Raw genomic sequence first — 230,686 nt, forward strand, 5'->3', positions numbered from 1 at the left:
CACCTTGCCCTGTCGCGACGTGCAGGCGTCCTGAAGTTTTTTCTTCACCGCGGCAATGCCGGCTTCGCGGTTGGCACCATCGGCGCTATTGGTCAGGTTGGCCACTTCGGCCCAAGCCTGGGTGCTCAGGCCGAGCAGGCATCCGGCGAGCAGCATGCTGTGCAGCTTCTTCATACGATCTCCTTTGCAATGTCCATTGTGCAATGTCCCTGGATGCGCGACAGATGGGTTGCAGCGCGCCGACAGCATAGGCGTGCCACGTTAAGAACCCGTGCGCGGCCACCTGCGCCAATGGCGCGCTGTGTCATGCGCGCTGCAGGTCGTGCAGGCTCCGCGTCCTGGCATTACCGGGCAAGTGCCAGCGTAGCCCATGCAAGTACGCCGTAGCGCGTGACCTTGGCGATCGTCACCAATGGCAGGAAGACGCGCAACGGTTCGCGCATGACTCCGGCCGCCAGCGTCAGTGGGTCGCCAATGATCGGCATCCAACTCAGCAGCAGCGACCATTTGCCGTATCTGCCATACCAGGCCTGCGCACGCGCCAAGGCGTTTGGGGTTACAGGAAACCAGCGCCGCCCCTGGAAGCGCAGCACCTCGCGCCCGATCCACCAATTGATCAGCGAGCCCAGCACGTTGCCGACGCTCGCAGCCGCCACAAGCCCCACCACCGAACCGCCATCCAGCAACAACGCAACCAATGCCGCCTCCGACTGCGCGGGAAGCAGCGTAGCGGCAATCAACGACAGTGCGAACAGCGAGAGATAGGTCAAGGGCAGCCTATGGGTTGGTCGTTACGTTCTGAATTTCAGCGCGAGATGGAGACCTTTGACTCACACATGCGCTGGTGCGCGAGCGGCGGCGACATCCGCAAAACCTCACCTCATAAATTCAGTGTGCAGCGATCAATCCGTCGCCATGCAGTGGACGTCGCGATGCGCGTACCGCTTAATTGTGCAGCGCCCAGCATGCCTCACAGCAGGGCAAGCTGCCCCACCGCATTGCGCACGCTCTTCTTGGTCATACGCACCACCGAACGATGGATCGTCATGCCTTCGATCAAGGCATCGATCGCACTGGCAGCGGGTTTGGAAAAATGCAATTCCAGCGCCGCGCGGCTGCGTGCCATCCATTGCTCCATGATCGCGGTCATTTCCGGATGGCGCCGGGCAAACGCGTACAGCTCGTAGCTCAGCAGCAGGATCCGCGGCGAGGCGGTGCTGTCGGCAAAGATGATATTCACCACAGCATCGCAGGCTTGGTCGCGGTTCTTCGCAGCGCGGATCTCGGCGGCGAAGTTCTTCGAGACCTCCTGCGAGAAGCGGGTGAATGCAGCGATCAGCAGCTCATGCATGGAGCCGAAGTAGTAGGTGGTCGCGCTCAACGGCACCTGTGCGTGTTCGGCAACCTTGCGAAAAGTCGTCCCCGCCACGCCATGCTCAACGACCACCTGCAAGGTGGCCTGCTCAATGTGTTCTTTTCGATGTGGATCTTGCCGCCAGGTCCTGCCGCTCATCTGTCTTCATGCACGTATCGACCAGGGTGATGGTAATCCAGAGTTGACTTGCCAATTGGTACAGATGTACAAATTGATGCTACTGGCTTTACGCTGCCCGCAGAAAGGCACCGGAGAGCATTGCTTTTTTGTCACGAGGGCTAGGTATGACGGGTTCGGAAAAACACCAGGTCGATGTTGGCCGCAGGGCGACGCTGGGCGGTTTGGCCGCTGGTGGCGTTGTCATCGCAACCGGTGCAGGTGCGGCGCCATCCAGCCACTGGCAGCAAGGAAAATGGCTCAATGAACCCAAATCGCACCGCATCGTGAGCGGCGATGTGCTGGAGGTCGTCACCGACAAGGGCACTGACTTCTGGCGCGAAACCCATTACGGGTTCACCCGCGATAGCGGGCATTTTCTTGGCATCGCGGCGCCGGCAGCGTTTACCTGCCAGCTGCGCGTCCGCGCAACGTTCGAGCAGCTCTACGACCAGGCCGGGCTCATGATCCGCGTCAACGAGCGGCAGTGGGTCAAGGCGGGCATCGAGCTCAGCGACGGTCGCGCGATGCTCAGCAGCGTGCTGACCGATGGCAAATCGGATTGGGCCACAGGGCCGTACGAAGCTGACCCGTCCGACTTCTGGATCCGCGCCACCGTCGACAAGGGCGTGCTGCGTCTGCAAGTCTCCAAGGACGGCACGTATTGGCCGCTGGTGCGGCTGTGCCCATTCCCGGTGGCCAGCACCTATCTGGTTGGTCCGATGACCTGCACGCCAGAGCGCGAAGGCTTGAAGGTGCATTTCTCCGACTGGAAGCTCGGCCCGGTGCTCGGCAAGGATCTGCACGATCTTTCCTGAGGGTTTAGCGCAGCCCACAAAACTGCTGCGTTCACCGCCAGGCGGACGTGGCCGGTGTTCGGTGCTTGGTGCTTGGTGCGGCACATGCCATGGGTGCACTCCGATTCTGAGTGCGCCGTCTAAACCGACCTGACGACTGTTCGCTCTGCTTTCCTGGATTGGCTAACAAAACGACTGCGTTCACCGCCAAGTGCGGGTGACCAGTGCTCGGAGCAGCATGTGCCACGTGTACATCCCGGTTCTGAGCGTGCCGTCCGCATCCATCTGACGACTGATCGCTGCGTTTTGTTAGCCGCTCTTAGTGGCTCTTGATGCCGTCTATCGCCTGGCAGCCGGTGTCTTCGCAGTTGGATGATTGATGACGTCTCGTGCTTCACACCGTGCGCAGCAGCACGCATCGGGTTGGGATGCGCCAACATCGCACCGGCGTTGTTTTCGATGGCCGGACAACAGCGCGCCATGCCCGAGGGCATGGCGATCACCGCAATGACGACACTCGGCTACGCTGGCGTCCTGGCCGGCCCCGCCTTGATCGGCTTCGCCGCCCACGGCTGGGGACTGACCGCCGCGCTGATGCTCGTGGCTGCCGCGATGTGTGCGGTTGCCATTTCTGCCCGCTGGTTGCGATTGGGTAATGCTGAGTAGGGCGGGGTAGAGCTAGGCCAATGCCTTGGTCATCAGCATCCCCATGGTCAGGGCAGCGATCAGCATCAATCGACGGGCTTGCATGTTTCGATCCCCGGTTCTTGAGGCACGTTGGCCTCGATACGGATTTCAATGGCCGTCGCCCGTCGAGGCAGCGGCCATCGCTCAGTCGCGCCGCACCACCAGACCTGTCTGCGCAACCAGCAGATCGATCCCCGACACCGCGCCGCCCAGTAGTGCGGGCCAACCAGCGTTGCCTAGTCACGTCAGGTACGTTCCCACAGTGGCCGCTCAGGTGGAAGCCGGCATTGGTGCGAAGGTGGAGCATCCGCTCCGCGTGAGCAAACGTAGATTCTTTCATCAGTGCTTATGCGTGTGCTTTCCGTGCACTGATGAGTGCTCGCAGCATTCGGCTAGACGCGATAATCCCTCGACCACACATGCGGCCGACACGCTGCAACGTCTGCCGCACAGGGCGCGGTGCTGTCAGCATGCAGGGATTAACTGGTCAGGAGCGCTTTGCGCTCATGCACTGATGCGTCGATCAACGCAACGGCGCTTCGGTCGCATTGGCGTCTACGTTCGCAATGAATGCTCAGCAATCAGCGAGCTAAGCGGAGTCGCGGGCGATCCAGCACCAGCTACCACATGAACTTCATCTCACAACCAACGTAATTGCTGTCGTGACCGCCGGAGGTACGCACGGTGTCGCCGGCCTGGTAATGGACTGCTTCGATGGCGGTCTGCAGATGTGTGTTGAGCTTCCAGTCACCGCGCAGCTGCAGATAGCGGCCGGTCCAGTGACTGCCGGTGCCCGCAGTGCCGGCCAGCGGAATGTCCGGCTGCACATACACGGCGTCGGCGGTGCTTTGCCGCCACAACAGGCCGAGCGAGGCGGTAACGCTCAGCTGCGCGGTGGGCCGCAGGGTGAGCATCGGTTTGATCTGCAGCAAGTTGCTGTAACCGGTGTAGCCGGCCAGGTTGATGTACGCGCCGTTCGGGAACAGCGGGTTGAAGGTTTCAAGCTGCCCATCGTCTGGATGTCGGTCGCCGGAGGCGGTGTCGACCTGCAACCCCAGGCGCGGCGTCAACGCGGTGTCCTGCCAGGTGTAGCCGGCCTTGAGGCCGAGCGCCCAGGCACGCGCGCGGCTGTTGCCGACCTTTCCGCGTTGCCCCATCGCCTCAAGATCCCAGTCCAACGCAGTGTGCACACCTGCGAAGCGGGCATCGACAATGTCGCGGCGCTCGTTGCCGGCCGCATCCAGAAAGCTGGCGTCATCCTGCCGATAGCGTGCGTAATACAGCGACAGTTCGTCGCTGCCCAGGACGTGGCGTTCGACGCGCACCGTATCAAGGCGCAGATGTCGATTGGAGAAGTCATCGAAGCTGCGCACATCGGCGTACTGCACCGGCTGGCTGACAAACGCAATCCAGCGCCATGGGCCGGTCTCGTAGTTGACCCACACCGCATCGAAAGATTGGCGCACGTTCGGGCCATCACGCAGCGAGACGAATCGCTGCAGGTCGAAGGCAAACTCCTGCCGGCCCACGCGCAGTTTTATATCGCCATCGGCCAGTGGCGCGGTGTAGGCCACGAACGCCATGCGCAGGTCGGCACGATTGGCATCGGCCGGGCCGATACGGCGTTTATCCACTGCGCGTACGTCTTCCAGTTGGGTAAAGAGCTGCAAGTGCTCGCCAACCCGCACGTCCAGATGCGCCTGCAGGCGGTGCAACAGATAGCTGTCGCTCTCGCGGCCGATACCCAGCGCAGGCGTGTGATTGCTTTCGAAGCGTTCGCGCAGGTTGATGCCGAACGAGGCGTAGCCCGCGTCACCAAGCGGCACATATTTCAGGCGATCGAACGGGTGCGTACGAAGCGCGGGATCAGCAAGCGGCGACCAGTCTTCCTGCCAACGGTTGGACTTGATGACAGGGCGTACCGGTGTGGCGATGGTTGCATCGACCGAAGACTGCGCCCATGCATCGGCGCATGGGCACAGGACCAACATCAAGGGCAGTGTGAGGCGTAACGACATGTGCGATCAGGAATGGAGTTCGGCGTGCAGCTCGGCGACATAGCCACCGGGGAACTCCACCATCGCCGACTGTCGACCCGACGCGGCCACCGCAGGCACCAACACTTTTGCGCCGGACGCGGTGGCGCGCGCGAGCGTTGCCGCAAGGTCGTCCACTGCGTATCCGGTGAGCTCGTGCCCGTACGGATAGGGCAGGTGGCCGTCAGTCACCAACACCTGCAGCGCACCGAAGCCGGAGCTGATGACGATGCTGCGGTAAGTGACGCCAGGTCGGCCGATCAGCGTTGCGTCCGCATGGCGGTCATCATGCAGCACCTTGCCATGCGAGAACTTCAGCCAGGCTTTAACGAACGCATCGGCACGATCGGGCGAGACGTAGACGCGGTTCTCCGGAATCGTCGCCAGCGGTGCGTAATGCGGTGCGGTGTCGTGCCAGTACAGCTGCATGCTGACGCCGCCCGGCCAGGCGATCACCGCATCCATACCGATAGGATCCTTGAACGGCGCAACCAGCACCTCCGCTCCGGCAGCGCGTGCGGCGCTGATTGCCTGCTGCATGTCGGTCACCAGATAGCCGGTGCGTTCGCTGCCGAACGGGTGGGGCACCGGCGTACGAAAGCCGAACAACGACACCGTGCCTGCCGGCGTCTGCACCAGTTGCGAGCTGGTACTGCTTGGCGTTGGCGTGACCGTGGCGATCACCTGCCGCGTGCTTTGTCCGCCGAAGGTCGCGGCGAAACTGCGCGCGAACGCATCCACATCGGCAGGCGCCACATAAACGTGCGTAGTGTCGTATTGCGGGCCGACCGACACCGGCGCTGCAGCATCGGCAAGGACCGGGAGGACCGCGCTCAGCATCAGCGCGGCGGATAGGCTCAGGGAAAGTAGCGGACGCATGGAAGTTCCTTTTGGGAAAGAGGACAGCGACGGCATCTTCGGCCATGGGCCGTCGATGCTTTTGCGGTAGGAGTTGGATGCACTTGAGGCGTTCTTGCGCGCCGGTTGGACTAGGACGCCGCCCGCATCGCGCTGTGTTTGTTGCCAAGCTGCTTGATCACGCGCGCGATCTGCTTAGCAGCTCTGCGCATCGTCATAGAGAACAACCGGCCGTCTTTGCAGGATTCTCGCCGGCGACGTACTCGGACTTACGCATGTGAGATGCACCAGCAGATCGCATGGACGAGCGCGCTCACGCATCGCCTTCGTCGTTGCGCGCAGGTGGCGGTGATGGCGTAGCCGGCGGCACATGTTTGCCTTCTGGCAGATGCCCGAACATATGTGGCTTGACCTGATGCCCGATCCACGAGGCCTCAGTCTGGCTGCGCGTTGTCAGCTGGCGCACAAGTGGCGGCAGTTGCTCACCGACCAGGATGCCAAGCAAGCCGACCAACGCAATGACCGGAGGCGCTGGCGAGCGCACATTGAGCAGGCTGTAGATCACACCGACCAGCAAACCGGCGCCAAGCGAGAGCAAATAGGGCTTCATCGTGCGACTGCCTGTTGTGACGCACGGTCCGCGCAGGTCGGCAGTGCATGGCGTCTACGTGCCACCGCCAGCCAACGTGCCTGGTCGCGTGGCGAGGGGAGTGCACTGCCGGCGAGCGCGTGGCGCTGGCCCGACACATCAGACATCGTCATGGACGCGATCTCTCTGGAGGGGGAATCGCTGGGTCATGGCGTCGAGGGACGCCAGCGATGTGGTCCATGCTGGACGCCTCGGGCCGAATCCAGAACACCGCGTCGGGGCAGGGTCCGATGACTCGTTCGGGGGATGCGTGCACACGGCGCACGGCGCGCCGCCACCATGTGTTCTGTACAGCAGGCTGGATCAGGCGACATCAACCAGCACGGCAGATCAACATCAACGCATGGCAGGAAATGACGCAACAGCAGCATTGTTGCTGCGGGGGAGTGGGCAAAGAATGCACGCACACCACCCACCTACGGCAGCACCATGGCACCTGGCATCTGCCCTGGATTGGTTCGGCACGCCACGTTGGCTGCATGCGTCTTGCTGGCCGGATGTGCAGCGCCGCCATCGAAGGCGACGCCACTTGCAGCAGCGACATCGAGTGCCACATCCACCGAGGAGGCATTGATCCCCGCCTATCGCGCTCGCTTCAATCGCGCGCGTGCGGTGATTGCGGTGATGGGGGAGAACACAGGCGTGGAGATCAGCGACTTCCTGGTGCCTTTCGCGATCCGCTGCTGGCGTTCCTGATCTAACGCGGACTGCTCGCAGCATTGGGCGCTGCAGATCCGTGAGTCGTGATCGAAGCGGCCAATCACATCGCACTCGGCGATCTGGCGCAAGCCAGTCATGTTGTCACCGGTCGGCTGCAGTTCGTTGAGACAGTCGTCCAGCGACAGTAGGGTGTGCGTGCGGAAGGCAACGATCGCCGCCTCATGCTCACTGGACAAAACGATGGAGCGCGGCTGCCTCGGACCGGTGGGCAACTCCGCAACCGCGGTCCGCTTCTTCCACTTCGCCACGGTCTTTTGATTGATTCCGTAGCGCTTGGAGAGCGCTCTCAGCCTTGCTTGACGATGTTGTTTCGCTCGACGCATTGCCTCTGCCGTGGTGGCGCTTCAGGGCAGAACCTGGCCCATCGTGCTTGCTTCCAGTCGTGGGGAAAGAGTGCACCCTCAATGTCTGAGACCAAACACCTAGTCACTCGCCGGAGGATCAAACCGCAATCCGCCGCGGCTTTGCAGCGCGATGTTTTCGACCTCGACATGGCTCTTTTCCACCAGCATGTCGCCGGTCAGGCCCAGGTAGTCCTTGAAGTGCGGTGTCTGGCGATGCGAGGCATAGGCTGCGGCGTCGGCGTAGATCTCGAAGAAGATCCATTGATCCGGTCGCCCCTTGCGGGTCGCCGCATACATCGCCAGCACGCCGGGCTCGACCTGCATGGATTTGCGCATCTCCTTCGTGACGATGCGATGGAATTGGGCGAGGTCTTCGCGCTTCACCGTCACCTCGACGATGCGCGCTTCCGGCGCCTTGCCGCGCTGCAGGATCGATAGCGCAGCCGGCTGCTCCGCAAGGAACATTGGATCGATCTCGACTAGGCGCTTGTCTGTGACCAGCGACCGCGTCGATTCGAGGAAGCGCCGATAATGGGCAGTCTCGATGTGGCGCCGATAGGCTGCCTCGTCGGCATATAGTTCGAGCACGTAGGCCAGGCCGGGTGTGCTCAGGCTGGCGACCGCATGCATCGCCAGCACACCGGGCTCGTCGCGGAGCGAGGCCTGCATATTGTCCCGGCCCGCAGCATCGAACACTTGCGCCCGCGCAGGATCGGTCTGCAATTCGAAGAGACGCACCACCGGCTGCGCGGCGGCAATCGGGGCGACCAGCATCGTTGCCATGGTCAATAGAATTCTCCAGCAGTTCACGTCAGTCCACCTTGTTTCGACGGGTGCTTACAGATTGAAACGTTCATGATGCGCCCCGTCGACGGTGGTACTGATCGTCGCTCAGGCCGTCCTGTATTCCCGTGCCGGCGCGGTGGGCGTTGCCGGGGCGGCGCGCGTCTGGCCAGTGCGTGATGCCAGACGCGCACCGGACCACGTCGCCTGCCGACGTCCGCATCATTCCGGTGTGTGGTCCATGCCTGCGGTCATCACCAGGCGTAGGCCGTTGACGCGGGTTTGCCTGGCGCAACGTACGCCGACGAGGCGATAGCGTCGTGTTCGACATGACCGACTCACAGCCTCAGCAATCGCGCCGCGTTGCCGTGGGCGATGAGCGCCTTTTCCGCATCGCTGACGGGCAGGTTCTCGATGAAAGCACGCGCGCCATCCAGGCTCTGGTAGGGGTAGTCAATGGAATACAGGATGCGTTGCGCGCCCATCAGCGCGTACACAAACTGGAAATGCGGCAGGGTGAGCATGCCGCTGGGGGAGACGTACACGTGTTCGCGATAGGTCTGCACGATGGAACGTTCCAGACCCGAGGCTTCCTGCGGAATGGAATCCTCCAGCCGCTGCAGGAAGAACGGCACCATCTCGCCCCAGTGGCCACTGATGACCTGCAGGTTGCGATGGCGGTCGAATACCCCGGCCAGCAGCATGCGCACGACCTGGATGCCGGCTTCGTTGTGCCAGCCCCAGGCGAACGTGGACAAGCGTGCGCTCAGCTCGGGATCCAAGCCGCCGTAGTAGGGCGCCTGCACAGCGGGCAGCGGCAGGCCGGGGTGGACGTACAGCGGCACCTTCAGCGTGTCCAACGCGGCGAGGATCGGCGCGTAGCGCGTATCGTCAAGAAATGTATCGCCAGGGCGGCCGTTGATCAGCGCGCCCTTGAGGCCCAGTTCCTTCACTGCACGCTCCAGCTCGCGCGCAGCTGCGTCTGGCGCCTGCCAGGGCAGGGTGGCGAAACCGGCATAGCGGGTGGGGTGGGCCTGCACTGCCTCCGCCAGCCTGTCGTTGGCTGCACAATTGAGCGCGATAGCGTCGGCCGCCGGTAACAGTTGCGGGAATCCGCCGAAGGACAGCACCTGCATGTCGATGCCCGCCGCGTCCATGTCCGCCAGGCGCGACGCGCCCATCTCCAGCGCCTTGCGCGCGGACTCGGCAGGCGCGATCACATGCGGACGACTGCGATCGGTCACCTGCCGGCCATCGATCACGCGGTGGCCCCAGTCGGCGAGGTAGGGCGCCTCGGCGCGTACGCGCGCCTGCGCGGCCTGTCCGATCGCCGGATCGAGCACGTGTTCTTCGACGCAGATCAGTTTCATGATGCTCCCGTTGAAAGAGGGATCGGACGCAGGCAGCCATGGTCATCGGCAGCAACGCGAGCAGTCCGCGCCGAGCGTGAAAGCCTGCCGCCATATCCGCATGTGATCAGGCCAGCAGCGCGTCCCGCAGTGCCACGCCCAGGCTCGCCGCAGACTGCGGGTTCTGGCCAGTGATGAGCCGGCCGTCGACGATCACGTTGTCGGCCCAGTTGGACGCGTTCTGGTGATGCGCACCACGTGCGTTGAGCGTGGACGCCAGCAGAAAGGGCACGACGTGCGTCGATTGCACTTCCTCTTCCTCGTCGTCTGTGAAGGCGGCGACCTGCTTGCCGGCGATCAGCAGGCTGCCGTCGGCGCGTGTCGCGTTCACCAGGGCCGCCGGGCCGTGGCACACCGCCGAGACGATTCCGCCCGCCGCATCGATCTCGCGGATCGCTTTCTGCGCAGCGGCGCTGTCGGGGAAGTCCCACATCGTGCCGTGGCCGCCGGCGAAGAAGATCGCCGAGTAGCGCGCGGGATTCACCTCGTCCAGGCGCACCGTGTTGGCGATCGCATGGCGGAATTCAGAGTCGGCCCAGTAGTGCGCGATGACTGGATCGTGCAGGTCTTCCATCCCGTCCAGCGGCGCGTCGCCGCCCTGGATCGAGGCGAATTCCACCTTGATGCCTGCCTTATGCAGTTTTTCCAGCGGATGGGTGACTTCGGCAAGGTTGTAGCCGGTGGGAATACCTGTGTCCCCCTTCACCGCGCAGCTGGTGACGACGAAGAGGACTGGCAGGAGGTCTGAGGCGTGCTTGGGCATGGTCTTGGGATTCCTGTGTTCGAGCGAACTTTGGTCTATGGTCAAGCGACCGCATCGAGTGCGAGGTGCTTGCCGAAAAATGCGCGAGCGTCGCAACCGTCGGATCGATGTCGTGCGGCAGCTCGGACAGTGCGATGTGGGTGGTGCCTGCGATCACCAACAGCGGCCTGGCTCCTTGGTGAGCGCATCGGCTTGGTTGCTGTAGCCCCTCCTTGATAACGCTCTGCTGCCGGCGACCAGCAGTGGTGGTGGCGTCAGCGGCTCCGGCAAGGTGTTGAAGGTCGAGACCGCCGGCAGGGCGAATGCCGACTAGCACCGGAAAATTGCTGTCCTCGCTGGAATTGCCGGGCAGTTGCAGGTGGGCGACGATCTGCACGGCCCGGTTCTGAAAGCGGGACGGCTGGACCATCGGTCTTCATCAGGACTCAGGCGTTGCCGGATGCGAAGAGCATTTCCCAGTTCGTGAACGGGCCGAGCGGGATCACCTCCCAGCCGATCAGTCCGGCCTTGGCCAGCGGAAACGCGCTCAGTACTTTTTGCGCCGTTTCGACCGAGTCGGCTTCGGCAATGATCGCAACGCCGGGGCGATCCTGGCGGAAATAAATGTCGCGGACGAAGCCGCTTTTGTAGTCCTGCCAGCAATGGCGGGCTTCGTCCAGCATGTGCGGCTGGTACTTCTCCAGGCTGGCGCCGGGCTGAGGCGTGTCGAGGCAGAGGAATTTCATGGCAGGTCCTTGTGGAAAATCGATGGGTGTTTGTCAGGCGGGTTCAACGCGAGCGGATGCAGGTCCGACGGAACCAAGCCGGCGCACCGTCTCGGCCACGCGCTGTCCAAGGTAGGCGGCCGTTTCCAGATCGCTTGCGATGGGGGTATCGTCCGGGCCCTGGTCGCCGTTGGATTGCGCCATGGCGCCCAGCCAGCTTCCGAGCCTGTTGAGGTCGTGCACGCTGCCTCGGCTGCTGTCATTGCCGGGCTTCAGGTCCAACCCCACCCACACCATGCCGTGCTGCGCGGCGAACAGCGCCATCTGGATCAGCGAATGCAGCTTGTCGCCGTTTTGCGCGCCGGAATTGGTGAAGCCGGCGGCGATCTTGTCGCGCCACTTCATCGCGTTCCAGGCGACCGCGGTGGAGTCCTCGCAGAACTGTTTGAAGCGAGCGCTGGGCGCGCCGTTGTAGGTGGGCGCACCGAAAACGATGGCATCGCTGGCGGCGAGGGCCGGCCAGGGAATCGGGCCGTCGGAGATGGCGATCAACCGCGCTTCGGTTCCCGACACGCGGCGAATGCCTTCGGCGACGGCCTCGGCCTGCCTACGTGTGTGGCCGTAGCCGCTGTCGTAGACGACGCAGATGCTCGGCGGGGGAGTGCTTATCGATGACATGCCGGCATCATGCGCGGCGTATCTCTAAACCAGAAGTCGTCAATTGGTTGATCGTCTATCAACCTGCAGTTGATAATCATCTTTCCGGCATGCCGCCGCCCATCTGAGCACAGCATGGATTCGCCACACCGCGTCCGCGCCATTCTTTCCTTCGTGCACGCAGCGGACGGCGGCAGCTTTGCGGCGGCTGGGCGCACGCTTGGCGTGACCTCCGCTGCGGTCAGCAAGAACGTCGCCACTCTTGAAAAGGTGCTGGGCGTGCGCCTGATGAACCGCACGACGCGTACGCTCAAGCTCACCGACGAGGGCATCGCGTTCCTGCGGCGCGCACGGCTGGCGCTGGAAGCATTAGACGCGGCCGTCGATGCCGTTGCCATACAGCGCGAGCAGCTCAGTGGGCGTGTCCACATCACCACCAGCGTCTCGTTCGGGCAGGAACATCTGATGCCCGTGCTGCCGGGCCTGCTGTCGCGGCATCCCGGCTTGTCGGTGGAGGTGGACTTCGACGACCGCGTCGTCGATTTCGTGCGCGGCGGTTACGACCTGGCCCTACGCGGGGGAAATATCCGCGATTCCGCGCTGGTATCGCGCCCGGTCTGTCGCCTGAACACCGTACTCGTCGCTTCGCCCGATTATTTGGCGCGCCATGGCGTACCGCGCAATTCCAGTGAGTTGCGCCAGCACAGGCTGATCGCGCGGCGCTTCCTGGGCGGTGCGGTCGCGACATGGAGTTTCCGCGCGACAGACGGCGGTATCGTCACCCTCGATCCGTCCGACACCGCGCTGCTGACGTTGTCGGCACCGGCAAGCCTGGTCGCGGCCGCATGCGACGGCATCGGCATTGCACAGGTTGGGGTGCATCTGGCATGGGAGGAACTGGTCTCGGGCAGATTGAAGATTGTCCTGCACCGCCAGTACCACCCCGGTAGCTACGAGATGGTCATCCAGTATCCCCACCGCGCCCTGATCGCTCCGCGTGTGCGGGTCACGGTGGACTACCTGCTGGAGGCGTTTTCCGCAGATAAGACCTTGCACGTGCCATTGAAGATGCTGGATGCCTATGCGATGGGTGCGACTTGACGCATGGTGCTGTCGAAGCGTGCCACTGGTGCAGAAGGCGCCAATAAAACGCTATGGACCCAACTCCAGGAGTTGCTGGATGCGGCGAATGCCGAGCGAGACACTTTGACCAACACATGCGTGCCACTGAAGACCTGGCATATGCGGAGATCGTTTCGTGCGCTTCAGGAGTCCAATGCACTTGAGGCACAACTGGCCAAATTGAACGATCTGCCGGCAGCACTTGAGGCGGCGTGGCATCAACATCGCGGACGGAGTCAGCCCAAGCACCCCAAACGCGCGCGCTAAGAGCAAGTGCGGCAAAGCGGCTGCTACCTAATGCCAAGCAAGCGACCGTGTCGCAATGAATGGCGAGTACAGCACCAAAGCCTTACTGAGGATCGTGCCCCTTAGAACTTGTTCAACGTCTTCTAAGCATCAACGCGCGCAAAGCCAAAACGGCGGGCATTGCTGCCCGCCGCCAATCGCTGCGTATTACATTTGCGGCAGTCGTTACTGCACGCAGGTCGCCACGGTGTTCTGTACCGAGGTACGGAACGCAGCGACGCCATCGAGGTAGGCAAAGCCGGCTGGTAATGCTGGACGCGTGGTGGTGGTGTAGAAGATACCGAACAGATCCTTCACTGCCTGCACGTGCGCGGCGCTGCCATTGCCGCTGGTATAGCCGGCAACGTAGGTGATGGCCGCGATCGGATACGCATTGGTGATCGACGCGGCCGGATTGACCAGGCGGACGCAATTCTTGACGGCCTGCGTTCCGGTACCCGGTGCTGCGTTGACGGTGGCACCGTCCAGCACGCGACCACTCAGCAGGGCCGCCGCTGCCAGCGACACCGGGGTTCCGTTCTGGCCAAACAGCGCCGGATCGAATCCGTTGACCTTGGCGTACTTGGCAGACTGCAGCAGCACTTCGCCAATGTCGGCATACCCCAGCGCATTGGTGTTGGCCGTTGCGCGCACCGCGGTGACCACACCGTTGTTGCCACTGGCGCCGATACCGCGCGAGCCGTACACCGTGCTCACACCGCCCGGCAGTGCCGAGTTGAAGGTCTGGTTGGGGGTGAAGACAAAGCCCGACGGCACATTGGCCGTGCCATTGCAGGTACGCGCCAGATAGCTAGTGAAGGCGAAGCTGGTGCCGCTGCCATCGGTACGGTAGACGATCTTGATCGGGCCGGTTGCGCCGCTGCCGGAGACCAGCGACCAGTCACTGACCTGGCCGGAATAGATCTGGCAGACCTGTGCGGAGGTCAACGCCAGCGCGGTGGTGGCGGTGCTCTGCGACAACGCGATGGCACCGGCGATGGTCGGGATCTGCACCACGCCGACGCGTGCTGCGGCATTGCTGCCGCTCAGAAATGCCTGGTAGTCGGCGGTGCTGTACGGTGCATCGGTGCCGATGAAATCCGGCGTGGCGGTGGCTGCGCTCAGGCCAGCAGGGGCGACGCTGAAATCGTTACACGCTTGGTTGGCAGCGACGGTACCTGCAAGCGTGTTCTTGCCCGTGCCGCTGCCGGTCTGGCAGTACGACACCTTGTTGCTGTTGGCGCCCGCGCTGAACGTGGCGAAGATCGAGCCTGCGCTGATCCCGGCAACGGTGCTGCTGCCGCCGGCGGTGTTGCCGGCATTGGTGGACAGACGCGCATCGGGGTTCGGCGTCAGGTAGGCATTGCCCACATAAGGCTGCGCCGGGAAGGTCGCGCCGCCACCGTACAGATTTTCGGCAGCCATGGCGGGGGTCGCCAGGACAACAAGAGCGGCCGCGACGGCGGTGGCGAGCGAAACGGGGGACATAATGGAAGTGCGCACTGCTTTTCTCCTTCATTGGAAAACAGCGGATCGGATGGGTTTATCCGTGCGAATTGAATGCGATTAACTATCGCAAACCCAGGCTGCGCTTCTTGCATTATGGTTGCGCGACAAAATTAAATTTCTTTTGTGACTTCGGTTAATTGCGACACGTTGCAACATTCATATTTCGACCGCATACGGATTTATGCGGGAATGTCAGATTTACTGCATTCGCACGGGGCAATATCTCCATTCGATGACGAGCGCAAGCGCTGACAGCATCACGGGTTTTTCCGGCAATTAGCATCGTTTTCAGGGCAGTCACCGAATCCCACCACCTGGACGGTGATGATCGATGGCGTGTCGGTGACAGTTGCCGGACGCTTGGCGACCTCGCTGGCGGCATCAGCCACTGCAGAGGCTGCATTGGATGCACTGCTGAGCGCACTGGTATTGACGCTGCGCGTACTGCCAACCCCAACCGCATCGCCCTTGACCTGGATATTGTCGGCATTGGCAACGAACTGCGAGGCCACCACCAGATTACCGGCGGCGCGAATACCTGCATCACCCGCGTCGACGGTGCCGCGCGGCGCAACCAGCACGGCGTTTCCACGCGGATCGCCGGGATTGAGTTGCAGCGTGGCGATGCCGGCACCGCTCACCTGTCCACTGGCGTCAAGCATGCAGAACTGGTCCTGGTCGCATAGATAGCGGGCGCGAGCGCGCTCGGCACTGGTCTTGCTTCCCTTGCCGGCGTTGATGTCGCCGTTGGAGCTCCACACGGTCAGGTTGCCGCCGCGCTGGGTGAAGATTCGGCTCTGCGCGAGCAGCACGTTGGCATCGGTAAACAGGCCGATCTCCCCCTGGCCGACGGCCAGAATGCCTTGTTGCGCCGGGCCGATCAGCACGTTGCCCTGTCCATCGACCACGCTCGGCGGGGCCAGCACGCTACCGATCTGCAGATCGCCGCCGGGGCCGAGCACACGGATGTCGCCGCCACGTTCGGTCTGCAAGGTCGAACCACGCATGTCCAACGCGCCGGTGCGCACGCGCTCACTGGCACCGTTGGCGCCGCCTTCCAGGTTGTTGCGCGTGTAGCCCAGGCTGGCCGGGAACAGCAGATCGATCGCGGCATAGCCGCGTGCGTACTTCTGGAAATCGGCACTGGCGGGATTGGCGTAGCCTTCGCCCACCTGTTTAAGCACGTCCAGAAAAACGCGCTCGGTCAGCAGCCTGCGGGTGCTGGCCGGCAACCGGTTGAAGGTCTGCCAGGCATCTGTTGCGGTCGCGGCCGTGTCGGTGTTGGCCTGCAACGCGGGGGATGGCTCGGTTCCGACACTTTCGGCCGAATGCAGGCGACTGAACGCGAGTAACCATTGCTGATACGTGGCGTTGCTGTGTGCGCTGGACGGGTCCAGGTATTGCGCGGCGAAGGCATCGGCTTGTTCGCCATTGGCAATGCCGTAGCGCACCACCAGGTCCGCGCCTTCGCTGGGCAATCCGGTGTTGCTGCGGTTGCCGGTGGTGCGGATGCCGCCGGCATTGCGGTCGTTGAGCAATGCCGCGCTCAGCGCCTCGTTGGCCGAGGTGAGCGGACCAAGATTGCGCCCGGCCTGTACCTCGAAGGTGCCCGGGCCTGCAAGTTCCATCCAGCCCCAGCGCACCGCCTCGGTACTGGTGCTTTGATTGGCACCACCCTGCACCGGGGTGTAGTAAACATCGCGGCCCGCTTGCACGCGCGTTATATCGCTCAGCCGGTAATTTTGCGCACGCAGATCCAGATTGACGATATCGCCGCCGGCACGCAGATCGGCGGGTTTGGGCAGCTTGATGGTCAGCGGATTGACCATGAAGCCATCCACCGCGTAGCCGCCGACCAGATCGCCATCGCGGCTGTACAGGCGCACCGGCTGGGTGTCTTGGCGATGCAGGTTGAGTTTGTCGGTTGCCGCTGCAGCGCTGTCGTCACCGGCATAGGCGCCGGTTTCATCCAGCATCGCCAGTTCGAACTTGCGCCTGCCGCCGCTCAAGGTGTCGTCGAACAAGCGGATATCGTCCTGGGCCAGGATCTCCAGTTGCCCCTGCGCGGACGGATACAGCCGGCCGCTGGTTTCGATCTGGATGGCGCCACCATGCGCGCTTGCATACAGCTGTGCGGGCAGAACGCTGTCGAATACGCTGTCGGTGAGGATGGCGCTGTCGGTGCCGCGACTCGGGTCGCGTTGCCCGTTGAAGAACAGCACGCCAGGCAATTTGAGCGTTCCCAATCGCACATCGCCATTGAGTGCATCGATCCCGACCGAGGAGGTCTGGCCGTAGTCGGTGGTCGCACGCGCGCTAGCGCCCAACAGCGGACCGATGCTGCCGGTGGCAGTGAGATAGGCGGGATTGACTATGGCGCCAAGCGCGACATCGCCACCGGCGTGCACGGCCCATTGGCCGTCCTGCACCGCCAGCACCGGGTCGACCTCGCTGCTCACGCTACGTGGGGTGCCATTGATATCGAAGCCTTGTGCGCTCAGGGCAAACGCGCTGCCCAGACTGCCGCCGGCGCTCAGGTTGCCTTGTCCACGTGCGACGAAGTAATCGCCGCCCAGCACATCGCGCCCGGCCTGCACATCGAGATCACCGCCGCCGTACGTCTGCCGGCCATCGGCCACCAGCTGGTAACTGGTCGGCAGGGAGACCGACAGTTCGCGGATATCGCGACCAGCTTGCACCGCCACGTCGCCCCCGCTGGCCAGCACCCCCTGAGCGAAGCCGCCATAGTTGATGAGCCCGGCGCGTGGGGTGGTGCCATCGGTGTCCAGCGGATTACCCACTTGCAACCAGGGCCACCAGTACTGACCGACATAATTGCCGGTCACTCCGGTTCTGCTGCCGTCGCGATCGTAGATTTGGCGGTTGCCCAGAATGTCGCGCCCGGCCTGCAGCTGGATGTTGCCGGCAGCGTCGGCGTTGGCCTGCGCGCTGACGATCTGATCGGCCGCGCTGCCGTCATTACGCACAACCCGGACATCGGTGCCGATCTCGCCATCGCCAGCGGGCCGGCCGGCGGTGTAGATGCTGGCCGGTGCATCGGCATCGGCAAAACGCAGATCGCGTGCGGCGGCGATCTGGATGCTGCCGGTTCCGGTACGCACTACGGTGGGAAGCAGCAGATCTTTCAGGCCGTCTTCCTGGTAGCGCTGGTGACCATCCAGCAGCACGTCCGCAGTGCTTTCGGCGCGCAGCGCATCGGGACGAATGCCAGAAAAATCTGCGCCGGCGATAATGCGGTAACTGCTGCTGTCGCCACCGATCAGGCTGGTAGTCGCCATCGGCAGCGGATTGTTGGCGTTGGCCTGCAGGGACGGCGTGTTCTGGGTGGCCGCCGGAAGCAGCGCTCCCAGCACTGGCAGCGCTGGTGCGGTGAAAGTGGGCAACGCGAACTCACCTAGCGCATTGTAGAACGCAGCGAGATCCAGTACGTAGCGCTCGTAATTGTTGAGGTATTGCGGGTAATCGGCGGGCGAGCTCGGCGCCGGTGGCGCCACCGGCTGACCGGGATAGTCCTGCACCGGGTAGCCCAGTTCGGGCGCGTAGTTGGCGATGAAACCGCCCAGCAACGTGTCGTAGGGCGGGAAGGTGCCTGCCCATTCCGGCTGCGATTTCTGCAGCATGGCCAGTAACTGCATGTACTGGCCGTAGTACTGCAGGGCCTGTTCCTGGTCGCCCCCCAGGCTGGACGGCGGCGCGGGAACCAGGCCGTCCAGGGTGGCGAACAGCTGGTCCTGCCCGAACGCGAGCACCGCCTGATAGCCGGAGTTCGCCGTTGGGTAGCTGGCCTGCGGCCCGCCACCGCCGAAGGGGTTGCTGAGTTGATAGAACCCGTCGCTGAGGCTGGCCTTGACGATCACGGCCGATTCGGCGCGCAGGCTGACCGTGGGTGCGTTGCCGTTGTAGCGGAAATCCAGTTGATTGCGGTTGGCGCCGGCGCCCAGGTTCCAGTTGCTCAGCACGCGGATTTCGCCGCCGTTGAGGGTAGGGTCGGGGTTACGCAATTCGATGCCCGGGCGGGCGTGCAGATTCGGCACATTCGCCAGACGCTGCTCGAACGTAAAGCCGGGGCGCTGCACAAAGCCCATCAAGGTGCCGGGTGCGCGCGCCGCATCGTCGGCATAGCCATAGAACTGCCGATGCACAAGATTGGCGTTGTCGGGGGTAAAAAGATAACGGCTCAGGTAATCGGCGATCTGTTCCGGCGTGCTCGGCGCCACTGCGATCGGCGTGCCGGTCATGTCCGACCAACTGCCTACCACCAGGCTGCCTTGTGCGTCGTACCAGCCGGCCGGGTCGACGATGCCATCGAAATGCTTGGCCGTATCGGTGCTGGCGTCGGTGGTGCTCCACACCGCATACGCTTCAAGATCCACGCTACGCGCGCCGCGGATGCTGGCGCCATCGGCGACGGTGACGTTGACCTCGCCATCGTTCAACAGCGGCGTGCGGATCTGCACATCGCCACCGGACAGGCCACCGGCACTGCCGCCGGAAACATCCAGCACGGCAGCGGCACCGATGGCGATGGTACCCGCCGCTGCGGCCTGTACGTTCTGATAACCGAACTCTGGGTTCAACGAGCCATCGGCCACGCCGCTGCTGCCGAGCTGGATGCTGCCGCCGCGTTTGTCGGCGGCACTGCCACGCGCCAACAACTGGCCGTCGATGGCAATGCCGTGGCGTCCCCACAAAGCGATGCTGCCGCCTTGCGTCCCGGAGGCATCGATGCGTCCGTCGATGCGCAGATTGCCATTGCCCGCATCGCGGCCGGCGACGGACGCGCCGCCATCGGCGGTGAGGCTGACGCTGTCCGCACGCAGGCTGCGATCGGCCGACAGCCACAGGTTGCCGCTGCGCGCATGTACGTCGATGGCGCCATTGAAACCGCCTGCGGCCAGTTGCGTTGCCAGCGGATCCAGCGCGACCGGGCTGCCCGAATCCAGCACGAAACGCCCGCCGCGCCCCTGTGCGGCGGTGCCGTCGATGCGGCCGGGCAGGGTGACGCTGCCTTGCGCCGCTATCAGCGTCAGCGTGCCGGCGTCGGCCTGTGCTGGGGCGCTCACGTCGAGCCGGGTGGAAGCATCGGCAGATACATCGCCATGCGTGGCAGCGAGCGTGATGCTGCCGCCGGGCGTGGCGTGTACGCGGTCGAAGAACGTGTCCACAACGCCGGCCGCGTCCAGGGATGCGCCATCGTGCAGGCGCACTGCACCCTGGCTGCTGCGCAGCTGGATCGCCCCGGAGTTGGCGCGGATCAGCGCGGTGCTGTCGACACTGCCGCCTTGCAAGGTGATCCGGCCGCCCAGCGGGCGGGCGGTGTCGCTGCTGCCTTCACTGCGCGCGAGCCGTAGTGCGCCGGTGGTGATCAAGGCATGGTCGGCACCGGCGTCGGCCAGCAGCAACGGCGCGCGCAGGTCGACATCCACGGCGCCGAAATCGAATTCGCCACGGTCGCGCACCACCACTTGCTGGGTGGCCTCGATCGCGACCGCTGCAAAACCGGCCAGTTGCTTGTCGCCGCCTGCAAACGCCACCTCGCGCCCTTGCAGTCGCAGCAGACCGCTGCCTGCGACCACGCCGGCAGGATCGGCTGCAGCGCCCAGGTTGGACAGGGTCAGCCGATCGGCCTGCAGGCTGACCGAGCGACCATCGCCGATGAAGCGACCGGCGCTGAGAGTGAGTGCGTTGTCCACGCGCAGGTCCAGGCCACCGGCAAACACCATGTCGCCATAGCTGTGCAGGCTGATTTGCCTGGCCTGCCCGAACTGGGCCAGGCTGGCCGGACCGAACACCAGCCCATCGGCATCGCTGCTGACCGCTTGCGTATCCAGGCGCACCCGGCCGGCGCTGGCATCGATCTGCTCGCCGCGCAGCACGGCGCCCGCGGCAATGGCGCTGGCGCCGGTGGAATCCAGCGTGAGCGCCGCACCACCCTCCAGGCGTGCTCCATCGCCGATCTGCAGCAACGCCTTCGACTGCGCGGCATCGGGCACATTGGCGCGCTGCAGCGCAACGGGACCCACGCCGGACAGGCGCAGCAGCGCACCGTCGCCGCTCTCTCCAGACGCCTCGCCCAGCAACAGCGGTGTGGCGACACGCACGTCACTGCCGGCCTGCGCCTGCAGCACGCTACCGGCATCGATGTAGACGCCGCTGCCGCTGCTTTCGCCGCCAGCGGCCAGCAACAGCTCCGGTGCGCGCAACGCGGTATCGGCAGTGTTGCTGACCCGCACACGTTGCGATGTCACATGCACGCGCGTGCCCGCCGTGGTCTGCTCGCGCACGCCGCCCAGCAACAGGCTGCCGGCGTTCAGCGCATTGAGCGCGCCGGCGTCGATCCCGACGTAGCCATCGCTGGCAACCTGCCCGCTACCAAGTACCTGCAGCGCACGTGCGGCAATGTCCACCTGCGCGGCGCTGCCGCCGTTGGCAGCCGCGGTGGAGAGCGTGGCGCCCAGGCCGAGCCGCTGCGTGGCTGCCAGGATCAGCTGCCCACCATCGCGCGGCAATTGGGCTGCCGCTTGCTGGCTGAGGCTGGCCTGCGCGTCGAAAAAGGCGCTGGCACGGGTGCTGGTGTATTCCGAATACTGGCCCCAGGTTGCTGCCGACTGCACCTCGAACAAGTGCGCGCGCGCATTGCGCGTGCCGCTCAAGGTGTCGACCAAATGACCGGCCACCACAGCGGTGCCGTCGGGTGCCAGCAGGTTCTGCGCCGCCGTGGCATCACTGCTGTCGGGCCGCATCACCACCCGGAAGGCACCGGGCAGGGTGGCGTACCGGGCCGGCAGCAGGGTGTAGGTGCCGCTGGCCAGGCCAGGCACACCGTCCAGGTACACCGCACTGCCGGGTGCGGGTGCGCCCTCCAGGCGTTCGAACGCCGCATCGCTGGCGGCCAGCAGCGATTGCGGGCCGGGCACGATGGCATATACGCGGCGTCCATCGGGGTACAGCGGCACCTGCGTGGCCGCGCCGCTGGCATAGCTGGTGTTGCTGGAGGCCAGCAGATCGCGACTGCCGCCGGTACCCGGCACCCACTCGCTGGCCAGCAGATCGCCGCCGCCAGACAGGTCCACGCGCGCGCCGGGGGCCAAGGCCACCGAGTCGCCCGCAAGACGGATCTGTTTCTGTGGCGGGGCGGTCAGAGCAGCCGAGGTGCCTTGCACGGTGCCGTCGTAGCGCCACTGGCTGCCATCCACGTTGGTGCCATACGGCAACACCGCGCCTTCCAACGACACCGAGGTCAGGCTGCCGGGCTCCAGGCGAACCTCGCGCGTGGGCGTGGTGGCGCGGTTGCCGAAGACGGCATCGGCCGCGCCGTCTTCGGCGGCCTGGACGCCGAGTATCAGCCGGCCGTTGGGTGCGCGCAGGCGGCCCTCCTGCACGATGGTGGTGGCGTCCATGGCCAGCGTACCGCCGGCCGACAACGGCAGCGCCGGCACATCGCCGACCGCTTGCAGATGGATCTGGGTGTCGGCGCGGGTGCCGCTGGCATCCGTCGCGCCCAGGGCACGCACCAGGAAGGTTTCGCCGCTACCCGGATACACCTGCGCGGCGCGCAAGGTCAGATTGCCGGAGGTCAGCAGGTCGCCGGCACGCGGGGTGGCACCGCCGGTGGCGTTCTGCGCATAGGCGTAGGCCACCGGGGTATGGAAGCGTAGTGCGCCGCTGCTGGACAGCAGCGTATTGCCAATTCCGTCGAGCGTGAACTGGCCGCCCACATCGATCTGCTGCGCCTGCACCGCCAGGGTGGTATCGCTGCCGGCCCGCGGCTGCGCCAGCGTGATTTCGCCGGCGCGCTGCAGGCGGTAGCCAGACAGGCCCACGTAGGCAGCGCCAAGATCGACCCGGCTGCTGTCGGCCAGTGACGAGAAGTCGGTTGCATCGCTGCGCAACAGCGCATAGGACGGCGCGTTGAACAGCAGCGCCCGCGACAGCTGCAACGACACATCGCCGGCAAACCCGACCGGCACCAGCGGCCGCGCTTCGGTAGGTACCAGGTCGCCAACCTGCAAGGTGTCGATGCCGGCTCCCGTAAGACGGTCGGCGGCGAAGTACAGCGGGCCCGGCGTGGCGGTTGCCAATGGCAGCGGCGCGCCCGGTTGTGCGCCTTGCGGCAGGCGGCTGTCGTGCTGGGTGAAGATCACCCCGCTGGGCCCGGGCAGCAGCAGCCCGTTGCCGGATTGCAGCTGCAGCGGCAGCAGCGACAAGCTGCCGTCGCGTTGTTGCGGCGTGCCGCCGGCAGCTTGGATGCGTCCGTCGAAGAACAGGCCGGTGGCGGCGGCCAATGCCAACTGGCCGCCCGCACTGCCCACCGTCTGCGCCTGCAGCGGGTCGCCTGCGCCAATCAGCGGGCTGCCGCTGGGTAGATCCAGCGTGGCGGCGGCGCCGCGCAGATCCAGTTGGGCGCCAGCAGCGACGACAACCGCGCCGCTGTCGTTGCTGAGCGTGATGCTGCCACCATCGAGCACGCGGCCGCTGCGTGGCTGCACCAGCCCGCGCGCGCCGGGCCGCCATGCCGCCTGCGGGTCGAGCACCGCGACGCCGGACACATCCAGACGGCTGCTTTCGCCAAGCCAGACCGATTTACCCGGCAGTGCGTAGGCCTGGCCTTCGTCGATATCCGGCGGTGCGGACAATCCCGAACTGGCCGAGGTGTCGCCGGAGAGCAGGATGTGGCCGCCCTGGGTCTGGATGCCGCCGAGCACCGTGACCTGGCCGCGCCCACCCAGCCGAACCGTCGCGCCCGGGTCCAGCAGCAGCTGTGCGTCGCGCTCCATCCGCACCTGCCCGGTGCCGTCATCCAGCGTCGGATTGCCAGCCACCCGGCCCAGATAATCGCCACCACGCAACGCGAAATCGGTGCTGGGACGATAGAACGGATCCAGCTGGCCCAGCGAGACGTAGCCATTGCCGCCGGCCTGCGCGGCACCGGCGAACACCGCGCTGTCGCTGGGCGCCGTGGGCAGTGTCTGCAGGTTCGCAAGCAGGCTGCGCTGGTTCACCCGCACCTGGCTGCCGGCGGCGATGCTGGCATCGTGCTCGGCGGCCAGATCGTAGCGACCAAAGCTGCCTTGCTCGAAGAATCCCGCATCCAGCTGCAGCACTCGCGGATCGGACGGCGCCTGGCCACCGATCTGCACACCGAACGCACGCAGGCTCAGGGTGCCGCCACCGGCAAAACTGTCTGCGCGCAGGCTGGCCGGATCGAACTGCAGCCGGCCGGCATTGTCGGCGCGCTGCAGGTCGGCGGTGTAGGTGGGCGAACCTGCGTTCTCGCCGGCCGGGCGTTGATAGGTTCGCAACGCGATGTCGCCGCCGTGTCCAAGCGGGCGGCCATCGCTGAGCGGCAGGCTGCCATCCGGTGCGACATAGCCGCCGCCGGATGCATCCAGCACCGCGCCGGGTGCGATCAGCAGCGAGGCACTGACGTCGCGTCCGGTCGCCGAACCCGCATCGCCGATGGCCTGCTGCAGCGCGTCTAGCGTGATGCTGCCAGCATCGATAAATGCGCGGCCCTGCGGTTCCAGCGTGAGCCGGCGATCGTCGTTGACCCAACGTCCGCTCACGTCCAGGCGCGCGCCAGCGCCCAGCAGCAGGTCGCCGCGCTCCTGCGCGTCCACTGCATCCGGCCGCCAGTCCTGCGGCTTGACCAGCCCGCCACTGCTTTGCAGCGCAATGCTGCCGGCCCGCGCAATCAGCGCACCATCCACTTCGACACGCTGCGCCTGCAATGCAATGCGTCCGCCATCGCTTACCTGCAACTGCGCATCCGCATCCACTGCAATCACCGGCGCATTGCCGATTGCCACGCCGTGCAGGCCGCTGTCCTTGAGCATGCTGCTGGACAGCTGCGACCAGAACAGCGGGTTGTCGCGTTGCTGGGCATTGCCCTGGCTGCCGGGCAACGTCGAGGTTTGCGTGCCGATCTGCAGACCCTGCGGCATCTGCACGGCGGCGTCGACGATCTGCCAGCTGCGTGGGTCGCGCGGCGCATCGCCAGACTGCCCCAGCGTGGTGTTGTACAAGGCCGCATCGCTGTTGATACCGAGCGTGCCGCCCTGCGGCATTGCACCGCTGGCGCGTTGATACCGCCCAGACACCGCGTGCGCCGAGATCTCGCCGGCCAGCACCGCCACGCCGGAGGTGCCCAGTGGCCGCCCGAGCGCGATATTCAACGCACCGCCATTGCCGCCCTGCAGATACTCGCTTTCGTAAAAACGGCGCGTCCCCAGCAGCGGATTGCCGAACTGCTCACTCACGCCCCAGCGGGTGTGTTCGACCGTTTGCGATCCGGCGATGCCTAGATACTGCCGTGTGGGATCGGCGCTGGCTAGATCGTACAGGCGTCCATCGGCACCCAGCAGGCGTGCTGTTTCCACCATGCCGCCTTCGGTACGCAGATAACCGCCATCCAGCTGCACCTGCGCACGCGGGGCGATCACCAGATCGCGTGCCACGATGTTGACGGTGCCGCCATCGAGCAGGAGTTCATCGATGCTGCGCGGCACCTGGTCCACATACCCTTGTGCATTGAGCAGCGGGCTACCGACCCACGCCTGGCCATCGCTGCGAACACCGGTTGCACGCCGATCGAACTGCAGCGACTGGCGGAACAGCACGCCGTCGCGTTGCAGCGGTGCATCGGCCAATTCGTTCAAGCCCACGCGCGGGATGCGCACCAGATTGTCCTGCATGGCCTGCTGCACGTTGGCGATACCGGAGACATCGACCCGCGCACCGCTGTCGATCAGCAGGCGGTTGGTGAGGGCAGTGCGGCCACGCAGTTGCGCATTGCTGCTCTCGGCGGCCAGGCTGACCATGTCCACGGTGCCGCCGGGCGCGAACGTCAGCGATTGCGGCTGCAGATGCATCTGCGCGCCGGCCAGCACCATGCGCGGGCCGACAAACGCCAGGTCCGAAGCAGCGCTGGAGGTGGTGGTTTCGCCATCGTGTTCGGGCAGTGTCGCGGTGACCGAACCGGGCGCCAGCACCAGCGAACCGCCCTTGTAACCGGCCAGGCTGTCGCCGATTTGATTGTCCTGACTCAGCGCCAGAAGCATCACGCTGCCGGGGCGGCTGATGCTGGTGGTGGCCTGCACCAGGCCGCGTTGCTGCAACGAGTAACCGACCAGAGTGGCATTCCCGCGCGTCGCCGACACGATGCCGCTGTTGTCCAACCGGCCAATTCCCGAAAGATCGTTGCCGATCGGCGACAGAAAATTGCCAAAGCCCAGCGGCGCGCTCGTCCCGCTGCTGCCGAGCAGTTGTTGCAACTCCTGCGATTGCCGCAGGCCCAGCACCGCAGCCAGCAACGCCTGGCCGTCCTGCACGGTGACGCTGCCGGCATTGCTGACATTGGGCGCGGCGATCACGGTGTAGCCCTGGCTGCCAGTGGCCAGACGGGCACCGGCTTCGATGCGGATATCGCCCGGCATGCGGTCGGCGGCGGCCTCGCTACCGGTCAACACCACTCCGGTCTGGCCGGTGGGACCAAACAGGCCGCGATTGATGAACGTTTGGTCGCTGAGGGCACGGTTGGGGTCGAACAGATCCAGCGACGACACCAGCAGCGAATGCGCATTGACCTGGCTGCCGGCACCGAACAGCACGCCGTTGCGGTTGAGCAGATACACCTGACCCTGCGCCTGGATGCTGCCAAGGATGCTGCTCGGCGCTGCGCCCGGATCGTTGACCCGATTCAGGGCGATCCACTGCGCGGCTTCGCTGCCACCGGCCGACTGGTCGAAGCGCAACTGCGTGCGGCTGCCGACATTGAAGGTTTCCCAATTGAGGATGGCCTTCTTCTGGGTCTGGGTCACGGTCACCTGGGTGGTGCCATCGCTGACCTGTTGCGTCGGTGCCCTGGCGCCCAGCCAAACGTTGCGCTGGCCCAGCCGTGGGTCGCTCGCCAGCACCGTGCCGGGATCGATCTGCACGTTGTCTGGCACCTGCAAACCACCGCGTACCAGACCGTCGGGAACCGCTGCCTGCGCTGCAGCTGCCGCAGCACGCGCCGCGGTCTGCGTGGCGTCCAGCGCCTGGCGTGCCTGCGCGGCGCGTTGAAACGCCTGCAACGATTTCTGCGCCAGCGTCCCCGCTGCGGCGGCCTGCACGCCCTGCTGTTGCGCCGCCTGCGCGGCCTGCACGGACGGATCGGCGCCACGTCGCACGAACGGGCTGGATTGTGCATGCGCCTGATCGAACAGCGCCGTCGAGATCGCCGCGCTCAACAGGAACACGCGCAGTGGACGGGAGCGACGTTTGCGGGTCATGACGAATCCTTGAAAGCGCGCGTGTCAGCGCACTGGCGCGAAGAGAGTGGGATAGCGTGGTGGCGCGGGGCGCTGCGGCTGCGCGGACCTGCCGTAGGCCTGCCCAAGCCGCTGACGCAGTGCAGCCGGAGTGGGTTGGCCGAGGTGAATCGGCGACCCTGTCGCCGGTGTGACCGCTGCCTGGGGCGCGCCGGTTGCACGCGCCGTCGTCTCACGCAGCAGCTGATTCAGGCACGACAGACGGCCGGTGCTGGTCTGCCCGATCTGCACTTCCACACAAGGCGCTGCCTGCGAATCGGGATTTGGCGTAACGGCTGCTTGCGATGCAGCGGCAGCCGGAGCGGCTGCGATCACCGTCATCAACACAATGTTGATCCACAGGGAAGGCGTCATGGCGCAGCGGTCGTTGGCGCGGTTTGCAGGGCACCACCATCCAGGCAGGTGCGCAGCTGCGCGTGGCGCGCATCGATCGTGGATTGCAGGGCATGCACCCGGTTTTCATGCGCCACCCGCGACATACCAAACAGCTCGCGCCCGCGTCCCCGCACAAACCGCACGAACGCCGGGTCGCGATACAGCACCGCCAGTTCCTGCGCACTGGCGTAGAGCGCATTGCCCTCTGCGTTGCAGCGGCTTAGCCGCTCGCGCGTCTGCGTGCGTTCGGCCAGCAATGCTTGTTGCTGCTGGTGTTGCTGTTGCGCCAGCGCCTGCTGCTGTGCGGCACTGGTGTGTGCATGCTGCGCGCGCTCGGCGGCCAGGGCCTGTCGTTGCTGTTCCAGCTCACGATGCAGCGCCGCCAGGCGCACGCCGTTTTCCGCTGGCGCCGCCGCCGGGGTAGGCCGCTGCGCGGCGTCGCGCTCGCGTTGTGCCGCGGCGGTGGCCAATTGCTGCTGCGCCAGATCGGCTTCCACCTGGCGCAGCCTGGCGCTGGTTTGACGCAAGGCATCGCGCAAACGCGTTTCGGTCTGTGCCTGCGCCCACGCAGGCAGCGCTCCAACCCACAGCACCGTACCGACCAGCAGAAGCAGCCATGCGCGCATGCTCAAAACTCCGCGCTCAGGTCCAGCTGCAACACATCCACCGCATACGGCGGGCCGGAGATTTCATTGGCACTGAGCCAGCGCAACGACAGCCAGGTATTGCGGGCCAGGCCGTAGGCGCCGCCCAGGATCATGCCGCGCGCATTGGTGCCGCCCATGTGGAAATCCGAGTCGGCGAATGCATCGGGCACCGCGTCCGATTCGAGATAGCGATAACCGATCGACGCATTCCATTGCCCGGCCTCGGTCACGCGTGGCTGGCCGACCAGCAGATTGAGCAGATAGCCGTGGTCGCCGCCGTCGAAGGCGCCGCCATTGCCAAGGTTGTTGACCGGGCCCAGCGAGCGCACGCGCTCTGCGTTGTAGCGGGTGTTCTTGACCAGGTCCGCTTCGATCAGCAGCTTGACCGGATCGAATTGCGCCAATTCAAGCTGCGCGTGCAGATTGGCAATGCCGAACTTGCTGGCGTAACCGTAGTACTGCAGCTGCGGGCCGGCCGGATTGGCCGGATCGGCGACGATGTTGCGAATGGGCACCAGCGTATTGCCGAACTGCTGAAACTGCGGGCGCGAGCCGTCCGTATCGCAGTTGTCATTGGCGGTGGGTGCAAGGCAGGCACCGGAGCGCTTGCCCTCGAACTGGTCGTACTGGAAATAGCTGAAGGCCATGCGCAGTGCGATGTCGTCGTGCATACGCCACTGCGCGCCCAGTTCGGCGCCGTAGAGCCACTTGTCGCGGCTGCGGGTCTTGAGCGTGTTGGTCGAGCCGAAATCCAGGTCGGTGTTGTAGACCGGGAACACGCCTGCACTGACATACGGTGCAAAGTCATTTTGTGGCGCAAACGCGTAGCGGCCGGCGATGCCATCGAAGTTGATGTCTTCGTCGAACACCAGCTCGCTGCTCCAGAACGGATTGGCAAAGCGCCCGAACGACAGGTCGAGATCGCGCATGGGCTGCAGAACCAGCGCGGCACGGTCCAGCCAGATCGGCTCCTTGGCCAGGTTGCCGCCGCCGCCCAGGGTCTGGTTGGTCGACACCGGGCCGCGATCGGCACCGGTGACCAGGCGGATATCGCCGGTGATCCAGTCGGCGATCTGCGCTTGCACGCCGAGCCGCGCACGGATGCGCATGCGGCTGCGATTGCGCGAGGTATTGAGAAACGGCGCGTTGCCGGTGCCGACTACATCGAAGCCGTTACCCGCATTGATCTCGGTGAAGTCGGGAAAGAACCCGTAGTTGTCGTCGGGATAAAAAATGCCTTCACCGCGCAGACGCAGATCGCCGTACAGGCGCAGGCGCTGGGTCCATTCCGGCAATGCGCCCGGTGTGGCCCAGCCTTCGCGCTTGGCCTGCGCAGTCACTTCGCTGCGCAGCTCGTCCTTGATCTGCGCGCGCACCGGTTCGGGCACATACGGCACCACGATCGCGCCCGGCTGGGTCTGGTACGGCACGCCGGCGGGCGGCGGCGTGACATCGGCCGTCATCGGCGTGGCCGCCTCCTGGATCAACGCATCGGCCTGGTCGCGTGTCATCACGCCCTTGGCCACCAGCAGATCGATCAGGCGCAGCGTCACCTGCGGGCTGATGCGCGCAGGATCCACCGCGCTGGCGCCTTGCGCCATGCACACGCCGGGAACGGCGATCATCGCGAGCAGACACAACGCAAGGCGGGTAACGCGACGTGGCGGGAACGGGGCAGTCATGCACGAGCTTCCTGAAAGAGGGGAACGTCAACCGGGTGCGAGCGCGCCAATCCGCAACTGGATGGGCTGCGGCAGATCGGCGGGTGGGGGCTGGGGCAGGGGCTTGTTCTGCAACGCCTGGGCAATGGCCGCGTCCAGTTCGGGCGTGCCTGCAGATGCGATCACGCGGGTGCGCGCAATGCTGCCGTCGCTGTTGAGCCACACCGCCACGGTGGCGCGGTAGCGGCCCTTGCGCGTCTTCTCGTCGCGCTGCAACAGCATCTGCACGGCGCGCTGCACCGATGCCGCATATGCCGCGAACGGGCTACCACTGCCGCCCCCGCCACCGCCAATCCGGGTGCCGCCGCCATTGCTGGCCTGCAGGCCGAACGGGTTGTCGCCTGGTCCGGCGGCGGCGGTCAGCGGATCGCCAGGGGGCGCTTCCGCCGGCTTGGGCGGTGACGGATCCGGCGCGGCCATTTGCTTGTCCAGCATGCGCGGCTGCGGCTTGGGCGGCTCCAACTCGGGTTTGGGTGGCGCCGGGGGCGGAGGAGGGGGCGGCAGCGTCACATGGGTGATGCGCGGCGGTGCCGCGCGCGGTGGTGGCGCGGTGGAAGGACGCAGTGCCAGCGAGACCAGCCACCCCAACAGTGCAAGCACTGCCAGCACGATGGCCAGCTTGCGCCAGCGCCCGACGCCGGTAGTTTCCAGCAACGGTTGTGTGGGGTCCAGGGCATCCATCGCCGCGTGCTCAGCCCGCAGGCTGGCGTTGCGACGCCAGACCGATCGAGCCGATGCCCAGCTTGCTGCACAGATCCAGCACCGCCATGATTTTTTCGTACTGCACGGTGCGGTCGCCGCGCAGCATCACCGGCAGCTCGGCATCGTTGGCCACCGCGTTGCGTAGCTGCTGCTCCAGCTCGTCCATGCTGACCGGCACCGCGTCCAGGCTGACCTGGCCGTTGCTGTCGATCGCAATCACCTTGGTCTTCGGTTCGGACAAGGGCTTGGCCGCGCTGGCCTTCGGCAGGTCCACCTTGATGCCTTGCACCGCGGCGGTCGTCATGATGATGAAGATCACCAACAGCACGTAGGCCAGATCGAGCATCGGCGTGATGTTGATGTCGTCGTACGGCTTACGCCCCTGGACCTTCATCGCGCTCAGCCTCCCTGCACGCGTGCGGGTGCATCGCCGGCGTAATCTTCGGCAATGCGTTTTTCGAGTTCGTCGACGAACACCTGCATGTCCGCCGCGACCGCATCGGCCTGGCTGAGCAGGTAGTTGTAGCCAAACAGGGCAGGGATGGCCACGGCCAACCCTGCCACCGTGGCGAGCAATGCGGCCGCGATACCGGGCGCGATGGCATTGATGTTGACGTCGCCAGCGGCAGCCACCGCGGCAAAGGTAATCATCACCCCCACCACGGTGCCCAGCAGACCGAGAAACGGGCCGCCGGAAATAGCGATGGTCAGCAACACCATACCTTTGTGGATGCGTTGTCCTTCGCGCACCACTGCGGCATCCAGTGCCGAGCGAATGGCCGCAATCGACTGTGTGCGCACCACCGAGGTACCGCTGGCGGCAAGACGCCCGCGCAGCTCCTCCAATCCAATATTCAATAGCCGCGCCAGATTGGATCGAGCGCCATTCAACGGGCCGCTTGCATGCAGCTGTTGCCAGCTGGGCGCATGCAACGGATGCTGCGCCACCTGCTGCCGGAACGCGCCTAAAAAACGTGCATTCGCAGAGGCAGTGGCATTGAGGTACAGCCCCTTGCGCACCATCACCCACCAGCTGATCAATGCCATGACCCCCAGAATGCAGATCACCGCCCAGGCATCGGGTGTCAGCGCATTGAGCAGGATGCCGAAGTAGCCATGTCCGCCTTCACCGGCGCGCTGCTCCACCGGCTCGAACGTCAACAGACGCGCATCCACGCCCTGGCTGCGTGCCGCCGCCTCGATTGCGCCGACAGGGCGCGCACCCTTGCTCAGTTCGACCTCGTCCAGCAAACCGATAAAGTTGGGCCGCGTCGTGCCCGGCTCTCCGCCGAGCATCAGCCCGGCGGTCGCCGCCGGAACCGTCGCCGCGGTTTCGCCCACGTTCTTCCCATTGAGGTACAGCGCCAGTTGCTTGCCATCGGCACGCACCGCCAGATGCGCCCATGCATCGCCCACCAACGGCGCGGCGCTTGCCAGCCGTGCGCCGCTGCGCGACTCCACTACCACGGTGCCTTTTTCCAGCAACACGTTCAGTGCACCCGGCAGCGCCAGCAGCACCCCGGACGCGTCAGGCGTGGCCGGCTTGATCCAGGCAGAGAGCGTGAATGCAGCGTTGGCAGGCAACGTCAGCGAAGCGGAGGCCGGCGCCGACACCGGAGCGGTGCCATCCAGGCGCAGGCCAGAACCGATGAGCGCCGTGTCGGCCAGTGCCAACGGTGCAGCAATATTGTTGGCATAAGCGGTGGTGTCCTGGCCGGCGCCTTGCGCATCGGCAAAGTGGTACACCGCCAGGGTGTCGGCGTCGTAAGACTTCTTTGCATCCGCGCCGGTACTCGCCTCTGGATTGCCGAAATACACAAACAGCGGCGTCATCGCATTGGCGGGCAGGGCAGGCAGGTCCACCCATGCCAGCGCAACCTGATCGACCAAGCCATCGTATTTTTCGAAGTGGTACTTCAGCGGCGTGCGGTCATCGCCTGCAATAAACCTGATATCGCTGCCGTCCGGCTTGGCATCGGTGAAATTGAAATTTCCCGAATGCAGCCGTACCAGCACCTGCACGCGGCCAGGTGCCTGCTCGACCGCCGCGCCGGTCGATGTGGTGTTGAGCGAAACCTTGGCGCGGTAACTCCATTTCGCGTCCCACCACGTTTCTGCCATGGCAGGCAATGCCGCCAACATCAAACCGACGAATACATACAGCCGTAATCTGCTCACGCGTTACCCCACTGAAAAGTTGATTGCGTCCGGCTTAAAACTCGCCCCAGAGCCGAAACAGCACATTGAGTTCGTCCGGCTTGCGTCCATCCGGGCGCGACAGCGGCGCGGCGAGATCCACCGCGCCGTTGAGATGCGACACGGCCTTGAAGGTGAATCCCAAACCGGTGCTGATCAGGGTTTCGCTAACCCGTTGCTCAGGCAGCGGATCGCGGATGCGTGCGTAGCCCCCATCGACGAACGCATACACGCGTGCCTCCTGCACTAGCTTTGCTGCAGCCGATGCGAACGATGGGCTGCGCAGCTCCAACTGGCCGATTGCGCCAAAGTCGCCCAAGGCCTGGCTCTCGTCGTAGCCGCGTACGCTGTCAAGGCCGCCCAGGCTGAATTGCTCGTTGCTGATCAATGGTTCTGCCGCGAGCTGCGTCTGCACATGCGCGTAGAGCTGAATGTCTTCGCCCAGCGTCCGGGTCTGCGACCCATCTGCGCGCAGGTGCATGAAGTTTGGGCGTGCGCGGTAACGCTTGGCATCGAACTGGCGGGCATCGTCGCCCACCCCGCGGAGATTGGCGGTGGCGGTGAAGGTCAGCGCACTGGTGCTGCGCGCGGTCACCCAGCTCGCGTTGTAGGCTGCGCTCAGCGGCGCATACCGGATCGGTGCCGAGCTACGGTCGCTGCCGAACACCGTGTCTTCCTTGAAGTCCTTGTAGTCCACTCCCAGGCTCAACGAATGGAAGAATCCAGTGCCATTGGGGAGCGCGCGGATCAGGCGTAACCCGGACAGCGACCCGTTGCCGATCACGTTGTAGCTGTTGATCGCGGCCACCTCACTATCGCTGCGTACGCTGTAGCCCAGCAACGAGAACGGCGAGTCTGAAAAGCGCGCCAGATAAGAGGCGGAATACACCCGAGCATCGTCAGGATTCTGCGGCGCGGTCTGCGCAGAAACATTCAGGCTATGGCCGCGCTGCCACAAATTGTCGTAGTGCACTGCCGCACTGAGCCGCAGTTCAGAGGTGTTGGCACTCTTGCGGTTATTGAGTTCAAGCGAACCGTGCAGCGGCAATGCGTCGTCGACAGCCAGATCGACGTCGACGGTATTCGGCTGCGCACCCGCCTGGACCTGTGGCGTCACACGCCGGTCGGGCAACTGATTCAACGCGACGATATCGCGCTGCACGTCCTTGAAGTTGGGCACGCTGCCTTCGGCAAGCGATGGCGCACCACGGATGACGTCGTCCGGCGAATAGTAGTCCGCGCCCACTACACGCACCCGCCCGACGCGTTGCTCGGTGACCTGCAGCGTGACCAAACCGCTTGCCGCATCCTGCTCGGGAACGCTGACCGCCACCGTTGCCAGTCCTGCGGCCTCGTAAACGCCTTGGAGTGCAGCACGCGCTTGTTCGACGTCGGCGGCGGTGCGCTGTGGACCCAAAAACGGATAGACCGCACGCTCGACTTGCACGTTCTGTAACTGAGTATTGCCTACAACCTGGTAAGCCAGGATGTCGAAATGCGCATCTTCCACTGGCTCCATGGCAGTAGCGTCCGGTGCGCTGAAAGCCAGCACACTGAGCATCGCCATACCTCGCAAGTCCATATGAAAGGCGCCCCCAAGATGCGGCGAGGACCTCGCCGCTGGTGCGACCTTAAGCGCGGCAAATGACGATTTTGAAATGCTTTTATGACGGCGCTGTATTGCTGCGTTGACGCGGGCAACGAATCAAGCAAGCGCTAGCAATGCTCTCTGTAAGCAGCGTCTACTCGTCAACCGGCGTGTGGACGCTTGAGCGACAGACTGCTCTTGCCCGAAAGTTGGGGCGCGTGATATAGAGGTTTTTGTACGGATGGAGCGCGAGGATGATGAGGATTGAAACGAACAGCTACTGATCTAGTCGCTTCGCTTGGTGCTTCGTTTGACAGAGTGAAGCGCGAGCATGCAAATGGTCGGGCAGGGCAGCAAGAAGTAGATTATGGATTGCCATAGGTTTCACTGAATTTGGCTTTCATGGCGCTGCCAAATCGACATGTATGGACATACCGAAACGTCAACTACAGTTGTCATCATAGCCGTGCCTTTTGCATTTCAAAGATCAAAGTTGGTTGTTCTAGACTGCTAACTTGCAAACACCAAGCTAGAGAATAAAGATATCGCAGAAGTAAAAAATCAAGCCATATCGGCGGCCAGCGCAGGCCAGCCAGGTTTGGCCGATTGACTTCGTGTTCGATCGCACTGCCGAGGGTCGGGTGATCAAGTGTCTGGGGGTCGTGGACGACGCGACACACGAAACAGTGGTCATCGAGGTGGAGCGCGCAATTTCGGGCCGTGGCGTGACGCGTGCGCTGAACCGGCTGGCGCACGGTCGTGGTCATCCGTACCGACAACGGCAAAGAGTTTTGCGGCAAGGTCATGGTCGTCTGGGCGCATGCCTGTGGCGTGCAGTTGCGGCTCATCCAGCCAGGCAAACCGAACCAGAACGCCTACGTCGAATCCTTCAAATGCCGGCTACGCGACGAATGCCTCAACGAACAAGGGTTCCCAACACTGCTGCATGCGCGCACCGAGACCAAACGCTGGCGATGCGAATGCAACGAGCACCGACCCAAGAAGGCAATCGGCGGCATGACGCCGGCCGCTTATGCCCAACATTTAGCAAACACCGATATCATCAACTCCAGACTCTAAACCCGACCACTACTCAGGGCGGGGCACGTCGTCGGTGGGTCACTGGAGGTCGCTGGACAATTGTGTTTCAGCGACACACCCAACTTCATCAGGTTGTTCCAGCGAGAGGTGGGCCTTATACCCGCAACGTTCCGTCAACGTCAGGCGCACGCGCGGGTTGCGTAGAGGCTGCAGAGGCGTCACTGCAGTGCTCGCATGCTCGCTACTGCTAGGCGCCTGCCTTCCACAGGCGCCCCGGCACACATCAGACTACGTTGCAGCGCCCGGCCAGTCCGGAGAGCGCGATACCGCTGATCACCGCGGTCGGCGCAGCGCAGCCCGCGCCGATGATCGTGACGTCAAAGCCCGCTGCGTCCGGCGACAGTGCCGTATGCGTGATGCAGTGCTGGGTCATCATCCCTACCAGTCGAATGGCCGAGACATCCCGGGCCGCGAGTGTTTCGCCCAGCGTAGTGCCAAGGAAGCTGTCGGCTTGATGCTTTTCGATCACCGGGCAGCCCTCCAGCGCCTCCGCAATGGCGGGATGCAGCTCGGCACCTTGGGTGTCTCTCGCCATGAATGGACCATCGCTAGGCGCGATGTGCTGGATCCCCACGACTACGTCACCAGCCTGTTTGGCCTTCGCGATTGCGTCTAGCGCTGCGATCAGGGCCTGTTCGCTGTTTTCCAGCGTGAAGCGGCCTCCCGCGAAGTAGTCGTTCTGGATATCGACAACGATCAGTGCAGTGTTCATGTTGTACTCGTTCAAAAGTTCAGGGTTTCGCCATCTTCAGGGATCAGCACGCTGTCCTGGATGGCTTTCTCACTTACGTAGCGGCGCAGGTCTGCGCGTGAGACTGTCATGTGATTCACCGCATCCATATGGACGGCGACGATCTTCGCCTTCGGTGCCAGCGCATGCACACGCGAGGTGTCAGCCACGCCCATGATGATGCCGGCATCAAAGCCCTTGATCCGCGCATCGCCAGTGTTGAGCACGATGACATCCGGGGTATAGCGCTTGATCGCGTCCTGTACGTCGTCGGTCCACACGGTATCGCCGACGAGGTAGATGGTCGGCTCACCGGCCTTCTCGAACACAAAGCCGGTCACGCTGCCGAGCAGCTTTGCTAGCTGCTCCACCTGGAACATGGCTGCCGTGCCGTGTTGGTCGGCGATGCGCGAAATTTTTACCCCGCCAAAGGTGGCGTGCGCGGGGAGGATACGGACATCAGCGAACCCTTTGCCGCGCAGCAGGGCGGCGTCCGCCTCATGCTGGACGAACATCGGCATCTGCCGTGGGATCAGCGTTTCGGCGGCGGGGTCCCAGTGATCAAGATGGGTGTGGGTCAGCAGGACGGCATCCACATCTTCGAGCACCTGGCCCACATCGAAGGGGAGGTCGACGGTTGGATTGCGCAGTTCGCTGCGATACGTGTCCGGGAAGCCGGGATATGCGCCCTTGGCCGCCAGCATCGGGTCCACCAGCAGCACGGTGTCGCCATAGGTGATCTTGGCCGTGGCATTGCGGATCTGCTGGATCGAGGTGGTTGGGGATGCCGGGGATGCCGCGTTTGCGCTGGTCTGGATACCCAGGGCCAACACCGTGGCAAGTGCGAGGGACGGGAGTTTCATGTGGTTCTCTCAAGGTGAGCGGATGGCGCCCAGATTGAGGCGGACGCGAAGCTGTGTATAGTGGCCCGAAAGACCAACATAGATGATATCGGGCCATGACCAGCCACTGTTCATCCCAGCAACGCAGCGGGCCCATCCGGGTCGTCGTGGTGGCGCCCGAAGGCGTCAGCACCTTCCAACTGTCCGTCCCGCTGACGATCTTCGATGTGCAAGCAGATGACCCGCCGCTGTTCCAGCTGCGGATTGCCGCGGAGCGGAGAGGGGTCACGTTATCGGGTGGGCAGGTGGCGGTGATACCTCACGGCGGACTGGAACTGCTTGAGCAGGCCGAGGTAGTGATCATCCCCGGCTGGGCCGATCTGGATCACGCACCGAGTGCCGCGCTGAGCGCCAAGCTGATCGCGGCCCATCAGCGTGGCGCCCACGTCGTTGGCCTGTGTTATGGCGCCTATGCGCTTGCTTACGCGGGCTTGCTTGACGGACATGCCGCGTCAACGCACTGGCTCGCCGAAGCGGATTTCCACGCGCGCTTTCCGGCGGTCACGCTCGACATGAATGCCCTGTACGTCGACGAAGACCGTGTTGTGACGTCGGCAGGCAGCGGAGCGGCATTGGATTGCTGCATGTATCTGGTCAGGAAGCTCTGCGGTGCGCGTGAGGCAAACCGTATCGCCCGCATGATGGTCCTGCCGCCGCACCGCGAAGGCGGCCAATCCCAATACATCGACCAGCCGATACCAGCCTCGCCGCAGGATGCACTGCTCAGCCGATTGTTGGACTACATGCGCGAAAACTTGCAGCGCGATCATTCGCTGGATGAACTCGCCGAACGTGTCGCCATGAGCCGGAGATCGTTTACCCGTCGCTTCCTCAAGACGACCGGCATGACGGTCGGCAGCTGGCTGGATGCCGAGCGCCTGCGCAGGGCGAAGGATCTGCTCGAGTCCACCTCGCTGTCCATCGATCAGGTGGCGGAACGATCGGGGTACCGCACGGCCGTATCGTTCCGCCAAAGCTTCAACCGGGCATTCCAGGTGAGCCCGCGCGACTGGCGTCGCGCGTTCTCGCTGGACGGGTAGCGAGCGGGGGAGGAGCAAACCGTCAACTAGTAGACTTGGGCTCAAATGTCACGCTCAAGCCACTAAGGGGCTCGCATGTCTATGCGCGAAGACCTCACCGTACTGCTGCAGACGCTGGTGTCGAACGGATCAGGCGCTTCAGTCGGTCTGGAGGTGAAGCGTCCTCGTTAACTCGATCCACTTGGAAGTAGAGTTTCATCCCAAGGAGCTCTGTATGAAGAAGTCGAAGTTCACCGAAGAACAGATGGTTCGGATCCTCAAAGAAGTCGAGGCCGGTGCAAGGGTTGGCGAGACCTGCCGCAAGCACGGGATCAGCGAGCCGACCTATTACGTCTGGAAGTCCAATTACGCCGGCATGGAGGTGTCGCAGTTGCGGCATCTGAAGGATGTGGAGGTAGATTGACGGCATCCAAGTATCCGGGTCTTGTCGACGCCGGCGGCCGCAGCGACGCGCTCATGGCGCTGAATCCGCCCGCACACCACCACGCCGACAGGCGCAAAAAACGCGGCGCTAATGCCGCGACGCGGCATCACCCACGCTACCGGCTTCGGGCCTGTTCAGCCTCAGCCCCGGCCGCTGCGAGCGCCGGTGGGCGCTGGCGAATGCCGCCGTAGCTCAATCGCCGCCACAGCCACTCCACCGGGCCGATGCTGAAGCGCGCCAACCACCAGCGGCTGCTGATCACCTGCATAGCGAACAGCAGCACGCCCAGCGCCAGCGCCAGGTCGAGCGGCATCCGCCCGTACTGGCCCAGACCGAAGCCGTAGAAAATCCATGTGCAGACCAGCGACTGCAGCAGGTATTGGGTCAGTGCCATGCGACCGAGCGGCGCGAACACACCCAGCCACACGCGCCAGCGTGATCGCTGCAGCAGCAACAGAATGCCGGCCGCGTAGCCCAGGGTCAGCGCGAACTTGGCGAAGAAGAAGGTCGCCTTAATCAAGACCCGCAGCGGCTGCAGCGCAAGCTGATTCACCAAGGCATGCAGCGCCTCCTGCGGCACCGCGTTGGCCACCAGCCCGAAGCTGAAGCAGAGCACGAAGACCTGCCGCAGCCGACTCCGATGTGCGTCCGGCGCCGAAAGCAATCCGCCCTTCCAGGCCGCAACGCCGACGATGAAGAACGGCGCCAGGATGACGAAGCGATTGGCGATACGCATCGGGCCGACCACATGCAGCGTTTCCCACCATCGGTATTGCAGGGCGTCGAGCCACCCACCTTGCCCGTAGTGCTGGAGACCAAGGATGTAGGTTTGCGCCGGCGGCAGATCCGTTGCAAGCGCCTGCATCGGACCGGCAATCACCGCCGAGACGATCAGCACCACCGGGATCGCCCACAACACCCGGCCGGCCGACAGCCGCAGGAAGGGCAGAACCATCAAGCTGATCAGTGCGTAGTCGAGCAGGATGTCGACGTTCCACAACAAGAACGTGTGCACGCTGCCCAGCAGGGCGAGCACCGCGCTGCGACGCAGCGCAAACGGCCAGCGCGACTGACCATTTTCGGACGCAAGATCGGCTTGGATGGCGAGGCCAGCACCGAACAGGATCGACAGCAGCGCCGCCGCCTTGTTCTCCAACAGAACCCTAACGAGGTCGCCGGCCAAGCCACCGAAGTCTCCCAGCGGATAGGCGACCCCGGCTTCCCGCGCCAAATCGGCACCGCAGAAGTAACCGATATTGACCAGCAGCACGCCGAACAAGGCCAGACCGCGCAGCACATCCAATTGCAACAACCGTTCGCAGCGAGCGACCGGGTCTTGCGACGCAACTTCCGCAGACATAACTACTCTCTCAGTAAGACACTGACTCAGTTCGCCGGCGCGATGCCGAGCACTCGCGCCGCCATGTTTTTTGCCCGCGTGGCGGGGGTCGGGTTTCCTTCGCGAACCGCGGTGACCACGGCCCCGTCGAACAGCAGCATGAGATCGCCGGCCGCGCTTTCGTCCAGCCCGGCCGCTCGCAACAAACGGGCGAAGTAGGCCTCGAAGCGGTGCTTGTGCGCAGCCGCAGCCCGATGCAGTGCGTGGCTGGGCGGCGGCGTCTCGGCGATGGTGTTGAGGAAGGCGCAACCGCGGTAGTCGGGGCTGGCCAGGCGCATCGCCAAGGCGTCGAACACTGCCAGCGGCCGCAGATTTGCATCGGGCGCCAAGCGCTCGACCTCCTGCTCGAACCAGGCGCAGAGTCGTTCGTCGCGCCGCTCCAGCACTGCCAACGCCAGACCTTCCTTCGACCGAAAGTGCCGATAGAAGCTCATGCGGGCGACTTCCGCGGTGCTGATGATGGCGTCCACGCCGACCGCCTGAATCCCCTGCTGATAGAAGAGATTGGTGGCGACATCCAGGATGCGCTCGCGAACCTTGCTCATGATCACTCCGGCGGTGAATTCGCCGCGGATGATATAGACCGATCGGTATCATTTCAAGTAGAGCGCAGACCCACGACATCGCCGGGAGTAGGCGTGGCATCGCGTTTGGCTTGGCTGGCCCGGCGCCTGAACTCAGGCGGGTGCCGTGCTGGCGGCAAAGGTCCAGGCCTTGGCGTGGATCGTGCTGATCCTAGCCATCACGGAGTACGCGGGGCCGGGCCAAACGTTTGATCGGTGTACTGGCCGGAAGAGATGCTCAGGGTTGCGAAGCGCTCAGTAGGAACCTCCTGAAGTTCCTTCTTTCGGGCGAGGTCTCGCAGCACTTTCTGAACATCTTCTTCTGGCCGCTCCTCGACCTTGCCGGTCGAGGAGCGGCCTCTTGGGCTTAGACATCCGTTTGCTCGGCGATCTCTAGGGCGTCGTCGACCTCGATGCCTAGGTAGCGCGCGGTGCTTTCTAGCTTCGTATGCCCCAGCAATAGCTGGACCGCCCTGAGGTTTCGTGTCCTGCGGTAGATCAGCGAAGCTTTGGTCCTGCGCATCGTGTAGGTGCCGTAGGAGCCGGAATCGAGGCCGGCTTCTTCCACCCAGCGGTGGAAAATTCTGGCGTACTGCCTCGTTGATAGGTGAGGTGAGTCCGATACTCGGCTGCTGAAAAGGAAATCCGAGGCTTTGAGGTCAACATGGGTGATCCAAGCCTGATGGGAGGCGGTGAGAAGGAGCAAGCCAGCACGCCGGGCACGAGCGCCTCAGCGCTCGGGTCTGGCGTGCTGAGCGGCGACAACAACGCCATGTCAAATATGCCGGCAAGAGTGATCAAGCCGCCAAGCACCTACCGCGTTTTGAAACGATGCCGTGGACTGCTGAGGTGTTCGATCAGCGTCCGGTTGCCGCTGATCCGCAGGTGTTCTGCATGTCCAGCGTGCCCACCGCCTCAGATCCGCGCGAGGCGTCCTCTACCTGTATGAGAGAGCAGGGCACGCGGTACGATATTCCCCAGCCTATGTGCCGCACGCTTGCGCGCAATGGCGCTCCTTACAACCCGTAAAAGGACGTGCGCCAGCAGCAGCAACAGCAGCAGCAGGCGCAGACCGGGCAGGTGGGTCATCAGAATCAGCCTTTGCAGCTCGCAGGATCTGTCATTGCAAGGGGCACGCGTGACGTCGGCACCTTTCCCGAGTCGAAGCCTTACGCTACTGCTACTAGCGTTCCTTCGACCACGGCTGATCTGTAAACCATCAGCAGGGATCGTGCGTCAGCTGCACCCAGCCGTTTGACACGCGTTTGAAACGGCGGCCTTGTAAGCAGCGCTCGCCGTCGCTTAACGGTCTTGGTGGGTCATATTCCCGCACCTCAGGCGCGTTCCTGGGTGTCTGGACGTTCTGTCTAAGTACGCGCTGCATCTGCTGCGTCGCTAGTTTCGATTCTTTTTCAAGCTGCGCCATCGCTTGGCGCGTCTCGTATCTGGTGTACAGCCCAACGACGATGCTATGCGCTAGTAGTGCGATGAAGCCGCCAAGCGCAATCTGCCACCATAGGTCTGATGAGTCTGCTTGCTGATATCTGCGTTCCATGCCGCCCCCGATCTTGTGAGCTAGCATTGTAGGCCGGGGGTGTAGGGGCATAGCCCCTACGGATAACGCCTCACCCCGCAATTCGCCCGAAGTGGCGGTCTCGCCATTCGCCAAGATCCACGACGACGACCTTGACCATCGACTGCTGAACCGCTTTGCGGCCGGCGTTTCGACGGCGGACCGAATCCCGACCACGCGCCGATGCAGATCATGTGCGCAGCTGTTCGGGCAAGGCGTTCCCATTGGCCAGCAAGGCGGGCGTCGGTCAAAGTTGTAGGTGCCTGTCATGCGGCGAGTTCCGTTTCGCGAGGGGAACGGTTCGGCAGGCAAGTCTTGATCCAAAGCCAGATCCAGCGGAGCCGCGCCCGTGCAGCCATCAGATCTGATTTCGCATAATGTATATCGAGACGTTATAGGTCGCACTGGTTAATCCCCTTGGCGAGCAGAGAGTAAATCAAAGTGTCGACACATGCAAAATCTTCCGACTAAATAATTTCGTGACGCGTCACTTAATACCCATTATCGTGACGCGTCACGTAATTAAAATAAGTCTGCAGGGTGCGGGTTTTTGTCGATGCTTCGCCCAACAAAATTCCCGCGTCGTTGCCGAGGCGGGCATTGGGATCTAGAACTGTTTTGCGCGGGGAAACCCCGCACCCCACAGCAGACAATTTCGTGACGCGTCAGAAAAATACTACCCGGCGATCGCCAGACTCGTTGAGGGAGTTGACACACATCTCCAGCTTAGCTGGCCAGACCCGGCCAAAGCGGAGTGCAAGATCTGGTCGGCCAAGAGTCTTGTAGAAGAAAAAGAAGATGCGCATGAACTTGAGCATTGCCCACCAATGAGGCTTGCGGACAGGGAACGTGACTGAGCCGTAGAAGCCCAAAACACCATAGCGATAGTTGCGTAAGCGGCGATGACAACGAGCGCGAAATCGGGTCCGCGGATGCATAGTTCCCCCTGTATTTAGTGACGCGTTACGAAACTAGAACTCGAGCTGTGAGCGAGATGCCTGCCATCGACGCTCGGAGTAGCTCTCAGCGGCGACGTACTCATGCTGAAAAGAAGCTCCCAAGGTGCCTGCAGGAACAAAGCGTTCAGGGCATAGAAGGAAGATGGTCATGCGTGGGCAAGGCATGCCTCGGATCTCACCTCCATGGTTCGTACACGTGTAACCAGGCCGCGCTTTGACAATCGACCTGTTCTTGCCAGGACGGGGCAGGGCGGCATCGCGCCCACCCAACGCTGAAGCTCCGGGCAGTCGCGACGCCGCAACTGGCCGGGTGCTATCGAGAGCCTTGCGCATGCCTGGCGAAGAAGCGAGGAGCTGAGGGACTGGATCATGCTGTTTGGAAGGCTGATGAGGCTTGTCGCCATCGAGGTACTGCCGGACAGCAAGTGAGACCAAAGCATTGAGCGAGATGCCAAGGGACTTGGCTTTAGCTGACGCCTCGCTCTTGAGCGGCTCGACCAGGCGGACGTTGGGAGCGGTCTTGCGGGCACCGGTGAGGATCTCGACCTTCATGCCTGCCTCCGTTCGGACTTTTGGCCCGTGTTACTGCTCGGGCCAACCGGCGGTCGGCCGGCTGCAGCTGCGAAGGTGTGGCGGCGATCGAGGACAACCGCGGTCTTATTGAGCGGCCCAGCCGGTGAAAAGGTCCCGGATGTGTCGACACTCTGACGACACCGGGTCGACACGGATGGCTTGAGCAGCCACTTCGGAGCGCGGCAATGCGACGCCATCGCTGTGGCCAGGTGGACCGCCTTGCCGTCGCGGAGCCTAGCACGCTCGTTGCGGAACTCCTGGGCCTGCAGGATCAACAACGACCACCAGGCCAGATCCGTAGATCGCAGCTCGCGGCCCTCAGGAGTGATCAGGACGCCATCGCGGATCTGGAAGCCGGACCAGGTCGGACCGAGCAGCTTGGTGCCGCGCAGGACGCGCATGAGCTTGTAGGCGGTGTATGGGATCTGCGACCTGGCAGATTCCCAGTTGGAGACGGTCCTGACGCTGACGCGGAGCAAGTCCGCGCACGCCTGGACGGTGAGCTGCAGCATGAGCCTGGCGGTGCGGAAGCGGTCGGCCTGGTCACGGAGCTGGTGGATGGATGGCCGGCCGCGCCCCCGTTCGGGGACACGTCCGACTTCGCATAATGTATATTATGTCAGGACGCTACTTCGCCTGTTGCGTTCGTTTGCTGCGGCGCTCACGCCGCGTGTCGGTGTTCCTAATTGATGTCCTTTTGTTCCTAGATAGTGCTCCCTGTTGAATTTAAAGAATTTTTTGCTTTCCGAAACATCTCCCAGAGACGTCAATTAGGAACAGAGTGCCGTCAATAACGGTCCTAATTGATGTCTCTGGATGGATACCCAACCCGATGTTCCTGGTTCGTGTCCTTGGATGAACTCTTCTTTTTCGCATATGCGTGGTATCAGGGAGCCGCTTTGCCGCGACTTCGCTTAGAGCGCACAGGTTTGGGATGCGTCGGCTGACTCCGCCCCACATGCTGCTGCCAAGCTGCTTCAAGTGCTGCCGGCAGATCGTTCAATTTGACCAGTTGTGCTTCAAGCGCATCTGCGCGTGCCTGTTGGATCGTGAGGTCTTGGCGGAGCTCGGAAACATTGCCTTGTGCGCGCTCTAGCGCTTCCTCAAATCCGCGCTTAGCAAGCGCCGCCTCTCGCTGGTTGGTAGCTAGCTGCTGCTTGGCCTGCTTTGATTCCTGACGCGCATGATCGATCTCCGCATGTGCCCGGTCCTCGGTGGCACGCATGTGTTGGGTCAATGTGTCGCGCTCGGCACGCGCCGCATCCTGCAATTCCTGGAGTTGGATACGCAGCATTTCATTGGCGCTTTCTGCACCGGTGGCACGCAAAGCTGAGGCGTCGCGCTGCTGACCAAGTTCCGCCAGTTGACGCTGCAACTGCTCGACAAGACGCTCCAACTCGGAGGTCCGTGCCGCAGCGAGCTGTTCCGCTTGCTGGGCAGCGTGGGTCAAGCTTTCTAGCTGGGCCAGCTCCGCCTGCATGGCGTGCCGGTCTCGCTCCAAAGTTTCTCCGGCGTCTAGGAGGGATGCTCGATCAGAAGCCATTGCTTCATCGGCCTGCACCCGGGCGTGGTCCAGCGCCAATGTCCACCACTGCCCTGCCAGGGCTGCGACGGCTTCAGGCACGTTGGCCGTTGTGATCCGGACCTGACGGTCCGTTGCCAAGCGAGCTCCTAAACCCTGCCACCAAGTCTCAAGCCAGCGCACTACTGTATTCGGTGACCCTGTACCCAGATAGGCGCGGATACGTTCAACCGTAGGGCGTTCGCCATCTGCAACGAGCGCATCAGCAGCGCCGTGCACGTCGGATTCGGTGATGCATCTGGCCATCAAAAATGTCTCCCGTATTGGCGCCCTGCCCTGCAGTTGACGTAGTCGCGATAAGTGATGATTATCGCGAGTACACGCTATGTTTCATAACAAAAATTACATACTATGAAGCGAAATTCCACTCCGGCCTTGCCGGCGACGGCCATCCATCTGGTTTTGCCCGAGAAACTGGCCCAGCGAGCCGCCGAAGCGGTGCGCGAGCTGCTGGCCGAAGCGGCTGCGGCCAACACCACCCGCAGCTATGCCACTGCCCTGCGCTACTGGGCCGGCTGGCACCAGGGGCGCTATGGAATCGAGCTGGCTCTGCCGGTCAGCGAGGCTGTCGTGATCCAGTTCCTGGTCGACCATATCCAGCGTAGAAGCAAGGCCGAGCTGGTCAACGAGCTTCCGCCGGCACTGGATCAGGCCTTGGTGGCCGCCGGACTCAAGGCCAGGATCGGGCCGCTCAAGTTGTCGACCGTGGTCCAACGGGTGGCCGTGTTGTCCACCGCCCACAAGCTCAAGCGCCTGGCCAATCCCTGCGAATTTCCCAGCGTCCGCACCCTGCTCAGCCGCGCCCGCCGCGCCGCGGTCAAACGGGGCGAGCGCCCGACCAAGAAGACCGCGATCACCCGCGCGGAACTGGAGGCCATGCTGGCCACCTGCGATGAAAGCATGGAAGGCCTGCGCGACCGTGCCCTGCTCTGCTTCGGGTTCGCCAGCGGCGGGCGGCGACGCAGCGAGATCGCCGCCGCGGACATGCGGGACCTGCGCAAGGTCGGTGAGGATGGCTACATCTATCGGCTGGAATACTCGAAGACCCAGCAGGCCGGGGCGAAGGCAGATTCGACCCCGGACAAACCAATCCTCGGGCGCAGCGCTGACGTGCTGGCGGCCTGGCTAGAGGCCGCCGGGATCAACGAGGGGGCGATCTTTCGGCGGATCTGGAAGGGGCGAGTTGGCCCTGCCCTGCTCCCGGGCTCAGTGGCCGCTATCGTGAAGCGCCGGGCGCGTTTGGCGGGATTGGAGGGGGACTTTGGGGCTCATAGCTTGCGCTCGGGCTTCGTGACCGAGGCAGGTAAGCAAGGTGTGCCGCTGCCAGCGGTGATGGCGATGACCGAGCACCGATCTGTGGCGAGCGTCATTGGATACTTCCAAGCCGGCGCTGCTGAGGACAATCCTGCGGCGCGACTATTGAAGTAGGTGCTGGTGATCAATGGTTTTCCTGCTGGGCTTTCCGCACCCAGAGTATCAACCTCACGTGGTGCCCGCCCCCCAGGTCCAATCGGCCCCTCCTACCACGAATATCTCTGAACTGAGTCCCCGCACGGCGAACGCGGTGCGCACCTTGGTACGCACATCGTTCCGACTTGCATCGGCGTTCGCTCCTTCGAAATCACCGAGCACTTACCCAACGCACGACTAGTCGGGGAGGCAGTCCGCGTCACCGCGTCGGCCGATCAATGCGACAGCGCTCGCTATGACTGCGTCGCGATGCCCTCTCTGTCCTCGTCGACCCAGCGCCGCACATCTTCGCTGTTCTGAACGACGACATGCTGTTGAGCAGGAACCTTCACGACTTCGAGGTCTTGAAGATTTAGATGCCGCAGCGTGTAGAAGAGCATCGCTTTTCTACACTTCAACTCTATCTTACCGTTCTGCATGTCGTAATCACGCATCACGCATTCGCGCTGCGAACTCGAAAGGCCAGGATGAGGCACAAGGAGGACTACGACCTGAGTGTTCCATCCTTCGTCAGTGGCTGCGTCAATCTTGGGCGCTAGTACGGGCCCCAGAACAGTCAGCCGGCCGATTGCGTAATCCCGAAACCGCGCTCTGGAATGGCACCACGCCCTCACATGCCAGCGCAGGCCATCGAAGCCCATAGCGTGCGGTGTCAGGACGAACTCTCTCGGGTCATCCTCTTCCATGGACTGGTAGCACACCCGTAGCGCAACCTGATCACGGATAGCGCGCACGAGGATGGCGACCTCGACAGCGCCAATCTTTCGCACTGGCGTCGCCACCACGCCGGTGTCCGGCTGGAACCCGATGAAGCTTTCGTCTGGCTCGATGATCCCGCGCGCCAGGCGCTGCAACTCGTTCAAGTAGCGCGTCGCTTCGCTTCGCGCGAATGCCGGCTCGAATCTGGGATCGGCCAGATACATCCGCTGCCGAGGGTCATAGAGCAAATTCTGGGGCGCTAGGTCTTGATAGAGCTTCAAATCGGCGCTGGCCTGTGGCAGCGAGATGTCGAAGAAGGACATCAGGTCGGCCCGGTTGATCCGCCCGTCGTATTGCAAGCGGACGTCGATGAAGTGCAGTCGGCGGTTCTGCCCCCACCGATGCTTTGCCTTCTCGGCTGCTTGGTTCATGTGGCGCCTCCCGAGGATTGGCCGCACATTACCATCAGATAAGATAGTTGACTACCTATAGAAACTACGCGTATGATTTCTATACGGTCAATCCGGCCGCTAGGAGGCACACATGTCCAAGCGCATTCATGTGGTTCCCCATGGCCCGGGCTGGGCCACCCGCTCCGAGGGGGCCAGCCGGGTCGGCAGCACCCACGGCACCCAGACCGAGGCCACCGAGGCCGCCCGCCAGCAGGCCATCCGCGAGCGCGGCGAGGTCGTGATCCACCGGCCGAACGGCCGAATCCGCGACTCCAACAGCTACGGCAGCGATCCTTTCCCCCGAAAGGCTGACCCACTCATTCTCCTAACCGAGACTACGACTATGAACCAGCAAGACCAGAGCGAACCGCCCGACCAAGCCAACGACCGCCGCCAGAGCGCGGTGATCGTGAACGACCAGCCCATCGAACTCGGCGATCACACCCCGACCGGCGAGCAGATTCTGGCTGCAGCCAGGCTCCGCCCCGCGGCTGACTACGCCCTCCTGCGCTGGCCCGACAGCGGCCCGACCAACGAGGTGGCCCTCGATGACACCATAAAGCTGCCGCGCAGCGGCCCACTCCTCGCATTCTTCGCCATTAAGTCGGACAGGGTGTCCTACTTCACGCTGGACGAGGAGCGCTACGCCTGGGCTGGCCCGCTGGATGCGGACACCGTGCGCCGGATCGGTCGCGTCGAACCGGCGATGGAGCTCTGGCTTGAGCTCAGCGACCAGAAGGATCGCCTGGTCCAGCCGGGCGAGGTGATCGACCTCGACACGCCGGGCGTCGAGCGCCTCTACACCAAGCGCGCGGTCTGGCACCTGCGCGTGAATGACGAAGACACTGAGTGGCCGCAGCCGCGCGTCTTGGTGCGCGACGCGCTGACCGCAGCCGGCTTCGACGTGTCGCGGCCCTGGACGATGAAGTTCAAGGTGCAGGGTCAGCCGGTGCGCGCAGTGAACCTCGATGACGAGCTCGACCTCAGCCAAGCCGGCGTGGAGCGCCTGCGCGTCGCGCCCAGCGAGGTGAACAACGGCGACGGGCAGGACGCCCGCCGGGAGTTCAGTCTGCTCGCTGCGGACGCCGAGTTCCTCGACAGGCGCGGCCTGCACTGGCAGGCCGTCAACAGCGACGGGCAGTGGTTGATCGTGAGCGAATTCCCACTGCCGCCGGGCTACAACGCTGCCGCCTGCACCTTGGCCGTCCTGATTCCGCCGAGTTACCCGACGGCCGCGCTGGACATGTTCTTCTGCCACCCGCCGCTCAGCATCAACGGCCGCGTCCCGCCGCAGACCGAGCACCACCAGGCGATCGATGGCCGGAACTTCCAGCGTTGGTCGCGCCACCGCGGCGGCGCCAGCCAGTGGAACCCGGGCGTCGACAACCTCGCCTCCCACTTCGCGCTGATCGACGAGGCGCTGGCGCGGGAGGTCGGCGCGTGAAACGCAGCAGCACGCTTGTGATGGCGGGCGCCGACCACGACGTGCTTCGGGATCACCTGTTCCCCGGCGACGGCAAGGAAGCCGCCGCCATCTTGGTGTGCACGCGCGACGAGGGCCAGCGCTTGAAGCTCCTCGTCCGCGCGGTGGTTCCGGTTCCCCATGATGCTTGCCGGCGCAAGCCCGATCGCCTCACTTGGCCGACGTATGTGCTCGATGAGTGGCTCGACCGGACCGACGAGGAAGGACTCGCTCTGGTCCTGATCCACTCTCACCCCAGCGGCTATCCCGAGTTCTCGCCTCTGGATGACGCCTCCGACCAGGAGTTGATGCCCTACCTGTATCCCTACACACGCACCGACGCGCGGTGGCACGGTACGGCGATTATGCTTCCGGGCGGCGTGATCCGGGCACGCCTTTACGCCCGCGACATGACGCCCCAGCCTATCGACCTCGTCGCCGTCCACGGCGAGGAGATCAATCTCTGCTGGCACGACGATCCGCCTAGCCCGCCGATCCTCCCGTTCAGTGCCGAGATGCGCGCCGAGCTCTCGCGGCTCTCGGTGGCCATCGTCGGGATCTCGGGCACCGGGAGCCTCGTGGCCGAGATGCTGCTCCGGATGGGGGTCGGCGAGCTGATCGTGATTGACGACGATCGGGTCGAGCCCAAGAACCTCAACCGCATCCTCAACTCCACCGCCGCCGACGCGATCAACGGGCGATTGAAGGTGGATGTGTTCATGGACGCGGCTGCGCTGAGCCATCCCGGTACGCGCGTGATCGCGGTGCCGGAGCGAATCGGCACCTGGCCCGCAATCCGGGCTGCGGCTGACGCGGATATTCTTTTCTCGTGCGTGGACAGCGTGGACGGACGCCACATTGCCGACCGCCTCGCCGCGTCCATGCTCCAGCCGCTCTTCGATGTTGGCGTGAACATTCCTGTGTTCCACCCGCGTGGGCATATGAGGATCGCCAACATTTCTGGCCGTATCGACTTTATCCAGCCCGGCCGCTCGACCCTGCTCGACCGCCGCGTATACTCGCCCGAGCAGCTCGCTGCCGAGGATCTTCGCAGGCGAAACCCCGAAGCCTTCGCGCAGCAGGTGAAGGAGGGCTACATGCCTGGCAGCCATGAAGAAGCACCAGCCGTGATCTCGGTGAACATGCGCGCCGCGAGTATGGTGGTGCAGGAGCTGGTCGCGCGCCTCACGCCATATAGGAAGGACAACGGGCCCTACGCGCGAACCGAGTTCGATCTGGTGATCGAAGAGACCTCCCACGCGCCCGAGACCGAGTTCCCGGCCCAGCGGGCCTCGCAGACAGCGCTCGGCCTCGGCGCCCCACTGCTCGGCCTTCCGGCATTGGAGGATAAGCGGTGCGCATGATCTGGTGGGTCAAGGACTTCTTCCGCCAGCTGCTCGGCCGCCGGCGCATCGACATCCGCGTGCTGGATACGATTGGATATGACGCGCCTTCCAGCGTTCCGCCGAAGCGGCTTCTTCGCATGATGGATGAGGGCGAGGCATGGGCCGCGGTGATGGCTTGCCCATGCGGCTGCGGTGCGGTGATCGAGCTCCTGCTGTCTCCGACAGCGAGGCCTCGATGGAACCTCACTGCGCGCGGCGACTTGCCGACTCTTCATCCCTCAGTGTGGCGCAGCACCGGTTGCCGCTCGCACTTCTGGGTGCGCGATGGCCAGATCCATTGGGTGCGCTGATGCGCCGCTTCCAAGCCTCTCTAATCACGCCGCTCAGCTCGTGCTCTTTGGTGCCCCCACCCTCGCTCTCATCGGCCGCGTTCGTGGTGTGATCGTGATGCCGCTGAGCGCGGCGCATAGTATCTGCAGCGCACGAGCGGAGCGCGCATTGAAGAGTGAGCGCCCCTCGGCCAACAGGCACAGATGGTCGGATTCAAGGCAGAGTCAGGCGCGCTATTGCAACTCGTCGGATGCACGGAGCGATTCTGCGCGGTCAAGGACGGGTCTTTACTCAGTGTCGTGACGATCGACGAGATCGCCTGGCGGATCGACTCCGCTGACGAGTCCGCCGCCGAGTAGCGCCGCCCCGAGTAGCCAGAGACGCCGCTGCCTTTTCCCTCCAGTCGCCCTGCGCGGATTCGCCCGAAACTAGGCCAACGCGAACTCCGCCTCGCTCGCTTGTGTGCCGCGGCCAGCACGGGCCTATTGGACCCAGGCCTCGCGCGTCCCGCGGCGAAGGAGAGTAGCTGCGTTGAGCGGTGGACTGTGCTCAAGAAGGTCTGAGCCGGACAGCTCTGAACTTGGCTTTGCGAGGCCTCGACGTTCTGGCCGCGCCTCCATCTTCTCAGCAGGCCAGGCGCAAATTGCGCTCGGCCACTAGCCACGCGGCTGCTTACCCCCGATAAAGCCTCCTGATCACCTGCCCCGCGGGCTTCCGTTTCCGGCCGCAAACAGACATCAGTACTGCAAAGTGCAAGAGCGGCTTACTCCCTTACGCTCTCGATGAGCATATGGCGAATGGTCCGATTCTCCAGCTTAGAAACGATGGGACTATTGTCATCTACGTTGTCGTGAACGTGCATCCCGTCATTGTAGATGATGCCCAGGAGGTAGATGGTGTCGTCAACGTCGACACCATTTGCAACGGCAAAATCCAGCTTGTTCTTTGTCATCCGCTTGCCGAGGAAATCAGACTTCTGAACCGGGCCTTGGATTGCGTCATGGACAATCTTCTCAATCCTGACACGGACAAAGCAGCAGACCGCAAATGGATCATAGTTATCCGATTCGTTGACGTACTTATTCCACTCCGCTTCTGTGTAAGAATGGAATGCGATCGAATCTCCCCAGGACTCCTTCAAGCCAAGAGCTTGGAACTGCGTCGTCACGTCAACCGGTGACGGATCATAGTGCAGATAGTGGCGACCAAGGTCTTCTTTAATGGATGGATCTTCCCGCTTTGCGATGAGGGCGCGAAAGTCCTTGTTGATGGCTGGCTTGGACTTCTTCAGAAAATAGACCTTCTGACTAGCGAATGTGAAGTTCCTAAAGTAGTAAGGATTCAGATGCGTTAGAATTAGGGGGTACATGTTCCTTTGTTTTTCACGGACCTTCTTGATGAGCCTGGTGATGTAGTACTGGACCGCCACGAGATTGGCGTCATCTAGGTAATCAAACACCTCGTCAATGACGAGAATGATGTCGCGCGACGAGATTGATCGCTCAATCTTCCTCAACTCGGCCGCAAAGCATAGAGAGTCACGCTGGCCATTAGAGATATGCAAGGCTGGCGGGAACGAGACAACGAGACTCCCCTTGCGCTCAGTAGGCTTGACCCTTTTCCATGTAGAACCGAACGCTTTGATGATGTCCTCAAAGCTCTCCCTTTCGTTGACGTACGAAAGATACTTACACGCTTCCTTGAACGCCTTCTTGTTGCCTAGGTAGGTCAGCACCACCTGCAGACCTGATAGCAGAGCATCGATACGGGCTTGAGTGGGACCGGCAGCCATCGCCAAGAGATCAGCCAGCGCCTTGACGGCGTCTATCGCTTCAAGGCGTGGCGCGAGGGCACCGCCAGCCCACGCACGTATTTCGTCGGCGGTTCCGGCTTGGGCCTGAAGCAACGCGGTCATCTCTTCTATGTCGTTTTGAATGCGGACACCCGACACTTTGTCCATCACGCCATACAGATCAATCAAACCGTCGGCTAGCGTCGGGCTCCCGAGTGTCTTGCCGAGGTTCTGAAAAGCCTTGCCGGATAACCCAAAACGCGTGCGCATCTCCATCACGTCATAGGCATGTTGTGCCTTGGGGGGAATGGTCTGGACCAGCACCAGGTCACTGATCTCCAGCGATGCTGTTGCGGTCGTGAACTTGCCCATATTGTGCTTAGTGGCCTTTGCCCGAAGCCGGCTGGCGACCACATGGATATCAAAGAATTCCGAAATTGCGTTGCAGTTTCTGTCTGCAACGAGAGTGGAAGTCCCGTCATTCCGCCTGATGGTGAGGGTTAGTTTTGGTGCGAGCGATTCGTCTCCCAAGTGGAACTGATCCTTTGGGAGCTCTATTCGGTTGGTCTTGAGCGCGGCAAACGCCGCTGCAAGCGAACTTTTTCCGAACCCATTTGGAGCGACAAGGAGCGACGGCTTGTTAGGAATAATGTCGAGTTGAAACGTGCAACTCTTGATGCCCCTGATGTTCTCAATGTCTATAGATTTGAGCATCGCTTCCTCCTGCGAATGACGTAAGCGCCCGGCCAAACTATCGCGCGTCAGACTTCCATTGCACCAAGCAAATAGTGAGGGGGCGCCGCCACAACTGCCTCAAGAGCGCGATCGACGCCAGCCCCAAAGCACCGACTGCCCTGAGATCCCAGAGCAGTCTGTCAGCTATGGGTCGACTGCGGCATCCCTACCCCCGATAAATCAGTCTAATCCTCTGGCCAGCCCGACGTCCGCTCTCGGGCAGGAGCGGACACTCAGGTGCCAGTGGCCTTGCGGTCTAATCTGTTACTACTACCGCTTTGGCTTTTGCGTGAGCGCCGAACCTGCTGCTGTTCGTGCAGCCTTACTTGAGCCGGAGCTATTAAGCGCCTTGGAGGCCGCGGTAGCTGCGCGACTGGAAGTGGTATTTGTCGTGGTGCGCTGTGACAATGCAGAACCAGCGGCCGATTTGGCAGACTTGCTCGACCCACTGTCGCGCAGCACCTTCGATGCAGCTGATGCTGCGCGCTTACTTGTTACTTCCGACTTGGCCATCTTTGGTCTCCACTTGTTGTCTAAGTTTCTGGGCTATGTCGTTCGTCGAGGGCTCGTGTAATACGAAAAAGGCAATGATGATTAAGAGTGCAGTGAAGACGATAGAACCGATAACTCCGCCAAGAACGTTCATTCCCAGCTGAGGACCCCACCGCCCTAACTTCTGTATCTCAGCAACGACAATTCCCTGAGCAATTTCCTTACGATAGGCGTCATCGAATTCTTCCACGGCCTGAGCTCCGTAGGTATTCAGTGCCGCCTCTGCTTCGGCCTTTGCCCTAACGATAGCGCTCTGCGGCTGCGATTCGTACCATGCTTGAACGTCCGCGGTCGTCGGGGAGCTTCCCGACGTTTCTAATCGATGCTTTGCCCAATCGATTCGCTGCTGTTCGATGACTGCGAAGGCCAGAAGGCCTAGTAACCAATTCTCATCCGATTCGTCTACCAGTTCTCGGTAGATATCGTCTGGTCCCGAGTACTTCGGCATCTTGCCCCCCCCGGTTATGTTTGCGGAAGAGTCTGCCACACTCAACGACGTCGCGCGAGCGAGATCGGGTTGACAGGCAGACTAATGCCTCCGAGTGGAAAAGGCCTTGCAGCGGCCGCCGCAACCCAGAATGCGCCCAACGACACTGCTTATTACGTCACTTGCCTGCTATCCACTTCATTCCAGAGGCGCATCACCGCGATGGCTGGGCGCCCAGGTAGAGATGCGAGTGTCTTCGGCTTGATCGTCGATCTTGCGGGCAATCATTGGGGCGAGAGCCTCTCCGAGGAATAGCCGAGCAATTTCGCTTCAGCGTTGTCCAGCAAGTGATGGTGAGCCCCTCGAGCCCGGAATAACCTATCCCACCCTCGATAACGCTCCCTAATCAGCGTAATTCCATCTCATTTCTGGCCGAACAGGGAAAGTCCCGAGGGCCTGTTCACTTCCCTCGGAAAACAGCATCGCCAATTGACGATGGCGGGCGGAGTCAGGGGCCCCTTGCGAGCTCCAGAGTCTGAGCCGCTCCGTCCCTACCCAGCTCAACAACTTGGCGTAAGCACAGGTGAGACGGCGCAAACGGCGGTGAACACCAACGACACGCTATCTTTCTTGATCGTACGTATTGAAAGCTAGGTGCTCGATGTGGCGGCGTGGAGAGGCGTCAGAGCGCCCATCAAGGTCTCGCAACCACGACTGCATTCCCCTTACAGCTCAGCCCCAAGCAGGAGCTCGTGCGGCCTGACGCCGAGCCCGGCGGCCAGTCTGGCAAGAGTTGCAATAGTGATGTTCTTCTCGCCCCTCTCGATGGAGCTGTAGTAGGCACGATGCATTGAGATCGAGTCGGCAAAGCGTTCCTGGCTCCAGCCCTTAGCTGAACGCGCCGCACGAATTGCCAAGCCAAGTTTTTGAGCCAGAGAATCTTGCTGCATGCAGCAAAGCATTGTTCTCAGGCTACTTCTATCGCTACCACCATATAGGTAGACTACTTAAAGGTATCAGGCGAGTCTCGCTATGGCCTTGCTGCTCATTGACCCGGATTGCGACCTTTTGATCGCACTTGACGCGACATCGGGACTGCTTGATTCGCTGAAAGAGCAGTGGTCGCGACTACAGCACGATCCAGAGCGAGAATCGTTTGGTACACGGCTGAGCGGACGAATCCTCCCTATCCTTGCCGACTGCTTGGATTGGGACCTGAAACCCCCCACAAACGCCCAGATCAGCTTTGCTGTATCTATTGCCAAGAAGCTTCAGCTCGAAATCCCTGCCGGGGTTCTCCAGCGTCGAAGCGAGATGGCCGAGTTCTTGGATATGCACTGCCCGCTGCTACTCGCTCGGCCGCAATCCAGGAGGCGTTCGGTATCCCGCCAGCGATCGGGCGGGTAGCGCTGTGCCCATCAGCGCGTACACGCTGGAGCCAGATACAGCTTAAGAGAAGCAGATGAGAAATTTCGCGAGACCAAGCTGGCCGGACTGCTAATTCCTGGGTCACCGTCGCCTCCCCCTCCGTGGACGGCTCATATGCTTCCTCGGTGCCAATGATGCCGCAATCTCAGCAATCTGCGAGCCACCCTCATGGGGCCGCCGTTTACGCCAGCGCGCATCGAGCCAATGCCATGCTTCGCGCGGCCACTTAGGTAGGGCAGACGATGCGCCTTCCCGCATTGCGACCCAGGCTTGCCACGCGGAGAACAACGCCGACATTCGATCCCCAGGGCTCAGCATGCCCGCTCTACCTGGGCAGCCGGGCTTTTGCAGACGGCTAGGCACCCCCGGTCCCAGCCAGCCCTTCTCCGTCAGAAACCATTTGCTTCCCACGCCAGCAATCAGACCCGAGGTAGGACTCCAATTCCTCGTCGCGGCAAGCAGCAGATCGCGGCGAAAGCGATGTTCAGTCACAGCGAGGGAGCCGTCGTCGCGCCACTCACGCAGCCAGTGGTGCCACGCGAGCAACTCGGGGTCACTACCTACATCGATACACTTGGACGTCGATCTGTAATTGAGCAAAAGCATGTGCTCATCACAGCAGATGCTCCTCACATCCAGCCACTTGGTCAGAACCGGGTAGCGGAATCCGAACGGACCGTTAATCACGCAGCGAGGGCAATAGATCTCCCGCCAGGCAGGGGCGATTCGAAGGTCAATGGGGATCTCTGTCACTTGGCCCAGGCCTGCCGGCAGCCTCGTCCAAACCTTCTTGTCTGCTTGGCGCTCTGGCTCTGCATGATCCAGTGCGCACCACGCCCACCAATCATCGGCGTCCAATCCAAGACGAACTCGAGTCGCCTCTAGCCACGACTGAACACTCTCGCCCGGAAACACCTTTGCCCACACCGGGAGGTCAGAAATCTCCATGCTGGGTACCCTCCCCCACGTAACCGCGGCTAAGTGCAAGGTCGAGTACCTGAACGTCAATACGTGACAGCCCCCGCTCATCTGCAATGCGCTTCGCGCCTGAAATTACCTCAAGAATCCTCGAAGTAGTGCAACATCCACGGGCGATCATCCATCGAACTATCACTTGGTCATTGAGCCCTGATGGCTGTGGCAATGCGAGTTCGATTTCAATGCTTGCCAGAAAGGAGCGAAACGACTGGGACTCAGTCCAAGTAGGGATCTCGATACGGGTAAAACGGGACTGCAACTGTTCATCGGCAGCCAGCACGTTCACAAGATTCATGGTTGATGCGATAGAAACAGTCATACCGCGATTGGTGATCGCTTTGATGAAGGCTAACGTCTGCTGTTGCGTTGACCGACCCGCGTTTAGAAGATTTCCTGCCTCATCTATGAGGATTTGGCGCACCCCGGATGAGGAAAGGAGGGTGAGAGCGGTCTCGCACAACGCAGAGGGTCTGCGCACGGGATAGCCGCCTGGCAAGCATGCGTCAATGATCGAGCGCGCCAACTTGCCGTGGTGCCCGTCGTAGGGCGCCTCCACATAGATCACTTCTCTCTGCCTCGTACCGGCTTCGTTCGACTGGGGCGCTACTTGCTCCAGGTAGTGCATCTGAAGGCGGGTCTTACCTGCGCCGGGACCTGCCGCAAGGTGAACACACTTGGGTCGATCACGACCGGCTTCATGACGCCGAAGGTGGCTGACCAATTTAAGGTAGGAAACTGCAGCAGGATGCGGAATAAATCGGAACGAATGTTCAAGTCCAATTGATGCACCACGTTGCTCGCGTATCGCAGGGCTGCTGGTTGGATGAGGGGACATCTTCATTCGATCACCCCGTCATCCCAATTGAATGCTTGCACTTCCTGGGTGTAGTCCGCAGCCGGCGGAACTGAAGTGCATGCAACCACAGGGGTGCGCGCAATCTTCTTTCTAGCGGCCTTTGAAGATGCCTCTGCCTGGACCTGAATACTCCTCTGCCTTCGGATCGACTCGAACATCTCGCTCTCCTCGGAGGCAGTCTTACCTCTTTGCCTAGCTTCCGCCCTGGCCTCCCGTAGCTCCCAAAGCGAGAATTCGCCTTGCGACCTATCGAGCAATGGAACATCGATGTATCCATCCCCCTGCCGCAGATACACCTTGCTGAGGTCGCGCTGGCTGTAATGGACCTCATGATTCTTCTGATCGTTGATCAGAGGAGTCAGGCACGGGTCCCAGTAGCGGAGTCCGTGCAACACAATCCCAGTACGACTGACTCGCCTTGATACGGAAGGATAGAAGCCGATTACAAATGCCCGCGCGTCGCCGATGATAGGGGGAATGGTTGGGCTTCCATCGCTAGCCTTCCATGCGGCCTCCCAAGCTGCTGCCGGCGTCAATCCCCCAAGCCCTTTATGCGGTCGATGGTGGTACTGGCCCGCAATCTCCTCCGCAAGCCATCGTTCGAGATCGTGAAAAGACATCGTCGCGCGCTTCTCGGATTGATAGCTCCCCCTAGCCTTCACGTTGGAAAACGTCGTGCCCGGCAGAAGATGCACTGCGCCCATCATTGTGCCAATCACACGCTCGACGTAGGCACCGTAGTGAGGACTCCTCACCGGCCTCTCCTGAATGCGAATACCGTAGCGCTCGCACTGAGCCTTCACGTCCTTTGCCTGGAATGTCTTTGCATTGTCCCAGTGGATGCACTCGATCTTGCCGAACATCGGGTACGAGACGTCCACGCCCAGACGCTTCAGCCACGGCTGCTTTGGAAAGGATGCGTGCTCCAGTGCATGGGCTACAGAAGTTTGATTCGGCGTATCAAAGCTCAGGTAATAGCCCAAGATGCACCGTGTGTGCACGTCGATCGCAACCGTAATCCATGGCCTACCTATGGGCTTTCGAGTACTCGCGGATACGACAATCAAATCGACTAATGCATGATCGATCTGAACCGCCTCAAGAGGCCTTGATACCGTTAAACCCTTAACGGACGGTGCCTGTAGAGCGTGCGCATCGTGGCCCCCTAATCTTTTCTTCGCCACCACCATGGGATCGCGCGCGGCGATCCGAGCGCGCACTGCTTTTCTCCCTGGTGCTTGAACCCCCGCCTCCCTTGCCAACAACTCAACCCGCCTCAACACTGCGACAAGGGGACGACGCTCTCGCGTCAGATGCACCTCTTCGATAGCGGCATCAATTAGGCTTTCGACCAGGGGTGACAAGCGCCGACTGCCCACGCATGGCCCAGGTGTCGATGTCAGCTGAGATGCGGGAATAGGATTCTCGCGATAGGCCTTCAGACGTCTCCTTACGGTCTTGGGACTGACACCCATTTCGCCTGCAACTTGTATGAGATCGGCTTTTCGTACGGCGCCATCGCATGTCGCTATGACTCGGCCAAGCACCTCACTCCACCTGACGGCCTGACGTTCTTTTTCGGGATCGCCATCACTCGGCGCCCTAATGGTCTTCCGCGGAGTTTCGACCATGTATGGCGCGATCATGCTGACATCAGCCCATACCAACTCTGCTGTGCCCTCGACCTTTAGATGGATTCGATCATGGGAGTGGACGCCCACAACTCTGACCGCTCGCCCCTGATATACCGCGAGCAACCCCACCTTAATCCGCAAATCTGGGCCAATCCTTTTCACTCGTTTCAATGCCGCCATCTTTCAGCCCTCAGACCGAAGACAACAGCCGTCCAACCCTCTTGACGACGGGAGATCAAAGTGGGAGGCTGAACGCAATCGGGGACCAAACCGATGTTCAATAAATGGCTCGGGCGCCCACCCGAGCCATTTCTCGTTCAAGCCTGGACGGCTGCCGAATCAGGCCATGCTATGAATTCCGTCGCCTTGGATTCCGTGTGATAGCACAGTGCCGAGGCGAGGGCAACGCAACTCATTGAAAGATATAGTTTTTAGACTATTTTTCCGAAAATTTTGTCACTTTTCACGGCTGAGGGGGGCGTCGCGACACATCTAATCAGGCGCGTTTCTGCATGTTCCGAGTTCGTGTCCCTGGCCTTTGGCTTGCACTAAGATCATGTCCCTGCAGCACAGATCATCTTCGCAATGTGTTGCAAAGTTGGATTGCCCCATTGCAAGTCAATGTTTTCTGTAGCTATTTGTCAGGGACATTAATTAGGAACACTGACAAGCCTTGTCATCACCGTTGACGTCCCGCATGAATTCCGGCGCCTTCTTGCCCCACATACTCCTGACCGACTTTCCACGTCACACGACTCCGTAAAATAGCCCCATCAGAAAAACAAGATGACCCACGTAATAGAAATAAAACGTACTGCGGGTGCGTGGAATAGGAATGTTTATGCGTGCAAGCAACAGCAGAGGCAATACCAATAGCGCCCAGAACGTATCGCTAAAGAAGCAAATTAGCGACACCGGCAGTACAAGCAACACCAGCGCAGAGATTCCTTTCGATAATCTCCATTGCCAAGGATTGCGCCAGAACACCCAGCCGCCCAGCACGACGGCCACGCCAGCCCATCGATAATCGACCGCTGCCGGTACAAGCAATACGCACACTGCCAAAAACACCCATTGACGTCGTTCGATTGCCAGGATGCACACAGCCGCTAACGCAAACGACAACAGCACATTCAGCGGGAATACGCGTTGAAATGCGATCGCCACCACAGGCGTTGCGATGATGCCCCACAGAAACAAGCGCTTGACCGATTTTTCTATATCGGCGTTCGGTTGAGCAAGGTTGTAGGCCAGAACCAGCGCAAACAACGGAAAGGCCACACGCCCCAATTCGGCAACACCCGGGACGTAACCCAGCCCCAGAATCTTCAAGGCGTGATCGCCCGTCATGAAGACGGCAGCCAGCCATTTCAAAAACTCACGGCCGCCACTGGTCATTGAGACGTTTCGCCTTGGTCGCCGCAAACGCCGTGGCACCCACCCACCAGCTGGAGGCGCATTGACGCACGGTGTTGATGTAAGCGCGTGCCCCGCTTCGCTCCATCGAGCTGTGCTGGACGCTCATCGTGCAGCACCCTCATTCGCCCTCACGGCGCACCGCCCCCTTGTCCTCCTGCAGCTCCCGCTTGAACGGTACATCCGGCGGCGGTCGCGCGGTGGCGGGCTGATCGTTGAGGTTGGGGTCGCTCAGGCCGCAGCCGCCGCCGAATTGCAGCAACGACACGACGCAGCTGATCTTGGTGGTGGTGCCCGGAATCGGGATCTCGATCTTCTTCAAGCCGCGGCGCACCCATTCCTGCAGCAGCGACTGGTTCGGCATCCAGTACTTATCCAGCGAGGTCGGCGTGTAGCCGTACGGCGGGCGCTTGAGCCAGGTGCCGCCTTGGGCGATCTGGTCGCGGGTCCAGGTGTCGGTGTCGCTGCCGGGCGGCCCTCGGTCGCCGGCTCCCTTGCCGGCATCGCCTGCCCCCGCCACGCGCACGCTGCCGTCACTATTGAACATGCCATCGCGCTGGCCGTTGGCGCCGGTGGTTTCGCCACGGCGGTTGCGGTCGGATTTGCTCCAGTCGTCGGCATTGGCAGCGACGTCCCAGCCGCCGCTGCGGTCCGCCGCTGCTGGCCCGGCAGCGGTATTGGTCGCGGGCTTGGTTGACGAAGACGCTGCGGCAGCGCTGTTGCTGGACTGCTCTGATTTGGCCGATGACGCTGTTGCCTGCGGCGCGGATGTAGCGGGTGCCGGCTGCGGAACGGAGGCGTTCGCTGTCGATGTAGGCGGTGCCGACGTCGGTGCGGCAGTTGCCGGTGCGGTTGGCGCCACAGGCGCCGGCATAGGTGCCGGCTCCGGCACGTTGGGCAGTTCCGCGGCGCGCACCGCCACCTCGGGCATGCGCACGGTTGGAGTGACTTCCCTGGGACGCATCGTCGGTGCTGCAACCTGCGGCCGGTCCGGCACCACGACTTCGCGTTCGCGCACGGCAGGTGCATCGGCTGATCGCACGGCGACGGCTGCGGCCGGGCGCTGCAATTCGCGCAGCTGCGGCCGGTCGGTCACGGTCTGGATCTCGCGCTGACGCACCTCCACTTGCGGCGCGGTCGGCGTCATCGCTCGCGGCGCCACGGTGATGCTGGGCGGTGGAGGAACCACAAACTCGTTGGTGGCGACCGCAGTTTCGGTCACCTGCAGCGGTGATTCGATCGTCACTTCCGGCACCTGCACCGTCACTTGCGGCACCTCCGGTGTCACCGGCTCGCTGGCAGCGGCGGTGACCGGCTCCGGCGCGCTTTCCTGCGCCTGCGCAGCGCTGGTTGCATCGACAGGCTCGGCGGCAGCCTGCGGCGGTACCGATGCGGGCGTCGTCGGTTGTGCAGACTCACCACGGGACGCACCCGCACTGGCCTGCTGCGCGGCGGCAGCGTCGGCGGACGCCGCCTGTGCCGCCGCCGAAGGTTCTGCGTGCCCTCCCCCTGCTCCGCTGCGCCGTCGCCGATGAAGGTCATGCGCACACGCGACTCTTCGCCCGGTTTGGTGTCGTCCGGCGCCCAACGCACGGTGACCACCCAGATCAGCAGCGCGATGAAGCCGATGTGGATCAACAGACTGCCCAGCAGCGCGAGCCAGTGTTGCCGGCGCTGATCGGTCGGGCGTGGCTCCCAGTGCTGCCACCACAGGCTGCGAAATGCCTGGAACGGCGTCAGCGTCGCTGCAGTGCCTGCGCCATGGACGGCGGATGGACGTCCCAACAGCACATCCATCACCTGATCGTCGTTGAACGGTGCCGCCGCGCCGTCGCGGTTGCGCATCCAGATCGCCCACCCGTATGGCAGGCCGGTGCGCCGATCCAGAATGAGCTTGGCAGGCATGCGCGCGCGCAGCGCCTGCAGCAGATCGGCAGCCGTTGTCACCGGTGACGCGGAATCAGGCCGCGCTGTCGCGCGGAATGTACGGTGCGTCGCCGGTGGCGTGGTCGGTGGCATCGCGCACCGCAATCACGCCGGGTACGCGTCCCATCAAGGTCTTTTCGATGCCCTGCTTCAGCGTGACATCGGCCATGCCGCAGCCGTGGCAACCGCCGCCGAAGCGCAGCAGCACCACGCCGTCGGCCGAGACTTCCTGTACGGCCACACGTCCGCCGTGCGATGCCAGCTGCGGGTTGATCTCGTTTTCCACCACCCAGCGCACGCGCTCCACCATCGAGGCAGAATCCGCTGGCGCTTCGCCCTTGATCTTGGGCGCCTTGATGGTCAACTGCTGGTTGCCGGTGGACTGGGTGACGTAGTCGACCTCGGCACCATCCACCCACGGCACGCTGGCGGCGGCCACGTACAGCGTGAAGCCATCGCAGTCGATGGCCCACTCGTCGCCGCTCAGGTCCGCAGGCTCTGCGAACTCAAGCCTGGCATCTGCGCGAGGGGTGCCTGGGTCCACCGCGCTCAGGCGAACGCCCATGCCGGGCACGCCTTCGCGTTCGATGAGCTTGCGGAAATAGGTTTGGGCTTTGTCGGATATCTGGATCATGCGGGTTATTCTACCGCTCAAAGCGCCCTCGCTCATGGAACACCGTGATCCTGGTGGGTGCGCCGTCCGCCACCCCTGCGAGAGCATCATGACCGATCTGATTCCCCTGGAGCAGGCCCATTGCCTTCCGCGCAAGGGTAGCGACCACAAGCTTGGCGAGGCCCGTCTGGCCGAGCTGCTGCCGCAGATACCCGGCTGGGAGCTGGCCGAGGCCGGCATGGCCATCACGCGCACCTTCCGCTTTGCGGACTATTACCGCACCCTCGCCTTCGTGAATGCGCTGGCCTGGATTGCCCATCGCGAAGACCACCACCCCGATCTGGGTGTGCATTACGACCGGGTGGTGGTGCGTTATTCCACCCACGATGTGGGCGGGCTGAGCGAAAACGACTTCATCTGCGCGGCCAAGACCGCGCAACTCTACGATCAGGGAGTCACTGCATGACCATTTCTCGCGCTGCCCTCGCCGGCCTGTGTCTGGCGGCCGGCCTCAGCGGCTGCGGCAAGTCACCGCAACAGGCTGCCGCGCCTGCGGTGGCCCCCACAGAGCTTGCTGCGCTGAAGACGCCGCCGCCGGAGTACGCACCGGAGTTGGCTTGCGCCGGGGTCGGTGGCACCACCGTGCTCAGGGTCGTCGTCGGTACCGAAGGCATACCGACCGACGTGGCGGTGACCCAGAGCAGCGGCCAGCCGGTGCTGGACGACGCTGCACAAAAGCGTGTGCGCGAATGGAAGTTCAAGGCGGCCACCCGCAATGGCCAGGCCGTGCCGCAGACCATCCAGGTGCCGGTCGCCTTCAAGCCGCCGGTGCCGCGTCCGGACGAATGCTTCGCCATCGAAGAACGCGCGCGCCGCGGCGGTTGAGCGCAGCGGTCAGCCTGCTGCAGCGGCTCTGAGCGGCGACGGGCAAGGCGCGCGACACCGCGATGCATCGCTCATCGATACCGGTCACCTTGGCCGGTGGTTGCACATGAACGTGCGGCTGTCTTCGACACCACGCCTTCGTCATCCATGCCCGACCATCCTGCTGCCGCCAGTGGTCGCGTGATTGCGCTGACCACACCAGATCGCTTCCCACTCCACGAGGTCGTCGCGTCGCATGCTTGAGGTGTCATCACAGAACGTCTGGACCGCGCTGGCGGTCACCTTGGCCGCGGGACTTGCCACCGGCCTCGGCAGCCTCATGGTGGTGTTCGCCAAAAAGCCCAATCCGCGCCTGCTGGCGTTCGGGTTGGCATTTGCCGGTGGCGCGATGGTGTACGTGTCGTTGTCGGAGATCCTCAACAAGTCGATCGCTGCATTTTCCAACGCCTACAACGACAAGCTGGGCTTTACCTTCGGCACGCTGACCTTTCTGGGCGGCATGCTGCTGATCATGGTGATCGACCGCCTGGTGCCCAACCCGCACCAGAGCCTGTCCACCGACGACCCGCAATTTCGCGACGACAACCGCGCCTACATTCGTCGTGTCGGCCTGATGACCGCCATCGCGATCACCGCGCATAACTTTCCGGAAGGGCTGGCGACGTTTTTCGCCACGCTGGAAAGCCCGGCAGTGGGCATGCCGTTGGCATTCGCCATCGCCATCCACAATATTCCCGAAGGCATCGCGATCGCGGTGCCGGTGTACTTCGCCACGCGCAACAAGTTCTATGCTTTCGGCGCCAGCCTGCTGAGCGGACTGGCCGAACCGATCGGCGCCGGCATCGGCTACCTGGCGCTGTCCAACGTGTTGTCCGAAGCGGTATTCGGCACGGTGTTCGGGCTGATCTCCGGGGTGATGGTGTTCCTGGCGCTGGACGAACTGTTGCCGGCGGCAAAACGCTACGCACAAGGCCACGAAACGGTCTACGGCTTGGTATCGGGTATGGCCACGCTGGCGATCAGTCTGGTGTTGTTCCGCTTCGCGGCGCCGTGAGGCGTGGCGCGCCGGTCGCGAGCAAAAACCGGCGTTGCTTGTTGTGAGGGCTGAGGCTTTCCGCATGCAAGCATGGTCCGGGCTGACGCCGCTGCTAGGCAACGTGCGCGCGTGCCACCAAATACTGCCCTGACGTTGTGACGCAAAGGTGGTCTTGCGCACGCTCTGCGGCGCTGCGATTCGTCAACGCGCAGTCCTCCTGAACGCTGCCGTGCCCAGCCATTACCGGCACCACGTCAGCAAGCTTCCAGACATCGAATGCGGCGCATCGTACGCGCGTCATCAACGCGCACACAGCGAGGTGCCGTATGCAACGCACATGGTCACAGGGGCGCATTGGCTTGGCGCTGGCAATCGCATCCAGCGGCGCCTTGGCACTGGTCGGCTGCCAACGCACCGTACCTGCGGCAACCGCAGCGGCTGCAGTCGAACAACCCGCCTCCACAGCCCCGGCCTACACGCCGCCGACGGCCGATCAGCTGTATCGGTTGGTCGCTCCCATCGCCCTTTTTCCGGACAAGCTGTTGGCCCAGACCCTGGCGGCCTCGGTCTACCCGGATCAGGTGCTCACCGCGCAGGACTGGCTGCACAGCAATCGCAACTTGGCCGCCACCGACCGCGCGCAGGCCACGGTGTCGCAGCCGTGGGATCCCAGCATCAAGGCATTGACCGCCTTCCCCGATGTGGTGGACCAGCTGGCCGGCAATCTCGATTGGACCCGTGCGCTCGGCGATGCGTACGCGCATGACCCCAACGATGTCCTCAACGCGGTGCAGATCATGCGCCAGCGCGCTCAAGCCAGCGGCCACCTGCGCAGCACGCCGCAACAGCAGGTCCAGGTGACGCGTCATGTGGTGGTCACGCCGATCCTGGATGGCGAACGTATTCCGTCGCCGTCGCAAGTCATCACCATCGAACCCGCGCAGCCAGAGGTGGTCTATGTGCCGCGCTACGACCCGGGCGTGGTCTACGGCACGCCGGTCGATGTCTATCGCGACTATCGCTATCACCCGGTGCGCTGGTACGACCAGGGCGATGTGGTAACCACCGGAGTGGTGTCGTTTGGCGTCGGTGTGTTGGTCGGCAGCGCGCTGGAACACCACCACGGCTGGTTCGGCTGGGCCGCACCGGCACCGGCGTGGCACCACTGGGGCTGGAACAGCTGGGGCGTGGACTGGAACGCACCGCCTGCCGCACCGCATTACGTGGTGTACCAAAACCACGTCTATGCGCCGCGCACCACCATCATCAACAACCGCAGCACTTATATCGACGCGCGCTCTTACGTGCGGCAGAACCAGCGGTATGGCCCCAACAGCACTGCGGCATCTACGCCGGTTCCCGGACTGACGCCGACAGGGCTGCCGGTCAACCGCGCGGCCTTGCCGATCGCCGCGGCAGCAGATGCGCAGTCGCTCAGAACCCTGCAGCGCCCCAATCGCATAGCACCCTCGCCCGCCAACACTCCACGTCCGCCCGACTATGCGCACTTGTCAGCGCCGCATTTTGACCGGCAGATGCTGCAGCCTGGCCGCCCGGTGGCAACGCGTGCTGCAGCGACGATGCCGGCAAATATGCCGTCGCAGGCGCAGACAACGTTACGCGTACCGAATATCCCCGCACCGATGCTCGCCTCTGGCGCGCGTCCGGCGGTCCGCATGTCAGCGCCACCGGTTGCACAACAGCGCATGGCGCAATTGCAGCCGCCGCATCAGGCGAGCACAGCGGCCCGCGTGCCGGCGTTCGAGCAGCCCCGTCAAACACCTCCAGCACTCACTGCGCACGCTGCGCTTGCCAACCGCGACCCACACGATGTCAATCATCGTGCGCCAACAGCGGCGCAATTCCAGTTTCCACAGATGCACGAGCAGCAGCGGACTGCGTCACCTCAGCAAGCTGCCTTGGCGCCACCGCAACGGATAGAACGTGCGCAGTCACTGTCGCCGCGCCAGGAGCCGCGGCCGATCGCCCAGGCCCAGCCGCAACCGCACCCGCAGCGCATGGTTTCCTTCGCACCTCCGCGCCCTACTCCTGCCCACCCGGCAGAAATGCATGCGCAACGTCCGCCCGCTCGTGCACAGGCACCGCAGCATCGCAACCACCATCACGACAGCTAAGCGTGGCTGACAGAGCTTCGGCTTAGTGGCCGGCTGTGGCGGCCGCTGCCCTGGAGCGGCTCACCAAGCCGAAACAGCAGCAGCACCGCCGATGTCCTGTTGAACGACGGGCATCACGTGCCAGGTAAGCGAAATGAGAGGCGCGCGCAGCCTGAAATGACTGCGTCAGCGCCCCAGCCGATCCAGCGCCTCGGCCAGCTCCGGAGCCAGTGGAGCGCTCAGCACGTAAGGAGTCTTGCCCGCATCCAAGGCGAACTCCAGCGAGGCCGCATGCAGGAATAGCCGCTTCAGACCCAGCTGGTCGCGCAGGCGCTTGTTGACCTCGGCCTCGCCATATTTATCGTCGCCGGCGACCGGGTGGCCCAGGTGCTGGGCATGCACGCGGATCTGGTGGGTGCGGCCGGTTTCGATGCGCACTTCGCAATACGAGTGCCCGCCGCGCCGTTCCAGCAGCTTGAAGTGGCTCAGCGACGGCTTGCCGATCGCATTGACCTGCACATGGCGCTCGCCGCCCTGACGCAGGCCGATATGCAACGGTGCGTCGACGGTCATGACGCCGTCCGGCATCCGCCCCACCAGCAAGGTCAGGTAGCGCTTGGTGATGCCGCGCCCTTCGACGCGATCGTCCTCACGCATCAGCGCCTGCAATTCGGTCAGCGCCGAGCGCTTCTTGGCCACGATCAATAGGCCGGATGTATCGCGATCGAGCCGGTGCACCAGTTCCAGGGTCTGGTTCGGGCGGAGCGCGCGCAAGGTCTCGATCGCGCCAAAGCTGATGCCGCTACCGCCATGGCTGGCGACGCCGGTCGGCTTGTTGAGCGCCAGCAGACGCGCGTCCTCGAACACGATCGCCGCCTCCAGCCGCGCCATAAACGAAGACGGCGGCGCTGCCTTTTCGCCCTCCTCGTTGACGCGCACCGGTGGAATGCGCACTTCTTCGCCGCCTTCGAGCTTGCGCTCGGCCTTGGCACGCCCGCCATTCACCCGCACCTGGCCACTGCGGACCAGCTTGTAGATCAGGCTGCGCGGCGCACCCTTGAGCTGGCCGAGCAGAAAATTATCCAGCCGCTGCCCAGCGCGGTCTTCCGGAACTTTGAGAATACGCACGCCCACACGGTCGGTGGGCGGCTTGGGGGGCTGGGGGTCGGTCATCCGGCTCTTTATTCTGTTACACTCGGCGAGCGAGATAAGGGTTTGATTTCGTTGGAAGTTGATAGGCCAGAAGCCTGACTTCCGATGATTCCGGCACAGTGCGCGACCACCGCCCCAGGGGCGGCCATGTTAGCGGCTCACCGGCCTACCCGGCCATCGCCGGCGGTTTTTGACCGTTGCGCTGAACATGTCCCGTGCGCTGCCCCGGTCCGTCCGGACGCGGCTGCCGGCCCTGAAACACCTATAAAACTTAAAGACAAGCGCTCCCGCGGCCTGCCGTGGTGTTGCAGCGCTGGAAACCCTGGTCAGGCCTGTCCGCGCGTTGCGCGAAGGGCCGACAAGCTGTTCCAGAGGCGAAACGTCACGGCGTTCCGCGCGGTAGAGCGCGTGAGGAACGCAACAATGAAGCGAATGCTGATCAACGCAACGCAGGCAGAAGAACTGCGCGTGGCGATTGTGGACGGCCAGACCCTGTACGACATCGACATCGAACAGCCGTCCAAGGAACAAAAGAAGTCCAACATCTACAAGGGCCGTATCACCCGGCTTGAGCCCTCTCTGGAGGCGGCGTTCGTGGACTATGGCGCTGAGCGCCATGGCTTCCTGCCGTTGAAGGAAATCTCCCGCGATTATTTCCAGGCCGGCGTCGACCACAACAAGTCGACCATTCGCGAGCTGTTGCGTGAAGGCCAGGAAATCGTGGTGCAGGTCGACAAGGAAGAGCGTGGCAACAAGGGCGCCGCCCTGACCACGTTCATTTCGCTGGCCGGCCGCTACATGGTGCTGATGCCCAATTCGCCGAGCGCCGGTGGCGTGTCGCGTCGGATCGAAGGCGAAGACCGTGCCGCGCTGAAGGAAGCGCTGGACAAGCTCGATATCCCCGACGACATGGGCGTGATCATCCGCACCGCCGGTGTCGGCCGTGACGCCGAAGAACTGCAATGGGATCTGGATTACCTGCTGCAGACCTGGAAGGCGATCGCCGAGGCTGCGCTGAGCAAGCCGGCCGCGTTCCTGATCTACCAGGAATCGCGCCTGATCATCCGCGCACTGCGCGACTACCTGCGCGCCGACGTCGGCGAAATCCTGGTCGATACGCCGGAGCTGTATGCCGACGCCCAGGAATTCATGAAGCAGGTGATGCCGCAGAGCCTGCGCAAGCTCAAGCACTACACCGACGACATTCCGCTGTTCAACCGCTTCCAGATCGAATCGCAGATCGAAGGCGCCTACGAGCGCAACGTGCGGCTGCCGTCGGGCGGCTCGATCGTGGTCGACCAGACCGAAGCGCTCACCGCCGTCGACGTGAACTCCTCGCGCGCCACCAAGGGCAGCGATATCGAAGAGACCGCGTTCCAGACCAACCTGGAAGCGGCCGAAGAAGTCGCACGCCAGCTGCGCCTGCGCGACCTCGGCGGCCTGGTGGTGATCGACTTCATCGACATGGCGTCGACCAAGCACCAGCGCGAAGTCGAAAACAAGCTGCAGAACGCGCTCAAGTACGACCGTGCGCGCGTGCAGCTGGGCCGCATCTCGCGCTTCGGCCTGATGGAAATGAGCCGTCAGCGCCTGCGTCCGAGCCTGGGCGAGTCCAGTCAGATCGTCTGCCCGCTATGCGATGGCCATGGCCGCATGCGTAGCGTGGAATCGCTGTCGTTGTCGATCATCCGCGTGGCCGAAGAACACGCCATGAAGGAAAACACCGGACAGGTGCTGGTCCAGGCCCCGGTGGAGATCGCCAATTACCTGCTCAACGAGAAGCGCAGCGCGCTGCGTGAGATCGAGCAGCGCCATGATTCGCCGATCATCATCGTCGCCGACGAGCAGTTGCGCACGCCGCACTACGAAGTCACCCGCCTGCGCGAAAACGAGCTCGGCGAAGACAGCGGCAAGCCCAGCTACCAGCGCGGCACCCCGCGCAAGTTGCCGGTGCATGCGCTGACCAAGGCACAGCTGAACATTCCGGCAGCACCTGCGGTGACCTCGATCAAGCCGAGCCAGCCGGCTCCGGTGCGTGAAGAGGCCCCTGCCCCGGCCGCACCGACTCCCGCGCCGGCCCCGGTCGTGACCGTGCCGATTCCGGCACCAGTCACCGGTGTGGTTGGCTGGCTGAAGCGCATCTTCGGTGGTGTCGAGCCGGTTGCTCCTGCAGCCGAGTCGAACCAGCGTCCGCGCCAGAACGATGCAGGCCGCAATAACCGAAACGAGCGCGGCGAGCGTGGCGGTCAACGTCGCGACGGTCGCGATGCCCGCAACGGCAACGGTGGCAATCAGCAGCGCGGCAACGGCAACGGCAACGGTGCTAACAAGGACCGTCGCGACGAGCGCCGGCAGCCGGCCAATGGCCAGAACGGCCAGGCCGCACAAGCTGGCGCCCAGGCCCAGCAGCAGGTGCAGGCACCCAAGCCGCCGCGCAACGAAGCGCAGGCACCGAAGCAACAGCAGCAACAACCACAGCAGCAGAAGCCCAAGCAGCAGAACCAGACGCCGCGTCCGCCACGTGCACCTGCACAGCAGGACGGCGTGCCGTCCGAGCGGCAGCCGCGCCCGGCGCGTCAGGATGAGGAAGGCACAGCTTCGGCACAGACGCTTACATCGACCGCAGCAACGGCAACCACCTCGACTGTCGTTGCGGCCATTGCCGACACCGCTGCACCTGCCAACACGCAAACTACCGCGAACGAAGCCAATCAGGCCCACCCGGTCGACGTTGTGGTGAGCGAATCCACCGCCGATCACGGCGTCGACGCGAGTGCGGATGGCCAGACCCAGGACGCATCGGGCGACGATGCGGCCAATGGCGAAGGTGGAAGCCGTCGTCGTCGCGGCCGTCGTGGCGGTCGTCGTCGTCGTCGTGGCGCCGGTGCAAATGGTGAAGGCGGCAGCAACGCCGATGGTCTGGAAACGGACGATCTGGACGGTGATTCAGACGGCGATCTCGATGGTGACAACGAGGGCGACGAAGCCGGTACGCAGAACTCGGCTTCCGCCGCTCCGCGTGCAGGCCAGCCGGAGTTCGACTTCGACGATGACGCACCGGCCCCGGCTGCCCGTACCAGGCCCGAGACCACTGCAGCGGCAGCGCCGAAACCGCGTCCGGTTCCGAAAGAACGTGCGGAAACGCAATCGGACAGCGACATGACGTCGACCACCGCGCCGGTCTCGAACGCTGCATCGTCGTTCGCACAGCAGGCATCGGCACCGGTTGCCGATGCAGCGGACCGAGCACGTGATGGAGCGACAGTGGCGGCTGCGCCGGCGGCACAGCCGACCGTTGCGACTCCGGCAATTGCACCGTCCCCGGTTGCTCCGACAGCTGCGGCTGCGGCTTCGGCACCTGCCCCGGTCGTCCAGCATGCTCAGGTTGCTGACGCGACCTCGGGTGACGCTCCGGCTGCGGCTGCATCGACCGCTGCCGCCCATACGGCAGCGGCTGCGATACCTGCAACTGCAACGCCCAACGCTGAGGCAGCCCACGCTGCACCGGTTGCGGTTACCAAGCCTGTCGAGCCCTCTGCCCCAACCGCGTCGGTGGTCGAAGCGACGGTGGTCACGCCGGCCAAGCCTGTGCCCAACGCATCGGCCGACACTGCGGCTGCGGCACCGTCGGCCGATGTGCAGGCACGTGCTGTTCCAGCGGTCGCTGCAACGCCTGCGGTGCAATCGGAGTCCGTCACGCGTGCGGTGCAATCCGAGCCCGTGAAGTCGGCACCAGCAACGCCTGTTACCGAGCAACAGACGCCTGCAGCAACGGCAACATCTGCGGCACAGGCCGCCGTGGTCACAGCCGAGGCGCCGCATGCCGAGCCGACCAATGCGGTCAAGCCCTCGGTCGATGTCGCTGTGACATCCACCGCTACGGTCCCGCAGGCCGCCGCAGCATCGGACGATGCGCAGGCAGCTCCGGTGCGCAAGCCGTATGCCCCGGTGCAGACGACCATGCTGGACGCGCTGGCTCCCAAGGCCGACGCAACACCTGCGTCGTCGGCGGCTGCAACGTCGGTGCCGCACAAGGCGCCAGTGCAGTCGACGCCAACAGCACCGCAGGCAGCTGTACAGGTGCAGGAACAGGCGGCCGACAAGCCGAAGCCGACCTTGGTCGTCTCCGAAGCCGCCAAGCATGCAGCGCCTTCAGCTGACGCCGGCACTGGGTCGGTACAGGAAGACGACACCAACAAGCCGCGCGACGATCACTGATCGTTGCAACGCCTGGTCGATCTGGCCCGAATTGCTCGGGCCAGATCTACGTCAAACACGGCGGCCTTCGGGCCGCTTTGTTTTTGTGCGCAATTCGCCACGACAACACCGATGCAACGCGTCGAACTGGATGCATTCCCGGCTCACGCAAATGTTCAACGCAGCGTCGACTGCCTGGTGCTCGCAAGGACGTGTTGTCCCGTCGCTCTGCGGACTTGACCAGTCTGCCCCCTGATAAAGTGGAGAAAGACCGGGCCCAACGGGAACGGCCTCGGCTTTATCCAGCGGTTTTAACGCTGCCTCGCATCAACGCGATCAAGAAATCTGGTAACCGGCAAAGCAAATGACGACTGCACATGGAGCGTCAATACAACACCTGGGCAGCAGCCAGACAAGCGCGGTCCGTGGTCAGCATCGGACTTGCACTGCGCGGCGAACAGGTCGGTGCGCCGCATGTCGATCAAGCGACGCTTGCAACCGCGCAGTTCGGCTGGCTGCAGTAGAGCAGTCGGTCCAGTTAGTTCCATTCGCCTACGCCGGCCACAGGATCGTCACACTGGCCGGCAGTGAGGCGGCGCTCACCGTTCTCACGCTATCCGCCCAGTCGGGGGGCGGATTCACTTACCTGACGATTGCCCGCTACGGCTAGTTAGTCACATTCACTGCCATGCATAAACAGCGAACAGGCGCATAGGCACTCAGGTCCACCGAATCACTCAACTACGCTCAGCCAACGCGCAGAGGCGACTGCTGATGGTGAAAAGCGCTACATCGTGCGAGCAGGATCGGTCAGGCCGTATTGATTCGCCAGGCGTGCGAGAGCGATGTTGTCCTGGATACCGACTTTTTCGAACAAGCGCGCCTTGTGCGTATTGATGGTCTTGGCGCTGAGATTCAGCCGCTTGGCGATGTCTTCCTGCCGCAGACCTTGCGTCAGCAACAAGGCGACTTCCAGCTCGCGCGGCGACAAGGCGTCGAATGGCGAGCTGCCACCCTCCAGATTGGACAGCGCAAGATTCTGCGCAATCGTGTTGCCCAGATAACGCCGCCCCAAGGCAACCTCGCGTACCGCGCGCAACAACTCATGCGCGTCCCCGCCCTTACCCACATAGCCGGACGCGCCCGCTTCGAGCAGACGCTTCGGCAACGGGCCATCTTCCAGCACCGAGACGATGATCACACGTGTGCCGTAATCGCCCTTGACGATGCGCTCGGTGATTTCCAGGCCACTGACACCGGGCAAATGCAGATCGCACAGCACGATATCCGGCTTGAGCTGACGAATCTGCGGCAATGCCGCTTCGCCGCTCTCTGCCTCACCCACGACATCGACGTCCACTTCCTTGGACAGGATCATCTTCATGCCGGTACGCACGAGTGCATGATCGTCGATCAGAAAAACTCTGATGGTCATCCTTGTTGTCCTCGCTGTGCGGCTGGCTGGTGCAGCCTAGCTCCGTGAATAATTCAGGGCAAGCACGATGCGACGTATTACATTCAAGTTAGAGCGAAAAGTGCGCTCTTTTGCGTGTAACCACACGTGCCTGGTGTGCCATTGCAATGTGTTCGCATGATGCAAGCGCCCGCAGGACCGGCTGCATCGGGCAATACAGCCGCGTCCGGTCAGACTTTTCCCGGTTCTGTGGTCCGCGCATCGTCCACCAGCGGGCGCAATGCGGGATCGAGTGCGACGCGCTCATCGAACACAAAACAGCGGCCGTCATAGCCTTCGCCACCGACTTCTTCGAAATAGCCAAGAATTCCGCCCTCCAGCTGCAGCACGTTGTCCATGCCGTCGGCCTGCATCCATAGCGCAGCCTTCTCGCAACGGATGCCGCCGGTGCAGAAGCTCACCACCGTCGCATCGGCCAATGCGGCACGATGCGACGCGAGTGCTGCGGGCAACTCGGTGAACTTGTCGATCGGCAAGGTCAGCGCGCCCTGGAACGTGCCATAGGCCACTTCCTGCGCATTGCGCGTATCCAACAGTACCAACGGGCGACCCCGGTCATCTCGTCCGTTGCGCATCCACTCGCGCAGCACAGCAGGCGTCACCGTCGGCGCACGGCCTTGCAGCGGCGATGCATCGTCACGACGAAAGCTGATGATCTCCGGCTTGACCCTGACCTTGAGCCGCGCAAATGGCTGCTGCGTGCTCTGGCTGTACTTGATGCGCATCTGCGCAAACCGTGGGTCGGCCTGCAGCCAGCGATAAAACGCACCAATCCGCTCGGCGTCGCCCGCCAGAAACAGATTGATGCCCTCTTCGGCCACCAGCACAGAGCCCTTCAGCAGTTGCTGCTCGGCGTGTAGCAGCACGCTGTCTGCCAGCTGCTGCGGGTCCTGGACGGTGACGAATTGATACGCCGCGGTATTGGTGATCATCCGGGTATTTTAGGGTGCCCGATCCCGGGTAGCGAGCGCTTGTCGAACGATCCATCGCCCTGCAGGCAGCGAGCGCAGACCGCGCGGACTCAATGCGCGCCCGGACAGCGGGGAGTCGGATATGCCCCGCTCCCACCACCATCGCCGGTCACGGCGCTGAGTGCCGTCAGCCGCGCAGCATCAGAAATGGCAGCAACACCAACGATGCGACGATCAGCATCCCCAGCAGTGTGACAATCACGAAGACAGGGCGCTTGCGCAGCAATGCGCCAAACGTTTCTGCGGTGCCCGCAGCAATGGCTTCCTGGCGTTGCGCGCGCGCAAGCGCCCCACGCTGGGCTTGATACGCATCCAGTATCGCCTTGGCGCGCGGGTACTCGGCATCGTCGCTGAGCCAGAGACCGCCAGCGGAAATGCCCCAGTTGCTGGGCCGGGTCTCGTAGATCTGCACAAGGTGTTCGCGCAGCAATGCCCGCACCTCATCGGCCTCGTCGTCGGGAACATTGCGCAGATTGAGCAGCAGCTTGGCCATGGGGCGATGATAACGGGAGCCAGGTGCGATAATGGCGCCCTTCCTTCATGGACCACCCAATGCGCCTTCTGTTGACGCTCTGTGCCGCCTTGTTGCTCGCCAGCTGTGCACCTGCCTTGCCGCCGTCCGGTGGCACTATCGCCAGCTTCGAGCGGATCGACCGCACTGTCGGCACTGGCGCGGAAGCCACTCCGGGCGTGATGGTCACCGTGCACTACACCGGCTGGCTGTACGACGAAAAAGCTGCCGACAAGCATGGCAAGAAATTCGATAGCTCGCTCGATCGCGCAGAACCGTTCCAGTTCGTGCTGGGCGGTCGCCAAGTGATCCGCGGTTGGGACGAGGGCGTTGCCGGCATGCGCGTGGGCGGGAAGCGCAGCTTGATGATTCCGCCTGAGTACGGTTACGGCGACAACGGCGCGGGCGGTGTGATACCGCCGGGCGCATCGCTGGTGTTCGATGTGGAGCTGCTCGGCGTACAGCCGCGCTGAGTGCCTGAGCAATGATGGACGCACACAAACCGCGGCTGGCGGTCATTGGCGGCGGGCCTGCGGGACTGATGGCGGCAGAAGTCGCGTGCGCTGCCGGGATCGCGGTCGATCTCTACGAAGCCAAGGGTTCGGTAGGACGCAAGTTTCTGATTGCCGGCAAGGGCGGGCTGAATCTCACCCACTCCGACCCGATGCCGCTGTTTGCGCAGCGCTACCGCGAGCGCACGCAGGAAGTGGCATCGTGGCTGCAGGACTTCGATGCGGACGCCTTGCGTACCTGGGCGCGCGATCTGGGTGTGGAAACCTATATCGGCAGCTCGGGGCGCGTGTTCCCGATCGATCGCAAAGCTGCGCCGCTGCTGCGTGGCTGGGTGCGCCGACTCAAGGACCAGGGCGTCAACTTCCATGTGCAACATCGCTGGTTGGGATGGAGCGACGACGGCGCGCTGCAGTTCGCAACGGCAGCAGGCGACATTGCATGTCATACCGATGCGGTGGTGCTGGCACTGGGCGGCGGCAGTTGGCCGCAGCTTGGCTCGGATGGGCGATGGCAGGCAACGCTGCAGCAGCGCGGCATCACCGTTTCGCCGCTGGTGCCCGCCAACTGCGGTTTCGATATCGACTGGAGCGCGCACTTTGTGCAACGGTATGCAGGCGCGCCGCTCAAGCCGGTCGTCGCGCACTGGCGCGATGGCGCCGGCGTGCAGCACGCATTGCAGGGCGAATGCGTTGCGACCGAAAGCGGAATCGAAGGCAGTTTGATCTACGCAATCGCCGCAGAGTTGCGCAACCAGATCGATGCACATGGCGAGGCCGAGCTCGGCCTGGATCTCGTGCCCGGGCGGACGTTGGAGCGGGTAAGCGCCGAGTTGGCTCTGCCGCGCAAAGGGCGCAGTTTCAGCGAGCATTTGCGTCGCCAGGTCGGCATCGAAGGCGTCAAGGCCGCACTGCTGTACGAGCACCTGGGCAAACAGGCCGGCGACGATCTTGCGCGGGTTGCACGGACGCTCAAGCACCTGCCACTGCGGCTGCTGAGGACGCGTCCGCTGGCCGAGGCAATCAGTTCAGCCGGTGGCGTGCGATTGGAAGCGCTGGACGCGCAGCTGATGGCGCGCGCACAACCGGGCGTGTTCTGTGCCGGCGAAATGCTCGATTGGGAAGCCCCGACCGGCGGCTATCTGCTGACCGCATGTTTTGCCAGCGGACGACGCGCCGCACTCGGCGCCGTCGACTGGCTGCAACACCGGCACGAGCGCGCTACAGGCGATCGCTGACGGCCGCGCGCGGCCAAACCGACTTGACGTCGTACACCACCGCGCCCGGCTTGCCGAGCGCTGCGACGCGCTCGACGTCGTAGTCGCGATACTGCGCATGCGCGACTGCCAGCACGACGGCATCGTAGGTCCCCTCGTCCGGCGACTCGCAGAGCTGCACGCCACCATGCTGCAGGGCTTCGGCCGGGTCTGCCCACGGGTCGCAGGTATCGACGTGCACGCCGGCCGCCTGCAGCAGCTGCACCAACTCCAGCGCACGGCTATTGCGCAAGTCCGGGCAGTTTTCCTTGAAGGTGGCGCCCAGCACCAACACCCGCGCTTGTGCCGGCGTTACGCCGCGCAGCGCCAACATGCCGCAGACGCGCTCGGCGACATGCCGGCCGACACGGTTATTGACCTGGCGCGCGGTGTGGATCAGGTCCGGGTGGTACCCCACGCTTTCAGATTTGTGCATCAGGTAATACGGATCCACCCCGATGCAGTGGCCGCCGACCAGACCGGGCCGGAACGGCAGAAAATTCCATTTGGTTCCGGCCGCTTCGAGCACATCGAGCGTGTCGATTCCGAGTTTGTCGAAGATCAGCGCCAGCTCGTTGACCAGCGCGATATTGACGTCGCGCTGGATGTTTTCCACCACCTTGGCTGCTTCTGCCACGCGCATCGACGACGCGCGCCAGGTGCCTGCGGTGATGATGCTGGCGTACAGCGCATCGACTGTGTCGGCAGCCTGCGGCGTCGAGCCGGAGGTGATCTTGCGAATATCGCGCAGACGCCGCTGACGGTCGCCCGGATTGACGCGCTCGGGGCTATAGCCGCAAAAAAAATCTTGGTTGAAGCGCAAACCGGAGCTAGCTTCGAGCAGCGGTACGCAGACTTCTTCGGTGGTGCCCGGATACACGGTGGATTCGTAGATCACCAGATCGCCGGGCTTGAGCGCGGCGGCGATCAGTGCCGTGGCGCTGCGCAACGGCTCCAGATCCGGCTGCTCGAAGCTGTCGATCGGGGTCGGCACAGTGACGATGAAGATGCTGCAGCTCGCCAGGTCAGTGGCGGTTGCGCTGTAGCGCAACAGCGTTGCCGCGGCCAACTCGGCGGCGTCCAACTCCAGCGTGGCATCGTGACCGTCGTGCAATTGCGCGACCCGCTGCGTATCGATGTCGAAGCCCAGGGTGTCGCGGTGCTCGCCGAACGCAACGGCCAACGGCAAGCCCACATAGCCGAGCCCGATGACGGCAATGCGTGCCTGCTGCAGGGGGAGAAGCGTGTTGCCGGACATGCAGTTCCTTGGGATCGTGCGCGGTCGGTTGCCGCGCGGTATTGCGGCGGCAGCATAGCGCACGCGGCATGTCTCGGGCCGTCGGCAGGATCGTCGTTTAGAGATTCACAATCGCCGCGCAATCAGGCACGCTATCGCAATGCCCGGGTGGCGAAATTGGTAGACGCAAGGGACTTAAAATCCCTCAGCTGCAAGGCTATGCGGGTTCGACCCCCGCCCCGGGCACACTCTGACAAGTAAATCTGCTACCAGACGCGATGATATGTCGTCGTCCGATAGGCTCTGTCACGCCGCGATGAGCTGGCTGTTGTGCAGTCAGCCTGTTCCGAGCAACGTCGCCTTCCGCAAGCGCAGCCCCGCGAACAGTTGTTTGGGGTGCGCGAGCATGCGGTGAGACCTGCTTCATGCACTGAAACGTGTCCGCTGCTCCCATCGCGGCGCTTGCCCGCCAAACGCTCTTGCAAGCGTCGCGCTGCCAGCAGTCGGCGTATACGCTCCGAACTTGGCCAGGCCGCTTTCGCGCTTCTAGGGATTCGCAGCCCGTGAGACGTTGACTGTGTGGCGATCAGCTCCCGAGAAGTTGCCGCTGAATGAGACGGTGGCACATCTCCGATCATCTCGATTCACCCGTTCTTGCCAGATAGCGATCGCACGGGCCTCAGCCTGGCACGGGCCTAAGTGTGTATCTGATCGTCTGCGTGCCGACACCGCATGCCGCGCATACGCGTGCGCCTACCACGCAAACGCACAGGTGCTCTGCCGTCCTGAAGACATTTTCTTGGCCGCCAATTCACATGAATGGCAGTTTGATCATTCGAGAACGTTCTTGATGATGCGGCAAATAAAAACCCCGGATATCGTGAGATATCCGGGGTCTGAATTTGGAGCGGGAAACGAGACTCGAACTCGCGACCTCAACCTTGGCAAGGTTGCGCTCTACCAACTGAGCTATTCCCGCATGAAACTAAATTGTACAGCTTGTCACTTCGTTGCGCTAGCCCCATCAATGCTGCCGATAAGAAACATACGCATGCGATGTGGAGGCCTGGGCCGGAATTGAACCGGCGTACGCGGATTTGCAGTCCGCTGCATAACCACTCTACCACCAGGCCGAAACATCAAACTCAAGGCATCCTGCCTTGAAACAACGAGACCTCGGACATGGGGCCTTGTCTAAATCTGGAGCGGGAAACGAGACTCGAACTCGCGACCTCAACCTTGGCAAGGTTGCGCTCTACCAACTGAGCTATTCCCGCTTGGGAGGCGAAATTCTACAGCGAACAGGATAGCTGTCAACTGTTGCTTTCGATTTTTTTCGGCTTGTTGCTGATTGCCGCTTTTTCGTCCGCGCGCAGACTTGGCCATGCCGCCTGCAGATACTGAAAACCCGACCACAACGTCAGCAGTGCAGCGATCGCCAATGTCCAATAGCCGGCGCGGAAGATCAGATTGCCTAGCCAGATTTCATGCGTGGGCATCTGGCCGGGGGTGACCGAATACAGCAGGCAAAGCAGCGCCACCATCTGCGCCGTGGTCTTGACCTTGCCGATCATCGCCACACGCACCTTGGCGCGCTGGCCGATCTCGGCCATCCACTCACGCAATGCGGAGACTGCGATCTCGCGGCCCACGATGACGGCTGCCCAGAACGCCATCCACGGCGTCGGATGTCCCTGCACGATCAGGAACAATGCCACTGCGACCATCAACTTGTCGGCGACCGGATCGAGGAACGCGCCGAACGCGGAATACTGGTGATACCGCCGCGCGACCCAGCCATCCAGCCAGTCGGTGATGGCGGCCAGCGCGAACACACCGGCGGAAGCGAAGTTCGTCCAGGTGTATGGCAGGTAGAACACCACGACCAACACCGGGATCATCAGGATCCTCAGCAGTGTCAGCCACGTGGGGATGGTCAACTTCATTACGGACTCGACTCGCCTGCCGCATCGGGAAGCGCCAGCCCGTGCAGGTTAGCGTAGATTCGCGCAGCAAGTGCGGCATTGACCCCGTCCACCCGCGCAATCTCGGCTTCGCCGGCCGCCTTGAGACCGACCAGGCCACCGAAATGCTTGAGCAGGCTCGCGCGGCGGCGTGGGCCGATGCCGGGGATATCCTCGAGCTTGCTGGTCATGCGCGCTTTCTGGCGGCGCCCGCGATGGCCGGTGATCGCAAAGCGGTGCGCTTCGTCACGGACCTGCTGGATGAATTGCAGTGCCGGCGATGCTGCGCCCGGTCGCAGTTCGCGGCCGTCGGCCATGATCAGCGCCTCGTGCCCTGCCCTGCGCTCCTCGCCCTTGGCCACGCCGACCAGCACGACGTTCTCCACGCCAAGGTCGGCCAACGCGGCCTGCGCCTGCGCCAGCTGGCCGGCACCGCCGTCGATCAGCAGCACATCGGGGAGGACGCCGTTTTCTTCCACTGCACGCCGAAACCGCCGTTCAATCGCCTGACGCATCGCCGCGTAATCGTCGCCCGGCGTGATGCCGGAAATATTGAAGCGGCGATACTGGCCACGCACCGGGCCGCTGGCGTCGAACACCACGCACGACGCCACCGTGGCTTCGCCCATGGTGTGACTGATATCGAAGCATTCCACGCGCTTGACCTGCTCCGGCAGCCCCAGCATCTCGCGCAGGGCTTCGCTGCGCGCGTGCTGCGCACTCTGGCTGGTGAGTTCGGTCACCAGGGTCAGCTGCGCGTTGCGGGTCGCCAGCAGCAGGTAGCCGGCACGCTCGCCGCGCACGTTCCACCGCAGCGCCACCTTGTGCTCGGCGGCAGTGCTGAGCGCGGCCTCGATCAGTTCGGCCTCGGGAATTTCGCGATCCAGCAATATCTCGCGCGGCGGCGAATGTTCGGCGTAGTACTGCGAGACGAACGCCGCCAGGATTTCGTCCGCGCTGTCTTCGCCGTTGGTCTTGGGAAAGAACGAGCGCGTGCCCAGATTGCGGCCGTCGCGGAAGCTCAGCAGCAACACGCAGGCCTGACTGGACTGGGTGGCGCAGGCCAGCACATCCAGATCGGCGGCGCGGCCGTCGACGTACTGGCGGTTCTGCATACCGCGCAGCGACGACAGCAAATCGCGCAGACGCGCGGCACGCTCGAATTCGAGCGCTTCGCTGGCTTGCTGCATCGACTGCATGATCTCTTCGCCGAGCTGATCGCTCTTGCCTTCCAGAAACATGGTGGCGCGGCATACCGATTCGGCGTAATCGGGTGCGGCCACCAGATCCACGCACGGGCCGCTGCAACGGCCGATCTGATACTGCAGGCACGGCCGCGAGCGGTTGCGAAACACGCTGTCTTCGCAACTGCGTAGCTTGAACAGCTTGTGCATCAGGCTCAGCGTTTCGCGCACGCCGGTTACGCCGGTGTAGGGGCCGAAATAACGCCCCTGCACCGCACGCGGACCGCGGTGCAACGCGATACGCGGCCAGTCTTCGCGCGTCAGCAGGACGTAGGGATAACTCTTGTCGTCGCGCAAGGACACGTTGTAGCGCGGCGACAAGGATTTGATCAGCTGGTTTTCCAGCAGCAGCGCTTCGGCCTCGCTGCGGGTCACGGTGACGTCCATGCGCGCGACCTGCGACAGCATCGAGGTCAGCCGCGCATTCTTTGGCGTGCCGTTGAAATAGCTGCCTACACGCTTACGCAACGCGCCGGCCTTGCCGACGTACAGCAAGGTGTCGTCGCTCGCATACATGCGGTAAACGCCGGGCGCGGTGCTCAGTTGCGCAGCAAACGCTTTTCCATCGAAGTCGGCTTGGGGCCTTGCGCTCATTCTTCTATCGCAACATCACTCAGTGCGCCGCTTGCAAGGTCGTAACGCAGAACGGCATGGGCATCGGTTTCGGCAATCCAGACTGCGCCGGCGGCGACAGCCAGCCCGGCCGGGCCGTGCAGACGTCGCGGTAGTTCGACCGTGGTGAGTTCGCCGCCGCCCAGACGCAGGCAGCGCAGCCGTCCGTTACCGGTGTCGGCAATCCACAGCATCGGCGAATCGGCGCCCAGTGCGATGGCTTGCGGAAATTGCAGACGCGCGGTGCCGCGGGGGCCATCTTCATCACCAAACTGCCAGATGCCCTGCCCGCCTACCAAGGTCTGCACCAGATCGCCGCGCAGCTGCATGGTGCGGATCGAGGAGCCCAACCCATCGCACACGTAGGCAACCTGTTGCACCGCCGCCAACCCTGCCGGTTGCGCGAAGGCCGCCAGATGACCGCTGCCGTCGCGAATTTCAAGGGACCCGGTGCCGGCACGCGCGCTCAGTGCAGCGCGTCCCAGGTCGTAACTCCAGATGCGGTTGTCGCCGGCCATGGCGATCAACACCTGGTTGTCGGCAATGGCCAGACCTTGCGGATAGTTCAGTGCGGACGCACCGGCGAAGGCCAACGGCCCTTCCACCGGCTCGCCTGAGCGACCGGTGCCGCACAAGGTGTCCACCTGCCCGCTGCGCAGGTTGATGCGACGCAATGCGTGATTGCCGGTGTCGGCGACGTACAGCTGATCGCGCTCCAGCGCCAGACCCTGCGGCCGACGAAAGGCCGCTTCGCCGGTACCGCCATCGATGAGATCGGCATTGCCGTGGCCGAATTGCCGCAGCACCCGGCCGCCATGCGTGCATTCCAGCACGCGGTGGTGCCCGGTATCGGCGATATACAGACGGTCTTCGGTGGCAGCCAGGCCGGTCGGAAAGCGCAGCGCCAGCCGCTGTTCGGGGTCGCGTTCTGCAATGCCTTGCAGGTCCGCATCCGACGGAGGCTGCTGGCCTTCGCACAATGCGGCCAACGCCTTGTCCAGATCAGCGGTGACACCCACCAGGCGCTGGCGTTCGCGACCATAGGCATCCAGCAATACCAGCGTGGGCCAGGATTCGATACCGAAGCGGCGCCAGGTTTCCCAGTCCTTGTCGAGCAGGATCGGCGCGCTGACGCCGTGCCCGCGCAGTTGCTTGAGCGAGCGTTGCGGCAGGCGTTCGCTATCGAAACGCGGCACCTGCACCACGATCACCTGCAACCGCCCGGGGCTACGCGCCTGCCATTGCGCAAGCTCGGCAAGACGCTCGGCGCACCACACCGAGCTGGCGTTGACGAACGCCAGCACGAGCGCGCGGCCGCGATGCTCCTGCAAGGTGGATGGCCTGGCATTGAGCCAGGTGGGAAATTCCGGCAGTTCCTGGGTGAGCTGGGCAGTCATGCGGTAATTATGCCCAAGCGCGATTAGCCGCGGGTGAGTCTGGCGACCGTCTGTCGCGCCGCGGTATCGACCAGTTGCCAGACGTCCTCGAAATCCTTGCTGCCGCCGGTGTACGGGTCCGGGATCTCGTCGCGCGCGTCGACGCCGGCCCACGGCAACCACAGCGCGACCTTGTCGCGTTGCGCGGATGGCGCCAGACGCTGCAGATCGCGCAGATTGTTGCCGTCTGCGCACAGCAGCCAATCGAAGTGGTCGAAATCCTCGTCGCGCACCTGCCGTGCGCGCAGGCCGGAGATATCCACGCCGTGTCCGCGTGCGCAACGGATGGCGCGCGGGTCGGGCGGATCGCCGGCATGCCAATCGCCGGTGCCGGCCGAGTCGACCTCGATGCGGCGCGACACGCGTGCCTCCTCCAGCCGCGCGCGCAAGGCGCCCTCGCCCATCGGCGAACGACAGATATTGCCCAGGCACACGATCAAGACCTTCATGCCGATGCCACCCGCGCTTGTGCACGTGCCAGATCGTCCGGCGTATCGATGCCCGGTGGAAATTGCTCGGGCGTCAGCGCAACGGCGATGCGATGACCGGCTTCCATCGCGCGTAGCTGTTCCAGCGATTCGATGCGCTCCAGCAGGCCGGGCGGCATCGCTGCGAACTGCTGCAGAAACCCGGCGCGATAGGCGTAGATGCCGATATGACGCAGCCATTGCCCCTCCTCGGGCAAGCGGTCGCGCTGACTGGCGAAGCTGTCGCGGTGCCAGGGAATCGGCGCACGGCTGAAATACAGTGCATCCCCGCTCGCGCTGCGCACCAGCTTGACCACATTCGGATCGAACAGATCGTGCGCGCTCTCCACCTGCGCGGCCAGCGTAGCCATCTCCGCGCCGGAGCGCAGCAGCAGCTCGGCGACCGCGCGAATGCCGGCAGCCGGCGCAAACGGTTCGTCGCCTTGCAGATTCACCACGCAGGTGTCGGTGTTCCAGCCGGCGATGCGCGCGCATTCGGCCAGACGATCGGTGCCGGAGACATGGTCGCTTCCGGTCATCGCCACGTGCACGCCGGGCACGCCCTCGATCGCGTCTGAAATTCGTACGTCATCGGTCGCGACCCATACCTCGCGTGCGCCTGCCAATAGCGCCCGCTCGGCCACGTGCTGAATCATCGGACGATCGCCGATCAACTGCAGCGGCTTGCCCGGCAGGCGTGTGGACGCGTAGCGCGCCGGAATGGCGACGACGAAATCGGCAGACAGGGTGTTGGTCATGTGGTTGCGCTCTCGGCAGCAAGGAGTGTTGGAACGGCGGGACGGTCTAGCATGTATCGCACTCTTGCATCAGCAGCGCCGGCGAAAACTGCCGCGCTGCGACGGCTAGCTACGGTTGCATTAGCACAGCATGGCGCCAGCAGTCGTATAGCCACTGTCGCTGGTGCGGCCGCGCAAGGATGCAGCCCTCGTGCTGGAACAGGAGCGGCGAACACCACGCCTGCGCTCAGCGCCAGGCCAGCGCGTGCCGGTGCCCGGTGCGGCTTGTCCCACGCGTACAGTGCGGTTCTGAGCGTACGGCCCGCCCCACCTGACGATTGCTCGCCATGTGTTGTCAGCCGCTCCAGGCGCGTCGCTGTCTACGCAGTGTCTCAACAGCCAATCGCTGCCCGGTCTGAATCGGCATTGGCGATCGGGCGAACCCCAAGGGCGACGCGCAACCGGTCTTGCATCCGCAGCGAGCGCCGCACGACACACCGCCAAGATCAAACGCCCTGCCGGCTGGCCAACTTGTCCAGCCGATCCAGCAGACTCACCCAGAACGCAGCCGGCAACTCCGCCTTGAGCGGCACGCTATACAGCCACTCGTCGGCGAACGGCCGGCACTTCACCGCATCCTTTTCGGTCATCAACACTGGCAGGCGGCTACCGAAACTGAAATCTGCGGCGCGATACACATGATGATCGGGAAAGGCATGTGGGACGACGCCGATCCCGCGGGCGCGCAACATGGCGAAGAAACGCTCCGGGTGCGCGATACCGGCCACGGCGTGCACGCGCTGGCCGGCCAGCATGCTCAGCGGTTGCGCCCGCTTGCCGTCCATTGGCTGCACGCTCTCGATGCTCAGGCGCATCTGCCATTCGCCGAAACCGGCGTCGTCCATTGTCTGTGGCTCTGTGGTGGCGCTGGCCTGGCCCAGATTAACCACGCGGAAGTCGCAATCGCGCGCGCGCGCGGCCGGTTCGCGTAGCGGCCCGGCCGGTAGCAGGCGGCCATTGCCATAACGGCGCTGTCCGTCGACCACTTCGATTTCCACATCGCGTGCCAGCCGGTAATGCTGCAACCCGTCATCGCAGACGATGATGTCGCACCCCGCCTCGACCAGTGCGCGCGCAGCGGCGACACGGTCGCTATCCACGCGCACGCGTGCGCCGGTTTTCCAGGCGATCAACACAGGCTCGTCGCCGCCAAGTGCGACTGCCGTGTCCGCATCGACCCACCGGGCAGTGCCGGAGTCATCGCGGCCATAGCCGCGGCTGGCGACGCCGGGGGTCCATCCGGCCTCTTGCAGCTTGGACACCAGCGCGATGGTCAGCGGGGTCTTGCCGGTGCCACCGGCAGTGACGTTGCCGACCACGATCACCGGCACCGGCACGCCATGCCGCTTGCGCCAGCCGCGGCGGTACAGGCCGCGCCGCAGCGCGATGGCGGCGCCATAGATGGGTGCCAATAGACGCGCCGGTAGCGGTATCGGCGCATTGTCGTACCAATACCCCGGCGTGCGGGTGCCGCGCTTGCTCATGCCTGACGTTCGCGAAACTGCATGCCGTGCAGATGCGAGTACAGCCCGCCCTGCGCCAGCAATTCGTTGTGCGTGCCGCGTTCGACGATGCGGCCCTGGTCCATCACCAGCACCTGATCGGCATGCTCGATGGTGGACAGCCGGTGCGCGATCACCAGCGTGGTACGGTCCGGCATCAGTTTGTGCAAGGCATCCTGCACCAGTCGCTCGGACTCGTTGTCCAGCGCCGCAGTGGCTTCGTCCAGGATCAGGATCGGCGCATCCTTGAGCATCGCGCGTGCGATCGCCAGGCGCTGACGCTGCCCACCGGACAGCCGCCCGCCCTTGGTGCCGACATGCGACTGCAGGCCCTCGGGCAATTGCGCCACGAACTCCATCGCATTGGCGCCAAGGATCGCGCGCTCCAGTTGGCCGGCATCTGCCGTGCGCATTTCGCCATACGCCACGTTGTCGGCGATGCTGCCGTCGAACAGCATGACCTGCTGGCCGACCAGCGCGATCTGGCGACGCAAATCGGCCAACGAATACGCCTGCACCGGGTGACCGTCGAGCAGGATCTGCCCGGCCTCGGCCTCGTAAAAACGCGGGATCAGTTTGATCAGGCTGGACTTGCCGCTCCCGGAGCGGCCGACGATCGCCGTCACCGTGCCGGGCTGCGCGACGAAGCTGACCTCGGCCAGTGCCGGATTCACCTGCCCCGGATAACGCGCGGTCACATCGCGAAATTCAATCAAGCCCTTCGCACGCGTCAGCGGCACCGCGCCCTGATCGGGCTCGTCCGGGCTGTCGAGCACCGAGAACAGCCGCTCGGCCGAGGCCAGGCCACGCTGCACCATGTTCTGCACATTGGTGAGCTGCTTGAGGCCCGGGATGATCGTCAGCATCGAGGTCATCAGCACCACGAAGTCGCCAGCGGTCAGACGCCCGGCCAAAGCCTGGGCACCGGCCACGAACAACAGCGCCGACAACCCGATCGCGCCGATCATCTGCACGGTGGCAGTGGAAATGCCGCGAGTGGATTCGACCTTCATCGCCAGCCGCAAATTGCGATCGGCCAGCGCGCCATACCGCTCCATCTCGGTTTGCTGGGCGCCGTAAATCTTGACCTCTTGGTGGCTGGACAAGGTCTGGTCGGCGGCCTGCAACAAATGCGCGCCACTTTCCTGGATGCTGTGGCTGATGCGTCGATACCGACGCGCCACCTTGTCCATCACCCACGCCAGTACCGGTGCGAGCACCAGGATGGTCAGCGTGACCTGCCAGCTGTGCCACAGCATCAGCGCCAATGCGCCGATCACCTGCAGCGACTGCTGGATCATCACCTTGACCGCATCCACCGCAGCCTGTGCAACCTGATCCGAGTCCGAGCCCAGGCGGATCAGCATCGACGGGACCGGTTCGGAATCGAAACGCGAGCCTGGCAGGCGCAGATACTTGGCCATCACCTTGATGCGCAGATCGCGCGCAATGCTGCGTGCGGATTTGCCCATCGCCATGTCGGTGATGTAGCCGGCAATGCCACGTACCACAAACAGCAGAATGATCTGCACCGGCAGCCAACGGCTGACGTCGGCGTTCTTGTAGATGAACGTTTCGTCGGTGATCGGCTTCATCAACGCCAGAAAGCCGGTGGTGCCGGCGGCTTCGACCAACGCGGCAATCAGCGCAGCGATCAGCAACAGCCGGTACGGCTTGGCGAAGGCCAACAGGCGACGGTACGTGCGCCAGGACGACACTGGCGCCGGGCGGTCGTTGGAGGTGGTCACTGGCGGGTTCCGTTATTGCGTGTCTTGCCGGCAGTGCCGGTCTGAGGCGCGGTCGCAATGGCGATACGCCGGAAGCCGAGTTGTCCCAACGCATCCTGCGCAGTGACCACGGCTTGATACGGGGTACGCGCATCGGCGCGCATCAGCACCGTCTGCTTGCGGTCGTCGCCGGCGATCTGAGCGATGGTCTGCTTCAGCGAGTCTACGTCCGAGCGCAACACTTCCTGGTCGTTGATGAAGTAATGCCCGTCGGCATTGACCAGCACGCTGAGCGAACGCGGCGGCGCACTGGTGTTCTGGTCACTGGCGGTCGGTAGCTGCAGCTGCAGCGTCGAGCGTGCGTCGAAGGTCGTGGTCACCACGAAGAAGATGATGAGGACGAGAATGACGTCAATCAATGGCACCAGGTCGATCTGCGGCTCGTCCTGGCTTCGGTCGCTGCCGATGCGCATCCGTCAGCCCTTTGCCATGACAGGCTTGCTGCCCGCCGCTACCGGCGCTGCGGATGCCGGAACCCCCCGGCCATCCATGGTGTCCAGCAACAGCGTGGCTTCCTGCTCCATCTCGATGATGTAGCCGGCAATGCGCCCCTTGAAGAAACGATGCGCCATCAGCGCAGGCACCGCGATGATCATGCCGGTGGCGGTACACACCAGCGCTTTGCCGATACCACCGGCCAGCTGGTTCACATCGCCCACGCCGTGATCGAGGATGCCCAGGAACATCTGGATCATGCCGACCACCGTGCCGAGCAAACCCAATAGCGGGCCGGCCGACGCGATGGTGCCCAGCGCGTTCAGATAGCGCTCCATGCGATGCACCACGTGGCGACCGGTATCTTCGATGCGTTCACGGACCAGATCGCGCGGACGGCCGCGGACATCCAGTGCAGCAGCCAGTAGCGCACCCAGTGGCGAATTGCGCCGTAGCGACTCGATATGGGTGGGATCCAGCTGGCCGCGCGCAGCCCAGTTACGGACCTCTTCGCCCAGCCCGGGCGGCGTCACCTCGTTGCGGCGCAACGTCCACAGACGCTCCAGCACGATCGCCAGGGCGATCACGCCCAGCAACAGCAACGGCACCATCGGCCAACCGCCCGCCTTGACCAGCTCCAACACGATTCGATTCCTCCGGCAACGCGGCCGCCTGTTCGCTGGCCGATAGGATAGCAGTCGACCGACGCCGTTCCGCAGCATCCCACAGACGTGGTTGCCAACGCCGTCGCTCGCGCACCTGCAGGCCTTCCGCGCCCAGCCAGACCCTGACCGCACCGGACTGGGCAGTGTCGAGCAATTCCGCGCCACTGCCCTGCCAGCGCTGAACTACTTGTGTGCGGGGATGGCCAAAACGGTTGCCATGCCCGGAGGACACCAGCGCCAGCCGCGCGCCCGTGGCGGCAATGAAGCCGGCATGCGAGCCATCTGCGCTGCCATGGTGCGGCACCACGACCACGTCGGCACGCAGCCCCGCAACCTGCTCGCGCATCAAGCGATGCTCGATGAGTTCGTCGATATCGCCTGGCAACAGCGCACTGGCATGCCGCGTCTCGACCCGCAGCACGCAGCTGGACTGATTGCGCAGGTACGGAAAATCCGCACTTGGATGCAGAAAGCGAAAGCGCACGCCATCCCACTCCCACTGCTGGCCGGCTTGGCAGCGCGCACTGACGTCCAGCGGTGCCCCCGGGGGCGCAGCCGTCATCGCGACCGGCAGGCCTGCACGCACTGCTGCATAGCCACCGGCATGATCGGCATCGGCATGACTGAGCACGAGTGCGTCCAGTTGGCGTACCCCGAGCGCACGCAGGGCGGGCAGCACCACGCGCTCACCGGCGTCGAAACCATCGCGCACTGCGGGGCCGGTATCGAACAGCAGCGCGTGCCGTTGCGTGCGCACCAACACTGAAAGACCCTGCCCCACATCCAGCACCTGTAGATCGGCTTCGCCAGCACCGGGCAAGGCGCGATCCGGCCATAGCAGCGGTAGCCACAGCAGCACCGCCATGGCTTTGCCCGGCGTGCCTCGCGGCAGCAATAGCCAGAACGCCCCCAATAGCGCTGCGATCAGCGCAAAGGCATCGGATTCGGGCACCCACCACAACGCCAGCGTGGTCTGCCCAAGCCAGACAAACCCCGGCCAGGTGAGTTCGAAGCACCAGCCCGCCAAGTGCCACGCCCAAACGCCCGCACCGGCATGCAGTGCCTCGAGCGCCGTTCCCAGCAGGCACAGCGGCACCACCACAAAGGTCCACCAGGGAATGGCGACAAGATTGGCCAACGGCCCCACCAGCGATGCTTGTCCAAACAAACTGACCGTCAGCGGCAGCAAGCCGACGGTGGCGACGGTCTGCGCGGACAGGAAGCCGCGCAGAATGCTCCGGTCATCTGCGGGCAGGCACCACACCAGCCAGGCGACGCCGGCGAAACTGAGCCAGAAGCCAGCCACCAGCACGCTAAGCGGGTCCCATACCAGCACTGCAAGCAAGGCCAGCGCGAGAATCTGCGCGGTTGTGGCGCGTCGCCGCGCGACCCGCGCCAGAGCGACGACGGCGATCATCAGCACGGTGCGGACCGTGGGCAGCGCCAGCCCTGCCAACACTGCGTACGCAGCCGCGCCGAGCAGCGCCGCGATGGCTGCGGCGTGGACGCGCGGCATCAGCAGGCTCAAACCCGGCCGCCATCGCCACACGCCGGCCACCGCCAATGCAAAGAACGCGGCAACCAGGCCGACATGAAATCCCGAGATGGCGATCAGATGGCTGAGCCCGGTCGCGCGCAGAGTCGCCCATGCCGCGTCGTCCAGACCGCGCGTGTCGCCCAACGCAAGTGCACGCAGGTAAGGCGCAGAAGGCCCGGAGACCTGTTCGGCAATTCGCAGCGACATCCGGTCGCGCCAGGCATCCACGCCACGCGGGGCGGCAACCTCGCGCGCAGCGCCGAGGTCGCGCACGTAACCGGTGGCTGCAAGGCGCTGCGCCAACGCCTGACGCTCCGCATCGAACCCACCTGGATTACGCAGACCGCGCGGTGCGCGAAGCTTGAGCTGCAGTTGCCAGTCCGCCCCGGCACGCAAGGCAGCACGCGGCCCGATCTGATCGGCGCCGAAGGGGTCGTACCACGCCAGTTGCAAGAGTTTGCCGCGCAGGGCCGCCGGCTGCGTTCGATGGTGATCGACACGCAACTGGAAGCGCGTACGCCGCTGTTCGGCCACCGGCAGCCCGACAATGCGGCCACGCACGGTAATCTCGCGCGCTTCGTCACGCGGTGGCAGTTGCGACTGCACTACCTGGGCGGCTTGCCAGCCGGTCAGCCCGAAGCCCACCGCAGCCGTTGCAAGCACCAGCATCCACACAGGTCGCTGCAGGCGCAGCCACAGGGTCAGCGCGATGCCCAGCACGCCCGCGAACAGGCAGGCGACATACAGCGCCTGCGGCAGTAGCGCTGGCGACCATGCACAAATGACCACACCCAGCAGCAACGCGACTGCGACCGGCAATGCCGATGCAAGACGCGGCAGCGGCGCCGCATGTGCCGACACATCCACATCCATAGGGGCGCCCATGCTCCTGATCGTCCTGATCCAGGAAACAACGCTAGGCCACCCCATCGACTGACGGCAGCGGTGATGTGCGCGTAAGACCGTAGGAAGACACCGGATCTGCTGTAGCGCATTGCCGGCATGCCGTTTTTCGGCACGAATGCCCACCGGTAACGTTCGCGTATCGCTAATGCCGGGCACTGCTGCAGGATATGGATCGAATCGATCGAGTAAGCCCCGAGGCCCGGGCATCCGTTGGTCGAGGCGAACCCGTCGAACCGGGCAGATCGATCAGGTGCAGCTGACGCAGCCAACGTCCGATGAGACCAGCCGGTCACCTAGCGCTGCATTCGCCTCGATTTCATGACCGAAGCGCTATGTTCGACACTGTCTTTGAGGAGTTCCCCCACATGCGTAAAGGCATTGCATTGATTGTCGGCGTGACCGGCATCTCCGGCTATAACCTCGCCAACGTGCTGGTAGCCGACGGTTGGACCGTTTACGGCCTGGCGCGTCGCCCGCTGCCGCATGACGGAGTCATTCCTGTCGCCGCCGATCTGCTGGACGCCGACAGCACCAACAACGCGCTGCGCGGTCTGCCGATCACCCACGTCTTTTTCTGTACCTGGACACGTCGCGACACCGAACGCGAGAACGTCGAGGCCAACGGCGCAATGATGCGGCACCTGTGCGATGCGTTGAGCGACGCGCCGCTGCAGCACATGGCGCTGGTCACCGGCACCAAGCACTATCTGGGCGCGTTCGAAAACTACGGCAGCGGCAAGGCCGAAACGCCGTTCCGCGAAAGCGAGCCGCGCCAGCCGGGCGAAAACTTCTACTACACGCTCGAAGACCTGCTGTTTGCGCATGCCGAGCGTCACGGTTTCGGATGGAGCGTGCATCGCTCGCACACCATGATCGGCATGGCCAATGGCAGCAATGCGATGAACATGGGCGTGACGTTGGCGGTCTACGCCTCGCTGTGCAAGCACACCGGCCAGCCATTCGTGTTCCCAGGCTCGCAGGCGCAGTGGAACAGCCTCACCGATCTGACCGACGCCGGCCTGCTCGGCCGTCAGCTGGCCTGGGCAGGTCTCAGCCCGGCGGCGCGCAACCAGGCATTCAATACCGTCAATGGCGATGTATTCCGCTGGCGCTGGATGTGGGGCGAGATCGCCGCGTTCTTCGACCTCGATGCCGCGCCCTGCCCCGACACGCCGCAGCCATTGGAAGCGCGCTTGACCGAAACCGCACCGGCGCTGTGGGCCGAACTGGTCGCGCAGCACAATCTGGTCGAGTCGGACGTCAACCGTCTGGCCTCGTGGTGGCACACCGATGCCGACCTGGGTCGCGAGATCGAGTGCGTCAACGATATGACCAAGAGCCGCGAACTGGGCTTTGTTGACTTTTACGACAGCCGCGCCTCGTTCTTCGAGCTATTCACCCGATTGCGGGCACTGCGCATCATTCCTTGAGCGATGCCACCCCATCGCTGCAGGCCGCAATGGCCTGCAGCGATGTGGATAGAGGTGGAGTTCAGGGGTTTGGAGCAGCTAACAAAACGACTGTGCTCACCGCAAGATGGGCGCAGCCAGTGCTCGGTGCGGCAGGTACCACTCGTACACGCCAGCTCTAAACGCGCCGTCCACACCCAGCGTTCGGTGCTCGACGCGGTATGTACCACTCCGTACAAGCCAGCTCTGAACGCGCCGTCCACACACCCACCTGGCGACTGCTCGCTAGGCTTTGTTAGCCGCTCCTAGAGCTGCGCTCTGGACATCGCACCAAGTGAGCGACGCACCAAACGAAAACACTGCGCATCCTGCACGCAGCGACATATCGTGAGAAGTACGCCCACTTTATTGCGCGACACGACCGGCAACCCGATCGCATCACAAGCACTCACACTGCAGAGGGTGCCAGCTCGCGCAGCTTGCCTTGATGCAGTTCCAGCACGCGATCCAGACGACGCGCCAAGCTGCGGTCGTGGGTGACCAACACCAGGCTGGTGCGCTGCGCGCGGTTGAGTTCCAACATTAGCTCGAACACGGTGCCGGCGGTCTTGTCGTCGAGGTTGCCGGTGGGCTCGTCGCCCAGCACGCATCCCGGCTTGTTCACCAGCGCACGCGCCACCGCACAGCGCTGCCGCTCGCCGCCGGACAGCTCGCTGGGCTTATGCTCGATGCGATGGCCGAGCCCGACCGATTCCAGCAGCTGCAGAGCCTGCCCACGCGCCACCGCCACCTCCTTGCCCGACAGCAGCACCGGCATCATCACGTTTTCCAGCGCGGTGAATTCCGGAAGCAGATGATGGAACTGGTACACGAAGCCTAGCGCCTGGTTACGCAGCCTGCCGCGCTCGCCATCGGACAGCGCCGACATGCGCCTGCCAGCGACATAGACCTCGCCCGACGTCGGAATATCCAGCCCGCCGAGCAGATGCAGCAACGTGCTCTTGCCCGCGCCGGACGCGCCGACGATCGCCACCGTCTCACCGGTCGCCACCGACAGGTCCAGACCATCGAACACCGGCGTGCGCATCTTGCCTTCGGCGTAGGTCTTGGCCAGTGCCTCGGCGCGGATCACCACATCTGCTGGAGTTGACTTCTGCACGCGCGATTCCAGGATCTCATTCATAACGCAACGCCTCCGCCGGCTGGGTACGCGAGGCGCGCCACGCCGGGTACAAGGTCGCCAGGAAACTCATCACCAAGGCCACCAAGGTGATCACCACCACATCCTGGGTTTGCATGTCGGTGGGCAGGCCGGTGATGTAGTACACATCTTCGGGCAGCAGTTTGACGCTGAAGATCGCCTCGATCAGGCCGAGGATGCGCTCCAGATTGAGCGTCAGCACGATGCCGCCGATCACCCCCATGATCGTGCCCATAAAGCCGATCAACGAGCCCTGCACCATGAACACCTGCATCACCCCGCCAGGCGACAAACCCAGCGTACGCAGGATCGCGATGTCGGCCTGCTTGTCGGTGACCAGCATCACCTGCGACGACACCAGATTGAACGCACCCATCGCCACGATCAGCGACAGCAGGATGCCCATCACGGTCTTTTCCATCTTCAACGAGTGATAGAGATTGGCGTTTTCCTGGGTCCAGTCGCTCACCCGGTACGGGCCGTGCAACTTCAGCGCCAGATCGCGCGCGACGTTCCAGGCCTGATCCATGTCGTGCAGGCGCAGCCGCACGCCGGTGACGCCATCCATGCGCAAGACCCGCCCCAGATCCTGCATGTTGACCACGGCCAGCCCGCGATCGATCTCGTTGTAGCCGGCTTCGAAAATCCCGCTGACGGTGAAGCGTTTGAGCCGCGGCATCGCGCCGAGCGGCGTGGCCTGCGTATCGCTGAGCAAGACAACGATGCTGTCGCCCACATCCACGCCCAACCACAGCGCCAGCTCCTTGCCGATGACGATGTTGTAGGAACCCGGGGTCAGGCTATCGACCGAGCCCTGCTGCATCTTCTTGGCCAGCACCGACACTTTGTTCTCTTCGGCCGGAACGATGCCACGCACGATGGCCGGCTGCTTGCGCGGGCCCTGCAGCAGCGATTCGGTTTCGATATACGGTGCGGCGCCAGCAACGCGCGGGTCGGCCATGGCGACCTCGACCGCATGCTGCCAGTCGCGCATCGGCGCACCTTCGGCGCTGACGGTGGCGTGCGCGGCCATCTGCAACAGGCGGTCGCGGATTTCCTTCTGAAAACCGCTCATCACTGCCAACGTGGTGATCAGCACGGTCACGCCCAGGGCGATGCCCAGGATCGATGCCATCGAGATAAACGAGATGAAGCCATTGCGCCGCTTGGCACGCAGGTAGCGCAAGCCGATGGCAACCGGGATAGGTTTGAACATGCGGTTCAACCAGAAAAGGGACGCTATGGTGACACTTGCGGACGCCCGGACGAAATCGCGTGTGCCTGGGCGGCCAGACGCAGTTCACGTCGTTGCGGCGCCGGCAAGGTATCCGGCCAGAAATGCAGGCGCTCACGGCGCATATCCAGCCGGGTCCATGACACCACCGCAATCGGCCCGCGCCAGGCAACCTGCACGTTCTGCACCTGGGTGCCGTCAATGCTGGCGGGGCTCTCGCCCCACGGCACAACCAGTTGCCGCAGTGGCGAACGCAACAGCAGCCACAGCGATCTTCCGACCGATACCGCTACGCCGATGGACAACATGACAGCCAACCAAGCCGGCACACCGCTACGCCAGACGGCGCACAGTGCCAGCACGGCGAGCAGGCTCAGTGCGCAAACAAGCCCGCGCGAGGGCCGCCATTCAAGCCGGCAAGGCGCGAATATCGGCGATAAGTGCGGCGTTGGCGACATCCGGGCAAGCCTCGTAACCCATGAACCAGCGCCACAACTTATCGTCTTCGCAATCCAGCAGCTGTAGGAAAACCGCGCGTTCCGACTCGGAAGCCTGCGCCCAGCGTTGATCCAGATAGCGCCCGAACAGCTGATCCAGCTCGCGCATGCCACGCCGGCAACGCCAGCGCAGCTTTTTCAACAAGGTTTCTTCGTCCATCTCTCTCTCCTCCCTGCCCTGCGGCGGGAGCGAAAACGACAGCGGCACCTGACCATCAGGCCGGTGCCGCTGCGAACCACATCCCGCAAACGCGAGACCTCAGTGCCTTGCGATCAGGCGCGACGCGCCATCATCAACTTCTTGATCTCGGCGATCGCCAGCGCAGGATTCAGGCCCTTCGGGCAGGTCCGTGCGCAGTTCATGATGGTATGGCAGCGATACAACTTGAACGGGTCTTCCAGATCGTCCAGACGTGCGCCGGTGTCTTCATCGCGCGAGTCGACGATCCAGCGGTACGCCTGCAGCAAGATCGCTGGGCCCAGGTAACGCTCGCCATTCCACCAGTAGCTCGGGCAGCTGGTCGAGCAGCATGCGCAAAGGATGCACTCGTACAAGCCGTCGAGCTTTTTGCGGTCTTCCGGTGACTGCAGGCGTTCGCGATCCGGCGGCGGCGGGGTCTGAGTGCGGATCCACGGCTTGATCGACGCGTACTGCGCATAGAAGTGGGTCAGGTCCGGGACCAGATCCTTGATCACATCCATGTGCGGCAGCGGGTAGATCGGCACTTCGGCCTTGCCGCAGGCATCGATCGCCTTGGTGCAGGCCAGCGTATTGGTGCCGTCGATATTCATCGCGCACGAGCCGCAGATGCCCTCGCGGCACGAACGACGGAAGGTGAGGGTCGGGTCGATCTCGTTCTTGATCTTGATCAGTGCGTCCAACACCATCGGGCCGCACTTGTCGAGATCGATCTCGTAGCTGTCGGTGCGCGGGTTGGCGTCGCCATCCGGATCCCAGCGGTAGACCTTGAAGGTGCGCGTGTTCTTGGCGCCCTGCGCAGGGTAATGCTTACCCTTGCCGATCTTTGAATTCTTGGGGAGGGTGAACTCTGCCATAGCTGCTCTCGTTGGCTCAGGCGATGCGCGGTGCGAACGACAGCCGCACCGTGCGCATGAAGGTAAAAACGATGGATGCCGCCACCGAAGCGGCGGTGCAACGACCGGCGTATTGCCGGCGCTGCCCCTGCGTGATGAAACGCCCCGACCGCTGCAAGTAATTACCGCCACGCCAGGACAACCCGGCGGCTGGCTTCAATGCAGCGAAGGCGCGTTGCATGCGCATCGATCAGTAAACGCGCGGCTTCGGCGGGACGACATCCACGTCCTGACTCAGCGTGTACATGTGCACCGGGCGATATTCGAACTCGCACTTGCCCTTGTCGTCGACGGTGACCAGCGTGTGCTTCTGCCAGTTGACGTCGTCGCGGTCCGGGAAGTCTTCATGCGAATGCGCGCCGCGGCTTTCCTTGCGCTGCTCGGCCGAATTGATCGTCGCCACTGCGTTGAGCAGCAGGTTGTTCAATTCGTAGGTCTCGATCAGATCCGAGTTCCACACCAGCGAGCGGTCGGACACCTTGACGTCTTCGAAGGTGGCGAAAATCTCGGCCATCTTGTCCACGCCTTCTTTCAACGTCTTGCTGGTGCGGAACACCGCAGCGTCGGACTGCATGGTGCGCTGCATGTTGTCGCGGATCACCGAGGTCGGCGTGGAGCCGTTGGCATAACGCAACTTGTCCAGCAAGCCCAGCGCCTTGTCGCAAGCATCGGACGGCAACGTCTTGTGCGGCTGGTTGGGCTTGACCGTCTCGGCGCAGCGGTTTGCCACCGCACGACCGAACACCACCAGATCCAGCAACGAGTTGGAACCCAGACGGTTGGCACCGTGTACCGACACGCAGGCGGCTTCGCCGATCGCGTACAGACCAGGCACCACCGCATCCGGGTCGTCGCCCTGCTTGCGCACGACTTCGCCGTAGAAATTGGTCGGAATGCCGCCCATGTTGTAGTGCACGGTCGGCAGCACCGGGATCGGCTGCTTGGTCACGTCCACACCGGCAAAAATGTGGGCGCTTTCGGCGATGCCGGGGAGCTTTTCGTTGATGACTTCCGGGCCGAGGTGGGTCAGGTCGAGCAGGATGTGATCCTTGTGCTCGCCGACGCCGCGGCCTTCGCGGATTTCCACGGTCATCGAGCGCGACACCACGTCGCGCGAAGCCAGATCCTTGTAATGCGGTGCATAGCGCTCCATGAAGCGCTCGCCGTTGCTGTTGCGCAAAATTCCGCCTTCGCCGCGCACGCCTTCGGTGATCAGGCAGCCCGCACCGTAAATGCCGGTGGGATGGAACTGCACAAACTCCATGTCCTGCACTGGCAGGCCGGCACGCATCACCAGGCCGCCGCCGTCACCGGTGCAGGTGTGAGCGGAGGTGGCACTGAAGTAGGCACGGCCATAGCCGCCGGTGGCCAGCACCACGCCGTGGGCGCGGAACAGATGCAACGAACCTTCGGCCATGTCGAGCGCCAGCACGCCGCGGCAGACACCCTCTTCGTCGAAGATCAGGTCGAGTGCGAAGTACTCGATCATGAAACGCGCGTTGTGGGCGAGCGACTGCTGATACAGGGTATGCAGCATGGCGTGGCCGGTACGGTCGGCTGCCGCGCAGGTGCGCTGCGCCGACGGGCCTTCGCCGTACTTGGTGGTCATGCCGCCGAACGGGCGCTGATAGATCTTGCCCTCTTCGGTACGCGAGAACGGCACGCCGTAGTGTTCCAGCTCGATGATGGCCGGAATCGCTTCGCGACACATGTACTCGATTGCGTCCTGGTCGCCCAGCCAATCGGAGCCCTTGATGGTGTCGTAGAAGTGGTAGCGCCAATCGTCTTCGCCCATGTTGCCGAGCGCAGCGGAAATACCGCCTTGCGCCGCCACGGTGTGCGACCGGGTCGGGAAGACCTTGGTCAGGCAGACCGTCTGCAGGCCTTTCTGGGCCAAGCCGAACGTGGCACGCAGGCCGGCGCCGCCGGCACCCACCACGACCATGTCGTACTTGTGTTCAGTGATCTTGTAAGCGGACATCTAATCTGGATTCCTGTTCTGTGTGCCCGATGACTCAGGCACCGCCCAGCGCGATGCGCGCCACTGCGAAAATGCTGACGATCGCGCCAAGCACGGCGATGAACTTCACCGTCGTCTGCAACGCCAGCGCCAGCAACGAGTTGTGGATGTAGTCCTCGAGCACGACCTGCAGGCCAAGCTGCGCATGCCAGAACATCGCCACCAGGAACCCGACCAGCAACACCGCGTTCCACGGCTTGGACACCGCAGTGACCGCAGTCGTGTAGTCGGAACCGAGCAGGCTCAGCACGAATGCCACGAACCAGATCGCCAGCACGACCAGCGCTGTCGCGGTCAGACGCTGCATCACGAAATGTTCGGTACCGGTCTTGGCCGCGCCCAGACCACGCACATTTTTCAACGGGGTGCGATAGCGGCTCATGCGGAAGCTCCAGTCAGGACATACGCCCAGATCGCAGCGGTCAGCACCAGGCTAGCGATCACCGAGGTCCAGCTGCTGCGGATAAAGGCGGGGATGCTGAAGCCGCGGCCGAAGTCCTGGACGATGTGGCGGATGCCGTTGGCCAGGTGATAGGTAAAAGCCCATGACCAAGCGAACAGGAACACCTGGCCGTACCAGGCGCCCAGCTGCTGGGTCAGGCAATTCCAGTGGTCCTCACCTAGCATCAGCAAGAGCAGCGAGACGGCGATGACCAGCGCGCCTCCGGAAAGGATGACGCCGGTAGCTCGATGCAGGATCGAGGTCGCCATCTGGATCTGCCAGCGGTAGACCTGCAGATGTGGAGAAGTGGGACGTTCGCGGATCGCCATTCGCTGGGCTCGTTTTCTCGGCTGGGCGGCACTAGGCCGCTGTGGCTAAAAGCTGCTCAAAAATCGATGCAGCGTCCATTTTTTTCCCAGTCGCCGTAGCGCGTTGGCTCGGGGCCGTCGCGTCCACCAATCTCCTTCGGCAGTGGCTTCTTCTCGGGAATCTGCTCCTGAGGGGAAGGCTGCGTCTCGGAATCCAGCGCTGGGGTGGGGGTTGGATGGCCTATCATAGTGGTCTCACAACGTTGCGATTTTAGTCCTCCCCCTCCATGGCTGACAACCTGAATCTTATTCCACAGGGTTTTGGCTCCCTGCACGATATGCAATACGTCCGACTGGTCGGGACGGATGCAGTGTCGTTCGCACATGCCCAATTCGCCAATGACGTCCAGGCGCTGGCGATCGGGCAGTGGCAATGGAATGCGTGGTTGACGGCGAAGGGGCGCGTGATCGCCATCTTCGCACTCCTGCGTGAGGACGACGCGCAGTTGCTGATGGTGTTGCCGGACGGCAACGCGGCCGAAATCTCCGCGCAACTCGGCCGTTTCGTGTTCCGGCGCAAGCTGAAAATCAACGCGGCCGCGCTGCTAGCGTATGGCGGTTTCGCGGTGCCAGAACATGCGCAAGGCGCACATGCCGAGATCGGAACGCTGCGTATCGCGCTGGATATGGGCGTCGCTGCCTTTCCACGCACGCTCTTGCTTTTCAGCGACGACGCATTGGCCGCGCCTATCGAATTGCCCAGCATCGACGCGCAATGGCGCCGCGCGGATCTGCAACTAGGTCTGGTTCGCCTGCCGGATGCGCAGCGCGAACAATGGACGCCGCAGCAACTGGCACTGGACCGCCTGCAGGCTTTCAGCGTCAAGAAGGGCTGCTACCCGGGTCAGGAGATCGTTGCGCGCACGCATTTTCTGGGCAAGGCCAAGCGTGCGTTGCAACTGCTGGAGACTGAAGCCGCTGCCCAGGCGGGCGATAGCGTCGAACTGGACGGCGCAGCCATCGGCACGGTGGTCAGCGTTGCCGGCGATCTGGCGCTTGCGGTGTTGCCACTGGAATTGACCGTGGACGCCAGCACCACCCTGCAAGCCGGCGCGCACCCCGCGCGCCCGCTTGCCATCTTGTCCGGGCTGGAGCGTTAAGCCGGCTCCAGCCGCTGCCCGGTTGCCGGGTCGAAGAAATGCAGGGCATCGCTGCGCAATGCCAGGCGGAGAGGCTGCCCGACCACTGGCAGCGCCTGCGGCGCGACGCGGATCACCAGCGGCTGCCCGCCGCGATCGAGGTTGAGGAAGATCTCGTTGCCGACCGGCTCGATGACCTCCACTTGCGCATCGAAGCCCAACTGCGCATCGCTGGACGGCTGCAGATGCTCGGGGCGCACGCCGACGATCACGTCCTGACCGAACCAGCGGCGATCGACCTGCGCGGCGCCCAGCGGCACCCGCCAGCCGTCGGCCATGACGAGATGCAGGCCATCCTGCTCATCCAGCCGTCCCTGCAGCATATTCATCGCCGGGCTGCCCAGGAAACCGGCGACAAACAGGTTGGCCGGACGGTCGTACAGCGCCATCGGGCTGTCGATCTGCTGAATCACGCCGTCCTTGAGCACCACGATGCGCTGACCGAGGGTCATCGCTTCGACCTGATCGTGGGTGACGTAGATCATGGTGGTGCCGAGCTTGCGATGCAGCTGCGCGATCTCGGTGCGCACGCTGTGGCGCAACTTGGCATCTAGATTGGACAGCGGTTCGTCGAGCAGGAACACCGACGATTCGCGCACCATCGCCCGCCCGAGCGCCACACGCTGACGCTGGCCGCCGGACATCGCCTTGGGCAACTTGTCGAGCATCGGGGTCAGGCCCAGCAGTTCGGCGGCGTTATTGACGCGCTCGGCGATGACCTGCTTCGGGTGACCACGCAGCTTGAGCCCGAAGGCCAGATTTTCCGCAACGGTCATGTGCGGGTACAGCGCATAGCTCTGGAACACCATGGCGATGTCGCGATCCTTCGGCGCCACGTCGTTCACCACGCGTTCGCCGATCTTGAGCGTGCCTGCGCTGATGTCCTCGAGCCCGGCAATCATGCGCAACAGTGTCGACTTGCCGCAGCCGGACGGCCCGACCAGCACCATCAGCTCGCCATCGGCCACCTCGAAGCTTGCGCCCTGCACCGCCACCTGGCCGTTCTCATAGACCTTGCGGACACCTTCCAACTGCACTTTCGCCATCGTTCGGCCTCAACGTTTGTATGCGCCCTGCCCTCGGCCCTCCCGATGGCAATGACGACCGACCCGTTTGCGAGGAAATCTCCTGCAAACGAATGCATTGGTTTATTCTGACATGTAATCGTTTTCACATGGCAACATCGATCTCTGGAGGGACCATGCCGCTACCGACCCACGCCGCCGTTTCCGGCGACGTTACCTGCATCGCGCGAGCGGGCATTCCGCCACGCAGGTGCAGGTATGCCGCCCAGGCGCTAACCGCTGACCACCAGTTGCTGCAACAATCGGGGATTGGGCGTCGCCGTCCATCCCCCGCTGCGCGCACGCAAGTGTCGCTCAGGAACAGACGTACCGACCGCCGGCTGTCCGGCGCCTTTTCGCGAAACTGCTGATAACGATGTCTCCAGAATCTGAAACTCGGTCCATGCACAACACCCTGATCCTGTTCGGCGCTACCGGCGATCTCGCCCAGCGCTATCTCTTTCCGTCCCTGCTGCGCCTGTTCGTCGACGGCCTGCTGCCGGAAGACTTCCGTATCCGTGCGCTGGCATTGTCGCCGCACGATACCGAGGCTTTCCGTGAAGTGTTACGGCCACGCCTGACCGAAGCGCTGCCGATTGCCACCCCGGAGCAGATCCAGACGCTGCTGCAGCGCGTGGATTACCGCTCGGTGGACCTGCGCAATGCCGAATCGGTAGCCGATGCAGTCCGCGAGCTGGCCAGCCGCCAGATCGTGAGCTACCTGGCGATCCCGCCGGGGCTGTATATCAGCACCTGCCAGGGCCTGGCCCTGGGCGGTGCGCTGGCCGCGCCGCACCGGCTGATGCTGGAAAAGCCGATCGGCCACGACTCCGATAGCGCTCGCGAGATCCTGCAGTCGATCGGCGCGCTGATCGACGAAGACCGCGTTTTCCGCCTGGACCATTACCTGGGCAAGGCGGCGGTGCAGAACCTGATCGCGCTGCGCTTCGGCAATACGCTGCTCGAAGCAGTCTGGAACCGGACCTACATCGAGTCGGTACAGATCCTGGTCGCCGAAAGCGAGGGCGTGGACGGACGCGATGCGTATTACGCACGCTCCGGCGCGCTGCGCGACATGGTGCAGAGCCATATCCTGCAGCTGCTGTGTCTGGTGGCGATGGAGCCGCCGGCCTCGCTGGAAGCCGACCGCATCCGCGACGAGAAGGTCAAGGTGCTGCGTGCGCTGCGCCCGATGACCGCCGAACACGCCGCGCACGACAGCGTGCGCGGTCGTTACACCGCGGGCACCATCAACGGCCAGCCGGCGCAGGCTTATCACCCGCCGGAAGGCAGCGACGTGGAAACCTTCGTCGCGGTCACCGCGCATATCGACAACTGGCGCTGGGCCGGCGTGCCGTTCCATCTGTGCACCGGCAAGCGGCTGGCCGAGCGTTCCACCCGCATCGTGGTCACGCTCAAGCCGGTGACGCATTGGTTGTTCGAGCGCCCGGATCGCCAGAACGCGGTGCCCAACCGTCTGACCTTCCAGCTGCAGCCGCAGGAAAACATCGAGCTCGGCCTGATGAGCAGCCTGGCCGGCCCGGAATGGGGCGCGATCGAGCTGCAACCGCTGGAACTGGAATTGTCGGTGCCGACCGGCCTGCACCGTCGCATCGCTTACGAGCGGCTGTTCGTGGATGCCTTCAACGGCAACCCGGCACTGTTCGTGCGCGACGACGAGGTCAAGGCTGCCTGGTCCTGGATCGACAGCGTCAGCGATGCCTGGAAAGACGCAGCCTTGCCGCTGCAGCCCTACCCCGCCGGTAGCTGGGGCCCGGACACTGCCGCACCGTTCCTACCTCCTGCCACCGACGCACAGGGAAACACCGCATGACCGCTCCTTCCAAACCGGTGCTGGTTGCCGATATCGGCGGAACCAACGCGCGGTTCGCGCTGGCCGATGTCGATGCATCGGTCCCGTTGCTGGATGACACCTCGCGCGAATTCGCGGTGGTGGAGTTCGCTTCGCTCGGCGAAGCCGCGCGGTACTACCTCGACCAGATCGGCGTACAGGCCACCCAGGGTGTGTTTGCCGTGGCCGGCCGCGTCGATGGCGACGAAGCGCGCATCACCAATCATCCGTGGGTGATCTCGCGGTCGCGCACCGCTGCCATGCTGGGCTTCAGCACCCTGCACCTGATCAACGACTTTGCAGCGCAAGCCATGGCAATCAGCCTGCTGCGTCCGCAGGATGTGGTGCAGGTGGGCGGTGCCAGCTGGCGGCCGGCGCCGATCGATCAACCGCGCAACTACGGCGTGATCGGTCCCGGCACCGGCCTTGGCGTGGGTGGGCTCATCATCCGTAACGGGCGCTGTTTTCCGCTGGAAACCGAAGGCGGCCACGTCAGCTTTCCGCCGGGCACGCCGGAAGAAATCCGTGTGCTGGAAATCCTCTCCGAGCAGTTCGGCCGGGTCTCCAACGAACGGCTGATCTGCGGCCCCGGACTGGTCAACATCCATCGCGCATTGAGCGAGATTGCCGGCATCGACCCCGGCCCGCTGGAACCCAAGGACATCACCGCGCGTGCGGCGGCCGGCGACCCGCGCTCTGCGCGCACCATCGACCTGTTCTGCGCCATCTTCGGTGCGATCGCTGGCGACATGGTGCTGATGCAGGGTGCATGGGATGGCGTGTTCCTCACCGGCGGGCTGGTGCCCAAGGTGCTGGAGTCGCTGCAGCACTCCGGTTTCCGCCAGCGCTTCGAACATAAAGGCCGGTTCTCCGCGATCATGTCGCGCGTGCCTTCGCTGGCAGTCATGCATCCGCATGCCGGCCTGTTGGGCGCCGCAGCGTATGCGGTGGATGCGCAGCGTCAGCATCCGGGGGAGCAGCGATGAACCTGCAGGACAACCCGCGCATCACCCTGGTGCGCTACGAAGATCCAGCCGAGTGGACCGAAGCGGTCGCCGGCGAAATGGCCGATCTGCTGGAACAGGAGATTTCGCGCCGCGGGCAGGCGCGCATGCTGCTCTCCGGCGGCACCACACCGGCGCCGGTCTACGAATCGCTGGCGCACCGTCCGCTGGACTGGTCGCGGGTCGAGGTGGGCCTGGTCGATGAGCGTTGGCTCTCGCCGCAGGATCAGGACAGCAACGCGTGGCTGGTCAATCACAGCTTCCTGACTCATGCGCCGGCTGCGACCTTCATCCCGTTGGTGCGTCCCGGCAAGCAATTGCCCGAGTGCGTGCACACCGCCAACCTGCAGGCCACTCATGCCGAACCGGCGTGTCTGGCGGTGCTGGGAATGGGCGGCGACGGACATACCGCATCGTTGTTCCCCGGTTCGACCGATCTGTCCAAGGCGCTGGCCAGCCCGCAGCCGTATTCATCACTGGATGCGACCGGTTGCCCGGGCGCGAACCAGTGGCCGCTGCGGATCACGCTGACGCCGACCGGCCTTGCCGCGATTCCCACCCGCCTGCTGCTGCTGCGCGGCAAGCAAAAGCTCGAGGTGCTGCAAGCCGCACTGGCTGGCGAGGACATCAGCGAGTACCCGATTCGTGTCGCGCTCCAGCAGCCCGGTCCGCGTTTGCGGGTGCATTGGTGCGGTTGAGTGCTGGCGGATGCTGCGAGCCCTTCGTGGGAGCGGATGCGCTGTGAGTGCTTCGCAACAGCCAATGCAACATGCGTCGCTCGCAACCGCTGCTTCAAAGCGAGTGCCTCGCACCAGCCCGCACATCCATGTGCGGGTATTTAAACTACACAACAGCGTGCTTTCTTCCCCCCGTTTCTCATAGCCGGTAGCCAATGAGCCTGCATCCGAACATCCAAGCTGTCACCGACCGTATCCGCAAGCGCAGCGCGCCGTCGCGCACGGCGTATCTGGCCGGCCTCGATGCCGCCCTGCGTGAGGGTCCGTTCCGTAGCCGTCTGAGCTGCGGCAATCTTGCGCACGGATTTGCGGCGTCCGAACCGACCGACAAATCGCGTCTGCGCGGTGCGGCCACGCCTAACCTGGGCATCATCACCGCCTATAACGACATGCTGTCGGCACACCAGCCGTTCGAGCATTACCCGCAGCTGATTCGCGATGCCGCGCGTGCGCTCGGCGCCACCGCGCAGGTAGCCGGTGGCGTGCCGGCGATGTGCGACGGCGTGACCCAAGGCCGCGCAGGCATGGAGCTGTCGCTGTTTTCGCGCGACAACATCGCGCAAGCTGCGGCGATCGGCCTCAGCCACGACATGTTCGACAGCGTGGTGTATCTGGGTGTGTGCGACAAGATCGTGCCGGGTCTGTTGATCGGCGCGCTGGCCTTCGGCCATCTGCCTGCGCTATTCATGCCGGCCGGCCCGATGACGCCGGGCATCCCGAACAAGCAAAAAGCCGAAGTGCGCGAGCGCTATGCCGCCGGCGAAGCTACCCGCGCCGAGCTGCTGGAAGCCGAGGCGTCGTCGTATCACTCGCCCGGCACCTGCACTTTTTACGGCACCGCCAATTCCAACCAGGTGCTGCTCGAAGCGATGGGCGTGCAATTGCCCGGCGCCTCGTTCGTCAATCCGGAATTGCCGCTGCGCGATGCACTGACCCGTGAGGGCACCGCACGCGCCTTGGCGATCTCCGCACTGGGCGATGACTTCCGTCCGTTCGGTCGCTTGATCGACGAACGCGCCATCGTCAATGCGGTGGTTACGCTGATGGCCACCGGCGGCTCGACCAACCACACCATTCACTGGATCGCCGTGGCGCGTGCGGCCGGGATCGTGTTGACCTGGGACGACATGGACCTGATCTCGCAGACCGTGCCGTTGCTGACCCGCATCTATCCAAACGGCGAAGCCGACGTGAATCGCTTTCAGGCCGCAGGCGGCACCGCGTTCGTCTTCCGCGAGCTGATGGACGCCGGCTACATGCATGACGATCTGCACACCGTGGTCGAAGGCGGCATGCGTGCCTACGCCAACGAGCCGCGGTTGCAGGACGGCAAGGTCACCTATGTGCCCGGCACCGCGACCACCGCCGATGACAGCGTGGCACGCCCGGTCAGCGATGCGTTCGAAGCGCAAGGCGGCCTGCGCCTGCTGCGCGGCAACCTGGGCCGCTCGCTGATCAAGCTGTCGGCGGTCAAGCCGCAGCACCGCAAGATCGAAGCGCCTGCGGTGGTGATCGACACGCCGCAGGTGCTCAACAAACTGCATGCCGCCGGCGTGCTGCCGCACGACTTCGTGGTGGTGCTGCGTTACCAGGGCCCGCGTGCCAACGGCATGCCGGAACTGCATTCGATGGCCCCGCTACTCGGCCTGCTGCAGAACCAGGGCCGCCGCGTGGCGCTGGTCACCGACGGCCGTTTGTCGGGTGCCTCGGGCAAGTTCCCCGCCGCGATCCACATGACGCCGGAAGCCGCGCGTGGCGGCCCGATCGGGCGCGTCCGCGAGGGCGACATGGTGCGCCTGGACGGCGAAGCCGGCACGCTGGAAGTGCTGGTCTCGGCCGAAGAATGGGCATCGCGCGAAGTGGCGCCCAATACCGCCGTGGCCGGCAACGACCTGGGCCGCAACCTGTTTGCGATCAACCGCCAGGTCGTCGGCCCGGCCGACCAGGGCGCGATCTCGATTTCCTGCGGCCCGACGCATCCGGACGGTGCACTGTGGAGCTACGACGCCGAGTACGAACTCGGCGCAGATGCTGCCGCAGCCGCCGCGCCGCACGAGTCCAAAGACGCCTGATCCCCTTCCCTCTCAGCGACCGCCCAGGCGGTCGCCGTCTAATGGAGTTGCAATGACGATTGCCCAGACCCAGAACACCGCCGAACAACTGCTGCGCGACGCCGGCATCCTGCCGGTGGTCACTGTCGATACGCTGGACCAGGCGCGCCGCGTGGCCGATGCGCTGCTCGAAGGCGGGTTGCCCGCGATCGAGCTCACTCTGCGCACACCGATCGCGATCGAAGCGCTGGCCATGCTCAAGCGCGAACTGCCCAATATCGTGATCGGCGCTGGCACCGTGCTGAGCGAACTGCAGTTGCGTCAGTCGGTGGATGCTGGCGCAGATTTCCTGGTGACGCCGGGCACGCCTGCCCCGCTCGCGCGCTTGCTGGCCGATGCGCCGATCCCGGCCGTTCCCGGCGCAGCCACCCCCACCGAATTGCTGACCCTGATGGGTCTGGGCTTCCGCGTGTGCAAACTGTTCCCGGCCACTGCCGTCGGCGGCCTGCAAATGCTCAAGGGCCTCGCCGGCCCGCTGTCCGAGCTCAAGCTCTGTCCCACCGGCGGCATCAGCGAAGCTAACGCAGCAGAGTTTCTGTCGCAGCCGAACGTGCTGTGCATCGGCGGCTCGTGGATGGTCCCCAAGGACTGGTTGGCCCAGGGCCAATGGGACAAGGTCAAGGAAAGCTCGGCCAAGGCCGCGGCGATCGTTCGGCAGGTGCGTGCGGGGTGATTTCTGGGCGCCGCATCCAGAGAGTTGAAAAGCCGGGCTGCGGTGGAAAGCTGATTGGGTGACAAAAGCTGGTTGGCTGAGGAAAGCCTGGTTGGCTAGCGCTTTCAGATGATTGAGGAAAGCGCAGTTTGTTTACGCTTTAGATTTGGCTGAGGAAAGCCTGATTCGCTGGCGCATTTCTCTTGTGCGTGGAACGGCCCGCGGGCGCCGGGGCAGGACACGCCGTGAACCCATCCATGGGGGCCCTTACACGACATTCTTGTCGTGTAAGGTCCTGCCCCGGCGCCCGCAGACCACTCTTCGAATGTTCCTGTGTTGGCGGAACGTGGAGCAGCGATTACTGTCAGGCACGCTCCCCCGCCAAGCTTTGAAAAATTGCTTTACCTGATCAAGATCATGATGGTGACTCGCCGAGGCGATAGCGTGGTCGGGGATTGGCGAAGAGCGGTACATGGATGTGCCGCGGCGGCGAGTCAGACAGGATGTCTGACCGAGCCGAGTAGCCGATTCCCGGCCGCGCTGCTGCCTCTCTCACCGAAGCCAGTAACCAACAGCCGCGCACTTCGCAGTACCCGGAAAACCGTACCCTCACCCCAACCCCTCCCGACGGGAGAGGGGCTTCAGGCGGCTCATGACGTTCGAGGCTCTAGCGCTACGTAGCGGTGGCGTTTTCGGCGCACCACGACACCCCAGCAGATCCCTGATCTGCTGCTGTCATCGAAAATCGCGCAGGTCATGGGAAACAGGAAGGAGAATTCGCTTGGCGATGCAGTGACTCGCCGAGGCGACAGCGTGGCCGGGGATTGGCGGAGAGCGGCACAAGGATGTGCCGCGGCGGCGAGTCAGACAGGATGTCTGACCGAGCCGAGTAGCCGATTCCCGGACGCGCTGTCGCCCCTCACCGAATCCAGTAACCAACAGCCGCGCACTTGGCAGTACCAGGAAAACCGTACCCTCACCCCAACCCCTCTCCCGACGGGAGAGGGGCTCCAGGCGGGTCATGACGTTCAAGGCTCTAGCGCTACGTGGCGGTGGCGTTTTCCGCGCACCACGACACCCCAGCAGATCCCTGATCTGCTGCTGTCATCAAAAATCGCGCAGGTCATGGAAAACAGGAAGGAAAATTCGCTTGCCTTGACCAAGGCGTTGCAGTGACTCGCCGAGGCGGCAGCGTGGCCGGGGATTGGCGGAGAGCGGCACAAGGATGTGTCGCGGCGGCGAGTCAGACAGGATGTCTGACCGAGCCGAGTAGCCGATCCCCGGCCGCGCTGTCGCCCCTCACCGAAGCCAGTAACCAACAGCCGCGCACTTGGCAGTACCCGGAAAACCGTACCCTCACCCCAACCCCTCTCCCGGCGGGAGAGGGGCTTTGAGACGGATCGTTGGTCGTTCAAGACTCCAGCGAGGCTCTCGCCTGCGTCGTCTTCGGTACGCCACGCGCACGTCGTACCAGCGCTGCTGCGCCGTTGCTCATGTCATCGAGAATCGCGTAGATCGTCGGCAGGAACAGCAGGCTCACCACGGTGGAAAACGCCAGGCCGCCGGCGATGGCGCGGGCCATCGGAAAGTACGGCGGGCCGTCGCTGAACATCGTGGTGCTGGTCAGCGAGATCGGCACCATCGCCAAGATGGCGGTGCCCATAGTCATCATGATCGGCCGCAACCGCTCGCGTGAGCCCTCCACAAGCGCCTGCGTGCGTCCCATGCCGCGTCGGCGCAAATTGTTGATGTGCTCGATCATCACGATGCCGTTGTTCACCACCACACCCATCAGCACCAGGATGCCGATGAAGGACATGATGCCGAACGAGGTGCCGGTGATCCAGAACAGCCAGAACACGCCGAAGATCGAAAACAGCACGCCGCTCATGATCGCCGCCGGGAACAGTAGCGATTCGAACACCGCCGCCATCACCACATAAATCATCACCAACGCGATCACCAGGTTGAACAGCATCTGGCCCATCGCTTCGCCGTCGTTCTGATAGTTGCCGCCATCGAAGGTGTAGCTGTAGCCTGCAGGAAAATTCATTGCCTTGAGCGGCTTTTCCATCGCCGCGCGTGCTTCCGGCACGGTGATTTTTTCGGCCAGATTGGCCTTGATGGTCAACGTGGTCTGGCGATTGGTGCGCCCAATCTGCGTGGCCGCCGGGCGGATCTGCACATCGACCAGACTCAGCAGCGGCACGCTGCGGCCATCCTTGGTGCGTACGCTGAAGCCGGCCAGATCTTCCGGCTTGCTTTGCTCGGCGCCGGCAAAACGCACCCACACCGGCACTTCATTGTCGCCACGACGGAACTCGCGCAGCGGCGTACCGCGCAGTGCCAGCCCCACGAAACTGGCCACCTGCTCCGCACTGAAACCGAACGCGGCAGCACGCTCGCGATCGACGCGGATCGCCAGCTCGCTGGTGCGATCGCCGGTATCCACATGCACGTCGCGCAACTCCTTGCGTTGCGCCAGCAGCGGCACCACCTCATCGGCCAGCGACTTGAGCGCCTCGGTGGAGTCGCCAACCAATTGCACCTGCACGCCCTGGTTGCCGCTATCACCATCGCCCTGATTGCCGATGCTGTAGTCGGCACGCGCAGAACGCGGCAACGCCTTACGGATCTGCTCCAGCAATGGCGGCAGGTCTTTGACCTTGCTCGCATCGAAGGTCACCGTCGTGCTGCTGCCTTCCACCTCGCTGAACCACGAATAGACCTGGGTGATGTGGTATTTCTCGCGATTGGCTTCCAAGTAATTCTCGACTCGCCCGATCTCTTCCCCCAGCTGCTCATGCGTGTACGAGCCCTTCCACTGATATTGGATGAAGGCCTCGTTGCCGCCATCGCCGCCGAACATGTCGACCTTGGTCAGTTTCATCGGCACCAGGCTGATGGCGCTCACCAGGATGATCCCGGCCACGCTCCAGCCGCGATGGGCCAGCGTCCATGCAAGCACCCGCGCATAGCGCTGTTGCAGCCTGGCGATCACGCCATGATCGGAGGTCACCATCGGCGGCGTCTTCATGCGCGCCGACAGCATCGGGATCAGGCTGATCGCAACCAGCCACGACGCCAACAACGACACCGAAATGGTGATCGCGATCTGCGCCATGAAGATGGAGATGTTGTTGGTTTCGCCGAACAGATTTGGCACGAACACGATGCAATGGCACAACGTACCTGCGCTCAGCGCAATCGCCACGCTGCGGGTGCCGAGCAATGCCGCGAGCTGCGGCTGCCCGGGCATGCGCTCGCGCTCCTGGTAGATGCTTTCCACCACCACCACGGCGTTGTCCACCAGCATGCCCACCGCGAGCAGCAAACCCATCATCGTCAGGATGTTGAGCGTGACGCCGACGAAATACATGAAGCCCAACGTGATCGCAAAGCAGATCGGGATCGCCAGGGTCACCATCAACGTCGATGGCCAATGCCGCAAAAAAAAGAACAGCACGGTGATCGACAACAACAGGCCCACCGCCCCGGCTTCGGCGAGTTCAGCCAGCGACGAGGTCACGGCCTTGCCCTGGTTGTCGATGACCTTGATCTGTATGTCGCGCATCGCGGGCTCGGCGCGAATATCTTCCACCTCTTTCAGCGCGGCCTTGGACACTTCCACCAGATTGGCGCTGCGCTCCTTGAAGACATCCAGACCGATCGCCGGGCGCCCATCCAGCCGCCGCCCATAGTTCATGCGCGTGGGCTTGAGGCGTACCTCGGCGATATCGCCCAGACGCAAGCCCTTGGCATTGAGGACCAGATCACGCAGTTCCTGCAGGTCGCGCAACTCGCCGATGGGCTGCACCCGAATGCGCTGTCCGTTGTCGTCGATCTGCCCGGCGGACACCGAGAAATTGAGCTTGCCCAGCCGCTCGCTCAAGTCGTTGAGGCTAAGGTCGTGCGCGGTGAGGCGATCCGGCGCGATGGCGATCTCCACCTCGTTGGGTGGGGCGCCGGAAATTTCGACCTTCGCTACGCCGGGAATGCGTTCGATACGCCGCTTGAACTCGCGGTCGAGCATGTCGTACGCGCCGGTCAGATCGGTCTGGCTGGCCAGGCGCACCTTGAGCACCGGCTCGTCGCTACTGGACCATTTGAAAATATGGAAGCGCTGCAGATCATCGGGAAATTCATCGCGAATCGCATCCAGCCGCTCGCGCGCATCCGATGCCGCGATGGCGATATCGCGGTCCCAATCGGAGAACTCGATAAAGATGTTGGCGCCATCGGCAGTGGCGGTGGAGCGCATGCGCTTGATGCCGGTCATCGTGGCCAAGGCTTCTTCGGCCGGCCGCACCAGATTGCGCTCCACCTCGTCCGGCGTGGAGCCGGTGTACGGCAATTGCACGAACAGGAACGGTGCCGAGATGTCCGGCAGTGCCTCCAGCGGTAATCGGAAGGCGGCGATCAAGCCCACCACCACCAACGACACAAAGCACATGATGGTGGTGACCGGGCGACGAATGCTGAAGGCCGCAACGCTCATAGCGCCTCCAGTCCGTCGGTGTTTTCACGCGTCTGCGCCTGCTGCCGCGCCATGCGCCGGCCGCGCTCCAGGTAGTACGCGTCCGCACGGCGATCCAGCAAGTCGTACACCACCGGAATCACCAGTAGGGTCAGCAGCGTGGACACCAGCAGGCCGCCAATCACGGTGATCGCCATCGGTGCGCGCACTTCCGCGCCCTCGCCCATCGCCACCGCCAGCGGCAGGAAGCCGAACAAGGTGCACAGCGTGGTCATGACGATCGGCCGCAAGCGCGAGCGCGCGCCTTCGATCAAGGCCTCGCGCTTTGGCACGCCTTCTTCGCGCAACTGGTTGACCTTGTCGATCAGGATGATCGCGTTCTTGGTCACCAGGCCCACCAGCAGGATCAAGCCGATGAACACCACCACCGAGACCGGCTTGCCGGTCATCAGCAGCGCCAGCACCGCGCCCACCATCGCCAGCGGGATGGTGAACAGGATGACGAACGGGTGCAGCAGCGATTCGAACTGCGACGCCATCACCAGATAGACCAGAAAGATCGCCAGCCCGAACGCAAACAGCAACGATTTGACCGACTGCGCCAGCTCCTCGCCCTGCCCGCCGATATGCATGCCGACGCCGGCGGCCAACGGGTCCTTGCGCACCAGCGTTTCCACTTCGCGCACCGCACCGCCCAGGTCGATGTCCTTCAGGCTGGCCGACACGATCGCTACGCGGGTCTGATCGGCGCGATGGATCTCGCTCGGGCCGGTCGTCGCCAGCACCTCGGCCACGGCGGCCAGGCGCACGGGGCGACTGCTGCCCGGATTGACGATCAGCTGGCGGATCGCATCCACGCTGGCACGGTCGCTGTGTTGCGCACGCACCAGCACATCGATCTTGCGGTCGCGAAAGCTGTAGCGCGTGGCCACATCACCACGCACCTTCTTGACGATGACATCGGCGATCTGCCGCGTGGTCAAGCCCAGTGCACCGGCACGCTCTTGATCGAAGCGGATCTGGATCTCCGGAAAGCCCTCTTCCACCGTCGATTTGACGTCGGCATAGTGGCCATTGGCGCGCAGCATCGCGGCCAGTTTTTGCCCGGCCCGCTCCAGCTCGCCCAGATCCTGACCGCGCAATTCCACTTCCAGCGGAGTCGAGAAACTAAACAGCGCCGGCCGTGCGAAATCCACCTGCGCACCGGGGTGCCCGACCATGCTGCTGCGCAGACGCTGCGTCGCCGCCGCTTCCACCTCGGGGCTGCCGCCGCCGGCCATCACCACGGTGAGCTTGCCGATGTTCTCCCCGCTTTCGGTGGGGTTGGCATCCAGCCGCGTGCCGCTGCCGCTCACGCCATACAACGATGCAATGCCGGGGTCTTTGTCGTGCGCGAGTTGCAGCTCGCGCACCAGTGCATCGGTCTGCGCAAGCGGCGTGCCGGACGGCAGTTTCACGGTCATCTCGAAGCGATCCTGCGCCAGCTGCGGGATCAGGTCCGCCCCCAGCATTGGCACCAACAACACGGTGCCGACAAACGCGGCCGCGGCCAATCCCAGTACCAGACCGGGCCGACGCAACGCTGCCGGCAACATCGCCAGATAGCCACGCTCGGCACGGCCGTACGGCGCCATGGCAATGTCGCTGGCCTTACGCATCACCGGCGACACCACCCGTGCGATGCCGCGCCAAAATTTGACCACCGCCCACGCCCCGCCGAAGAACGCATAGCGCACGCTGGCCCCCGCACCGCGACGGCCGGCAGCCACTGGCTTGAGCCAGCGCTGTTCGGGCGTCCAATCCGGCTGGTCCGGCTCATCCGGGAACGCCATCGGTGGCGCGCCCTTGAGCGAGCTCAGCATCGGAATCAGCGTCATTGAGACGACCAACGAGATCGCAATGGCGATCGCCACCGTCAGCGCCTGATCGCGGAACAACTGCCCGGCAATGCCTTCGACGAACACCAGCGGCAGGAACACCGCAATGGTGGTCAACGTGGAGGCCATCACCGCCATGCTCACTTCGCGGGTGCCGGCAATAGCCGCATCCAGCACGCTCAAACCACGTTCGCGCGCCTTGGCGATGCTCTCCAGCACCACGATCGAATCGTCCACCACCAGGCCGGTGGCCAGTGCCAGCCCGCCAAGCGACATCACGTTGAGGCTCAAGCCAAGCTGGCCCATGAAGAAGAACGTGGTGATGATCGACACCGGCAAGGACAGGCTGATCACGAACGTGCTCCAGCCGTCGCGCAGGAACAGGAAGATGATCAGGATCGCCAGCACACCGCCGATCACCGCATCTTTTTTGACATCGCTGATCGCGTGTTCGATGAAGTGCGACTGGTCTTCGATGGTGGTGATCTGCACATCGCCCGGCACGGTTGCCTTGAGCTGCTCCAGTCGCGCGCGCAGCGCGGCCGCCGTGGACACGGTGTTGGCATCGCCTTCCTTGTAGATCGCCAGCTCCACCGCTTCCTTGCCGCCCAGACGGATGATCGCCTCGCGCTCCTTGTAGCCTTGGCGCACGTCGGCCACATCTTTCAGCCGCACCGGCATGCCGCCGGCGATGCTGCTGCTGGACGCCGACGACGTGCTCTGCACTTCCGCCGCTGCCGCCAGCGCCGCCTGCGAGCCGGTGGAAGCGGCAATCGCATACATCTGCTGCATCGCTGCATCGGCGGCGCTGCTACTGCTGCTCTGCGTGGTGACCAGCATGTTGCGGATCTCGTCCAGATCCACAAACTGGTTCACCGTGCGCACCAGATACCGCTGCGAGCCTTCTTCCAGCCGGCCGCCGGAGATGTTGACGTTCTCTTCCTTGAGCCGGGTGATCACGTTGTCGATGGGCAGATTGAGCTGCGCCAGTTTCTGCTGATCGATATCGACCTGGATCTCGTCTTCCAGCCCGCCGCCGACCTTGACCGCGGCCACACCGGCCACCGGTTCGAGCTTCTTTTTCAGGTCTTCGTCGGCATAGCGGCGAAGACCGGTGAGCTGACGGATCGCATCGGCGTCCGACGCCGGGGCCTGCTTGGGCGACAACGCCAGCCGCATGATCGGTTCGGTGGATGGATTGAAGCGCAGCAGCACCGGCGGCTTGGTTTCCAGCGGCAGCGACAGCGCTTCCATCTTGTCGCGCACTTCCAGGCCGGCCTGGTCCATGTTGGTGCCCCAGGCGAATTCCAGCACCACATCGCTCTGCCCGGTGCGCGAGATCGACTTGAGCTTGCGCAGGTTCTTGACCACGCCGACGGCTTCTTCCACCGGTTCGGTCACCAACGTTTCGATTTCCGCCGGCGCCGCGCCGGTGTATTCGGTGCGCACGGTGAGCGTGGGGTAGCTCAGATCGGGGAGCAGATTGACCTTGAGGCTACGCAGCGCGATCAGGCCGAACAACAGCATGGTCACGGTGATCATGGCGATGGTCACGCGCCGCCGCGTGGCGAAGGCCACCAATCCACCGCCGCCTCCATGCAGAGGCGCGTGCGGGTCGTGCACGGGTCCGTGCGCGTTGCCGAGATCGCTCATGAGCGCGTCTCATCGCTGCCGGTCTTGTCGCCGGCCGTCGGTATCGCAGCAGCAACCGGTTTGCGTTCTGGCTGGCCAATCACCTGCACGGCAGTGCCATCGCGCAGCGCCACCTTGCCGGCGGTCACCACCTGATCGCCTTCCTTCAAGCCCTGCCGCACTTCCAGCCACGGGCCTTCGGCGTAACCAAGTTTCACCGGGACCCGGCTGGCCTTGCCATTGCGCACCACAAACACCGCAGGCTCACCATCATCGAGCAGCGCCAGGCGCGGAATCACCAGTGCATCCTTGCGCTGGTCGTAATCGATACGGATGCGCCCGAACATGCCCGGCTGCAGCGACTCGGCGCCCTTGCCGAAGGCGCACACCACACGGAACGTGCCGCTGCCCGAATCCACCACCGGCGCAATGCGATCCACCTTGCCGACGAACTGCTGGCCCGGCAGCGCATCGGCCAGCAAGGTCACCGGCTGGCCCGACTTCAACGTCGCCAGTTCGCGCTCGGGCACGTTGAGCGTGGCTTCCAGCTGCGAGTCGTCGACGATGCGGAAGATCGGCGTGTTGATCTGCACGAAGTTGCCGGTCTTGATCGAACGCGAGGCGATCACGCCGGAAATCGGCGCCTGCACCGTGGTGTAGGACAGCTCCAGCGATGCCAGCCGGTGCTGCGCGCGGCTGTTTTCCACATCGAACTTGAGCTGATCCACATCGGCTGCGCTCACCAGCTGCTGACCGACCAATTGCGTGGCGCGGCGGTAGCTGTTTTCCAGCTTGCGTAGTTGCGCTTCGCTTTGCGCAACGGCCAGATGCGCGCGATCCGGATCCAGTCGCACCAGCGCCTGGCCGGCCGACACTTTCTGACCCTCTTCCACCATCACCGCCAATGCCACGCCGGAGGTCTTGGCGACCACCTGCGCTTCCGCACGCGGCTCCAGTGCTGCGGTACCGGTATAGCTGGCAGCCACCGCGCGACGCGCCGCCTTGGCGATTTCCACCGGCACGGTATCGACGGCCTTTTTTTCTTCAGTGGCCTTGGCTTCCCCGTCGCCGGTCTTGCAGCCGCCCAACAACAGACTGGTGGAGATCAATACTGCGGCGGCGCAAATTCCGCTGCGGCCGGCCAAGAAGGAGAGTGGCGACATCGTCGTGTCCTAGTGGATGCGTGAACAGGTGTTGTAGGCAAGTAAACCACCCGAACATGCATGTCGCCAATGCGCCAAAGGTCATGGTCTGTTCAACTTCGCGTATTCACCCCGTTTGCTCCACGCCAATTCGCAGGCATACTCGGTCCGGTTCCGTCACGCCCCCACCGTGCGGACGCTCAATCAGTCTCCCGGATACGAAACCATGCGCCCGCAGCCGCTCGCCGCTTGTCTCGCTCTGGTCGTCTTCCTGCCGTTTGGGGGCGCATCAGCGACACCGTCAGTCACGCCAGCAGTACCGGCCACGCCAGCGCCTGCCGCCGCAGCACCTGCTGCTGCCGCGCCCGCAGCGCCGACCGGCAATCCCTCCAATGGCCGCCTGCTGGCGTATACCTGCCAGGGCTGCCACGGCTTGACCGGCTACAAGAACGCCTACCCCAGTTACCGCGTGCCCAAGATCGGCGGCCAGTCCAGTCAGTATCTGACTCAGGCGCTGACCGAATACCGCCAGGGCAAGCGCAAACACCCGACCATGCAGGCGCAGGCGCAGAGTTTCTCCGAGCAGGACATCGCCGACATCTCCGCCTTCCTGTCCACCCTCAAATAAGCGCCCACATGCCGAACGCCCTGCACGCTCCGCGTCTAGCCATCGTCCTGGTCGCTGCCCTGATGATGGCGGCCTGCTCTCAATCCCAGGTCGAATCCACCGATCACTCCGCCGGCGATGCCGGCCATGCCAGCGGCGAGCACGGCTCTGGCTCCTCTGCCGGCTTGCCCGCCGGTCGCGCCGAGGCTGGCGACAAACTGGCGCATACCAAAGGCAAGGCCACCGGCCAGAGCTGCGTGGATTGCCACGGTGCCGATGGCAATGCGCCGATCGACCCCAGCTATCCCAAGCTTGGCGGCCAGTACGGCGACTATCTTGCGCACGCGCTGCAGGCCTATCGCAGTGGCGACCGCCAGCACCCGCTGATGACCGCGCAAGCCACTGCATTGAGCGATCAGGACATCGCCGACCTCGCCGCGTATTTCGGTGCCCGGCCGACGCAGCTGCGCGATCTGCACGGCGTCAAGTGAGTTTCAGGCAGCGCTGCCGAGCGCACGCGCTGTCTCAATCGGAATGAAAAAGCGCTTGCGCGAACATTAACGGGTCGCTATCATTTCGTTCTCAGTTTCGTGGGGCCATAGCTCAGCTGGGAGAGCGCCTGCATGGCATGCAGGAGGTCGGCGGTTCGATCCCGCCTGGCTCCACCATCTCAGACATTAGGCCGTCTGAAATGACAACTCAGGTTTTGATCTGCGTCCCCATCGTCTAGAGGCCTAGGACACCACCCTTTCACGGTGGACACCGGGGTTCGAATCCCCGTGGGGACGCCAATCATCCAAAAGCCCTGGCTCTGCCGGGGCTTTTTTTTGCCTGTTTTTTGCAGTGATGAGCGCTTGCGCTGTGTCTCGGCAGCAGCCTCGCTGCCGCCATGGACGCGTCAAAAAATTCGAGCGTCGTTGCGTTGCGCACGGCCTCCATGTACATCGACACCATCGGCGACCTGCCGAACGAGGGCTCACTGGAACCGGCCTGCGCGAGCCTGATGCAGACGTCATGCACAAGCAGTCGCGTCGATCACGCGTTCGCATCGTCAGCGTCGACCCAGGCGCGGCATCGAGTGCCAATTACGGTCGCGCAACGAACGCCGCGCACAACACGGACGTGGAGCATTGGTCGCTAACGTCGACTGCGCCGTCGGTTTTCGTTGCGGGCGCTTGATGCTGCTGATCACGATGTTGATGATTGAAGGTAGCGCGTCGATGCTGCGGTCCATGCGCTAATGTGAGACGACGTCCGCAACACCTACGTACTCTCCGCACCACCACCGCCACCGCCGACGAACCATCCAGGCCATCGGATTGATCGCAAGGTCACTCGCGAGAAGAGACGTATTGATTGGCTGCATGCGCAACTTCGTGCTGATCACGCAATCCAGTTCGACGCGCCGAAGCGCCGGAGATCTTTTTTGCACAGACCGCTTCCCAAAGCCGTCTTCAGTCGCTATGATTGCCGGCTCGCAGCAACGCGGGGCCATAGCTCAGCTGGGAGAGCGCCTGCATGGCATGCAGGAGGTCGGCGGTTCGATCCCGCCTGGCTCCACCACTTCAGACATTAGGCCGTCTGGAATGGACAACGAGGTTTTGATACGCGTCCCCATCGTCTAGAGGCCTAGGACACCACCCTTTCACGGTGGACACCGGGGTTCGAATCCCCGTGGGGACGCCAATCATCCAAAAGCCCCGGCTCTGCCGGGGCTTTTTTTATGCATGTTTGCAGTGCTCAGCAATGATGCCGAAGACCGCCCGGTTGAAGCGAAGTATTCGATCTCTACAAGTGTTGGATTACCACGCAGATGCAACCCGCGTGTGGCGCGCCCGGCCATCAGGTTGCGATGTCGATCGAGCTGTCACAGGCACACACGCATCGCCACACAACATTCGCATCAAAAGATCAGGCTTGTCCGTCGTCCAGCGCCTTGCGACCCTCGTGGGTCAGATCGATATCGCCGTCTTCGGCTTGCGCGGCATAGCCTGCACGCACCGCCCAATTTGCTTCCTCGTCGGACACCGGCTTGGTGACGTGGATGTCGCGAAGAATGCGCAACTGCTGCGAAGCATCGAAATCCATGGTGGCTACCTGTTTGAAGGAAAGCTCCACGGTACCGACCGGGCGTGATGGTTGCGTGCCTGCAACGCCAACCGAGACCGCAGTTGCGTAGGGAACAAACGCATCTTTAGCCACGTATGGCCAAGGCGATCGCACGATGCGCAGAAACCGACGACATGCAGCGCGATGACCTGAGAACAAGCGCACGACGCCTGCTCCGCGCAAACGCTCCGCGATCACGCGCATCGGACGTCGCGCTGGCGCCAATCCGTAGCACTGCCGCAGCACAACAACACATAGCAAAAAGCCCCTCCGGATTGCGCCGGAAGGGCTTTCGCTGTTACTGCAACATCTTGGTGCCGAAGGTGGGACTCGAACCCACACGCTTTTAAGGGCGGCGGATTTTGAGTCCGAGCCAAGAAGCTTATGGGGCAAGGCTTTCGGGGGTTTTTGCGTTCCGCAATTCCCGGCTTTCATCGCCCCGCAGACCCTTGCGCTGCAAGCATGCCATTTGCATTGCGGAACGCCTATGCCGCTCTTTGCTCGATCCTTGTCGCCAGTTCTGAGACATCACCCGTGCAACGTGAGCGCATGCCACCAGGTCAAGCTGACTGAAAGTAGAGTTCGCTGGTCCCTTGCACATGCCGCAACAACGACTGAGTGGGCACTTGGTCACATCACAGCAACGCGCAGTGATCTCAAACGCGCGAGATCGTTACAGTTGCAAGTGGGCAAGATGCTCACGAAAGGCTACGCCTTAGTCAATTTTGAAAATGGAGTTCTAAATGAAATTTATTGTCGCCGCCTCCGCAGGCTTATTGCTTGCCGCAGCAAACTGTGTGTCCGCAGAAAAGCTCGACTACGTTGGCCTGACGGCTAAAGTAGCCGCAGAAGCACGGGCCCAGCCTGCTGTAGTTCCCCCGGGCGCCACACCGATTGAGCTTGAGCGTTGGTTTTTTAGGGACAATATGTTCTCTGTCCGCCCATTGCCGCGTGATTATTATCAGCAGTGGCCAGGCACGCGCCAAGGCGTGCTGGGCTTCATCTCCTACACGCCATTTGAAGGTTCTCACGCGCTTTTTTCGTGCGTCACCTTGGATTGGAACGACACATTTACGTCGACAGATCCCAACTGCGAAGGCCAACGCCAAGCGGTTGCTCAGCCAATCACTGGATACATCGCATCGACTCAGATTCCGGGCACGGTGCCGCTTTATCGCTGCATGCGAGGTGGCCTGAAGCCTAATAACTGGGCGGACCATTTCGATACAACTGCATCCAACTGCGAGAACGTCAAGAATCCCGCGATGGACGGCATCATCGGCTACATCTGGCTTTAAGCTGACACCTTGAAGGGAGCGATAGCTCCTTCTAACGTGAGCAGAGGCCAGCACTCAAGTGCTGGCCTTTTAACCATTCATTTCAATGGCGTTTCGAACAACTACAGCAGCGGCTTGCCAAAGGCCCCGCGGCCGGCGTTTGACATTTACGGCTTACGGCGATGCACACACCGTGTAGATGTTGACGATCGTCGGCCCGTTCACGTAGCCGTAGGTGCGCCATCCATTGCCATTCGGATAGCTCCCCACCAGCGAGAAGCGCCCGCCATTCATCGACTGAGTTCTGTTGTTGTTCTCGGGCAAGCCACCGACGAAGGTGACGACGTTCGGGGAGCCGGTGTCCCAACCGCCAGAAATTGGAGTAAATCCCGCGGGACATTGCGGGGTGGCATCGACAGTCTGACCACCTGCCGAGCGAGCATATCCTTCAACAACTGTTTGATAAGTAGCGGCCTCGACCGACGAAGCGGCAAGCAGAGCAGCAGCAACGAATGCGGTGACAAGCGAGTTCTTCATAACTTCTCCATGTTATCGGGGGAGCCGGCTTGAGCTTGCTCAGATTCCGCGGGTTGAGCGGCCATCTTGGCTTCGCGTCCGGCACAGATAGATTACGCGCTACACCTCATCAGCTATATCAGTCAGCGCCGCTTCGCGCCGTCAGGAATTCCCCATCCTGGCGTGGGCATATGTCGTGCACCAGCGCGTGCAGATGAACGTTTTCTCGGGAGTGGTTCAGCTGTGCCGACCTGTTTCTTGGCCCGCCCGCGCCTGCTGCTGTGCCGGTTGACCTGGTTGGTGAGGCGTCGGCGCTGGTCAATGCGATTGAGAAATACGGCGAGTGGGATGACGGGTGCCTCTACCATAAGGGGCGGTCTGCAACCGAGCTGGAAACCCCGCTCACCAACCTGCGCCGGTTGCTCGCCACCCACTCCCAGGCAGCGGATTGCGTCCGGTACAGTGGATCGGGCGAAGACCCGGAAGGCTTCTACGACCAGACGAAAGGGCCGGATGGCGAAACGCACGAAGGCCCGTGCCGCAATTGCGGTAGAAGTGGCGGCCAGCCGGCAGCGGCGAAGGATGTACCCGACCTGTTCGTGCATTGGCTCGAGCGCGAGATGCCGCCAGGGACGATTATCGGCAAGCCGGCTTGGTGGGCGCCTAAGCTTGCGCGCGCCCTGCGCAGCGCCGAGCGTGGCCTGCTTGGAGGCTGCAATGGCTGAGCGCCCCGACCAGCGATACCCGCTGAGGTGGCGGGCGGGGCAGCCGCGCACTCCCGGCCACCTCCGTGCGCACAGCCCGTTCAAGGGTCAAACGACCGACCGCGCGTTCCGCGACGTGATCGACGAGCTTGGCCGGCTCGGCGCGAGCGACATCATCGTCAGCAGCAACCTCAAGCTCCGGCAGGACGGCATGCCCTACAGCCAGCAGCCGCGCAACGACGACGAAGGCATAGCCATCTACTTCACACGCAAGGGCGTGGAGATGGTGCTGGCCTGCGACAAGTTCGCCAAGCGCGAAGCGAACCTGCGCGCGATCACGCTGACGATCGATGCGATTCGCGGAATCGAGCGTTGGGGCAGCTCCGACATGATGGAGCGCGCTTTCGCAGGCTTCACCGCCCTACCCGCACCCGTGGCGCTGTCGTGGCGCGACGTGCTGGACCCGGCCGATCCCGAGGGCAGCTATCGGCGATTGCGCTCGCAGCATCATCCGGACCGCGCCGGTGGAGATGCTGCTGCGTTTCAGCGGGTACAGCAGGCATGGGACGTCTATCTGCAGGAGAAATCTGATGACTGATTCAACCGCCGGCATCCGCCTATCGCGCGATGAGGTCAAAGATCTCACAGGCACCCCGTATCTCGAACGGCAGATCCTTTTCCTCGTGCGTAGCGGGATTCGCCACTACATCGACCTCAATGGCCGCCCGGTCGTGCTGCGATCGATAATCGAGGGCGCGCCCGCAGCGGACGCCGGTGCCGAGGCAGTCGTCTGGAAACCGAACAAGGCAGCGTGATGGGAAGGCGACCGATCAACCAAGGAGCGATACCGAACTTCCGCCAGCGCAAGCGCGGCGCGAAGACCTACTATTTTTACGACCATGGCACCCGCGGGGGTACATACAGGCGCGAGGAATCGCTAGGCAGTGACTGGGATCGCGATCCAGCGCTGGGCAGAGCTGCAAGGACAGGCGCGCGCCGAACCGGCGGCGCGGGTCATGTTTGGCTGGGTCTGCGATCAGTACATGGCACAAGTGGCCAGTCGCAAGGCGACGCGGACCCTCGCCGACAACCGCAAGGAGGTGCTGAAGCTGAGGGAATTTTTCGACGACCCACCGGCGGCGATCGAGGCGATCAAGCCTGTGCATGTCCGGCAGTACCTGACCTGGCGCACGAGGGGCGGGTCCGCCCACGTGCGGGCGAACCGTGAGAAGGCGCTGCTGTCTCATATCTGGAACTTCGCGAGAGATCGCGGCTACATCGCCCTGCCCAACCCGTGTGCCAGCATCAAGGGATTCCGAGAAACGGGCCGGGACGTTTATACAGAAGACGAGCAGTACGCCGCTGTGTGGGAAGCGGCTGATCCGTGTCTGCGTGACGCCATGGACTTGGCGTACCTGACCGGCCAGCGAGCGGCCCGCCGACGTGCTCGCCATGTCGGAGATGGACGTGCGGGGCGGCGATGTACACGTCAGGCAAGGCAAAACCGGCAAGCGCCTGCGCGTCGAAATCGCAGATGAAGGACAGCTGGCACGGCTACTTGAACGCATCCGGGATCGGAAGAAGGCTTATCCCGTCCACAGCACGATGCTGGTCGTCAGTGAGCATTGCCGTTCCGTCAGCGTCACGGCAATGTCCCGCCGGTGGCTGAAAGCATGCCGAGCGGCGAAGGTGGACGGCATCCAGTTCCGAGACCTACGGGCCAAGGCTGGCACCGACAAGACCGATTCGGCCGGCGATATCCGCAAGGCTCAGCAGCAACTGGGGCACAGCTCGGTGGTGATGACAGAACACTATGTGCGCAACCGGCGTGGGACGAAGGTGACCCCGACACGTTGAGGATTGCGGAAAGGCTTTCCAGATTGCGGAAATGATTACGGCAGCCGAAGCTGCCGTAAGTCATTGGTGCCGAAGGTGGGACTCGAACCCACACGCTTTTAAGGGCGGCGGATTTTGAGTCCGCTGCGTCTACCGATTCCGCCACTTCGGCGTGGCCGCGCAGTATAGCGGCTTGCGAATGAAACGAACAGTGGCAGGATGCTCCTGACGAATTCAGCTGCAAGCGGCGTCGGCAACACCCTGGTCGACCAGCCTCGATATACTGGCCGACTTAAGTGAAGGAGTAAGCAATGTCGGTGCTGCGTGGAGTTCGGGTACTCGTGGTCGAAAACGATGACATGAATGCCATGCTGCTCGAGTTGCAGCTCGTCCACGCGGGTGCGGCGGTGGTCGGCCCTGTTGGCGAGGTGCAGGATGCCCTGGAGTTGATCCAGGCCGATGCGCCGGATATCGCCGTGCTGGACTATCGCCTCGGCAATGGTCAGACCAGCGAGCCGGTTGCCCGTCTGCTCTCGCAGCGCGGCATTCCGTTTGTGCTGGCCACCGGCGTTGCCAGCGGCAGCATTCCCACCGGCTTCGAACGCGGCGTCATTCTGACCAAGCCTTATCTCTCCGAAGAACTGGTCGGCGCCTTGTCGCGTGCCCGGCAGATGAGCAGTGCCAGCAGCTGATGCCATGGCTCGCCACCTGACCGGTTGTCGGCGGTTTGGTTGCCACCCGAGCGCTTGTCACTAGAATCAAGCATCCAAGATCTGCAGGTGGTTGCTGGATGGAAAGTGCCGTGTCGCCGTTTGCCGGCCTGTTGCCGGAGACGAGCGAAACTGCAGCATTGGTACTGGCGTCCACATGCGTCGCCGACCCGCTGCTCTGCGCCAGTCAGGCGCTGCGTACCGCGCTGTCGGTGTGCCTGCACGCACAACACCCGATGCTAGTGGTCTGGGGCGAGCACGCATGCTGCATCTACAACGACGCCTGCATCGCGTCATTGGGTGAAAGACACCCTGCTGCGTTCGGCCAGCCGCTTGCCGAGCTGACGCGCGCCGACCTGGCTGGCGGTCTGCCGGGCGATGCGCACACTGCAATCGATCTGGCGACTTGGTCGTGCAGTCCGATCCTGGACGCTGGCAAGCAGGTGGGCGCGTTGTATGTGGCTGCTGCGCCCGCACGTGGTGCGCGCGAACAGCGTAGCGACGCCATGTCGCTTGCGGCGCCGCCCGCGCTCGACCAGTCGCCGGCCTTCATGGCCGTACTGCGTGGGCCCGACTACATCATCGAGAGCGTCAACCAACGCTTCCACGATCTTGTCGGCGAGCGTCCCCTGCTGGGCCGTCCCTTGCTGGAGGCGATGCCGGAGATCGCCGATCAAGGCTATCTCGGCCTGCTCGACGAGGTCCGTCGTAGCGGCCAGCCGTTCATCGGCGAATCGATGACCGCCTATCTGCAGCGCACACCCGGCAGCACGCTCGACGAAACCTTCGTCGACTTTCTGTACCAGCCGATGCGCGACAGCGATGGTCGCGTCGATGCAATTCTGGTGCACGGGTTCGATGTGACTGCGCAGCGACGCGTCGAGACTCGCGACAGTTTTCTGCTGATGCTCGAAGACGCCTTGCAGCATGTCTCCGATCCACGGCACGTCATCGACACCAGCGTGCGCTTCCTCGGCGAACACCTGCAGGCCAATCGCTGTGCGTTCGGACTGGCGGCCGAAGATGGCAGCATCATGCATGTGATCAGCGACCACGTGCAGGACATGCCGAGCCTGCAAGGCGACTTCCCGATGGAAGTGGCCCAAGGCCTGCGCGATGCACTGCTGGCCAACCGGCCATGGTTCACCACCGATGCGATGGCACCGGGTGCGCCGGACTATGTTGCCGAGCAGTATCGCCACTCCGGCCTGCGTGCGTCGTTGGCGATACCGCTGCATAAACATGGCCGGCTGGTCGCGGCAATCGGCGTGCACCAACGTGCACCGCGGCGCTGGTTGTCGACCGAGATCGAGCTGGTGCGGCTGGTGGCGGCGCGCTGCTGGGAGTCGATGCAGCGGGCCAAGGCGCAGCAACAACTGGCCGCCAGCGAAGCGCGTCTGCGCCGGCTTGCCGACACCTTGCCGCAGATCATCTTCATCGCCGGTCCCGATGGCCAGCTGCACTACTTCAATCAACGCTGGTACGAATACACCGGGCTGGATCCGGGCAACAACGAAGGCGCCGCGTGGCATCGGGCCCATACCGCAGATGGTCTGCAGCTGTCCGTGCAGGCATGGCAGGACGCATTGCTCGACGAGCGCGCTTACGAGATCGAATGCGAATTGCTGCGCCACGACGGCCAGGCGCGTTGGCATCTGGCACGCGCCCTGCCCGTCCGCGGCGACGACGGCTGCATCAGCGAGTGGATCGGCACATATACCGACATCCATGATCGCCGCACCTTCGAGCACCGCTTGCGTGAGAGCGAAATCCGTTTCCGTGCGCTGTGCGAGACGGTCCCCGCGATGATCTGGATGTCCGACGCGCAAGGCGATTGCGTGTACTGGAACCCACGCTGGTACGACTTCACCGGACAAGCCGAAGATCAGGCGCTGGATCAGGGCTGGTGGGATGTGATGCATCCGGACGATGCCGGCCGCGTGCGGTTGGCCTTCGAACAGGCGCTGGAACGGCGCGGCGAATTTTTAGCCGAATACCGGGTGCGTCGCCACGACGGCCAGTACCGTTGGTGTATCGATAACGCCTCCCCGCATTTCGCCAGCGATGGACGTTTTCTCGGGCATATCGGCTCGCTCACCGATATCTCCGAACGCAAGCACATCGAAGATGCCACCGCGTCCGACCGCGCGATCCTGAGCCTGATCACCACTGGCGCACCGTTGCCGGTGGTGCTGGATGCGATCGCATTGAGCGTGGAGGCGCGCGGTGAGATTGGGCTGTATTGCTCGGTGATGGTGCTGGACGAGGTGCGGCATACCCTGAGCTTCGGCTCGGCGCCGCACTTCCCGCTTGCGTATCACGGCAACTTCGAGCCGGCGCCGATCGGTCCGGATGGGCCGCCTTGTTCGCGCGCCGCACATCTTGGCCGGCAGGTCATCTGTGCCGATCTCCAGGCCGATCCAAGCTTCGGCCCTCATCATGCCGTTTCGGCGCTGCTCGGCATCGCGGCGTGTTGCGTGACGCCGATCTTGTCCAGCGACGGCCAGGTGCTGGGCACGCTCAACATCTACTACGACCGCCCGTATCTGCCCTCGCTGCGCGAACAAGCGATGGCGCGCTCTGCATCGCACCTGGCCGGTATCGTGATCGAGCGGACGCGCGTGGATGCCAAGCTCACGTTGTCGCTGCAAGCGGAAACCACTGCGCGCGGTCAGGCCGAACACGCCAGCCGGGTCAAGGACGAATTTTTGGCCACGCTCAGCCACGAATTGCGCACGCCGCTCAATGCGATCCTGGGCTGGTCGCGACTGATGCAAGCGCAGACCTTCGCGCCGGAGAATCTGGGTAAAGGCCTGGTCATCATCGAGCGTAGTGCGCGTGCGCAGACGCAGATCATCGACGACCTGCTGGATATGAGCGCGATCCTGTCCGGCAAGATCCGTCTGCAGGCCGAACATTTCGACATTGCCGGGCTGGCGCGCAGCACGCTGGAGCTGATGCAGCCGGCCGCGCTGGCGCGCGAGATCGCCCTGGAACTGGACGCGCCGGCCGGCAGCGAATTGTGGTTTTTCGGCGATGCCGGGCGCTTGCAGCAAGTGCTCACCAACCTGCTCAGCAACGCGCTCAAGTTCAGCGCACCGGGCGGCAGCGTACGGGTGGGATTGGACGTTGAGGAAGGACGTCTGCGGCTATGCGTGCAGGACAGCGGGATCGGCATCGCGCCGGAGTTCCTGCCGCACGTCTTCGATCGGTTTCGGCAAGCAGATGCCGGCACCACGCGGCGTGTTGGCGGGCTGGGGCTGGGCTTGTCGATCTCGCGTCAGCTGGTGGATCTGCATGGCGGCAGCCTTGGGGCCTCCAGCGCCGGCGAAGGCCAGGGTGCGGTGTTTACCATCGTGCTGCCGTTCCAGCACGGGGTCAGTGGTCTGCGCCCGTCATCGGAGGATTCGAGCCAACCTGGGCGACTTCCGGCCGATTGCAATGGGCGGCTGGACGGCGTGCGTGTGCTGTTGGTCGACGACGATCAGGATTCGCGCGAAGCGGTGATGCAGTTCCTGATGCTTGCCGGCGCGCAGGTGCAGGCGGCCGGTTCGGTGGATGCAGCCGAGCACTATCTGGCTACTGCGGCGTTCGATGTGCTGGTCAGCGATATCGCGATGCCGCTGCGCGATGGCTACGATCTGATCCGCACCGTGCGCACCGGTCGCGTCGATCTGCCACGGCATATCCCGGCAATCGCGCTCACTGCCTACGTGCACGAAGAGGACCGCGATCGTGCCGTGGCGGCCGGCTTCGATGCGCATATGGGCAAGCCGGTGGAGCCGCCCGGGCTGGTCGATCTGATCGAACGCTTGGTGGTGCCGATGCGCGCGGTGCCGGGAGCGGCGTGAGATCGCCCGACAGCGGCTGATAAAAGCAATTCAGGCAATGCGCAGGAAGAATGCCAACGCCCCGATCGCGAATGCAGACTTCTTGCAGGAGCGCACTGTCTGACACCCCGGCACGCTTGAATTGCCGCCCGACTGCATTCCAGACTGCATCCGCACAACGGGATTGGAGTCGTCGCGTCGCTTGTGAGATGCAGTCAAAAGCTCAGGTGGTCGAGGGCGCGGTGCCCTCGCCGATTGCGGGACACGCGGTGAATCCATCCACGGAGGCCCTGTGGCGGCAGGGATGCCGCCACACGGTCCCGCAAGCGACGAGGACACCGCACCAACCTGTGAGTCGGCTGCGTTGTTGAAGACATGCACACCGACCATTTCGACTGGTCATTGCCCGCCCACCGTCGCGGGACCTTATGCGGCATGGATGCCGCATAAGAGCCGACAAGGACGTACTTGCGGCATGTCCCGCGGTGGCGGGCGGGCAACGGCCCTGCTGTAACGTTGCAAAGCAGTCGCTCTACAACTGATCTGCAACGTTGCTATCAATCAATCAGACACAGTCGCCGCGCCAGGCCGCATGATTCAGCTGCGCTTGGCGCGCGCGAACGCCGCGGCCAGTGCGTTATCGGCCGGTGGCGCAGTGGTCCGCGGCTTGCTGTTGCCGGGTGCCGGCCCACGTCCGCCGCCGTCGCGACGGCCCTGCCCCGGCCCGCCATTGCCGCGTGCATCGCGCGACTGCGCCGTGCCATCTGCCGCCGGCGGCGTGTCGGACAGGCGGCAGGTCAGTGCGATGCGCTTACGCGGCACGTCCACTTCCAGCACCTTGACCTTGACGATATCGCCGGCCTTGACCACATCGCGCGGATCCTTGACGAAGGTGTCCGACAACGCGGAGATGTGCACCAACCCATCCTGATGCACGCCGATATCGACGAAGGCGCCGAACGCGGCCACATTGCTGACCACGCCTTCCAGCACCATGCCCGGCTTGAGGTGCTTGATGTCCTCGATGCCGTCGGCAAATTGCGCAGCCTTGAACTCCGGACGCGGGTCGCGGCCGGGTTTTTCCATCTCTTTCAGGATGTCGCGCACGGTCGGCACACCGAACTGCGCATCGGTGAACAGCTCCGGCTTCAAGCCGCGCAGGAAACTGCCATCGCCCAGCAACGCCTTGATCGGCTTGCCGGTGTTGGCGACGATGCGCTCGACCACCGGATAGGCTTCCGGATGCACGGCCGACACATCCAGCGGCTCGTCGCCATCGGCAATGCGCAAAAACCCAGCGCATTGTTCGAAGGTCTTGTCGCCCAGGCGCGGCACCTTGAGCAGATCCTTGCGGCGCTTGAACGGGCCGTTGTCGTCGCGATGGCGCACGATGTTTTCCGCGACCGTGCCGGACAGGCCCGACACACGCGACAGCAGCGCGGCCGAGGCGGTGTTGACGTAGACGCCAACGGCGTTGACGCAGTCCTCCACACGCGCCTCCAGCGCCTTGGCCAGGCGGTACTGATCCACGTCGTGCTGGTACTGGCCCACGCCGATTGCCTTGGGCTCGATCTTGACCAACTCGGCCAGCGGGTCCTGCAACCGCCGTGCGATCGACACCGCGCCGCGTAGCGAGACATCCAGCTCCGGGAATTCCTTGGCGGCAAACTCGGACGCCGAATACACCGACGCCCCCGCTTCGCTGACCACGACCTTCTGCAACTTGGTCGCCCCGCACAGCGCGATCGCCTCACCGGCCAGCTTGTCGGTTTCGCGGCTGGCGGTGCCGTTGCCGATCGCGATCAGCTCCACGTTGTGCTGCATGCACAATTTTTTGATCGTCTGCAGCGACTGGTCCCATTGCCGCTTGGGTTCGTGCGGGTAGATCGTCTCGGTCGCCACCAGCTTGCCGGTAGCATCGACCACGGCGATCTTGCAGCCGGTGCGGATGCCCGGGTCCAGCCCCAGCACCACGCGCGGGCCGGCCGGCGCGGCCAGCATCAGGTCTTTGAGATTGTCGCCGAACACCGCAATCGCTTCGGCCTCGGCCTTCTCGCGGGCTTGGTTGAACAGGTCCAGCAGCAGGTGCATGTGCAACTTGGCGCGCCAGGTCAGCCGGCACGCGTCCAGCAACCAGCGGTCGGCCGCGCGGCCCTGGTTGGAAATGCCGGCACTGCGCGCCACGCGGCCTTCGGCGTACTGATGCCCGGCTTCGGCATCGCTGCCTGGGTCCAGGTCCAGATACAGAAATTCTTCGCGGCGCGCGCGGAACAGCGCCAGCAAGCGGTGCGACGGAATTTTCGCCAGCGCTTCGGCATGGTCGAAGTAATCGCGGTATTTGGCACCGGCCTCTTCCTTGCCCTCGGCGACGCGTGCGCGGATCACCCCGTTATCGTTGAGCCAGCTACGCAACTCGCCAACCAGCGCGGCATCTTCGCCCCAGCGCTCCATCAGGATGGCGCGGGCGCCTTCCAGCGCGGCCTTGATGTCGGCAACACCCTTCTCGGCGTCGATGAAGGCGGCGGCAGCCACCTCCGGCGCCTGCGTCGGGTCGGCCAGCAAGCCATCGGCCAATGGCTCCAGCCCGGCTTCGCGCGCGATCTGCGCACGCGTGCGGCGCTTGGGCTTGTAAGGCAGATACAGATCTTCCAGCCGCGACTTGGTGTCGGCAGCGGCGATCTCGTTGCGCAGTTCGTCGCTGAGTTTGCCCTGCTCGCCAATGCTGGAAAGGATCGCCGCGCGGCGGTCTTCCAACTCGCGCAGATAGGTCAGGCGCGTTTCAAGGTTACGCAGCTGGGTATCGTCCAGGCCGCCGGTGACTTCTTTTCGGTAGCGGGCGATGAACGGCACGCTGGCGCCTTCGTCGAGAAGCGCGATGGCGGCGCGCGCCTGGGCGGGTTGGGCACCGATCTCGTCGGCGATGGTGCGAGCGATCTGCTGGGCAAGCTGGCTATCGTGCATGGCGGCGCGGAATAAACCGCTTCACTGAAAAAAAGCATTTTCGCAGTGTGGGCCCGCGACGGAAACCCGTTGACAGCGCCGCCGTAAACCTATGCCGCCGCGCTCAGCTGGCGCGGTGCGCGTAATGGGTGGCGGCGCGCTCGACCAGAATGCTTTCGTGCATGGATTCCAGGGCCATGACACGGATCTTGCCGACGTTCTTCAGCGGCACCATGCGTTCCACATAGATCTCCGGGCCGGCGTCAGTCATTGCCCGCGACTTGCTGAACCCGTAAGGCACAACACCCTTGTCGCCATCTTTGCTGCCACCGACGTACAGGACAATCGACATGCCACACCCTTTTGCTGCTGTTGTTGCGTTGGAGGCGCGAGCATAACGAGCGCGTCGTGAGGAGCTTTCCACGCACGTTAACGCCGGCTGTTTGCGGTTTGGTGACGGACTCAAGACCTGACGCACCTCACGAGTGCTTCACCCTGCTTGGTCGTCCAATCTCGGTCCACCCGCTTTCTCACGACATCGCATGGACCTCAAAAGTGGCTACCCGTTCTGGTCGATCCGTAATGGATTGATGCGCGCCTATCCACGCCTGGAGCAAGACACCCAGGCCGAGGTCGTCATCGTGGGCGGCGGCGTGACTGCCGCGCTGATCGCGCACGAATTGCTGCGCAATGGCCATGAGGTGGTGGTGGTCGAACAACGCGAGATCGGCTGGGGCAGTACCTCCGCCAGCACTGCACTGCTGCAATACGAAATCGATACGCCAATGATCGATCTGGCCAAACAACACGGCATGCCGGCAGCCGCGCTCGCTTACGGCGCTTGTGCGCAGGCCATCGTCGACCTGCAGGACCTGTGCGACAGCCTGGGTGGCTGCGACTTCAGCCGCCAGGACAGCCTCTACTACGCCAGCCGTGCGCGCGATCTGAAAGACCTGCGGCGCGAGCTCGACGCACGCCAGACCCATCAGCTACCGGTGGAATGGGTCGACCGCGAGTCGCTCTGGCATGACTACGGCGTGCGCTCCGACGGCGCCATCCTCAGCCGCCTGGCCGCCAGCGTCGACCCGTATCGGCTGTGCTATCGCCTATTTGCCGAATGCGAGCAGTACGGCGGACGCATCTTCGATCGCACCACGATCGCGACCATTGTCCCGCACGATCAACACGTGGAATTACGTACTCACGAAGGCGTCGTCGTGCGCGCCAGGCACGTGATCATGGCCGCAGGCTATGGCAACCAGCATTGGCTGTCGCAGCGCGTAGCGCGTAATCGCAGCAGCTATGCATTCGTGACCGACCCGCTGCACGACAGCGAGATCGGTGCGCTCAAGCACACCATGATGTGGGAGACCGCACGCCCGTATCTGTACCTACGCAGCACACCCGATGGCCGTGTGGTGGCCGGCGGTGAGGACGACAACGTGGATATCCCGGCGCGCCGCGATGCGCGCGTGGAAAGCAAATTGAAGACGCTGCTGAAGAAGATCGGCAAGACCATGCCGGACGTACATCTGCGCCCGGTGTTTTCGTGGGGCGGCACGTTTGCCGAAACCGCCGACGGCCTGCCGTTCTTCGGCGCGCATGCCGAACAAGGCCCGCGCGTCTTGTTTGCAATGGCGTACGGCGGCAACGGCATCACCTACAGCGCGATCGGTGCCGGGCTGCTGCGTGCGCAATTGGACGGTAAGCCGCACCCGCTGTCGGACCTGTTCGGGTTCTCGCGACTGGATTGAGGGCGATTGCGTCTCACGATGCAGCCGCCGAGCAGGCGCTGCTGCCACTAAGCGCGGCTGACAAAACATGGCGAGCGGTCTTCAGGCAGGCGTGGACTGCGCCATCACAAACGGGGTGTACGCGTACACCGAGCACCGGATGCGTCAGCCCGCAGTAAGCGCAGGAACGTTGCTAGCCGCTCCGAGCCGATGGCCACCACGGCCACCAGCCATGGCCATGCATCGCATACGCATCGGCCGCCCGCTCCAGCGGGTTGCGCACATGGATGCCGCCGCACATCAGATACACCGGCAGGAACAGCGGCCCGAGCAACATGTATTGATACACATGTGCGCGCTCGTGATCGCCCAGACGCACCGGCGGATGCTCGCAACGGCCGGCCGCGTGTGCATAGGTGCTGCATTGCAGATCCAGCGATGCGCCTTTGAGCAGGATCACATTCCCCAAGGTCATCGCCCCGCCCGGCCCCCAGGGCCAGGCATGAAAGACAAACGCGAGCTCATGACCGGACCAGCGCGGGCGCGCGCCAAAACAACTGCCAATGGCACCGATCAACAGGCCAAGCGCGGTATTGGGCAGCGTCCACAAGGCGCCAAGCACCAACACTGCCGATGGCGCGCGCCGCGACGGGCTCAATCGGCCTGCGTGGGGATCAGCAGCCACAGGATCAGATAGACCAGGATGCCGGGAAACGCGGCCGAGGCGATCGAGACGATCACGAACAGAACGCGCAGCAGGGTGGAGCTCCATCCGAGGCGGCGCGCAATCCCGCCGACAACACCGGCAATCATGCGGTCATTGAGAGAACGGGACAGTGCAGTGGTGGCCATGAGAACGCTCCTTCAAACGTAGCAAGCAGTCTAAAAAGCCGGGCAGCAGCGGGCCGTGAGGGACGGCGGTGTGCCATAGCACGCAGGCCTGCGCGGTTGCATGCGGCGCATCATGCGATGCGGTCGCGCTCCTGCAGCCAGCGATGGATCGCCACCGGCACCTCGCGCTGGGCACGTCCGGACACGTAGATCCCGATATGTCCGCCGCGAAAACTCAGCTCGCTGTAATCCTTGCTGCCCACCAGCCCACGCAAGGCGCGCGAGGCATCCGGTGGCACCAGATGATCGTGTTCGGCATAGATATTGAGCACCGGCATATCGACGTCCTGCAGATCCACCGCCTGCCCGCCGATGCTCACCTGGCCGGTGACCAGCCCATTGCGTTGGTAGAACAAGGTCACGAACTCGCGGAACGCCTCGCCCGCCAGATCCGGCGAATCGAAGATCCACTTTTCCATGCGCAAGAAGTCTTCCAGCGCCTGCTTGTCGTCGAGGATGTCCAGCAAGCCAACGTACTTCTGCAAATTAAGCCGGAACGGCTTGAGCATCAGGTAACTGGCGTTCATCAGATCCGCAGGCACGTTGCCCATGGTGTCCACGAACAGATCCACATCGACCATGCGCGCCCAGTTGGACAGCATGTTGTCGGGGGTGTGGAAATCCACCGGCGTGACCATGGTGATCAGGTTGCGCACCTTGTGCCGTTGCAGCGCGGCGTAGCACAACGAAAAGGTGCCGCCCTGGCAGATGCCGAGCACGTCCACCGCCTCCAGCCCCGATTGCGCACGCAGGTGATCCACCGCGCCATCGATGTAGCGCAGCAGATAGTCTTCGAGCGTGAGATAGCGCTCGGAGCGGTCCGGGTAGCCCCAGTCCAGCACGTAGACATCCTGGCCGTGACTCAACAGGCCCTTGACCAGCGAACGGTCGGCCTGCAGGTCCACCATGTACGGACGATTGACCAACGCATACACGATCAGCAGCGGCGTCTTGGCCACCGGCGCCTGCTCGCCGACAAAGCGATACAGCACCACCTTGCCGTCGCGCCAGATTTCTTCGCGTTCGGTGACGCCATAGTCAACGTCTTCCACACCGGGCAGCAGTTTCAGGCCTTCGCGCAGCTTGCGTTGCAGCGACAGGGTTTCCTGCATCAGGTCTTCGGCACTGAATCCCAACGGCCCTTTCATGCCTTGGCTCCACGTGGGGTGCGTGCGACCGGCTTACTGCCGGACGCCTTGCCGGACGACGGTTTCGATGCGGCTTTCGCTGTGGCGGTCTTTTTCATCGCAGGTGTTGCAGCTGCGGTCTTCTTGGGCGCAGATTTTTTGGCCGCGGTCTTTTTTACTGCAGCGGTTGCCGCGGCCGGCTTGCGCGCAGCGGCGGCGTTGGGCGGCGCTGCACGTTTGGGCGGAGACGACGCCTGCGGATCAGCGGTGGCGTCCTCGGCCGGCTTTCCAGCCGCCTTGGTGCTGGTGCTGGTGCCGGCGGCGGTGCGCAACATCCGGCGCACCGCGCGCTCCAGTTCTGCGATACGGCGATGCGCGGCATCCATCTCCGAACGCGTCGGCATCCCGAAACGTTCGCTGAGCTGTTCGACCTCCTCCTGCAACGCCGCGCGCAAGCGCATGTGCGCGTTGGCGAACCCGCCGTACACGTCGCGAAACCGATCCGACAACGCCACGTCGGCATAGGACTCTTCGGCCGCCTCGATCCACAGATCGAACAAGGCGCGCGCGCTGGTCAGCTGGCTGCCGCTGCTTTCGTGCTCACTCAACTTGGTGGTGAAACGGGTGAAGGCCTGCTCGATCGCTGCCTTGAGTTGCTCGCCGTAGGCCTGCGATTGCGCCTGATAGTCCTGTTGCGCGCGCGCCAGTTTCTGCAGGCGCGCCTGATGATTGCGGTTCAATCCGAAGGCCGGCATGTCCAACCACGGCGCGTTTTCTTCGCGCCATTTGCCCAGCGCCTGCGCCGCCTGCTGCAGCCACGGGTCGAAGCCGCCGGGGCTGCCGCCGCGCAGCGAGCCCAGCGTCCACTGCATCAGTTGCTCGCCCTGCCCCTGCACGGCGCGGCGCCAGGCATCGGAGACTTCGTTGGCGGAGGTGTCGCGGCCGGCGAACTGCCCGGCTACCTGCTGCATGGTGCCGAACCAGCCGCCAGCCTGGGTGCGGAAGCGGTCGATGGCTTCCTGCGCCTGCGGCGCGGCCTGGGTGGGCAGCAGCTGCGACCACCAGTCCACTGCCTTTCTCCAGTCCTGCGGGGCATCGCCGCCGGACGCCGGCGGTGGCTGCGCAGCGGAGCCAGACTGGCCGTGGCGCATGGCGTCTCCCCAGGCCGCCCAATACTGGCGTGCCTTGTCCTCGACGTTGCCGTTGTCCGAACCGCTGCTTGCCATCATTCCCTCCTGTGACGATCCACCGAGCCATCCTACCGCGTGTAACCAGGCGTGCCGCTCAGGGCTTGGGGATCCGCAACGTCTTGCTGATCATCAGCGAGCCGGAGACGGCAAACAGCAGCACCAGCGGGTGGAACTGCCACGGCCCGAGCTGCCACTGGCCCCACCACAGGGTGTCGCCGATATGGCCGCTGCTGGCGGCGACCGCGAGCAGGATCACCAGCACCAGGCTGGTCGGAATCGGGGTGCCTTCGAAGTACGGCACCTTGTCGGCCTCGCCGGCGATCTCTTCGGCCGTCACGTTGTACCGCGCCAGCCGGCTCACGCCGCAGCAGACGAAATAGCTCAGGACCAGCCAATCCCAGCCGCCACGCATGCCGCAGGCATAACCCAACGCCGCCGGCGCCACGCCGAACGAAATTACGTCGGCCAGCGAATCCAGCTCGCGGCCCAGGGTGGAAGACGCCTTACGCCACCGCGCGACGTGCCCGTCCAGCGCATCGAACACGAACGCCAACGGGATCAGCGCCATACCCAGCAACAGGTCCCCACTGTGACCCTCCTGCAAGAACCGCATCGCTGCGAATACTGCCCCGGTGCCGCAGAAAGCATTGGCCAGCGTGAACCAGTCCGCAAGTTGGAAATCGCGCAGCATCGAAAAATGGCGTTTCATGCGAAACCTGATCAGAGCGAGGGGCAAAGGGTAACGCGCGCGCGCCATGCAGGCGACCGTTTGCCCGTCCTCCGCTAGGCTGGCGATCAGCGTGGCCGCTCCCGGCCACACATCACAGTGAAGGACACCCGATGCGCAGCATTCTGATCACCGGCGCGGGCAGCGGCATTGGCGCCGGCATCGCCACCCATCTGGCAAGCGACGGCCACCATCTGCTGGTCAGCGACATGGACCTGGCCGCCGCCCAGCACACGGCCCAGCGCGTGCGCGACGCTGGCGGCTCGGCCGAAGCGCTGGTGCTGGATGTCACCGACGACGACAGCATTGCGCACGCGCTGGCCGGCGCCTCGCAGCCGCCGCAGGTGCTGGTGAACAATGCCGGCCTGCAGCAGGTCGCCGCGCTGGAAGATTTCCCGATGCAGCGCTGGGCGCTGCTGGTCGACGTCATGCTGACCGGCGCAGCGCGGCTCAGCCGTGCCGTGCTGCCGGGCATGCGCGCGACAGGCTACGGGCGCATCGTCAATATTGGCAGCATCCACTCGCTGGTCGCCAGCCCCTACAAGAGCGCGTATGTGGCCGCCAAACATGGCCTGGTCGGCCTGGCCAAGGTGATCGCACTGGAAACTGCCGACTGCGACATCACCGTCAACACGCTGTGCCCCAGCTATGTGCGCACGCCATTGGTGGAGCGCCAGATCGCCGACCAGGCGCGCACGCGCGGCATTGCCGAAGAGGCGGTGGTTCGCGATGTGATGCTCAAGCCGATGCCCAAGGGCGCCTTCATCGAGTACGACGAGCTGGCTGGCACGGTGGCGTTCCTGATGTCGCATGCGGCACGCAACATCACCGGGCAATCCATCGCCATCGATGGTGGCTGGACCGCCCAATAATCGCACTGGCGAAATTTTGACCAGCCGGCGCGAGCGCGTTGCGCCGCAGGCGGCTTGCGGACTTGTCCACAGACTTGCGCAGCGTCCATCCACAGGGGATGTGGAAAACTGTGCGGGCAATCTCGCTTGACTGATTGCGGAGATGGCCGACGGCACGAGTGAGCCGGATAAGTGCAACTTGGCATGCCAGCGGCCCGGAGCGCGGCGCCGGCGCGACGCGACCCGCACGCCAGCCGATCAGACCCGCGAATAGCTCCACGATTGCATGCGCCCGTCGCGATACGGCATCACCCCATGGAAGGGGCGCGGGTCGCCATCGAACACCAGCGGCAGGAAGTTGCGGTCGCCCTCCCACATCGGCACCTGATCCATCTGCGCGAGAGGCACCCATTCCAGCGTGCCTTCGGGGTTGGAGGTGTGCGGTGTGCCATCGAAGCTGCGGATCAGGAACACGAAGCCCAACCAGTCCTCGCCCTGCTTGCCGAACCCGGGCCAGCTGATGGTGCCGCGCAATTGCATGTCGCCGCACGCGACGCCGGCTTCTTCGCGGATCTCGCGGCGCATGCAGGCCAGCACGTCTTCGTCCGGCTCCACCTTGCCACCGAGCCCGTTGTACTTGCCCAGATGTTGATCGCCGGGACGGGCATTGCGGTGGATCATCAGCACCTGCGTGCCGTCGGGCGACAACAGATAGCCAAGCGTGGCGACAATCGGGGTATAGGGCATGGCGCGCGATCTGCAACGAAGCGCATCAGTATGACCGATGACCTGCGTCTAGCGTGGTGGCGAGCGGTGATTGGGCGCTATGCGATCGTGCCTTGAACGACTCCGGTGGACGGTGCGCCAAGCCATCGGCAAGTTCCATCCGTATGCCGGTCACTGGCCATTTCCGGCTAACAGTAGCGCTCGCTAACGATGCGCACACGCCATCTGCTTACTGCACTTAACCGACAACCACCTGCGAGCTGGGCCGCGGCGGCGCAACGTAGTCGGTGTCCAGCCGCAACGTGGCTACTCCATGACCGCGTTCGGCCAGGTACTCCAGCCACTTGCCCAGGAAGGTGTTCATGCGCATGCGATGACTGATCAGCTCGGCCGGCGGCGGAAACATCCCCATCACGTCCTGCCAGCGACGGCCCACATAGCAATGCGTGGTCTCGGCCTGGCGCGCATCGCGGTACAGACGCACATACGCAGACGGATCCGGCTCACCGGTCACCGGGTCGCACAGGTCGTAGGTCAGGCGCAGTTCGACGGTGTAGCGATGGCATTCGATCACGTCCAGCCGCAGGTTCAGCCCATCGCCGATCGACGACACATACGAGCCAGGCGCCAGATCGGCCGGCGCGAACAGCCGGGTGAGATGCTGGAAGTTTTCTGCGTACAACCCCATCAGCCAACCGAACCGGCTCAGACGGGGGATGATCTCGAGTTTGCTCAATGCTTGGGCCATGCACCGATCCTACACGCTGCGCTGCCGCACGGGCAGCATTGACGAGGGCCCAATGGCAGGCCTACCTTGGCGGAGCCCTGCCCCGCCCGCTTGATTTTTCTTGGGCTGCCAGCATGCCGTCAGCCGCGTCGCGGCAGCCCCCGGATTGTGGACGCACCGCTTGATTGCCCGATCCCGCATCCCGCCCTACCAATCCCGGCCTCAAAACATCTCGCGCTGCAGTCCCAGGGTCGACAACACCTTGCTGGAGATTTCTTCGATCGAGGTGTTGGTGGTGCTCAGCGTGGGAATGCGCTCCAACTGGAACATGCGCTCGGCGGTTGCGACTTCGCGTCGGCAGGTTTCTGCCGCGCTATAGCGCGAGTTGGCGCGACGCTCCTGACGAATCTGCTGCAACCGTTCCGGGTCGATGGTCAGGCCGAACAACTTGTTGCGGTAGTTGCGCAACCGCGGCGGCAGTCGTTCGCTTTCCAGATCTTCTTCGGTCAACGGATAGTTGGCGGCGCGGATGCCGTAATGCAAGGCCAGGTAGATGCAGGTAGGCGTCTTGCCCGCGCGCGATACCGCCACCAGGATCACATCGGCCTCGTCATAGTTGAGCGCAATGCCGTCGTCGTGACTCAGCGCGAAGTTCATCGCATTGATGCGGCGGTGATAGGTCTCGAAATCGACCATGCCGTGCGCGCGGCCCACGCGTGAGTGTCGCGGCGCATTGAGCTCGCGCTCCAGCGGCTCGATGAAGGGCGCGAACACATCCAGCATCAAGGCACCGCTTTCGGCCAGGATCATGCTCAGCTGTGGATCGACGCATGAATTGACCACCACCGGACGCACCTGGTAACGCTCGCCGGCGGCGCGCACCCGCATCGCGGCATCGCGCGCTTTTTCTGCATCATCAATGAACGACATGCGGTCGGTGACGAAGTTGAACCCGCTGAACTGGGTGAGCAGGCTATGCCCAATCGTTTCAGCGGTGATACCGGTTCCATCGGAGACGTAAAACACCGGCCGGATTGTTGACATCAAGACCACCTCTTTGAACTAGTGTCCAAAACTTACGGGTTCATGCTTGTGCAGGTTCCGCTGTGCACTGCATCATAGCGGCTTCTTCCTACGGTCGCGGCCATTCAGCCCGCTCGGGCGATGGCCTTATGGAGCATCGCGCTTGAACGAGAATATCCTGTGGTTGCATGAGCTACGCCTGGCCGATCTGGCCCGCGTAGGCGGTAAAAATTCCTCGCTCGGCGAGATGATCGGCAACTTGGCCGGGTTGGGCGTTTCGGTTCCGGGTGGATATGCGACCACTTCAGAAGCGTTCAAGGACTTCATCGCACACAACGATTTGTCCAAGCGGATTTTCGACAAGCTCGCAACGCTGGACGTCGAAGACGTTACCGCGCTCACTGTGGCCGGCAAGGAAATTCGCGGCTGGGTGATTGATGCCCCGCTGCAGCCGGAACTGGACCGCGACATCCGCACCGCCTACGAACAGCTGTGCGCAGAAAACGGCGGCGGCGAAGTGGCCGTGGCGGTGCGTTCTTCTGCGACTGCGGAAGACCTACCGGACGCCTCCTTCGCAGGCCAGCAAGAAACCTTCCTCAACGTGACCGGCGCCGACGATGTCGTGCACAAGGTCAAGGAAGTGTTCGCCAGCCTCTACAACGACCGCGCGATTGCGTACCGCGTGCACCATGGCTTCAAGCACGAAGACGTGTTCCTGTCGGCGGGCGTGCAGCTGATGGTGCGCTCGGGCGTCGGCGCGGCCGGCGTGTTGTTCACGCTGGACACCGAGTCCGGCTTCCGCGATGTGGTGTTCGTCACGTCCAGCTTCGGCCTGGGCGAAATGGTCGTGCAGGGCGCGGTCAATCCCGACGAGTTCTACGTCTACAAGCCCACGCTCACGGCAGGCAAGCCGGCGATCCTGCGTCGCTCGCTCGGCAGCAAGGCGATCCGCATGGTGTATTCGGATGTGCCCGGCGAGCGCGTGCGCACCGAAGACACCCCGGTGGAACTGCGCAACACCTTCTCGATCAGCGACGAAGATGTGCAGGAGCTTTCCAAGCAGGCGCTGGTGATCGAAAAGCATTACGGCCGCCCGATGGATATCGAGTGGGCGAAGGACGGCGTGAGCGGCAAGCTGTTCATCGTGCAGGCGCGCCCGGAAACGGTGAAGTCGCGCAGCCATGCCACCCAGATCGAGCGGTTCTCGCTGGACGCCAAGGGCGCCAAGATCCTGGTCGAAGGCCGCGCGGTTGGTGCCAAGATCGGCAGCGGCGTCGCGCGCGTGGTGCGCTCGCTGGAGGACATGAACCGCGTGCAGGCGGGCGACGTGTTGATCGCTGACATGACCGACCCCGATTGGGAGCCGGTGATGAAGCGTGCATCGGCGATCGTCACCAACCGTGGCGGCCGTACCTGCCACGCAGCGATCATCGCGCGCGAACTCGGCGTGCCGGCCGTGGTCGGCTCGGGCAACGCCACCGACATGATCAGCGACGGTCAGGAAGTGACGGTCAGCTGCGCCGAAGGCGATACCGGCTTCATCTACGACGGTCTGTTGCCGTTCGAGCGCACCACCACCGACCTGGGCAACATGCCGCCGGCTCCGCTCAAGATCATGATGAACGTGGCCAACCCGGAGCGTGCCTTCGACTTCGGCCAGCTGCCCAATGCCGGCATCGGCCTGGCGCGCCTGGAGATGATCATCGCCGCGCACATCGGCATCCATCCGAACGCGCTGCTGGAATACGATAAGCAGGACGCCGACGTCCGCAAGAAGATCGACGCCAAGATTGCCGGCTACGGCGACCCGGTGAGCTTCTACATCAACCGTCTGGCCGAAGGCATCGCCACCTTGACCGCCTCGGTGGCGCCGCACACGGTGATCGTGCGGTTGTCGGACTTCAAGTCCAACGAGTACGCCAACCTGATCGGCGGCTCACGCTACGAGCCGCACGAAGAGAACCCGATGATCGGCTTCCGCGGCGCCAGCCGGTATGTCGACCCGTCCTTCACCAAGGCGTTCTCGCTGGAGTGCAAGGCGGTGTTGAAGGTGCGCAACGAGATGGGCCTGGACAATCTCTGGGTGATGATCCCGTTCGTGCGCACGCTGGAAGAAGGCCGCAAGGTGATCGAAGTACTTGAGCAGAACGGACTCAAGCAGGGCGAGAACGGGCTGAAGATCATCATGATGTGCGAGCTGCCGTCCAACGCGCTGCTGGCCGATGAATTCCTGGAGATCTTCGACGGCTTCTCGATCGGCTCCAACGACCTGACCCAGCTGACCTTGGGCCTGGACCGCGATTCGTCGATCGTGGCGCATCTATTCGACGAGCGAAACCCGGCGGTCAAGAAGCTGCTGTCGATGGCGATCAAGTCGGCGCGCGCCAAGGGCAAGTACGTGGGCATCTGCGGCCAGGGGCCGTCGGATCACCCGGAACTGGCCGAATGGTTGATGCAGGAAGGCATCGAGTCGGTGTCGTTGAATCCTGACACCGTGGTCGATACCTGGCTGCGTCTGGCCAAGCTCAAGAGCGAGAGCTGATGGGACTGTTGGGTGCAGTGATGGCGGCAGCTGCGGGAGCAGCTGCTGCCAAACCGGCGGCGACGGCAACTGCAGAGCCGGCGTTCAACTGGGCAAAGATCCCGTGGGCGCAATACGCGTTGAACTGGGGGGTGGCGCTGCTGATCGTGGTGGTCGGCATGTGGTTGGCCAAGCAGCTCAGCCAGTGGCTGCATCGTGCATTGACACGTGCACGTATCGAAATCACGTTGACCAACTTCCTGCGCAATGTGATGTATGCATTGCTGCTGGTGTTGGTGTTCGTCAGCGCGTTGAGCCAGATCGGCGTACCGCCGACCTCGTTGATTGCGGTGCTCGGTGCCGCCGGCCTTGCAGTCGGTCTGGCGTTGAAGGACTCGCTGTCCAACATCGCCGCCGGCGTCATGCTGATCGTCTTGCGGCCGATGCGCGATGGCGACCATGTGGTGATCGCGGGCCAGGAAGGCATTGTCGATGAGATCCGGATCTTTCAGACCCGGCTGCGCGCGTTCGACGAACGCATGATTACCCTGCCCAACAGCACCATCACCACGGCGCCCATCATCAACTACAGCACCCTGCCCAACCGCCGCCTGGAAGTGACAGTGGGCGTGGGTTACCAGGATGATTTGAAAAAAGCGCAGCAGTTGTTGCTGCAGATCGCCAAGGACAATCCGAACGTCCTGGATTCACCCGCACCGTTCGTGCAGGTGACCAACCTGGGCGAGAGCACGGTGGATCTGATGCTGTTTGCTTACGCCGCCAATGGAAACTTTGGCGCGGCCAAGAGCAGCACGCTGGAGCAGATCCGCAACCAGCTGCTGGAAAACGGGCTCAACATTCCGTACCCGCAGCGCGACCTGCATGTGTATCACCACGATGCCGATGGCAAGCCGATCTCGGATCTGTTGCGCAAGGGCATCGCCGACGATGGCGACCTGACCAAGGGCCCGCCGTTGGCGCGCTGAACGTCTGCGTCATCTGTAAAAAGCAAAAGGCCGCATCGAAAGATGCGGCCTTTTATGTTTGTCACTGCCTGCTGCGATCTTACTGCGATTGCGGCCGGTTGCCCCGGCGTTAGCGCGCTCGACGCGCAGCGCGCCAAAACGCATGCCGCCCATCGGCCAGATCAGCCCTGCGTGCCAGCCTCGGTATCACCGCCCAGAGCACCCATGAACTGCCGATAGTGGCGCAGTTCGTCGATGGAATCGCGCACATCGCTCAGCGCGGTGTGTGCCGAGTTCTTGGCAAATCCGTTGGCCACCGTCGGTGCCCAGCGGCGTGCCAGCTCCTTGATGGTGGATACGTCGAGGTTGCGGTAGTGGAAATAACGTTCCAGGCGCGACATCTGGCGGTGCAGGAAGCGGCGATCCTGGCAGATCGAGTTGCCGCACATCGGCGAGGCGCCGGCACGGATCCATTCGCCCAAAAACGCTACCGTCTGCGCTTCGGCCTGTGCGTGGGTGACCTGGCTGTCGAGCACACGCTGCCACAGGCCCGAACGACGGTGCTGGTTGCGGTTCCACTCGTCCATCGCTTCCAGCGTTGCCAGCGGATGGGCGATGGCCAGTTCCGGTCCTTCGGCCAGCACGTTCAACTGCGCATCGGTCACGATGGTGGCGATCTCGATGATCGAATCGCGATCGGTATCCAGGCCGGTCATTTCCAGATCGATCCAGATCAGTCGGTCGTTGCCCGCAACGTTGTCTGCCATATCACCGTCCTGTGGAGGCCGTTGCCGGCCGGGGTACTGAAAGGGCGCGCATCATACCGCGGCCATGCCGCTCAGGGTACGAGCGGCGGCTTGCCACGCTTGGCGCGAAAGTAATTGGTCAGCCGCAGGCTTGACTCTGCCGCCAGCACGCCGCCTGCCACCTGCACGCGATGGTTGTGACGCGGGTCGGCCAACAGGTCGAAGACACTGCCGCAGGCGCCGGTCTTGGGGTCGCTGGCGGCGAACACCACGCGTGCGATGCGCGCGTGGATCATGGCCATGGCGCACATCGCGCACGGCTCCAGGGTGACGTACAGGGTGCAACCGATCAGGCGGTGATTGGCCAGACGGCGTCCGCCTTCGCGCATGGCCATGATCTCGGCATGCGCGCTGGGATCGTGACTGGCGATGTTGTAGTTCCAGCCCTCGCCCAGCACATTGCCGTCGGCATCGATCAATACGGCACCAACCGGGATTTCGTCATAGTCGCGCTCGGCACGCTCGGCCAGACGCAGCGCATGCTGCATCCACTGCGTATCGATGACCGCCTGCGGTGAATCGATCGACATCGCGGCCGGCACACTCACTTCGCCTTGCCGCCCTGGCGGTCGAGAAACGCGGCGAATGCGGCAACGGTCGCCTCGCTGACATGATGTTCGATGCCTTCCGCATCGCGACGCGCAGTGGCTTCGTCGATGCCGAGTGCGAGCAGGAAGCGCTCGACGATCTGATGCCGCTGCCGACTAGAAGCCGCCAACGCCTCCCCGGCCGGGGTCAGGAACACACCGCGGTACGGGCGCTGCACGACCCAGCCGTCGCGGACCAGGCGCTTGAGCATCTTGGCCACGGTGGGCTGAGCCACGCCCAGGCGCGCGGCGATATCGACCTGCCGCGCTTCGCCGCCATCGACCAGTAGATCGGAGATCAGCTCCACATAGTCCTCGACCAGCTCGGCGCGGCGCGCTTCGCGCACCTGGCGGAAGCTCTCCATATGCACCTGCGCATCGATCAGGGACGGCGTGGCCGCCTCCAGCTTTTCGCTCTTGCCCACCCGCATCCTCGTCGTCGCATCCGGCATAGGTGCCGGGGTGCGTAGTGTGAAGCACGCAGCCGATCAATACGATTGAGTTTGCCAATGCTCAATAGCATAGCACTTGCTATATCATCCATCCGACGCCCCCAACCCGCCGCCCTGCATGTCCGTCGACACCGTTGCCTCCGCACGATCGCCCGCCTCCGCCAATGGTGGGCTTGGCGATCATCACGCCAGCGTTGCCGTGCCCAAGAACGGCCATTGGTGGTTCCGGCTGCTGGCCTTTCTGGGTCCGGGCTACATGGTGTCGGTGGGCTACATGGATCCGGGCAACTGGGCCACCGATCTGGCCGGCGGCTCGCAGTTCGGCTACCTGCTGCTGTCGGTGATCCTGCTGTCCAACGTCATGGCGATCGTGTTGCAGAGTCTGTCGGCGCGGCTGGGCATTGCCACCGGGCTGGATCTGGCGCAGGCCTGCCGTGCGCGCTACCCACGTGGCGTGAACCTGGCGCTGTGGGGACTGTGCGAGCTGGCGATCATCGCCTGCGATCTTGCCGAAGTGATCGGCACCGCGATCGCACTGAAGCTGTTGTTCGGCATTCCGCTGACCGTGGGCGCGATCATCACCGCGATCGATGTGGTGCTGGTGCTGTTGCTGATGAATCGCGGCTTCCGGGCGCTGGAAGCATTTGTGATGGCGTTGCTGCTGATCATCTTCGTGTGCTTCGGTATCCAGATCGCCTTGGCGGCACCGCCGATCGCCGCAGTGCTGGGCGGGTTCATTCCGCGTGCGCAAGTGGTTACCGACCCGCAGGCACTGTATCTGGCCATCGGCATCATCGGCGCCACCGTGATGCCGCATAACCTGTATTTGCATTCCTCGATTGTGCAGACGCGCGCCTACCCGCGCGATGACGCGGGACGCCGCTCGGCACTGCGCTGGGCCGTCACTGACAGCACGGTGGCGTTGATGTTCGCGTTGTTTATCAACGCCTCGATCCTGATCCTGGCTGCTGCGGTGTTTCATGCGCAGGGCCGCACCGATGTACAGGAAATCGAACAGGCGCATGCCTTGCTCGCGCCGATGCTCGGCGTGGGGTTGGCCTCGACCTTGTTTGCGGTCGCCCTGCTTGCCTCGGGCGTCAACTCGACGGTCACCGCGACGTTGGCCGGGCAGATCGTGATGGAAGGCTTTCTGCAATTGCGCCTGCCGCCGTGGCTGCGCCGCTTGCTCACCCGCGGCATCGCCATCGTGCCCGTCGTCGTGGTGACCTGGTTGTACGGCGAGGCCGGCACCGCGCGGCTGTTGGTGCTGAGCCAGGTAGTGCTGTCGATGCAATTGCCGTTTGCGGTGATCCCGTTGGTGCGCTTTGTCTCGGACCAAACATTGATGGGCGCGCTGGTGGCGCCGGCCTGGCTGGTGCGCACGGCCTGGGTGATTGCGGCGGTGATCGTTGTCTTGAACGGTAAGCTGCTGTGGGACACCGCGCTGCATTGAGCTTCGGGCGCAACACGCCCGCTGGATGGGATGCCAGCCTGTCGCACGTTGCAGAGCCGGGCGTCGATGCTGCGGCGTCATCCACCGGCAGTGCACTGCATCCATTCCGCGTGGATGTCCGGCTGACCCACAACCTGCGTCGACTGCAGCAGACGCACTGATCTGGAACATTGCGGGTAACTCTTGCAGAGCGCACGCAGATGCAATCTGCACTAGCCGTGCAGGCGGTCTACTGCGTGCATGCACCGGCACGTCCGTGGCCTGCGTCGCTCTGCGTGGCGCGGTCGCGCGCCAGCATGATGCGCACCGCATCGTGCGACCGCCGGGCTGCATGCCCCTCGCCCACAGGAGGTTCCATGGATCCGTTCGAGGCGCATCCGGCCGACGCCGGACGCCGCAGCTTTCTCATCACCGGCACGGTCGCCATGGCAGCGTTGTCGTTGCCCGCGTTCGCCACCGCCGCAGCTCCCGCACGCGCCCCCGCTGCCACCCCGCCCCACTCGTCCACTCACGGAGTCAACTCGATGTCCAATTTCGTCCAACGCCCCGACGGCGCCAACATTTTCTACAAGGATTGGGGCAAGGGCCAGCCGGTCGTCTTCGCACATGGCTGGCCGCTCAGTGCCGATGCGTGGGACCCGCAGATGCTGTTCATGGGTCAGCACGGGTATCGCGTGATCGCGCACGACCGCCGCAGCCATGGCCGTTCGTCGCAGACCTGGGACGGTAACGACATGGACACCTACGCCGACGATCTGGCCGCAGTGATCGACGCGCTGGATCTCAAAGACGCGATCCTGGTCGGCCATTCCACCGGCGGTGGCGAAGTGGCGCATTACGTTGGCCGCCATGGCAGCAAGCGCGTGGCCAAGGTGGTGTTGGTCGGTGCGGTGCCGCCGCAGATGGTCAAGAGCCCGACCAATCCCGGTGGCCTGCCGATGAGCGTGTTCGACGGCATCCGCGACGGCGTTGCCAAGGACCGCTCGCAGTTCTATCAGGACCTGACCACGCCGTTCTTCGGTGCCAACCGTGACGGCAACAAGGTCACCCAAGGCATGCGCGATTCGTTCTGGCTGCAGGGCATGCTGGGCGGCCACAAGGGTCAGTACGACTGCATCAAGGAATTCTCCGAGGTCGATTACACCGCCGACCTGAAGAAGATCGATGTGCCGGCGCTGGTGGTGCATGGCGACGACGACCAGATCGTGCCGATCGATGCGTCGGGCAAATTGTCGGCCAAGATCATCAAGAATGCCGAACTGAAGATCTACGCCGGCGCGCCGCACGGGTTGACCATCACCCACGCCGATCAGTTCAACAAGGATCTGCTGGCCTTCGCCAAGAGCTGATTCTTGCTTCAATGCTTAAGACAAAGGCCGGCTCGTGAGAGTCGGCCTTTTGTTTTGGTACGCATGGGTGCGTGGTGATGAGGGTAGCCGCGTTTGTGTCGATAGGCCTATTGCCATTCGCGCGGAAGTGCATCGCAGCACCGCGCGCCGTGGATGGATCACAGGCGAGCCGAGGACCTGTGCTGCGCTCGAAAAGATGCCGAGCCAGCAAGCGAGGTGGCAACGCGTCACCTTCCCACCGTGAGCGCAACAAAGGTCAAACGAGCACGCTCATGCGTGGGCGCGCAAGTCACGATTCGGCGCAACACCCAGCTGGGCAGAATGAAACCGCCAATCATCGCAACCACCAGCACCGCGTCGGTCTGGCGTGGCAGTGCCGGCAGCTCCAGGTCAAGCAATCTGCATCCAATGCTGATCAGCAACGCAAGCGATACGTCGACCAATGCAAGACTTTTGCATCGCTCTGCCCTACCCGACCTTGCTGCAAATCGGGCCGTTGCAAGGAATGAGATTGCATGTAGCCCACGTGGCCAGAAAATGCTCCAGCAATGCGTAGTCTCAGTTCATTGCCAGTACCAGCAAGGTGCCCACAAACGCGATGGCTGCGGGCGACGGAATTCCCGCCGCTCGCAGCCCAAATCACTGGCCGTGTCAGTGCCAGGCCGCTCATGCGTATCGCGTGGAAGTGCTCAGATATCCGAATGCGCATGTGGCGGTAACGCGACACCACCGCCGCCGACGAAGTGACGCACCAACGGTGCGCGTTCGCCTTGATGCAGTGCGCGGATCTGCTCCTGCAACTGGCGGTCATCGCCGGTGACGCGCTCGTGCTGGCGCAGATGTTCCAGCCACGAGGCGACGATGAAGTATTCCAGTTGCACGCCGGGTGTGGCGGCGTCTTCGGCAATGCCCCAGACCACCGCGCCATCACGACGCCGGGCGTTGCCCAGCTGCGTCATCAACTGCAAAAAGGTGACGCGTGCGTCGGCAGCGATGCGGTATTCGACCGTCACCAGCACCGGGCCGCGATCGTGCTCGACCGCATCCGATTGCGCCGGTGCAGGCCAATGCCCGCCGGGGGCAAGGTCCAGCTGCTCGGTGCCGGCAATGCGCGCACGCTTGACCAGCAACGCTGCAATCACGGCACCAACGGCAGCGATCTGCAAGGCGGTCGCGATCGAGGTGCGCTGCGCCAACGCGCCCCAGACCAGCGAACCCGATGCCATGCCCGCAGAAAACACCACGATGTACAGCGACAATGCACGTGCGCGCACCCAGGCAGGCACCGCCGTTTGCGCGGCGATCTGCAAGGACGACAGCACGGTGATCCACGCCAGGCCGTTGACCACCATCACCACGCACAGCACACCGATCTGACGCGACAACGCCAGCCCCAGCAACGATGCTGCACACACCAGGGTGGCCACAAACACCAGCAGGTCACGGTCGTAGCGCGCACGCAGGCGTGGCAGCAGCAAGGCGCCACTGATCGCACCGATGCCGATGCAGCCCAACAACACGCCATAACTGCCGGCACCTAGCTGCATGTCGCGACGGACCACCAACGGCAGCAATGCCGTCAACGCACTGGCGAACAGGAAGAACCCGGCGGCTTTGATCAGTACCGCCTGCAGGCGCCCGGCGCGCGCGGCATAGCGCAGACCGGCACGCAAGCCCGCGCCGAAGCTCTCCGGTGGCAATGCAGAGGCATGCGCGTCGCGGCGCCAACGCCACAACACCACCAGCATCAATCCGAAGGTCACGCCATTGAGCAGAAATGCCCACGGCGGACCGAATTGGGCGACGATCAGGCCGCCCACCGCCGGGCCGATCGAGCGGGCGATGTTCATGCCGATCGAATTAAGCGCCACCGCCGACGCCAACATCGGCCGCGGCACCAGCTCCGACACGATCGCCGCCTGCGCGGGCATTGCCATCGCTGCGCCCATGCCCATCGCAAAGGTCAATGCCACCAACACCCACGGGGTGAGCAACTGCAGATGCGACAGCAAGGCCAAAACGCCGGCCACCAGCAACATCCAGCCCTGGGTGAACATCAGGTAGCGACGGCGGTCGACGATGTCGGCCAACGTGCCGGCCACCAGCGCGAACAACACCACCGGCAAGGTGGTGGCCGATTGCACGGCCGCCACCATCAATGGCGAGCCGGTCTGTTCGGCCATCACCCAGGACGCGGCGACATCGTTGATCCAGGTGCCGATGTTGCTGCCTAAAATGGCCAGCCATAACGCACGAAAGATCGGCTCGCGCAGCGGCGCCCAGGCACCGCCATCGGCGGGTGCGGCAGAAGAAGTCATCGCGGCAAAGCTCCAGTTGACGGGGTGAAACAAACAAGGTGACGGTATGAGATGCGCCGGCAGGCGCATCGAGACAGTGCCGATCTCAGAACGCGAAACACGCGCAACCCAATGCGCCCCAGAAGCCGCGCAGATCATCGCTGGGCGCAGCATGCTGCGCTGCATGGCCATGCGGCCCGTGCGCGCGACACCCGTGGCCGTGCGTGTGCACATGCGCGGCACTGGCAAGGCCGCTGACCGCACCGCCCACGTGATAGCCACCGAACCGATTGACCGGCGACCAGTCCGGCATGGCCGGCGGCAAGGTCGGCGCCAGCGCGGCAAAGTCGCCATCGCCATGCACCACGCGCCCACCCAACACAGTCAGCACGCTGGTGATGTCGGCAATGGCGGCATCATCGACGCGGAAGTAGTCGTCCGATAGCACGATGAAATCGGCCAGTTGCCCCGCCGCCAGCGTGCCCTTGTTGCTCTCGTCGCCAGAGAACCATGCGCTACCCTGCGTCCACAGCCGCAACGCCTGCTCACGGTCGAGCAGATTCTCTTCGCCGTACAAGGCCAGGCCGCCCACCGTGCGTCCGGTGACCAACCACGACAACGCCACCCACGGGTTGTAACTGGCCACACGCGTCGCATCGGTGCCAGCGCCCACCGGAACGCCGGCGGCCAGCATGCGCCGCACCGGCGGTGTGTGCCGCGCAGCCTGCACGCCGTAGCGTTCGACAAACGCTTCGCCCTGATACGCCATGCGATGTTGTACGGCGATGCCGCCGTTCAAGGCGCGGATGCGATCGATATTGCGTGGCGTGATGGTTTCGGCGTGGTCGATAAACCAATGCAGGCCATCGAACGGAATGTCGGCGTTGACCTTTTCGTAGACATCGAGAATGCGTTCGATGCTTTCGTCATAGGTGGCATGGATACGGAACGGCCAGCGTTTTTCGACCAGCAACCGCACCACCTGCTCCAGTTCGGGCTCCAGCTCCGGCGGCAGCTCCGGGCGCGGCTCGCTGAACTGCTCGAAATCCGCCGCGGAAAACACCAGCATTTCGCCGGCGCCGTTGTGCCGCAGCAGATCGTCGCCCTTGCGTACCGGCAGCATCTCGGTCCAGCCGCGGAAGTCGTCGACTTCCTTGCCCTTGTTCTGGGTGAACAGGTTATAGGCAATGCGCACGCTCAATTGGTCGGCCGCATGTAGCTGCTCGATGACCTGGTAGTCCTCCGGATAATTCTGGAAACCACCGCCGGCATCGATCACCGAAGTGATGCCCAGCCGGTTGAGTTCGCGCATGAAATGACGCGTGGAATTGGCCTGGTACTCCAGCGGCAGGCGCGGGCCCTTTGCCAGGCTGGCGTAGAGAATCAGGGCATTGGGTTTGGCCAGCAGCAAGCCGGTGGGATTGCCCAACTTGTCGCGCTCGATGCGCCCGCCTGGCGGATCGGGAGTGGCCTTGTCGTAGCCGCAGGCGCGCAAGGCCGCGCGGTTGAGCAAGGCGCGGTCGTAGAGATGCAGCAAAAACACCGGCGTATCCGGTGCGATGGCGTTGATTTCGTCCAGGGTCGGAAGGCGCTTTTCGACAAACTGATGCGCGGTGAAGCCACCGACCACGCGCACCCATTGCGGCGCTGGCGTGCGGTCGACCTGCGCCTTCAACATCGCCATGGCATCGGCAAGCGAACGGACGCCATCCCAGCGCAGTTCCAGGTTGTAGTTAAGTCCGCCGCGGATCAGATGGGTGTGGCTGTCATTGAGTCCGGGCAGCAGGCGTCGGCCTTGTGCGTCGATGCTGCGGGCGCCGTTTGCCAGCGCCATGATCTGCGCGTCGTCGCCCACCGCCACGATGCGTCCACCGGCCATTGCAATGGCAGTGGCGCTGGGCTGACGAGGATCCAGCGTGGTGATGCGCGCATTGCGAACGACAAGATCGACCATCGGAGATTTCCTTGAAGCAGACGAAGCGCCAGGCAAGGCGCCCAACGCAAGACCGGCCGCAGCGCCCTGCATCCACAGGCGCCGCCCGGCATCGTGATCATTGGGTGCGCCGCTCATGCGGCACCACGCTTGCGCAGCCCATCCAGCGACCACGCGCCACCGCCGGCAGCGACCAGAGCCAGCAACACCAGCAACCACATCAGCGGGTACTCCATGCCACCGTGCATCCAGAACCAGCCCTTGGGCACGGCCACCACCACGGTGGTAGCGATGAACACCGCTGCCAGCGCGGCACTGGCACGCGTCCATAGACCCAGCAACACCGCCAGCCCGGAGAGCGTCTGCACCAAGGCCAGCAGCAACGGCAACGGCGCTGCAGACGGAAAGCCGAATTGCTGCAATTCAGCGGCAAAACCGGGCAGCCCCGGACCACCGAACCATCCCAGTAACTTGCCCAGGCCATGCGGCAACAGGAAGCCGCCGCCGGCAATGCGCAGCATCAACAACGCCGGCGCAAGGCCGGCGTTGCCGCGTGGTGCCGATGCGTTCAATGCCCGCCTTCCTGCGCGCCGAACATGGTCTTGGCGTATTGAATGCCGATGCCGTAGCCGCCTGCATGCGCACGTGCGATGCCGGTGGTGAGGTCATAGGTATCGCTACGTGCCCAATCGCGCTGCAATTCCAGCAGGTACTGCACGCTGGTGATGGGCGCAGCGCCGGCCTGCACCATGCGCGTCACTGCACGCTCATGCGCTTCGTCGCTGACATCGCCGCAGGCATCGGTAATGACGTACACCTCAAACCCCTGCTCGATCGCCGACAGCGTCGGGCCGACGATGCACACGCTGGTCCACAGCCCGGCAATCACCAGACGCTGCTTGCCGATGGCGTTGATGCGATCGATCACGCCCTGGTCTTCCCAGGCATTCATGCTGGTGCGGTCGAACACCGGCTCGCCGGCAAAGATCTCCGGCAACTCGGGAAACAGCGGACCGGAGAACGACTTTTCTGCAACGGTGGTCAGAATCACCGGCACCTTGAAGCCTTTGGCACCCTTGGCAATCAACGACACGTTGTTGCGCAGCGCCGAGATGTCGATGGTGTGCGTGGCGAAGGCCATCTGCGATTGATGGTCGATCAGGATCAGCGCGTGATCGGCGGGCGACAACAGGGATTTACCGGGGACGGCAGTGGCAGTGGTCATGCGTGATGCTCCATGGGTGTTGAAAAGGAATGAGCGTTGTGCCGATGTGCACGCGGTGCGGGTGTCGCGGTGCAGGTAACGTTCGCCACTTGGGCGGCAAAGCGTGCCGGCGTGCACCCTGTGGCGTTGCGGAAGCTGCGCACGAAATGGCTTTGATCGAAGAAGCACAGATCAGTGGCGATCTGGCTGATGGTGTGGCGGCCTTCGCGCAGCATCGCCTGTGCGCGTTCGAGCCGACGCCGCCGCAGATACTCCATCGGGCTGGCGCCAATCGCGTCGCGAAACACGCGTGCGAAATGGAAACGGCTCATGCAGGCGGCGCCGGCCAGTTGGGTCACGCCGATGGGCTCGTACAGATGTGTGTCGATGTACTGCAGTGCTCTTGCAACAGCACGTACGCGTGGGGCATGCAGTGCGCGCACGTTGCCTGCCTGCAGATCGGGGCGACCAGCGGCAATCAGACTTGCCATGTGGCGTCTCCGGCGGGGAATGTCGCCATGGTGCGGCGAACATCCGTATCGCCCCACCCCTGATGGTGAGGCGGATCGCTCACTCTTTAGGGTGAGTCACATGCCGCTGCGACAACCTGGCACCGGACCTCAAGCCTGCATCGATGCGACATGCACCACGCGTGCATGCCGGCACACCGGCGATAGCGCGCATCCCTGATGCTGTGTGCATTGCAGTGTGCAGGTAGGCGTCACCAGCACAGCGGGCCAAGCGAACCCCACCGCATAACACCACGTCGTACACAAGCAACGTTCCTGCGCCGATCGAATGCTGCCACCAACATTGGGGACGCCACGCAGCGCACACTGCGTCGCGACGGCACGCGCCCGACGCGATGCGCCAGTCTTTGCGTACTCCAGCCTTACCCGATTTGCTGTCCCACGTCCCTCCCCCGAAAGAGGTGGTGGTGCTTCCCCCGATCTCGCCCGACAATGCTGCGATGCCGCATGAGCCCGTCATCCGATCCCCCCTGCTGTTTCGCCTGTGCGCGGCGGTGATCGTTGTGATGTGCAGTTGCTGGTGGGCATGCCCGCCCGTGCGCGCCGAAGGCATCGCCGCAACCCGTGCGGGACTGCTGCAATTCCACCACACCGCCTGGAGCACCGAACGCGGCGCACCGGCCGACATCTGGGATATCCAGCAAGCCGACGCCGGGCCGTTGTGGTTGGCGACCGGCTTCGGTCTGTTTCAGTTCGATGGCGACCACTTCGCGCGGCAGGCGCCGCCGGATGGCGAGGCCTACGCGTCGCACAACATGACCGCGCTGGCGCTGGCGCCGGACGACACCGCCTGGATCGGCTACTTCAACGCCGGCATCGATCGCCTCGCGGACGGTCACCTCACGCACTTCCGCCCAGGCAAGGACGTGCCCGACGGCATGGTGTTCCGCATCGAGCACGATGGCAGTGGACGCTGGTGGGCGGCCATCGATGGCGGTTTGTGCTGGTTCGATGGCCAGCGTTGGCAGCGTGCCGGTGCCGACTGGGGGTACACCGCCGAACGCGCGCATTGGTTGCTGCGCGATGTGCGCGGCACGCTATGGGTCAGCGACGGTACGCAGATTCTGTCGTTGCGGTCTGGTGCCAAGCGGTTTGAACCCAGCGGTCAGCAGGTGGGTGTCTACGTCACCATGGCCGAGAGCCCGGACGGTGCGATCTGGGTCGCAGATCCGTACCGCGGCGTGTTTGCGTTGACCGATGCGCAGGGCAACGTGCTGCCCGCAGCGGCGCGTGCCCGGCCGCAATTTCCCGGGTTATTCGCGCGGCGCATCCGCTTCATGCGCGATGGCGCGCTGTGGGGCAGCGACTATGCGGCGCATGGTCTGTTCCGGATTGCCTTGCCCACATCGTCCACGCCGGTGCTGGAACGCTTCGGACCGGTGCAGGGGCTGACCTCGGCCACCGCCGGCCCGTTGCTCGAAGATCGCGAAGGCAATTTGTGGGCCGGCACCAATCTGGGCCTCAACCGCTTCCGGCATCGCGCGTTGCTGCCGCTGGCGCCGTTGCTACCGGGCCAGGCAATGGCCGTGGCGACCTTCAATCCTGCACCCGACATGTCTGCACGCCCGCTCCTGACCAGCCTGCGCGATGGCCGACTGCTGGCGTTGAGCCGCGATCGCGTCGCAGGCCTGCAGCATGGTGCGTCCACCCACATCCTGGATGTGCCAGCGACCACCAACGGCTGGGTGCTTGGCGAGCACGCCCTGCTGCGTCTGCAGGCCGGCCGCGCGCAGCCCGTGACGCTGCCGCTCGGCCTGTCCACCGGCGCCATCCGCGCCTTCGTCGTCGACAGCCGCAACCATCCCTGGGTCTGCCCCGATGCGAGCGGCCCCTACGCATTCGATGGCAGCGCCTGGCAGCCGCTGGCCAATCTGCAGGACACCCCATGCACGGTGCTCGCCAACACGCAGGATGGCGGCATGTGGGTGGGCACCATCAAGGGCGATGTGCGCTTGCTGCGGAGCAGGCAGTTGACGCACTACAGCGCCGAAGATGGCCTGTCGGTGGGGCCGATCACCGCCATCTGGCAACGCCCGTCGCTCACCCTGGTCGCCGGCGAAACCGGGCTGGCAGCGCTGGGCGCCGATGGCCGTTTCCGGCAGGTGCCCGATCAAACCAATCCGCTCCTGCAAGGCATCACCGGCATCGTGCAGGACCGCCACGGCACCTTGTGGTTGAACGGCAACCGCGGCGTGGTGCAGATCAGTCAACGCGCGCTGCTGAGCAGCGTGCAATCGGGCGTGGCCAGCCCGGTCCTGCGCCTGTACGACATCATGGACGGGCTACCCGGTGTCGCCCAGCAGGCCACGCCGGTCCCGACGGCCATCGCTGCCGACGACGGCCTGCTGTGGTTCACCACCAATCAGGGCCTGGCCTGGCTGGATCCCGAACAGACCTACCGCAACCCCACCGCGCCGGAGGTCTTCATCACCGAAGTGGTTGCCAACGACCGCCCCTACCCGCGTACAGCTGGGCTGCGGCTGCCCCAATGGACCCACCGCCTGCGCATCGGCTACGACGCGGTCAGCCTCACCCGCCCCGAGCGCGTGCGCTTTCGCTACCGGCTGGAAGGCGTGGACGCGCAATGGCAGGACGCCGGCAATCGTAACGAGGCGTTCTATACCAACCTCACACCGGGCCGTTACCGCTTCCGCATTGCCGCCGCCAACAACGATGGGGTGTGGAACGAGCGCGGCGACACGCTGGACTTCGTGATCGAGGCGGCCTTCGTGCAGACCTGGCAGTTCAAGGTGTGCGTCGCGCTGGCCTTGCTGCTGACGCTCGCGATCAGCTGGCGCATGCGCACCCGGCACGTTGCCGGACGCCTGCGCGCGCGGCTGGAAGAGCGTTACCGCGAACGCGAACGCATCGCCCGCGAGTTGCACGACACCTTGTTACAGGGCACCCAGGGGCTGATCCTGCGGCTGCATGCCGCCAGTCGCTCGTTGCCCGGCAACGACCCGCGCCGGCTGGAACTGGAGCAGGCGGTCGATCTGGCCGAAAACGCACTGGTCGAAGGCCGCGACCGCGTCAACGGCCTGCGCGACAGTTACTCGCTGCGCCAGGATCTGGCCGCCGCATTGCAGCGCTCGCGCGATGCCACCATGCCCCCGCCTGCGGCCAAGCTGCAGGTCTCGGTGGAGGGTCGCCCGGTGGCACTGCGCCCGATGGTGGCCGACGAACTGTTCCAGCTTGGCCGCGAAGCGTTGGCCAACGCCGATCGCCACGCCGACGCCGCGCAGATCACGCTGGAACTGCGTTACGGTTCACGTGACTTCGTGCTGCGCATCCGCGACGATGGCTGCGGCCTGGACCCGGACGTGCTGCATGGTCATGCGCGCACCGGGCACTGGGGGCTGACCGGCATGCAGGAACGCGCGCAACGCATCGGCGCCAAGATGCAGTTGTGGTCGCGTCCGGGCAGCGGCACCGAAATCCAGATCATGCTTCCCGCCCGTACCGCCTATGCAACGCCACCGCGCTGGTGGTGGCCATTTCGACCTGCACAATCCACGGAGAGCTCCAATGGCTGAGATGGTCAAACCGACCGACGTACTGGTGGTAGACGATCATCCGCTACTGCGCGACGGTCTCAGCGCCATGCTGACCGCCGAACACGACATGCGCGTGGTCGGCGAAGCCGAAGATGGCGAACAGGCAGTGGCTTGCTACGCCAGCCTGCGCCCGGATGTGGTGCTGATGGATCTGCAGATGCCGCGCGTGGATGGCGTCGAAGCCATCCAGCGTATCCGCCGCGTCGATCCCACCGCCAAGGTCATCGTGCTGACCACCTATACCGGCGATGTGCGTGCGGTGCGCGCATTGCAGGCCGGCGCCTGCGGCTACCTGCTCAAGAGCGCACTGCGCCGCGAGCTGGTCGACACCATCCGCGACGTGCGGCGAGGCCAGCGCCGGCATGTTCCGGCGTCGGTGGCCGAAAACATCGCCGCCCACGTGCTCGACGACGCGCTGTCCGCCCGCGAGACCGAAGTGCTGAGTCTGGTCGCGACCGGGTGTTCCAACAAACAGATCGGCAACGCCTTGAGCATTTCCGAAGAAACGGTCAAGGCACACATGAAGAACATCCTGGCCAAGCTCGGCGTGCGCGATCGCACCCATGCGGTCACCGTTGCCTTGCGCCGCGGGATCCTGTCGCTGGAAACCTGAGTGGCTGGCCGCTGACCGCTGGCCGTGCCCATGGCCAGGCGGATGGCACATCCGGGTGGTCGCGCTGCAAACTGCGCGTCCTCCGGCTGCCACGGCTCTGTAACAGCGGCAACCGGGCCCTGCAAAGACGCGTCCGTGGTCGATTGCCCCAAGGACAGCCACCTCAAACCGCCCATCGCCCCACCAGCAGCCACATTGCAACCCAGTCCACCATTCTTGAACGCAAGGCGCACGACGCGATCGACGCGCACTCTCAAATCGATCGGCTTGAGCTATCTTATGCACCGCCAAGCGGCATGGGGGCCGCTTCAGCATCTTGTCTGGCAGCCGATAACGGCTAGGTCCGACCGCTGCACTGCGCTGCGGCGGCACTCGATTCAATCATTTAAACGCGTTCAGGGGAATTGCGATGCTTCGTCACTCTTTGCGGGTGCGCCTGCTGTTGCCGGTGCTGGCCTTGGTGCTGGTTGTGGTGGTGGCACTCACGGTCATTCTGGCCATTACCGAAGCGAACCGGGTCAAGTTCGAAGCCGGCGACGCGATCGAGCGCCAGTCGGTGTCCTTGCAGACCTTGTTCGCGGTCACCCGCTCGATGATGCTCGACCGCGTCAATTCCTCGATGCGCCAGCTGCGCAAGGAAGCCAATGCGCAGGGCGCCCCGAGCATGGGCAGCGACATCCGCGTCGCCGACCGCAGTGCCAGCGACCTGCTGCTGGGCCAGCGTCCGCAAGCGAATTCCTTCACCATGCTGGACGACGTCACCGCAATCCATGAAGGCACCGCGACGCTGTTCTCGCGCACCGGCGATGAGTTCGTGCGTATCTCCACCAACGTCAAGAAGGAAGACGGCAGCCGCGCCATCGGCACCGTGCTCGATCCCAACGGCCAGGCCGCGGCCAAGCTGCGTAACGGCGAAAGCTTCTACGGCGTGGTCGACATCCTCGGCAACCCGTACGTCACCGGCTACGAGCCGATCTTTGCCGGCAACGACAAGCGCGTCATCGGCGCCTGGTACGTCGGCTACAAGGCCGACACCCAGGCCCTGGAAAACGTGGTCAGCAGCCGTCGCGTGCTCGATTCCGGCTTCATCGCCGTGTTCGACAGCAAGAACAAACTGCGCTTCCAGTCCACCACCGGTGCCACCACCGACACCGCCACCATCGAGCGCATCGTCAAGGAAAGCCCGGACGACTGGGTCGTGACCAAGCAGGAAGTGCCGGATTGGGGCTTCACCCTGGTCTCGGCGTATCCCAAGAGCGACGTCAATGGCGTGATCGTGCGTCAGTCGCTGTGGATCGCCGGCATCGGCTTGTTGGTTTGCGCACTGTTGCTTGGCCTGCAGTGGGCGCTGATCTGGAGCCGCGTGTTGCGCCCCATCCAGCATCTGACCACCGTGGCCGAAGAACTGAGCCTGGGCAAGTGGAACCACACCATCGAAGAGGTCAACCTCAAGGATGAAATTGGTACCCTGGCGCGCGCCATCTCCCGCCTGTCCAACAGTGTCCGGTTGGCCATGGAGCGCCTCAGCAAACGCTGAGCCGCTTCACCCGATTTCGTATCAGATGATGCAAGGAAGACGCCATGTCCAATGAATTCCGTCCGCTGATCGATGTCCTGCGCGAGCTCAGGGCGTTGGCATTGAAGAAGGCGTCCGGCTTTCTGTTTGTCGTCACCGAAGAAAACCATTCCTGCATCGTCCGCCTCAACGCCGGACAGATCGAAGAAGTGGTCTTTCGCATGCTGCGCAATGATGAGGCGGTGCAACGCCTCACCATGGTCGGTGCCGCGAAGGCCCGCTTTCAGGTGGACCCCGGTGCCGGCATGGGCAAGCCGTCGTTGCTGAGCGAAGACTCGCGCCAGTGGTTGATGGGCGGCTTCGAACAGGATCTGGGCGGCGCCCCTGCTCCGGCGCGCGCACCCGTGGCACCCGCGCCGGTGGCGGCTTCACCGGTCGCAGCCGCCGCGCCAGCACCCGCGCCGTCAGGCAACGCCAGTGCCGGCGCGCCGGACGATCGCGTACGCGATGCCTTGGAAAAAGTCGCGCTGAACTATCTCGGCCCCATCGCCGGCATGCTCTGCGACGAAGCCTGGGACGCGTCCAGCGATATCGAACAGGTACTCAGCCAGCTCGGCGCCAACCTGGCCACACCGCAGGAAGCGCAGAAGTTCATGGCCGACGCACGTACGGCGTTGGCCAGGGTGCGTTGAGGCGGTAGCGTCGAGATTGGGCCATAGGCATCTTGGAGGCGCCTGTATCTCGAAGAGTTTGGCAACACGGTGTTAGACAACTACTACAAGCTAACGATCAATGAACGTCATCATCGTCGGTCGGTCTAGGACGTGTCTCCGTGGGGCGATGGCGGTTTGCAGACTCGTTGAGCAAATCGGGCACGCCAGCCTTATGCCACGGGTGTGGGACTTGCCCACTGAGCGATGAATTCGTCTATTCTCTCCGCGATGCGGCTATCGACAGTGCGCAGACGCAAGATCTGAATGCCGTTTTTAGCGAGAATTTCGTTTTTCAAGGCATCCCGCGCCACTTGATCGGACCGGTCGTGGGAGCCGCCATCTACCTCAATCACGCCGAGTGGCGTCTTTCCCACCTTGAAATAGATCACGAAATCGCAACTGGCACGCGCCATGAAGTCTCGGTCTCGCTGCGTCAAGTCCAGGGCATTCGGCGAAACGAGCTGATTCAATCTGATCTGATCGTGATACATCAACGATTGACACGCTGGAGCGGAGAGCGCTTCGCGCAACAATTGTGCCGCGATCTGCTCGGATTTGTAGCGCGAATCATTGGGCCGCAGGCGAGCATTCAATCGCGCCAAGGACTGGTCATACTCGCGGTATAGCAAGTCGAAGGCCGAAACCACGGGCGCACGCATGATCTGTTCGTCTTGCGCATAGTAGGTAACGTAGCGCATCAAAGCCGCAATGTGCCCATTGTTGCCGGCGAACACCTCGTCGCCGGTCACCAGGGTGAAGCGGTGCTTGGCCCGTGAAACTGCCACGTTAATCATACGAGGGTCATCGACGAACTCCAGGCGTTTGCGCTCCTGGTTGTAGCGCTTCTTGTCCAGCACGGTGGAGAAGACGATCTCGTCGCACTCCCTGCCTTGGAACTTGTGCACGGTGTCTTTGACGAAACCTGCCGGCAGGCGGGTACAGGAAAGGTCGACCTGTGCTCGGAATGGTGCAATGAAGCCACGACCGTCACCGTCCACCCCGATGGATTCGGCATCGTCATCGAGCATCTTCAGCAGAGAGTCCAATTCCCGCAGATTGGTGTTCTGACGCGCGTGGTTGCCCCTGGCGGTCACCACTAGGCGAAGCGGCGCCTCGCCCTTGTCCTCAGTCATCGGCACCAATGCATTGTCGTAGAACTGTTGATTGCAGAACTGGATGATTTTAGGGTGACAGCGGTAGTGTTCTTTCAATAAGGTCCTGGGCAGCGCGTCTTTGAACACGCCAATGCAAGAGTCGAGCAGGCTATAGCGCTCGCAATCGTAGGCATCGACAGGTGCTGGCAGGCCCAGCGTCACCGGAATGTGTGCCAACTGGCGGCTATCGCCGACCACGATCAGATTCTTCGCACAGCCCAGCGGCAGAATGCCCGGCAAGATATCTTGCAGTGAGGCCTCGTCAATAATCACGTAGTCGAGGATCGCCCCTGGCGCAATCGAATTGACGATGGAGTGCGTGCCGCTACCCAGAATTGGGAAGCGCTTCAAAAATGCATCGAACAATTGCCGATACGTTTTTGCATCGAAACTGTTGGAGGGCTGAGGCAGCCTCTGCAGGTGCTGCTTCAGTTGGCGCATTGATGCTGACTTCAATTCATCCAGCAAAGCTACGAAATTCCCATGTTCCAACGAGGCGCGGCAGGCTTGCAACTCAGCTTCTTTGTCCCGAAGCGACTGGTCGTAGTAATGCATCTGCAAAGCATGAAACACCGACAAGCGCGCCTCGCCCCCAACAAACGGCTTGACGCGGAAGATCTTGAATTTGAACAGGAGTTCGATGCGATCCTTGAGGCTGATTCGCTGCTCACCCAGATAGGCCATGTAGGCCATCAGGTCTGCGATCTTTTGCGGCGATAGTCCATACCTGTCCAGCGAGGCGGCGGTCTCTACACCGCTGTCTGCCTGCCATTGCTGCAGGTAGCACCGCTCGATGGTCAGCTCATCGAGCTCGACCCGTAATTGCGCTGCTCGATTGTGATCTTGCAAATGCTGCTTCACGCGGGTCAGCAAGAGCTGAATCTCGTCAAGAGTCGGTGCGGACTCGGGATCAACCGATGGCCAAGGCGTCAGGTTGGCGAAGAAATCGTCACGGTTGCCCTGGTTGCCGAGCTTTGCGATCACATACCCCAGGCCGCATTTTTCCAGCTTCTCGTAGACGTTTTCCACCGCCGCATTATTGTTGGACAGCACGGCCACCGTCTGTCCACGCAGGAGGATATTGGCGAGGATGTTGAGGATGGTCTGGGTCTTGCCGGTTCCAGGTGGACCTTCAATCACGCTGATCTGCGCACGGAACGCCTGCTCGACCGCGTCAAGCTGGCTTTCATTCAACCCGAAGGGATAGATCAGACCCTGGCCAGGCGCAAGCACGCCGTTTCGTCCCGTGCAGTAGGCCTGCAAGGCGCTTTCGGCACAGGCAGGCAGCCTTGCTAGCTGGCGCACGACATTAGCGGCGATGTCGCACTCGGTCTTCGACCCCGCACGCTCCTGCCGAGCACTTGCCACGGACGTAAAATATTGGAAGACCGGCGTTTCCTTTATCGCCGTCGGCGAAGCAAAGCAGATGCTGTCCATTTTGAATACATAGGGCCTGTTGGCATCCGGATAGTGCACGACAGCATACCGTTCGCCGTAAATCGTCGCCTTGGTGATGGGCGTGACGATTGCGCTGTCCGGCTTCGTCAGCAACATCTCGCTCAACTCACGAGTCGGAGAGACCTGGCAATCGCCGAGTGGGCGCGTATAGGTTTTCTTGGAAGGATAATGACAAGTCAGCTGTAGCGCTTTGTACTTTTCGCTCCAGAAAATCACCCAATCGCTTATCTTCGCAGTCTTATCTTCGCCATCCACGTAGATAGAAACCATAAGCCCCTTATTCTATTACGAACAGCATCTCCAGTTCGCTTTGCAGCGAACACCGAATGCAATTCTATTGCCAATAAGGAATTTCTTGCCATCTCCGTCTAATGGAGAGCGCGAATGGGCGCCTGGCAACACGCAATCCGTGACGCAACGCAACCTTCGCGATTGTGGAAACCGGCGCTTGAGACATCTTCCACATGGCGCTGTCACTCAACTTTTCGCAGCTACCGCTGGTTAGCCATCTAGAATATCTGGGTCCGATTTCCGGCACACATCGTCAACCTCATCACAACGATGACGTGCTGGAAGGCAATAATCACCACTATGGTTCTTTAATTATTTCTTTTAGAAAATTAAATCGGAATCTCTCTACTTGAGATAGTCGACAATAGACGTCTCCTCACTCCCACTCGATCGTCGCCGGCGGCTTGCCGGAGATGTCGTAGACCACCCGCGAAACGCCGCGCAGTTCGTTGATGATGCGGTTGCTCACGGTGCCGAGGAAGTCGTACGGCAGATGCGCCCAATGCGCGGTCATGAAGTCGATGGTCTCCACCGCACGCAGTGCGATCACCCATTCGTACGCACGCGCATCGCCGACCACGCCGACGGATTTCACCGGCAAAAACACCGCAAATGCCTGGCTGGTCTTGTCGTACAGATCGGCCTTGCGCAGCTCGTCGATGAAGATCGCATCGGCCTTGACCAACAGTTCGGCGTATTCGCGCTTCACTTCGCCCAGGATGCGCACGCCCAGGCCCGGGCCCGGGAACGGATGACGATAGACCATGCTGCGCGGCAGGCCGAGTTCCACGCCGAGGCGACGCACTTCGTCCTTGAACAGTTCGCGCAGCGGTTCGACCAGGCCCAGCTTCATGTGTTCCGGCAGGCCGCCCACATTGTGGTGGCTCTTGATCACGTGCGCCTTGCCGGTCTTGCTGCCGGCCGACTCGATCACGTCCGGATAGATCGTGCCCTGCGCCAACCACTTGGCGTTGGCTAGTTTGTTGGACTCTTCATCGAAGATATCCACGAACAGGTTGCCGATGATCTTGCGCTTGGCTTCCGGGTCGCTCACGCCTTCGAGCTTGGCGAAATAGCGGTCCGCCGCATTGACGCGAATCACCTTGACGCCCATGTGTTCGGCAAACATCGCCATCACCTGGTCGCCTTCCTGCCAACGCAGCAGACCGGTATCGACGAACACGCAGGTCAGCTTGTCGCCGATCGCCTTGTGCAACAGCGCCGCGACCACCGACGAATCAACACCGCCGGACAAGCCGAGAATTACTTCGTCATCGCCCACCTGTTCGCGCACGCGCGCAATCTGGTCGTCGATGATGTTGGCCGCCGTCCACAGGGTCTGGCAGCCGCAGACATCGACCACAAAGCGGCGCAGCAAGGTCTGGCCCTGCAGCGTGTGCGTCACTTCCGGATGGAACTGCACGCCGTACCAGCTCTTCTCCTCGTTGGACATCGCCGCCACCGGAATGCGGTCGGTCACGGCAGTAATCTTGAAGCCCGGCGGCACCTGCGACACGTGATCGCCGTGGCTCATCCACACGTTCAAGCGCGATGCGCCGGCGTGATCGCTCAACCCTGCGAACAAGGCATCGGCGGCCACCACATCGACTTCGGCATGACCGAATTCGCGCTGGTCGGCCGCCTCGGTGGCACCGCCCAGCTGGGCCGCCAACGTCTGCATGCCGTAGCAGATGCCAAACACCGGCAGGCCGCTGTCGAACACTTCCTGCGGCGCGACCGGCGCACCTGGCAAGGTGGTCGACTCGGGACCACCGGACAGGATGATGCCTTTGGCGCCGAAGCCGGCAATCTCCGACGGGTCGTGATCCCAGGCCCAGATCTCGCAGTACACGCCGATTTCGCGGATGCGCCGCGCGATCAACTGCGTGTACTGCGCGCCGAAATCGAGGATGAGGATCTTGTCGTTATGGATGCTGGTCATTGAGCGCCGGGAATCGAGAATCGGGATTGGGGAATCGCAACAGCAAACGCGGCGCCGGCCGCTATCGGACGAGGAAGCGGCGGGCTCTTACGATTCCCGATTCGCGATTCCCCATTCCCGATCATCCAGCGCGATAGTTCGGCGGTTCCTTGGTGATCTGCACGTCGTGGACGTGGCTCTCACGCTGGCCGGCGCCGGTGATCTTGACGAACTTCGGCTTGGTGCGCATCTCTTCGATCGTGGCGCAGCCCACATAGCCCATGGTGGCGCGCAGGCCACCGATGAGTTGATGAATGATGCCACCGACCGAGCCGCGATACGGCACACGCCCTTCGATGCCTTCCGGCACCAGCTTGTCGGCGTCGCTGGAATCCTGGAAATAGCGGTCCTTGGACCCCTTCTCCATCGCGCCCAGGCTGCCCATGCCGCGGTAGCTCTTGTAGCTGCGGCCCTGGAACAACTCGACTTCGCCAGGCGCTTCTTCGGTGCCGGCCAGCAGACCGCCGACCATCACCGTGGACGCACCCGCCACCAGCGCCTTGCCGATATCGCCGGAGTAGCGGATGCCGCCGTCGGCGATCAACGGAATGCGGTCCTGCAACGCTTCGGCCACCATGTCCACCGCGGTGATCTGCGGCACGCCCACACCTGCAACCACGCGCGTGGTGCAGATCGAACCCGGACCTACGCCAACCTTGACCGCATCGGCGCCGGCATCCATCAGCGCCAGCGCTGCATCGCCGGTGACGATGTTGCCGCCGATCACCTGCAGGTGCGGATAGGTCTTCTTGACCCAAGCCACACGGTCGATCACGCCTTGCGAATGGCCGTGCGCAGTGTCGACGATGACCACGTCAACGCCGGCAGCAGCGAGCAGTTCGATACGCTGTTCGGTATCGCCGCCCACACCGACTGCCGCACCGACCAACAGCCGCGTGGACGAATCCTTGGCGGCGTTGGGGTTGTCGGTCTTCTTCTGGATGTCCTTGACCGTGATCAGGCCGCGCAGCTCGAAGCTGTCGTTGACCACCAGGATTTTTTCGATGCGGTTGCGATGCAGCAGCTCAAGCACTTCCTCATCGCTGGCGCCTTCGCGCACGGTGATCAGGCGATCCTTCTTGGTCATGATGTGGCGGACCGGATCGTCGAGCTTCTTTTCGAAACGCATGTCGCGGCTGGTGACGATGCCGACCAGTTCGCTGCCGTCCACCACCGGCACGCCGGAGATGTTGCGCGCACGCGTCAGTGCGATGACTTCGCCGATCGTGGTGTCCGGGCTCACCGTAAACGGCTCGGTGATCACGCCGGACTCGAACTTCTTGACCTTGGCCACTTCGGCCGCCTGCTGGGCAGGGGTCAGGTTCTTGTGGATGATGCCGATGCCGCCCAGCTGTGCCATGGCCACCGCCAGGCGGTGCTCGGTCACCGTGTCCATCGCGGCCGACAGGATCGGCAGCTTCAGACGCAGATCGCGGGTCAGCCGGGTTTCCAGGCTGACATCCTTGGGCAGGACGATCGAATGAGCGGGGACGAGCGAGACGTCGTCGTAGGTGAGAGCTTCAGCCTGGATGCGGAGCATCGGCGGACCCGAGTTTGGGGAAGCGCGGCATTTTACCCTGAAAGCCTTCACGAAGACACCACGCAGCCGCAATGCTGCGTTACACCGATCGCTCAACCAGCGGCGTCGGCCGCTTCCAGGGTGTTCTGCATCAGCGTGGCCACGGTCATCGGCCCCACTCCGCCCGGCACCGGCGTGATCCAGGCTGCGCGCTGTACGGCGGCATCGAAGCCGACATCGCCCACCAGGCGTCCGTCTTCCAGCCGGTTGATGCCCACATCGATCACCACTGCGCCTGGCTTGACCCATTCGCCGGGAATCAGCCCGGGGCGGCCCACCGCCACCACCAGGATGTCGGCATTGCGCACGCTGGCCTCCAGCACATCGGCCGGGGTGAACTTATGGCAGCTGGTGACCGTGCAACCGGCAATCAACAGTTCCAGACCCATCGGCCGGCCGACGTGATTGCTCACACCCACAATCGTAGCGTTGCGCCCGCGCACCGGTTGATCGGTATGCCCGAGCAAGGTCACGATGCCGCGCGGCGTGCACGGGCGCAGGCCGAATTCGCGCAGTGCCAGATGCCCCACATTTTGCGGATGGAAGCCATCCACATCCTTACGCGGATCGATGCGCTGGATCAGCCGGTTGGCATCGGGGATCCCCGGCAGCGGCAGCTGGATCAAGATGCCGTGGATCTTGGGATCGGTATTGAGCTCATCGATCAACGCCGCCAACTCGGCCTCGCTGGTGCCGTGCGGCAGGTCGTAATCGAACGCTTCGATGCCCACTTTTTCCGCCGCGCGTCGCTTGTTGCGCACATACACCGACGACGCCGGGTCGCCGCCGACCAGCACCACCGCCAACCCCGGCCGCGCCTTGCCCGCGGCCACGCGCGCATCCACGCGCAGCTTCAGCCCGTCGAGCAGGTCCTCGGCAATGCGGCGACCATCGAGAAGGCGGGCCGGAGCGGAGGCAGCTGGCGCGGAAGCGGTCATGGGGCGTCAGGTGTAGAGTCGAAGGCCGTCTATTGTCCCCGATTCCGTCATGACCGACACCACCCCGCCCACCGATTCGACCACCACCGCCATCGAAGCGGCCGCATTCCGCCGCCTGCTGCAGCATCTCAATCAGGAGCGCACCGATGTGCAGAACATCGACCTGATGATCCTGGCCGGCTTCTGCCGCAACTGCCTGGGCGACTGGTACCGCGAAGCGGCCGAGGCGCAGGGTCAGCCGATGAGCAAGGACCAGGCACGCGAAGCGGTCTACGGCATGCCGTTCGCGCAGTGGAAGCAACAACATCAGAAAGACGCGACTCCCGAACAACTCGAAGCATTCGCTGCGGCCCAGCGCAAACACGGCTGATCGTTGGTCTGGACGCGCGGCTGTTGCGATTGCTGTGCGTCTACTTTGCCTAGCTGACATCTGCGTGGCCATTCGGCGGGCAATCGCTGCTCCTCGATGTGGTGCGCGGCTGTGGCAGGAGTCCACGCTGGTATTGAGTGCACCGTTCCGCCGGATTGCTTATTGCTAGCGATGTCTTGTTGATGGCCTCAAGACTCGAAAAGTTTGGGTGCGTGGGAGGGTTGAATGCAGTGGATAGATCTAATGCAGAGCGCATGATCTGCGCCCTGGCTGCAGGGCTCTTGCCCGCCTCCCCCGCGGGACACGCCGTGAATCCGTCCATGGGGGCTCCTATGCGGCATGCATGCCGCATAAGGTCCCGCGCCGCCAGGCGAACAAGGGCCAGTCGAGAGGGTCGGTGTGCATGGTTTCAAGCAAGGCACCAGTCCCGCCATTTAGTTGCTGGCCTTTTATCAGCGGCGCGGGCTGAAAGACATTCCGCCGACCGGGCCGCTGCCGGTGTCGGTACCGGGCGCAGTGGATGGCTGGTTCGCGCTGCATGAGCGCTTCGGGCGCAAGCCGATGGCGTAGAACCTGGCGCTGGCGATCCGCTACGCGCGCGAAGGCCACCGCGTCCGCCACGCAAACCGCGGCGTCGCAATACCGAGCGACTTCGCAACGAAAGTGAAGTGCAGTACGGCCAGCTGTTTATCTGGTCACCGACCAACGTTCTGGCTATGCGGCATCCATGCCGCATAAGGTCCCGCGCCGGCAGGCGGACAAGCGCCAGTCGAGATGGTCGGTGTGCACGGTTGCAAGCAAGGCACGAGCTCCGCCGTTCAGTTGCTGGCCTTTTATCGCCAAGTGGAAGTGCAGTAAGGCCAGCCGTTTACCTGCTCACCGACCAACGTTCTGGCGCGGTGCCCTCGCCGCTTGCGGACCCTGTGGCGGCATGGATGCTGCCACGGAGCGTCCATGGATGGATTCACAGCGTGTCCCGCAAGCGGTGAGGGCATCGCGCGCTCGACGACGCGACCTGACCATCCCGCTGACGGCAGCAGGCGCCAAAAGACTGCACTGCCGCAAGCCAGTTGCACGCACCCCCACATTCGGTTCTTACGCAGTCCCCTCGCCCACCTGACGACCACGGCGTGTTGTCAGCCGTTCTTGGTCTCTGCCGCAACCTCTTCACCCGCTTGCGCCAACGCATCGCGGTTGAGCGACCGGCTCTCCCGTCGCGGCGGCGTAAACGGCGTGGGCTTGGGCACCGTCGGCGTGATGTTGCCGAACATCAACCCTGCCCCGGCACGCACATTCCCCGCAGCGATTTCCAGCTCCAGCCGCTCCGCATCGCGGCGGCGGATCTCACGAGCGATCATGTCGGCCTCATCCTCGTCCACACCCAGCTCGACCAGCGCCATCTGGCCGAAGGTCACCGCCGACTCGAAGGTTTCGCGAATCTGGTAATCCACACCGGCGGCGATCAGCTGCAGCGAATGCTCGCGATCAAACGAGCGCACCAGCAGGCGCGCATGCGGGAACTCACGCGTCGCCAGCTCGACGATGCGGTTGGCTGCCTCGCGATTGTCGATGCACACCGCGATCGCCTGCGCAGTATGCGCACCGGAAGCATGCAACACGTCCAGCCGGGTCCCGTCGCCGTAATAGATCTTGAAACCGAACTCTTCCGCGCTCTGGATCATCTCGATGTCGTTATCGATGATGGTCACGTCCACGTCGCGCGCCAGCAGCGATTGGCTGGCCACCTGACCGAAGCGTCCGAAGCCGATCACCAGCACGCTGCCGGTCTGACCGTTGGCGGCTTCCACACCGTCCAGCGATACCGCTGCCGGTGGGGTCAATCGTCGCTGCAACAGCACGAACAACGGCGTCAGCGCCATCGACAGCACCACAATGGCGGTGAGGGTGGCATTGACCTGCGCATCGATCACGCCCGATGCCGCGGCCGCCGCAAACAACACGAAGGCGAACTCGCCGCCCTGCGCCATCAGCACACCACGGTCCAGTGCCTGGCGATGATCGCTGCGCATCAACCGCGCCACCGCATAGATACACGCCGCTTTGCCCACCATCAGCGCCAACACGCCGACAAGGATGAGCCGCCAGTCGGCCGCAACCACGCGCAGGTCCAGGCTCATGCCCACGCCCAGGAAGAACAAGCCCAGCAAGATGCCGCGGAACGGTTCGATATCGGCTTCGATCTGATGACGGAAGGTGGATTCGGACAGCAGCACCCCGGCCAGGAACGCCCCCATCGCCATCGATAGCCCGCCCACCTGCATCAGCAGTGCGGCGCCCAACACCACCAACAGCGCTGCCGCCGTCATCACTTCGCGCGCCTTGGACGCAGCAAGAATCCGGAAAAGAGGATTGAGCAACCAGCGCCCGGCCACCAGCAGGCCGACGATGCAGGCCAGGCCGATCCCGACGTCATGCCAGCGCTGCGACGCGGCCTGCGGATCGCCACTGGAACCCATCCAGGCCACGATCGCCAGCAACGGGACGATCAGCAGATCCTCGAACAACAGGATCGCCACGATCTTCTGCCCCGAGGGCAAGGCCACATCGCCGCGTTCGGCCAGCAACTGCATCACCACCGCGGTCGAGGTCAGCACGAAACCGGACGCAGCCACGAAGGCCACCGGTGGCGCAAAGCCCAGCAACATGCCGATCCCGGTAAGCACCAGTGCGCACACGCAGATCTGCACGGTGCCCAGGCCAAAGATTTCCTTGCGCAGGCTCCACAGATGCGAAGGCCGCATCTCCAGGCCGATCACGAACAGGAACATCACCACGCCCAATTCGGCGACATGCAGGATTGCCTGCGGGTCCTCGAACAGGCCCAGTCCGAATGGCCCGATCGCCAGCCCCGCTGCCAGGTACCCGAGCACCGAGCCCAGGCCCAACCGTCGAAACAATGGGATCGCAACCACCGCAGCGCCCAGCAGAGCCACCACGTTGATCAGTTCACTGGAATGTGCAGGCTGGCTCATACCCGGATTCTAACGACACGCGCGCAGCGACGCCTTGCATCTGCTTGCTTGTTGCGCCGAGCAGCTTAGGCGCCATCGTTTCCACCGAGCCCTCGCACTTTGATCGGGACGCCTAAACGACAAACGACGCCGGATGGCGTCGTTTGCGATGAAACAGTGGCTAAGCGATCAGCCGCGCGCGTCGGCCTGGGCCAATGCGTTACGCAGAATTTCCTTCGCCGGTTCACCGTGCTTCTCGTGCTGAAGCGCAAAGTGGACAGTCGCTTCGATCAAGCCGATGTGCGCGCCGCAATCGAAACGACGGCCCTCGAAGCGGAATGCATCGACCTGCTCTTTCTTCAACAGCTCGGCAATCGCATCGGTCAGCTGGATCTCGCCGCCGGCGCCTGCACCGGTCGCTTCCAGCAACTCAAAAATCTTCGGGCTGAGCACATAGCGGCCGACCACGGCCAGGTTGCTCGGCGCCACTTCCGGCTTGGGCTTTTCGACGATCGCATTGATGCGGCCCTTGCGGCCGTCGAATGTATCGGTGGAGACAATGCCGTAGCTGGCGGTCTTGTCGTGCGGCACATCTTCCACGGCGATGACGCTGCCGCCGGATGCTTCGGCCACATCGGCCATCTGGGTCAGCGCGGCATCGCCGCGGTTCCACATCAGATCGTCCGCCAACAACACGGCGAACGGCTCATCGCCGACCACTGCCTTCGCACACAACACCGCATGGCCCAGACCCAGCGCCTCGGCCTGCGTCACGAAAATGGCGCGAACACCTTCCGGCAACGCATGACGCACCAGTTCCAGCTGCTCCAGCTTGCCTGCACGCTCGAGCTTCTGCTCCAGCTCGTAGGCCTTGTCGAAGTAGTCGGCAATCGAATGCTTGTACCGATTGGTGACGAAGATCAACGTATCGCAGCCGGCCTGGATGGCCTCGTCGACAGCGTACTGGATCAATGGTTTGTCGATGATTGGCAGCATTTCCTTCGGCACCGTCTTGGTGGCCGGAAGAAAGCGGGTCCCAAGACCTGCGACGGGGAATACGGCCTTGCGAATACGCTGGCTCATTACAGTCTTCTGACCTCACGTGCGGGGAATGGAACGACCGTATCAGATCGCGCGTCGACTTTCCGTCGAGCAGCCGCAAAATCCGGCATCAGGCTGCCCAGCACAGTCTCCATTGCCTTTATGTCATAGCGATTAACCGCCTCGCGCAAACGCGTCACCAGCTGCAACACCTGCTCGTGCGAGAACTCGCGCACGCCGGCTTCCAGAATCTTGGGATGCGCGGTCGGGCGATAGTCTTCGTCGGAATAGAACAGCGTTTCATGCAGCTTTTCGCCAGGACGTAATCCGGTGTAGAGAATCGCCACATCCTTGCCCGGCTGCTTGCCAGCAAGACGGATCATCTGCTCGGCAAGCAGACGGATCGGTACCGGTTCGCCCATGTCCAGCGTATAGATCGCGCCATGCGACGCCGAGGCAGCTGCCTGGATCACCAATTGGCACGCCTCGGGAATGGTCATGAAGTAGCGCGTCACGTCCGGGTGCGTCACCGTGACCGGGCCACCCTGGCGGATCTGCTCGCGGAACAACGGCACCACGCTGCCAGCCGAATCCAGCACGTTGCCGAAGCGCACGGTGATGAAGCGCGTTGGTGCATCGCGCGCATCAAGACTCTGGCAGATCATCTCCGCGTAGCGCTTGCTTGCGCCGAGTACGTTGACCGGCTCGACCGCCTTGTCGGTAGAAATAAACACGAAGGTTTCGATGCGTGCACGCTGACAGGCGCGCGCCACGTTCTCGGTCGCCAGCACATTGTTGCGTACGGCCTCGCGCAGCTGCTCTTCCAGCAACGGCACCTGCTTGTATGCGGCGGCATGGAACACCGCATCCGGGGCGGCGGTGTTCAATGCATGCGCCACCACGGCCGGGTCGCCGCAATCGCCAAGCACCCGCACCACTTCGATATCCGGGAACAAGCGACGCAGGTCCGAATCGATGGTCAGCAACGCCAACTCATCGATTTCCAGCAGCACGATGCGACGCGCACCGTGACGCGCACACTGGCGGCAGACTTCCGAACCGATCGAACCGCCGGCACCGGTTACCATCACGGTCTTGTTGGTGAGCCAGTCGCGGATCAATCGCCAGTCCGGCGTCACTGGCTTGCGATTGAGCAGGTCCTCGATGGCAACCTCCTTCAATTCGCCCGGCAGCGAACGGCCTTCCAGCACATTGATCAGCTTGGGCACCATCCGGAACGGCAGGCCGGTGCTCTCGCAGATCGCCACCACCCGCTGCATGCCGGAGGCATCGAGCGAGGGAATCGCGATCACCAGCAGCTTGGCGGCGGTTTCCTTGGCAATCGAAGCGGCCTGATCCAGATTGCCCAGCACGTTGAGGCCCTGGATCTTGGCGCCGTGCAGGTTGTTGGCATCGTCCAGAAAGCCGACCGGCACGAAGCTACCGGTGCGGCGAAGATCACGCACCAGACCTTCGGCAGCGCGTCCGGCGCCCAGGATCAGCACGCGTTGCGCCGCATCGCCGGAATGTGCGATCTGGTAATCCTTCCAGGCGCGATACAGCAGACGCGGCGTTCCGAGCAACGCCGACAGCGCGAACGGATAGACCACCAGTACCGAGAGCGGCACGCCGTCCAGGCGGTCGTACGACAACGCCAGCACGATCGCCACCAAGCCGAGGAAGCTCGACTTGAAGATGTTCCAGAGATCAGGCACCGATGCGAAGCGCCAAAGCCCGCGGTACAGACCCATCTTCCAGAACACCAGCCCCTGTGCTACCAGGACCACGGCGGTGCGCCAATCCCAAAGAGGAAGGTCCGGTGCTTCGCGCAGCATCGAGTAACGACCCGCATGCAACAGCTGCCAGCACACCCAGACCATCAGAAGGTCGTGGACTACCACTGCAACTTGCGGCAGCGCCTTGGTCAAACGGTCACGCCAGGAAATCATAAGAATCCATTACTCAGGAATTGCGCAATCCATCGCGCAGAAAATACCAACTGGCACTAGCGCCCAGGCCCCACACCACGGCTGCCCAGACTTGCTGACCAAACACATCATGACGAAGTAACACATACAAGCAGACGGCAGCGACGCTGAAAGCGAAATAAACAGCGGTTACCGGAACATGCGTTCCAAGCCGGCGCGCCAGGCGTTGATACACGTGTTGCGCGTGTGGCTCCCACCAGCGCTGCCCGGCGAGCATGCGAGACAGTAGCGTGAAGCCGGCGTCCACAAGGAAGGCAGTCAGCGGCAACCAGCCGATCCACCAGCTGACCTGCCCGCCTGCGACGTTCAGCGCAAGCAACGCGGCCAGAACATACCCCAGCGCACCGCTGCCACCGTCGCCGAGGAAGATGCGCGCACGCGGAAAATTGAAAGGAAGAAACCCCAGACATGCTGCCGCTACCGCCAGACCAGCCAGCGACCAGGCTGCCGGGGCCACCGCCGCAAATGCCAGTGCGGCCAGCGCGGCCTGGCTGGCGGCTAGTCCGTTGATGCCGTCCATGAAGTTCCACACATTGATAAGCACCACCGACGCGACAGCGCTGAGCACGCCATCCCATGCATTGCCCGTGCAATACGTGACCAGCAATCCAAGCGATACGGATGCGGCCAGATGGATCGCAAACCGCAGCCTGGCCGACAACGGCCGATGGTCGTCCCACCAACCGACGCCGGCCACCAGGACCAACCCGACCGCGAACCAGCCGACCACCATGCGTACCGCTGGCCACAGCAGGCTGGCTGCGACGCAACCCAGCAGGATCGCGGCAACGATCGCCATGCCACCACCACGCGGAGTGGCAACCACGTGGCTGCGCCGCTCGCCGGGTTCATCGAGCAGGCGGCGATGCAACGCATACCGTCGCAGCAGCCACGTTCCAAGTGCCGCAACGATTACGTGCAAGGCGCACCAGAGCCAGATCTGAGGCATCAGCGCGTATCACCGCTCTTAGGACCACGGGCATATGACGTGCGCTTTTTAGAGTCACGCATAAGAGACCCGCGCAGAACAAATGGCCACAGCTGCAAGCAGGCCCGACCCAGATCGGAGGCATCGGGCAGCACACGGCGTAGCGGTCCAGGCGACATCTGCGCAGTTGCCAGCCAGCGGATTGCCACGGGCATGATTGGCGCGGACGCAAGCTGCGACGGCGCGACCCGCGAGTTGATCAAACCAACAGCGGCTAACAAAACGTCGCAAGCGGCTGGCAGACGAATGTGGACGGCGCGCAGGAACCCGAGTGATCGAGTGATAGAAGCCGATTCCGGGCACCGGCCGCGCCCGCCTGGCGACTGCGTAGTCGTTTTGGCAGTCGCTCTAAACGCAGTGTGCCGAACAGACAGAAACACGCGTTACACCACCGCGTAGTTCAACAGCGGCTTGACGGTGCCCCACTCCTTACAGCTCGGGCATTGCCAATGGTGGGTTTTTGCGCCAAACCCACAACGGGTGCAACGGTAGCTGGGGTTACGCACCAAGAGCTGGTCGGTGATGTGCTTGAGATCGTTCAAGGTGCCAACCGGGTCGCTGCCTTCGGCAAGCGTCAGGTCGATCAGCGCCGACTCGCCGCGCACCGATGGCCGGTCCTTGAGCTGGCGACCGAGATAAGCCAGCGCGGGCGCAACCCCATCCTGCGCCTCCATCAACTGGGTCAGTGCCAGCACCGGTGCGATACCGCGGTAGTGCTCGGTCATCTCCGACAGGAAATTACGTGCGCCGGCAATGTCGCCGACGCTCCGATAGGCGGCCATCAGGGCAGGAATGATTTCCGGCAGATACTCCGGGTCGTGCCGTGCGGCGCGCTCGAAGGCACGCACGGCGGCCTCGTTATGGCCGCGCTCGGCTTCGATGCGCCCCTCCAGAATGCCGGCGCGGACCGACGTGCCGTCGGCCTGATACGCACGCGCGATCGCCTGCAAGGCTTCATCGACCTTGCCCAGTCCGCGGTATCGATCGGCCAGCTCGCATTCGAACTGCGAGATCAGCTTGCCCATCGGCTCACCGGTGACTTCTTCGTAGCGGGTGGCGTTGTCGATCGCCTTTTCCCAATCGCGCTCGGCCTGATAGATGCCGATCAGGTGACGCAGCGCCTGCGGCGCGCGTTGATCCAGCTGCGCAAGTTCGGTAAAGACCGTTTCGGCGCGATCCAGCAGACCGGACTTCATGTAGTCCTCGCCCAGCGCCAGCAAGGCCTGGACCCGCTGTTGATCGGTCAGGTCGGCGCGCTGCACCAGGCCCTGATGCAGGCGGATGGCGCGATCGACCTCCCCGCGGCGGCGAAACAGGTGACCCAGTGCGACCTGTGTCTCAAAGGTTTCCTTATCCAGCTCGGCGATGTGCAAAAACAGCTCGATCGCCTTGTCCGGCTGCTCGTTGAGCAGATAGTTCAGACCACGAAAATAGGTACTGGACAGTCGGCTGACCTGAGTGTCGCCATGACGCTGCCCACCACGGCGGCCGACGATCCAGCCACTGAGCGCCGCCAGCGGTAAAAACAGGAAAAACCAGAACCACTCGGTCAGGAAGTCCATACGTGCTTAGAGTCCATCGAGAGGGCGCGGCTCGACTGCGGCAGGCGTGACAGGCCTGGCGTCGGCGCGGCTGACCGCAACAGCCTTGTTGGCCTGGCGCAGCTTGGAATAGAGAGGAATGACCACACTGACCAGCACCATGCCGGCACCGATCAACACACCGACCAGCAGCGCGACGATGATCGCCACCCCGGAACTCGTGTGCACACTAGAAAACAGGAAATCGAGAGTGATGTCCTGGGAATTGACCGCACCGATAACCAGGCCGACCAACAAGAAAGCCAGCATCACCAGCAAGCGAAACACCTTCATCGCGCGACTCCGTCGGGAAGGCGCCTAGCTTAACCGAGCCGACATAAACGCAGAGGTAGAGCCGCCTCAGTCTGCGGCATCGGCCAAATCGACCGGGACCACGGAGCTGACACGCTCACGCAATTCCTTGCCCGGCTTGAAATGCGGAACATGCTTGCCCGGCAGCGCAACCGACTCGCCGGTCTTGGGATTGCGGCCCAGACGTGGCGGACGGTAATGCAGCGAAAAACTGCCAAACCCGCGGATTTCGATCCGATCACCATCGGAGAGCGCCTGCCCCATCATTTCCAGCAGTGACTTCACCGCCAGATCCACGTCGTCCGACTTCAGATGCGCTTGGCGTCGCGCCAGGATTTCAATCAATTCGGACTTGGTCATGGGAACTTGCTTTTTTCGACTGACACATCGGAATCGGCCCGGGCAAGCCCGGGCCGATCCATCACGCTCGCGAGAGCGCTACGCGCTTACTCGGACTTGTTGCTGTTCAACTGTGCACGCAGCAGCGCGCCCAGCTGAGTCATGCCGCCCGACGCAGCGGAGGACTGATATTCCTCCAGCGTCTCGCGCATTTCGGCATCGTCCTTGGCCTTGATCGACAGCTGCAGGGTGCGGCCCTTACGGTCCATGCCCACGAACTTGGCTTCGATCTTGTCGCCGACCTTCAGATGCTGAGTCGCGTCGTCGACACGCTCGTTGGCGATGTCGCGTGCAGCGACGTAGCCTTCGATACCGTCGGCGAGGTCGATCGTGGCGCCCTTGGCATCCACTTCACGCACAACGCCTTCGACCTTCGTACCCTTCGGGTTGGACGCCATGTACTGACCGAACGGGTCCTGCTCCAGCTGCTTGACGCCCAGGCTGATGCGCTCGCGCTCCGGGTCCACTGCCAGCACGACGGCTTCCAGCGTGTCGCCCTTCTTGTAGTTGCGCACAACATCTTCGCCGGTGGTGTTCCAGCTGATGTCGGACAGGTGCACCAGACCGTCGATGCCGCCGTCCAGACCGATGAAGATGCCGAAGTCGGTGATCGACTTGATCTGACCGGACACCTTGTCGTTCTTCTTGTGGGTCGCAGCGAAGGTTTCCCACGGATTGGCGGCAACCTGCTTCATGCCCAACGAGATGCGGCGACGCTCCTCGTCCACATCCAGCACCATCACTTCGACTTCGTCACCAACCTGCACAACCTTGGACGGGTTGACGTTCTTGTTGGTCCAATCCATCTCGGAGACGTGCACCAGACCTTCGACGCCCGGCTCGATTTCGACAAATGCGCCGTAATCGGTGACGTTGGAGACCTTGCCGAACACGCGGCTGTTGGCCGGGTAACGACGCGCGATGTTGTCCCACGGATCTTCGCCCAGCTGCTTCAGGCCGAGGCTGACGCGGTTACGCTCGCGATCGAACTTCAGCACGCGCACGTCCAGCTCGTCGCCGACGTTCACGACTTCGGACGGATGGCGCACGCGCTTCCAGGCCATGTCGGTGATGTGCAGCAGGCCGTCGATACCGCCCAGGTCCACGAATGCGCCGTAATCGGTCAGGTTCTTGACGACACCCTTCAGGATCGCGCCTTCCTGCAGCTTGTCCATCAGCTGCTCGCGCTCTTCCGAATGCTCGCTCTCGACCACTGCACGACGCGACACCACGACGTTATTGCGCTTGCGATCCAGCTTGATCAGCTTGAACTCAAGCTCCTTGCCTTCCAGGTAGGCCGGGTCGCGCACCGGGCGCACATCCACCAGCGAACCAGGCAGGAACGCGCGAACATCCTTGATGTCCACGGTGAAACCACCCTTGACCTTGCCGCTGATGCGGCCGGTGATGGTTTCGTTCTTTTCCAACGCTTCTTCCAGCTCGTCCCACACCATCGCGCGCTTGGCTTTCTCGCGCGACAACACGGTCTCGCCGAAGCCGTTTTCGATGGAGTCCAGCGCAACCTTGACCTGGTCGCCCACGCCCACATCGATCTCGCCAGCGTCGTTACGGAACTGCTCGATCGGCACGATGCCTTCGGACTTCAGGCCTGCGTTGATCACCACCACGTCGCCGCGCACTTCCACGACGGTACCGGTGACGATCGAGCCCGGCTTCAGCTTGGCCAGATTGGCTTGACTGGCTTCGAACAGTTCAGCAAAAGATTCTGTCATTTGGATTTTACTCAGTTGAACACACGGGCGTTGATCGTCGGGTTGCGACAGATACGGACCGCCCAGCCTGTTGGTCGACCCCAACAACGAGTCGGTTTGGAAGTAGTAGAACCGCCACGCAGGATGCGCGACGGAGCTGTGGAACGCCTTACGGTCGGCGGGACATGCCCGCTTGCGGAACGCTTACGACGACGTGTGGACAGCTAACATCCCGACCACACGCTGGACGACATCCTCGATCCCTATTCCGCTGGTATCGATGAGCACGGCGTCTTCGGCCGGCCGTAATGGCGCCACCACCCGCTGGGCATCCCTGGCATCTCGGGCCATGATCTCGCGCAGCAGGTCGTCAAAGATAACCGAAACACCCTTTTCCATCAACTGTTTATGACGACGGCCCGCACGTTCTTCGGCACTGGCGGTCAGGAAAACCTTAAATGCGGCATCCGGGAAGATCACCGTACCCATGTCGCGCCCATCGGCGACCAGGCCGGGTGCGCGCCTGAATGCGCGTTGGCGTTCCTTGAGGGCACCGCGCACCTCGGGAATCGCCGCAATCGCCGAGGCCAGGGCGCCAGTGGTCTCCAGACGCAATTCGCCGGTCGCATCCACGCCGTTGACCAGGACCCGCAAGCCCGCCTCGCCGGCGTCGTCGAACTCGACCTTGGTATCGAAGGTACAACGCACCAGCGCAGCCGGGTCGGACACGTCCAGATCGGCCCAGCTCGCCGCCACCCCCACCGCGCGATACAGTGCGCCCGAATCGAGATAGTGCCAGCCCAACCGGGCAGCCACGATGCGGCTCACTGTGCCCTTGCCGGCGCCGGAGGGACCATCGATGGTGAGGACGGGCGAAAGGTCGGTCATTCAGGTTTCCGGTAGGTCATCAGGCGCTAGTGTAGCGCCGCTCGCAGCGATTCGGATGCAACCACTTGAAAGCACGACGAAAAGCCGGTTAGAATTGCCGGCTTAATTGCGGGTGCAGCCTCGATCGCGCGCACTCTTCCATCGAATCCAACCGTTTACGCCGAGGTGTGCCATGAAAGTCCTGTCCTCCCTGAAGTCTGCGAAGACCCGTCACCGCGACTGCAAGGTGGTCCGCCGCCGCGGCAAGGTCTTCGTGATCTGCAAGTCGAACCCGCGTTTCAAGGCGCGTCAGCGCTGAGCTTTCGCGGCGCGTGCAAGACCCGAGAAAGCCGCCTTCGGGCGGTTTTTTCTTGGCCGACGCTTGATGCGGCTTCATCCTTGGCGTGCTGAGCAAGGCATCTGCTGCCACGCGTCGACGTCACCGCACGAGTGGCGCGCATCGCGCCAACGTTTGTCCTGGTTTTTTGCTGTAATCACCATCCGAATCTTGTCCACTGGGGAGTAGATGACATGCGCAACCGTTTGTTTGTGATGCCGCCGATCGTGCTGACAATCGCGCTGATGGGGATCAGTGCCGCCGCATCGGCCGAAACGCTGTTGGTCGATCGTGCGCAGCAAAAACCCGCTGCCGCCCTGCCCTTGCGTGGCGACAGCATGAGTCAGGTCGAAGGCCGCTACGGTGCGCCGCAGGAGAAGCTCGACCCGCGTGGTGGCCAGAAGCGCCAGTGGCCGACCATCCACCGCTGGGTGTATCCGGCATTCACCGTGTACTTCGAAAAGAGCAAGGTGATCGACGTGGTGGCCAATCAGGCCGATGCCAACGAGATCGGGCCGAAACCGCCGATCCAGTAAGACGCGACATCACCCCGGCCAGCGCGTGCAGACATCGTTCGCTGCACGTCTGGCCCAACGCGTCGCAGCACCACGTATCTGGTCCGCCAGCACTCGGACATGCGTTGCTGCGAATCTGCATCAAGCCTGGCGCGGCAACGTGCGCCAGGATCGCAAGAGCCTGCACTCGGGTGCGGGGTATCGATGAACGTCTGGGCCACTGTCCGGACACCAAGATGAGTATTGCCTCGCATGACCGACCGTCTTCGTTTTCCCGCCGAATGGGAACCTCAATCCGCCGTGTTGCTTGCGTGGCCGCATGCCGGCACCGATTGGGCCGAGCGCCTGGCCGATGTGGAAGAGACCTACATCGCGCTGATTACCGCGATCTCCCGCTTCGAGCCGGTGGTCGTCTGCGTCGCCGATGACGATCTGCAGATCTATGCCGAAGCGCGGCTGCGTTCGGCGCGCGTGGACATGACGCGGGTGCGCTTTGTGATCGCCGCCTACAACGACACCTGGTTGCGCGATTCCGGCCCGATCACGCTGCGCCAGGATGACGGTTTCCGCCTGATGGATTTCCGCTTCACCGGGTGGGGCGGCAAGTTCGAGGCCAGCCTGGACGACCAATTGGTGAGTTCGCTGGATGCGGCGCAGGTCTTCGTGCCCGCCCCGGTGCAGACGGTGGATTTTGCGCTGGAAGGCGGTGCGATCGAAACCGATGGTGCCGGCACGCTGCTGACGACCTGGACCTGCCTGCACGAACGTCACCCGCAGCGCACGCGCGAGTCGCTGAGCAGCGATCTTGCTGCATGGCTGTCGCAGGATCGGGTGCTGTGGCTGGACCATGGCTACCTCGAAGGCGACGACACCGATGCACATATCGACACGCTGGCGCGCTTTGCCGGCCCGCACGCGATCGTCTACCAGGGCTGCGATGTGCCCGGCGATTCGCATTACGCCGAACTGCAGGCGATGGGCAACGAGCTTGCCGCGCTGCGCACCGCCGACGGGCAGCCGTACCGTTTGTTCGTGCTGCCGTGGGCCGAGCCGATTCTGGATCAGGGCCGTCGCCTGGCTGCGTCGTATGCCAACTTCCTGATCGTCAACGGCGCGGTGCTGATGCCGGCCTATGGCGATCCGGCCGATGCGACCGCGCAGGCGGTGCTGGCCGAAGCGTTTCCGCAGCACGAAATCGTGCCGGTGCCCTGCCGTGCGCTGATCTGGCAGAACGGCAGCCTGCATTGCCTGACCATGCAGTTGCCGGCCGGCCTGCTCGCCGCCTGACCAGTGCGTTCGATGCGACTACGTAAGTAGCGTGTCGTTTCTTGTTCCGGCCGGCAGGCCGGTGTTATGCCATGGCGCGCTACCTTAGTGCGCACCTTTGCAGGATGAGATGCCATGTCCCGTCACCTTCTTTCCGTCGCGCTGATTCAAGAGCGCAACCACGGCGACGCCGAGGCCAATCTGGCCATCATCGAATCGCGCGTGGCCGAGGCTGCCGCACAGGGCGCCAAGTTGGTGCTGCTGCAGGAGCTGCATAACGGCGCGTATTTCTGTCAGCACGAGTCGGTGGACGAATTCGATCTGGCCGAGCCGATCCCTGGCCCGAGCACCGAGCGCCTGAGTGCGCTGGCCAAGCAACATGGCGTGGTGCTGGTCGCCTCGTTGTTCGAGCGCCGCGCCGCCGGCCTGTATCACAACACTGCGGTGGTGTTCGAAAAGGACGGCCGCCTGCTCGGCAAGTACCGCAAGATGCACATCCCCGACGACCCGGGCTTCTACGAGAAGTTCTATTTCACGCCGGGCGATCTGGGCTTTACGCCGATCGATACCTCGGTGGGCCGCCTGGGCGTGCTGGTGTGCTGGGATCAGTGGTACCCGGAAGCGGCACGCCTGATGGCCTTGGCCGGTGCGGAACTGCTGCTCTACCCCACCGCGATTGGCTGGGACCCGGACGATCAGCAACCCGAGCAGGAGCGTCAGCGCGATGCTTGGGTACTTAGCCATCGTGGGCATGCGGTCGCCAATGGCGTGCCGGTGCTGTCGTGCAACCGCGTCGGGCATGAACCCTCGCCGCTGGGCGCGTCCGGCATCCAGTTCTGGGGCAACAGCCATGTGCTGGGGCCGCAGGGCGAGTTCATCGCCGAAGCCGGCCAGGAGCCGACCGTGCTGATCTGCGATGTCGACCTGCAGCGCAGCGAACATGTGCGGCGCATCTGGCCGTTCCTGCGCGACCGTCGCATCGATGCGTACGGCGACCTGCTCAAGCGTTACATCGACTGATCGCATGGCCGTCGAGCTGCGTGCAGTCCGCGATACGGACATCCCGGCGATCACCGCGATTTATGCGGAGCAGATCGCCGGGTTCAATACCTACGAATACAGCGCGCCGTCGAGCGCGGACATGCACGCCCGCATGCGTGCGATCGTGGATGCAGGCTACCCGTATCTGGTGGCAGAACATGCCGGCGCTGTCGCCGGTTATGCCTATGCCAGTGCCTATCGCGCACGTGCGGGCTACCGCTGGACGGTGGAGAATTCGATCTATCTTGCCGCCGACATGCAGGGCCGCGGGATCGGCAAGGCCCTGTTGGGCGAGCTGATCGCGCGCTGCGAGCAGCGCGGTGATCGGCAAATGATTGCGGTGATCGGCGATGCCAGCAACCAGGCATCGCTGCGGCTGCATGAACGTTTTGGATTTCGCACGGTCGGAGTGTTCACCGGTATCGGCCGCAAGCAGGGTCGCTGGTTGGACGGCGTGCAGATGCAGCGCCAACTCGGCTCCGGTAACACCGCCCCTCCCTCTGATGAATGACCCCATGACTGAGCAGACCACCCACGTTCTGGACGATGCGCTGTCCGGCCAGCCGCACCGCATCGTCGAACGCGATGGCGTGCGCTACACCTTGCTGGGAACTGCCCATGTCTCGCTGGCCAGCGTCGCCGCGGTGCAGCGGGCGATCGGCAGCGGCCGCTACGACGCGGTGGCGGTAGAGCTGGACGCGCAACGCCTGCAGGCGCTCAGCGACCCCGATGCCCTCGCCCGCCTGGATCTGGTGCAGGTGATCCGCAAGGGGCGCGTGGCCTTGTTCGCCGCCAATCTGGCACTGGCGGCCTACCAGCGTCGCCTTGCCAAGCAGTTGGGCATCGAGCCGGGCGCGGAGTTGAAAGAGGCGGTGAATCTGGCGCGTGCGCAGGGGCTGCCGGTCTATTTGATCGATCGCGAAGTCGGGCTGACCTTCAAGCGTGCGTCCGGGCGGTTGGGATTCTTCGGCAAGATGAAACTTGCCGGCGGTCTGCTCAGCGGCCTGTTCGCCGCCGACGAGGTGGGCGAAGAGGAGATTGAAAAGCTCAAGCAAGGCGACATGCTGGAGGCGAGCTTCGGCGATTTCGCCAGCGAGAGCCCGGAGCTCTACGACACGGTGATAGCCGAGCGCGATCGCTACATGGCCACGCGCCTGCGCGAAGAAGCCGGTGCCGGGCAGCAGGAAGTGCTGGCGGTCGTCGGCGCCGGACACCTGGCCGGGCTTGCGCGGCACCTCGAACAGGACACCGATGCGCCCGGCCCGCTGCGCGAGTCGCTGGAATACGTGCAGCAGCGCAAGCGCGTTCCCTGGATCACGCTGGGCATCCTGGCAGTGATCATTACCGGGATCGGCATCGGGTTCTGGCGCGGCGGCCTGAGCATGGGCGCCGACCTGCTGCTGCAGTGGGCGATGTACACCGGCGGGCTGGCCGCGCTGGGCTGTCTATTGGCCGGCAGCCACCCGTTGAGCATCCTGACCGCTGCAGTGGTCGCCCCATTCAAACCGTTCCGTCTGAGCGTACCGACCGGTGCCTTCGCCGCGCTGGTCGAAGTGCATATGCGCAAGCCGGCCTATGCCGATTTCCTGTCGCTGCGCGACGATGCGCAGACCCTGCGCGGCTGGTATCGCAATCGCGTGTCGCGCGTGGTGCTGACGTTTCTGTTGACTAACGTCGGCAGCATGGCCGGAGTGTGGCTGGCAGGCGTGCAGATCTTCAATCGCCTGCATGGGTGATTGAGAGGCAGTCGAAAAGGTGCGGTATACCGACGCCTTGTAGGAGCGCACCTGGGCGCGATGGACGTTATCGGTAAAGCCCGTCGCGCCCGGGTACGCTCCTACGTGGTTGGCGTTACGGAGCGGCTGATTGATCCGGTGCGAGCTGCAAACGCACCCACACGCCATAGTGATCCGATGCCCAGCGGCCTTCGGCATATGGGGAGTCGAACAGAATCCGGGCTTCGCGGGCGAGCAGGCGGTTCTGCTGGAAGAACACGTGGTCGATGCGCGCCGGCTTGTCGAAGACATGCAGATTCAAGGTACTGACCGTGGCATCACTGTTGCGGTGCACGCTGCCATAGCTGTCGCCATAACCTTTGCGTAGCGCCTCCAGATCCAGCGCGTCGGCGGCGATATTGAAATCGCCGGCAATCACCACCGGCGCCTGCGCGCTGGTGGAGGCAATGAACTCCAGCAGGTCGCCGACCTGGCGCGTGCGCGTTGCGGTGCCGCGCGCATCGGCGCGTTCGTTGAGATGGGTGACGTAGACATTGACCGGCTGGCCATCGATATCCACCTGCAGATGCGCCGCAACGCGGTAGTCGTCCAGCGGTTGCAGCAGGCGCTCATGGCGCGCCAGCACCTTGCGCCGGCTCAGCAACGCGTTGCCATAGCGCTTGGCGGCACCGGGGGTATCCACCGAGGCGAAGATCACCTCGTAGCCCAGCTTGCGCGCCAACCAGGTGGATTGGTTTTCCACGCTACCGCGGCGCTCGATGACCTCCTGCAACGCAATGACATCCGGTGCCAGTTGCTTGAGCTCCTTGGCGATGTAGGCGCGGCGGGCCGGCCAGTCTTCGCGGTCGTGATGCAGGTTGAGCGTGACCAGGGTCAGGCCGCGGGCAGACGGAGCTGGGGTTGCCTGCCCTGCCGGGTCACTGACCGCTGCAGCGCCGTCCTGCCTGGACTGCGCTGCAGCACGTAACGGCCCAGCCTGACCAGGCTGACCTGCTTGCACGTGCGCGCAGCACAGCGCCAGTGCGACAACGGCTGCACACCGGCCAGCGCGGCGCCAGTGTTGCCCTGCGCGTACCGGCCAAGGCGTCGCCGTCATTGCGTGGCGCGCTCGGCCCGCCGCACCGCGCTGGGCACATCGATCTGCACGGTGGCCGGCATCTGCTGGATCCGCAGCTCACCGTTCTGCCACTCCACGGTTTCGCCGTTGACGCTCGCCTTGCCGGGTTCGCCCTGATACGGCCAGACAAACACCACGCCGCCCGGCGGCAGCAACAGGCCGGGTTGCAGTTGTAGCGATAGTTGTTTTTCGGTGCGCTGCAGCGTGTAGTTGAGGCGGCCGTACGGCGTGCGCAATTCGGCAATGCCGATGCCCTTGCCTTCGAACCAGCGGGTCGGCGTGCCAGCGGCGATCACGATGCTTTGATCGGACTCGCGGGTGTAGGCGAACATGTCCAGCACCGAACGCACGAAGTCCGATGCGACCCAGGCGTGCGGCAGATCGCCGACGAAGAACGGTGTACGCGGCGTGCGCGAGACCACCTCGGCCCACTGATTCCAGGGCTGCGGCGCGCGATCCTTGAAGAAGAATGCGGTGGCATCCCAAGCACGCTCGCGCCAGCCCAGTCGCACGAACGCGGCGACGTTGCGCCATTCGTACGGGGTGTAGTCCTTCCACTCGCGCTTGCCGTCGCGGCGATCGGAGAACTCTTTCCAATAGCGTTCGAAGGTATTGGTCAGCAGCTCCTGCGGCAGACGCTGCTGCTCGCCGCCCGGTGTCAGCGCGATGGTGGTGGAGGTCGCGTCGAAATCGCCGAGTTCGGCCGAACCGGGCAGGAAATCGAGCTTATGCTCGCGCACCGCCGCACCCAGCGAAGCGATCAGGTCGCCGCTGAATTCGTCGCGTGCAGCGCTGAAACGAGTGACGTCCTCCGGCTTGTCCAGCACGCCGGCCAGCATGGTGGCGTCCTTGTAACCGCGCAGCGCCCAGAAGTTGTCCCAGTACGAATGCACCGGTTTGGCCGAATAGCCTTCGTGGCTGATCGACACCGGCATCATTCCGTAGAACGCCGGGTTACGCATGAAGTTGTCTTCGGTGCGCTCGCTGGCGCGCAGTTTTTCCATGTAGTCGAAGGCGCCGGTGACATGCGGCCACATTTTCTCCAGGAACGGCCTGTCGCCGGTGTAGCGGTAGTACTCGGCGACGTTGTAAATCAGTTCGCCGTGACTGTCGTTTTCGGGCACGGGGTCGCTGCCACGGTCGTCCACACAGCACGGCACCATGCCGTCGACAAATTGATACGGCGCAAACCAATCCACGTAGTCGCGCACCACGTCTTCGCGGCCGAGCCGGAGCAGGCCTTCGGAAATCATCGCGCCATCGCGGATCCAGCTGCGCGAATACGAGCGAGTTCCCGGCTGCAGGCGTGGGCCGATGCGCGAAATCAGCATGTGCGCCAGCGCCGTGCGCAACGTATCGACCACCGGCTTGCCTTCGGCCGGCACGCTGATGCGCACGCGATCGAGCTTGCCGCGCCACTGCTGGGCCACCTGCTGCTGGGCGGCGTCGGCATCGAAGCCGGCGGGCAGTTGCGCCGCGCCGGTCTGCGGGATCACCAGCGCCACTTCGCGCTTCTGGCCGGGTTCGAGCTTCCAGCGATACAGCAGCACGCCCGACGCCAGGCCGGTTTCGTCCTTGACCTGGGTGACCGTAGGCGGCGTGGCGGCGGTGAGATGGCTGACATCCATACCGCTGTCGAAGGCGCTGGCGAAGCTGGCATCGGGACGTTGCGCGGCGAAGACGCGCGGCTTGCCATTGACGCTGACCTGCGCGCCATCCACCGCCAGTTGCTCGATCCGGCTGACGCCGCCCAGGGTGTTGAGGAACTGCGACGGCGGGTTGACCTGGAACGGACGCACCGCCAGGGCCAGGGTGAACTCACGTGCCTCCTTGCCGGTGTTGTGCAGCTGGTAGCGCGCGACCAGTTGTGCCTGATCCGGTGTGCCCTGCACAAACGCGGTGACACGCAGATTCATCAGGTCGTGGTGCCAGTCGACGCTGGGAATCGGCAGGTAATCGTCCTGCAGGCTCTGCTCGCTGCTGACGTCGGACCAGTGCAGCACCTTGCCACCGGTGACCACGAACGGCTCGATGCTGAAACCGCCCTTGCCCACTTCCACCGCACCGTCTTCGCCGATCAGGCCCTGCTCGGTGCCGCCGTCCAGACCGAGGATGGTCCAGTACGGCTGCTCGCCGGAAAACCCGCGCGGATAACTGCCACGCGGCAACTGGCCGGCCAGCGATTTGATGAAGTCGTTGGGCGTTGCCGCAAACGCCAGCGGCTGCAACTGCACCTCTTTGATGCCGTAGCGCCAGTTTGGGCCGTCCTTCAGATCGAAACGCAGATAGCGTGCTTCGGTATCGGGCAACGCCAGCCAATCGGTGCCGCCGGCACCGGCGGTGACGGTGCGCAGATCACGCCAGCTGCGGCCATCGGCCGATGCACGCACCGCGTACTGCGAGGCTTGCAGGCCGGGCACCCACTGCACCACCGCGCCACCGAATTCGCGCACCTTGCCCAGATCCAGCGTGACGGTCTGCTGCTTGACCGCGCCGCTGAGCCAGAAGGTGTCGGGCTTGCCATCGGCCAGACGTTGCTCCAACGCCGGCGCAGTGTCGGTGATGGCCTCGGCCTTGAGCGGCGAGGTGTCCTCCGGCGGCAATGGGGTGAGCGTCAGGCGGTCGAAGCACACCGACCCCTTGCCACCGACCTTGTTGTAGATGGTGAACTCGACATCCGCGCTGCTGCGCAGCTGCTTGTCCGCACCCGGACCCCAGGCCTTTTCAATGTTGCGCTTGCGGTAGTTGAAGGTGGTCCAGTTCTTCGGGAAATTGAAGCCCGGCCGGTTGACCCACCACACATTGTCGCCGCTGGCATCGATCAGCTTGAGCTGCAGATCGTTGGACGGCGATTCGCCGCGTAGCGAAAACCCGATGCGGTAGTTGTCGGGGTATTCGAGCGGCAGCGCGCGGCGGATGCCCACGTAGCCGGAGACGCCGTTGAAGTTGTAATCCAGGCACAACGCATGCCCACCGGAGGGCGTCGCCACCGGGCGCAGCGAACCGCTGACCTGGTTGGACACTACCAGGCGCCAGGCGCCGATGTCGTTGAAGCCGTCGAGCACGCGCTCCTGCGCCTGCGCCACACCCGCACCACTGGCAACAGCAGCCATGGCAAGCACTGCCCGGATCATCGGCTTCACCCCTTCACACTCCCCAGCAGAAGACCTTGAATGTAGTAACGCTGCAGCGCCAGGAACAATAGCAGCACCGGAATCACCGTCACCACTGCGCCGGCCATCATCAGTTCCACGTCCATGATGTGCTCACGCGACAGCGCCGCCAGCGCCACCGGCAAGGTGTATTGCTCCTGATCGGTGAGCACGATCAGCGGCCACATGAAGTCGTTCCATGAGCCCATGAAGGTGAAGATGGTCAAGGTGACCAGCACCGGCTTGAGCATCGGCAGCACGATCTGGAAGAAGATCCGCATCTCGCTGGCGCCATCGATGCGCGCGGCTTCGATCAACTCATCGGGAATGCTGCGCGCGTACTGGCGCACCAGAAAAATACCAAACACTGTGGCCAGCGCCGGCACCACCACCCCGCCGATGTTGTTGACCAGATGCAGCTGCTTCATCAACAGAAACAGCGGCAGCATCGCCACCTGCGCGGGAATCACCAGCGCGGCCATCAGGATCTTGAAGATGCGTTCGCGGCCGACGAACTGCAGCTTCGCGAAGGCATAGCCGGCCATGGTGTTGATCAGCAACGAGCCCAGCGTGATCAGCCCTGACACCAGCAGGCTGTTGGCGAAGTTGCGCGCCATGCCGGTGCGCGCGAACAGCTCGTGGTAGTTGGCCAGGGTGAACGCCGACGGCAGCATCGGCGGTGGGAACCGGCTGGCCTCGCCGGTGGGCATGAACGACACCGACAGCATCCACAGCAACGGCGCCAGGCTGATCAAGGCCAGCACCAGCAAGCCGCCGTTGATCAGGACGGCGTTCCAGCGCGACTCGCCGACATCACGACTCATATCAGGTCCCTCTTGCGGCCGAAGCGCAGCATCACGGTGGTCACCGCCAGGATGATCAGGAACAACAGGAACGCCACTGCCGACGCGCGGCCGAGGTTCCACCATTTGAAGCCTTCTTCGAACATGAAATACAGCACGCTGACGGTGCTCTGCAGTGGGTCGCCGCGGGTCATCACGTACGGTTCGGCAAACAGCTGGAAGTAGCCGGAGATGGTGATCACTCCGACCACCATCAGCACCGGGCCGAGCATCGGCAAAGTGATGTGCAGGAACTGCTTCCAGCGCGAGGCGCCATCGATGCGCGCGGCCTCATACAGGTCCTGCGGAATCGCCTGCAAGCCAGCCAGGAAGATCACCATGTTGTAGCCGAAGTTCTTCCACACCGCGAACAGCATGATGGTGGGCATCGCCCAGCGCGGATCGCCCAGCCAGTCGATCGGGGCGATGCCCAGATGGCTCAGCCCGAAGTTCACCAGGCCATATTTGATATGGAACAGGTAGCGCCAGATCACCGCCACCGCCACCAGTGTGGTCACCACCGGGGCGAACAGTGCGGTGCGGAACACCGCCTTGAAGCGCGAGGCCTTGGCGTTGAGCAGCAACGCTGCGCCGAGCGACACGCCGATCGACATCGGCACGCCCAGCAGCACGAAGTAGGTGGTGTTCCACAACGACTTCCAGAACAGCGGCGTCTGCAGCAGCTCGATGTAATTGCCCAGGCCGACGAAGCGCAGGTGGCTGCTGTCAGCTAGCGCGTACAGGTCGAAGTCGGTGACGCTGAGCACCAGCGCGGCGAACACCGGCACGCCGAAGAACATGCCCAGCACCATGATCGACGGCGCGGCGAACACCCAGCCGGCGACGGAATTGCGCTTCATCATCGTGCCGCTCCCTTGCCGCTGGCTGCAGCCGCTGCTGCGTCCGGCGCGGGCACGGTGGCGGGCGCACCCGACTTGCCGGCCGGCCCAACATGCCCGCCTTCCTGTTCAAAGATCCAGCGGCGCTTGGCCAGGATGTCGTCCACGCGTTTATCCAGTTCCTGCACGGCCGCTTCGTGCGATTGACCACCACGCACCACGCGCTCGGTGACCAGGCGCATTTCCTGCACGATGCGCTCCCACTCCAGCACCTTGGGCGTGGCCTTGACCCGTTCCAGCTGGTCGCCGAAGGCATGCGCCAGTTCGTCGTTGGCCAGTGACGGCAGTTTCCAGGTGCTGCGCCGCGGCGGCAGGTCGCCGATGATGGCGTGGAAGCGCGCCTGCACCGTGGGCTGGGACAGGTATTCGATCAGCTTCCAGGCCGCGTCCTTGTGCTGGGACGATTTGAAGATCACCAGGCTGGAACCGCCGGCGATACCGGCGCCCAAGCCATTCGGGCCGGGTAACGCGGCGGTGCCCCACTTGCCTTCCATGCCCGGCGGCTGGCGCAGCTTGAACTCGCGCACGTTCCAGGGCCCGGACAGATAGAACGCGTAGTAACCGTTGAAGAATTCGTACCAGACGTTGGAGACCTGGGTTTCCGACACCTTCGGCGCCCAGCCTTTCTGGTACATGCCGTCGTAGAACGCCAGCGCCTTGCGGAACCCTTCGCCGCGAAAGTTGCCGTAATTGTCGTGGTCGCGTAGCAGACGGTCGTCCTGCTGCAGCGCGAACGAGAGCTGCTGCTCGAACTCGTTGAGCGGCATCAGGATGGCGTAACGGTCCGGGCCGACCTTGCGCTTGATCGCGGCCATCACCTGTTCCATCTCGGCCCAGGTCTTGGGCATTTCGCTGTAGCCGGCCTCGCGCAGCAGATCCTTGCGGTAGAACAGCAGCCGCGTGTCCACATACCACGGCACCCCGTACAAGGTGCCATCGACCACGTTGGTGTCCCACACGCCGGGGAAGTAGTCCGCCGGGTCGACGATCGTCGAGCGCGCCACGTAGGGCTGCATCGGTTCCAGCGTGTCCAGCAACGCAAATTCCGGCAGCCAGGTGTTGCCGAGCTGGCACACGTCCGGCAAGCCGTCGGCGGCGAAGGCGGTGAGCAGTTTTTCGTGCGCCGCGGTCATCGGGATGTTCTGCACATCGACCTGGATGTCCGGGTTCTGCTTCTCGAAGTCGGCCACCAGCTCGGCCACCACTTCGGCCTCCTTGCCCATGGCCCAGAAGCGCACGGTGGTCTTGGCGGGATCGGAGCGGTTGCATCCCGCCGCACCTGCACACAGGGCGGCGGCCAACATCAACAGTTTCAAAAGGCGCACGGATTACTCGGGTTTTTGGCGTTGCGAGGGGTCTTGCTGGGCCTGGGCGGCAGCGGCACGCGACTCGGCCATGCCCAGCGAGCGTGCAGCGGCCTTTTGCTCGTCCTTCTGCGGCAGCGGCTGTGGCTCACCCTCGGGCGTGAGCCAGCCACCGGTGAATCCGGCGCGTTCCAGACCGGCGCGGATGTAGGCGTTCTTTTTCATCACCGTCCAGACGAATTCGTTCTGGTAGTTGGAGATCATCGCCAGGATCGGGCCCTGATCGATGGCGATGTAATCGCTGGCCACCCAGCCGCGGTCCGGCACCATGCGCCCGGTCTTGAGCGGGATGTCGTAGTTGAAGCTGGGGTTGAACGAATCCAGAAAACCATAGCTGGAATACAGGAAGTCGCCGTAGCGCTTGTGCATCTCTTCGGTAGCCGGGATCACCACTTCCGGGGCGAATACGATCGAGGAGATGGCCGCAGTTGGTGCGATGGTGCCGTCGTCGAAGTTCTCGCGCAGGCCGGCGCCGCGCGAGGAGTAGTGGCGGAACTGGCGCTGCTCGCCGCGGTATTCCTGGCTGGTGTTCTGCGGGCCGTCGCCGGCGGTCAGGCCCCAGACGTTTTCGCCGTAGTCCTTCCACTTCATCGGGTTGTCGATGGCGTAGTCGCGCTGCGCCAGGGTGGCACGGCGACTATTGAGGAAATAGTCGATGCCGCGTTCGCGCATGTACTGGTCCTGGATATCGCGGAAGTCGATCCAGACATGGCTGTATTGGTGGCCGAACAGCGGGCCGAAGGACAGGTATTCCTGGCCCTGGTAGACGCCCCAGTCGTTGTTGTAGGTGCGTGTCCAGCTGGTCCACGCCTCCGGATCGACGCCGTGGGTGGGCGAGCCGAGCGCGAGGATGTACAGCATCATCGCCTCGTTGTAGCCCATCCAGTCGTGATCGATGAAGCCGCTCTCCGGGAACCATCCCATGGAGATCAGCGGCGCACGCTGCTGCAGCCAGCGCCAGTCCACGCGCTTGTACAACGTGTCGGCGATCTGGCGGATTTCTTTCTCGCGCGGGTCGTCGCCGTCGTAATACGACTGGGTAAACAACACGCCCATCATCAGCAACGCGGTGTCCACGCTCGACAGCTCGACCCAGCTGTCGTAACGGTTGCCCTGCTGCATATCCAGAAAGTGATAGTAGAAGCCCTTGTAGCCGGCCCTACCGGTCCGCTGCGGCCCCATCGGCGCATCGCGGAAGAATTTCAGTGTGGTCAGGGTGCGATCGATCGCCTGATTGCGGCTGACCCAGCCGTTCTCGATGCCGATCGGATACGCGGTCAGCGCAAACCCGACCGAGGCGATGCTGGCGAACGGACGCGACGGAAACCGGTCCGGTGCCAATCCGTTGAGTTCATTGGTGGTATCCCAGAAAAACTGGAAGGTGCGGCGTTCGATGTCCGAAAACAGCGGCGGCAGCGGTGGCTTGACCGGCTTGGGAGGCAACTGTGCCTCGATCAATATCACTTTCACCGGTGCCTTCTGTTCGGCCACCTTCGGCTCCTCGGCCTGTTTGCAGGACGCCAGCACCAGCGCGCCCAGCAAGAGTGGAATCGTCAACCAACGCGACGTGTTGCCCCTGTCCATCCGCCCCCCACTTGTGTAATCGATTACATCTCGCACGCCAACCTACCCTATCCAAGCGCCGAGTTCGACCGCCCTGGCCTCATGCCAGGGCGGTCGAGCACCTCACCAGTTCAGGCCGAAGGCCAGACGGAAGGTACGCATCGGCGACGCCAGCACACCGGTCGGTGTGCCGTAAGCCGTATTCAAGTCCGACAGTGTCCCGGTATCGCCGTTAAAGTTGGCGTAGTTCACCCAATTGAACACGTTGAGGATATCCGCACGCACGTTGAATTTGACACCTGCACCGGTATCCCACTCTTTGTTGGCGGCAATGCTGAACTCCTTGTAGCCCAACGTGCCATCCGGCTTGAACTGGATGATGTCGCACTGGTCGTTGCCGGCAAGGCAATTCTGGCCGTAGCGCGCGGTCTGGCTGGCCAGCGACAGCTTGCCGGACAGCTTGACCTCATAGGGCAGCTCGTAGATGCCGGTGACCACCAGGCGGTTCTTCGCGATACCGCCGGCTTCACGCCAGCCATAGTCTTCGACGCGCTCGCGGTCCAGCGCATAGTGCTCGCCGAACTGACGGTTTTCCTTGGCGTCGGAATAGGTGTAGGCCACCGTCAGGCCCCAACCGGATTCTTCGTCGAAGGGCTTTTCGATCTGCAACGCGAGCTGGTTGTTGCGGGTTTCCACACCATTGGTGCCCAGCACGATGGCGCTATAGCCATCCGGTCCGTCGGTGGGCGCGCCCGAGGTGGTGCCCGGCTGGAAGAACGACCCATCAGGCAGACGGTTGCCGCGCACGAACGCAAAGCCGTCGTGGCTCTCGATGCGGCTCAGGGTCACATCGGTGAACCAGTCCTGGCCCCATAGCGGCACCATGTTGCGCATGCCGATGCTGAATTGGTCGGAGTACGGGGTCTTGATGTTGTTGTCGATCAGATAGATTTCACGCCCACCGCCGCCAGCGCTGGTCGCCGCCAGTGCATCGAGCCCTTCCTGGGTCGCAAAGGACGGATTCCATGCCGTGCACGGGTCGCCCAGGCAGGCCGGGTTGTTGGCGCTGGTGAAGTAGTAGCTGTACGACTTGAAGGAGTTGTTGAGCTGCTCCAGTGCCAGGTAATCGAAGATGTTGCGGTCGTAGGCACGGCCGGCACCGCCGTAGATCACGTGGGCCTGGTCGCCGAACAGGTCGTAGGAGGCACCCAGACGCGGCTGCCAGGCATTCTTGAACGCCTTGCGGTTGTTGCCGGTGCTGATGAAGTTGTTGATGTTGTAGTTGGCGTTCTGCAGGTTCGGCCAGTTCTGCAACGCGCCGACCACATCGGACGGCGTGACGAAGTCCAGGAATGCCGGGGTTTCTTCGTAGTCGTAGCGCACGCCCAGGTTGAGGGTCCAGTGCTCGTTGACCTCCCAGTCGTCCTGCAGGTAGATGCCGTACTGCTTGTTCTTGGACACCACCGAGCCGCCACCTTCGGTCAACGGCGCGCCGAAGCGCACGCGGTATGGCGTTTCGACATCGGTGAGGATGTTGTAGTAGTACTGCGGATTGGCCGGGTTGAACTGGGTCGAATCCAGATCGATGCTCTTGAACTTCACGCCCATCTTGACGGTGTGCGCGCCATGCCATTCCAGGCTGTTCAAGGTCAGATCGTCCTGGAAGGTCCAGCCTTTCTGGCCTTTGCGCTGGAAGCTACCGCCGGCACCGGCTGACAGCACTTCGTCTTCGATGCCGCGTACCGGCGCATAACTCAGCACGTAGCCGCTGCCATTGTTGAGCGGCGCCTGGTTCCAGAACGCGCTCTCGTAGCTCAGATTGGCTTCGTTGAGGAAGTTGGCGCCGCTGTACTGCCAGCGCAGATTAGCGCGCTTTTCTTCCTGGCCATTGATGCTGCCGTGCTCGTAGGTCGAGGTGCGGCCGACATCGTTGAGCTCGTCTTCCTTGCGGTACTTGCCGGTCAGCTCGAACAGGTTGTTGTCGCCGATGGTCCAGTCGATCTTGCCGAAGTACAGGTCTTCCTTGAACGGGGTGCTGTAGGTGGCCACCAGCGGCTGCAGCTGCGCCGGCAACTGATCGATACGGTCGGAATAGATCGAGCCGGGGATCACCACGTTGGGAGTGGTGTATTCCTTGGCTTCATAGGCGATGAAGAAATGCGCCTTGTCCTTGAGGATCGGGCCGCTGAAGGTGGCGCCGTACTGGGTCTCCTCAAAGTCGTCGCGCACGCCGGCCTTCTTCTCCAGCGGGCTTTCTTCACGCCAGCCGTCATTGCTGGTGTCCCAGAAGAAGCTGCCGTGGAAATCGTTGGTGCCGGACTTGGACGAAGCCACGATGGCCGCGCCGCTGACCTGATCGAACTCGGCCTTGTAGTTGGAGGTGATGACCTTGTATTCGCCGATCGCCGACTGCGGGAACGGGTTACCGCGGCTGGAATCCTGGCCGCTGACGCCACCGGTCAGCACGTAGTTCTTCTGGCTCACGCCGTCGATGTAAACGTTGGTGCCTTCGGCCGAGGTGGCGCCCGAGCGCACCTTGGTGGTGCCGTTGGCGTCGCGGGTGAACTGCACGTTCGGCACGGTATCGGCCAGTTCCAGGAAGTTGCGCGTGGCACGCGGCAGGTTCTGGATCTGGACGTTGGAAATGTAGGTGGCGTTTTCGGAGGTGCGCGTCTCCACTAGCACCGGCGGTGCCTTGACCTGCACTGCGTCCAGCGTGGTGGCGTTACCACCTTCGGCCGTGGCCTGCTCGCCGCCAACGCCCAGGTTCAAGGTGGCCGTCTGGCCGACCTGCACGGTCACGTTCTGCGAGCTGGTCTGGCCATTGGCGGTGACGTCGATGCGGTACGAGCCCGGCGGCAGACCACCGACCGAGTAACCGCCATTGTTGACCTGCACGCTACGGGTCAGGCCGGTTGCGAGATTGGTCGCGGTTACCTGGGCCTGCGCCGCAGGCGCCGAGTCGACGGTGACCTGGCCGCGGATGGTCGCGGCAGTGCTCTGCGCAAATGCAGGCGCGGCGCCCAGGAGCAGGCAGCTGGCCAGGGCACAGCTGAGCAGCTTGCGCGCCGGGCGTGCGGAATGGGGGTGGTGGTGGCGCATTGGTCCCTCCAGGGATCGGTACAAATTGTTGTTGTGGTGTTGCAAACCAGCAGGAACGACCGCTGCGGGGGAGCAGCGGGAGCGGACAGAACGTCCGCGAAAGTCAGGGGCCGGGCTCGCCGGCACCGCAGGAAGCGCGTATCACCAGCTCGGGCGTGAGCAGTTGGCGGATACCGTCGTCATGGCCGGGCAGTTCCACCAGCCGCATCAATCGGGTCATCGCCTGCTCGCCCAGGCGCGCGATGCTGACCCGCATCGTGGTCAGCGCCGGATGGACGAAGCGTGCCAGCGGGATGTCGTCGAACCCGGCCAATGCCACATCGCCGGGTACCGACACATCGGCCTGCGCAAACGCGTACAGGCAACCGAGCGCGGTCATGTCGTTGGCGGCAAATACCGCATCGGGCAAGGTGCCGGCGGCCAGCATCGCCAGCCCGGCGCGATGGCCGGAGGCTTCATCGAAGTCGCCGGCATATTCGATTCCCTGTGCCTGGTCGCCGAACCCGGCAATCGCGTCGCGGAAACCGCGCAGGCGTTCGCGCGCATCGAAATTGAGCGCCGGCCCGCCGATGAAGGCGATGCGCCGGTGGCCGGCATGTAGCAGATGCTCGGTCATGGCCATGGCGCCGGCATGGTCATCGATGCTCAGCACCGGGTAACCAGCGCCGGGCAGATGCGCATTGATCAGCACCGTCGGCAGCGACTGCGGCAGGTTATCGGTGAGAAAGCCCGGCTGCTCGGCGTAGGGAGAGAGCACCAGCAAGCCATCGACGCGTCCACGCATCGACCGCAGCGCCCTGCCCTGGGCTTCCGGGTCGCCGTGATAGCTGGACACCAGCAAGTGCTGGCCGGCAGCGCGCGCCGCGCCATCGATGCCGCGGATCAACTCGGAAAAGAATTCGCCATACAGGTCGGGCAGCACCACGCCCAGGGTCTGGGACCGCCGGCTACTCAGGCTGCGGGCTGCTGCATGCGGGCTGTAACGCAGCCGCTCGGCCACTTCCATGACCTGCCGGCGCACCGGCCCGGCAACGTTGTCGTGCCCATTGAGCGCACGCGACACGGTAGCGACAGAGACCTGTGCTTCCCGAGCGACATCTTTGATGGTGACCGCACCCTTGGCCATTCGTGTCGCCCTCCGCGACCGACTTCCCAAAACTGGCGCGGACTGTAAGCGTTTTCATAAGCGGGCGTAAACCCCTATCTTCACACCTGTGAAAACGCTTACAGATCAAGCGCCTGCAAGTGATGGAGGTGTGAATAAATGTGCTGCGACGCAACAAATCGGCACCCACGTGTCCACAAACGAAGCAGAACGTCGATCACGTTTGGGCTGGTTGGGTTGCTGCATCGGTGGGCACGCAGGCCCTACCGACGTAGGAGCGCACCAGGGCGCGACGGGCATTGTCGATAACGCCCGTCGCACCCGGGTGCGCTCCTGCGCCGGTGGTTTGGTCCTGCGGGTTCGCTTTACCCCGCCTCGCCCGGCGCGATCGCCTCGATCGACAAGGCATGGATGTCGGTCTGCATCATCTCTCCCACCGCCGCGTAGACCGCACGGTGACGGGCCAGTGGCGGCTTGCCGGCGAACACCGCGCTGACCACACGCACATTGAAATGTCCGCGCCCATCGCGCGCGCCAGCGTGGCCGGCATGCCGGTGGCTGTCGTCCACCACCTCCAGCTCGGTGGGTGCCAACGCCGATTGCAGCGCCTGGCGAATCCGCTCGACCCGGCTCATGGCAGTACTCATGGCAGCACCCGGCGGAACGGCCGGACCTCGGTGCGCACGTAGACGCCCGCAGCCACATAGGGATCGGCATCGGCCCAGGCGCGCGCGTCTTCCAACGCATCGAACTCGGCGATCACCACGCTGCCGCTGAAACCGGCCGGGCCCGGATCTTCCGCATCGATGGCCGGGCACGGGCCCGCTACCAGCAACCGCCCCGCCGCAGCCAGCGCCTGCAGACGCGCCAGATGCGCCGGTCGCGCCTGCTGCCGCGCGGCCAGTGCGTCGACCCCGTCATACCCTTCGATTACGTACCACACATGCCACCTCACCCAGAACTTGAAGATCGTCGCAGGGATTCTAGCCGCGTCAGCGCTGGACACCGCCCCCGCGCACGCATTACCCTTGACGCTTACTGCACACGCAACCGGACGCAGCGGCCCGTCGGCCCAGGCCCCACGCCTCATTCGACGACCGATTCGCTGCCCACCGCCGGCTCGCGTAGACGACCTCCTCGCTGTTCCGTCGCCGCATGCCACGCGGCGCCTGATGGTATGTGGATCGGCGTATGTGAATTTGTGGGATCGTGCCGAAACAGGCACGACATTGATCGCAATAACTCAAGGCAAAGCCCTGCAGGCGCGGCTCAGACCGCGGCCGGCGACCGTAAGACCCGATGTCGACCTGATGAATTCCGAACTCGCGCACGCCGCGACTCCGCCAGCCGCAAGCGCTCACCCACAGCAGCAGGAAATGCCGCTGGCGGTCGTGCATGGGCAACCGGTACTGCAGATCCCGCAGGATCTATATATCCCGCCGGATGCGCTGGAAGTGATTCTGGATGCGTTCGAAGGTCCGCTGGATTTGTTGCTTTACCTGATCCGCCGTCAGAACCTGGACATCCTGGATATCCCGGTCGCCGAGATCACCCGGCAATACGTGGACTACATCAACGTGATGCAGGAACTGCGTTTCGAACTGGCGGCCGAATATCTGGTGATGGCCGCGATTCTGGCCGAGATCAAGTCGCGCATGCTGTTGCCGCGCCCACCCAGCCAGGAAGGCGAAGAGGACGACCCGCGCGCAGAGCTGGTGCGCCGTCTGCAGGAATACGAGCGCTTCAAGCAGGCCGCCGAAGACCTGGACACCCTGCCCCGCATGGGCCGTGACAGCGCGCCGGTGCAGGCGCATCTGCCCGAGCGTGCAGCGGTCAAGCTGCCGCCGCCGGTGGAGCTGAAAGAAATGCTGATGGCGCTGTACGACGTGCTCAAGCGCGCCGAGCTGTTCACCGGCCATGCGATCAAGCGCGAGGCGCTGAGTGTGCGCCAGCGCATGGGCGATGTGCTGAGCCGCCTGGACGACGGCAAGTTCTACCGCTTCGAATCGCTGTTCACTGCCGAAGAAGGCAAGCTCGGCGTGCTGGTCACCTTCCTGGCGCTGCTCGAATTGGCCAAGGAGCAGTTGCTGGACATCGTGCAGGAGGCGCCGCTGGCGCCGATCTACGTGAAGTCGCTGGCGTTGGGCAACACCAATGCGCCGTTGCAATTCTCCAGCGAATTCGATGACAGCGACGCTGCCAACGAACCTATCTGAAGCCGATCACCGAATGGATCAAGCGCTGATCACCCGCATTATCGAAGCCGCCCTGTTGGCAAGCAGCCAGCCGCTGACGCTGGCGCAGCTGCAGGGCCTGTTTCCGGAAGAAGAGCCGGCACCGCCCGGCAGCGTCGAGCGCGCGCTGGAACTGCTGCGCGAGGGCTGCGCCGAGCGCGGCGTGGAGCTGGTCGAGGTGGCCTCGGGTTTCCGTTTCCAGGTCAAGGCCGATGTGCACGGCTGGGTCGCCCGTCTATGGACCGAGCGCCGCACCAAGTACACCCGCGCCACCCTGGAAACCTTAGCGCTGATCGCCTACCGCCAGCCGATCACGCGTGGCGAGATCGAACAGGTGCGCGGGGTGGCGGTCAGCAGCAACATCATCCAGGCCCTGGAAGAACGCGAGTGGATCCGCGTGGTCGGCCACCGCGACGTGCCCGGCAAGCCGGCCCTGTTCGGCACCACCAAGGGCTTTCTGGATTACTTCGGGCTCAAGCGATTGGACGAGCTGCCGCCATTGTCTGAGTTGAAGGACATTGCCGAACTGGAACCGCAGCTGCCGCTGGACCGCGATGGTCAGCTGGATGGCGTGGTGCCGGCCTCGGCAGCGATGGATGCGGCGCAAGGCCAGGCCGATGCAGGGGCGTCCGACGCGGATGGTGGCAACGCCGATGCCGATGCCGCTGAGCATGCATCGGATGCGTCGGAGACGGAGACGGCGCTTGCCGCTGCGTCCGATGCGGATGCCGAAACCGCCGTTGACGCAAGCGGTAGTGCACCGACCGACAGCGAAAGCGACTCGGACGTTGCAGCGGATTCGCATCGTTCGATTGAAATAGATAACGACATCGATGCCGGCACCGATGTTGATGGCGATGTCGGCAGCGACAGCACCGATGACGACCAGGCATCCAGCGCCGACGACGACGCCGATACAGAAGCAGCCGACGCCGGCACGGCAGACGACAGCGCCGACGCGCCGAGCGACGACACACCGCACCACCCCGAGGCCTCCTCGGCGCAGCACACGCAACACACGCCAGACCCAGACAGCGCCCGCGAGGGCGACCCCGACACCGCGCCGGGCACGCGCGCGGATGCAGTGAACGAAGACGAAGACAACGCCGTCGCGACGACGACCGTGGCTGTTGACGAAGCCGATTCCGACCCAGAGGCCGACCCACAACGCGTCGGCCGGAGCCAGACACATGAGTGACACCCCCCGCAAGCTGTCGTTGAACAAGCTTTCCCTCAAGCGCGACAGCGCGCCCGAAGCGCCGAAGCTGGAAGAGCGCCTGCACAAGGTGCTGGCCCAGGCCGGCCTGGGCTCGCGCCGCGCGCTTGAGCAGCGCATTGCCGATGGCCTGATCAAGGTCAATGGCGCCGTCGCGCAGACCGGCATGTCGGTGCGCAGCGGCGACAAGATCGAGCTGGACGGCCGCAGCTTCGTGGCCAGCGCGCTGACCGAGCCCTCGCGCGTGCTGATCTATAACAAGCCCGAAGGCGAAGTGACCACGCGCGAAGATCCCGAAGGCCGCCCGACCGTATTCGAGTCGCTGCCGGCATTGAAGGGCTCGCGCTGGATCGCCATCGGCCGCCTGGACATCAACACCACCGGCCTGCTGCTGCTGACCACCGACGGTGAGTTGGCCAACGCGATGATGCACCCCTCCTACGAGGTCGAACGCGAATACGTGGTCCGCGTGCGTGCTCCGGAAGGCGAAGAAAACGTCTCCGACGCCATCATCGAGCGCCTGTCGCGCGGTGTGCTGCTGGAAGACGGCGGCGCCAAGTTCGACGAGATCGACCGTATCGGCGGCACCGATTCGCACGACTGGTTCCGCGTGGTGGTCAAGGAAGGCCGCAACCGTGAAGTGCGCCGTCTGTGGGAATCGCAGGGCTGCCAGGTCAGTCGCCTCAAGCGCAGCCGCTACGGCAAGATCTCGCTGCCGCGCGAACTGCTGCGTGGGCAGTCGGTGGAAGTGGTGCAGGAAAAGGTCGACGCCCTGCGCGCCGAACTCAAGCTGGAAGAAGGCGCGCCGTCGGCACTGACCCTGCAGCCAGTGATCGGCCAGCGTCGCGCTGCCAAGTCGACCGTGCACGTCTCGCGCGATGGCCGCAGCAATGCCTACGTCAATGGGCAGACCTCCGGCGCCGATGAAGGCCGCGAGCTGCGTCGCTTCGACAACCCGCGTGACGATCGCGGCGGCCGTGGTCGCGGCAAGCCGGGCGGTTTCAAGGGTGGTCTCACCGTCAGTGGTGAAGCAGCCGCGCGGCAGTCGCAGCAGCGCCCGTTCAAGCCGCGCGCACCCGGCAAGGGCGACCGCGCACTGCCGGATGGCAACCCGGCCGCGTTCCGTAGCTGGTATGTGCCCGATGGCGTGAGCACCGGCCCGAGCGGCCACCGCAACGCCGGCCCCAGCGGTCCTGGCACCGGCCAGGCCCGCCCCTACGCCAAGAAGGGTCCGGGCGGCGCGCGTCCTGGTGCCGGCGGTCAGGGTCAGGGCCGTGGCGCTGCTGGCGGCGGTGGACAAGGTCAATCGCAGGGTCAAGGCCAGGGGCAGCGCAAGCATCCCTATGGTCACCCGGGCAATGCGCCGAGCTTCCCGTCCGATCATGCCAATCCGGGTTCCAGCCCGTATGGCGCCGCGCGTCCTGCCAGCCGCCCGAGCGGCGGCCGTCCGGCGGGCCCGGGCGGTAACCGCGGACCTGCGGCCGGCAATCGCGGCCCCGGCGGTCCGGGTGGCGGCGCGCGCGGACCGGGTGGTCCCGGTGGCGCACCGCGTGGCCCGGGCGGTCGTCCGCCCGGTGGCGGCAACCGTCGTCCACCTGGCGGCGGCAATCGCGGCCGCTGATCCACGCTGCATGCACTAAAAAAACGGCCCCGCGAGGGGCCGTTTTTTTATTGAGGTCGACGTGATTGCCGCTTCGATCGATGGGTCGGTGCGACCTGGTCGATCTCATTCGCCAACCGCTGCCCGCAGCTGACATCGGCTGCAACGCGACGAAGTAAACCGCATGCCGCGTCGCTACCTGCTGCCAGAACTCCCGCGTATTACTTGCGGCGTTCGATCACGAAGTTGCCGACCGCAACGCCCAGGTCGACGCCTTCGCCAGTACCGGCGAGCGCGAGCGAGATATCGCCCTTGGTGACCACCTGCGCGGTGCTGGACTTGACCACGCCCGCATGCGCTTCGGCAGAGGCATAGGTGCCGAACAGGTCATTCAGACTGTAGGCACCGGAGAACGAGCCGCGGCCACCGGTGATCTTGGACTTGCCAACCGTCAGACCGCCGCCCTTGCTGGAAATCTTGACCGGAATGACCGCCCCGTTATCGCAGGTAATGGTGCCGGTACCGCTGGCGGTCTTGTAGAACACCGACCAACCGGACAGGTTGAACTTCAGCTGGCAATCGATGTTGCCGGCGGCTTGTGCCTGCGGCGCCAGCGTTGCCGCGCCAAGCAGTGCAAAAAGAGACAGTGACTTGATCATGTGTGCGTTGCCGGTGGTGGACGTGGCCGGAGACTAGCAGCGCCGATGTGGCAGCCGCGACAAGGTGGCGGCACCTCTCCAACGCGCGTTCAGCGAATCATTATCTCGGGGCCTCGCAAGGGATGGCGCTGCAGAAGCGGCCGCGCCGTGGGATCATCCGCGCATGTCACGCATCGCCCACAGACTGCTCTTCGCCGCCCTGTTGCTGCCGTCGCTCGCGCATTGCGGCGAGACGATTCCGACCCGGGGCTATACCGTCGTCAATCGTTATCCGCACGACACCGCCGCCTTTACCGAAGGCCTGTTCTATCTCGACGGGCATCTGTACGAGAGCACCGGCGAGCTGGGCCACTCCAGCGTGCGCAAGGTCGAGCTGGAAACCGGCCGCGTGCTGCAGCAGGCCGATACGCCTTCGCCCTACTACGGCGAAGGCATCGTGGCCTGGGGCGACCGGCTGATTCAGTTGACCTGGCGTAACCAGCGGGGCTTCGTCTACGACCTGGCCACGCTGACACCGCGCTCGCACTTCGCGTACGCCGGCGAAGGCTGGGCGCTGACCAGCGACAACCGCAGCCTGTACATGAGCGATGGCACTGCCCGCATCCGCCGGCTGGACCCGCAAACGCTGCAGCAGACCGGCACCATCAAGGTCACCGCCGGTGGCAAGCCGTTGGACAATCTCAACGAACTGGAATGGGTCAAGGGCGAGTTGTGGGCCAATGTCTGGCTCACCACCCGCATCGCACGGATCGACCCGGCCAGCGGCAAGGTGATCGGCTGGATCGACTTGAAGGCGCTGGTTCCCGATGCCGACACCTTGACCGACCCCAGCAACGATGTGCTCAACGGCATCGCCTACGACGCCGAGCACGATCGGCTATTCGTCACCGGCAAGCGTTGGCCGCAGCTTTACGAAATCCGGCTGGCTGAGTAGCCGGGATTGGGGAGTCGGGATTGGGGATTGGCAACGGCAGGCGAGCGGACGGCTGTGCCTTGGCTGCTTGCATCAATCCCTAATCTCTAATCCCTGATCACAAACGTATCCGCATCCAGCATTGCCGGGAAGCGGGCGCGGTGCTCGGCGAGTGCCGCGGCACTGAGGGTGGTGGTGACCACCTGCGGCTGCTCGCGGATTTCCACCTGCGGCTGGCCGAGAAAATCGATCACTGCGCTGTCGCCGGCGTAATGCAGCTGATTGCCATCCACACCGACGCGGTTGACCGCTGCCACAAAGCACAGGTTTTCGATCGCGCGTGCGCGCAGCAGCGTCTTCCATGCATACGCGCGCGCAGACGGCCAGTTGGCGACGAACAATTGCAGATCGAAATCCAGCTGGCCCGGCCGCTCGACATCGAAGCGGTTGCGGCAGAACACCGGAAAGCGCAGGTCGTAGCACACCTGCGGATTGATCCGCCAACCCTTCCAGTCCACGCACAGGCGATCGCGCCCGGCCGCATAACGCAGGTGCTCGTTGCCGAAGCGGAACAGATGACGCTTGTCGTAATACTGCAGCGCCCCGTCCGGTGTGGCCCACAGCAGGCGGTTGAACACGCCTTCGGGCGTGCGTAATTGCACGCTCCCGGTGACCGCAGCACCCAGCCGCGCCGACTGAGCACGCACCCACTCCACGGTCGGCCCATCCATGCCTTCGGCCTTGTCGATGGCCTCGTTGGAGAACCCGCTGGTGAAGGTCTCCGGCAGGATCACCAGATCGGTCTGCCCGGCCAACGGCTGCAGCAACGCAGCGTAATAATCGCGATTGCCGGCCGGATCATGCCAACGGGTATCGCCTTGGATCAGGGAGATGCGCAGGTCGTGCATAGGAGGCTCGGGAATGGGGAGTCGGGAATCGAGAATGGGTAGAGCGGGTGTGGTGGTGTCTGTGCGCTATGTGGGTGACAACGTCAAAGGGGCGAGAAGGACACCAGCAACGCGCTCACGATTCCCTGTTCCGGGCCGGCAGGAATCGAGAAGGATTCCAGTAACGCTCTTACCGATTCCCCAATCCCGATTCCCGATTCCCGGCCCTCAGAGCTTCTGCAAGCGTTCGATCGCCGCATCCAATGTCGCGTCGTTCTTGGCAAAGCACAGCCGTGCCAGTCGCTGACCGGCTGGTGCCTGTTCGTAGAACGGCGAGAGCGGAATCGCGGCCACGCCCTTTTCGATCGTCAGCCACTTCACGAATTCGGTATCGGGCAGATCGCTGATGGCCGAATAGTCCACCAGCTGGAAATAGCCGCCAGGCACCGGCAGCGGTATCAGGCGCGTGGTCAGCAGCTGTTCGCGGAAGCGGTCGCGCTTGGCTTGATAGAACGCGCCAAGCTGCTCGTCGTGCTCGGGCTCGTCGCGGATCATCGCGGCGAACGCGTGCTGCGCCGGGCCGAAGCTGGTGAAGGTGTTGTACTGATGCACCTTGCGGAATTCGGCGGTGAGCGCCGGCGGTGCGATGGCATAGCCGATCTTCCAGCCGGTGCAGTGGTAGGTCTTGCCGAAACTGGAAATCACGAACGCGCGCTCGCGCAGTTCCGGCCAGCGCAGCACCGATTCGTGGCGGCGGCCGTCGAACACGATGTGCTCATAGACCTCGTCCGAGAGCAGAAAAATCTCGGTGCCGCGCAGCAGTTCGGTCAGCGTCTGCATGTCCTCGGCCGAGAGCATCGCGCCGGACGGGTTGTGCGGCGAGTTGATCATCAGCAGTCGCGTCTTCGGCGTGATCGCCGCGCGCAGCGCCTGCCAATCGACCGCAAAGGTCTGCGGGTGCAGCGCTACATGCACCGCGCGCGCGCCAGCCAGATCGATCGCCGGCTCATAGCAGTCGTAGGCCGGGTCCAGCACGATGACTTCTTCGCCGGCCCGTACCACGGCGTGAATGGCATTGAAGATCGCTTCGGTGGCGCCGCTGGTAACGGTGATTTCGGTGTCGGCGTCGACCTGTGCGCCATAGCAGCGCTCGGCCTTGCCGGCGATGGCCTGCCGCAGCGACGCAACACCGGTCATCGGCGGGTACTGGTTGTGGCCGGCGCGCATGGCCGCTTCCAGCTCATCGACCAGGCGCTGCGGCACCGGGAAATCGGGAAAGCCCTGTCCCAGGTTGACCGCGCCGTGTTCGGCCGCCAGCTGCGACATGACCGTGAAGATGGTGGTGCCCACCTTGGGCAGCTTGGTCGTGAGGGGCATCGTGCCTGTCCGGAACAAGAAACGGGGGACCGCGAGTGTACGCAAAGCGGCCGTGCGGTTGCGCCAGGCTCACCGCAAAACAGCGTTCCCGGACACATCGCGCCGCTGCGGTGCGCCCGTGCCGCGGCCATCGTCGCTACAATGCGCGCCCTGTCCCGCCCTTCCCCATGCCGTCCTGCGACGGGAGCCCGCTGCGCCGATGATCGAACCGCTGCACACTGCGCCCCCGCTGCTGGCGGCGCGCGCGCTGGCCTTCAGCCGCAATGAGGAGCCGGTCTTCGGCCCGCTGGATTTCCATGTCGATGCCGGCGAAGCCCTGCTGGTGCAGGGCGACAACGGCGCCGGCAAGACCACCTTGCTGCGGGTGCTGGCCGGCCTGCTGCACGTGGAGCACGGCGAAATCCAGATCGACGGCAAGACCGCCCGGCGCAGCGACCGCAGTCGCTTCATGGCCTACCTGGGGCACTTGCCCGGCCTGAAGGCCGATCTGAGCACCCTGGAAAACCTGCACTTTCTGTGTGGCCTGCATGGCCGGCGGGCCAAGCAGATGCCCGGCAGCGCGTTGGCCATCGTGGGCCTGGCCGGCTACGAAGATGCCCTGGTGCGGCAGTTGTCGGCCGGGCAACGCAAACGGCTGGCACTGGCGCGGCTATGGTTGTCGCCTGCGCCGTTGTGGCTGCTGGACGAGCCCTACGCCAACCTCGATCTGGACGGCATCACCTTGGTCAACCGGATGATCTCCGCGCATCTGCGCGGTGGCGGCGCGGCGCTGGTCACCACGCATGGCGCCTACGCGGCCCCGCCGGTGCGCACCCGCATGCTCACCCTGGAGGCCGCAGCATGAGCACGCCGTCGCCACAACCGTCGTTGCTGCAGGCCGCGCGCGCGCTGCTGCGTCGCGATCTGCAACTGCTGTGGCGCCGTCGCAGCGACGCGCTGCAGCCGGCCTTGTTCGCGCTGCTGATCGTGGTGTTGTTTGCGCTGGGCCTGGGTGGCCGCCCGGACCTGCTGGCGCAGGCGGCGCCGGCGGTGCTGTGGCTGTCGGTGCTGCTGGCCGGCCTGCTGTCGCTGGACGCGCTGTTCCGCAGCGACGTGGAAGACGGCTCGATGGAGCAATGGTTGCTGGCACCGGTGCCGCTGGCGTGGTTGATCGCCGTGCGCGTGCTGCTGCATTGGGCGACCAGCGCCTTGCCGCTGATCGCAGTGACGCCGTTGCTGGGCGAATTGCTGCACCTGCCACATGACCAATTGCCGGTGCTGCTGGCATCGTTGGCATTGGGTACACCGTTATTGAGTCTGCTCGGCGCAGTGGTTGCGGCACTGACGGTGACGATGAAACGCTCTGGTATTCTCGTGGCGTTGCTGGCGTTGCCGCTGTATGTGCCGGTGCTGGTGTTCGGCGCAGGTAGCGTTGCGGCCAGCGGGCAAGGACAGGATGCGGTGGGTGCGTTGTTGTTGTTGGGCGCCGGATTGGTGATCGGCATTGTGCTGGCACCGTTGGCGGCAGCGGCGGCGATCCGGATTTCGCTCAGCTGATCGATGTTGCAGATGCGCCATTGATGGGACACCGTAAGTCGTTCGGCGGTGTCGTACCGAGAGCTGTCTCCATGCAAAAAGCCATCGCCACGCCAAGAGCCATCGCCATCGCATGAACGTCGTCGTCCGCTGGTTCCACCAAGTCGCCTCACCTCCGATCTTCGACCGATTTACCGCGCGCTGGGCGCCGTGGTGCTACGCGCTGGCGGCATTGCTGCTGGGCGCAGGCATGTGGCAGGCGCTGTTTGCGGTGCCGGCCGACTACCAGCAAGGCGATAGCTTCCGCATTCTCTACATCCATGTGCCGAGCGCGTGGATGAGCTTGTTCGTGTTCGGGCTGATGGCGGTGTATGCGGCGATCGCGCTGATCTGGCGCATCAAGGTGTGCGAGATCCTGGCGATGGCATGCGCACCGATCGGCGCGGCATTCACCGTGATCACGTTGCTCACCGGCAGCATCTGGGGCAAGCCGATGTGGGGCGCCTGGTGGGACTGGGACCCGCGCCTGACCACCGAACTGATTCTGCTGTTCTTGTATCTGGGCGTGATCGGCCTGTATCACGCCATCGACGACCGTCGCCAGGCGGCACGTGCGGCCGCGTTGCTGGCGATCGTCGGTGTGGCGCTGCTGCCGGTGATCCGCTATTCAGTGGTGTGGTGGAACTCGCTGCATCAGGGTCAGAGCATTCGTCTGCTTGGCCCTTCGACGATCGATGCCAGCATGCTGCTGCCGCTGTGGTTGATGGTGATCGGCACCAAGTTCTGGTTCGCCGGGTCGCTGCTCACCCGCGCGCGCGCCGACAACCTGCGCCGCGAGGCCGGCAAGGCCTGGATCGTGCGCGATGCCGAGGGCGCGGCATGAGCTATCTGCCTTACGTGATCGCCGCCTACGCGGTGTTTGTGCTGGTGCTGCTGTGGGACCTGATCGCCGGCCGCTGGCAGGTGCGTCGTGCCTTGAAGATCGCGCAGGCGCGCCGCTTGCGTGAGCGCAAGCGCACGGTGCCCAGCGATGCGGAGCTGACCCGATGAACCCGCAACGTCGCCGCCGGCTGTGGCTGGTGCTGGCGCTGGTGCTGGCCGCTGGTCTTGCGACCACGCTGGTGGCGATGGCCTTGCAGCGCAACGTGGCGTATCTGTACACGCCGTCGGAGGTGTTGCGCGGCGATGCCGGCGATCACGCCCGGTTCCGGCTCGGCGGTATGGTCGAAAAAGGCTCATTCAAACGCGCCTCCGGTTCGCTGGAAGCGCAGTTCCGCGTCACCGACGGCGACGCGCAGCTGGCGGTGCGTTATGACCGCATCCTGCCGGACCTGTTCCGCGAGGGTCAGGCCGTGGTCGCCACCGGTCGTATGCAGCAAGGCGTGTTCGTGGCCGAAGACGTGCTGGCCAAACACGATGAAACCTATATGCCGAAGGAAGTGGCAGACAAGATGGGCAGCGCGCATCGCAAGCACCAGGTGGCCCCAGGCAAGGTGACGCAGTGACGGTCGGAAGCAGTGGCGGCAGACCGGGTCACCGGCAAGCGCAGGCAAGTGAGAGCCCTGACATCGGCGCGGATGGTGCCGCGTTGACGGCCTACCCGTCTTTGATGCTGTCGCTCCAGTTCCGCCAGGCAGCACGCCGCCGCGCGGCCGCGCACACCAAGCAACCTGGCACCGCGACAGGAGCTGCGTGTTCCAACAACGAACATGACACCACGACAGGAAACACCTGTTCCGGTAACGCCCCTGTGTCCGGCCTGCTCCGGTTTTTGATTGCCGGTTCGCGGCAGCGGTCTACGAATCTTTGCTCCCAATCCCGAGTTCCCCATGCTTCCTGAGCTCGGCACCTTTCTGTTGGTCCTCGCCCTGCTGGTCGCGCTGGTGCAGGCCGCATTGCCGCTGGCTGGCGCGCAGCGCGGGCGCCGCAGCTGGATGGCGGTGGCGCGCCCGGCAGCATTGATGCAGCTGGGCCTGATCGCCGCGGCCTTCGCGCTGTTGACGCATGCGTTCTTGGTGCAGGACTTTTCGGTGCGCTATGTCGCCGAAAATTCCAACAGCCTGTTGCCGGTGATCTACCGCTACTCGGCGGTGTGGGGTGCGCACGAAGGCTCGCTGCTGCTGTGGACGCTGGTGCTGGCGCTGTGGACCGGCGCGGTGGCAGTGTGGTCGCGGCAGTTGCCGGCGCAGGTGATCGCGCGCGTGCTGGGGGTGATGGCACTGATCAGCATCGGCTTCCTGGCGTTTTTGTTGTTTACCTCCAATCCGTTCGCGCGGCTGCTGCCGGTGCCGCTGGAAGGCGCCGACCTCAATCCGCTGCTGCAGGACCCGGGGCTGATCATCCATCCGCCGATGCTGTATTGCGGCTACGTCGGCTTTGCGGTGCCGTTCGCCTTTGCCATCGCCGCGCTGCTGGAAGGCCGCATGGATGCGCGCTGGCTGCGCTGGACGCGGCCGTGGACAAATGTGGCGTGGTCGATGCTCACCGTGGGCATCGCACTGGGCAGCTGGTGGGCGTATTACGAACTGGGCTGGGGCGGTTGGTGGTTCTGGGACCCGGTGGAAAACGCCAGTTTCATGCCGTGGCTAGTCGGCACCGCGTTGCTGCATTCGCAAGCGGTCACCGAAAAACGCGGCAGCTTCGCCAGCTGGACCTTGCTGCTGGCCATTGCGGCATTTGCGCTCTCGTTGCTGGGGACCTTTCTGGTGCGCTCGGGCGTGCTGACCAGCGTGCATTCGTTCGCTGCCGACCCGTCGCGCGGGCTGTTCATCCTGGTGTTTCTGCTGATCGTGGTCGGTGGCGCATTGCTGCTGTACGTTCTGCGCGCGCCGGGCATGTCCGCCAGCAACGACCCGCGCCGCGCGTTTGCCGGCAGCTCGCGCGAAACCTTGCTGCTGTTGAACAACCTGCTGCTCACCTGCGCCTGCGCGATGGTGCTGCTCGGCACGCTGTATCCGTTGCTGGCCGATGCGCTGGGCCTGGGCAAGCTGTCGGTCGGCCCGCCCTACTTCGGCACCCTGTTTGTGGTGTTGATGGCGCCGCTGGTGGCGCTGCTGCCGTTCGGCCCGCTCACCCGCTGGCAGCGCGAGCAGGCGTCGCGGCCGCTGGCGATGCTGGCGCCGTGGGCTGGCCTGGCGCTTGCCGCAGGCGTGCTGGCCTGGTTCATGGCGCCGCAAGGCCAGCTCAAAGCCGCCATCGGCGTGGCCGGCGCGGCGTGGGTGATGCTTGGCACGGCGCGCTTTCTGTGGACCCGCCGCGCGGCCAAGGGGCGCAAGTTCACTGCCGAAATGCTAGGCATGGTGCTGGCGCATCTTGGCGTTGCGGTATTTCTGGCCGGTGCCTTGCTGGTGGAGTCGCTGAGCCTGCAACGCGAAGTCGCGCTGGCACCGGGCCAGCAGGTGCAGATCGGCCGCTACGCGCTGCACTTCGACACCGTGGAAGAACTGCGCGGGCCCAATTACGTCTCCGACCGCGCCAACCTGCAGGTGTTCAAGGACGATGCGCCGGTGGGCGTGCTGCACGCAGAAAAACGGCGTTATGCCAGCGGCGGGCAGACCTTGACCGAGGCGGCGATCCGCCCCGGCCCGTTCGGCGACCTGTATGTCGCGCTTGGCGAACCGCTGGGCAATCAGGCCTGGGCGGTGCGCGTCCACCTCAAACCGTTCGTCCGCTGGATCTGGCTGGGGGCGTTGCTGATGGCGCTCGGTGGCCTGGTCACCGCGGCCGACCGGCGTTTTCGTCGTTCTCCGGAGATCCAAGATGGTTGAGTCACGTTCGCCCCGCTTGCCCACTGCCGTACTCGTGGGCGCCATCGTGCTGCTGCTCGCACTTGCAGCGCTGCTGGTCTACGCGGTGGTGCGCTCCGGTCAGGGCGATCGCGATGCCCTGCCCTCGGCCCTGATCGGCAAACCGGCGCCGGAGTTCGCGCTGCCGCTGCTGCACGACCCCAGCATCGTGGTGCGTGCGCGCGAGCTGCGCGGAGCGCCTTACATCATCAACGTGTGGGGCAGCTGGTGCCCGGCCTGCCGCGAAGAACACCCGGTATTGAGCCGCTTTGCGCTGACCAAGCGCGTGCGCGTGATCGGCTACAACTGGAAGGACGAGCGCGCCGATGCCTTGCGCTGGCTTGAGCAGCTGGGCAACCCGTATCTGCTGGTGGTTGCAGACAAGGACGGGCGCACCGCCATCGACTTCGGCATCGCTGCCGCGCCGGAAACCTTTCTGGTCGACGGGCGCGGCGTGGTGCGCTGGAAATACAGCGGCATGCTCACCCAATCCATCATCGACACCCAGTTGATTCCGATGCTGAGCAAGATCGAGCGCTCGCCCACCGCCGCACCGGACCTGCACGCCCCCCAATGATGCGCGCCTGGCTGCTCACGCTACTGCTATTGCCCTGGCTGGCCCTGGCCCAGCCGGTCGGCGATCCGTCACCGCTGCAATACCGCTCGGCGGCCGAAGAAGCGCGCTTCCATGCACTGACCGCCGAGCTGCGTTGCGTGCAGTGCCAGAACCAGTCGCTGGCCGATTCCAATGCGCAGATTGCGCAGGATCTGCGCCGCGAGGTACTGGCCTTGATGCACGAAGGCCGCAGCGATGCGCAGATCCGGCAGTTTCTGGTCGCCCGCTATGGCGAGTTCGTGCTGTATCGCCCGCAGGTGGAATCGCGCACCTGGCTGCTGTGGTTCGGCCCGTTGCTGGTGTTGCTGCTGGGCGGGGTGGTGGTGATGGTTGTGGTGCGTCGACGCAGCGCTGCGGCGCCCGCGTTGCCCGCCGATGAGCAGGAGTGGTGATGGTCGGCTTTGTCCTTGCGGTTGCGGTGGTCGCGCTGCTTGCCTTCGGCGTGGCGCTGCGCCCGCTGTGGCGCGAAACCCGCGCCCTGACCGCCAGCGTTGCGCTGCTGTTGCTGGCTGCAAGCGCGGCGCTGTACTGGCTGGTCGGCACACCGTCGGCGATCGAACAGGTGGCCGACCGCCCGGCCACGCCACGCACCCTGGACGAAGCCATCGTGCAGCTGCGCAGCGCCCTGGCGCGCAACCCCGATCAGGCCGAAGGCTGGGTGTTGCTGGGGCGCTCGTTGTCCAGCCAGCAGAAATTCGCCGAGGCCAGCGACGCGTTTGCGCGTGCGGTGGCGCTGCGCCCGGACGAGCCGGACGTGCTGGTGGCGGCCGCGCAGTCGCGCATGCTCTCCGACGACAGCGGTCGCCCGGACCCGGAGGCGATGCGTCTGCTCGAACACGCGCTGGTGGTGCAACCGGACCATCAGCGCGCACGCTGGTTTCTCGGCGTGGTGCAGCGTCAGGCAGGTCAACCAGCCAAGGCCAGCGCAACCTGGGAACCGTTACTGAGCGTGGTCGACGCCGCCACCCGGCCCGGCCTGCTCGAACAAATCAACGCCGCGCGACAAGAAGCCAAACTTGCGCCGCTGACACCCTCGCCCACCGCCGACACATCTGCCGGCAAGCGCATCAGCGTACGCGTGTCGCTGGATGCGGCGTTCGCGCAGCGTGCCGGCCTGCCTGGCGACACCAGCGTATTCGTGATCGCACGCGCAGCCGGCACGCCGATGCCGGTTGCGGTGGAAAAGCACACGCTCAGCGAGCTGCCGTTGATCATCACCCTGGACGATGGCGACAGCCCGATGCCGACCCGCACCCTGTCGTCGCTGGACACCGTGCAAGTGCTGGCGCGCTTGTCGCGTAGCGGCAACGCCATGCGCCAGGCCGACGATGTGGAAAGTGCGCCGGTGACGGTGGAGTTGCCGGCCAAGGCGGATGTGGAGTTGGTAATCGGGCGCTGATTGCTCGCCACGTACAGCATTCCATGCCAGCGCCTGCGCACGACCATCTCGACGGGTCCTTGCCCGCTCACCGTCGCGAGACCTTACTCGGCATGGATGCCGCGTAAAGCTCGCAGAGACGTGCTTGCAGCGTGTCTTGCGATGGTGGGCAAGCAAGGCCCTGAAACGAAGCCGCAGCATCGAGGGCGCGGTGCCCTCGCCGCTCGCGGGACACGCCGTAAACCCATCCCTGGGGGCTCGTTGGCGGCATCCGTGCCGCCAACGGTCCCGCAATCGGCAAGGACACCGGACCAGATAGTTGGTCGGCAGTCGCGTGAAAAGCTGCTTGTCGCTCGGCATGCGTCGAAGGTTGGGCCGGCGCATCATGCGTCAACAAGCCTCATCACGCATGGCTCTTGACCAAGCACACCGTCCGTCTGGACTGGTCCTTGTCCGCTCACCGTTGCAGGACCCTTGGCCGCATGGATGCCGCCACGGAGCTACATGGACGTACTTGCAGCGTGTCCTGCGATGGTGAGCGGGCAAGGGCCCTGCAACCAAGCCGCAAATCAACAGCGTTAAAAGCTGGCATCACACAACCCAAGGGCTCAAACCGAGTCCACTTCCCGATTCACCACGCCGCCCACCGCCGCGCCGGATAGAATTGCGACATGACCGAATTCATCCCTGCAGGCACGTTATTCCACGCACTGCCGTCGCCGTTTCCGATGAAGCGCGGCGGTGAGCTGCATCAGGCCCATGTGGCCTACGAAACCTGGGGCACGCTGGCGGCCGATCGCAGCAACGCGGTGCTGATCGTCACTGGCTTGTCGCCTAACGCGCATGCAGCCGCAAATCAGGCCAACCTCGAGCCAGGTTGGTGGGACGCGATGCTGGGGCCGGGCAAGCCGATCGATACCGAGCGCTGGTTTGTGGTGTGCATCAATTCGCTGGGCAGCTGCAAGGGCTCCACCGGACCTGCGTCCATCGATCCGGCAACCGGGCAGTTGTATCGCCTGACCTTTCCGGATCTGTCGATCGAAGATGTCGCCGATGCAGCGGCCGATGTCGTGCGTGCGCTGGGCATCGAACAGCTCGCCTGCCTGATCGGCAACTCGATGGGTGGCATGACCGCGCTGGCGTTATTGCTGCGGCATCCCGGCATTGCGCGCAGCCATATCAACATCTCCGGCAGCGCACAGGCGTTGCCGTTTTCCATTGCCATCCGCTCGCTGCAGCGCGAAGCGATCCGGCTGGATCCGCATTGGAATGGCGGCCACTACGACGACACGCGCTACCCGGAATCGGGCATGCGCATGGCACGCAAACTCGGCGTGATCACCTACCGCTCTGCGCTGGAATGGGACGGCCGCTTTGGCCGGGTGCGGCTGGATTCCGAACAGGCCGCCGATGATCCGTTCGGCCTGGAATTTCAGGTCGAAAGCTATCTCGAAGGCCATGCGCGTCGCTTCGTGCGCTTCTTCGATCCCAACTGCTATCTGTATCTGAGCCGCTCGATGGACTGGTTCGATCTGGCCGATTATGTGGATGCATCGTCCATCGCCGGCACGCAGATCGGCAGCACGCCGGCTGCAGACGTCTCCACCGAGGCCGAGGTGCTGGCCGGCCTGGCACACATCCGCATCGAACGTGCGCTGGCGATCGGCGCCAACACCGACATCCTGTTCCCGGTGCAGCAGCAGGAACAGATTGCCGAAGGGTTGCGTGCAGGCGGCGCGGATGCGCGCTTTATCGGCCTGGATTCGCCGCAGGGCCACGATGCGTTTCTGGTGGACTTCGCCCGCTTCGGCCCAGCGGTGCGCGCTTTTCTGGACGCCTGCTGATTTCCAGATCCAGGCCAAGCGCGCGCAGCATGGTGCCGCGCAAGACACTGACCGCGCTATTTGCGGTGAGCATGGCCAGCATCGTCGCAGCAGGTCTACTGCCGGTCTGGGTTGCAGTCTGGTACGCGGTTGCCAGCCTCGTGGCGCTGATCGCTTACCGGCGCGACAAGATCTCGGCAACCCGCGGCCAGCGACGAACGCCGGAGACCACTTTGCATGGCATTGCAGTGCTGGGTGGCTGGCCCGGCGCGCTGTTGGCGCAGTCGCTGTTCCGGCACAAATCCAGCAAGACCTCCTTCCAGATCACCTTCTGGGCCACGGCAATCGCGAACAGCGCGGTGCTTGCATGGGCGGTAAATCGATCGATGTAATGCGGGTGCTGCAAGCCGCCGTCAGCGGTCGCGCAGCGATAACCCTCACCGGTCAAACACGTGTCACGGCAGTGGCTCCAGCACCCCGGCACGCATGCGGTAGCGCCGTTGCACTACGCCGGCAGGCACGCTGTCGTGGGTGATCATCACCAGGCTGCGCTGGCCAAGCGCGGCCGACAGATCGAGCAACAGGGCGTGCGCCGTGTCCACGTCCAGGCCGTCGGTGGGTTCGTCGAGCAGCAGGATGGGAGCATCGCGTAACAGCGCACGCGCAAGCGCAAGGCGGCGAGCCTGGCCTGCGGAGAGCGTGGCGCCGTTTTCGCCCACCCAGGTGTCCAGACCATGGTGCGCGCTGGCCCAGTCGTGCAGGCGCACCTGCTGCAATACCTGCCACATGGCGGCATCGTCGGCATCGGCATCGCCGATGGCCAGATTCTCGCGCACGCTGCCGGCAAACACCGGTGCGTTCTGCGGCAACCAGGCGATGCGTCGATGCCATTGCGCCTGCGCGCAGTGACGCAGATCGATGCCGGCATAACTCACCTGCCCGGCCTGCGGGTCCCATAGCCGCAGCAGCAGCGCCGACAAAGTGCTCTTGCCACTGCCGCTGTCGCCGCTGATGGCGATGCGTTCGCCAGCTGCCAGTGTCAGATCGAGCGCGTGCAGCACCGGCCGCGCGCCACCGGGCCATGTAAACGACACCTGATGCAGGTGCAGCGTGCCCGTGCGTGGCACGTCGACTGCCTGCACCGGCTCGCTGACCGAAGGCGCTTGATCGACGATGGACTGCAGGCGCCGCGCTGCGACGCGTGCGCTTTGCAGTGCCTGCAGGGCCAGCCCGGCACCCGCCCATACCTCCAGCAGCGCCATGGTCAGAAACACCAGGCCTGCGGCCATGTCCGCTGCAATCAGCCCACGCTCGGCGGCGCTCAAGGCAAGCCACAACATGCCGGCCAGACCGATGGCCCCGCACACCGCATGCAGCAGGTTGCCGGCGATCAATCGACGGCGCTGCACGCGGTCGCCATCCATCACTGCTGCCGCAGCGGCGTCGAGCTGATGCAGCCAGGCACCCTGCGCATCGACCGCTGCCAGATCCGCTGCACCTTCCAGACCTTCGAACGCCTGCGTGCGCAACGCCGTGCGTTGCTGTGCGCGCAGCTGCTCGCGCTGCGCGCCACCACGTGCCACCTGCCAGGGCACCAGCCCGCCAATCAGCACACCAAGCGCCAGCAACAACAACGCGGCCGGCGGATAGATCAACGCAGCGGCACCCGCACCGGCCAACCAGATGCCGAGCAGCGCCGTCAGCGGCGCAAGCGCGCGCACGCTCAGGCCATCGACTTCGCCGATGTCGGACATCAACCGCGCCAACAGATCGCCGGTGCGCGTGGCCGACAACCGCCCCGGCGCAAGCGGCAACGCACGACGGAAGAACCACACCCGCAGATCGCGGGCGATACGCAAGGTGGCATCGTGGCCGATCAATTTTTCGCCATAGCGCGACACGATGCGCGCAAACGTCAACGCGCGGATGCCAGCCGAAGGCGAGAAGAAATTGAAGCCTGCCCCCATGCCGGCAACGCCAGCCAATGCCGCCGCCGTGAGAAAGCTGCCGGACAGACTCAACAGACCCACTCCGGCCAGCATGGTGACCAGCACCAGCAGCGCGGACAGCAGCAAGCGCCAGGCATGCCGGCGAAACACCTCGCTCAGACGATCGTGGCGTGCGCCGCTCATGGCGCGCTCGCCGTCACGGTGGTGCCGCGCAGATCGATCACCGTATCGGCCCAGCGCATCACTGCAGGGCTGTGCGTCGCCACTACCACTGCACGGCCGCGTGCGAGTACCCCGAGTGCGCGCAGCAATTCGGCTTCTGTGTCCGGGTCGAGAAACGCGGTGGGTTCGTCCAGCAGCAGCAGATCCGGCGCGCGCAATAGCAGCCGCGCCAATGCCACACGTCGTGCTTCGCCACCGGACAGGCCAAAGCCGCGTTCGCCGATCACCGTGTCTAGGCCCGCCGGCAGCTGCGCGGCAAAGCGCACCACTTGCGCCGCATCGGCCACTGCATGCAGCTGCGCATCGCTGGCCTGCGGATCGGCCAGCCGCAGGTTGTCGGCAATGCTGCCGTGAAACAGATACGGCCGCTGCGTGGCATAGCCCACACGCGTGCCCGGGCGCAGCACCACACTGCCCGCTTCCGGTGGCAGCCAACCGGCAAGCCCTTCCAGCAAGGTGCTCTTGCCGCTACCGCTGGCACCGATCACCGCCACGCGCTGACCGGGCTGCAGGTCCAGCGAAAACTGCGTGATCACCGTGTGCGGCGCGCCAAGCGGGCGCAGCGCCAAACCACGTGCCTGCAGCAACGGCGCATGCGCCTGCGCAGGCTCCAAGGCGCGCGGCGGCGGCGCTGCAACTGGGGCAATGGCGTCGGCTTCGGTCACAAAGCCTTCCAGCAACCGCTCGGCCTCGATCACGGCGGCCAGCGCGTTAGCACGGTCGTGGTAATGCGCTGCAAGACGCCGCAACGGCGCAAAGAATTCCGGCGCCAACAGCAAGCAGAACATGCCCGCGCCCAGCGATGGCAGCCCGTGCAGGTCGAGCATGCCCAGATAGCTCAGACCGAAGTACAAGGCCACGATGGCCACGCTCACTGAGGCGAAGAATTCCAGCACCGTGGACGACAGAAACGCGATGCGCAGTACCTTGAGCGAGCGCTCGCGCACGCCTTCGGCCGCTGCGGCAATGCCGCCCAATTCGGCCTCCCCGCGCCCGTACACACGCAGCAAGCCCAGCCCCTTCAGACGATCGGCAAAGTGCCCGCCCATCCGCGCCAGCTCGCCGAGTTGCTCGCGGCCTGCGGCTTCTGCGCCCCACCCCACCAGCATCATGAAGAAGGGAATCAACGGCGCGGTCAGCAACAACACCAGGCCTACCACCCAGTCGACCGAAAACACCGCGATCAGGATCGCTGGCGGCACCAGCATCATCTCGGTGCGCGCCAGCTGATAACCGACGAAATAACCCTCCAGCGCATCGGTATGCGCCAGGCTCAACTCGCCAAGTTCACCGCTGCGTTGCCGGCGTAGCCACAGCGGCCCGTGCAGCACCAGCCGACGCGCAATGCGCATCCGCAGTTCGCGCTTGGCCAGCATCTGCCACTTCGCCGGTCAGCGCTTGCGCCCACCCCGTGAGCACGGCGCGCCCAAGCATTGCGAGCAGCAACCCGATGCCCACATGACGCAGCTGTGCCAGCGCCAGGTGCTGCACCAGCACCGCTTGCACCAACCACGCAATGGCCGCCGATTGCGCAAGCAACAACACGCCAGACAGCGCCACCGCCACACCGGACAGCCGCCTGGCCCGTGCAGCGGGTGCGGCAAGCGCATCCAGCCACTGGCCGCGTTGACGGCGCTGGGCGGAAGTTTCGCTGGCTTGCACGCTGGGCTGGCTCACATGGCTCTCTTCAGGCGGTGCATCGCAGGCGATTGTAAGAGCGGCTAACAAAACGTAGCGAGCAGTCGTCAGGTGGGTGCGGACGGCGCGGAGGAACCGGAGTGTACAGGTGGTACATGCCGATTCCGAGCACCGGCCGCGTCCGCCTGGCGGCTGCACAGTCGTTTTGTTAGCTGCTCTAAGTCGCCACTGTCCACTGCGGGATGGACAGTGTGCCGCACCCGATCGGGGCCGCATTGATTTGGATCAACGCGCGCAGCGCGGCGACGGCAGATGATCCGCCACGTTGCTCACCGATACTCAACCAGGCCACCCTGCCATGATCGACTCGACCGTTGTCGAACTATCGCGACTGCAATTCGCAGTCACCGCGATGTACCACTTCATCTTTCCACCGCTGACCATGGGCCTGTCGTTCCTGCTCGGCATCATGGAAAGCGTCTACGTCATGACCGGCAAGCCGATCTGGCGGCGCATGACCATGTTCTGGGGCGTGTTGTTCGGCATCAACTTCGCCATGGGTGTCGGCACCGGCATCGTGATGGAGTTCGAGTTCGGCATGAACTGGTCGTACTACAGCCATTACGTGGGCGATATCTTCGGCGCGCCGCTGGCGATCGAAGGGCTGATGGCATTCTTTCTCGAGGCGACCTTCCTGGGCCTGTTTTTCCTGGGCTGGAATCGCCTGAGCAAGGTGCAGCACCTGATCACCACCTGGCTGGTGGCCTTGGGCAGCAACTTCTCCGCGCTATGGATCCTGATCGCCAACGGCTGGATGCAGAACCCGACCGGCGCGGTATTCAACCCGGACACCATGCGCATGGAAGTGGTGGATTTCATGGCGGTGCTGTTCAATCCGGTGGCGCAGGCCAAGTTCGTGCACACCGTCAGTGCCGGTTACGTGCTCGGCGCGGTGTTCGTGATGTCGATCAGCGCGTTTTACCTGCTGCACGGCAAGCACGCCGAGATGGCACGCCGCTCGTTTGCGGTGGCCGCAGCCTTCGGCCTGCTGTCGTCGCTGTCGGTGGTGGTGCTGGGCGACGAGAGCGGCTATGCCGCCAACGAGCACCAGAAAATGAAGCTAGCCGCGATCGAAGCGATGTGGGAAACCGAAGCCGCGCCAGCCGACTTTACCGCCTTCGGCATTCCCAACCAGCAGACCCATCACAACGACTACGCCATCAAGATTCCGTATCTAATGGGCCTGATCGCCACCCGCTCGCTGGATACGCCGATTCCCGGCATTCTGGAACTCGTTGGACGCGCCGAGCATCGCATCCGCGGTGGGCAGATCGCCTACGGCGCGCTGCAGCGTATCCGCGCCGACACCAATGATGCCGAAGCACGCAAGGTCTTCGACGCGCATTGGCAGGACCTGGGCCACGGCTTGCTGCTGAAGCGTTATCGCGACGATATCGGCAACGCCACGCCCGAGCAGATCGCGCAGGCGGCGATGGACACCGTGCCACGCGTGCTGCCGCTGTTCTGGACCTTCCGCATCATGGCCGGCATTGGTATCTATCTCATCGCCTTCTTCGCCATTGCGTTCTGGTTCGCCTGCAAACACACCTTCCAGGAAAAGCGCTGGTTCCTGACCTTGGCGATGTGGACGCTGCCGCTGCCGTGGATCGCGATCGAATGCGGTTGGTTCGTGGCCGAATACGGCCGCCAGCCCTGGGCGGTGGAAGGCGTGTTGCCCACGTTCTACGCCGCATCGGGTCTGGATTTGTACGAGATCGTGCTGACGCTGGTGGGCTTTACCGCGCTGTACACCACGCTGCTGGTGATCGCGATCAAGTTATCGCTCAAGACCATCCGCACTGGCCCGGACGTGCTGTTCCCGCCGACGCAACCCAGCGCGTCGCCTTCCTTGCCGCAAGGTCATGCCCCGATGAGTCATGCCCCGTTGAGTCGCGCACCGTTGAGCTCGGGCGCCGTGGCCGGCAGCGCACCGTAACCCAGGAGAGACCGTGATGGATTTCGTATTGCTCGACTACACAACTTTACGTGTGATCTGGTGGCTGCTACTCGGCGTGCTGCTGTCTGGTTACGCGGTGATGGGCGGCTTCGATCTGGGCGTCGGCGCGCTGCTGCCGTTCGTTGCCAAAAACGATGCCGAACGCCGGCTGGTGATCAACACCGTCGGCCCGGTCTGGGAAGGCAACCAGGTGTGGTTGATTCTGGGCGGCGGCGCGATCTTCGCCGCGTTCCCGCCGCTGTATGCGGTGAGTTTTTCCGGTTTCTATCTGGCGATGTTCGTGATGTTGTTTGCGCTCATCCTGCGGCCGGTCGGCTTCAAGTTCCGCGGCAAACTGGTGGATCAACGCTGGCGCAGCACCTGGGACTGGGCCTTGTTCGTCGGTGGGTTCGTTCCGGCGTTGATCATGGGCGTGGCGGTTGGCAATGTCGTGCTGGGTGTGCCGTTCCATTTCGACGACAGCATGCGCACGTTCTACACCGGCAATCTGTTCGGGCTACTGACGCCGTTTGCCTTGCTCGCTGGCCTGCTCAGCGTGGCGATGCTGATCGCCCACGGCGCGGCGATGCTGGTGCTCAAGACCGATGGACCGGTGGCCGACCGCGCTGCGCGTGTCGGTAGCACCGCCGCGATGGCTGCGGTGGCGTTGTTTGCTGCAGCCGGTATCTGGGTGGCGCTTGGCTTGCCGGGCTATGCGGTGACATCGGTGCTGGCGACCGATGCACAGACCAATCCGCTGGCCAAGACCGCAGCACTCACGGCCGCCGGTGGTTGGCTGCACAACTACAGCAGCATGCCGGCCACCTTGATGGCGCCGCTGCTCGGCCTGCTCGGGCTTGCGATGAGCGCAGTGCTGTTGCGCGCGCGGCGCGGCGGCCTGGCGTTCATTGCGTCGGGCAGCGCCATCGTCGGCATTGTCTTTACGGTGGGGTTTGCGCTGTTCCCGTTCCTGCTGCCGTCGTCCACTGCACCGAGTGCCAGCCTGACGCTGTGGGATGCCTCCAGCAGCCGCCTCACGCTGTGGATCATGTTGCTGGCCACCACCGTCTTCATGCCGATCATCCTGGCCTACACGGCGTGGGTGTATCGCGTACTCAAGGGCAAGGTCACTGCCGAAGAACTCTCAGCCAATCCCAATGCGTATTAGCTGACGCAATGGCTGCGACGCCAGCACGTCGTCGCAGCCGCGCTCGCCTTCCCACTCTCTCACCGTTTTTCAGGAGCACAATGATGTGGTACTTCGCCTGGATTCTCGGCACTGGCCTGGCGGCATTGGCCGCTGTCCTCAACGGCATGTGGTTCGAAGCACGCGAGCCCGAGCGCGCGCATCGGCCGCAGGAAAAATAATTGCGACAGATGCTTGCCGATTCCGCATTCCCTATGTAACATACGCGGCTCCTTCGGGGTGTAGCTCAGTCTGGTAGAGCGCTACGTTCGGGACGTAGAGGTCGCAGGTTCGAATCCTGTCTCCCCGACCAGTTTCAAAACACAAAACCGGCCTCGTGCCGGTTTTGTGTTTTCAGGCGCCGTCGCACGGCTGTGCACGGTGCGGATGGTCTGTCATGTCTGTTGTCACTGCCGCCTCGTCCCCGTCTGCCCAATTGCGTGGGCGAGGTTTGGTGCTGGCCGCCATTTTGTTGTCCGCCTTCAACTTGCGCACGGCGGTGACCTCACTCACTCCGCTGCTGGAACGCATCGCCGACGAATACGCGTTCGGTGCGCCGACCATGGGCGCGCTCGGCATGTTGCCCACCGCTGCATTTGCCTTGACCGGCGTTGCAACGCCAGCCGTCTTGCGTCGCTTCGGCCTGCTGCGCACGGCGCTGGTGTCGATGGCGCTGGCCACGCTCGGGCTGGTATTGCGCCCGCTGCTGCCGGGCACTGGCGGGCTGCTGGTGGGCTCGCTGGTGGCGCTGGCCGGCATGGGCATGGGCAACGTGGTGTTGCCGCCGTTGGTGAAGCGTTACTTTGGCGACCGCGTGGGCCGCGTCAGCACGCTGTACATCACCGTGCTGCAGGTCGGCACCCTGTTGCCGGCGTTGATGGCGGTGCCGGTGGCCGACGCGCTGGGCTGGCGCAGCTCGATGGTGGTGTGGGTACTGCCGGCGCTGCTCGCCTTGGCGGCCTGGGCGCTGGTGCACACCAACCAGGGCCGTCTGCGCGCGACCGGCCCGGCGCCGGTCACGCCAACCCCTGAGGCCGAAGGCCGGGTCGCACGCACCGCCTTGGGCTGGAGCATGGCGATCACCTTCGGCATGACCTCGCTGGTGACCTATTCGATGTTCACCTGGCTCCCCACGCTGCTGCGCGAAGCCGGCGCCTCGCCTGCGTTCGGCGGCACCATGGTCGCGCTGTTCGCCGCGCTGGGCATGGTCGGTGCGTTGACCATGCCGGCATTGGCAGTGCGCATGCGCAACCCGTTCCCGATCGTGCTGCTGTGCGCGGCCTGCCATCTGATCGCGTTCGCCGGGCTGTGCTGGGCACCGCTGGCGGCGCCGATCCTGTGGGTGACCTTGCTCGGCCTGGGGCCCAGCACCTTTCCGCTGGCGCTGGTGCTGGTCAATCAACGCAGCCGCACTGCTGCGGGCTCGGCCGCGCTCTCGGGTTTTTCGCAAGGCGTGGGCTATGCGGTGAGCTGCCTGGGGCCGTTTCTGTTCGGCTGGCTGCATGCGCATCGCGGCGGCTGGACAGCACCGTTCGGGTTTCTGGTGATCTGCATCGTGGTGCAGCTGGCCGCCGCCTGGGTGGCCTGCCGCCCACAGCTGCTGGAAGACCTATGGGCGCCGCCGGCACGCGGCGCCCGTGCAGTCAGCGCACCGGCAGACTGATGTAGCTGGGCTGCTCCGGCGTCACGTAGACGCGCTGGGTGGCCTTTTGATAATCGCCTGGCTTGGCGAAGAAGAGATTCGGCACGTAAGTCTGCGGGTTGCGGTCGTACAGCGGGAACAGGCTGGATTGCACCTGCACCATCACCCGATGGCCCTTCTGGAAGGTGTGATTGGCGGTGGGCAGGCCAAACTCGAACGCCAGCGGTTGATTGGCCGCCAGCGGCTTGGGCGTGCTGAAACTCTCGCGATACCGGCCGCGGAAGATCGCCAGCGACACTGGAAGCTCATAGCCGCCCATCTTCGGGCTGGACGCCATCTCATCCGGGTACACATCGATCAGCTTGACCACCCAGTCGCTGTCGCTGCCACTGGTGGAGGCCTGCAGATGCACGTCGGGCGCACCGGCGATCTGTAGCGGTTCGGTCAGCGGTTCGGTGACGAAGGTCAGCACATCGGGCCGGCCGTCCACAAAGCGCTGGTCGTGCACCAGCCAGGTGGTCCACATGCTGCGGTCGCCAAAATCCACCGGGCGCGGCACGAACGGCACCGGCTTGGCCGGGTCGGAAACGTATTCTTCAAACGCGCTCTGCCCGGCAGCGGGTTTGTCGAAGGACAGCTTGCCGCCGGCCTGCAGATACAGCGGTTTGCTCGCCGACGCGCAGCCCTTGTCGCAACTGCGCGGCCAGGACTGCAGGCGATCCCAGCGGTTCTCGCCGGTGTCGTAGATGAAGACCGGCGGCGTACTCGCCTTGGGCGCGCCATCGACCAGGTATTGGTCGAAAAACGGGCGCAACACATCGCGGCGGAACTGACGCGCGGTATCGCCATCGAACGTGAGCGCGCCCAGCGTACCGCCCTCGGCATTGACCTGGCTGTGCCGCCACGGCCCCATCACCAGATAGTTGAGCGTGTTGCGCGTGTCGCGCGGTTCCATTGCCGCGTAGCTGTGAATCGCGCCCCACATGTCTTCCTGGTCCCACAGCCCCTGCAGCCACATCGTGGGCACCTTGAGCGGCGTACGCGCCATCACCTTGTCCAGCGCCTGCTCCTGCCAGAACGCATCGTAGGCCGGGTGTTCGGTGAGCTTGTGCCACCACGGCAATTGCTCCAGCCCTGCTGCCTTGGCGAAATCCCCAGCCGACCCGGCCCGCAGGAAATTGCTGTAATCGTCCTGCCCCTGCCGCGGGATGCCGGTGCCCTTGCCGCGCTTGCTGAGCTGGCCGGTGAAGTAGTCGAAGTTGACCTGGCGGAACGCGCCGTAATTGAACCAGTCGTCGCCCATCCAGCCATCGATCATCGGGCTTTCCGGCGCGGCCACCTTCAATGCGGGATGCGGGTTGGTCAGCGCCATCACCACGGTGAAGCCCTCGTAGGACGAGCCGATCATGCCGACCTTGCCGTTGGATTCGGCAACGTTATTGACCAGCCAGTCGATGGTGTCCCACGCATCGGTGGCGTGATCCACAGCGCTGGGATTGAGTGCGCCACGCAGCGGGCGGGTCATCACGTAGTCGCCTTCGGAGCCGTACTTGCCGCGCACGTCCTGGAACACGCGGATGTAGCCGCCTTCCACAAACACGTCGTCGCCGAGCGGCAGCAGATCCTTCATGTGCGGCGATGCCAGCCGCTCGCTACGGCCGCTGGCATCGTAGGGCGTGCGCGTCAGCACCATCGGCGCATGGCGCGCGCCCTTGGGCATCACGATCACGGTGTGCAGCTTCACGCCGTCGCGCATCGGGATCATCACCTCGCACTTGATGTAGTCGTTGGCGGCGTCGCTTGCCACGAACGGCTTGCCGGTGATGTCCGGCGTCATCGGCGAGGTCTGTGCGACTGCGCTACCGGTGGCGGCGGCAATGGCGGTGGCAAGCAGGCAGGCGGCAAAGCGGCGCATCGACGACTCCAGAACGTGCGGGGTAATCGTCGACTGTAGGCAGGTGGCGGGCTGCCGGGGGAGTGTCAAAGGTCGTGGTTGGAAGGTTGGGCGTGCCGTACTCGCTGCGAATGGGCCTGGATGCGGTGCACGGCTTTGCACGCACGCTGGTTGCGGGCCGTGGCGCATGCAGTGTTGCGTAAGCTCACGATGCCAACCCCCTTCAACCAAGGGCGCGACATCGATGCCTCAACAGCTCAAGGCTCGCTGGCGGGAAACCACACGCCTGACCCGCCGCGTGCCGATCAGTGCCGCACCTGGCCTTGCCCACGCACCACAAAGCGCTCCACGGTGAGCGCTTCCAGGCCCATCGGGCCATAAGCGTGCAGACGCGTGGTCGAGATGCCGATCTCCGCGCCCAGGCCAAGTTCGCCACCATCGGAGAAGCGCGAGGAGGCGTTGACCATCACCACCGCCGAGCGCAGCGCGTGCACGAAGCGCTCGGCGTTTGCGGCGTCTTCGGTGACGATGACTTCGGTATGGTCCGAGCCGTACTGACGGATATGGGCCAGCGCGGTGTCCAGGTCCGCAACCACGCGGATTGCCAGAATCAGATCCAGAAACTCGGCCGCATAGTCGTCGTCGCTGGCAGGCGCGATGTCGTGCACTAGCACGCGCGTTTCCGCATCGCCCCGCAACTCCACGTTGCGGGCACGCAGCGCAGCGGCGGCCAGCGGCACAAAGCGCTCGGCGATGTCCGCATGCACCAACAGCGTTTCCAGCGAATTGCACGCCGATGGCCGGCTCGCCTTGCCATCGACCAGCAGACGCACGGCACGCTCCATATCGGCCGATGCATCCACAAACAGATGGCACACGCCCTTGTAATGCTTGATCACCGGCACACGCGCGTGTTCGGCGACAAAACGAATGAGCCCTTCGCCACCGCGCGGAATCGCCAGGTCGATGATGTCGCTGAGCTGCAGCAACTCCAGCATGGTCTCGCGGCGCAGATCCTCGACCAACGTCAATGCCGCTTCCGGAACGCCGGCCTCGCGCAAGGCGCGTTGCAACGCACGCGCAATGGCGGTGTTGGACTGGATCGCTTCTGAGCCGCCACGCAGGATCACGCCATTGCCCGCCTTGATGCATAGCGCGGCCGCATCGGCGGTGACGTTGGGGCGGGCCTCGTAGATCATCGCGATCACGCCCAGCGGCACGCGCACCTTCTGCACGCGGATGCCATTGGGGCGCGTGTCGTCGCGCGTGATCTGACCGACCGGGTCTGGCAACTGCGCCACCTCGCGCAATGCCGCCGCGATGCCGGCCAGGCGCGTGTCGTCCAGCGCCAGCCGATCGAGCATGGCGCTAGCCGTTCCCTTCACCCGTGCCGCCTCGAGATCGCGCGCGTTGGCAGCCAGGATCAATGCGGCATCGGCTTCCAGTGCCGCAGCCATCGCTTCGAGCAAGGATTGCTTTGCCTCAGCAGAGAGTTGCGACAGTACCTGCGCGGCATCGCGGCATTGCAGAGCGAGCGTTTTGATGGTCATTTGGGGGCCGGGATTTGGGATTGGGAATTTGGGATTCGCAAAAGCAGGGCTATCGTTTTATCACCGCAAGGCAATCAGTCGCTGGGACGTAGAAGCGGCATTTGAGAAATGCAGTGCACATGCTGTTGCCAATCCCGAATGCCCATTCCCGAATCCCAGCTACAAAAGCACCAAATCGTCGCGATGTACCACGTTCTCGCCATAGCTGTAACCGAGCACGCTGTCGATCTCGCGCGAGTGTCGGCGCGCAATCCGGCGGATATCCAGCGCCGAATACTGGCTGACGCCACGTGCCAGACAGCGCTCGCCGTCGGCATCGCGCAGACGGATCTCCACCATGTCACCGCGACGGAAGTCGCCTTCGGCACCGGCAACGCCGCCCGGCAACAGCGATGCGCCCTTGTCGCACAGCGCGGTTGCAGCGCCCGCATCGATCAGGATGGCGCCCGCCTCCACCGGTGCATGACGCAGCCAGTATTTGCGTGCCGCGATGCGCGTACGTGCGGCGTGGATGCGCGTACCGCTCAGGCGATCCTGCGCCAGCCCGCGTACCACCTCGCCGCTGCGGCCATTGAACAGATAGGTTTCGATGCCGGCCGCGCCCGCCTTTGCAGCGGCTTCGAGCTTGGTGCGCATGCCGCCGGTGCCCACGCTGCTGCCGCTGCCGCCAGCCATCGCCATCACCTGTGGCGTGAGCTCGGGAACATCGTCAAGCGGCCGCGCCGATGGGTTGCTGCGTGGGTCGGCGCTGTACAGGCCGTCGATGTCGGTGGCGATGAAAAGCGCATCGGCATCGACCAGCGCGGCGACGATTGCGGCCAGATTGTCGTTATCGCCCAGCTTGAGCTCGTCCACCGACACGGTGTCGTTCTCGTTGATCACCGGCAGCGCGCCCA

The 230,686-nt window shown here is 63.8% G+C and carries 183 protein-coding genes, 10 tRNA genes, 5 other RNA genes and 8 pseudogenes (2 of these 206 cut by a window edge); 81 read left to right on the plus strand and 125 right to left on the minus strand.

Annotation, left to right across the window (positions count from 1 at the left end; all coding sequences use genetic code 11):
* From ACZZ0O_RS16910 to ACZZ0O_RS16920, 3 genes are all read right to left on the minus strand, one after another.
* Window positions 1–174, minus strand: partial view of a hypothetical protein gene (locus tag ACZZ0O_RS16910; RefSeq protein WP_055854279.1) — the 5' portion only. It extends 102 nt beyond the left edge of the window; only the first 174 of its 276 coding nucleotides appear in the window; the start codon lies at window positions 172–174; its stop codon lies off the left edge, out of view.
* Between the two features lie 170 nt (window positions 175–344).
* Window positions 345–770 (minus strand): YqaA family protein, encoded by a 426-nt coding sequence (locus tag ACZZ0O_RS16915; protein WP_115527785.1) that lies wholly within the window; start codon window positions 768–770, stop codon window positions 345–347.
* Window positions 771–970: 200 nt separating this feature from the next.
* On the minus strand, window positions 971–1,513 hold the full coding sequence (locus tag ACZZ0O_RS16920) for a TetR/AcrR family transcriptional regulator (protein ID WP_115553814.1): 543 nt from the start codon (window positions 1,511–1,513) through the stop codon (window positions 971–973).
* Window positions 1,514–1,659: 146 nt separating this feature from the next.
* Here ACZZ0O_RS16920 and ACZZ0O_RS16925 point away from each other — a divergent pair, with 146 nt between their 5' ends.
* From ACZZ0O_RS16925 to ACZZ0O_RS16935, 3 genes and pseudogenes are all read left to right on the plus strand, one after another.
* Window positions 1,660–2,349 carry a DUF1349 domain-containing protein gene (locus ACZZ0O_RS16925; RefSeq protein ID WP_115512981.1) on the plus strand — a complete coding sequence of 230 codons (690 nt, stop codon included), beginning with the start codon at window positions 1,660–1,662 and terminating at the stop codon, window positions 2,347–2,349.
* A gap of 217 nt (window positions 2,350–2,566) precedes the next feature.
* Window positions 2,567–2,643, plus strand: a non-coding RNA gene (locus tag ACZZ0O_RS16930) — sX9 sRNA.
* 102 nt (window positions 2,644–2,745) lie between these two features.
* Window positions 2,746–2,994, plus strand: a pseudogene (locus ACZZ0O_RS16935) (MFS transporter); the annotation flags it as partial.
* A 641-nt stretch (window positions 2,995–3,635) separates the two neighbouring features.
* On the opposite strand, the gene ACZZ0O_RS16940 reads toward ACZZ0O_RS16935, so the two are convergent.
* The 9 genes and pseudogenes from ACZZ0O_RS16940 to ACZZ0O_RS16980 form a co-directional block, all read right to left on the minus strand.
* Window positions 3,636–5,033, minus strand: coding sequence for an alginate export family protein (locus ACZZ0O_RS16940; protein ID WP_463591331.1), 1,398 nt, complete (start codon window positions 5,031–5,033; stop codon window positions 3,636–3,638).
* 6 nt (window positions 5,034–5,039) lie between these two features.
* The gene (locus tag ACZZ0O_RS16945; protein ID WP_463591332.1) at window positions 5,040–5,930 is read right to left on the minus strand and encodes a glyoxalase; all 891 of its coding nucleotides are present in this window, start codon (window positions 5,928–5,930) and stop codon (window positions 5,040–5,042) included.
* A gap of 292 nt (window positions 5,931–6,222) precedes the next feature.
* Window positions 6,223–6,519, minus strand: coding sequence for a XapX domain-containing protein (locus ACZZ0O_RS16950; RefSeq protein ID WP_463591333.1), 297 nt, complete (start codon window positions 6,517–6,519; stop codon window positions 6,223–6,225).
* An 830-nt stretch (window positions 6,520–7,349) separates the two neighbouring features.
* Window positions 7,350–7,601 (minus strand): annotated as a pseudogene (locus ACZZ0O_RS16955) (IS481 family transposase); the annotation flags it as partial.
* A gap of 99 nt (window positions 7,602–7,700) precedes the next feature.
* On the minus strand, window positions 7,701–8,405 hold the full coding sequence (locus ACZZ0O_RS16960; RefSeq protein ID WP_463591334.1) for a putative quinol monooxygenase: 705 nt from the start codon (window positions 8,403–8,405) through the stop codon (window positions 7,701–7,703).
* A gap of 338 nt (window positions 8,406–8,743) precedes the next feature.
* Window positions 8,744–9,775, minus strand: a complete 1,032-nt coding sequence (locus tag ACZZ0O_RS16965; protein WP_463591335.1) for an amidohydrolase family protein — start codon at window positions 9,773–9,775, stop codon at window positions 8,744–8,746.
* A gap of 106 nt (window positions 9,776–9,881) precedes the next feature.
* Window positions 9,882–10,577, minus strand: a complete 696-nt coding sequence (locus ACZZ0O_RS16970; protein WP_463591336.1) for a type 1 glutamine amidotransferase domain-containing protein — start codon at window positions 10,575–10,577, stop codon at window positions 9,882–9,884.
* Between the two features lie 425 nt (window positions 10,578–11,002).
* The gene (locus ACZZ0O_RS16975; protein WP_323522929.1) at window positions 11,003–11,302 is read right to left on the minus strand and encodes a YciI family protein; all 300 of its coding nucleotides are present in this window, start codon (window positions 11,300–11,302) and stop codon (window positions 11,003–11,005) included.
* A 33-nt stretch (window positions 11,303–11,335) separates the two neighbouring features.
* Window positions 11,336–11,959, minus strand: a complete 624-nt coding sequence (locus tag ACZZ0O_RS16980; RefSeq protein ID WP_323522928.1) for a flavodoxin family protein — start codon at window positions 11,957–11,959, stop codon at window positions 11,336–11,338.
* 114 nt (window positions 11,960–12,073) lie between these two features.
* Between ACZZ0O_RS16980 and ACZZ0O_RS16985 the strand changes: the two genes are divergently transcribed.
* Both ACZZ0O_RS16985 and ACZZ0O_RS16990 read left to right on the plus strand, forming a co-directional pair.
* The gene (locus ACZZ0O_RS16985; RefSeq protein WP_463591337.1) at window positions 12,074–13,039 is read left to right on the plus strand and encodes a LysR family transcriptional regulator; all 966 of its coding nucleotides are present in this window, start codon (window positions 12,074–12,076) and stop codon (window positions 13,037–13,039) included.
* A gap of 3 nt (window positions 13,040–13,042) precedes the next feature.
* Window positions 13,043–13,327 (plus strand): hypothetical protein, encoded by a 285-nt coding sequence (locus tag ACZZ0O_RS16990; protein WP_463591338.1) that lies wholly within the window; start codon window positions 13,043–13,045, stop codon window positions 13,325–13,327.
* Between the two features lie 204 nt (window positions 13,328–13,531).
* Here the strand turns inward: ACZZ0O_RS16990 and ACZZ0O_RS16995 are convergent, their stop codons facing one another.
* From ACZZ0O_RS16995 to ACZZ0O_RS17035, 9 genes are all read right to left on the minus strand, one after another.
* Entirely contained in the window at window positions 13,532–14,770 is a 1,239-nt protein-coding gene (locus ACZZ0O_RS16995; protein ID WP_463591339.1) for a PstS family phosphate ABC transporter substrate-binding protein, read from the minus strand.
* Between the two features lie 341 nt (window positions 14,771–15,111).
* Window positions 15,112–27,147: a filamentous haemagglutinin family protein gene (locus ACZZ0O_RS17000; protein WP_463591340.1), complete on the minus strand. Its 12,036-nt coding sequence runs from the start codon at window positions 27,145–27,147 to the stop codon at window positions 15,112–15,114.
* A 24-nt stretch (window positions 27,148–27,171) separates the two neighbouring features.
* On the minus strand, window positions 27,172–27,540 hold the full coding sequence (locus ACZZ0O_RS17005; protein WP_463591341.1) for a hypothetical protein: 369 nt from the start codon (window positions 27,538–27,540) through the stop codon (window positions 27,172–27,174).
* Window positions 27,537–28,187, minus strand: coding sequence for a hypothetical protein (locus tag ACZZ0O_RS17010; protein ID WP_463591342.1), 651 nt, complete (start codon window positions 28,185–28,187; stop codon window positions 27,537–27,539). Before ACZZ0O_RS17010 ends, ACZZ0O_RS17005 begins: the two co-directional genes overlap by 4 nt.
* Window positions 28,188–28,189: 2 nt before the next feature.
* Window positions 28,190–29,890, minus strand: coding sequence for a putative porin (locus ACZZ0O_RS17015; RefSeq protein ID WP_463591343.1), 1,701 nt, complete (start codon window positions 29,888–29,890; stop codon window positions 28,190–28,192).
* A 27-nt stretch (window positions 29,891–29,917) separates the two neighbouring features.
* Complete coding sequence (locus tag ACZZ0O_RS17020) at window positions 29,918–30,610, minus strand: TonB family protein (RefSeq protein ID WP_463591344.1); 693 nt, start codon at window positions 30,608–30,610, stop codon at window positions 29,918–29,920.
* Window positions 30,611–30,620: 10 nt separating this feature from the next.
* Window positions 30,621–31,025, minus strand: a complete 405-nt coding sequence (locus ACZZ0O_RS17025) for an ExbD/TolR family protein (protein ID WP_115527826.1) — start codon at window positions 31,023–31,025, stop codon at window positions 30,621–30,623.
* A gap of 5 nt (window positions 31,026–31,030) precedes the next feature.
* Window positions 31,031–32,809, minus strand: a complete 1,779-nt coding sequence (locus ACZZ0O_RS17030) for a DUF2341 domain-containing protein (protein WP_463591345.1) — start codon at window positions 32,807–32,809, stop codon at window positions 31,031–31,033.
* Between the two features lie 34 nt (window positions 32,810–32,843).
* Window positions 32,844–34,394, minus strand: coding sequence for a ShlB/FhaC/HecB family hemolysin secretion/activation protein (locus tag ACZZ0O_RS17035; RefSeq protein ID WP_463591346.1), 1,551 nt, complete (start codon window positions 34,392–34,394; stop codon window positions 32,844–32,846).
* Window positions 34,395–34,981: 587 nt separating this feature from the next.
* Here ACZZ0O_RS17035 and ACZZ0O_RS17040 point away from each other — a divergent pair.
* A pseudogene (locus tag ACZZ0O_RS17040) lies at window positions 34,982–35,495 on the plus strand (integrase core domain-containing protein); the annotation flags it as partial.
* Between the two features lie 244 nt (window positions 35,496–35,739).
* Here the strand turns inward: ACZZ0O_RS17040 and ACZZ0O_RS17045 are convergent.
* Together ACZZ0O_RS17045 and ACZZ0O_RS17050 are read right to left on the minus strand one after the other, a co-directional pair.
* Window positions 35,740–36,228: an isochorismatase family protein gene (locus tag ACZZ0O_RS17045; RefSeq protein WP_311238291.1), complete on the minus strand. Its 489-nt coding sequence runs from the start codon at window positions 36,226–36,228 to the stop codon at window positions 35,740–35,742.
* An 11-nt stretch (window positions 36,229–36,239) separates the two neighbouring features.
* Window positions 36,240–37,109, minus strand: a complete 870-nt coding sequence (locus ACZZ0O_RS17050) for an MBL fold metallo-hydrolase (protein ID WP_463591347.1) — start codon at window positions 37,107–37,109, stop codon at window positions 36,240–36,242.
* Between the two features lie 95 nt (window positions 37,110–37,204).
* Here ACZZ0O_RS17050 and ACZZ0O_RS17055 point away from each other — a divergent pair, with 95 nt between their 5' ends.
* A complete protein-coding gene (locus ACZZ0O_RS17055; RefSeq protein WP_463591348.1) occupies window positions 37,205–38,188 on the plus strand; it encodes a GlxA family transcriptional regulator in 984 nt (327 codons plus the stop codon).
* A 214-nt stretch (window positions 38,189–38,402) separates the two neighbouring features.
* Window positions 38,403–38,582, plus strand: a pseudogene (locus ACZZ0O_RS17060) (transposase); the annotation flags it as partial.
* Window positions 38,583–38,727: 145 nt separating this feature from the next.
* Here ACZZ0O_RS17060 and ACZZ0O_RS17065 read toward each other — a convergent pair.
* From ACZZ0O_RS17065 to ACZZ0O_RS17095, 7 genes are all read right to left on the minus strand, one after another.
* Entirely contained in the window at window positions 38,728–39,882 is a 1,155-nt protein-coding gene (locus ACZZ0O_RS17065) for a DUF418 domain-containing protein (RefSeq protein WP_463592479.1), read from the minus strand.
* Window positions 39,883–39,998: 116 nt separating this feature from the next.
* On the minus strand, window positions 39,999–40,556 hold the full coding sequence (locus tag ACZZ0O_RS17070) for a TetR/AcrR family transcriptional regulator (protein ID WP_463591349.1): 558 nt from the start codon (window positions 40,554–40,556) through the stop codon (window positions 39,999–40,001).
* A gap of 385 nt (window positions 40,557–40,941) precedes the next feature.
* Window positions 40,942–41,280 (minus strand): tyrosine-type recombinase/integrase, encoded by a 339-nt coding sequence (locus ACZZ0O_RS17075; protein WP_463591350.1) that lies wholly within the window; start codon window positions 41,278–41,280, stop codon window positions 40,942–40,944.
* A gap of 513 nt (window positions 41,281–41,793) precedes the next feature.
* Window positions 41,794–42,129 (minus strand): hypothetical protein, encoded by a 336-nt coding sequence (locus ACZZ0O_RS17080; protein WP_463591351.1) that lies wholly within the window; start codon window positions 42,127–42,129, stop codon window positions 41,794–41,796.
* Between the two features lie 989 nt (window positions 42,130–43,118).
* On the minus strand, window positions 43,119–43,658 hold the full coding sequence (locus tag ACZZ0O_RS17085) for a hypothetical protein (RefSeq protein WP_463591352.1): 540 nt from the start codon (window positions 43,656–43,658) through the stop codon (window positions 43,119–43,121).
* Window positions 43,655–44,239 (minus strand): VC1465 family Xer recombination activation factor, encoded by a 585-nt coding sequence (locus tag ACZZ0O_RS17090; protein WP_463592480.1) that lies wholly within the window; start codon window positions 44,237–44,239, stop codon window positions 43,655–43,657. The genes ACZZ0O_RS17085 and ACZZ0O_RS17090 overlap by 4 nt, the downstream gene beginning before the upstream one ends.
* Before the next feature lie 326 nt (window positions 44,240–44,565).
* Window positions 44,566–45,507, minus strand: coding sequence for a DNA-binding protein (locus ACZZ0O_RS17095; protein ID WP_463591353.1), 942 nt, complete (start codon window positions 45,505–45,507; stop codon window positions 44,566–44,568).
* A gap of 105 nt (window positions 45,508–45,612) precedes the next feature.
* Here ACZZ0O_RS17095 and ACZZ0O_RS17100 point away from each other — a divergent pair, with 105 nt between their 5' ends.
* A complete protein-coding gene (locus tag ACZZ0O_RS17100; RefSeq protein ID WP_463591354.1) occupies window positions 45,613–46,689 on the plus strand; it encodes a site-specific integrase in 1,077 nt (358 codons plus the stop codon).
* A 275-nt stretch (window positions 46,690–46,964) separates the two neighbouring features.
* Here the strand turns inward: ACZZ0O_RS17100 and ACZZ0O_RS17105 are convergent, their stop codons facing one another.
* On the minus strand, window positions 46,965–47,861 hold the full coding sequence (locus tag ACZZ0O_RS17105) for a WYL domain-containing protein (protein WP_463591355.1): 897 nt from the start codon (window positions 47,859–47,861) through the stop codon (window positions 46,965–46,967).
* A 112-nt stretch (window positions 47,862–47,973) separates the two neighbouring features.
* Between ACZZ0O_RS17105 and ACZZ0O_RS17110 the strand changes: the two genes are divergently transcribed.
* Genes ACZZ0O_RS17110 through ACZZ0O_RS17120 form a run of 3 tightly spaced genes read left to right on the plus strand, consistent with a single transcriptional unit; the run spans window position 47,974 to window position 51,040 of the window.
* Window positions 47,974–49,326, plus strand: a complete 1,353-nt coding sequence (locus ACZZ0O_RS17110; protein WP_463591356.1) for a multiubiquitin domain-containing protein — start codon at window positions 47,974–47,976, stop codon at window positions 49,324–49,326.
* Window positions 49,323–50,708, plus strand: a complete 1,386-nt coding sequence (locus ACZZ0O_RS17115; RefSeq protein ID WP_463591357.1) for a ThiF family adenylyltransferase — start codon at window positions 49,323–49,325, stop codon at window positions 50,706–50,708. The genes ACZZ0O_RS17110 and ACZZ0O_RS17115 overlap by 4 nt, the downstream gene beginning before the upstream one ends.
* Window positions 50,705–51,040 (plus strand): ubiquitination-like system serine protease family protein, encoded by a 336-nt coding sequence (locus ACZZ0O_RS17120; RefSeq protein WP_463591358.1) that lies wholly within the window; start codon window positions 50,705–50,707, stop codon window positions 51,038–51,040. The genes ACZZ0O_RS17115 and ACZZ0O_RS17120 overlap by 4 nt, the downstream gene beginning before the upstream one ends.
* Before the next feature lie 743 nt (window positions 51,041–51,783).
* Here ACZZ0O_RS17120 and ACZZ0O_RS17125 read toward each other — a convergent pair.
* The 3 genes from ACZZ0O_RS17125 to ACZZ0O_RS17135 all read right to left on the minus strand — a co-directional run bounded on the left by ACZZ0O_RS17125 (window position 51,784) and on the right by ACZZ0O_RS17135 (window position 55,476).
* Window positions 51,784–53,526 carry a hypothetical protein gene (locus tag ACZZ0O_RS17125; protein ID WP_463591359.1) on the minus strand — a complete coding sequence of 581 codons (1,743 nt, stop codon included), beginning with the start codon at window positions 53,524–53,526 and terminating at the stop codon, window positions 51,784–51,786.
* A 508-nt stretch (window positions 53,527–54,034) separates the two neighbouring features.
* Window positions 54,035–54,547 (minus strand): hypothetical protein, encoded by a 513-nt coding sequence (locus tag ACZZ0O_RS17130; RefSeq protein ID WP_463591360.1) that lies wholly within the window; start codon window positions 54,545–54,547, stop codon window positions 54,035–54,037.
* 704 nt (window positions 54,548–55,251) lie between these two features.
* Complete coding sequence (locus ACZZ0O_RS17135; RefSeq protein WP_268211560.1) at window positions 55,252–55,476, minus strand: helix-turn-helix domain-containing protein; 225 nt, start codon at window positions 55,474–55,476, stop codon at window positions 55,252–55,254.
* An 82-nt stretch (window positions 55,477–55,558) separates the two neighbouring features.
* On the opposite strand from ACZZ0O_RS17135, the gene ACZZ0O_RS17140 reads away from it, so the two are divergent.
* On the plus strand, window positions 55,559–55,933 hold the full coding sequence (locus ACZZ0O_RS17140) for a hypothetical protein (protein WP_463591361.1): 375 nt from the start codon (window positions 55,559–55,561) through the stop codon (window positions 55,931–55,933).
* Window positions 55,934–56,888: 955 nt separating this feature from the next.
* Here the strand turns inward: ACZZ0O_RS17140 and ACZZ0O_RS17145 are convergent.
* From ACZZ0O_RS17145 to ACZZ0O_RS17165, 5 genes and pseudogenes are all read right to left on the minus strand, one after another.
* Window positions 56,889–57,773 carry a TniB family NTP-binding protein gene (locus ACZZ0O_RS17145; protein ID WP_463591362.1) on the minus strand — a complete coding sequence of 295 codons (885 nt, stop codon included), beginning with the start codon at window positions 57,771–57,773 and terminating at the stop codon, window positions 56,889–56,891.
* Window positions 57,770–58,669: a Mu transposase C-terminal domain-containing protein gene (locus ACZZ0O_RS17150; RefSeq protein WP_463602944.1), complete on the minus strand. Its 900-nt coding sequence runs from the start codon at window positions 58,667–58,669 to the stop codon at window positions 57,770–57,772. Before ACZZ0O_RS17150 ends, ACZZ0O_RS17145 begins: the two co-directional genes overlap by 4 nt.
* 1,500 nt (window positions 58,670–60,169) lie before the next feature.
* Entirely contained in the window at window positions 60,170–60,820 is a 651-nt protein-coding gene (locus tag ACZZ0O_RS17155) for a TraX family protein (RefSeq protein ID WP_463591364.1), read from the minus strand.
* A gap of 139 nt (window positions 60,821–60,959) precedes the next feature.
* Window positions 60,960–62,785 (minus strand): annotated as a pseudogene (locus tag ACZZ0O_RS17160) (transmembrane repetitive protein).
* Between the two features lie 13 nt (window positions 62,786–62,798).
* Entirely contained in the window at window positions 62,799–63,398 is a 600-nt protein-coding gene (locus ACZZ0O_RS17165; RefSeq protein ID WP_055854241.1) for an NfuA family Fe-S biogenesis protein, read from the minus strand.
* An 88-nt stretch (window positions 63,399–63,486) separates the two neighbouring features.
* On the opposite strand from ACZZ0O_RS17165, the gene ACZZ0O_RS17170 reads away from it, so the two are divergent.
* From ACZZ0O_RS17170 to ACZZ0O_RS17185, 4 genes are all read left to right on the plus strand, one after another.
* Window positions 63,487–63,843, plus strand: a complete 357-nt coding sequence (locus tag ACZZ0O_RS17170) for a 4a-hydroxytetrahydrobiopterin dehydratase (RefSeq protein ID WP_055854238.1) — start codon at window positions 63,487–63,489, stop codon at window positions 63,841–63,843.
* A complete protein-coding gene (locus tag ACZZ0O_RS17175) occupies window positions 63,840–64,262 on the plus strand; it encodes an energy transducer TonB (RefSeq protein ID WP_463591365.1) in 423 nt (140 codons plus the stop codon). The genes ACZZ0O_RS17170 and ACZZ0O_RS17175 overlap by 4 nt, the downstream gene beginning before the upstream one ends.
* A 235-nt stretch (window positions 64,263–64,497) precedes the next feature.
* Complete coding sequence (zupT, locus tag ACZZ0O_RS17180; protein ID WP_055854232.1) at window positions 64,498–65,316, plus strand: zinc transporter ZupT; 819 nt, start codon at window positions 64,498–64,500, stop codon at window positions 65,314–65,316.
* A 308-nt stretch (window positions 65,317–65,624) separates the two neighbouring features.
* The gene (locus tag ACZZ0O_RS17185) at window positions 65,625–67,433 is read left to right on the plus strand and encodes a DUF3300 domain-containing protein (RefSeq protein WP_463591366.1); all 1,809 of its coding nucleotides are present in this window, start codon (window positions 65,625–65,627) and stop codon (window positions 67,431–67,433) included.
* Window positions 67,434–67,598: 165 nt separating this feature from the next.
* Here the strand turns inward: ACZZ0O_RS17185 and ACZZ0O_RS17190 are convergent, their stop codons facing one another.
* Window positions 67,599–68,585, minus strand: coding sequence for an RluA family pseudouridine synthase (locus tag ACZZ0O_RS17190; protein ID WP_463591367.1), 987 nt, complete (start codon window positions 68,583–68,585; stop codon window positions 67,599–67,601).
* 411 nt (window positions 68,586–68,996) lie between these two features.
* On the opposite strand from ACZZ0O_RS17190, the gene ACZZ0O_RS17195 reads away from it, so the two are divergent.
* A complete protein-coding gene (locus tag ACZZ0O_RS17195; RefSeq protein WP_463592481.1) occupies window positions 68,997–72,782 on the plus strand; it encodes an Rne/Rng family ribonuclease in 3,786 nt (1,261 codons plus the stop codon).
* A 766-nt stretch (window positions 72,783–73,548) separates the two neighbouring features.
* On the opposite strand, the gene ACZZ0O_RS17200 is transcribed toward ACZZ0O_RS17195, so the two are convergent.
* The 3 genes from ACZZ0O_RS17200 to ACZZ0O_RS17210 form a co-directional block, all read right to left on the minus strand.
* Window positions 73,549–74,196 (minus strand): response regulator, encoded by a 648-nt coding sequence (locus tag ACZZ0O_RS17200; protein WP_104615660.1) that lies wholly within the window; start codon window positions 74,194–74,196, stop codon window positions 73,549–73,551.
* Window positions 74,197–74,405: 209 nt separating this feature from the next.
* Window positions 74,406–75,167: a sulfurtransferase gene (locus tag ACZZ0O_RS17205; RefSeq protein ID WP_463591368.1), complete on the minus strand. Its 762-nt coding sequence runs from the start codon at window positions 75,165–75,167 to the stop codon at window positions 74,406–74,408.
* 166 nt (window positions 75,168–75,333) lie between these two features.
* Window positions 75,334–75,699 (minus strand): DUF6164 family protein, encoded by a 366-nt coding sequence (locus ACZZ0O_RS17210; RefSeq protein WP_463591369.1) that lies wholly within the window; start codon window positions 75,697–75,699, stop codon window positions 75,334–75,336.
* A gap of 59 nt (window positions 75,700–75,758) precedes the next feature.
* Here ACZZ0O_RS17210 and ACZZ0O_RS17215 point away from each other — a divergent pair, with 59 nt between their 5' ends.
* Complete coding sequence (locus tag ACZZ0O_RS17215) at window positions 75,759–76,190, plus strand: FKBP-type peptidyl-prolyl cis-trans isomerase (RefSeq protein WP_161963053.1); 432 nt, start codon at window positions 75,759–75,761, stop codon at window positions 76,188–76,190.
* Between the two features lie 11 nt (window positions 76,191–76,201).
* The gene (locus ACZZ0O_RS17220; RefSeq protein ID WP_463591370.1) at window positions 76,202–77,464 is read left to right on the plus strand and encodes a TIGR03862 family flavoprotein; all 1,263 of its coding nucleotides are present in this window, start codon (window positions 76,202–76,204) and stop codon (window positions 77,462–77,464) included.
* On the opposite strand, the gene ACZZ0O_RS17225 is transcribed toward ACZZ0O_RS17220, so the two are convergent.
* Window positions 77,448–78,740 carry a nucleotide sugar dehydrogenase gene (locus ACZZ0O_RS17225; protein ID WP_463591371.1) on the minus strand — a complete coding sequence of 431 codons (1,293 nt, stop codon included), beginning with the start codon at window positions 78,738–78,740 and terminating at the stop codon, window positions 77,448–77,450. The two genes, ACZZ0O_RS17220 and ACZZ0O_RS17225, sit on opposite strands and share 17 nt — an antisense overlap.
* Before the next feature lie 141 nt (window positions 78,741–78,881).
* Here ACZZ0O_RS17225 and ACZZ0O_RS17230 point away from each other — a divergent pair.
* Window positions 78,882–78,965 (plus strand) — tRNA-Leu (locus ACZZ0O_RS17230).
* A gap of 657 nt (window positions 78,966–79,622) precedes the next feature.
* Here the strand turns inward: ACZZ0O_RS17230 and ACZZ0O_RS17235 are convergent.
* From ACZZ0O_RS17235 to kdsB, 8 genes are all read right to left on the minus strand, one after another.
* Window positions 79,623–79,698: transfer RNA gene (locus ACZZ0O_RS17235), tRNA-Gly, on the minus strand.
* An 80-nt stretch (window positions 79,699–79,778) separates the two neighbouring features.
* Window positions 79,779–79,852, minus strand: a tRNA-Cys gene (locus tag ACZZ0O_RS17240).
* Between the two features lie 68 nt (window positions 79,853–79,920).
* Window positions 79,921–79,996 (minus strand) — tRNA-Gly (locus tag ACZZ0O_RS17245).
* A 36-nt stretch (window positions 79,997–80,032) separates the two neighbouring features.
* Entirely contained in the window at window positions 80,033–80,665 is a 633-nt protein-coding gene (gene pgsA, locus ACZZ0O_RS17250) for a CDP-diacylglycerol--glycerol-3-phosphate 3-phosphatidyltransferase (RefSeq protein WP_055854204.1), read from the minus strand.
* Window positions 80,665–82,521 carry an excinuclease ABC subunit UvrC gene (uvrC, locus tag ACZZ0O_RS17255; RefSeq protein ID WP_463591372.1) on the minus strand — a complete coding sequence of 619 codons (1,857 nt, stop codon included), beginning with the start codon at window positions 82,519–82,521 and terminating at the stop codon, window positions 80,665–80,667. Before uvrC ends, pgsA begins: the two co-directional genes overlap by 1 nt.
* Window positions 82,518–83,936, minus strand: a complete 1,419-nt coding sequence (locus ACZZ0O_RS17260) for a hypothetical protein (protein WP_055854198.1) — start codon at window positions 83,934–83,936, stop codon at window positions 82,518–82,520. Before ACZZ0O_RS17260 ends, uvrC begins: the two co-directional genes overlap by 4 nt.
* Window positions 83,937–83,959: 23 nt before the next feature.
* Window positions 83,960–84,424, minus strand: a complete 465-nt coding sequence (locus ACZZ0O_RS17265) for a low molecular weight protein-tyrosine-phosphatase (RefSeq protein ID WP_463591373.1) — start codon at window positions 84,422–84,424, stop codon at window positions 83,960–83,962.
* Entirely contained in the window at window positions 84,421–85,200 is a 780-nt protein-coding gene (kdsB, locus tag ACZZ0O_RS17270; protein WP_463591374.1) for a 3-deoxy-manno-octulosonate cytidylyltransferase, read from the minus strand. Before kdsB ends, ACZZ0O_RS17265 begins: the two co-directional genes overlap by 4 nt.
* Before the next feature lie 264 nt (window positions 85,201–85,464).
* Between kdsB and ACZZ0O_RS17275 the strand changes: the two genes are divergently transcribed.
* Window positions 85,465–85,540: non-coding RNA, sX9 sRNA (locus ACZZ0O_RS17275), on the plus strand.
* 145 nt (window positions 85,541–85,685) lie between these two features.
* On the opposite strand, the gene lpxK is transcribed toward ACZZ0O_RS17275, so the two are convergent.
* From lpxK to ACZZ0O_RS17300, 5 genes are read right to left on the minus strand one after another with little or no spacing between them, the layout of a single operon-like run.
* Window positions 85,686–86,723: a tetraacyldisaccharide 4'-kinase gene (gene lpxK / locus ACZZ0O_RS17280; RefSeq protein WP_463591375.1), complete on the minus strand. Its 1,038-nt coding sequence runs from the start codon at window positions 86,721–86,723 to the stop codon at window positions 85,686–85,688.
* Entirely contained in the window at window positions 86,720–88,489 is a 1,770-nt protein-coding gene (gene msbA, locus ACZZ0O_RS17285) for a lipid A export permease/ATP-binding protein MsbA (RefSeq protein ID WP_115527847.1), read from the minus strand. The genes lpxK and msbA overlap by 4 nt, the downstream gene beginning before the upstream one ends.
* Complete coding sequence (locus ACZZ0O_RS17290) at window positions 88,486–88,941, minus strand: ExbD/TolR family protein (protein WP_463591376.1); 456 nt, start codon at window positions 88,939–88,941, stop codon at window positions 88,486–88,488. The genes msbA and ACZZ0O_RS17290 overlap by 4 nt, the downstream gene beginning before the upstream one ends.
* Window positions 88,942–88,944: 3 nt before the next feature.
* Complete coding sequence (locus ACZZ0O_RS17295) at window positions 88,945–89,574, minus strand: MotA/TolQ/ExbB proton channel family protein (protein WP_463592482.1); 630 nt, start codon at window positions 89,572–89,574, stop codon at window positions 88,945–88,947.
* Window positions 89,462–92,038, minus strand: a complete 2,577-nt coding sequence (locus ACZZ0O_RS17300) for a DNA internalization-related competence protein ComEC/Rec2 (RefSeq protein ID WP_463592483.1) — start codon at window positions 92,036–92,038, stop codon at window positions 89,462–89,464. Before ACZZ0O_RS17300 ends, ACZZ0O_RS17295 begins: the two co-directional genes overlap by 113 nt.
* Window positions 92,039–92,436: 398 nt before the next feature.
* On the opposite strand from ACZZ0O_RS17300, the gene ACZZ0O_RS17305 reads away from it, so the two are divergent.
* Window positions 92,437–93,501 (plus strand): SDR family oxidoreductase, encoded by a 1,065-nt coding sequence (locus ACZZ0O_RS17305; RefSeq protein ID WP_463591377.1) that lies wholly within the window; start codon window positions 92,437–92,439, stop codon window positions 93,499–93,501.
* Window positions 93,502–93,701: 200 nt separating this feature from the next.
* Window positions 93,702–93,781, plus strand: a non-coding RNA gene (locus ACZZ0O_RS17310) — sX9 sRNA.
* A 147-nt stretch (window positions 93,782–93,928) separates the two neighbouring features.
* Here ACZZ0O_RS17310 and lolD read toward each other — a convergent pair.
* The 10 genes from lolD to ACZZ0O_RS17360 form a co-directional block, all read right to left on the minus strand.
* Window positions 93,929–94,663 (minus strand): lipoprotein-releasing ABC transporter ATP-binding protein LolD, encoded by a 735-nt coding sequence (gene lolD / locus ACZZ0O_RS17315; protein ID WP_161961624.1) that lies wholly within the window; start codon window positions 94,661–94,663, stop codon window positions 93,929–93,931.
* Window positions 94,656–95,897 carry a lipoprotein-releasing ABC transporter permease subunit gene (locus ACZZ0O_RS17320; RefSeq protein ID WP_055854177.1) on the minus strand — a complete coding sequence of 414 codons (1,242 nt, stop codon included), beginning with the start codon at window positions 95,895–95,897 and terminating at the stop codon, window positions 94,656–94,658. The genes lolD and ACZZ0O_RS17320 overlap by 8 nt, the downstream gene beginning before the upstream one ends.
* Before the next feature lie 23 nt (window positions 95,898–95,920).
* On the minus strand, window positions 95,921–96,373 hold the full coding sequence (locus ACZZ0O_RS17325; protein ID WP_463591378.1) for a hypothetical protein: 453 nt from the start codon (window positions 96,371–96,373) through the stop codon (window positions 95,921–95,923).
* Window positions 96,324–96,572, minus strand: a complete 249-nt coding sequence (locus ACZZ0O_RS17330) for an FAD assembly factor SdhE (RefSeq protein WP_055854170.1) — start codon at window positions 96,570–96,572, stop codon at window positions 96,324–96,326. The genes ACZZ0O_RS17325 and ACZZ0O_RS17330 overlap by 50 nt, the downstream gene beginning before the upstream one ends.
* A 113-nt stretch (window positions 96,573–96,685) precedes the next feature.
* Window positions 96,686–97,468 carry a succinate dehydrogenase iron-sulfur subunit gene (locus tag ACZZ0O_RS17335; protein WP_115562154.1) on the minus strand — a complete coding sequence of 261 codons (783 nt, stop codon included), beginning with the start codon at window positions 97,466–97,468 and terminating at the stop codon, window positions 96,686–96,688.
* 16 nt (window positions 97,469–97,484) lie between these two features.
* On the minus strand, window positions 97,485–97,688 hold the full coding sequence (locus ACZZ0O_RS17340) for a hypothetical protein (protein ID WP_323537110.1): 204 nt from the start codon (window positions 97,686–97,688) through the stop codon (window positions 97,485–97,487).
* A 9-nt stretch (window positions 97,689–97,697) separates the two neighbouring features.
* Window positions 97,698–99,488 (minus strand): succinate dehydrogenase flavoprotein subunit, encoded by a 1,791-nt coding sequence (sdhA, locus tag ACZZ0O_RS17345; protein WP_055854164.1) that lies wholly within the window; start codon window positions 99,486–99,488, stop codon window positions 97,698–97,700.
* 34 nt (window positions 99,489–99,522) lie between these two features.
* The gene (gene sdhD / locus ACZZ0O_RS17350) at window positions 99,523–99,909 is read right to left on the minus strand and encodes a succinate dehydrogenase, hydrophobic membrane anchor protein (protein WP_055854161.1); all 387 of its coding nucleotides are present in this window, start codon (window positions 99,907–99,909) and stop codon (window positions 99,523–99,525) included.
* Window positions 99,906–100,298, minus strand: coding sequence for a succinate dehydrogenase, cytochrome b556 subunit (gene sdhC, locus ACZZ0O_RS17355; RefSeq protein ID WP_463591379.1), 393 nt, complete (start codon window positions 100,296–100,298; stop codon window positions 99,906–99,908). Before sdhC ends, sdhD begins: the two co-directional genes overlap by 4 nt.
* Before the next feature lie 56 nt (window positions 100,299–100,354).
* Window positions 100,355–100,663, minus strand: coding sequence for a DUF1674 domain-containing protein (locus ACZZ0O_RS17360; protein ID WP_463591380.1), 309 nt, complete (start codon window positions 100,661–100,663; stop codon window positions 100,355–100,357).
* On the opposite strand from ACZZ0O_RS17360, the gene ygfZ reads away from it, so the two are divergent.
* Window positions 100,565–101,437 (plus strand): CAF17-like 4Fe-4S cluster assembly/insertion protein YgfZ, encoded by an 873-nt coding sequence (gene ygfZ, locus ACZZ0O_RS17365; RefSeq protein ID WP_463591381.1) that lies wholly within the window; start codon window positions 100,565–100,567, stop codon window positions 101,435–101,437. The two genes, ACZZ0O_RS17360 and ygfZ, sit on opposite strands and share 99 nt — an antisense overlap.
* Here ygfZ and ACZZ0O_RS17370 read toward each other — a convergent pair.
* Window positions 101,434–102,522: an ABC transporter ATP-binding protein gene (locus ACZZ0O_RS17370; protein ID WP_115527856.1), complete on the minus strand. Its 1,089-nt coding sequence runs from the start codon at window positions 102,520–102,522 to the stop codon at window positions 101,434–101,436. The two genes, ygfZ and ACZZ0O_RS17370, sit on opposite strands and share 4 nt — an antisense overlap.
* A gap of 421 nt (window positions 102,523–102,943) precedes the next feature.
* On the opposite strand from ACZZ0O_RS17370, the gene zwf reads away from it, so the two are divergent.
* The 5 genes from zwf (at window position 102,944) to ACZZ0O_RS17395 (ending at window position 108,917) form a co-directional block, all read left to right on the plus strand.
* Window positions 102,944–104,374 (plus strand): glucose-6-phosphate dehydrogenase, encoded by a 1,431-nt coding sequence (zwf, locus tag ACZZ0O_RS17375; RefSeq protein WP_115513087.1) that lies wholly within the window; start codon window positions 102,944–102,946, stop codon window positions 104,372–104,374.
* Window positions 104,371–105,378: a glucokinase gene (glk, locus tag ACZZ0O_RS17380; protein WP_055854145.1), complete on the plus strand. Its 1,008-nt coding sequence runs from the start codon at window positions 104,371–104,373 to the stop codon at window positions 105,376–105,378. Before zwf ends, glk begins: the two co-directional genes overlap by 4 nt.
* The gene (pgl, locus tag ACZZ0O_RS17385) at window positions 105,375–106,094 is read left to right on the plus strand and encodes a 6-phosphogluconolactonase (RefSeq protein WP_463591382.1); all 720 of its coding nucleotides are present in this window, start codon (window positions 105,375–105,377) and stop codon (window positions 106,092–106,094) included. Before glk ends, pgl begins: the two co-directional genes overlap by 4 nt.
* Before the next feature lie 194 nt (window positions 106,095–106,288).
* Window positions 106,289–108,205 carry a phosphogluconate dehydratase gene (gene edd, locus ACZZ0O_RS17390; RefSeq protein ID WP_463591383.1) on the plus strand — a complete coding sequence of 639 codons (1,917 nt, stop codon included), beginning with the start codon at window positions 106,289–106,291 and terminating at the stop codon, window positions 108,203–108,205.
* Between the two features lie 52 nt (window positions 108,206–108,257).
* Window positions 108,258–108,917: a bifunctional 4-hydroxy-2-oxoglutarate aldolase/2-dehydro-3-deoxy-phosphogluconate aldolase gene (locus ACZZ0O_RS17395; RefSeq protein ID WP_039815810.1), complete on the plus strand. Its 660-nt coding sequence runs from the start codon at window positions 108,258–108,260 to the stop codon at window positions 108,915–108,917.
* A gap of 1,390 nt (window positions 108,918–110,307) precedes the next feature.
* On the opposite strand, the gene ACZZ0O_RS17400 is transcribed toward ACZZ0O_RS17395, so the two are convergent.
* From ACZZ0O_RS17400 to ACZZ0O_RS17410, 3 genes are read right to left on the minus strand one after another with little or no spacing between them, the layout of a single operon-like run.
* Window positions 110,308–113,394, minus strand: coding sequence for an efflux RND transporter permease subunit (locus tag ACZZ0O_RS17400; RefSeq protein WP_463591384.1), 3,087 nt, complete (start codon window positions 113,392–113,394; stop codon window positions 110,308–110,310).
* On the minus strand, window positions 113,391–116,903 hold the full coding sequence (locus tag ACZZ0O_RS17405) for an efflux RND transporter permease subunit (RefSeq protein WP_463591385.1): 3,513 nt from the start codon (window positions 116,901–116,903) through the stop codon (window positions 113,391–113,393). Before ACZZ0O_RS17405 ends, ACZZ0O_RS17400 begins: the two co-directional genes overlap by 4 nt.
* Window positions 116,900–118,045, minus strand: coding sequence for an efflux RND transporter periplasmic adaptor subunit (locus tag ACZZ0O_RS17410; RefSeq protein WP_463591386.1), 1,146 nt, complete (start codon window positions 118,043–118,045; stop codon window positions 116,900–116,902). The genes ACZZ0O_RS17405 and ACZZ0O_RS17410 overlap by 4 nt, the downstream gene beginning before the upstream one ends.
* A 205-nt stretch (window positions 118,046–118,250) precedes the next feature.
* Between ACZZ0O_RS17410 and ACZZ0O_RS17415 the strand changes: the two genes are divergently transcribed.
* From ACZZ0O_RS17415 to ACZZ0O_RS17440, 6 genes are all read left to right on the plus strand, one after another.
* Window positions 118,251–118,652, plus strand: a complete 402-nt coding sequence (locus ACZZ0O_RS17415) for a c-type cytochrome (protein WP_055854124.1) — start codon at window positions 118,251–118,253, stop codon at window positions 118,650–118,652.
* Window positions 118,653–118,660: 8 nt separating this feature from the next.
* A complete protein-coding gene (locus ACZZ0O_RS17420) occupies window positions 118,661–119,122 on the plus strand; it encodes a c-type cytochrome (protein ID WP_463591387.1) in 462 nt (153 codons plus the stop codon).
* Window positions 119,123–119,223: 101 nt separating this feature from the next.
* Window positions 119,224–119,299, plus strand: a tRNA-Ala gene (locus ACZZ0O_RS17425).
* 47 nt (window positions 119,300–119,346) lie between these two features.
* Window positions 119,347–119,422, plus strand: a tRNA-Glu gene (locus ACZZ0O_RS17430).
* Window positions 119,423–120,118: 696 nt separating this feature from the next.
* A tRNA-Ala gene (locus tag ACZZ0O_RS17435) sits at window positions 120,119–120,194 on the plus strand.
* Between the two features lie 47 nt (window positions 120,195–120,241).
* Window positions 120,242–120,317: transfer RNA gene (locus tag ACZZ0O_RS17440), tRNA-Glu, on the plus strand.
* 225 nt (window positions 120,318–120,542) lie between these two features.
* Here the strand turns inward: ACZZ0O_RS17440 and ACZZ0O_RS17445 are convergent.
* A complete protein-coding gene (locus tag ACZZ0O_RS17445) occupies window positions 120,543–120,944 on the minus strand; it encodes a hypothetical protein (protein WP_463591388.1) in 402 nt (133 codons plus the stop codon).
* Between the two features lie 539 nt (window positions 120,945–121,483).
* Between ACZZ0O_RS17445 and ACZZ0O_RS17450 the strand changes: the two genes are divergently transcribed.
* On the plus strand, window positions 121,484–122,038 hold the full coding sequence (locus ACZZ0O_RS17450; protein WP_463591389.1) for a hypothetical protein: 555 nt from the start codon (window positions 121,484–121,486) through the stop codon (window positions 122,036–122,038).
* Window positions 122,039–122,191: 153 nt separating this feature from the next.
* Here the strand turns inward: ACZZ0O_RS17450 and ACZZ0O_RS17455 are convergent, their stop codons facing one another.
* Window positions 122,192–122,554 carry a hypothetical protein gene (locus ACZZ0O_RS17455; protein WP_463591390.1) on the minus strand — a complete coding sequence of 121 codons (363 nt, stop codon included), beginning with the start codon at window positions 122,552–122,554 and terminating at the stop codon, window positions 122,192–122,194.
* Window positions 122,555–122,814: 260 nt separating this feature from the next.
* Between ACZZ0O_RS17455 and ACZZ0O_RS17460 the strand changes: the two genes are divergently transcribed.
* The 4 genes and pseudogenes from ACZZ0O_RS17460 to ACZZ0O_RS17475 all read left to right on the plus strand — a co-directional run bounded on the left by ACZZ0O_RS17460 (window position 122,815) and on the right by ACZZ0O_RS17475 (window position 125,094).
* The gene (locus ACZZ0O_RS17460; protein WP_463591391.1) at window positions 122,815–123,258 is read left to right on the plus strand and encodes a hypothetical protein; all 444 of its coding nucleotides are present in this window, start codon (window positions 122,815–122,817) and stop codon (window positions 123,256–123,258) included.
* Window positions 123,251–123,835, plus strand: a complete 585-nt coding sequence (locus ACZZ0O_RS17465) for a J domain-containing protein (RefSeq protein ID WP_463591392.1) — start codon at window positions 123,251–123,253, stop codon at window positions 123,833–123,835. Before ACZZ0O_RS17460 ends, ACZZ0O_RS17465 begins: the two co-directional genes overlap by 8 nt.
* A complete protein-coding gene (locus ACZZ0O_RS17470; protein ID WP_463591393.1) occupies window positions 123,828–124,052 on the plus strand; it encodes a DUF4224 domain-containing protein in 225 nt (74 codons plus the stop codon). Before ACZZ0O_RS17465 ends, ACZZ0O_RS17470 begins: the two co-directional genes overlap by 8 nt.
* Window positions 124,052–125,094: pseudogene (locus ACZZ0O_RS17475) on the plus strand (tyrosine-type recombinase/integrase). Before ACZZ0O_RS17470 ends, ACZZ0O_RS17475 begins: the two are co-directional and overlap by 1 nt.
* 64 nt (window positions 125,095–125,158) lie before the next feature.
* Here ACZZ0O_RS17475 and ACZZ0O_RS17480 read toward each other — a convergent pair.
* Window positions 125,159–125,245 (minus strand) — tRNA-Leu (locus tag ACZZ0O_RS17480).
* Between the two features lie 139 nt (window positions 125,246–125,384).
* On the opposite strand from ACZZ0O_RS17480, the gene ACZZ0O_RS17485 reads away from it, so the two are divergent.
* Entirely contained in the window at window positions 125,385–125,765 is a 381-nt protein-coding gene (locus tag ACZZ0O_RS17485; RefSeq protein ID WP_463591394.1) for a response regulator, read from the plus strand.
* Between the two features lie 158 nt (window positions 125,766–125,923).
* Complete coding sequence (locus tag ACZZ0O_RS17490; protein WP_463592484.1) at window positions 125,924–129,634, plus strand: PAS domain S-box protein; 3,711 nt, start codon at window positions 125,924–125,926, stop codon at window positions 129,632–129,634.
* A gap of 576 nt (window positions 129,635–130,210) precedes the next feature.
* Here the strand turns inward: ACZZ0O_RS17490 and ACZZ0O_RS17495 are convergent.
* A complete protein-coding gene (locus ACZZ0O_RS17495; RefSeq protein WP_463591395.1) occupies window positions 130,211–132,574 on the minus strand; it encodes a Tex family protein in 2,364 nt (787 codons plus the stop codon).
* Between the two features lie 103 nt (window positions 132,575–132,677).
* Window positions 132,678–132,905: a hypothetical protein gene (locus tag ACZZ0O_RS17500; RefSeq protein WP_055854106.1), complete on the minus strand. Its 228-nt coding sequence runs from the start codon at window positions 132,903–132,905 to the stop codon at window positions 132,678–132,680.
* Between the two features lie 190 nt (window positions 132,906–133,095).
* Between ACZZ0O_RS17500 and ACZZ0O_RS17505 the strand changes: the two genes are divergently transcribed.
* Window positions 133,096–134,307, plus strand: coding sequence for an NAD(P)/FAD-dependent oxidoreductase (locus tag ACZZ0O_RS17505; RefSeq protein WP_463591396.1), 1,212 nt, complete (start codon window positions 133,096–133,098; stop codon window positions 134,305–134,307).
* A 172-nt stretch (window positions 134,308–134,479) separates the two neighbouring features.
* Here ACZZ0O_RS17505 and ACZZ0O_RS17510 read toward each other — a convergent pair whose 3' ends face one another.
* The 5 genes from ACZZ0O_RS17510 to ACZZ0O_RS17530 form a co-directional block, all read right to left on the minus strand.
* Window positions 134,480–134,944 (minus strand): hypothetical protein, encoded by a 465-nt coding sequence (locus ACZZ0O_RS17510; RefSeq protein ID WP_463591397.1) that lies wholly within the window; start codon window positions 134,942–134,944, stop codon window positions 134,480–134,482.
* Window positions 134,941–135,138, minus strand: coding sequence for a PspC domain-containing protein (locus ACZZ0O_RS17515; protein ID WP_115559000.1), 198 nt, complete (start codon window positions 135,136–135,138; stop codon window positions 134,941–134,943). Before ACZZ0O_RS17515 ends, ACZZ0O_RS17510 begins: the two co-directional genes overlap by 4 nt.
* 110 nt (window positions 135,139–135,248) lie before the next feature.
* Complete coding sequence (locus ACZZ0O_RS17520) at window positions 135,249–136,325, minus strand: class III poly(R)-hydroxyalkanoic acid synthase subunit PhaC (RefSeq protein WP_055854090.1); 1,077 nt, start codon at window positions 136,323–136,325, stop codon at window positions 135,249–135,251.
* The gene (gene phaE / locus ACZZ0O_RS17525; RefSeq protein WP_463591398.1) at window positions 136,322–137,533 is read right to left on the minus strand and encodes a class III poly(R)-hydroxyalkanoic acid synthase subunit PhaE; all 1,212 of its coding nucleotides are present in this window, start codon (window positions 137,531–137,533) and stop codon (window positions 136,322–136,324) included. The genes ACZZ0O_RS17520 and phaE overlap by 4 nt, the downstream gene beginning before the upstream one ends.
* 55 nt (window positions 137,534–137,588) lie before the next feature.
* A complete protein-coding gene (locus ACZZ0O_RS17530) occupies window positions 137,589–138,251 on the minus strand; it encodes a CDP-alcohol phosphatidyltransferase family protein (RefSeq protein WP_463591399.1) in 663 nt (220 codons plus the stop codon).
* An 83-nt stretch (window positions 138,252–138,334) separates the two neighbouring features.
* Here ACZZ0O_RS17530 and ACZZ0O_RS17535 point away from each other — a divergent pair, with 83 nt between their 5' ends.
* Window positions 138,335–139,093, plus strand: a complete 759-nt coding sequence (locus ACZZ0O_RS17535) for a 3-hydroxybutyrate dehydrogenase (protein WP_463591400.1) — start codon at window positions 138,335–138,337, stop codon at window positions 139,091–139,093.
* A gap of 237 nt (window positions 139,094–139,330) precedes the next feature.
* Here ACZZ0O_RS17535 and ACZZ0O_RS17540 read toward each other — a convergent pair whose 3' ends face one another.
* The 3 genes from ACZZ0O_RS17540 to ppsR form a co-directional block, all read right to left on the minus strand.
* Window positions 139,331–139,819, minus strand: coding sequence for an NUDIX hydrolase (locus ACZZ0O_RS17540; protein WP_115513102.1), 489 nt, complete (start codon window positions 139,817–139,819; stop codon window positions 139,331–139,333).
* A 217-nt stretch (window positions 139,820–140,036) separates the two neighbouring features.
* On the minus strand, window positions 140,037–140,546 hold the full coding sequence (locus ACZZ0O_RS17545) for a DUF1249 domain-containing protein (RefSeq protein ID WP_115513103.1): 510 nt from the start codon (window positions 140,544–140,546) through the stop codon (window positions 140,037–140,039).
* A gap of 201 nt (window positions 140,547–140,747) precedes the next feature.
* A complete protein-coding gene (gene ppsR, locus ACZZ0O_RS17550) occupies window positions 140,748–141,569 on the minus strand; it encodes a posphoenolpyruvate synthetase regulatory kinase/phosphorylase PpsR (RefSeq protein ID WP_055854069.1) in 822 nt (273 codons plus the stop codon).
* A 142-nt stretch (window positions 141,570–141,711) separates the two neighbouring features.
* Between ppsR and ppsA the strand changes: the two genes are divergently transcribed.
* Window positions 141,712–144,090 (plus strand): phosphoenolpyruvate synthase, encoded by a 2,379-nt coding sequence (ppsA, locus tag ACZZ0O_RS17555; protein ID WP_055854067.1) that lies wholly within the window; start codon window positions 141,712–141,714, stop codon window positions 144,088–144,090.
* Window positions 144,090–145,055, plus strand: coding sequence for a mechanosensitive ion channel family protein (locus tag ACZZ0O_RS17560; RefSeq protein WP_323517582.1), 966 nt, complete (start codon window positions 144,090–144,092; stop codon window positions 145,053–145,055). The genes ppsA and ACZZ0O_RS17560 overlap by 1 nt, the downstream gene beginning before the upstream one ends.
* 161 nt (window positions 145,056–145,216) lie before the next feature.
* On the opposite strand, the gene orn is transcribed toward ACZZ0O_RS17560, so the two are convergent.
* The 3 genes from orn to mntR form a co-directional block, all read right to left on the minus strand.
* Entirely contained in the window at window positions 145,217–145,801 is a 585-nt protein-coding gene (gene orn / locus ACZZ0O_RS17565; protein ID WP_055854059.1) for an oligoribonuclease, read from the minus strand.
* A 71-nt stretch (window positions 145,802–145,872) separates the two neighbouring features.
* Window positions 145,873–146,370 (minus strand): tRNA adenosine(34) deaminase TadA, encoded by a 498-nt coding sequence (gene tadA, locus ACZZ0O_RS17570; RefSeq protein WP_115559319.1) that lies wholly within the window; start codon window positions 146,368–146,370, stop codon window positions 145,873–145,875.
* Window positions 146,371–146,384: 14 nt separating this feature from the next.
* Window positions 146,385–146,852 (minus strand): manganese-binding transcriptional regulator MntR, encoded by a 468-nt coding sequence (gene mntR / locus ACZZ0O_RS17575; protein ID WP_055854570.1) that lies wholly within the window; start codon window positions 146,850–146,852, stop codon window positions 146,385–146,387.
* Window positions 146,853–146,997: 145 nt separating this feature from the next.
* Between mntR and ACZZ0O_RS17580 the strand changes: the two genes are divergently transcribed.
* Together ACZZ0O_RS17580 and ACZZ0O_RS17585 are read left to right on the plus strand one after the other, a co-directional pair.
* Window positions 146,998–148,332, plus strand: coding sequence for an Nramp family divalent metal transporter (locus ACZZ0O_RS17580; RefSeq protein ID WP_463591401.1), 1,335 nt, complete (start codon window positions 146,998–147,000; stop codon window positions 148,330–148,332).
* A gap of 524 nt (window positions 148,333–148,856) precedes the next feature.
* Entirely contained in the window at window positions 148,857–149,681 is an 825-nt protein-coding gene (locus tag ACZZ0O_RS17585) for an alpha/beta fold hydrolase (protein WP_463592485.1), read from the plus strand.
* 689 nt (window positions 149,682–150,370) lie between these two features.
* On the opposite strand, the gene ACZZ0O_RS17590 is transcribed toward ACZZ0O_RS17585, so the two are convergent.
* The 5 genes from ACZZ0O_RS17590 to ACZZ0O_RS17610 form a co-directional block, all read right to left on the minus strand.
* Entirely contained in the window at window positions 150,371–151,999 is a 1,629-nt protein-coding gene (locus tag ACZZ0O_RS17590; RefSeq protein ID WP_115562174.1) for an MFS transporter, read from the minus strand.
* An 85-nt stretch (window positions 152,000–152,084) separates the two neighbouring features.
* Window positions 152,085–153,932: an amidohydrolase gene (locus ACZZ0O_RS17595; protein ID WP_323526378.1), complete on the minus strand. Its 1,848-nt coding sequence runs from the start codon at window positions 153,930–153,932 to the stop codon at window positions 152,085–152,087.
* A 113-nt stretch (window positions 153,933–154,045) separates the two neighbouring features.
* Complete coding sequence (locus ACZZ0O_RS17600) at window positions 154,046–154,483, minus strand: DoxX family protein (protein ID WP_463591402.1); 438 nt, start codon at window positions 154,481–154,483, stop codon at window positions 154,046–154,048.
* Window positions 154,480–155,136, minus strand: a complete 657-nt coding sequence (locus ACZZ0O_RS17605; RefSeq protein WP_115513111.1) for a hydrolase — start codon at window positions 155,134–155,136, stop codon at window positions 154,480–154,482. The genes ACZZ0O_RS17600 and ACZZ0O_RS17605 overlap by 4 nt, the downstream gene beginning before the upstream one ends.
* Window positions 155,133–155,606: a helix-turn-helix transcriptional regulator gene (locus ACZZ0O_RS17610; RefSeq protein ID WP_115513112.1), complete on the minus strand. Its 474-nt coding sequence runs from the start codon at window positions 155,604–155,606 to the stop codon at window positions 155,133–155,135. The genes ACZZ0O_RS17605 and ACZZ0O_RS17610 overlap by 4 nt, the downstream gene beginning before the upstream one ends.
* Before the next feature lie 479 nt (window positions 155,607–156,085).
* Between ACZZ0O_RS17610 and ACZZ0O_RS17615 the strand changes: the two genes are divergently transcribed.
* The 4 genes from ACZZ0O_RS17615 (at window position 156,086) to ACZZ0O_RS17630 (ending at window position 162,020) form a co-directional block, all read left to right on the plus strand.
* Window positions 156,086–159,178: a sensor histidine kinase gene (locus ACZZ0O_RS17615; protein ID WP_463591403.1), complete on the plus strand. Its 3,093-nt coding sequence runs from the start codon at window positions 156,086–156,088 to the stop codon at window positions 159,176–159,178.
* The gene (locus tag ACZZ0O_RS17620) at window positions 159,171–159,812 is read left to right on the plus strand and encodes a response regulator (protein WP_055854030.1); all 642 of its coding nucleotides are present in this window, start codon (window positions 159,171–159,173) and stop codon (window positions 159,810–159,812) included. The genes ACZZ0O_RS17615 and ACZZ0O_RS17620 overlap by 8 nt, the downstream gene beginning before the upstream one ends.
* A 409-nt stretch (window positions 159,813–160,221) precedes the next feature.
* Window positions 160,222–161,349: a Cache 3/Cache 2 fusion domain-containing protein gene (locus ACZZ0O_RS17625; protein WP_323517587.1), complete on the plus strand. Its 1,128-nt coding sequence runs from the start codon at window positions 160,222–160,224 to the stop codon at window positions 161,347–161,349.
* Between the two features lie 44 nt (window positions 161,350–161,393).
* On the plus strand, window positions 161,394–162,020 hold the full coding sequence (locus tag ACZZ0O_RS17630) for a hypothetical protein (RefSeq protein ID WP_311238210.1): 627 nt from the start codon (window positions 161,394–161,396) through the stop codon (window positions 162,018–162,020).
* Window positions 162,021–162,211: 191 nt separating this feature from the next.
* Here the strand turns inward: ACZZ0O_RS17630 and ACZZ0O_RS17635 are convergent, their stop codons facing one another.
* The 4 genes from ACZZ0O_RS17635 to folD form a co-directional block, all read right to left on the minus strand.
* A complete protein-coding gene (locus ACZZ0O_RS17635; RefSeq protein ID WP_463591404.1) occupies window positions 162,212–164,923 on the minus strand; it encodes an AAA domain-containing protein in 2,712 nt (903 codons plus the stop codon).
* A gap of 397 nt (window positions 164,924–165,320) precedes the next feature.
* Complete coding sequence (guaA, locus tag ACZZ0O_RS17640) at window positions 165,321–166,886, minus strand: glutamine-hydrolyzing GMP synthase (RefSeq protein ID WP_463591405.1); 1,566 nt, start codon at window positions 166,884–166,886, stop codon at window positions 165,321–165,323.
* A gap of 121 nt (window positions 166,887–167,007) precedes the next feature.
* Complete coding sequence (guaB, locus tag ACZZ0O_RS17645; RefSeq protein WP_311238204.1) at window positions 167,008–168,465, minus strand: IMP dehydrogenase; 1,458 nt, start codon at window positions 168,463–168,465, stop codon at window positions 167,008–167,010.
* 92 nt (window positions 168,466–168,557) lie between these two features.
* Window positions 168,558–169,442, minus strand: a complete 885-nt coding sequence (gene folD / locus ACZZ0O_RS17650; RefSeq protein ID WP_055852245.1) for a bifunctional methylenetetrahydrofolate dehydrogenase/methenyltetrahydrofolate cyclohydrolase FolD — start codon at window positions 169,440–169,442, stop codon at window positions 168,558–168,560.
* Between the two features lie 49 nt (window positions 169,443–169,491).
* Here folD and ACZZ0O_RS17655 point away from each other — a divergent pair, with 49 nt between their 5' ends.
* Window positions 169,492–169,812, plus strand: coding sequence for a DUF1244 domain-containing protein (locus tag ACZZ0O_RS17655; protein WP_115527877.1), 321 nt, complete (start codon window positions 169,492–169,494; stop codon window positions 169,810–169,812).
* Window positions 169,813–170,253: 441 nt separating this feature from the next.
* A pseudogene (locus ACZZ0O_RS17660) lies at window positions 170,254–170,379 on the plus strand (gamma-glutamyltransferase); the annotation flags it as partial.
* Window positions 170,380–170,948: 569 nt separating this feature from the next.
* Here the strand turns inward: ACZZ0O_RS17660 and ACZZ0O_RS17665 are convergent.
* From ACZZ0O_RS17665 to cmk, 10 genes are all read right to left on the minus strand, one after another.
* On the minus strand, window positions 170,949–172,805 hold the full coding sequence (locus ACZZ0O_RS17665) for a monovalent cation:proton antiporter-2 (CPA2) family protein (RefSeq protein ID WP_463591406.1): 1,857 nt from the start codon (window positions 172,803–172,805) through the stop codon (window positions 170,949–170,951).
* 168 nt (window positions 172,806–172,973) lie between these two features.
* The gene (gene galU, locus ACZZ0O_RS17670; RefSeq protein ID WP_463591407.1) at window positions 172,974–173,867 is read right to left on the minus strand and encodes a UTP--glucose-1-phosphate uridylyltransferase GalU; all 894 of its coding nucleotides are present in this window, start codon (window positions 173,865–173,867) and stop codon (window positions 172,974–172,976) included.
* Complete coding sequence (locus ACZZ0O_RS17675; protein ID WP_161963889.1) at window positions 173,867–175,774, minus strand: polysaccharide biosynthesis protein; 1,908 nt, start codon at window positions 175,772–175,774, stop codon at window positions 173,867–173,869. The genes galU and ACZZ0O_RS17675 overlap by 1 nt, the downstream gene beginning before the upstream one ends.
* Window positions 175,775–175,787: 13 nt before the next feature.
* Entirely contained in the window at window positions 175,788–176,762 is a 975-nt protein-coding gene (locus ACZZ0O_RS17680) for an MraY family glycosyltransferase (protein WP_463591408.1), read from the minus strand.
* A 251-nt stretch (window positions 176,763–177,013) separates the two neighbouring features.
* Window positions 177,014–177,085, minus strand: a non-coding RNA gene (locus tag ACZZ0O_RS17685) — sX9 sRNA.
* 99 nt (window positions 177,086–177,184) lie between these two features.
* Window positions 177,185–178,363, minus strand: coding sequence for a lipopolysaccharide assembly protein LapB (lapB, locus tag ACZZ0O_RS17690; RefSeq protein WP_055852219.1), 1,179 nt, complete (start codon window positions 178,361–178,363; stop codon window positions 177,185–177,187).
* 6 nt (window positions 178,364–178,369) lie between these two features.
* Window positions 178,370–178,675: a lipopolysaccharide assembly protein LapA domain-containing protein gene (locus tag ACZZ0O_RS17695; RefSeq protein ID WP_463591409.1), complete on the minus strand. Its 306-nt coding sequence runs from the start codon at window positions 178,673–178,675 to the stop codon at window positions 178,370–178,372.
* A gap of 66 nt (window positions 178,676–178,741) precedes the next feature.
* Complete coding sequence (locus tag ACZZ0O_RS17700) at window positions 178,742–179,053, minus strand: integration host factor subunit beta (protein ID WP_002805779.1); 312 nt, start codon at window positions 179,051–179,053, stop codon at window positions 178,742–178,744.
* Window positions 179,054–179,139: 86 nt separating this feature from the next.
* Window positions 179,140–180,825: a 30S ribosomal protein S1 gene (gene rpsA / locus ACZZ0O_RS17705; protein WP_055852209.1), complete on the minus strand. Its 1,686-nt coding sequence runs from the start codon at window positions 180,823–180,825 to the stop codon at window positions 179,140–179,142.
* Between the two features lie 183 nt (window positions 180,826–181,008).
* Complete coding sequence (gene cmk, locus ACZZ0O_RS17710; RefSeq protein WP_115513122.1) at window positions 181,009–181,692, minus strand: (d)CMP kinase; 684 nt, start codon at window positions 181,690–181,692, stop codon at window positions 181,009–181,011.
* A 172-nt stretch (window positions 181,693–181,864) separates the two neighbouring features.
* On the opposite strand from cmk, the gene ykgO reads away from it, so the two are divergent.
* The 6 genes from ykgO (at window position 181,865) to ACZZ0O_RS17740 (ending at window position 186,566) form a co-directional block, all read left to right on the plus strand.
* On the plus strand, window positions 181,865–181,990 hold the full coding sequence (gene ykgO, locus ACZZ0O_RS17715; protein WP_005913193.1) for a type B 50S ribosomal protein L36: 126 nt from the start codon (window positions 181,865–181,867) through the stop codon (window positions 181,988–181,990).
* Between the two features lie 212 nt (window positions 181,991–182,202).
* Window positions 182,203–182,544, plus strand: a complete 342-nt coding sequence (locus tag ACZZ0O_RS17720; protein WP_055852198.1) for a hypothetical protein — start codon at window positions 182,203–182,205, stop codon at window positions 182,542–182,544.
* Window positions 182,545–182,775: 231 nt separating this feature from the next.
* A complete protein-coding gene (locus ACZZ0O_RS17725) occupies window positions 182,776–183,810 on the plus strand; it encodes an agmatine deiminase family protein (protein ID WP_161963656.1) in 1,035 nt (344 codons plus the stop codon).
* Window positions 183,811–183,924: 114 nt separating this feature from the next.
* Complete coding sequence (locus tag ACZZ0O_RS17730; protein WP_463591410.1) at window positions 183,925–184,809, plus strand: carbon-nitrogen hydrolase; 885 nt, start codon at window positions 183,925–183,927, stop codon at window positions 184,807–184,809.
* Window positions 184,810–184,813: 4 nt separating this feature from the next.
* Window positions 184,814–185,341: a GNAT family N-acetyltransferase gene (locus ACZZ0O_RS17735; protein ID WP_228325545.1), complete on the plus strand. Its 528-nt coding sequence runs from the start codon at window positions 184,814–184,816 to the stop codon at window positions 185,339–185,341.
* Window positions 185,334–186,566: a TraB/GumN family protein gene (locus ACZZ0O_RS17740; RefSeq protein ID WP_463591411.1), complete on the plus strand. Its 1,233-nt coding sequence runs from the start codon at window positions 185,334–185,336 to the stop codon at window positions 186,564–186,566. The genes ACZZ0O_RS17735 and ACZZ0O_RS17740 overlap by 8 nt, the downstream gene beginning before the upstream one ends.
* A 115-nt stretch (window positions 186,567–186,681) precedes the next feature.
* Here the strand turns inward: ACZZ0O_RS17740 and ACZZ0O_RS17745 are convergent, their stop codons facing one another.
* From ACZZ0O_RS17745 to ACZZ0O_RS17790, 10 genes are all read right to left on the minus strand, one after another.
* On the minus strand, window positions 186,682–187,566 hold the full coding sequence (locus tag ACZZ0O_RS17745; protein WP_463591412.1) for an endonuclease/exonuclease/phosphatase family protein: 885 nt from the start codon (window positions 187,564–187,566) through the stop codon (window positions 186,682–186,684).
* A 92-nt stretch (window positions 187,567–187,658) separates the two neighbouring features.
* Window positions 187,659–190,796: a discoidin domain-containing protein gene (locus ACZZ0O_RS17750; protein ID WP_463591413.1), complete on the minus strand. Its 3,138-nt coding sequence runs from the start codon at window positions 190,794–190,796 to the stop codon at window positions 187,659–187,661.
* 26 nt (window positions 190,797–190,822) lie between these two features.
* Entirely contained in the window at window positions 190,823–191,659 is an 837-nt protein-coding gene (locus tag ACZZ0O_RS17755; RefSeq protein WP_005992271.1) for a carbohydrate ABC transporter permease, read from the minus strand.
* Entirely contained in the window at window positions 191,656–192,540 is an 885-nt protein-coding gene (locus ACZZ0O_RS17760) for a carbohydrate ABC transporter permease (protein ID WP_115513129.1), read from the minus strand. Before ACZZ0O_RS17760 ends, ACZZ0O_RS17755 begins: the two co-directional genes overlap by 4 nt.
* The gene (locus tag ACZZ0O_RS17765) at window positions 192,537–193,901 is read right to left on the minus strand and encodes a sugar ABC transporter substrate-binding protein (protein ID WP_463591414.1); all 1,365 of its coding nucleotides are present in this window, start codon (window positions 193,899–193,901) and stop codon (window positions 192,537–192,539) included. The genes ACZZ0O_RS17760 and ACZZ0O_RS17765 overlap by 4 nt, the downstream gene beginning before the upstream one ends.
* 3 nt (window positions 193,902–193,904) lie before the next feature.
* Complete coding sequence (locus ACZZ0O_RS17770; RefSeq protein ID WP_463591415.1) at window positions 193,905–195,524, minus strand: glucoamylase family protein; 1,620 nt, start codon at window positions 195,522–195,524, stop codon at window positions 193,905–193,907.
* A gap of 102 nt (window positions 195,525–195,626) precedes the next feature.
* Entirely contained in the window at window positions 195,627–198,605 is a 2,979-nt protein-coding gene (locus tag ACZZ0O_RS17775; protein WP_115553890.1) for a TonB-dependent receptor, read from the minus strand.
* A gap of 103 nt (window positions 198,606–198,708) precedes the next feature.
* Window positions 198,709–199,731 (minus strand): LacI family DNA-binding transcriptional regulator, encoded by a 1,023-nt coding sequence (locus tag ACZZ0O_RS17780; protein WP_463591416.1) that lies wholly within the window; start codon window positions 199,729–199,731, stop codon window positions 198,709–198,711.
* A gap of 344 nt (window positions 199,732–200,075) precedes the next feature.
* Window positions 200,076–200,345, minus strand: a complete 270-nt coding sequence (locus tag ACZZ0O_RS17785; RefSeq protein WP_115513133.1) for a BolA family protein — start codon at window positions 200,343–200,345, stop codon at window positions 200,076–200,078.
* A gap of 8 nt (window positions 200,346–200,353) precedes the next feature.
* The gene (locus tag ACZZ0O_RS17790; protein WP_055852159.1) at window positions 200,354–200,653 is read right to left on the minus strand and encodes a YciI family protein; all 300 of its coding nucleotides are present in this window, start codon (window positions 200,651–200,653) and stop codon (window positions 200,354–200,356) included.
* A 367-nt stretch (window positions 200,654–201,020) separates the two neighbouring features.
* Here ACZZ0O_RS17790 and ACZZ0O_RS17795 point away from each other — a divergent pair, with 367 nt between their 5' ends.
* The 3 genes from ACZZ0O_RS17795 to ACZZ0O_RS17805 are packed head-to-tail and all read left to right on the plus strand — an operon-like array spanning window position 201,021 to window position 204,781.
* Entirely contained in the window at window positions 201,021–201,926 is a 906-nt protein-coding gene (locus ACZZ0O_RS17795; RefSeq protein WP_055852158.1) for a segregation and condensation protein A, read from the plus strand.
* Window positions 201,865–203,142: an SMC-Scp complex subunit ScpB gene (gene scpB, locus ACZZ0O_RS17800; protein WP_463591417.1), complete on the plus strand. Its 1,278-nt coding sequence runs from the start codon at window positions 201,865–201,867 to the stop codon at window positions 203,140–203,142. The genes ACZZ0O_RS17795 and scpB overlap by 62 nt, the downstream gene beginning before the upstream one ends.
* Window positions 203,135–204,781, plus strand: coding sequence for a pseudouridine synthase (locus tag ACZZ0O_RS17805; RefSeq protein ID WP_323537148.1), 1,647 nt, complete (start codon window positions 203,135–203,137; stop codon window positions 204,779–204,781). The genes scpB and ACZZ0O_RS17805 overlap by 8 nt, the downstream gene beginning before the upstream one ends.
* A gap of 200 nt (window positions 204,782–204,981) precedes the next feature.
* Here ACZZ0O_RS17805 and ACZZ0O_RS17810 read toward each other — a convergent pair whose 3' ends face one another.
* Window positions 204,982–205,419, minus strand: coding sequence for a hypothetical protein (locus ACZZ0O_RS17810; protein ID WP_055852149.1), 438 nt, complete (start codon window positions 205,417–205,419; stop codon window positions 204,982–204,984).
* A 163-nt stretch (window positions 205,420–205,582) separates the two neighbouring features.
* Here ACZZ0O_RS17810 and ACZZ0O_RS17815 point away from each other — a divergent pair, with 163 nt between their 5' ends.
* Entirely contained in the window at window positions 205,583–206,353 is a 771-nt protein-coding gene (locus tag ACZZ0O_RS17815) for a glutaminyl-peptide cyclotransferase (RefSeq protein WP_463591418.1), read from the plus strand.
* A gap of 86 nt (window positions 206,354–206,439) precedes the next feature.
* Here ACZZ0O_RS17815 and ACZZ0O_RS17820 read toward each other — a convergent pair whose 3' ends face one another.
* Window positions 206,440–207,240, minus strand: a complete 801-nt coding sequence (locus ACZZ0O_RS17820) for an amidohydrolase (protein WP_055852142.1) — start codon at window positions 207,238–207,240, stop codon at window positions 206,440–206,442.
* Window positions 207,241–207,447: 207 nt separating this feature from the next.
* Complete coding sequence (locus ACZZ0O_RS17825) at window positions 207,448–208,596, minus strand: pyridoxal phosphate-dependent aminotransferase (protein WP_463591419.1); 1,149 nt, start codon at window positions 208,594–208,596, stop codon at window positions 207,448–207,450.
* Window positions 208,597–208,795: 199 nt separating this feature from the next.
* Here ACZZ0O_RS17825 and ccmA point away from each other — a divergent pair, with 199 nt between their 5' ends.
* The 11 genes from ccmA to ACZZ0O_RS17880 all read left to right on the plus strand — a co-directional run bounded on the left by ccmA (window position 208,796) and on the right by ACZZ0O_RS17880 (window position 218,105).
* The gene (ccmA, locus tag ACZZ0O_RS17830; RefSeq protein WP_055852134.1) at window positions 208,796–209,440 is read left to right on the plus strand and encodes a heme ABC exporter ATP-binding protein CcmA; all 645 of its coding nucleotides are present in this window, start codon (window positions 208,796–208,798) and stop codon (window positions 209,438–209,440) included.
* The gene (ccmB, locus tag ACZZ0O_RS17835; RefSeq protein WP_039420296.1) at window positions 209,437–210,132 is read left to right on the plus strand and encodes a heme exporter protein CcmB; all 696 of its coding nucleotides are present in this window, start codon (window positions 209,437–209,439) and stop codon (window positions 210,130–210,132) included. Before ccmA ends, ccmB begins: the two co-directional genes overlap by 4 nt.
* A gap of 112 nt (window positions 210,133–210,244) precedes the next feature.
* Window positions 210,245–210,994, plus strand: coding sequence for a heme ABC transporter permease CcmC (gene ccmC, locus ACZZ0O_RS17840; RefSeq protein WP_055852126.1), 750 nt, complete (start codon window positions 210,245–210,247; stop codon window positions 210,992–210,994).
* Window positions 210,991–211,161, plus strand: a complete 171-nt coding sequence (locus tag ACZZ0O_RS17845; protein ID WP_055852123.1) for a heme exporter protein CcmD — start codon at window positions 210,991–210,993, stop codon at window positions 211,159–211,161. The genes ccmC and ACZZ0O_RS17845 overlap by 4 nt, the downstream gene beginning before the upstream one ends.
* Window positions 211,158–211,616: a cytochrome c maturation protein CcmE gene (gene ccmE, locus ACZZ0O_RS17850; RefSeq protein ID WP_055852120.1), complete on the plus strand. Its 459-nt coding sequence runs from the start codon at window positions 211,158–211,160 to the stop codon at window positions 211,614–211,616. The genes ACZZ0O_RS17845 and ccmE overlap by 4 nt, the downstream gene beginning before the upstream one ends.
* Before the next feature lie 324 nt (window positions 211,617–211,940).
* Window positions 211,941–213,878, plus strand: a complete 1,938-nt coding sequence (locus ACZZ0O_RS17855; protein WP_463591420.1) for a heme lyase CcmF/NrfE family subunit — start codon at window positions 211,941–211,943, stop codon at window positions 213,876–213,878.
* Complete coding sequence (locus ACZZ0O_RS17860; protein WP_463591421.1) at window positions 213,871–214,473, plus strand: DsbE family thiol:disulfide interchange protein; 603 nt, start codon at window positions 213,871–213,873, stop codon at window positions 214,471–214,473. The genes ACZZ0O_RS17855 and ACZZ0O_RS17860 overlap by 8 nt, the downstream gene beginning before the upstream one ends.
* Complete coding sequence (locus ACZZ0O_RS17865; RefSeq protein ID WP_055852113.1) at window positions 214,470–214,904, plus strand: cytochrome c-type biogenesis protein; 435 nt, start codon at window positions 214,470–214,472, stop codon at window positions 214,902–214,904. Before ACZZ0O_RS17860 ends, ACZZ0O_RS17865 begins: the two co-directional genes overlap by 4 nt.
* Window positions 214,904–215,911: a tetratricopeptide repeat protein gene (locus tag ACZZ0O_RS17870; protein ID WP_463591422.1), complete on the plus strand. Its 1,008-nt coding sequence runs from the start codon at window positions 214,904–214,906 to the stop codon at window positions 215,909–215,911. Before ACZZ0O_RS17865 ends, ACZZ0O_RS17870 begins: the two co-directional genes overlap by 1 nt.
* Window positions 215,912–216,561: 650 nt before the next feature.
* The gene (metX, locus tag ACZZ0O_RS17875; protein ID WP_463591423.1) at window positions 216,562–217,734 is read left to right on the plus strand and encodes a homoserine O-acetyltransferase MetX; all 1,173 of its coding nucleotides are present in this window, start codon (window positions 216,562–216,564) and stop codon (window positions 217,732–217,734) included.
* Between the two features lie 29 nt (window positions 217,735–217,763).
* Complete coding sequence (locus ACZZ0O_RS17880; protein ID WP_463591424.1) at window positions 217,764–218,105, plus strand: DUF1294 domain-containing protein; 342 nt, start codon at window positions 217,764–217,766, stop codon at window positions 218,103–218,105.
* Between the two features lie 63 nt (window positions 218,106–218,168).
* On the opposite strand, the gene cydC is transcribed toward ACZZ0O_RS17880, so the two are convergent.
* The 3 genes and pseudogenes from cydC to ACZZ0O_RS17895 all read right to left on the minus strand — a co-directional run bounded on the left by cydC (window position 218,169) and on the right by ACZZ0O_RS17895 (window position 221,679).
* The gene (cydC, locus tag ACZZ0O_RS17885; protein ID WP_463591425.1) at window positions 218,169–219,845 is read right to left on the minus strand and encodes a thiol reductant ABC exporter subunit CydC; all 1,677 of its coding nucleotides are present in this window, start codon (window positions 219,843–219,845) and stop codon (window positions 218,169–218,171) included.
* Window positions 219,842–221,594: pseudogene (gene cydD / locus ACZZ0O_RS17890) on the minus strand (thiol reductant ABC exporter subunit CydD). The gene cydC and the pseudogene cydD overlap by 4 nt, the downstream one beginning before the upstream one ends.
* Before the next feature lie 9 nt (window positions 221,595–221,603).
* Window positions 221,604–221,679: non-coding RNA, sX9 sRNA (locus ACZZ0O_RS17895), on the minus strand.
* Between the two features lie 201 nt (window positions 221,680–221,880).
* Between ACZZ0O_RS17895 and ACZZ0O_RS17900 the strand changes: the two genes are divergently transcribed.
* From ACZZ0O_RS17900 to ACZZ0O_RS17920, 5 genes are all read left to right on the plus strand, one after another.
* The gene (locus tag ACZZ0O_RS17900; protein WP_463591426.1) at window positions 221,881–223,518 is read left to right on the plus strand and encodes a cytochrome ubiquinol oxidase subunit I; all 1,638 of its coding nucleotides are present in this window, start codon (window positions 221,881–221,883) and stop codon (window positions 223,516–223,518) included.
* 16 nt (window positions 223,519–223,534) lie between these two features.
* Window positions 223,535–224,686 carry a cytochrome d ubiquinol oxidase subunit II gene (gene cydB, locus ACZZ0O_RS17905; protein WP_463591427.1) on the plus strand — a complete coding sequence of 384 codons (1,152 nt, stop codon included), beginning with the start codon at window positions 223,535–223,537 and terminating at the stop codon, window positions 224,684–224,686.
* Window positions 224,687–224,769: 83 nt separating this feature from the next.
* The gene (gene cydX, locus ACZZ0O_RS17910; protein WP_055852095.1) at window positions 224,770–224,886 is read left to right on the plus strand and encodes a cytochrome bd-I oxidase subunit CydX; all 117 of its coding nucleotides are present in this window, start codon (window positions 224,770–224,772) and stop codon (window positions 224,884–224,886) included.
* 54 nt (window positions 224,887–224,940) lie between these two features.
* Window positions 224,941–225,017, plus strand: a tRNA-Pro gene (locus tag ACZZ0O_RS17915).
* A gap of 123 nt (window positions 225,018–225,140) precedes the next feature.
* Entirely contained in the window at window positions 225,141–226,367 is a 1,227-nt protein-coding gene (locus ACZZ0O_RS17920) for a CynX/NimT family MFS transporter (protein ID WP_161961733.1), read from the plus strand.
* On the opposite strand, the gene ACZZ0O_RS17925 is transcribed toward ACZZ0O_RS17920, so the two are convergent.
* The 3 genes from ACZZ0O_RS17925 to proB form a co-directional block, all read right to left on the minus strand.
* Window positions 226,348–228,261 (minus strand): CocE/NonD family hydrolase, encoded by a 1,914-nt coding sequence (locus ACZZ0O_RS17925; RefSeq protein WP_463591428.1) that lies wholly within the window; start codon window positions 228,259–228,261, stop codon window positions 226,348–226,350. The two genes, ACZZ0O_RS17920 and ACZZ0O_RS17925, sit on opposite strands and share 20 nt — an antisense overlap.
* A 284-nt stretch (window positions 228,262–228,545) precedes the next feature.
* A complete protein-coding gene (locus tag ACZZ0O_RS17930) occupies window positions 228,546–229,790 on the minus strand; it encodes a glutamate-5-semialdehyde dehydrogenase (RefSeq protein ID WP_463591429.1) in 1,245 nt (414 codons plus the stop codon).
* Window positions 229,791–229,949: 159 nt separating this feature from the next.
* Window positions 229,950–230,686: the 3' portion of a glutamate 5-kinase gene (proB, locus tag ACZZ0O_RS17935; RefSeq protein WP_463591430.1), read on the minus strand. The gene runs 418 nt beyond the window's last position; 737 of the gene's 1,155 nt are visible here — the last part of the coding sequence; its start codon lies beyond the right edge, outside the window; the stop codon is at window positions 229,950–229,952.

This window comes from Xanthomonas sp. AC360, assembly GCF_979258225.1.

What these genes read in the sequence shown, in the direction of transcription:
- ACZZ0O_RS17410 (WP_463591386.1), bottom strand. Translation starts at nt 118,045, where the DNA reads ATGTCGCCACTCTCCTTCTTGGCCGGCCGCAGCGGAATTTGCGCCGCC.
- ccmE (WP_055852120.1), top strand. Translation starts at nt 211,158, where the DNA reads ATGAACCCGCAACGTCGCCGCCGGCTGTGGCTGGTGCTGGCGCTGGTG.
- zwf (WP_115513087.1), top strand. Translation starts at nt 102,944, where the DNA reads ATGCACAACACCCTGATCCTGTTCGGCGCTACCGGCGATCTCGCCCAG.
- ACZZ0O_RS17785 (WP_115513133.1), bottom strand. Translation starts at nt 200,345, where the DNA reads ATGAGCCGGGTCGAGCGGATTCGCCAGGCGCTGCAATCGGCGTTGGCA.
- ACZZ0O_RS17415 (WP_055854124.1), top strand. Translation starts at nt 118,251, where the DNA reads ATGCGCCCGCAGCCGCTCGCCGCTTGTCTCGCTCTGGTCGTCTTCCTG.
- ACZZ0O_RS17820 (WP_055852142.1), bottom strand. Translation starts at nt 207,240, where the DNA reads ATGCACGACCTGCGCATCTCCCTGATCCAAGGCGATACCCGTTGGCAT.
- ACZZ0O_RS17055 (WP_463591348.1), top strand. Translation starts at nt 37,205, where the DNA reads ATGACCAGCCACTGTTCATCCCAGCAACGCAGCGGGCCCATCCGGGTC.
- ACZZ0O_RS17655 (WP_115527877.1), top strand. Translation starts at nt 169,492, where the DNA reads ATGACCGACACCACCCCGCCCACCGATTCGACCACCACCGCCATCGAA.
- ACZZ0O_RS17605 (WP_115513111.1), bottom strand. Translation starts at nt 155,136, where the DNA reads ATGACCACTGCCACTGCCGTCCCCGGTAAATCCCTGTTGTCGCCCGCC.
- ACZZ0O_RS17260 (WP_055854198.1), bottom strand. Translation starts at nt 83,936, where the DNA reads ATGACTGCCCAGCTCACCCAGGAACTGCCGGAATTTCCCACCTGGCTC.
- ACZZ0O_RS17930 (WP_463591429.1), bottom strand. Translation starts at nt 229,790, where the DNA reads ATGACCATCAAAACGCTCGCTCTGCAATGCCGCGATGCCGCGCAGGTA.
- ACZZ0O_RS17025 (WP_115527826.1), bottom strand. Translation starts at nt 31,025, where the DNA reads ATGAAGGTCCAGGGGCGTAAGCCGTACGACGACATCAACATCACGCCG.
- ACZZ0O_RS17720 (WP_055852198.1), top strand. Translation starts at nt 182,203, where the DNA reads ATGCGCAACCGTTTGTTTGTGATGCCGCCGATCGTGCTGACAATCGCG.
- ACZZ0O_RS17560 (WP_323517582.1), top strand. Translation starts at nt 144,090, where the DNA reads ATGGGACTGTTGGGTGCAGTGATGGCGGCAGCTGCGGGAGCAGCTGCT.
- ACZZ0O_RS17535 (WP_463591400.1), top strand. Translation starts at nt 138,335, where the DNA reads ATGCGCAGCATTCTGATCACCGGCGCGGGCAGCGGCATTGGCGCCGGC.
- pgl (WP_463591382.1), top strand. Translation starts at nt 105,375, where the DNA reads ATGAACCTGCAGGACAACCCGCGCATCACCCTGGTGCGCTACGAAGAT.
- ACZZ0O_RS17080 (WP_463591351.1), bottom strand. Translation starts at nt 42,129, where the DNA reads ATGGAACGCAGATATCAGCAAGCAGACTCATCAGACCTATGGTGGCAG.
- ACZZ0O_RS17265 (WP_463591373.1), bottom strand. Translation starts at nt 84,424, where the DNA reads ATGAAGGTCTTGATCGTGTGCCTGGGCAATATCTGTCGTTCGCCGATG.
- ACZZ0O_RS16950 (WP_463591333.1), bottom strand. Translation starts at nt 6,519, where the DNA reads ATGAAGCCCTATTTGCTCTCGCTTGGCGCCGGTTTGCTGGTCGGTGTG.
- ACZZ0O_RS17205 (WP_463591368.1), bottom strand. Translation starts at nt 75,167, where the DNA reads ATGATCACCAATACCGCGGCGTATCAATTCGTCACCGTCCAGGACCCG.
- ACZZ0O_RS17860 (WP_463591421.1), top strand. Translation starts at nt 213,871, where the DNA reads ATGGTTGAGTCACGTTCGCCCCGCTTGCCCACTGCCGTACTCGTGGGC.
- ACZZ0O_RS17810 (WP_055852149.1), bottom strand. Translation starts at nt 205,419, where the DNA reads ATGATCAAGTCACTGTCTCTTTTTGCACTGCTTGGCGCGGCAACGCTG.
- ACZZ0O_RS17620 (WP_055854030.1), top strand. Translation starts at nt 159,171, where the DNA reads ATGGCTGAGATGGTCAAACCGACCGACGTACTGGTGGTAGACGATCAT.
- ACZZ0O_RS17330 (WP_055854170.1), bottom strand. Translation starts at nt 96,572, where the DNA reads ATGGACGAAGAAACCTTGTTGAAAAAGCTGCGCTGGCGTTGCCGGCGT.
- ACZZ0O_RS16920 (WP_115553814.1), bottom strand. Translation starts at nt 1,513, where the DNA reads ATGAGCGGCAGGACCTGGCGGCAAGATCCACATCGAAAAGAACACATT.
- ACZZ0O_RS17740 (WP_463591411.1), top strand. Translation starts at nt 185,334, where the DNA reads ATGAATGACCCCATGACTGAGCAGACCACCCACGTTCTGGACGATGCG.
- phaE (WP_463591398.1), bottom strand. Translation starts at nt 137,533, where the DNA reads ATGATGGCAAGCAGCGGTTCGGACAACGGCAACGTCGAGGACAAGGCA.
- guaA (WP_463591405.1), bottom strand. Translation starts at nt 166,886, where the DNA reads ATGACCAGCATCCATAACGACAAGATCCTCATCCTCGATTTCGGCGCG.
- ccmB (WP_039420296.1), top strand. Translation starts at nt 209,437, where the DNA reads ATGAGCACGCCGTCGCCACAACCGTCGTTGCTGCAGGCCGCGCGCGCG.
- ACZZ0O_RS17305 (WP_463591377.1), top strand. Translation starts at nt 92,437, where the DNA reads ATGCGTAAAGGCATTGCATTGATTGTCGGCGTGACCGGCATCTCCGGC.
- ACZZ0O_RS17665 (WP_463591406.1), bottom strand. Translation starts at nt 172,805, where the DNA reads ATGAGCCAGCCTGCACATTCCAGTGAACTGATCAACGTGGTGGCTCTG.
- kdsB (WP_463591374.1), bottom strand. Translation starts at nt 85,200, where the DNA reads ATGACCAACACCCTGTCTGCCGATTTCGTCGTCGCCATTCCGGCGCGC.
- ACZZ0O_RS17735 (WP_228325545.1), top strand. Translation starts at nt 184,814, where the DNA reads ATGGCCGTCGAGCTGCGTGCAGTCCGCGATACGGACATCCCGGCGATC.
- ACZZ0O_RS16965 (WP_463591335.1), bottom strand. Translation starts at nt 9,775, where the DNA reads ATGAAACTGATCTGCGTCGAAGAACACGTGCTCGATCCGGCGATCGGA.
- ACZZ0O_RS17635 (WP_463591404.1), bottom strand. Translation starts at nt 164,923, where the DNA reads ATGGTTTCTATCTACGTGGATGGCGAAGATAAGACTGCGAAGATAAGC.
- ACZZ0O_RS17195 (WP_463592481.1), top strand. Translation starts at nt 68,997, where the DNA reads ATGCTGATCAACGCAACGCAGGCAGAAGAACTGCGCGTGGCGATTGTG.
- ACZZ0O_RS17100 (WP_463591354.1), top strand. Translation starts at nt 45,613, where the DNA reads ATGAAGCGAAATTCCACTCCGGCCTTGCCGGCGACGGCCATCCATCTG.
- ACZZ0O_RS17340 (WP_323537110.1), bottom strand. Translation starts at nt 97,688, where the DNA reads ATGCAACGCGCCTTCGCTGCATTGAAGCCAGCCGCCGGGTTGTCCTGG.
- tadA (WP_115559319.1), bottom strand. Translation starts at nt 146,370, where the DNA reads ATGTCGATCGATTCACCGCAGGCGGTCATCGATACGCAGTGGATGCAG.
- ACZZ0O_RS17010 (WP_463591342.1), bottom strand. Translation starts at nt 28,187, where the DNA reads ATGCGCGCATGGCTGCTTCTGCTGGTCGGTACGGTGCTGTGGGTTGGA.
- ACZZ0O_RS16985 (WP_463591337.1), top strand. Translation starts at nt 12,074, where the DNA reads ATGGATTCGCCACACCGCGTCCGCGCCATTCTTTCCTTCGTGCACGCA.
- ACZZ0O_RS17595 (WP_323526378.1), bottom strand. Translation starts at nt 153,932, where the DNA reads ATGGTCGATCTTGTCGTTCGCAATGCGCGCATCACCACGCTGGATCCT.
- ACZZ0O_RS17630 (WP_311238210.1), top strand. Translation starts at nt 161,394, where the DNA reads ATGTCCAATGAATTCCGTCCGCTGATCGATGTCCTGCGCGAGCTCAGG.
- glk (WP_055854145.1), top strand. Translation starts at nt 104,371, where the DNA reads ATGACCGCTCCTTCCAAACCGGTGCTGGTTGCCGATATCGGCGGAACC.
- ACZZ0O_RS17135 (WP_268211560.1), bottom strand. Translation starts at nt 55,476, where the DNA reads ATGCAGCAAGATTCTCTGGCTCAAAAACTTGGCTTGGCAATTCGTGCG.
- ACZZ0O_RS17700 (WP_002805779.1), bottom strand. Translation starts at nt 179,053, where the DNA reads ATGACCAAGTCCGAATTGATTGAAATCCTGGCGCGACGCCAAGCGCAT.
- ACZZ0O_RS17815 (WP_463591418.1), top strand. Translation starts at nt 205,583, where the DNA reads ATGTCACGCATCGCCCACAGACTGCTCTTCGCCGCCCTGTTGCTGCCG.
- ACZZ0O_RS17070 (WP_463591349.1), bottom strand. Translation starts at nt 40,556, where the DNA reads ATGAGCAAGGTTCGCGAGCGCATCCTGGATGTCGCCACCAATCTCTTC.
- ACZZ0O_RS17130 (WP_463591360.1), bottom strand. Translation starts at nt 54,547, where the DNA reads ATGCCGAAGTACTCGGGACCAGACGATATCTACCGAGAACTGGTAGAC.
- ACZZ0O_RS17445 (WP_463591388.1), bottom strand. Translation starts at nt 120,944, where the DNA reads ATGCGCGTGATCGCGGAGCGTTTGCGCGGAGCAGGCGTCGTGCGCTTG.
- ACZZ0O_RS17335 (WP_115562154.1), bottom strand. Translation starts at nt 97,468, where the DNA reads ATGGCAGAGTTCACCCTCCCCAAGAATTCAAAGATCGGCAAGGGTAAG.
- ACZZ0O_RS17505 (WP_463591396.1), top strand. Translation starts at nt 133,096, where the DNA reads ATGGACCTCAAAAGTGGCTACCCGTTCTGGTCGATCCGTAATGGATTG.
- ACZZ0O_RS17825 (WP_463591419.1), bottom strand. Translation starts at nt 208,596, where the DNA reads ATGCCCCTCACGACCAAGCTGCCCAAGGTGGGCACCACCATCTTCACG.
- ACZZ0O_RS17140 (WP_463591361.1), top strand. Translation starts at nt 55,559, where the DNA reads ATGGCCTTGCTGCTCATTGACCCGGATTGCGACCTTTTGATCGCACTT.
- cydX (WP_055852095.1), top strand. Translation starts at nt 224,770, where the DNA reads ATGTGGTACTTCGCCTGGATTCTCGGCACTGGCCTGGCGGCATTGGCC.
- ACZZ0O_RS17215 (WP_161963053.1), top strand. Translation starts at nt 75,759, where the DNA reads ATGCGCCTTCTGTTGACGCTCTGTGCCGCCTTGTTGCTCGCCAGCTGT.
- ACZZ0O_RS17400 (WP_463591384.1), bottom strand. Translation starts at nt 113,394, where the DNA reads ATGAGCGTTGCGGCCTTCAGCATTCGTCGCCCGGTCACCACCATCATG.
- ACZZ0O_RS17360 (WP_463591380.1), bottom strand. Translation starts at nt 100,663, where the DNA reads ATGTGCGAACGACACTGCATCCGTCCCGACCAGTCGGACGTATTGCAT.
- edd (WP_463591383.1), top strand. Translation starts at nt 106,289, where the DNA reads ATGAGCCTGCATCCGAACATCCAAGCTGTCACCGACCGTATCCGCAAG.
- ACZZ0O_RS17170 (WP_055854238.1), top strand. Translation starts at nt 63,487, where the DNA reads ATGACCGATCTGATTCCCCTGGAGCAGGCCCATTGCCTTCCGCGCAAG.
- ACZZ0O_RS16995 (WP_463591339.1), bottom strand. Translation starts at nt 14,770, where the DNA reads ATGGCTGCCGAAAATCTGTACGGTGGCGGCGCGACCTTCCCGGCGCAG.
- zupT (WP_055854232.1), top strand. Translation starts at nt 64,498, where the DNA reads ATGCTTGAGGTGTCATCACAGAACGTCTGGACCGCGCTGGCGGTCACC.
- rpsA (WP_055852209.1), bottom strand. Translation starts at nt 180,825, where the DNA reads ATGACAGAATCTTTTGCTGAACTGTTCGAAGCCAGTCAAGCCAATCTG.
- ACZZ0O_RS17050 (WP_463591347.1), bottom strand. Translation starts at nt 37,109, where the DNA reads ATGAAACTCCCGTCCCTCGCACTTGCCACGGTGTTGGCCCTGGGTATC.
- ACZZ0O_RS17045 (WP_311238291.1), bottom strand. Translation starts at nt 36,228, where the DNA reads ATGAACACTGCACTGATCGTTGTCGATATCCAGAACGACTACTTCGCG.
- ygfZ (WP_463591381.1), top strand. Translation starts at nt 100,565, where the DNA reads ATGGCTGACAACCTGAATCTTATTCCACAGGGTTTTGGCTCCCTGCAC.
- ACZZ0O_RS17200 (WP_104615660.1), bottom strand. Translation starts at nt 74,196, where the DNA reads ATGACCATCAGAGTTTTTCTGATCGACGATCATGCACTCGTGCGTACC.
- ACZZ0O_RS17750 (WP_463591413.1), bottom strand. Translation starts at nt 190,796, where the DNA reads ATGGCTGCTGTTGCCAGTGGTGCGGGTGTGGCGCAGGCGCAGGAGCGC.
- orn (WP_055854059.1), bottom strand. Translation starts at nt 145,801, where the DNA reads ATGGCAGACAACGTTGCGGGCAACGACCGACTGATCTGGATCGATCTG.
- ACZZ0O_RS17755 (WP_005992271.1), bottom strand. Translation starts at nt 191,659, where the DNA reads ATGAGTCGTGATGTCGGCGAGTCGCGCTGGAACGCCGTCCTGATCAAC.
- ykgO (WP_005913193.1), top strand. Translation starts at nt 181,865, where the DNA reads ATGAAAGTCCTGTCCTCCCTGAAGTCTGCGAAGACCCGTCACCGCGAC.
- ccmC (WP_055852126.1), top strand. Translation starts at nt 210,245, where the DNA reads ATGAACGTCGTCGTCCGCTGGTTCCACCAAGTCGCCTCACCTCCGATC.
- lpxK (WP_463591375.1), bottom strand. Translation starts at nt 86,723, where the DNA reads ATGAGCAAGCGCGGCACCCGCACGCCGGGGTATTGGTACGACAATGCG.
- ACZZ0O_RS17530 (WP_463591399.1), bottom strand. Translation starts at nt 138,251, where the DNA reads ATGGCGCGCGCGCGTTACCCTTTGCCCCTCGCTCTGATCAGGTTTCGC.
- ACZZ0O_RS17110 (WP_463591356.1), top strand. Translation starts at nt 47,974, where the DNA reads ATGTCCAAGCGCATTCATGTGGTTCCCCATGGCCCGGGCTGGGCCACC.
- ACZZ0O_RS17725 (WP_161963656.1), top strand. Translation starts at nt 182,776, where the DNA reads ATGACCGACCGTCTTCGTTTTCCCGCCGAATGGGAACCTCAATCCGCC.
- ACZZ0O_RS17545 (WP_115513103.1), bottom strand. Translation starts at nt 140,546, where the DNA reads ATGGCCCAAGCATTGAGCAAACTCGAGATCATCCCCCGTCTGAGCCGG.
- ACZZ0O_RS17165 (WP_055854241.1), bottom strand. Translation starts at nt 63,398, where the DNA reads ATGATCCAGATATCCGACAAAGCCCAAACCTATTTCCGCAAGCTCATC.
- ACZZ0O_RS17290 (WP_463591376.1), bottom strand. Translation starts at nt 88,941, where the DNA reads ATGCGCATCGGCAGCGACCGAAGCCAGGACGAGCCGCAGATCGACCTG.
- lapB (WP_055852219.1), bottom strand. Translation starts at nt 178,363, where the DNA reads ATGGACTTCCTGACCGAGTGGTTCTGGTTTTTCCTGTTTTTACCGCTG.
- ACZZ0O_RS17325 (WP_463591378.1), bottom strand. Translation starts at nt 96,373, where the DNA reads ATGTCGCCAACGCCGCACTTATCGCCGATATTCGCGCCTTGCCGGCTT.
- ACZZ0O_RS17580 (WP_463591401.1), top strand. Translation starts at nt 146,998, where the DNA reads ATGTCCGTCGACACCGTTGCCTCCGCACGATCGCCCGCCTCCGCCAAT.
- ACZZ0O_RS17300 (WP_463592483.1), bottom strand. Translation starts at nt 92,038, where the DNA reads ATGGATGTGGATGTGTCGGCACATGCGGCGCCGCTGCCGCGTCTTGCA.
- ACZZ0O_RS16970 (WP_463591336.1), bottom strand. Translation starts at nt 10,577, where the DNA reads ATGCCCAAGCACGCCTCAGACCTCCTGCCAGTCCTCTTCGTCGTCACC.
- ACZZ0O_RS17020 (WP_463591344.1), bottom strand. Translation starts at nt 30,610, where the DNA reads ATGGATGCCCTGGACCCCACACAACCGTTGCTGGAAACTACCGGCGTC.
- ACZZ0O_RS16940 (WP_463591331.1), bottom strand. Translation starts at nt 5,033, where the DNA reads ATGTCGTTACGCCTCACACTGCCCTTGATGTTGGTCCTGTGCCCATGC.
- ACZZ0O_RS17125 (WP_463591359.1), bottom strand. Translation starts at nt 53,526, where the DNA reads ATGCTCAAATCTATAGACATTGAGAACATCAGGGGCATCAAGAGTTGC.
- ACZZ0O_RS17775 (WP_115553890.1), bottom strand. Translation starts at nt 198,605, where the DNA reads ATGCGCCACCACCACCCCCATTCCGCACGCCCGGCGCGCAAGCTGCTC.
- galU (WP_463591407.1), bottom strand. Translation starts at nt 173,867, where the DNA reads ATGAGCCAGCGTATTCGCAAGGCCGTATTCCCCGTCGCAGGTCTTGGG.
- ACZZ0O_RS17085 (WP_463591352.1), bottom strand. Translation starts at nt 43,658, where the DNA reads ATGAAGGTCGAGATCCTCACCGGTGCCCGCAAGACCGCTCCCAACGTC.
- ACZZ0O_RS16945 (WP_463591332.1), bottom strand. Translation starts at nt 5,930, where the DNA reads ATGCGTCCGCTACTTTCCCTGAGCCTATCCGCCGCGCTGATGCTGAGC.
- ACZZ0O_RS17845 (WP_055852123.1), top strand. Translation starts at nt 210,991, where the DNA reads ATGAGCTATCTGCCTTACGTGATCGCCGCCTACGCGGTGTTTGTGCTG.
- ACZZ0O_RS17005 (WP_463591341.1), bottom strand. Translation starts at nt 27,540, where the DNA reads ATGACGCCTTCCCTGTGGATCAACATTGTGTTGATGACGGTGATCGCA.
- guaB (WP_311238204.1), bottom strand. Translation starts at nt 168,465, where the DNA reads ATGCTCCGCATCCAGGCTGAAGCTCTCACCTACGACGACGTCTCGCTC.
- ACZZ0O_RS17175 (WP_463591365.1), top strand. Translation starts at nt 63,840, where the DNA reads ATGACCATTTCTCGCGCTGCCCTCGCCGGCCTGTGTCTGGCGGCCGGC.
- ACZZ0O_RS17485 (WP_463591394.1), top strand. Translation starts at nt 125,385, where the DNA reads ATGTCGGTGCTGCGTGGAGTTCGGGTACTCGTGGTCGAAAACGATGAC.
- ACZZ0O_RS17145 (WP_463591362.1), bottom strand. Translation starts at nt 57,773, where the DNA reads ATGAAGATGTCCCCTCATCCAACCAGCAGCCCTGCGATACGCGAGCAA.
- ACZZ0O_RS17695 (WP_463591409.1), bottom strand. Translation starts at nt 178,675, where the DNA reads ATGAAGGTGTTTCGCTTGCTGGTGATGCTGGCTTTCTTGTTGGTCGGC.
- cydC (WP_463591425.1), bottom strand. Translation starts at nt 219,845, where the DNA reads ATGAGCGGCGCACGCCACGATCGTCTGAGCGAGGTGTTTCGCCGGCAT.
- ACZZ0O_RS17105 (WP_463591355.1), bottom strand. Translation starts at nt 47,861, where the DNA reads ATGAACCAAGCAGCCGAGAAGGCAAAGCATCGGTGGGGGCAGAACCGC.
- cmk (WP_115513122.1), bottom strand. Translation starts at nt 181,692, where the DNA reads ATGACCGACCTTTCGCCCGTCCTCACCATCGATGGTCCCTCCGGCGCC.
- sdhD (WP_055854161.1), bottom strand. Translation starts at nt 99,909, where the DNA reads ATGAGCCGCTATCGCACCCCGTTGAAAAATGTGCGTGGTCTGGGCGCG.
- ACZZ0O_RS17470 (WP_463591393.1), top strand. Translation starts at nt 123,828, where the DNA reads ATGACTGATTCAACCGCCGGCATCCGCCTATCGCGCGATGAGGTCAAA.
- ACZZ0O_RS17675 (WP_161963889.1), bottom strand. Translation starts at nt 175,774, where the DNA reads ATGATTTCCTGGCGTGACCGTTTGACCAAGGCGCTGCCGCAAGTTGCA.
- uvrC (WP_463591372.1), bottom strand. Translation starts at nt 82,521, where the DNA reads ATGAGCGCAAGGCCCCAAGCCGACTTCGATGGAAAAGCGTTTGCTGCG.
- ACZZ0O_RS17590 (WP_115562174.1), bottom strand. Translation starts at nt 151,999, where the DNA reads ATGACTTCTTCTGCCGCACCCGCCGATGGCGGTGCCTGGGCGCCGCTG.
- pgsA (WP_055854204.1), bottom strand. Translation starts at nt 80,665, where the DNA reads ATGAAGTTGACCATCCCCACGTGGCTGACACTGCTGAGGATCCTGATG.
- ACZZ0O_RS17730 (WP_463591410.1), top strand. Translation starts at nt 183,925, where the DNA reads ATGTCCCGTCACCTTCTTTCCGTCGCGCTGATTCAAGAGCGCAACCAC.
- ACZZ0O_RS17615 (WP_463591403.1), top strand. Translation starts at nt 156,086, where the DNA reads ATGCCGCATGAGCCCGTCATCCGATCCCCCCTGCTGTTTCGCCTGTGC.
- ACZZ0O_RS17225 (WP_463591371.1), bottom strand. Translation starts at nt 78,740, where the DNA reads ATGTCCGGCAACACGCTTCTCCCCCTGCAGCAGGCACGCATTGCCGTC.
- ACZZ0O_RS17625 (WP_323517587.1), top strand. Translation starts at nt 160,222, where the DNA reads ATGCTTCGTCACTCTTTGCGGGTGCGCCTGCTGTTGCCGGTGCTGGCC.
- ACZZ0O_RS17185 (WP_463591366.1), top strand. Translation starts at nt 65,625, where the DNA reads ATGCAACGCACATGGTCACAGGGGCGCATTGGCTTGGCGCTGGCAATC.
- ACZZ0O_RS17155 (WP_463591364.1), bottom strand. Translation starts at nt 60,820, where the DNA reads ATGACCAGTGGCGGCCGTGAGTTTTTGAAATGGCTGGCTGCCGTCTTC.
- ACZZ0O_RS17220 (WP_463591370.1), top strand. Translation starts at nt 76,202, where the DNA reads ATGATGGACGCACACAAACCGCGGCTGGCGGTCATTGGCGGCGGGCCT.
- ACZZ0O_RS17770 (WP_463591415.1), bottom strand. Translation starts at nt 195,524, where the DNA reads ATGGACAGGGGCAACACGTCGCGTTGGTTGACGATTCCACTCTTGCTG.
- ACZZ0O_RS16980 (WP_323522928.1), bottom strand. Translation starts at nt 11,959, where the DNA reads ATGTCATCGATAAGCACTCCCCCGCCGAGCATCTGCGTCGTCTACGAC.
- ACZZ0O_RS17500 (WP_055854106.1), bottom strand. Translation starts at nt 132,905, where the DNA reads ATGTCGATTGTCCTGTACGTCGGTGGCAGCAAAGATGGCGACAAGGGT.
- ACZZ0O_RS17610 (WP_115513112.1), bottom strand. Translation starts at nt 155,606, where the DNA reads ATGGCAAGTCTGATTGCCGCTGGTCGCCCCGATCTGCAGGCAGGCAAC.
- scpB (WP_463591417.1), top strand. Translation starts at nt 201,865, where the DNA reads ATGCGCCGTTGCAATTCTCCAGCGAATTCGATGACAGCGACGCTGCCA.
- ACZZ0O_RS17680 (WP_463591408.1), bottom strand. Translation starts at nt 176,762, where the DNA reads ATGCCTCAGATCTGGCTCTGGTGCGCCTTGCACGTAATCGTTGCGGCA.
- ACZZ0O_RS17880 (WP_463591424.1), top strand. Translation starts at nt 217,764, where the DNA reads ATGGTGCCGCGCAAGACACTGACCGCGCTATTTGCGGTGAGCATGGCC.
- ACZZ0O_RS17515 (WP_115559000.1), bottom strand. Translation starts at nt 135,138, where the DNA reads ATGGCCACCACTGCACTGTCCCGTTCTCTCAATGACCGCATGATTGCC.
- ppsR (WP_055854069.1), bottom strand. Translation starts at nt 141,569, where the DNA reads ATGTCAACAATCCGGCCGGTGTTTTACGTCTCCGATGGAACCGGTATC.
- ACZZ0O_RS17855 (WP_463591420.1), top strand. Translation starts at nt 211,941, where the DNA reads ATGCTTCCTGAGCTCGGCACCTTTCTGTTGGTCCTCGCCCTGCTGGTC.
- ACZZ0O_RS17520 (WP_055854090.1), bottom strand. Translation starts at nt 136,325, where the DNA reads ATGAAAGGGCCGTTGGGATTCAGTGCCGAAGACCTGATGCAGGAAACC.
- cydB (WP_463591427.1), top strand. Translation starts at nt 223,535, where the DNA reads ATGGATTTCGTATTGCTCGACTACACAACTTTACGTGTGATCTGGTGG.
- sdhA (WP_055854164.1), bottom strand. Translation starts at nt 99,488, where the DNA reads ATGTCCGCTTACAAGATCACTGAACACAAGTACGACATGGTCGTGGTG.
- ACZZ0O_RS17495 (WP_463591395.1), bottom strand. Translation starts at nt 132,574, where the DNA reads ATGCACGATAGCCAGCTTGCCCAGCAGATCGCTCGCACCATCGCCGAC.
- ACZZ0O_RS17455 (WP_463591390.1), bottom strand. Translation starts at nt 122,554, where the DNA reads ATGAAGAACTCGCTTGTCACCGCATTCGTTGCTGCTGCTCTGCTTGCC.
- sdhC (WP_463591379.1), bottom strand. Translation starts at nt 100,298, where the DNA reads ATGGCGATCCGCGAACGTCCCACTTCTCCACATCTGCAGGTCTACCGC.
- ACZZ0O_RS17210 (WP_463591369.1), bottom strand. Translation starts at nt 75,699, where the DNA reads ATGGCCAAGCTGCTGCTCAATCTGCGCAATGTTCCCGACGACGAGGCC.
- ACZZ0O_RS17925 (WP_463591428.1), bottom strand. Translation starts at nt 228,261, where the DNA reads ATGCGCCGCTTTGCCGCCTGCCTGCTTGCCACCGCCATTGCCGCCGCC.
- ACZZ0O_RS17540 (WP_115513102.1), bottom strand. Translation starts at nt 139,819, where the DNA reads ATGCCCTATACCCCGATTGTCGCCACGCTTGGCTATCTGTTGTCGCCC.
- ACZZ0O_RS17000 (WP_463591340.1), bottom strand. Translation starts at nt 27,147, where the DNA reads ATGACCCGCAAACGTCGCTCCCGTCCACTGCGCGTGTTCCTGTTGAGC.
- ACZZ0O_RS17035 (WP_463591346.1), bottom strand. Translation starts at nt 34,394, where the DNA reads ATGGCGATGCTCAGTGTGCTGGCTTTCAGCGCACCGGACGCTACTGCC.
- ACZZ0O_RS17760 (WP_115513129.1), bottom strand. Translation starts at nt 192,540, where the DNA reads ATGATGAAGCGCAATTCCGTCGCCGGCTGGGTGTTCGCCGCGCCGTCG.
- metX (WP_463591423.1), top strand. Translation starts at nt 216,562, where the DNA reads ATGACCGAATTCATCCCTGCAGGCACGTTATTCCACGCACTGCCGTCG.
- folD (WP_055852245.1), bottom strand. Translation starts at nt 169,442, where the DNA reads ATGACCGCTTCCGCGCCAGCTGCCTCCGCTCCGGCCCGCCTTCTCGAT.
- ACZZ0O_RS17120 (WP_463591358.1), top strand. Translation starts at nt 50,705, where the DNA reads ATGATCTGGTGGGTCAAGGACTTCTTCCGCCAGCTGCTCGGCCGCCGG.
- ACZZ0O_RS17585 (WP_463592485.1), top strand. Translation starts at nt 148,857, where the DNA reads ATGTCCAATTTCGTCCAACGCCCCGACGGCGCCAACATTTTCTACAAG.
- ACZZ0O_RS17395 (WP_039815810.1), top strand. Translation starts at nt 108,258, where the DNA reads ATGACGATTGCCCAGACCCAGAACACCGCCGAACAACTGCTGCGCGAC.
- ccmA (WP_055852134.1), top strand. Translation starts at nt 208,796, where the DNA reads ATGATCGAACCGCTGCACACTGCGCCCCCGCTGCTGGCGGCGCGCGCG.
- ACZZ0O_RS17465 (WP_463591392.1), top strand. Translation starts at nt 123,251, where the DNA reads ATGGCTGAGCGCCCCGACCAGCGATACCCGCTGAGGTGGCGGGCGGGG.
- ACZZ0O_RS16990 (WP_463591338.1), top strand. Translation starts at nt 13,043, where the DNA reads ATGGTGCTGTCGAAGCGTGCCACTGGTGCAGAAGGCGCCAATAAAACG.
- ACZZ0O_RS17420 (WP_463591387.1), top strand. Translation starts at nt 118,661, where the DNA reads ATGCCGAACGCCCTGCACGCTCCGCGTCTAGCCATCGTCCTGGTCGCT.
- ACZZ0O_RS17795 (WP_055852158.1), top strand. Translation starts at nt 201,021, where the DNA reads ATGAATTCCGAACTCGCGCACGCCGCGACTCCGCCAGCCGCAAGCGCT.
- ACZZ0O_RS17900 (WP_463591426.1), top strand. Translation starts at nt 221,881, where the DNA reads ATGATCGACTCGACCGTTGTCGAACTATCGCGACTGCAATTCGCAGTC.
- ACZZ0O_RS17805 (WP_323537148.1), top strand. Translation starts at nt 203,135, where the DNA reads ATGAGTGACACCCCCCGCAAGCTGTCGTTGAACAAGCTTTCCCTCAAG.
- ACZZ0O_RS16960 (WP_463591334.1), bottom strand. Translation starts at nt 8,405, where the DNA reads ATGGCAACGATGCTGGTCGCCCCGATTGCCGCCGCGCAGCCGGTGGTG.
- ACZZ0O_RS17190 (WP_463591367.1), bottom strand. Translation starts at nt 68,585, where the DNA reads ATGACCGACCCCCAGCCCCCCAAGCCGCCCACCGACCGTGTGGGCGTG.
- ACZZ0O_RS17780 (WP_463591416.1), bottom strand. Translation starts at nt 199,731, where the DNA reads ATGGCCAAGGGTGCGGTCACCATCAAAGATGTCGCTCGGGAAGCACAG.
- ACZZ0O_RS17320 (WP_055854177.1), bottom strand. Translation starts at nt 95,897, where the DNA reads ATGTTCAAACCTATCCCGGTTGCCATCGGCTTGCGCTACCTGCGTGCC.
- ACZZ0O_RS17295 (WP_463592482.1), bottom strand. Translation starts at nt 89,574, where the DNA reads ATGGTGCCGTTGCTGTTGCTGGGCGTGATCGCCCTGGCGATCGTGCTG.
- ACZZ0O_RS17870 (WP_463591422.1), top strand. Translation starts at nt 214,904, where the DNA reads ATGGTCGGCTTTGTCCTTGCGGTTGCGGTGGTCGCGCTGCTTGCCTTC.
- ACZZ0O_RS16975 (WP_323522929.1), bottom strand. Translation starts at nt 11,302, where the DNA reads ATGAAATTCCTCTGCCTCGACACGCCTCAGCCCGGCGCCAGCCTGGAG.
- ACZZ0O_RS17450 (WP_463591389.1), top strand. Translation starts at nt 121,484, where the DNA reads ATGAAATTTATTGTCGCCGCCTCCGCAGGCTTATTGCTTGCCGCAGCA.
- ACZZ0O_RS16925 (WP_115512981.1), top strand. Translation starts at nt 1,660, where the DNA reads ATGACGGGTTCGGAAAAACACCAGGTCGATGTTGGCCGCAGGGCGACG.
- lolD (WP_161961624.1), bottom strand. Translation starts at nt 94,663, where the DNA reads ATGAATGAGATCCTGGAATCGCGCGTGCAGAAGTCAACTCCAGCAGAT.
- ACZZ0O_RS17865 (WP_055852113.1), top strand. Translation starts at nt 214,470, where the DNA reads ATGATGCGCGCCTGGCTGCTCACGCTACTGCTATTGCCCTGGCTGGCC.
- ACZZ0O_RS17015 (WP_463591343.1), bottom strand. Translation starts at nt 29,890, where the DNA reads ATGACTGCCCCGTTCCCGCCACGTCGCGTTACCCGCCTTGCGTTGTGT.
- ACZZ0O_RS17370 (WP_115527856.1), bottom strand. Translation starts at nt 102,522, where the DNA reads ATGGCGAAAGTGCAGTTGGAAGGTGTCCGCAAGGTCTATGAGAACGGC.
- ACZZ0O_RS17405 (WP_463591385.1), bottom strand. Translation starts at nt 116,903, where the DNA reads ATGAGCGATCTCGGCAACGCGCACGGACCCGTGCACGACCCGCACGCG.
- ACZZ0O_RS17095 (WP_463591353.1), bottom strand. Translation starts at nt 45,507, where the DNA reads ATGGCCAGATGCATCACCGAATCCGACGTGCACGGCGCTGCTGATGCG.